172 protein-coding genes, 2 tRNA genes and 2 riboswitches (1 of these 176 only partly in view) are annotated in these 179995 nt (G+C 73.3%); of the genes, 71 read left to right on the top strand and 103 right to left on the bottom strand.

The genetic code is table 11. The features are described from left to right. Positions 1 to 126: 126 nt before the first annotated feature. Both LIV55_RS16200 and LIV55_RS16195 read right to left on the bottom strand, forming a co-directional pair. Positions 127 to 627, bottom strand: coding sequence for a DUF3145 domain-containing protein (locus tag LIV55_RS16200; protein WP_229300923.1), 501 nt, complete (start codon positions 625 to 627; stop codon positions 127 to 129). Positions 628 to 919: 292 nt separating this feature from the next. Next, entirely contained in the window at positions 920 to 1483 is a 564-nt protein-coding gene (locus LIV55_RS16195) for a hypothetical protein (RefSeq protein WP_229300922.1), read from the bottom strand. A 161-nt stretch (positions 1484 to 1644) separates the two neighbouring features. Here LIV55_RS16195 and LIV55_RS16190 point away from each other — a divergent pair. Beyond that, positions 1645 to 1718, top strand: a tRNA-Ile gene (locus tag LIV55_RS16190). A gap of 510 nt (positions 1719 to 2228) precedes the next feature. On the opposite strand, the gene LIV55_RS16185 is transcribed toward LIV55_RS16190, so the two are convergent. Together LIV55_RS16185 and LIV55_RS16180 are read right to left on the bottom strand one after the other, a co-directional pair. Next, the gene (locus tag LIV55_RS16185; RefSeq protein WP_229300921.1) at positions 2229 to 2453 is read right to left on the bottom strand and encodes a hypothetical protein; all 225 of its coding nucleotides are present in this window, start codon (positions 2451 to 2453) and stop codon (positions 2229 to 2231) included. 1033 nt (positions 2454 to 3486) lie between these two features. Next, positions 3487 to 4890, bottom strand: a complete 1404-nt coding sequence (locus LIV55_RS16180) for an NAD(P)/FAD-dependent oxidoreductase (RefSeq protein ID WP_229300920.1) — start codon at positions 4888 to 4890, stop codon at positions 3487 to 3489. 153 nt (positions 4891 to 5043) lie between these two features. Here LIV55_RS16180 and LIV55_RS16175 point away from each other — a divergent pair, with 153 nt between their 5' ends. After that, positions 5044 to 5955 carry a transporter substrate-binding domain-containing protein gene (locus LIV55_RS16175; protein WP_163562361.1) on the top strand — a complete coding sequence of 304 codons (912 nt, stop codon included), beginning with the start codon at positions 5044 to 5046 and terminating at the stop codon, positions 5953 to 5955. Between the two features lie 58 nt (positions 5956 to 6013). On the opposite strand, the gene LIV55_RS16170 is transcribed toward LIV55_RS16175, so the two are convergent. The 4 genes from LIV55_RS16170 to LIV55_RS16155 form a co-directional block, all read right to left on the bottom strand. Then, positions 6014 to 6086 (bottom strand) — tRNA-Asn (locus LIV55_RS16170). A 57-nt stretch (positions 6087 to 6143) separates the two neighbouring features. Further along, complete coding sequence (locus LIV55_RS16165) at positions 6144 to 6638, bottom strand: hypothetical protein (RefSeq protein WP_123090823.1); 495 nt, start codon at positions 6636 to 6638, stop codon at positions 6144 to 6146. Further along, positions 6635 to 8554 carry a DNA primase gene (gene dnaG, locus LIV55_RS16160; protein ID WP_123090824.1) on the bottom strand — a complete coding sequence of 640 codons (1920 nt, stop codon included), beginning with the start codon at positions 8552 to 8554 and terminating at the stop codon, positions 6635 to 6637. The genes LIV55_RS16165 and dnaG overlap by 4 nt, the downstream gene beginning before the upstream one ends. 270 nt (positions 8555 to 8824) lie before the next feature. Continuing rightward, the gene (locus LIV55_RS16155) at positions 8825 to 10051 is read right to left on the bottom strand and encodes a deoxyguanosinetriphosphate triphosphohydrolase (RefSeq protein ID WP_191680439.1); all 1227 of its coding nucleotides are present in this window, start codon (positions 10049 to 10051) and stop codon (positions 8825 to 8827) included. A 45-nt stretch (positions 10052 to 10096) separates the two neighbouring features. Here LIV55_RS16155 and LIV55_RS16150 point away from each other — a divergent pair, with 45 nt between their 5' ends. After that, the gene (locus LIV55_RS16150) at positions 10097 to 11416 is read left to right on the top strand and encodes a hypothetical protein (RefSeq protein WP_229300919.1); all 1320 of its coding nucleotides are present in this window, start codon (positions 10097 to 10099) and stop codon (positions 11414 to 11416) included. Between the two features lie 3 nt (positions 11417 to 11419). Here LIV55_RS16150 and LIV55_RS16145 read toward each other — a convergent pair whose 3' ends face one another. From LIV55_RS16145 to LIV55_RS16130, 4 genes are all read right to left on the bottom strand, one after another. Continuing rightward, on the bottom strand, positions 11420 to 12091 hold the full coding sequence (locus tag LIV55_RS16145; protein WP_229300918.1) for a YdeI/OmpD-associated family protein: 672 nt from the start codon (positions 12089 to 12091) through the stop codon (positions 11420 to 11422). A 1-nt stretch (position 12092) separates the two neighbouring features. Next, on the bottom strand, positions 12093 to 13337 hold the full coding sequence (gene dusB, locus LIV55_RS16140) for a tRNA dihydrouridine synthase DusB (RefSeq protein ID WP_229300917.1): 1245 nt from the start codon (positions 13335 to 13337) through the stop codon (positions 12093 to 12095). Positions 13338 to 13384: 47 nt separating this feature from the next. After that, entirely contained in the window at positions 13385 to 14824 is a 1440-nt protein-coding gene (locus LIV55_RS16135) for a hypothetical protein (RefSeq protein ID WP_229300916.1), read from the bottom strand. Positions 14825 to 14923: 99 nt separating this feature from the next. After that, a complete protein-coding gene (locus LIV55_RS16130) occupies positions 14924 to 16102 on the bottom strand; it encodes an NAD(P)/FAD-dependent oxidoreductase (protein ID WP_229300915.1) in 1179 nt (392 codons plus the stop codon). Positions 16103 to 16173: 71 nt separating this feature from the next. On the opposite strand from LIV55_RS16130, the gene LIV55_RS16125 reads away from it, so the two are divergent. The 3 genes from LIV55_RS16125 to LIV55_RS16115 all read left to right on the top strand — a co-directional run bounded on the left by LIV55_RS16125 (position 16174) and on the right by LIV55_RS16115 (position 18809). Next, positions 16174 to 17139, top strand: coding sequence for a cation diffusion facilitator family transporter (locus LIV55_RS16125; RefSeq protein WP_224766808.1), 966 nt, complete (start codon positions 16174 to 16176; stop codon positions 17137 to 17139). Further along, positions 17136 to 17966 carry a sulfurtransferase gene (locus LIV55_RS16120; RefSeq protein WP_229300914.1) on the top strand — a complete coding sequence of 277 codons (831 nt, stop codon included), beginning with the start codon at positions 17136 to 17138 and terminating at the stop codon, positions 17964 to 17966. The genes LIV55_RS16125 and LIV55_RS16120 overlap by 4 nt, the downstream gene beginning before the upstream one ends. A gap of 84 nt (positions 17967 to 18050) precedes the next feature. Then, positions 18051 to 18809, top strand: coding sequence for an SIMPL domain-containing protein (locus LIV55_RS16115; protein WP_229300913.1), 759 nt, complete (start codon positions 18051 to 18053; stop codon positions 18807 to 18809). A 57-nt stretch (positions 18810 to 18866) separates the two neighbouring features. Here LIV55_RS16115 and LIV55_RS16110 read toward each other — a convergent pair whose 3' ends face one another. Further along, positions 18867 to 20273, bottom strand: coding sequence for a glycine--tRNA ligase (locus LIV55_RS16110; protein ID WP_123090832.1), 1407 nt, complete (start codon positions 20271 to 20273; stop codon positions 18867 to 18869). Between the two features lie 55 nt (positions 20274 to 20328). Between LIV55_RS16110 and LIV55_RS16105 the strand changes: the two genes are divergently transcribed. Genes LIV55_RS16105 through LIV55_RS16085 form a run of 5 tightly spaced genes read left to right on the top strand, consistent with a single transcriptional unit; the run spans position 20329 to position 23849 of the window. Next, entirely contained in the window at positions 20329 to 20634 is a 306-nt protein-coding gene (locus tag LIV55_RS16105) for a hypothetical protein (RefSeq protein WP_068274394.1), read from the top strand. Positions 20635 to 20681: 47 nt separating this feature from the next. Then, the gene (locus LIV55_RS16100) at positions 20682 to 21620 is read left to right on the top strand and encodes a metal ABC transporter substrate-binding protein (protein WP_229300912.1); all 939 of its coding nucleotides are present in this window, start codon (positions 20682 to 20684) and stop codon (positions 21618 to 21620) included. Continuing rightward, a complete protein-coding gene (locus tag LIV55_RS16095) occupies positions 21617 to 22420 on the top strand; it encodes a metal ABC transporter ATP-binding protein (protein WP_229300911.1) in 804 nt (267 codons plus the stop codon). The genes LIV55_RS16100 and LIV55_RS16095 overlap by 4 nt, the downstream gene beginning before the upstream one ends. Beyond that, positions 22417 to 23457: a metal ABC transporter permease gene (locus LIV55_RS16090; protein ID WP_229300910.1), complete on the top strand. Its 1041-nt coding sequence runs from the start codon at positions 22417 to 22419 to the stop codon at positions 23455 to 23457. The genes LIV55_RS16095 and LIV55_RS16090 overlap by 4 nt, the downstream gene beginning before the upstream one ends. Next, positions 23454 to 23849, top strand: a complete 396-nt coding sequence (locus LIV55_RS16085) for a Fur family transcriptional regulator (protein ID WP_123090836.1) — start codon at positions 23454 to 23456, stop codon at positions 23847 to 23849. The genes LIV55_RS16090 and LIV55_RS16085 overlap by 4 nt, the downstream gene beginning before the upstream one ends. Before the next feature lie 9 nt (positions 23850 to 23858). Here the strand turns inward: LIV55_RS16085 and LIV55_RS16080 are convergent, their stop codons facing one another. Next, a complete protein-coding gene (locus LIV55_RS16080; RefSeq protein ID WP_068274039.1) occupies positions 23859 to 24644 on the bottom strand; it encodes an isoprenyl transferase in 786 nt (261 codons plus the stop codon). After that, positions 24641 to 25420, bottom strand: a complete 780-nt coding sequence (recO, locus tag LIV55_RS16075; protein ID WP_229300909.1) for a DNA repair protein RecO — start codon at positions 25418 to 25420, stop codon at positions 24641 to 24643. Before recO ends, LIV55_RS16080 begins: the two co-directional genes overlap by 4 nt. 167 nt (positions 25421 to 25587) lie before the next feature. Between recO and LIV55_RS16070 the strand changes: the two genes are divergently transcribed. After that, positions 25588 to 26208 carry an alpha-ketoglutarate-dependent dioxygenase AlkB gene (locus tag LIV55_RS16070; RefSeq protein ID WP_372456524.1) on the top strand — a complete coding sequence of 207 codons (621 nt, stop codon included), beginning with the start codon at positions 25588 to 25590 and terminating at the stop codon, positions 26206 to 26208. A 61-nt stretch (positions 26209 to 26269) separates the two neighbouring features. Here LIV55_RS16070 and leuA read toward each other — a convergent pair whose 3' ends face one another. The 10 genes from leuA to hrcA all read right to left on the bottom strand — a co-directional run bounded on the left by leuA (position 26270) and on the right by hrcA (position 38236). After that, on the bottom strand, positions 26270 to 28006 hold the full coding sequence (gene leuA, locus LIV55_RS16065; protein WP_229300908.1) for a 2-isopropylmalate synthase: 1737 nt from the start codon (positions 28004 to 28006) through the stop codon (positions 26270 to 26272). Positions 28007 to 28237: 231 nt separating this feature from the next. Beyond that, positions 28238 to 29272 (bottom strand): aspartate-semialdehyde dehydrogenase, encoded by a 1035-nt coding sequence (locus LIV55_RS16060; RefSeq protein ID WP_123090839.1) that lies wholly within the window; start codon positions 29270 to 29272, stop codon positions 28238 to 28240. A 43-nt stretch (positions 29273 to 29315) separates the two neighbouring features. Then, positions 29316 to 31262: a BCCT family transporter gene (locus LIV55_RS16055; protein WP_372456523.1), complete on the bottom strand. Its 1947-nt coding sequence runs from the start codon at positions 31260 to 31262 to the stop codon at positions 29316 to 29318. Between the two features lie 188 nt (positions 31263 to 31450). Further along, the gene (gene era / locus LIV55_RS16050) at positions 31451 to 32392 is read right to left on the bottom strand and encodes a GTPase Era (RefSeq protein ID WP_123090841.1); all 942 of its coding nucleotides are present in this window, start codon (positions 32390 to 32392) and stop codon (positions 31451 to 31453) included. After that, positions 32389 to 33678, bottom strand: a complete 1290-nt coding sequence (locus LIV55_RS16045) for a hemolysin family protein (RefSeq protein ID WP_229300906.1) — start codon at positions 33676 to 33678, stop codon at positions 32389 to 32391. Before LIV55_RS16045 ends, era begins: the two co-directional genes overlap by 4 nt. After that, entirely contained in the window at positions 33675 to 34157 is a 483-nt protein-coding gene (gene ybeY / locus LIV55_RS16040) for an rRNA maturation RNase YbeY (RefSeq protein WP_068274024.1), read from the bottom strand. The genes LIV55_RS16045 and ybeY overlap by 4 nt, the downstream gene beginning before the upstream one ends. Continuing rightward, positions 34154 to 35227: a PhoH family protein gene (locus tag LIV55_RS16035; RefSeq protein ID WP_229300905.1), complete on the bottom strand. Its 1074-nt coding sequence runs from the start codon at positions 35225 to 35227 to the stop codon at positions 34154 to 34156. The genes ybeY and LIV55_RS16035 overlap by 4 nt, the downstream gene beginning before the upstream one ends. 54 nt (positions 35228 to 35281) lie before the next feature. Beyond that, positions 35282 to 36025, bottom strand: coding sequence for a 16S rRNA (uracil(1498)-N(3))-methyltransferase (locus LIV55_RS16030; RefSeq protein WP_229300904.1), 744 nt, complete (start codon positions 36023 to 36025; stop codon positions 35282 to 35284). 4 nt (positions 36026 to 36029) lie between these two features. Continuing rightward, a complete protein-coding gene (gene dnaJ / locus LIV55_RS16025) occupies positions 36030 to 37151 on the bottom strand; it encodes a molecular chaperone DnaJ (RefSeq protein ID WP_229300903.1) in 1122 nt (373 codons plus the stop codon). Between the two features lie 53 nt (positions 37152 to 37204). Next, positions 37205 to 38236, bottom strand: coding sequence for a heat-inducible transcriptional repressor HrcA (hrcA, locus tag LIV55_RS16020; RefSeq protein WP_123090846.1), 1032 nt, complete (start codon positions 38234 to 38236; stop codon positions 37205 to 37207). A gap of 167 nt (positions 38237 to 38403) precedes the next feature. Here hrcA and LIV55_RS16015 point away from each other — a divergent pair, with 167 nt between their 5' ends. Further along, complete coding sequence (locus tag LIV55_RS16015; protein WP_229300902.1) at positions 38404 to 39282, top strand: DUF3097 domain-containing protein; 879 nt, start codon at positions 38404 to 38406, stop codon at positions 39280 to 39282. A 101-nt stretch (positions 39283 to 39383) separates the two neighbouring features. Here LIV55_RS16015 and fabG read toward each other — a convergent pair whose 3' ends face one another. The 3 genes from fabG to hemW all read right to left on the bottom strand — a co-directional run bounded on the left by fabG (position 39384) and on the right by hemW (position 42161). Further along, complete coding sequence (gene fabG, locus LIV55_RS16010; RefSeq protein WP_123090848.1) at positions 39384 to 40139, bottom strand: 3-oxoacyl-ACP reductase FabG; 756 nt, start codon at positions 40137 to 40139, stop codon at positions 39384 to 39386. 91 nt (positions 40140 to 40230) lie between these two features. Beyond that, positions 40231 to 40908 (bottom strand): trimeric intracellular cation channel family protein, encoded by a 678-nt coding sequence (locus LIV55_RS16005; protein ID WP_224766810.1) that lies wholly within the window; start codon positions 40906 to 40908, stop codon positions 40231 to 40233. Then, positions 40905 to 42161: a radical SAM family heme chaperone HemW gene (gene hemW, locus LIV55_RS16000; RefSeq protein ID WP_123090849.1), complete on the bottom strand. Its 1257-nt coding sequence runs from the start codon at positions 42159 to 42161 to the stop codon at positions 40905 to 40907. The genes LIV55_RS16005 and hemW overlap by 4 nt, the downstream gene beginning before the upstream one ends. An 85-nt stretch (positions 42162 to 42246) precedes the next feature. Here hemW and LIV55_RS15995 point away from each other — a divergent pair, with 85 nt between their 5' ends. Next, on the top strand, positions 42247 to 42693 hold the full coding sequence (locus LIV55_RS15995) for an SRPBCC family protein (protein WP_229300900.1): 447 nt from the start codon (positions 42247 to 42249) through the stop codon (positions 42691 to 42693). A 67-nt stretch (positions 42694 to 42760) separates the two neighbouring features. Beyond that, positions 42761 to 43519, top strand: a complete 759-nt coding sequence (locus tag LIV55_RS15990) for a tyrosine-protein phosphatase (RefSeq protein WP_229300899.1) — start codon at positions 42761 to 42763, stop codon at positions 43517 to 43519. A 21-nt stretch (positions 43520 to 43540) separates the two neighbouring features. Here the strand turns inward: LIV55_RS15990 and LIV55_RS15985 are convergent, their stop codons facing one another. Both LIV55_RS15985 and lepA read right to left on the bottom strand, forming a co-directional pair. Further along, positions 43541 to 44017 (bottom strand): hotdog fold domain-containing protein, encoded by a 477-nt coding sequence (locus LIV55_RS15985; RefSeq protein WP_229300898.1) that lies wholly within the window; start codon positions 44015 to 44017, stop codon positions 43541 to 43543. Positions 44018 to 44045: 28 nt separating this feature from the next. Continuing rightward, the gene (gene lepA, locus LIV55_RS15980; RefSeq protein WP_068274000.1) at positions 44046 to 45893 is read right to left on the bottom strand and encodes a translation elongation factor 4; all 1848 of its coding nucleotides are present in this window, start codon (positions 45891 to 45893) and stop codon (positions 44046 to 44048) included. Between the two features lie 105 nt (positions 45894 to 45998). On the opposite strand from lepA, the gene LIV55_RS15975 reads away from it, so the two are divergent. The 3 genes from LIV55_RS15975 to LIV55_RS15965 are packed head-to-tail and all read left to right on the top strand — an operon-like array spanning position 45999 to position 48562. Beyond that, a complete protein-coding gene (locus LIV55_RS15975) occupies positions 45999 to 46793 on the top strand; it encodes a CPBP family intramembrane glutamic endopeptidase (protein ID WP_229300897.1) in 795 nt (264 codons plus the stop codon). Between the two features lie 49 nt (positions 46794 to 46842). Continuing rightward, positions 46843 to 48000 (top strand): M48 family metallopeptidase, encoded by a 1158-nt coding sequence (locus LIV55_RS15970; RefSeq protein WP_229300896.1) that lies wholly within the window; start codon positions 46843 to 46845, stop codon positions 47998 to 48000. 10 nt (positions 48001 to 48010) lie between these two features. Next, positions 48011 to 48562: a type II toxin-antitoxin system PemK/MazF family toxin gene (locus LIV55_RS15965; RefSeq protein WP_229300895.1), complete on the top strand. Its 552-nt coding sequence runs from the start codon at positions 48011 to 48013 to the stop codon at positions 48560 to 48562. A gap of 85 nt (positions 48563 to 48647) precedes the next feature. On the opposite strand, the gene rpsT is transcribed toward LIV55_RS15965, so the two are convergent. The 3 genes from rpsT to LIV55_RS15950 all read right to left on the bottom strand — a co-directional run bounded on the left by rpsT (position 48648) and on the right by LIV55_RS15950 (position 52223). Beyond that, the gene (gene rpsT, locus LIV55_RS15960; protein WP_068273994.1) at positions 48648 to 48914 is read right to left on the bottom strand and encodes a 30S ribosomal protein S20; all 267 of its coding nucleotides are present in this window, start codon (positions 48912 to 48914) and stop codon (positions 48648 to 48650) included. A 175-nt stretch (positions 48915 to 49089) separates the two neighbouring features. Further along, entirely contained in the window at positions 49090 to 50070 is a 981-nt protein-coding gene (gene holA, locus LIV55_RS15955; RefSeq protein ID WP_224767005.1) for a DNA polymerase III subunit delta, read from the bottom strand. Next, positions 50067 to 52223 carry an ATP-dependent DNA helicase gene (locus tag LIV55_RS15950; protein ID WP_123091510.1) on the bottom strand — a complete coding sequence of 719 codons (2157 nt, stop codon included), beginning with the start codon at positions 52221 to 52223 and terminating at the stop codon, positions 50067 to 50069. Before LIV55_RS15950 ends, holA begins: the two co-directional genes overlap by 4 nt. Between LIV55_RS15950 and LIV55_RS15945 the strand changes: the two genes are divergently transcribed. After that, complete coding sequence (locus tag LIV55_RS15945; RefSeq protein ID WP_308012929.1) at positions 52210 to 52725, top strand: GNAT family N-acetyltransferase; 516 nt, start codon at positions 52210 to 52212, stop codon at positions 52723 to 52725. The genes LIV55_RS15950 and LIV55_RS15945 overlap by 14 nt on opposite strands. A gap of 3 nt (positions 52726 to 52728) precedes the next feature. Here the strand turns inward: LIV55_RS15945 and LIV55_RS15940 are convergent, their stop codons facing one another. Genes LIV55_RS15940 through LIV55_RS15930 form a run of 3 tightly spaced genes read right to left on the bottom strand, consistent with a single transcriptional unit; the run spans position 52729 to position 55930 of the window. Continuing rightward, positions 52729 to 53538 (bottom strand): SDR family oxidoreductase, encoded by an 810-nt coding sequence (locus LIV55_RS15940; RefSeq protein WP_229300894.1) that lies wholly within the window; start codon positions 53536 to 53538, stop codon positions 52729 to 52731. After that, entirely contained in the window at positions 53535 to 54896 is a 1362-nt protein-coding gene (locus tag LIV55_RS15935; RefSeq protein WP_191564633.1) for a uracil-xanthine permease family protein, read from the bottom strand. Before LIV55_RS15935 ends, LIV55_RS15940 begins: the two co-directional genes overlap by 4 nt. 11 nt (positions 54897 to 54907) lie before the next feature. After that, a complete protein-coding gene (locus tag LIV55_RS15930) occupies positions 54908 to 55930 on the bottom strand; it encodes a GNAT family N-acetyltransferase (RefSeq protein ID WP_229300893.1) in 1023 nt (340 codons plus the stop codon). Between the two features lie 167 nt (positions 55931 to 56097). On the opposite strand from LIV55_RS15930, the gene LIV55_RS15925 reads away from it, so the two are divergent. The 4 genes from LIV55_RS15925 to LIV55_RS15905 all read left to right on the top strand — a co-directional run bounded on the left by LIV55_RS15925 (position 56098) and on the right by LIV55_RS15905 (position 61360). Next, positions 56098 to 58707: a DEAD/DEAH box helicase gene (locus LIV55_RS15925; protein WP_229300892.1), complete on the top strand. Its 2610-nt coding sequence runs from the start codon at positions 56098 to 56100 to the stop codon at positions 58705 to 58707. Positions 58708 to 58781: 74 nt separating this feature from the next. Continuing rightward, a complete protein-coding gene (locus tag LIV55_RS17305; protein WP_308012928.1) occupies positions 58782 to 60290 on the top strand; it encodes an ABC transporter substrate-binding protein/permease in 1509 nt (502 codons plus the stop codon). Next, entirely contained in the window at positions 60277 to 61080 is an 804-nt protein-coding gene (locus tag LIV55_RS15910) for an amino acid ABC transporter ATP-binding protein (RefSeq protein ID WP_229300891.1), read from the top strand. The genes LIV55_RS17305 and LIV55_RS15910 overlap by 14 nt, the downstream gene beginning before the upstream one ends. Positions 61081 to 61084: 4 nt before the next feature. Continuing rightward, the gene (locus LIV55_RS15905) at positions 61085 to 61360 is read left to right on the top strand and encodes a DUF4031 domain-containing protein (RefSeq protein WP_068273982.1); all 276 of its coding nucleotides are present in this window, start codon (positions 61085 to 61087) and stop codon (positions 61358 to 61360) included. Here the strand turns inward: LIV55_RS15905 and LIV55_RS15900 are convergent. Further along, positions 61326 to 61976 carry an HD domain-containing protein gene (locus tag LIV55_RS15900; protein WP_229300890.1) on the bottom strand — a complete coding sequence of 217 codons (651 nt, stop codon included), beginning with the start codon at positions 61974 to 61976 and terminating at the stop codon, positions 61326 to 61328. The two genes, LIV55_RS15905 and LIV55_RS15900, sit on opposite strands and share 35 nt — an antisense overlap. Before the next feature lie 112 nt (positions 61977 to 62088). Here LIV55_RS15900 and LIV55_RS15895 point away from each other — a divergent pair, with 112 nt between their 5' ends. From LIV55_RS15895 to LIV55_RS15885, 3 genes are all read left to right on the top strand, one after another. After that, a complete protein-coding gene (locus LIV55_RS15895; protein ID WP_229300889.1) occupies positions 62089 to 63318 on the top strand; it encodes a hypothetical protein in 1230 nt (409 codons plus the stop codon). 97 nt (positions 63319 to 63415) lie between these two features. Continuing rightward, entirely contained in the window at positions 63416 to 64924 is a 1509-nt protein-coding gene (locus tag LIV55_RS15890) for a purine-cytosine permease family protein (protein WP_068273980.1), read from the top strand. Between the two features lie 2 nt (positions 64925 to 64926). Further along, a complete protein-coding gene (locus LIV55_RS15885; protein ID WP_229301017.1) occupies positions 64927 to 65499 on the top strand; it encodes a cysteine hydrolase family protein in 573 nt (190 codons plus the stop codon). 27 nt (positions 65500 to 65526) lie between these two features. Here the strand turns inward: LIV55_RS15885 and LIV55_RS15880 are convergent, their stop codons facing one another. The 3 genes from LIV55_RS15880 to LIV55_RS15870 all read right to left on the bottom strand — a co-directional run bounded on the left by LIV55_RS15880 (position 65527) and on the right by LIV55_RS15870 (position 69314). Further along, a complete protein-coding gene (locus LIV55_RS15880) occupies positions 65527 to 65910 on the bottom strand; it encodes a hypothetical protein (protein WP_229300888.1) in 384 nt (127 codons plus the stop codon). A 1-nt stretch (position 65911) separates the two neighbouring features. Next, positions 65912 to 67381: a GTPase HflX gene (gene hflX, locus LIV55_RS15875; RefSeq protein WP_201466340.1), complete on the bottom strand. Its 1470-nt coding sequence runs from the start codon at positions 67379 to 67381 to the stop codon at positions 65912 to 65914. 226 nt (positions 67382 to 67607) lie between these two features. Further along, the gene (locus LIV55_RS15870; RefSeq protein ID WP_229300887.1) at positions 67608 to 69314 is read right to left on the bottom strand and encodes a glycerol-3-phosphate dehydrogenase/oxidase; all 1707 of its coding nucleotides are present in this window, start codon (positions 69312 to 69314) and stop codon (positions 67608 to 67610) included. A gap of 44 nt (positions 69315 to 69358) precedes the next feature. Between LIV55_RS15870 and glpK the strand changes: the two genes are divergently transcribed. The 3 genes from glpK to LIV55_RS15855 all read left to right on the top strand — a co-directional run bounded on the left by glpK (position 69359) and on the right by LIV55_RS15855 (position 72529). Further along, positions 69359 to 70891 (top strand): glycerol kinase GlpK, encoded by a 1533-nt coding sequence (glpK, locus tag LIV55_RS15865; RefSeq protein WP_229300886.1) that lies wholly within the window; start codon positions 69359 to 69361, stop codon positions 70889 to 70891. Between the two features lie 4 nt (positions 70892 to 70895). Further along, positions 70896 to 71495, top strand: coding sequence for a class I SAM-dependent methyltransferase (locus LIV55_RS15860; RefSeq protein WP_229300885.1), 600 nt, complete (start codon positions 70896 to 70898; stop codon positions 71493 to 71495). A gap of 131 nt (positions 71496 to 71626) precedes the next feature. Further along, positions 71627 to 72529, top strand: coding sequence for a type IV toxin-antitoxin system AbiEi family antitoxin domain-containing protein (locus LIV55_RS15855; RefSeq protein WP_229300884.1), 903 nt, complete (start codon positions 71627 to 71629; stop codon positions 72527 to 72529). A 213-nt stretch (positions 72530 to 72742) separates the two neighbouring features. On the opposite strand, the gene LIV55_RS17300 is transcribed toward LIV55_RS15855, so the two are convergent. From LIV55_RS17300 to LIV55_RS15830, 5 genes are all read right to left on the bottom strand, one after another. Next, positions 72743 to 73804 carry an FUSC family protein gene (locus LIV55_RS17300; protein WP_229300883.1) on the bottom strand — a complete coding sequence of 354 codons (1062 nt, stop codon included), beginning with the start codon at positions 73802 to 73804 and terminating at the stop codon, positions 72743 to 72745. Position 73805: 1 nt separating this feature from the next. Beyond that, positions 73806 to 74684, bottom strand: coding sequence for a diaminopimelate epimerase (dapF, locus tag LIV55_RS15845; protein ID WP_191565133.1), 879 nt, complete (start codon positions 74682 to 74684; stop codon positions 73806 to 73808). Positions 74685 to 74705: 21 nt separating this feature from the next. Next, positions 74706 to 75641 carry a tRNA (adenosine(37)-N6)-dimethylallyltransferase MiaA gene (miaA, locus tag LIV55_RS15840; RefSeq protein ID WP_229300882.1) on the bottom strand — a complete coding sequence of 312 codons (936 nt, stop codon included), beginning with the start codon at positions 75639 to 75641 and terminating at the stop codon, positions 74706 to 74708. Then, a complete protein-coding gene (gene def, locus LIV55_RS15835; protein ID WP_123090871.1) occupies positions 75638 to 76222 on the bottom strand; it encodes a peptide deformylase in 585 nt (194 codons plus the stop codon). The genes miaA and def overlap by 4 nt, the downstream gene beginning before the upstream one ends. A gap of 68 nt (positions 76223 to 76290) precedes the next feature. After that, complete coding sequence (locus tag LIV55_RS15830) at positions 76291 to 76833, bottom strand: YceI family protein (RefSeq protein WP_123090872.1); 543 nt, start codon at positions 76831 to 76833, stop codon at positions 76291 to 76293. Positions 76834 to 77052: 219 nt separating this feature from the next. Between LIV55_RS15830 and LIV55_RS15825 the strand changes: the two genes are divergently transcribed. Beyond that, positions 77053 to 77238: an antitoxin gene (locus LIV55_RS15825; protein WP_229300881.1), complete on the top strand. Its 186-nt coding sequence runs from the start codon at positions 77053 to 77055 to the stop codon at positions 77236 to 77238. A gap of 81 nt (positions 77239 to 77319) precedes the next feature. Next, the gene (locus tag LIV55_RS15820) at positions 77320 to 77943 is read left to right on the top strand and encodes a hypothetical protein (protein ID WP_229300880.1); all 624 of its coding nucleotides are present in this window, start codon (positions 77320 to 77322) and stop codon (positions 77941 to 77943) included. Positions 77944 to 78010: 67 nt separating this feature from the next. Here LIV55_RS15820 and miaB read toward each other — a convergent pair whose 3' ends face one another. Next, complete coding sequence (gene miaB, locus LIV55_RS15815) at positions 78011 to 79528, bottom strand: tRNA (N6-isopentenyl adenosine(37)-C2)-methylthiotransferase MiaB (RefSeq protein ID WP_229300879.1); 1518 nt, start codon at positions 79526 to 79528, stop codon at positions 78011 to 78013. Positions 79529 to 79775: 247 nt separating this feature from the next. Between miaB and idi the strand changes: the two genes are divergently transcribed. Genes idi through LIV55_RS15780 form a run of 7 tightly spaced genes read left to right on the top strand, consistent with a single transcriptional unit; the run spans position 79776 to position 85458 of the window. Then, positions 79776 to 80354, top strand: a complete 579-nt coding sequence (idi, locus tag LIV55_RS15810) for an isopentenyl-diphosphate Delta-isomerase (protein WP_201466331.1) — start codon at positions 79776 to 79778, stop codon at positions 80352 to 80354. Further along, positions 80351 to 81400 (top strand): polyprenyl synthetase family protein, encoded by a 1050-nt coding sequence (locus LIV55_RS15805; protein ID WP_229300878.1) that lies wholly within the window; start codon positions 80351 to 80353, stop codon positions 81398 to 81400. The genes idi and LIV55_RS15805 overlap by 4 nt, the downstream gene beginning before the upstream one ends. Then, positions 81397 to 82284: a phytoene/squalene synthase family protein gene (locus tag LIV55_RS15800; protein ID WP_308012927.1), complete on the top strand. Its 888-nt coding sequence runs from the start codon at positions 81397 to 81399 to the stop codon at positions 82282 to 82284. The genes LIV55_RS15805 and LIV55_RS15800 overlap by 4 nt, the downstream gene beginning before the upstream one ends. Continuing rightward, positions 82281 to 83903 (top strand): phytoene desaturase family protein, encoded by a 1623-nt coding sequence (gene crtI, locus LIV55_RS15795; RefSeq protein WP_123090878.1) that lies wholly within the window; start codon positions 82281 to 82283, stop codon positions 83901 to 83903. Before LIV55_RS15800 ends, crtI begins: the two co-directional genes overlap by 4 nt. Then, positions 83904 to 84230 (top strand): lycopene cyclase domain-containing protein, encoded by a 327-nt coding sequence (locus LIV55_RS15790; protein ID WP_229300877.1) that lies wholly within the window; start codon positions 83904 to 83906, stop codon positions 84228 to 84230. Then, the gene (locus LIV55_RS15785; RefSeq protein ID WP_123090880.1) at positions 84227 to 84556 is read left to right on the top strand and encodes a lycopene cyclase domain-containing protein; all 330 of its coding nucleotides are present in this window, start codon (positions 84227 to 84229) and stop codon (positions 84554 to 84556) included. The genes LIV55_RS15790 and LIV55_RS15785 overlap by 4 nt, the downstream gene beginning before the upstream one ends. Continuing rightward, positions 84553 to 85458, top strand: a complete 906-nt coding sequence (locus LIV55_RS15780; RefSeq protein WP_191563226.1) for a prenyltransferase — start codon at positions 84553 to 84555, stop codon at positions 85456 to 85458. Before LIV55_RS15785 ends, LIV55_RS15780 begins: the two co-directional genes overlap by 4 nt. Here the strand turns inward: LIV55_RS15780 and LIV55_RS15775 are convergent. The 10 genes from LIV55_RS15775 to recA form a co-directional block, all read right to left on the bottom strand. Then, positions 85412 to 86221: a glycosyltransferase family 2 protein gene (locus LIV55_RS15775; protein ID WP_229300876.1), complete on the bottom strand. Its 810-nt coding sequence runs from the start codon at positions 86219 to 86221 to the stop codon at positions 85412 to 85414. The two genes, LIV55_RS15780 and LIV55_RS15775, sit on opposite strands and share 47 nt — an antisense overlap. Continuing rightward, positions 86218 to 86796, bottom strand: a complete 579-nt coding sequence (locus tag LIV55_RS15770) for a DUF2238 domain-containing protein (RefSeq protein ID WP_229300875.1) — start codon at positions 86794 to 86796, stop codon at positions 86218 to 86220. The genes LIV55_RS15775 and LIV55_RS15770 overlap by 4 nt, the downstream gene beginning before the upstream one ends. A 10-nt stretch (positions 86797 to 86806) precedes the next feature. Continuing rightward, complete coding sequence (locus LIV55_RS17295) at positions 86807 to 87652, bottom strand: transglutaminase family protein (protein ID WP_229300874.1); 846 nt, start codon at positions 87650 to 87652, stop codon at positions 86807 to 86809. Then, complete coding sequence (locus tag LIV55_RS15760) at positions 87649 to 88572, bottom strand: alpha-E domain-containing protein (RefSeq protein WP_123090883.1); 924 nt, start codon at positions 88570 to 88572, stop codon at positions 87649 to 87651. The genes LIV55_RS17295 and LIV55_RS15760 overlap by 4 nt, the downstream gene beginning before the upstream one ends. Continuing rightward, complete coding sequence (locus tag LIV55_RS15755) at positions 88572 to 90152, bottom strand: circularly permuted type 2 ATP-grasp protein (protein ID WP_229301014.1); 1581 nt, start codon at positions 90150 to 90152, stop codon at positions 88572 to 88574. Before LIV55_RS15755 ends, LIV55_RS15760 begins: the two co-directional genes overlap by 1 nt. Before the next feature lie 118 nt (positions 90153 to 90270). Continuing rightward, positions 90271 to 90630, bottom strand: a complete 360-nt coding sequence (locus tag LIV55_RS15750; protein WP_229300873.1) for a hypothetical protein — start codon at positions 90628 to 90630, stop codon at positions 90271 to 90273. A gap of 42 nt (positions 90631 to 90672) precedes the next feature. Beyond that, positions 90673 to 92205: an alpha/beta hydrolase family protein gene (locus LIV55_RS15745; protein ID WP_229300872.1), complete on the bottom strand. Its 1533-nt coding sequence runs from the start codon at positions 92203 to 92205 to the stop codon at positions 90673 to 90675. Continuing rightward, positions 92202 to 93077, bottom strand: coding sequence for a hypothetical protein (locus LIV55_RS15740; RefSeq protein WP_229300871.1), 876 nt, complete (start codon positions 93075 to 93077; stop codon positions 92202 to 92204). The genes LIV55_RS15745 and LIV55_RS15740 overlap by 4 nt, the downstream gene beginning before the upstream one ends. A 103-nt stretch (positions 93078 to 93180) precedes the next feature. Further along, positions 93181 to 93840: a regulatory protein RecX gene (locus LIV55_RS15735; protein ID WP_229300870.1), complete on the bottom strand. Its 660-nt coding sequence runs from the start codon at positions 93838 to 93840 to the stop codon at positions 93181 to 93183. Positions 93841 to 93881: 41 nt separating this feature from the next. After that, positions 93882 to 94949 (bottom strand): recombinase RecA, encoded by a 1068-nt coding sequence (gene recA, locus LIV55_RS15730; protein ID WP_123090888.1) that lies wholly within the window; start codon positions 94947 to 94949, stop codon positions 93882 to 93884. Between the two features lie 256 nt (positions 94950 to 95205). Here recA and LIV55_RS15725 point away from each other — a divergent pair, with 256 nt between their 5' ends. Then, positions 95206 to 95658, top strand: coding sequence for a VOC family protein (locus LIV55_RS15725; RefSeq protein ID WP_229300869.1), 453 nt, complete (start codon positions 95206 to 95208; stop codon positions 95656 to 95658). Here the strand turns inward: LIV55_RS15725 and LIV55_RS15720 are convergent. From LIV55_RS15720 to LIV55_RS15710, 3 genes are read right to left on the bottom strand one after another with little or no spacing between them, the layout of a single operon-like run. Continuing rightward, positions 95631 to 96392, bottom strand: a complete 762-nt coding sequence (locus LIV55_RS15720; protein WP_229300868.1) for a DinB family protein — start codon at positions 96390 to 96392, stop codon at positions 95631 to 95633. The genes LIV55_RS15725 and LIV55_RS15720 overlap by 28 nt on opposite strands. Positions 96393 to 96395: 3 nt before the next feature. Beyond that, positions 96396 to 96989: an RNA 2',3'-cyclic phosphodiesterase gene (gene thpR / locus LIV55_RS15715; RefSeq protein ID WP_229300867.1), complete on the bottom strand. Its 594-nt coding sequence runs from the start codon at positions 96987 to 96989 to the stop codon at positions 96396 to 96398. A 5-nt stretch (positions 96990 to 96994) separates the two neighbouring features. Further along, positions 96995 to 97240, bottom strand: coding sequence for a DUF3046 domain-containing protein (locus LIV55_RS15710; protein WP_123090892.1), 246 nt, complete (start codon positions 97238 to 97240; stop codon positions 96995 to 96997). 45 nt (positions 97241 to 97285) lie between these two features. Here LIV55_RS15710 and LIV55_RS15705 point away from each other — a divergent pair, with 45 nt between their 5' ends. From LIV55_RS15705 to LIV55_RS15680, 6 genes are all read left to right on the top strand, one after another. Then, entirely contained in the window at positions 97286 to 98305 is a 1020-nt protein-coding gene (locus LIV55_RS15705; RefSeq protein ID WP_229300866.1) for a nitrilase-related carbon-nitrogen hydrolase, read from the top strand. Positions 98306 to 98322: 17 nt separating this feature from the next. Continuing rightward, complete coding sequence (locus LIV55_RS15700; RefSeq protein WP_229301012.1) at positions 98323 to 99348, top strand: agmatine deiminase family protein; 1026 nt, start codon at positions 98323 to 98325, stop codon at positions 99346 to 99348. Positions 99349 to 99397: 49 nt separating this feature from the next. After that, on the top strand, positions 99398 to 100294 hold the full coding sequence (locus LIV55_RS15695; RefSeq protein ID WP_229300865.1) for an SDR family NAD(P)-dependent oxidoreductase: 897 nt from the start codon (positions 99398 to 99400) through the stop codon (positions 100292 to 100294). 4 nt (positions 100295 to 100298) lie between these two features. After that, positions 100299 to 101609, top strand: a complete 1311-nt coding sequence (locus LIV55_RS15690; RefSeq protein WP_229300864.1) for a DUF2252 domain-containing protein — start codon at positions 100299 to 100301, stop codon at positions 101607 to 101609. Positions 101610 to 101691: 82 nt separating this feature from the next. Then, complete coding sequence (locus LIV55_RS15685; protein ID WP_229300863.1) at positions 101692 to 106335, top strand: ATP-dependent helicase; 4644 nt, start codon at positions 101692 to 101694, stop codon at positions 106333 to 106335. Then, positions 106328 to 107179 (top strand): Fpg/Nei family DNA glycosylase, encoded by an 852-nt coding sequence (locus tag LIV55_RS15680; protein ID WP_191563237.1) that lies wholly within the window; start codon positions 106328 to 106330, stop codon positions 107177 to 107179. The genes LIV55_RS15685 and LIV55_RS15680 overlap by 8 nt, the downstream gene beginning before the upstream one ends. Positions 107180 to 107212: 33 nt before the next feature. Here LIV55_RS15680 and LIV55_RS15675 read toward each other — a convergent pair whose 3' ends face one another. Genes LIV55_RS15675 through LIV55_RS15650 form a run of 6 tightly spaced genes read right to left on the bottom strand, consistent with a single transcriptional unit; the run spans position 107213 to position 113754 of the window. Beyond that, positions 107213 to 107506, bottom strand: a complete 294-nt coding sequence (locus tag LIV55_RS15675; protein ID WP_123090898.1) for a helix-turn-helix domain-containing protein — start codon at positions 107504 to 107506, stop codon at positions 107213 to 107215. Next, complete coding sequence (locus tag LIV55_RS15670; protein ID WP_229300862.1) at positions 107503 to 108042, bottom strand: CinA family protein; 540 nt, start codon at positions 108040 to 108042, stop codon at positions 107503 to 107505. Before LIV55_RS15670 ends, LIV55_RS15675 begins: the two co-directional genes overlap by 4 nt. Further along, positions 108039 to 108689, bottom strand: a complete 651-nt coding sequence (gene pgsA, locus LIV55_RS15665; protein ID WP_229300861.1) for a CDP-diacylglycerol--glycerol-3-phosphate 3-phosphatidyltransferase — start codon at positions 108687 to 108689, stop codon at positions 108039 to 108041. Before pgsA ends, LIV55_RS15670 begins: the two co-directional genes overlap by 4 nt. Continuing rightward, a complete protein-coding gene (gene rimO / locus LIV55_RS15660) occupies positions 108686 to 110143 on the bottom strand; it encodes a 30S ribosomal protein S12 methylthiotransferase RimO (RefSeq protein ID WP_123090901.1) in 1458 nt (485 codons plus the stop codon). Before rimO ends, pgsA begins: the two co-directional genes overlap by 4 nt. Positions 110144 to 110178: 35 nt before the next feature. Then, positions 110179 to 110883 (bottom strand): ion channel, encoded by a 705-nt coding sequence (locus LIV55_RS15655; protein WP_229300860.1) that lies wholly within the window; start codon positions 110881 to 110883, stop codon positions 110179 to 110181. 30 nt (positions 110884 to 110913) lie between these two features. Continuing rightward, on the bottom strand, positions 110914 to 113754 hold the full coding sequence (locus LIV55_RS15650) for an FtsK/SpoIIIE family DNA translocase (protein ID WP_229300859.1): 2841 nt from the start codon (positions 113752 to 113754) through the stop codon (positions 110914 to 110916). 128 nt (positions 113755 to 113882) lie between these two features. On the opposite strand from LIV55_RS15650, the gene LIV55_RS15645 reads away from it, so the two are divergent. After that, entirely contained in the window at positions 113883 to 114527 is a 645-nt protein-coding gene (locus tag LIV55_RS15645) for a prepilin peptidase (protein ID WP_229300858.1), read from the top strand. A 92-nt stretch (positions 114528 to 114619) separates the two neighbouring features. Continuing rightward, positions 114620 to 114732, top strand: a riboswitch (SAM riboswitch). 40 nt (positions 114733 to 114772) lie between these two features. After that, complete coding sequence (locus LIV55_RS15640; protein ID WP_229300857.1) at positions 114773 to 116089, top strand: aminotransferase class V-fold PLP-dependent enzyme; 1317 nt, start codon at positions 114773 to 114775, stop codon at positions 116087 to 116089. Between the two features lie 139 nt (positions 116090 to 116228). On the opposite strand, the gene LIV55_RS15635 is transcribed toward LIV55_RS15640, so the two are convergent. Together LIV55_RS15635 and dapA are read right to left on the bottom strand one after the other, a co-directional pair. After that, positions 116229 to 117917 carry a ribonuclease J gene (locus tag LIV55_RS15635; protein ID WP_123090905.1) on the bottom strand — a complete coding sequence of 563 codons (1689 nt, stop codon included), beginning with the start codon at positions 117915 to 117917 and terminating at the stop codon, positions 116229 to 116231. Beyond that, positions 117914 to 118813, bottom strand: a complete 900-nt coding sequence (dapA, locus tag LIV55_RS15630; RefSeq protein ID WP_123090906.1) for a 4-hydroxy-tetrahydrodipicolinate synthase — start codon at positions 118811 to 118813, stop codon at positions 117914 to 117916. Before dapA ends, LIV55_RS15635 begins: the two co-directional genes overlap by 4 nt. Before the next feature lie 42 nt (positions 118814 to 118855). On the opposite strand from dapA, the gene LIV55_RS15625 reads away from it, so the two are divergent. Genes LIV55_RS15625 through LIV55_RS15590 form a run of 8 tightly spaced genes read left to right on the top strand, consistent with a single transcriptional unit; the run spans position 118856 to position 124405 of the window. Next, complete coding sequence (locus LIV55_RS15625) at positions 118856 to 119665, top strand: thymidylate synthase (protein ID WP_229300856.1); 810 nt, start codon at positions 118856 to 118858, stop codon at positions 119663 to 119665. Then, entirely contained in the window at positions 119662 to 120660 is a 999-nt protein-coding gene (locus tag LIV55_RS15620) for a dihydrofolate reductase (protein WP_229300855.1), read from the top strand. The genes LIV55_RS15625 and LIV55_RS15620 overlap by 4 nt, the downstream gene beginning before the upstream one ends. 36 nt (positions 120661 to 120696) lie before the next feature. Next, positions 120697 to 121335, top strand: a complete 639-nt coding sequence (locus tag LIV55_RS15615) for a SatD family protein (protein ID WP_068273908.1) — start codon at positions 120697 to 120699, stop codon at positions 121333 to 121335. Continuing rightward, positions 121332 to 122072, top strand: a complete 741-nt coding sequence (locus LIV55_RS15610) for a hypothetical protein (protein WP_123090910.1) — start codon at positions 121332 to 121334, stop codon at positions 122070 to 122072. Before LIV55_RS15615 ends, LIV55_RS15610 begins: the two co-directional genes overlap by 4 nt. Before the next feature lie 20 nt (positions 122073 to 122092). Next, positions 122093 to 122818 (top strand): enoyl-CoA hydratase-related protein, encoded by a 726-nt coding sequence (locus tag LIV55_RS15605; RefSeq protein WP_229300854.1) that lies wholly within the window; start codon positions 122093 to 122095, stop codon positions 122816 to 122818. Then, a complete protein-coding gene (locus LIV55_RS15600) occupies positions 122818 to 123372 on the top strand; it encodes a GNAT family N-acetyltransferase (protein ID WP_201466275.1) in 555 nt (184 codons plus the stop codon). Before LIV55_RS15605 ends, LIV55_RS15600 begins: the two co-directional genes overlap by 1 nt. Further along, positions 123369 to 124094 (top strand): AzlC family ABC transporter permease, encoded by a 726-nt coding sequence (locus LIV55_RS15595; RefSeq protein WP_229300853.1) that lies wholly within the window; start codon positions 123369 to 123371, stop codon positions 124092 to 124094. The genes LIV55_RS15600 and LIV55_RS15595 overlap by 4 nt, the downstream gene beginning before the upstream one ends. Further along, complete coding sequence (locus LIV55_RS15590; protein ID WP_123090913.1) at positions 124091 to 124405, top strand: AzlD domain-containing protein; 315 nt, start codon at positions 124091 to 124093, stop codon at positions 124403 to 124405. The genes LIV55_RS15595 and LIV55_RS15590 overlap by 4 nt, the downstream gene beginning before the upstream one ends. Here LIV55_RS15590 and LIV55_RS15585 read toward each other — a convergent pair. The 5 genes from LIV55_RS15585 to dapB form a co-directional block, all read right to left on the bottom strand. Next, positions 124402 to 125019, bottom strand: a complete 618-nt coding sequence (locus tag LIV55_RS15585) for a signal peptidase I (protein ID WP_123090914.1) — start codon at positions 125017 to 125019, stop codon at positions 124402 to 124404. The two genes, LIV55_RS15590 and LIV55_RS15585, sit on opposite strands and share 4 nt — an antisense overlap. Continuing rightward, positions 125016 to 126059 carry a hypothetical protein gene (locus tag LIV55_RS15580; RefSeq protein ID WP_229300852.1) on the bottom strand — a complete coding sequence of 348 codons (1044 nt, stop codon included), beginning with the start codon at positions 126057 to 126059 and terminating at the stop codon, positions 125016 to 125018. Before LIV55_RS15580 ends, LIV55_RS15585 begins: the two co-directional genes overlap by 4 nt. Before the next feature lie 17 nt (positions 126060 to 126076). After that, positions 126077 to 126721, bottom strand: a complete 645-nt coding sequence (locus LIV55_RS15575) for a hypothetical protein (protein ID WP_229300851.1) — start codon at positions 126719 to 126721, stop codon at positions 126077 to 126079. 37 nt (positions 126722 to 126758) lie between these two features. After that, entirely contained in the window at positions 126759 to 127298 is a 540-nt protein-coding gene (locus tag LIV55_RS15570; RefSeq protein ID WP_191563257.1) for an alternate-type signal peptide domain-containing protein, read from the bottom strand. 254 nt (positions 127299 to 127552) lie between these two features. Next, positions 127553 to 128302 carry a 4-hydroxy-tetrahydrodipicolinate reductase gene (gene dapB / locus LIV55_RS15565; protein ID WP_191563258.1) on the bottom strand — a complete coding sequence of 250 codons (750 nt, stop codon included), beginning with the start codon at positions 128300 to 128302 and terminating at the stop codon, positions 127553 to 127555. Between the two features lie 148 nt (positions 128303 to 128450). On the opposite strand from dapB, the gene LIV55_RS15560 reads away from it, so the two are divergent. After that, entirely contained in the window at positions 128451 to 128603 is a 153-nt protein-coding gene (locus tag LIV55_RS15560; protein WP_229300850.1) for a hypothetical protein, read from the top strand. A 98-nt stretch (positions 128604 to 128701) separates the two neighbouring features. Here LIV55_RS15560 and LIV55_RS15555 read toward each other — a convergent pair whose 3' ends face one another. Beyond that, on the bottom strand, positions 128702 to 131140 hold the full coding sequence (locus tag LIV55_RS15555; RefSeq protein ID WP_229300849.1) for a polyribonucleotide nucleotidyltransferase: 2439 nt from the start codon (positions 131138 to 131140) through the stop codon (positions 128702 to 128704). A 174-nt stretch (positions 131141 to 131314) separates the two neighbouring features. Then, on the bottom strand, positions 131315 to 131584 hold the full coding sequence (gene rpsO, locus LIV55_RS15550; protein ID WP_068273884.1) for a 30S ribosomal protein S15: 270 nt from the start codon (positions 131582 to 131584) through the stop codon (positions 131315 to 131317). A 187-nt stretch (positions 131585 to 131771) separates the two neighbouring features. Here rpsO and LIV55_RS15545 point away from each other — a divergent pair, with 187 nt between their 5' ends. Next, positions 131772 to 132128, top strand: coding sequence for a hypothetical protein (locus LIV55_RS15545; RefSeq protein ID WP_229300848.1), 357 nt, complete (start codon positions 131772 to 131774; stop codon positions 132126 to 132128). Between the two features lie 24 nt (positions 132129 to 132152). Here the strand turns inward: LIV55_RS15545 and LIV55_RS15540 are convergent, their stop codons facing one another. Next, the gene (locus LIV55_RS15540; protein WP_068273881.1) at positions 132153 to 132464 is read right to left on the bottom strand and encodes a DUF3072 domain-containing protein; all 312 of its coding nucleotides are present in this window, start codon (positions 132462 to 132464) and stop codon (positions 132153 to 132155) included. A 143-nt stretch (positions 132465 to 132607) separates the two neighbouring features. Here LIV55_RS15540 and LIV55_RS15535 point away from each other — a divergent pair, with 143 nt between their 5' ends. Beyond that, entirely contained in the window at positions 132608 to 133306 is a 699-nt protein-coding gene (locus LIV55_RS15535; RefSeq protein ID WP_229300847.1) for a B3/B4 domain-containing protein, read from the top strand. On the opposite strand, the gene LIV55_RS15530 is transcribed toward LIV55_RS15535, so the two are convergent. Beyond that, complete coding sequence (locus tag LIV55_RS15530) at positions 133303 to 134190, bottom strand: hypothetical protein (protein ID WP_229300846.1); 888 nt, start codon at positions 134188 to 134190, stop codon at positions 133303 to 133305. The genes LIV55_RS15535 and LIV55_RS15530 overlap by 4 nt on opposite strands. A 25-nt stretch (positions 134191 to 134215) precedes the next feature. Continuing rightward, positions 134216 to 135613: a dihydrolipoyl dehydrogenase gene (gene lpdA, locus LIV55_RS15525; RefSeq protein WP_068273875.1), complete on the bottom strand. Its 1398-nt coding sequence runs from the start codon at positions 135611 to 135613 to the stop codon at positions 134216 to 134218. Between the two features lie 104 nt (positions 135614 to 135717). Here lpdA and LIV55_RS15520 point away from each other — a divergent pair, with 104 nt between their 5' ends. Both LIV55_RS15520 and LIV55_RS15515 read left to right on the top strand, forming a co-directional pair. Next, positions 135718 to 137991: a carbon starvation CstA family protein gene (locus tag LIV55_RS15520; protein ID WP_123090922.1), complete on the top strand. Its 2274-nt coding sequence runs from the start codon at positions 135718 to 135720 to the stop codon at positions 137989 to 137991. After that, on the top strand, positions 137991 to 138203 hold the full coding sequence (locus tag LIV55_RS15515) for a YbdD/YjiX family protein (protein ID WP_068273871.1): 213 nt from the start codon (positions 137991 to 137993) through the stop codon (positions 138201 to 138203). Before LIV55_RS15520 ends, LIV55_RS15515 begins: the two co-directional genes overlap by 1 nt. A gap of 42 nt (positions 138204 to 138245) precedes the next feature. Here LIV55_RS15515 and LIV55_RS15510 read toward each other — a convergent pair whose 3' ends face one another. The 10 genes from LIV55_RS15510 to LIV55_RS15465 all read right to left on the bottom strand — a co-directional run bounded on the left by LIV55_RS15510 (position 138246) and on the right by LIV55_RS15465 (position 148967). Then, positions 138246 to 140234 (bottom strand): peptidoglycan D,D-transpeptidase FtsI family protein, encoded by a 1989-nt coding sequence (locus LIV55_RS15510; RefSeq protein WP_229300845.1) that lies wholly within the window; start codon positions 140232 to 140234, stop codon positions 138246 to 138248. A 65-nt stretch (positions 140235 to 140299) separates the two neighbouring features. Then, positions 140300 to 140788, bottom strand: coding sequence for a rod shape-determining protein MreD (locus LIV55_RS15505; protein ID WP_123090924.1), 489 nt, complete (start codon positions 140786 to 140788; stop codon positions 140300 to 140302). After that, positions 140785 to 141549 (bottom strand): rod shape-determining protein MreC, encoded by a 765-nt coding sequence (gene mreC / locus LIV55_RS15500; protein WP_229300844.1) that lies wholly within the window; start codon positions 141547 to 141549, stop codon positions 140785 to 140787. The genes LIV55_RS15505 and mreC overlap by 4 nt, the downstream gene beginning before the upstream one ends. 4 nt (positions 141550 to 141553) lie before the next feature. Continuing rightward, a complete protein-coding gene (locus LIV55_RS15495; RefSeq protein WP_123090926.1) occupies positions 141554 to 142582 on the bottom strand; it encodes a rod shape-determining protein in 1029 nt (342 codons plus the stop codon). 22 nt (positions 142583 to 142604) lie between these two features. Then, positions 142605 to 143033, bottom strand: a complete 429-nt coding sequence (gene ndk, locus LIV55_RS15490; RefSeq protein WP_123090927.1) for a nucleoside-diphosphate kinase — start codon at positions 143031 to 143033, stop codon at positions 142605 to 142607. A 36-nt stretch (positions 143034 to 143069) separates the two neighbouring features. Continuing rightward, positions 143070 to 143468, bottom strand: a complete 399-nt coding sequence (locus tag LIV55_RS15485) for a DUF4233 domain-containing protein (RefSeq protein ID WP_083968604.1) — start codon at positions 143466 to 143468, stop codon at positions 143070 to 143072. Between the two features lie 25 nt (positions 143469 to 143493). Further along, positions 143494 to 145152, bottom strand: coding sequence for a DHA2 family efflux MFS transporter permease subunit (locus LIV55_RS15480; protein ID WP_191680713.1), 1659 nt, complete (start codon positions 145150 to 145152; stop codon positions 143494 to 143496). A gap of 196 nt (positions 145153 to 145348) precedes the next feature. Further along, positions 145349 to 146845: a bifunctional folylpolyglutamate synthase/dihydrofolate synthase gene (locus tag LIV55_RS15475; RefSeq protein WP_191563269.1), complete on the bottom strand. Its 1497-nt coding sequence runs from the start codon at positions 146843 to 146845 to the stop codon at positions 145349 to 145351. 182 nt (positions 146846 to 147027) lie between these two features. Continuing rightward, the gene (locus LIV55_RS15470; protein ID WP_229300843.1) at positions 147028 to 148233 is read right to left on the bottom strand and encodes a hypothetical protein; all 1206 of its coding nucleotides are present in this window, start codon (positions 148231 to 148233) and stop codon (positions 147028 to 147030) included. Positions 148234 to 148319: 86 nt separating this feature from the next. Continuing rightward, on the bottom strand, positions 148320 to 148967 hold the full coding sequence (locus LIV55_RS15465; RefSeq protein ID WP_229300842.1) for an ABC transporter ATP-binding protein: 648 nt from the start codon (positions 148965 to 148967) through the stop codon (positions 148320 to 148322). A 79-nt stretch (positions 148968 to 149046) separates the two neighbouring features. Between LIV55_RS15465 and LIV55_RS15460 the strand changes: the two genes are divergently transcribed. After that, entirely contained in the window at positions 149047 to 149379 is a 333-nt protein-coding gene (locus LIV55_RS15460) for an ArsR/SmtB family transcription factor (RefSeq protein ID WP_229300841.1), read from the top strand. Next, positions 149376 to 149882, top strand: a complete 507-nt coding sequence (locus LIV55_RS15455; RefSeq protein WP_229300840.1) for an SRPBCC domain-containing protein — start codon at positions 149376 to 149378, stop codon at positions 149880 to 149882. Before LIV55_RS15460 ends, LIV55_RS15455 begins: the two co-directional genes overlap by 4 nt. A 128-nt stretch (positions 149883 to 150010) precedes the next feature. On the opposite strand, the gene LIV55_RS15450 is transcribed toward LIV55_RS15455, so the two are convergent. The 4 genes from LIV55_RS15450 to ileS all read right to left on the bottom strand — a co-directional run bounded on the left by LIV55_RS15450 (position 150011) and on the right by ileS (position 157089). After that, positions 150011 to 150853 (bottom strand): SMP-30/gluconolactonase/LRE family protein, encoded by an 843-nt coding sequence (locus tag LIV55_RS15450; protein WP_229300839.1) that lies wholly within the window; start codon positions 150851 to 150853, stop codon positions 150011 to 150013. 16 nt (positions 150854 to 150869) lie between these two features. Then, positions 150870 to 152093, bottom strand: a complete 1224-nt coding sequence (locus LIV55_RS15445; RefSeq protein WP_229300838.1) for an SDR family NAD(P)-dependent oxidoreductase — start codon at positions 152091 to 152093, stop codon at positions 150870 to 150872. After that, the gene (locus tag LIV55_RS15440; RefSeq protein ID WP_229300837.1) at positions 152090 to 153694 is read right to left on the bottom strand and encodes a phytoene desaturase family protein; all 1605 of its coding nucleotides are present in this window, start codon (positions 153692 to 153694) and stop codon (positions 152090 to 152092) included. The genes LIV55_RS15445 and LIV55_RS15440 overlap by 4 nt, the downstream gene beginning before the upstream one ends. A 101-nt stretch (positions 153695 to 153795) precedes the next feature. Next, on the bottom strand, positions 153796 to 157089 hold the full coding sequence (ileS, locus tag LIV55_RS15435; protein WP_229301010.1) for an isoleucine--tRNA ligase: 3294 nt from the start codon (positions 157087 to 157089) through the stop codon (positions 153796 to 153798). A gap of 338 nt (positions 157090 to 157427) precedes the next feature. After that, a riboswitch (cobalamin riboswitch) is annotated at positions 157428 to 157495 on the top strand. Between the two features lie 105 nt (positions 157496 to 157600). On the opposite strand from ileS, the gene LIV55_RS15430 reads away from it, so the two are divergent. From LIV55_RS15430 to LIV55_RS15405, 6 genes are read left to right on the top strand one after another with little or no spacing between them, the layout of a single operon-like run. After that, positions 157601 to 158911: a prenyltransferase/squalene oxidase repeat-containing protein gene (locus LIV55_RS15430; RefSeq protein WP_229300836.1), complete on the top strand. Its 1311-nt coding sequence runs from the start codon at positions 157601 to 157603 to the stop codon at positions 158909 to 158911. 14 nt (positions 158912 to 158925) lie between these two features. Next, positions 158926 to 159945: a hypothetical protein gene (locus tag LIV55_RS15425; RefSeq protein ID WP_229300835.1), complete on the top strand. Its 1020-nt coding sequence runs from the start codon at positions 158926 to 158928 to the stop codon at positions 159943 to 159945. Beyond that, positions 159942 to 161087, top strand: a complete 1146-nt coding sequence (locus LIV55_RS15420; RefSeq protein WP_229300834.1) for a CbiQ family ECF transporter T component — start codon at positions 159942 to 159944, stop codon at positions 161085 to 161087. Before LIV55_RS15425 ends, LIV55_RS15420 begins: the two co-directional genes overlap by 4 nt. Further along, on the top strand, positions 161084 to 162712 hold the full coding sequence (locus LIV55_RS15415; RefSeq protein ID WP_229300833.1) for an ABC transporter ATP-binding protein: 1629 nt from the start codon (positions 161084 to 161086) through the stop codon (positions 162710 to 162712). The genes LIV55_RS15420 and LIV55_RS15415 overlap by 4 nt, the downstream gene beginning before the upstream one ends. Then, a complete protein-coding gene (locus tag LIV55_RS15410; RefSeq protein WP_229300832.1) occupies positions 162709 to 163557 on the top strand; it encodes an ECF transporter S component in 849 nt (282 codons plus the stop codon). The genes LIV55_RS15415 and LIV55_RS15410 overlap by 4 nt, the downstream gene beginning before the upstream one ends. Positions 163558 to 163600: 43 nt before the next feature. After that, on the top strand, positions 163601 to 164137 hold the full coding sequence (locus LIV55_RS15405) for an NUDIX hydrolase family protein (protein ID WP_068273837.1): 537 nt from the start codon (positions 163601 to 163603) through the stop codon (positions 164135 to 164137). Positions 164138 to 164345: 208 nt separating this feature from the next. On the opposite strand, the gene LIV55_RS15400 is transcribed toward LIV55_RS15405, so the two are convergent. Then, complete coding sequence (locus LIV55_RS15400) at positions 164346 to 165119, bottom strand: lysophospholipid acyltransferase family protein (protein ID WP_068273835.1); 774 nt, start codon at positions 165117 to 165119, stop codon at positions 164346 to 164348. A gap of 80 nt (positions 165120 to 165199) precedes the next feature. On the opposite strand from LIV55_RS15400, the gene valS reads away from it, so the two are divergent. The 3 genes from valS to LIV55_RS15385 are packed head-to-tail and all read left to right on the top strand — an operon-like array spanning position 165200 to position 170014. After that, positions 165200 to 167842, top strand: a complete 2643-nt coding sequence (gene valS / locus LIV55_RS15395; protein WP_229300831.1) for a valine--tRNA ligase — start codon at positions 165200 to 165202, stop codon at positions 167840 to 167842. A gap of 31 nt (positions 167843 to 167873) precedes the next feature. Continuing rightward, positions 167874 to 168614: a type II CAAX endopeptidase family protein gene (locus tag LIV55_RS15390; RefSeq protein WP_068273829.1), complete on the top strand. Its 741-nt coding sequence runs from the start codon at positions 167874 to 167876 to the stop codon at positions 168612 to 168614. Further along, positions 168611 to 170014 (top strand): tryptophan-rich sensory protein, encoded by a 1404-nt coding sequence (locus LIV55_RS15385; RefSeq protein WP_229300830.1) that lies wholly within the window; start codon positions 168611 to 168613, stop codon positions 170012 to 170014. Before LIV55_RS15390 ends, LIV55_RS15385 begins: the two co-directional genes overlap by 4 nt. Positions 170015 to 170194: 180 nt before the next feature. Here the strand turns inward: LIV55_RS15385 and LIV55_RS15380 are convergent, their stop codons facing one another. The 11 genes from LIV55_RS15380 to LIV55_RS15335 all read right to left on the bottom strand — a co-directional run. Further along, positions 170195 to 170932 carry a hypothetical protein gene (locus LIV55_RS15380; RefSeq protein ID WP_229300829.1) on the bottom strand — a complete coding sequence of 246 codons (738 nt, stop codon included), beginning with the start codon at positions 170930 to 170932 and terminating at the stop codon, positions 170195 to 170197. A 78-nt stretch (positions 170933 to 171010) separates the two neighbouring features. After that, a complete protein-coding gene (locus LIV55_RS15375) occupies positions 171011 to 172387 on the bottom strand; it encodes an FAD-binding oxidoreductase (protein ID WP_229300828.1) in 1377 nt (458 codons plus the stop codon). Between the two features lie 10 nt (positions 172388 to 172397). Next, positions 172398 to 173687, bottom strand: a complete 1290-nt coding sequence (gene clpX, locus LIV55_RS15370) for an ATP-dependent Clp protease ATP-binding subunit ClpX (RefSeq protein ID WP_068273821.1) — start codon at positions 173685 to 173687, stop codon at positions 172398 to 172400. A gap of 254 nt (positions 173688 to 173941) precedes the next feature. Next, the gene (locus tag LIV55_RS15365) at positions 173942 to 174256 is read right to left on the bottom strand and encodes a hypothetical protein (RefSeq protein WP_229300827.1); all 315 of its coding nucleotides are present in this window, start codon (positions 174254 to 174256) and stop codon (positions 173942 to 173944) included. 98 nt (positions 174257 to 174354) lie between these two features. Further along, the gene (locus tag LIV55_RS15360) at positions 174355 to 175029 is read right to left on the bottom strand and encodes an ATP-dependent Clp protease proteolytic subunit (protein WP_068273819.1); all 675 of its coding nucleotides are present in this window, start codon (positions 175027 to 175029) and stop codon (positions 174355 to 174357) included. A 27-nt stretch (positions 175030 to 175056) separates the two neighbouring features. Then, a complete protein-coding gene (locus LIV55_RS15355; RefSeq protein ID WP_068273817.1) occupies positions 175057 to 175683 on the bottom strand; it encodes an ATP-dependent Clp protease proteolytic subunit in 627 nt (208 codons plus the stop codon). Between the two features lie 129 nt (positions 175684 to 175812). Continuing rightward, the gene (locus tag LIV55_RS17040; RefSeq protein ID WP_267493016.1) at positions 175813 to 175941 is read right to left on the bottom strand and encodes a hypothetical protein; all 129 of its coding nucleotides are present in this window, start codon (positions 175939 to 175941) and stop codon (positions 175813 to 175815) included. A 38-nt stretch (positions 175942 to 175979) separates the two neighbouring features. Then, entirely contained in the window at positions 175980 to 176195 is a 216-nt protein-coding gene (locus LIV55_RS15350) for a hypothetical protein (protein ID WP_229300826.1), read from the bottom strand. An 82-nt stretch (positions 176196 to 176277) separates the two neighbouring features. Next, positions 176278 to 178542, bottom strand: coding sequence for a maltose alpha-D-glucosyltransferase (gene treS / locus LIV55_RS15345; protein WP_229300825.1), 2265 nt, complete (start codon positions 178540 to 178542; stop codon positions 176278 to 176280). Between the two features lie 50 nt (positions 178543 to 178592). Next, on the bottom strand, positions 178593 to 179201 hold the full coding sequence (locus LIV55_RS15340; protein WP_229300824.1) for a response regulator transcription factor: 609 nt from the start codon (positions 179199 to 179201) through the stop codon (positions 178593 to 178595). Beyond that, positions 179198 to 179995, bottom strand: the 3' portion of a protein-coding gene (locus LIV55_RS15335; protein ID WP_229300823.1) for a sensor histidine kinase. Its footprint extends 297 nt past the window's final position; the window shows 798 of its 1095 coding nt (coding positions 298–1095); its start codon lies off the right edge, out of view; the stop codon is at positions 179198 to 179200. Before LIV55_RS15335 ends, LIV55_RS15340 begins: the two co-directional genes overlap by 4 nt.

Below are 179995 nucleotides of genomic sequence, written 5' to 3'. Positions count from 1 at the left end.
ACCTCGCCCGCCCCGCGCCCGAGGGTCCGCCCCGGGGGCGCGGGGGCGGGGTGCCGCGGGGCTGGGCTGGGGGGGGCGCGGGGGGGGGGCCCCGCGCCCCACCCCTTCGTCATGGGTGGGTGGAGGTCAGCCGACCTTGTGCAGCCAGCGCACGGGCGCGCCCTCGCCGGCGTGGCGGAAGGGCTCGAGCTCGGCATCCCACTGACTGCCGAGGAGCTCGTCGAGCATGTCCTCGACGGCCTCCCCTGCGCCCTGGGCGAGGGTAAGGACCTCGCGGAGGCGGTTCTCGTGGATGACGGTGTCGCCGGAGGCGGAGATCGTCGCGTGGTGGATGCCCAGGCTCGGGGTGTGCGACCAGCGCGACCCGTCGACGCCGGGGCTCGGCTCCTCGGTCACCTCGTAGCGCACGCCCTCCCACCCGCGCAGTGCGGAGGCCAGGGCCGCGCCGGTGCCCGGCAGACCCGTCCAGGAGAACTCGGCACGACGAAGCGAGGGACCCAGCGGCTGCTCGGTCCACTCGAGGGCCACGTCACGCCCGAGAGCAGACTCCAGCGCCCACGTGATGTGGGGGCAGAGCGCCGTCGGGGTGCTGTGGATGAACACCACTCCACGCGTTGCGATCGACATCCGTTCCTCCTTGTGTGCGATGGACGTCTTCCCCACGGCCAGGGCACTGCTCGGAGATGGATGCGCTCGATGCGCGGTGGTGATGCAGAGATATGAGACGGCCGCAGCTGTCTGTTTGGGCTCATCATGCCCCATCGGCACCAGGAGCACCACCCTCCGCACCGGGCACTTCTGATGACTCTGGTAGCACGCAGGCGCAGGCCTCACGTGATCCTCATAGGCATCAGGGGTGGGCTCAGGCCGCGGCTGGACCGGGCCCGGGGGCAGGGGCTCCCGGGCCCGGCCGATGAGGTCAGCTCGCGGTGGAGCTGGCGCTCGGCGACGGGTCCTGCTCGCCCTGAGGCGCCGAGGGCGCCCCCTGCTGGGCGTCGTCGGACCCCTTGTCGTCCGAGCTCTCCGCCCCCGGTGCCTGACCGGGTGCGCCGTGTCCGCCCGGGCCACCGGGACCGCCCGGCCCACCGCGACCGTCGCGCTCCTCGACACCGGTGACGGTGAAGGAGTCGTCGACCGTGACCTCGACCATCGTGCCGTCCGTGCGGAGCATCATGACGTCGTAGCCGCCGTCACGACCGAGGTGCACGCCCTTGACAGCGGCGTCTGCCTCCTTGCTCTGCGCGGCGGTGATCGCCTTGCTCGCGGCATCAGCGCTCAGCTCCCGGCCGTCGTCGACCGGTGCGGGCCGCTCCCCCTTCGTGCCCTGCTGACCCTCGCTGTCGCCCGAGCCCTGGGTCGAGCTCGTGCTGGACGAGCCGGTCGAGGGGCTGTCGTCCGCCGAGGCGAACGAGGCACCGGTGACGCCGAGGCCGAGGGCGGCCAGACCGGCCGCACCGATCCCGATGAGCTTCTCCGTCTGCATGTGTGTCTCCTTCCGTCGGGGATGTGGAGATCCCACGCTCGCCGCACGACGTAGGCCCGACCTCGGGCGGACCTGTCAGGAGGCTGTCGGTCGGCCGGCGACCTGTGCGCGGGCAGGGGCGAAGGGGGCGGTAGCCTGCCCGCGTCACCGCCTCGCGGTGCGGGGCGGTAGCTCAGTCGGTCAGAGCAGCGGACTCATAATCCGTCGGTCCTGGGTTCAAGCCCCAGCCGCCCCACCGCATTGCCCCCCATAACCTCCAATCTAGATTTGCGTGAGGGATCGGAGGAGGTGAACGGCTTCTGTTATGGGGATGAACACGCCAGCTCTCGGACGTCGGAAGAATACGCGCCCCCAGATCGGTCGCCGCGACATTCTTGACGCATTGGGTTTGCCGGCATTCCTCGCAGAAATACCCGTCACCCTGCGTTTTGGTAGCCACAAGTGGCGCGAGACAATGCCGGTTCCCGATTATGTGGTTGAGGGACTCGGGGCCTACTGCATGCGATGACTGACAACCCACACCAAAAATCTGGGTCGCTAACAGCCAGGAGCCCCGTTGTGCGTACAAAACAAGTGCACAAGGGCGAGCCCCGACGCCAATCACGAGTTTCCCAGCTAGGCGGAAGGTTACGCGGTATACACGATGGGCTTCTCGGGTCGGGATACAGCAAGACCACTCCGTCTATGATTTTCTAAGTGCTCAAAGGCCTACGTTAAAATTGACTTGTGAACCCGAAACTTTCGATCACTCGACCAGTTCCGACGCCAGATCAAATAGATTCGCAGTGACCTCGCCTAAATCGTCATGATCATCTGCTCGGCCATCAATTCGGCGCACGGCGCCCACCTCGACTGAAAGAAGCACCTCGCTCAGCATGCGACGCGTTTCGTCTTCAATGTTGAGCCGTGATAAGACGCCAGAAAGATCATAGGCAATGACTCCTTTGCGCACAAAGTCCGGGGACGGCATCCAATTAGCGAATGCTTGAAGACCTCTATCTGAGGTTAGAATTGCGCTAGGGCGAGGTCCACTCTCATCGAAGTGACCGCAACCCATCGCGGCGTCATGCGCATACCGGACCATGGCCAGGTCCCGCACGGTGTTTAGAGTATCTTGGACGAGCAGCGTCTGACTCCTCCACGGTCGTTTGACCTTCACAACCGCAAAGGGATCTACCCCCTCCACTAGGCGACCCTTCGGTGATGGTGCGAATAGTCGAAGAAGTGTATATATAGCTTCCAGGGAGCCAATAGTTCCGGCTCGGTCGACCGCGATCTCCAGGTATCGCGAGAACAACTCGACGCGAAACCGTTCATTAGCCCCTTTGTTAATTGGTTCCAGCTTGGAAAAGGCGAGGAGTGCAGTCGCACTGCGAGTGATCCACGCCTCATTTCCTGCACTGACTGTCCACTTGTGGTACACAAGGGGTGTCAAGGATTCTTTCTTCAGGGCTCGAACCCAACCGGGTGGCGATCCAGTCAACCATCCATCCCTGCCCTTTGAGTGGAATAGTCGATCGAATACCTCATGCAGTAAGCGGGTATTTTTTGCGGCGAGGTTTAGACGCTCATCGAGGTCTTCGCAACCCACCCCTAGATCCGGAATTCTCGACCATGCATACTCGGCCAGGGCCGGCCACCGTGAGACTGTTACAGGGCCGCCGTCGGAACGAGCGGAGAGTATGGCACTGAACGATTCCCTCAGGCGCTCGCCGGCGCCTGCCCTGCCATTGATCCAATCATCCAGGTCAACAATGAAGTTCGTGTCGGGAATAACTACTTTCGGAGCGCGGCTCTCAAAAACTCTGATAACCATTACCATGTCTGCCGCCGACTGCGCATAAGCAACCTTTCATCACGGCCTCGCTGGAATGTTAGTACTGTAGCACCTCATTACCGGTGGCTTGGATCGTCGGTAATGGGCTGCCGAACGGCCTCACTCTTGTGGCCAAAGGGTTCAGCTATTCATGCAACGCTTAGAGTTCCCCGGCTGTAAACCCGGCTCAGGAGTCGAAGCCCACCCCGGCGACGTCGAGCGCGCGCAGGAGCGGCCCCCTTCGCCCGGTCCTGTCCTCACGGGCCATCGCCGCACGGGTCGCCTGGACCGCCGCGTAGCGCAGCGGCTCTGGCGGGAAGGGGATGGGCTTGTCCCGCACCATCGACAGACCGGTGCGCTCGGTCTCGGCACCGGCGAGGAGGTCGAGCGCCACCGCCGCGCCGAAGCGCGTGGACGCGACCCCCAGCCCGGTGTACCCCATCGCGTAGGCCACGCGGCCGCCGTGCGAGGTCCCGAAGATCGGGGTGAAGCGCGAGGTCGTGTCGATGACCCCGGCCCACCGGTGGCTGATCCGCACTCCCTCCAGCTGGGGGAAGATCTCGAGCAGGTGCCGGGCCAGCAGGTCGTGCGACGCCCCCTGCTCGAGCTCGGCGTCGATGCGGCCGCCGTAGTGATAGCTCGCGTCGTACCCGCCGAAGAGGATGCGGTCGTCGGCGGTGAGCCGGTAGTAGTGGAACTGGTTGCCCGCGTCGGTCAGCCCCTCGCGCCCGTGCCACCGCAGGGACGCGAGCTGCTCGCCGGTGAGCGGCTCGGTCATGAGGACGTGGTCGTAGACGGGGATGACCCACGCGCCCACCCGCCGCAGCAGCGCGGGGTACGCCCCGGTCGCGAGGACGACCTGGTCGGCGCGGACCGAGCCCTCGTCACCGCGCAGCCGCATCCCCGACCCGTCGCGCACCATCGCCCGCACCGGGCTGCGCTCGACGACCACGACGCCGCGCTCCCGGGCCGCGGTGGCCAGGCCCCACAGCAGCCGCGCCGGGTCGACGAGACCCACCGTCGGGTCGAGCATGCCGGCGCGGTAGCACGGGGAGTCGACGCGCTCGCGCGCCGCTCGGGCGTCGAGCCAGGTCACGTCGGCACCGTGCTGCCGGTGCAGCTGGTAGCCCTCGCGCAGCGTGCTCACCTGGTGCTCGTCGAGCGCGAGGGTCAGCTCCCCCGGGACGTGGAGGTCGCAGTCGATGCCCAGCCGGGCCACGTCGGCCTGCAGACCCGCGAAGTTCTCGGCCCCCATCCGCTCGAGGGTCTCGATCTCGTCGGGCCAGCACCCGACACCCTGGGCCAGCCCGTGGGTGAGCGAGGGAGAGACGAAGCCGCCGTTGCGCCCTGACGCGCCGAAGCCGAGCGGTCCCCCTTCGAGCACGACGACCCTCCGACCCGGGTCCGCCTCCGCGGCCTGCAGGGCCGCCCACAGCCCGGTGAAGCCTCCCCCGACGACCGCGAGGTCGCAGCGCACCTCGCCCCGGAGCGACTCCCCCGGCGAGGGCGCCGGCCGCAGGTCCGGGTCGGTCCAGTAGGGCCGGCGGGTAGACCCCGCGAGGGACTCGTGCTCGGTCGGGCGGTCGGGCATCGCTGCTCCTCGGTCGGGTGCGCAGGAGACTACGCCCGCGCCCCCGCACCCGTGCCCAGGGCTCGAGACGGCGGGTGACGGTGCGGTCACAACCCCGTCTGACCTGGGCGAAGGGGGAGGCCGTCCCGCACGCGGGGTGCGAGGATGAGGGCCATGCCCAGGGGTCGTCGAGTCGCCGCTGCCCTCGCGGTCCCGGCCCTGCTGCTGGTGAGCGCGTGCAGCCAGGCCGTCGACGTGCCCCCGAGCACCTCGACCCCCACCCCTGGCACGACGACCTCGAGCGACGGGCTGCCGCCGGCGCCCGACCGCCTGCGCGTCGCGATCTCCTTCGACCAGCCCGGCCTCGGCGTCAAGGACGGCGACGACTACTCCGGTCTCGACGTCGACGTCAGCCGCTACGTCGCGCAGCAGATGGGCACCGAGCGCATCACCTTCGTCCAGGCGATCCCCGACCAGCGCGAGACCCTCCTCGCGACCGGTCAGGTCGACATGGTCGTCTCCAGCTACTCGATGACGCCGCAGCGCGCCGAGCAGGTCCGCTTCGCCGGGCCCTACCTCGTCACCGACCAAGAGCTCCTGCTCCCCCGCCGCAGCAGCATCCGCTCGCCGCAGGAGCTCAGGGGCTTCACCGTGTGCGGTGCCGCGGGCTCCTCGGCGACGCAGCGCCTCGTGCGCGACTACACCGGGCTGCACATCGTCGAGGAGAAGAGCGTCGACGCGTGCGTCGACCGGCTCCGCGAGGGCGAGGTCAAGGCGGTCACGTCCGACACGACGATCCTCGCCGGCTACCTCGAGGAGGAGGACGGGAGCGACCTGCGGCTGTCCGGTCGCCCCTTCGGCCGGGAGTCCTACGGGATCGGGCTGGCCAAGGACGACCGAGCCCTGTGCTACCGGGTGAGCGAGGGGCTGCGCACGATGATCTCCTCGGGCGAGTGGCGCCGGACCGTCGCCCGCAACCTGCCGAGCGCGAAGGTCATCGGCCGGCAGACCTACCGGCCGCCGCAGGTGCGGTCCTGCACGTCCCCGACCACCCCGTCGCCCTCCGGCTCGAGCACCTCGAGCTGACCCGGCCGGGGCACGACGAAGGCCCGGACGCGATGCGTCCGGGCCTGGTCATGAAGAGCTCCCCCGGTTGGACTCGAACCAACAACCTATCGATTAACAGTCGATTGCTCTGCCAATTGAGCTACAGGGGATCGCGCCTCAGCGCTGCGCCACCATAGCAAGAAGACCGCGAGCGACGAAAACGGCGGTCAGCGCTCGAGGCCGACGTGCTCCGCGAGCCGGGCGAGGGCGTCGTCGACCTGCTCCTTGAGCTCGGGCCGGTCGGGGTCGGCGCCCTCGGAGTAGATGGTCTGCACGCTCAGCGCGCCCGTCGCGAGGTCCTTGCGCAGGACGACCCGGGCCTTGTCGCGACGGTCGACGCCGACGTGCTCGGTGAGCACGACGCTGGCCTGGACGCGCTCGCGGAAGGCGTCCGTCACCGGGCCCGGGTCCGGCAGCACCCAGGCTCCCGGCTCACGCCCGTCGACGAAGGTCGCCCAGATCTCGTCGCGCTCGGGACGCCAGCCGCCGCCGTCGACGAGGTGCCACGGGCAGCGCTCGGGCTGCTCGCCGTCGACGACGAGCCGGTAGGTCGTCACGGCGAGCACACCGCCGTCGGCGAGGGCCGCGCTGGCGAGGACCCGCTCCCCCCGCTCGAGACCCTCGGGCTGGGGCTGCTTGTCACGTCGGCGCAGGATGCTCATCGGGTCAGCCCATCACGGATGGCTGCGCGCTGGCGCTCCAGGTCCTGCAGGCGCACCGAGAGTGCGCGCAGCTCGGCCTGGTCGGCCTTGGGGTCGGTGCCCAGGCGCCGCATCGTCGCCATGCCGTCGGCGATCTCGCGGCTCACCTGGCGCTCCCGCACCCGGGCGACGAGCGAGTCGGTGTACGCCCGCGGCGGCAGCCCGCTCGAGGCCTCGAGGACGACGGGCACGGGGGCGACGGCGAGCTCGGCGATGAGCCCGCGCACGGTGAGCGACGCGGCCTCGCCGAGCAGCGCGTGCCAGCCGCCGAGCGAGAGGTCCGGGCGCAGGCCGACCTCACGGATCGCGTCGAGCACGGCCCGGTGCGCCGGGGCGCTGATCGCCTCGGGCTGCCAGTCCTCGATGCCGGACTCGGCGAAGAGGGAGGGGTACTGCAGCACGGACTGGAAGAGCTGGCGCTCGGCGAAGACGACGGGGTCGCGCAGGTCGGGCGCCGGCAGCCCGGCCATCGCCTCCGCGCTCGGCTCTGGAGCGGCGGGTGCGGAGCGCTCCTTCGGGCCGGTGCTCGGCTGTGCCGAGACACGGCCGGCGCGCTGGGTCGCGGTGCGCATCTGCTCGACCTCGACACCGACCCATCCGGCGACGGTGCGGATGTACTCCGGGCGCAGCGCGCTGTCGCGGATCGCGTTGATGATCGGGGCGACCGCCGTCATCGCGCGCACGCGACCCTCCGCGGTCGTGAGGTCGAAGCGCTCGAGCGTCGTGCGCACCGCGAACTCGAACATCGGGACCGCCGACTCGACGAGGTCGCGCACCGCGGCGTCCCCGTCCCGCAGCCGCAGGTCGCACGGGTCCATGCCCTCACGGGCGACCGCGACGAAGGACTGGCTGGCCCAGCGCTGGTCCTCGCCGTAGGCCTTCATCGCGGCCTTCTGCCCCGCCGCGTCGCCGTCGAAGGTGAAGACCACCCGCGCCGGCGACATGTCGGCCTCGTCGCGCATGATCCGCCGGAGCATCTTGATGTGGTCGACACCGAAGGCGGTGCCGCACGTCGCCACGGCCTGCTCGACCCCGGAGAGGTGGGCCGCCATGACGTCGGTGTAGCCCTCGACGACGACGGCCTTGCGCTCGGTCGAGATCGCCTTCTTCGCGAGGTCGAGCCCGTAGAGCACCTGGCTCTTCTTGTAGATCGCCGTCTCGGAGGTGTTGAGGTACTTCGCGTTGATCCGGTCGTCCTCGAAGAGGCGCCGGGCGCCGAAGCCGAGGGTGTCGCCCGTCGTGTCCCGGATCGGCCACAGCAGACGGCCGCGGAAGCGGTCGTAGAGGCCCCTCGAGCCCCGCCCGCTCAAGCCGGCGGCGACGAGCTCCTCGTCGGTGAAGCCGCGTCCGAGGAGGTGGCGGGTCAGCTCCTCGCCGCCGCGGGGCGCGTAGCCGATGCCGAAGCGCTCGGCGTCGGGGCGCATGAAGCCGCGCTGGCGCAGGAAGTCGCGACCGGCTCGCCCTTCGCTCGTGTCGACGAGCATCTGCTGGTACCACTGCTCGGCCGTCCGGTTGGCCTCGATGAGCCGGGAGCGCTTGCCGATGCTCTCGCCGCGGCGTGGCGCCCCGCCCTCCTCGTAGCGCAGCTCGAGGCCGAGCTTGCCGGCGAGCCGCTCGACGGACTCGGTGAAGGTGAGGTGGTCGACCTTCTGCACGAAGTCGAGGACGTCTCCCCCTTCGCCGCAGCCGAAGCAGTGATAGCTGCCGACGGACTCGCGCACGGTGAAGGACGGGGTCTTCTCGTCGTGGAAGGGGCACAGCCCCTTCATCGCGCCGACCCCGGCGGGGCGCAGCGTCACGTGCTCGCGGACGACGTCGGTGATCGACGAGCGCTCCTTGACGGCCGTGACGTCCTCGGCCCTGATCCTGCCTGCCACGCGTGCACCTCCTGCGGTCGAGGTGAGTCTAGGTGCCGCGGCGAAGGGGGCGCTCAGAGCCGACCTCGGCGCACGGAGGTGACGACCCGGCCGCGATGACCCGAGTCCCGCGCTCGGGCCGGGATCACGGCGGCCGACCGGGAAGTCGGCCATCGGCCGGGACACGTCTCGGCACGAGCGGGTGTCCTGGGCCGGGTCCGTCGTCCCGGGCACGGACGGGTTCCCCGGACGCCGTCCTGAGCGGCACCCCTGTCGCGGCGAAGGGGACGCTCAGAGCCGGGCGTGGAGGGCGAGCGCCCGGACGTCGGTGAGCCCGGCGACCTGGTCGACGACGACCCGCAGCCGTGCCGCGTCGTCTGCCGCGGCCGCGTGGTCGGCGCGAAGGTCGGGGTCGAGACGGCTTCGTGGGTCGGCGGCGAACCACTCGACGAGGTCGCCGACGACGACCCGCTGGCGCACGTAGACGTCGGCGCGCTCGCTCGCGTGCATGACGAAGTGGGCGGCCATCCCCTTGAGCACCGCGACCTCGGCGCGGCTGTCGTCGGGCACGACGAGCGAGGCCGCGTAGCGGGTGAGCGGGCCGGGCCCGTAGCGCTCGCGGGTGGCCTCCTCGGCTGCCTGGACGAAGCGGCCGACGAGGCGCGAGGTCATGTCCTTGAGCCGGGCGAGCGCCTCGCGGCTGCCGTCGAAGTGCAGCGGCACGAGGCCCTGGTCGGTGAGCCGGGCGAGCGCGGCCTCGACCTCGTGTGCCGGCAGGTCCGCGGCGTACTCGCCGTGGGCGGCGGCGAGCACCGAGTCCGAGCGGGCGGTGTCGCGCAGGGCCGCGGGGTCGAGCTGGCCGGAGGCGACGGCGTCCTCGACGTCGTGCACGGAGTAGGCGACGTCGTCCGACCAGTCCATGACGTCGGCCTCGAGGCAGCGCACCCGTGGCGCGGCTCCATGGCGCACCCAGCCGAAGGCCGCGACGTCGTCGCCGTACGCGCCGTACTTCGGTCCGGGGCGCGGGCCGTCGTCGCGGGTCCAGGGGTACTTCGTCGCGGCGTCGAGGCTCGCGCGGGTGAGGTTGAGACCGGCAGGGCGGCCGTCGGGGTGGACCCGCTTGGCCTCGAGCCGGGTGAGGATCCGCAGGGTCTGCGCGTTGCCCTCGAAGCCGCCGATGCCCGCGGCGATCGCGTCGAGCGCGCTCTCCCCGTTGTGGCCGAAGGGGGGATGCCCGAGGTCGTGCGCGAGGCAGGCCACCTCGACGACGTCGGCGTTGCAGCCCAGCGCCCCGCCGAACTCCCGGCCGATCTGAGCGACCTCGAGGGTGTGGGTCAGCCGGTTGCGCACGAAGTCGTCGCTCGCCGGCTGGACGACCTGGGTCTTCGCCGCGAGCCGGCGCAGGGCGGCGGAGTGGATGAGCCGCCCCCGGTCGCGCGCGAAGTCGTCGCGATCGGCGCGCTTGTGCACGGGGTCCTCGGCCACCCAGCGCTCACGATCGGCCTCGGCATAGGTCACGGGGCGAGCCTATGTCCGGCAGGACCCCGCCCTAGGGTTGCGTCTGTGACGACCCCGGACGAGCCGCCACCTGCCACCCCCGACGACGCGACGACCGATGCCGAGCAGCTGACCGCCGCCGTGCGGGTACGACGGTGGCTCGGCGCCGACGCCGTCGACGTGCTCCTCGGCGCCTCCGGCCCCGACTCGGCGGCTCGTGCCCTCCTCGCGACGCGCCCGCAGGTCACCGAGCACAGCGTGCAGGACGGGCTCGACCTCGTCGCCGACCGGCATCGAGACCACCCCGACGGGCTGCCCGCCGAGCGGTGGGGCGCCCGCATCGCCCGGGTCCGCAACCTCATGGGAGCGCTCACCCTCGTCGTGCTCCTCGCCCTGCTCGTCGCCGGCTTCGTCGCCCGGCAGGACACGGGGGTCGACGACCCCTTCGAGGCCCTCGAGGCGCAGACGTCGCCGGAGGTGCTCCGCGGCGCCGTCCTCGCCCTGCTGGCGCCGCTCGCGGTCGGCGTGCTGCTGCTGTGGGTCACCTCGGTGTGGCGGCACGTCATCACCCTCGCCGAGGCGCGGTACGCCGTGCGCTGGGCCGCGAGCCGCGCCGGGCAGCGCGGCCGCGGGATCCCGGTCGCCGATCCCTTCCCGGGGCTCGCGGGTCCCGCCATGGCGTTGTCCGTCATGGGCTGGGTGATCGGCGGGCTCGCGCTGCTGCTCTGCCTGCTCGTGCTCTCGGACCCCGTCCTCGCCCTCGTCCTGCTCGGACTGGCGGCGGCGATCTTGCTGCCGACCTGGCCGCTCATGCGCTGGCGTCGAGAGATGCGCCGGGCCGGCGCCGTGGCGAGCGCGCACCTGCTGATCCTCGGCACCCGTGACGACGGCGTGCGCCTCGACGTCGCCACGTCGGTGCAGGAGCACGTCCTCGTCGTCGTCCAGCTGCCGCTCACGAGCAGGTGGCACCCGAGCGAGGAGCGCGTCGTCTACCCGCTGACCGCCGTCCTGCCCCGCGACGAGCTCGCGCGTCGCCATGACCAGGTCGACCAGGACCTCGCGGGGCTCGTCGCCGTCGGGCCTCGGCACGAGGCACCCCTCGTCACCGTCGAGCGCAACGCCGAGGACCACCACCTCGACGTCGAGCGCTACTCCGGCGGCTGGGTCGTCGCCCTGGGCACGCGGTCCGGCCGGCCCGCGGCGCTCGTCGTCCCCTCGGACCCGGAACGCTTCGTCGCCGAGGTGCTGCCCACCCTCGGCGACCGCCACGGCCTGGAGAGCGGGTCGTTGCGTGTCCACGAGCCCCGCCAGGTCCCGACCGGCGGTTCGCGCTGGATGCAGGGGTGGGACCCCCGTGACGACGTCGACACGTCGAGGACGACCTAGACCTCAGGCGCCGTCCTGGGCGGCTCGGGCCCGGCGCACCCAGGCGGGCTCGGCGCCGTAGCGCTGCGTGCGGATGAGCCGTCCGGCGGCGCAGTCGGCGACGAGCTCGCCCATCCGCCGCTCGCGGGTGGCCTCCTGCTTCGCGCCGAGCACCCAGTGGGTGGCCTGCTTGCGGTACCCCGGCGTCGCCTCGGCCCAGAAGGCCCGGGCACGGGGCTCTGCCTCGAGACGGGCCGCGTATCCCTGCGGCAGCTCACCGGCCTCGACCTCGTAGGTGTAGATCGCCGTGCGGTCCTCGCGCCGCCGCTCGAAGGCCGCCTCGCCCGCCGGCGTCATCAGCCCCTGCTCGCGCAGCCGCTCGACGTGAGCGACGTTGACCGCGCTCCACGTGCTGCCCGCGCGACGGGGCGTCCAGCGCTGGCGCCGCGAGTCCTCGTCGACCCGCTCGCTCACGCTGTCGATCCACCCGAAGCACAGGGCGACCGGCACCGCCTCCGCCCAGGTGATGCCGCGGTCGGGGACGTGCTTGCCGCGCAGCCCCATCCACAGCTCGCTCGCGCTGTCGTGGTGCTCCTCGAACCACGCGCGCAGCTCGGCCGCGTCGGCGAAGTAGGTCGCCGGTCGCTCCGGCGTCCCCCCGGGGCGACCGGGCGCCCCCTTCGCCCCCGACGTCATCTCAGCCGCCGCTCACCGACAGCTCGGCCTGGGAGACCTGGGCGGCCTGGTCGGCGTCGAGCTCGCGGCTGCGCAGCCAGCCCTCCGGGAGGGCGACGGTGCGCGGGGAGCCGGCGCGGCCCCGGGGCCCGTCGGCGGCCTCGGCGGGCCAGGGCACGTCCGGGTCGAGCGTCGCGATGAGCTCGTCCAGGGCGGCGAGGGAGTCGACGAGCGCGAGCTGGTTGCGCACGCGCGAGCCCGCCGGGAAGCCCTTGAGGTACCAGGCGATGTGCTTGCGGATGTCGCGGCAGCCGCGCAGCTCGTCGCCGTCGTAGAAGTCGACGAGGTGCTCGGCGTGCAGGCGCAGCGTCGCCGCGACCTCGCCGAGGGTCGGTCGGACGCGAGCGCTCGAGCCGGCGAAGGCGGCCGCGAGATCGGTGAAGAGCCACGGCCGGCCCAGGCAGCCGCGGCCGACGACGACGCCGTCGCAGCCGGTCTCGCGGACCATCCGCAGGGCGTCGTCGGCCGACCAGATGTCGCCGTTGCCGAGGACCGGGACCTGCGTGATCGTCTCCTTGAGGAGCCGGATCGCCGACCAGTCGGCCTGGCCGGAGTACGCCTGGGACGCGGTGCGGCCGTGCAGCGAGATCGCCGCGACGCCCTCGTCGACGGCGATCTGCGCGGCCTCGAGGTAGGTGAGGTGCTCGTCGTCGATGCCCTTGCGCATCTTCACCGTCACCGGGATGTCGCGGCGCGAGCCCTCCTCGACGGCGGCGGCGACGATGGAGCGGAAGAGGTCGCGCTTCCACGGCAGCGCCGCTCCCCCGCCCTTGCGCGTCACCTTCGGCACCGGGCACCCGAAGTTGAGGTCGATGTGGTCGGCCCGGTCCTCCGTGGCGATGATCCGGGCGGCCAGCCGGGTGGCCCCGGGGTCGACGCTGTAGAGCTGGACGCTGCGCGGGTGCTCGTCCGGGTCGTGCTCGAGCAGCCGCATCGTCTCGGGCGAGCGCTCGACGACCGCACGCGAGGTGACCATCTCGTTGACGTACAGGCTGCTCGCCCCGTCGGCCCCGCCGGCGACGTGACCGGCCGCGCCGTAGCGCCGGCACAGCCGGCGGAAGGCGACATTGGTGATGCCGGCCATCGGCGCGAGGACCACCGGCGAGGTGATCGTGTGGCGGCCGAGGCGAAGGGGTGGCAGCACCGGCGACGCGGCCTGCGTCGCGGGCGGCGCGGTGCGGGGCGAGGTGGTGGTGGGAGCGCTCATGACCACCCCAGTGTCCCACCACCGGCGGACAGCCCCTCCCCGCCGGCTCACAGCACCGGCGAGCCGACCATCTCCCCCACCGCCGGCTGCGACCCCGGCGGTGGCTGCCCGAGGACCTCGGTGACCCGCCACGTCGTGCCGGTGTGGACGTCCCACACGAGGACCCAGGTGCCCAGGGCGGAGCGCGAGAGGAGGAGCAGCTGGTCGGCCGGCCCCCAGTCGAGCGGGACGAGGCCGCCCATGACGGTGCTGTCGTCGGCCGCGGCGAGCACCCGGGGACGGGGCGAGGCGTCGACCTGCACGGCGTAGACGCCCTGGTAGCTGCCGTCGAGCTGGGCGGTGGCCCACTGCGGCAGCCAGATGCCGGCCGCCGACCACCCGGCGATGTCGCTCACCGTCTCGCCGTGCACACCGCCGACCGGGCCCGGCATCGTCTCGCCGCCGACGAGGTCGCCCGTGCCGGCGTAGGAGGAGCGCTCGAGCCGGCCGTCGGGACGCAGCACGAGCACCTCGGGGGCCGGGCTGACCTGGGGATCTGCCCGCCGCACGCGCGAGCCGGTGATCCGCCACGTCGACTCCCCGCGCACGATGATGTCGCCGTTGCCGGCCCACCCGAGGCTGCTCAGCCGGTCGTCGGGCACCGGGATCTCCTGGGTGCGCCCGCGGGCGACGTCCACGACGACCACCCGACCCGGCTGGGGCACGGCGACCCGGTCGCGGTCGGGGTGGATCATGTCGCCGGTGAGCACGAGCGGCTCCCCGACGACCTGGCTGGTCAGCAGCTCCTCGACCTCGACGTAGGGCGTCGGCGTGCCCGTGAGGCGCAGCACGAGGTGGGCCCGGTGACGACCCTGCACGCGGCGCAGGGCCACGGCGCGCACCGGCTGCGAGAGCCCGCCCTGCGGCAGCCCGGAGATGTCGGCGCCCGCGGTCCAGCCCAGCGTCGCCCCGAGGCCCAGGCTGCCCGGGTCGGGGTGCCGCGGCAGGTCGCCCAGCTGCTCGGCCGGGACGAGCCGGTCGACCTGGGCGCCGCCGAGCACGACCGGGCGGCCCGGGCCCTCGGAGGTCGACGTCGGTGCCGGCACGGGCTCGACCGCCGCGTCGGGCCCGAGGGCGAAGCCGACGCCGAGCACGGCGACGACGGCCGCCGCGACGACCGCCCCGCGGCGCCGCCCGGCCCGACGACGGGTCGTCGCGGTGCGCCACGCGCTGTCGACGAGGGCGTCGAGGTCGGACGTGGCGGGAGGGGGCGTCGTCCGCGAGCCCGGGTGGGTCCGGTGCCGGTGCATGGCGCGCCGCGCGTACGCGAGGGGCTCCTCGTGGCGCAGCACGCCCCAGCGCACGGCCACGAGGACGAGGGCCTCGTGCACGTCGACGCGGGCCTGCTCCTCGTCGACCCGGCCGTGGCCGGCCTCGCGCAGCAGCCCGGCCACGCTGGAGCGCGCCCAGCTGACGAACTCCTGCTCGTCTCGCGACGGCCCACCCATGGCACCGACCTCCCGTCCGCCCTCGTGCGGCGCGACCTCTCGTCGCCAGGATGGACCCTGCACCTGCGCCCGCGCAGCCGGTCCGATCTCGGTCCGGCCTCAGACGCGGCCGCGCAGCAGGGCGTAGCGGTAGACCCTCGGCTCGAGGTAGCGGTCGAAGACCCACAGCCAGGTCCTCGGGACGGTGAGATCGGGTCGGCGCACGGTGGGCTGAGGGGTGCCGTCGCGGTCCATCTCGGCGAGGAGCAGCCGGCGCCGGTCGGTGGTGATCGGGATGATCGTGTAGCCGTCGTAGCGGCGCAACGGCTCGCCGAGACGGCGGCGGGCGATGTTGTCGGCGAGGACGTCGACCTGCCGACGCAGCGCTCCCCCGGACGGGCGGGTGCGCAGGTCGGCGACGTCACCGAGGGACCACACGTCCGGTGCGCTGCGGTGCGCCATCGTCTCGGGGTCGACGTCGACGAGCCCGTGCTCGCCACCGGCGAGACCGGCCAGCCAGGACGGCCCCCGGTAGTGCGGGACGACGACGGCGTGGTCGACGTCCGCGATCGGCGTCGTGCCCCCGCCGGACGCGACGACGACCTCGCGGGTGGCGCCGTCGAGCGACGCGACCCGGGCGTCGTGGTGCACCTGGACGCCGAGCCTCTCGAGCCGGGTGGTGAGCGTGCCGTCGACGAAGGGGAGGTCGAGGACCGACGCGAAGGGGGTGACGAGATGGATCTCGACGTCGCCGAGGACCCCTTCGCGCCGCCAGTGGTCGGCCGCGAGGAAGAGGGGCTTGAGCGCCGTGCCACCGCACGGCGCCGGCTCGGGCGGGATGCTCAGCACGACCCTGCCGCGGCGAAGGGGGCGCAGCGCCTCCCAGGTGCGCTCGGCCCGTTCTTCGAGGTGCGGGGTGCTCGCCCAGCCCGACGCGAGAGCCGTCTCGAGACCCTCGACCGCGCCGAGGTCCTCCTCGAGCCCGGTCGCGACGACGAGGTCGGTGTAGCCGACGCGCTCCCCCTTCGCCGTCTCGACCTCGTGGAGGTCGGGATGCACGGCGACCGCCCGGTCGCGCAGCCACTGCACGCCCGAGGGCATGACGGCGTGCGTCGTCAGGGTGAGCTCGTCGAGGCGCGCCTGACCGCCGCCGACGTAGTTGAGCATCGGTCGGTAGAGGTGGGTCGCGGAGGGGGCGACGACGAGGACGTCTCGGCAGCCGACCCGGCGCAGCCGGGCGGCCAGCGAGATGCCGGCGTTCCCTCCCCCGAGGACGACGACGTCGTGGTGCCGGCTCATGGGGCGGACGCTACCCGCGCGACCGGCGGCTGCGGGGCCGCAGGTCGGGCCCCGTGCGCGAGGATGGCCGGGTGACGACCGCCGCACCGCCCGCCCGGGTCGACCGGGCCCGTCTGACCCGCTTCGCCTGGCTGGCCATCGCCGCCGCCCTGGTGACGATCGGGATGAAGACCACCGCCTGGCTCGTCACCGACTCCGTCGGTCTGCTCTCGGACGCAGCCGAGTCGGTCGTCAACCTTGTCGCCGCCGTCGGCGCGCTCGTCGCCCTGCGCGTCGCGGCGGCCCCCGCCGACGCGGGCCACCATTTCGGCCACGCGAAGGCGGAGTACCTCTCCGCCGCCCTCGAGGGCGCGATGATCGCCGTCGCCGCGCTCGTCATCATCTGGCAGTCGGTGCTGCGACTGCTCGACCCCCGGCCGGTGGAGGACGTCGGCATCGGTCTGGCCATCTCGGTCGGTGCGTCGGTCGTCAACGGGCTCGTCGCCGTCGTGCTCCTGCGGGCCGGTCGCCGGCACCGCTCGATCACCCTCACCGCCGACGGCCGGCACCTGCTCACCGACGTCGTCACCTCCGTCGGGGTCGTCGTCGGCGTCGCGCTCGTGTGGCTCACCGGCATCGACTGGCTCGACCCCGTCGTCGCGCTGCTCGTCGCGGCCAACATCCTGTGGGCCGGGTGGGGGCTGCTCGACGAGTCGACGAGCGGGCTCATGGACCGCACGATGGACGAGTCCGACAACGTCCGGCTCGCCGAGCTGCTCTCGCGGTGGGCCGACGACGAGGTCCACTTCCACGGCCTGCGCACGCGGGTGGCCGGCCACACCTCCTTCGCCGAGGTGCACGTCCTCGTGCCCGGGGCGTGGGACGTGCGCCGGGCCCACGACCTCGTCGAGGAGGTCGAGGACGCGCTGCGGGCGGAGTACCCCGACCTGCGGGTCTCGACCCACATCGAGCCGCGCGAGGACCCCCGCTCCTACGACGACTACGAGCACGAGGTGCCCGTGGCCGGCCCGACACCGACCCCCGGAGGACCCTCATGAGCACGCTGCTCACCCCTTCTGCCCTCGACGCGATGCGTCAGCGCCCCGACGTCGTCGTGCTCGACGTGCAGTACGAGCTGGGCGGCACGCCGAGCGCCCAGCTCTACGCCGCCGGTCACCTGCCCGGGGCGGCGCCGGTCGACCTCGACTCCGTCCTCGCCGGCCCGCCCGGCGCGGGTGGACGGCACCCCCTGCCCGACCCGGAGGTGCTCCAGGAGGGCCTGCGAGCCGCGGGTGTGCGCGCCGAGAGCACCGTCGTCGTCTACGACCAGCGCACCTCGCTGTCGGCCGCCCGGGCGTGGTGGGTGCTGCGCTGGGCAGGCGTCGAGGACGTCCGCGTGCTCGACGGCGGTCTGTCCGCGTGGCGCGACGCCGGGCTGCCGGTGAGCACCGAGCCGGACCCGGTCGAGCCGGGTGACGTCGTCGTGCGCCCCGGGAGCCTGCCGGTCCTCGACGCCGACGGCGCCGCCCGGGTCGCGCAGGAGGGTCTGCTCCTCGACGCCCGCACGCCCGAGCGCTTCCGCGGCGAGAGCGAGCCGATCGACCCGGTCGCCGGGCACGTCCCCGGGGCGACGAACCTGCCCATGGGCGAGCTGGTGCGCCCGGACGGCCGGCTGCTCCCGCCGGAGGAGCTGCGGGAGCGGCTGCACGCCCTCGGGCTGCACGCCTCCGACGCGACACCCGTCGGCACGTACTGCGGCTCGGGCGTCACCGCGGCGCACACGGCGCTCGCCCTTGCCGAGATCGAGGTGACCGCCGTGCCGTACATCGGCTCGTGGAGCGAGTGGGTCTCCGACCCCGAGCGGCCCGTCGCCACCGGCGCCTGAGCGGGGGAACCACCCGCTCCCCCGCCGCGTCCTAGCCCCGAGGTCGACGGCACGGGCCGTCGCACGAGGATCGGGGTGGGGCAGATGAGCGGGATCTCCAGCAGCATGCGCGGGGCGGTCGTGACGCTCGCCGTCGTGGTCGGGCTCGCGCTCGCCTACGTCGTCGGCACGAGCAACGCGCAGGCCGACGAGCCGGACCCGGCAGGCCCGGCGAGCAGCGAGACGATCACCATCCGTGGCTCGGGGAGCACGAGCGTCGTGCCCGACGAGGTCCACTTCGACCTGTCGGTGACGACCCGGGCCGAGGGCCTCGACGACGCGCTGAGCCGCTCGAGCGCCGAGCTGTCGACGGCCGTCGACGCCCTCGTCGACCAGGGCGTCGCCCGCGAGGACGTGCGGACCACCGGCGCCCAGATGCGCCCGACCTACCGCCGGGTCAAGGGGCAGGCGCCCGAGCCGACGGGCTACTCCGTCACGCAGTCGGTGCGGGTCGAGGTCGCCCTCGAGGACGCCGGCGACGCCATCACCGCGGCGACCAAGGACGCCGGCAGGGCGCTGCGCGTCGGCGGGATCCGGCTCGCGGTGAGCGACGAGACGCAGGCGACGAAGGAGGCGCGCGACGAGGCGATGGCCGACTCGCGCGCGACCGCCGAGCAGTACGCGAAGGCGTCCGGGCGCCGGCTCGGGAGGGCCACGAAGATCGTCGAGCCCCGCGGTGACCGGGGCGTCTTCGAGGCGCAGTTGCTCAGCAGCGCCGACGCGAGCACCGGCAGGGCCTTCGCCCTCTACGCCGGCGAGCAGGACCTCACCGTCCAGGTCGAGGTGGTCTGGGAGCTCCTCTGAGACGACGCAGCGCCCCCGGCCTGGTGGCCGGGGGCGCTGGCTGTCGTGCGGTGCGGCTCAGCAGCCGAGGAGCTTGGGGGCGAGCCAGGACTCGACCTGGTCGATGCTCACCCGCTCCTGGCGCATCGAGTCGCGCTCGCGGATCGTCACCGCGTCGTCCTCGAGGGTGTCGAAGTCGACGGTGATGCAGTACGGCGTGCCGATCTCGTCCTGGCGGCGGTAGCGCTTGCCGATCGCCTGGGCGTCGTCGAAGTCGACGTTCCAGCTGCGGCGCAGCTGGGCGGCGAGGTCGCGGGCCTTGGGCGAGAGGTCGGCGTTGCGCGAGAGCGGGAGCACCGCGGCCTTGACCGGCGCGAGGCGGTGGTCGAGGCGCAGCACCGTGCGGGTGTCGACCCCGCCCTTGGCGTTGGGCGCCTCGTCCTCGGCGTAGGCGTCGACGAGGAAGGTCATGAGCGAGCGCGACAGGCCCGCCGCCGGCTCGATGACGTACGGCGTGTACTTCTCGCCGGAGGCCTGGTCGAAGTAGACGAGGTCGGTGCCCGAGTGCTCGCTGTGGCTCTTGAGGTCGAAGTCGGTGCGGTTGGCGATGCCCTCGAGCTCGCCCCACTCGTTGCCGCTGAAGCCGAAGCGGTACTCGATGTCGACGGTGCGCTTCGAGTAGTGCGAGAGCTTCTCCTGCGCGTGCTCGTAGTGGCGCAGGTTCTCGGGCTTGATGCCGAGGTCGGTGTACCAGCGGGTGCGCTCGTCGATCCAGTACTGGTGCCAGTCCTCGTCCTCGCCGGGCTTGACGAAGAACTCCATCTCCATCTGCTCGAACTCGCGCGTGCGGAAGATGAAGTTGCCCGGCGTGATCTCGTTGCGGAAGGACTTGCCGGTCTGCGCGATGCCGAAGGGGGGCTTCTTGCGCGAGGTGCCGAGGACGTTGAGGAAGTTGATGAAGATGCCCTGCGCGGTCTCGGGGCGCAGGTAGTGCAGCCCGGACTCGTCCTCGATGACGCCGAGGTAGGTCTTGAGCATCATGTTGAACTCGCGCGCCTCGGTCCACTGGCCGCGGGTGCCGCAGTCGGGGCAGACGACCTCGGACATCGGCACGTCGTCCGGGTCGAGCTCCTGGCCCTTCTTCGCGGCCTTCTCGGCCACGGCCTCCTGCAGGTGGTCCTGACGGCGGCGCTTGTGGCAGCTGAGGCACTCGACGAGCGGGTCGGTGAAGGTGCCGACGTGCCCGGAGGCGACCCAGGTCTCGCGCGGCAGGATGATCGAGGAGTCGAGGCCGACGACGTCGTCACGACCGGTGACCATCGAGCGCCACCACTGGCGCTTGATGTTCTCCTTGAGCTCGACGCCGAGGGGACCGTAGTCCCACGCGGAGCGGGTGCCGCCGTAGATCTCGCCGCAGGGGAAGACGAATCCCCGCCGCTTGCACAGCGAGACGACGGTGTCGACGGTGGAGGTCTGCTTGGCCATGGCGCAAGGCTATCCGGCCGCGAAGGGGGTGCCGACCACCGCCTACGATCGTCGGGTGAGCCCGTCCCAGCCGTCCCCCGAGGTCCCGCGGGACACCGCCGTCGCCCGCGCCACCGCGCCCCTCGTCCGATGGGTGTCGGGGCTGCCGCCGGTCGTGCCCGTCCTCGGCGTCTTCGCCCTCGTCCTGCTCGGTGCGGTCGTGCCCGGCTGGGGCTGGGTCTTCCTCGCCCTCGCGGTGCTCGTGCTCGTCTGGGTGCTCGCCATCAGCTGGCCGCGCCTCACGCCGTCGGAGAAGATGCTCCGCCTCGCGGTCATCGTCTTGTGCCTGGCGATCACCGTCGTGCGAGCCGTCCCGCGCTGACCCGTAGATTTTGACAACCGTTCTCAATTGAGATGAGAATGGTTGTCATGAAGCGCACCGCCCTCCTCGTCGCCCCCCTCCTCGCCCTCGCCGCCTGCGGCAGCGACGGCTCCGACGACGCAGCGGGCGGGGGTGACCGCCTCGAGGTGGTCACCTCCTTCTACCCCCTGCAGTACGCCGTGCAGCAGGTCGGCGGCGACCGGGTCGAGGCGACCAACCTCACCCGCCCCGGCGCCGAGCCGCACGACCTCGAGCTCAGCCCCAAGGACGTGCTGTCGGTGGCCCAGGCCGACTCGGTGGTCTACCTCGCCGACTTCCAGCCCGCCGTCGACGACGCGATCACCGAGGCCGACGGCACCGCCTTCGACGTGACGAAGGCCGCCCGGCTCGACCTCGCCGCCACCGACGACGGCCACGACCACGGCGGCGAGTCCGCGGAGGAGCACGCGGGCCACGACCACGGCTCGCAGGACCCCCACTTCTGGCTCGACCCGCAGCGCTACGCGGACGTCGCCGACGCGATCGCCGGCGAGCTCGGCCGGGTCGACCCCGACCACGCCGCGGAGTACGAGCAGAACGCCAAGGACATGCGCACCCGGCTCGACTCGCTCGACGCCTCCTTCCGCGAGGGCCTGAAGGACTGCCGGACGACCGACCTCGTCACCTCGCACGCCGCCTTCGGCTACCTCGCCGACGCGTACGGCCTGACCCAGGAGTCGATCACCGGGCTCACACCCGAGACCGAGCCCAGCGCGCAGGCGATGAAGGACGTCGTCGAGCACATCCGCGAGCACGACGTGCCGACCGTCTACGCCGAGACCCTCGTGCCCAAGGACGTCGCCGAGACCATCGCGAAGGAGGCCGACGCGCAGGTCATGGTCCTCGACCCGATCGAAGGGGTGACCGACGAGTCGTCCGCGCAGGACTACTTCGGCATCATGGAGGCCAACCTCACGACCTTGGAGAAGGGCCAGTCCTGCTCATGAGCTCAGCAGAGCCCACCCCGGTGATCCGGGTGCACGCGGCCTCCTTCGGGTACTCCGAGCGCACCGTCGTCACCGACGTCGACCTCGTCGTGGAGCGCGGCGAGGTCGTCGCCGTGCTCGGGCCCAACGGGTCGGGCAAGTCGACCGTCGTCAAGGGCCTGCTCGGGCTCGCCGAGACCAGCCGCGGGACCGTCGAGCTCTTCGGCACCCCGCGCGAGCACCTCGAGGAGCGCACGCGGGTCGGGTATGTCCCGCAGCGCCACACCCTCGCCTCGACCGTCTCGGCGACCGTCGAGGAGATCGTCGCGACCGGCCGTGTCCCCCGCGTGCCGTGGTGGGCGCCGTGGCGGGCCCTGGCTCCCGAGCACCGCACGGCCGTCCGCGAGGCGATCGAGGTCGTCGGTCTCGGCGAGCAGCGCACCCACGAGGTCTCGACCCTCTCGGGCGGCCAGCAGCGCCGGGTGCTCATCGCCCGGGCCCTCGCCGCCGGACCCGAGCTCTTCGTCCTCGACGAGCCGACCGCCGGCGTCGACGTCGGCAACCAGCGGGTGCTCGCCGCCGTGCTGCGACGCCTCGTCGAGCGCGGCGCGACCCTCGTCGTCGTCACGCACGAGCTCGACGCCCTGCGCGACCTCGTCACCCGGGCCGTCGTCGTGCGCGACGGCGCGATCGCTTACGACGGGCCACCCTCGGCGCTCGACGACCTCGGCCACGTGCACCACCACCACGACGACGAGCTCGACCACGAGCCCGACCCCTCGCTCACCGGCGAGATCATCGCCCCCAGGAGGCGTGCATGAGCGACCTGCTCTCCCTGGACTTCATGCGCAACGCGCTGCTCGCGGCGCTGCTCGTCGGCGCTGCCGCGCCGCTCGTCGGGGTCTTCCTCGTCCAGCGGCGCATGTCGCTCATCGGCGACGGCCTGGGCCACATGGCCCTGGCCGGCGTCGGGGTCGGCGTGGTCACCTCGACCTCCCCCGTGTGGACCGCGCTCGTCGTCGCCCTCGTCGCGGCGGTGCTCATCGAGCTGCTGCGCTCGTACGCGCGCACGGGCGGCGACCTCGCGCTCGCCGTGATGTTCTACGGCGGCATCGCCGCCGGCGTCGTGCTCATCGCGCGTGCGCCGGCGGGTGCCCCGGTCAACCTCAACGGCTACCTCTTCGGCGCGATCAACACGGTCTCGCGCGCCGACCTCGTCGCCTTCGCCGTGCTCTCCGCCGTCGTCGTCCTCGTGACGACGGTGCTGCGCGGCCGCTTCTTCGCCGTGGCGCAGGACGAGGAGTACGCACGGGCCGTCGGCCTGCCGGTCGTCGGCACCAACGTCTTGCTCGCCGCGCTCACCGCCCTCACCGTCGTCGTCTCGATGCGCGTCGTCGGCCTGCTGCTCATCAGCGCGCTGATGATCCTGCCCAACGCGGCCGGTCAGCAGCTCGGGCGCAGCTTCCGCGGGGTCCTGCGGTGGGCCGTCGTCATCGGCATCGGGACGAGCGTCGGCGGGGTCGTCGCGAGCTTCTACGCGGACACCCCCTCCGGTGGCACGATCGTCCTCCTGCTCATCGCGATCTTCGTCCTCGCCGCGGCCGGCGGCGCGGCGGCGCGCACCCTGCGACGGCGCCGGGCGGCTCCTGCCGGGCACCCGCACGAGCACGTGCACTGGGACGAGTGCGGCCACGAGCAGGTGCTGCACGGCGACCACGTCGACTACGTCCACGACGGGCACCGTCACGCCGCGCACGGCGACCACTGGCACGAGCACGGCGACCACGAGCACGAGCACGGCGACCACGAGCACGACCACCGCGGTGACGACGCCCGCGACCACGAAGGGGCACGATGAGCACACCAGCACGCAGGCCGACCCGGCAGCGGGTCGCCGTCGCCGAGGCGCTGTCGCGCTCCCAGGCCTTCGAGTCCGCGCAGGAGCTGCACACCCGGCTGTCGACCGCCGGCGAGCGGGTGGGCCTCGCGACCGTCTACCGCGCCCTGCAGGCAATGGCCGACGACGGCGACGTCGACGTCGTGCGCACCGACGAGGGCGAGTCCCTCTACCGCCGGTGCAGCACCGGGCACCACCACCACCTCGTGTGCCGTGAGTGCGGTCGGGCCGTCGAGGTCGAGGGGCCGACGGTGGAGCGCTGGGCCGACCGGGTCTCCGCCGAGCACGGCTTCACCCAGGTCGAGCACACGCTGGAGATCTTCGGGCGCTGCGCGGACTGCTCGCGCGGCTGACCCCTTCGCTCAGCCGTCGACCGCGTCCACCGCTCCCCCGTAGCGCCGGTCGCGCCGGGCGTAGGTCTCGATCGCCTGCCACAGGTGGCGGCGGTCGTAGTCGGGCCACAGCGTGTCCTGGAAGACCATCTCGGCGTACGCGCTCTGCCACAGCAGGAAGTTGCTCGTGCGCTGCTCGCCGCTGGACCGCACGAAGAGATCGACGTCGGGCATCCCCGGCTCGGGCAGGTAGCGCGCGATGGTGCGCTCGTCGATGCCGTTGCCCTTGAGCCGGCCACGACGCACGTCCTCCGCGATGCGCTGCACGGCATCGGCGATCTCGGCCCTGCCCCCGTAGTTGACGCAGAAGTACAACGTCATCGCGTCGTTGTCCTTCGTCATCTCCTGGGCGATCTCGAGCTCCTTGATGACCGAGGCCCACAGCCGTGGGCGCCGGCCGACCCAGCGCATCCGCACGCCCCACGCGTGCAGCTGGTCGCGGCGGCGCCGGATGACGTCGCGGTTGAAGCCCATGAGGAAGCGCACCTCGTCGGGCGAGCGGCGCCAGTTCTCCGTCGAGAAGGCATAGGCCGAGAGGTGGGTCACCCCGATCTCCAGCGCCCCGGCGACGACGTCGAGCAGCGCGCCCTCGCCGGCCTCGTGCCCCTTCGTGCGGGGCAGCCCGCGCTCGTTGGCCCACCGGCCGTTGCCGTCCATGACGACGGCGACGTGACCGGGCACGAGCTCGGCCGGGACCGGCGGCGCGGTGACCCCGGTGGGGTGCGCGAAGGGGGTCTCGTACCGTCTCGTCGTCATCGCGTCCTCGTCATCGGGTCGTCGGGGGCGGGCGCCCTCGAGGGTTGGGGGGTGCGGTCGACCAGGCCGAGGGAGCGCACGCCCCGCTCGAGGTGCCACTGGAGGAAGGCAGCGGTCAGGCCGCTCGACTCGCGCCGCGCCGGCATCGGCGAGGCGTCGGCGTGGGCCCAGTCGCCGGCGAGGAGCGAGGCCATGAGCGCCGTCGTCGCCGGCGCGGGAGCGCTCGCCCCCGGCGTGCGGCACTGCGAGCAGACCGAGCCGCCCGCGGCGATCTGGAAGGCGCGGTGCGGGCCGTCGGCGCCGCACCGGGCGCAGTCGTGCAGGCTCGGCGCCCAGCCCGCGACGGCGAGGGCGCGCAGCAGGTAGGCGTCGAGGACGAGCGAGGAGTCGTGCTCGCCGGCCGTGAGGGTGCGCAGCGCCCCGCACAGCAGGTGGTACTGCTGGACGGAGACCTCGTGCTCCTCCGTGAGCCGGTCGGCGGTCTCGAGGATCGCGGCGGCCGCGGTCCAGTCCGAGTAGCGGCTGGCGAGGGTGTGGCCCCACGAGTCGACCCCGACCGCCTGGGTCACGGTGTCGAGGTTGCGACCCTCGTAGCACTGGACGTCGACGTGCATGCCCGGCTCGAGGCGGGCGCCGAAGCGGGACTTCGTGCGGCGGACCCCCTTCGCCACCGCCCGGACCTTGCCGCGACCGCGGGTGAGCATCGTGATGATGCGGTCGGCCTCGCCGAGCTTGTGCGTGCGCAGCACGACACCGGTGTCTCGGTACAGGGGCATGCGTCCATTGTCCTACGAGCCCCCGACGACGCCCGCCGCCGCGCCGCACCTCGTCGCTGGTCGAGGTGCGAGGGCGCTCAGCGCCCGAGCCTCGAGACCACCCGCACCGGGAAGGGGTCGCGCAAGCACCTCGAACACCTGTTCGATGCACTTGCTATCCTCGTCTCGTGAGCGCGCTGCAGCCCAGCCTCTTCGACGACGCGGAGCGGCCGACCCTCGCCCCGGTCGACCCGCGCCGCACGACGCTGGACCGGGGGGCGTGGGTCGACCTGCACCCGGGCTGGGTGAGCGGGGGCGACACGGTGCTCGACGACCTCGTGCGTGACGTGCCGTGGCACGCCGAGCGCCGCCAGATGTACGACCGCGTGCTCGACGTGCCCCGCCTGACGAAGTTCTACGGCGAGCACGAGCCGCTCCCCCACCCCCTCGTCGCGCAGGCGCGCACCGCCCTCAGCGCGCACTACCGCGACGAGCTGGGCGAGGACTTCGTCACGGCGGGCCTGTGCCTCTACCGCGACGGGCGCGACTCCGTCGCCTGGCACGGCGACCGCATCGGGCGCAGCCGCGAGCAGGACACGATGGTCGCGATCATCTCCCTCGGCGCGCAGCGCGTCCTCGCCCTGCGCCCGCGCGACGGCGGCCCGTCGACCCGGCTGCCCCTCGGCCACGGCGACCTCGTCGTCATGGGCGGCTCGTGCCAGCGCACGTGGGACCACAGCGTCCCGAAGGCTGCCGCCGTGAGCGGCCCGCGGATCTCGATCCAGCTCCGCGTGCGCGGGGTGCGCTGAGCGATACGAAGGGGGCGCGACCGGATGACCGGTCACGCCCCCTTCGTCGTCCGCCGACAGGTCAGACGGTGTCGCGCTCCGCGCGGTTGACCGCCGAGAGGATCGCGCGCAGCGAGGCCTTGACGATCGACTCGTGCAGGCCGACGCCCCACAGGACGCGGTCGCCGACGGCGCACTCGACGTACGCGGCGGCGCGGGCGTCGCCACCGGCCGACAGCGCGTGCTCGTGGTAGTCGAGGACCCGCACGTCGACGCCGATGGTGCCGAGGGCGTCGGTGAAGGCGTCGATCGGGCCGTTGCCGCGGCCGTGGACGGTGATCTCGCTGCCGCCGTCGGTGAGCACGGCCTCGATCTGGTCCAGGCCGTCCTCGCTGCCCGAGATCGTCGAGCGCACGGGCGCCAGACGACCCCAGCGGATCTCGGACTCCTCGGAGTGGAGGTACTCGTCGGAGAAGATGCGCCACAGCTCGGCGCCGCTCACCTCGCCGCCCTCGGTGTCGGTCTTGCGCTGGATGACCTGGCTGAACTCGACCTGCAGACGACGCGGCAGCTCCATGCCCCGGTCGGTCTTCAGCAGGTAGGCCATGCCGCCCTTGCCGGACTGGCTGTTGACGCGCACGACGGCCTCGTAGCTGCGGCCGATGTCGTGCGGGTCGATGGGCAGGTAGGGCACGCCCCAGTCGATGCCGTCGGTGTCGGTGCCCGCGGCCTTGGCGCGGCGCTCCATGTCGTCGAAGCCCTTCTTGATGGCGTCCTGGTGGGACCCGGAGAAGGCCGTGTAGACGAGGTCGCCGCCCCACGGGTGGCGCGGGTGCACCGGCAGCTGGTTGCAGTGCTCGACGGTGCGCCGGATCTCGTCCATCTGCGAGAGGTCGACCTGCGGGTCGATGCCCTGGCTGAAGAGGTTCATCCCGAGGGTGACGAGGTCGACGTTGCCCGTGCGCTCGCCGTTGCCGAAGAGGCACCCCTCGATGCGGTCCGCGCCGGCCAGGTAGCCGAGCTCGGCGGCCGCCACCCCTTCGCCCCGGTCGTTGTGCGGGTGCAGGCTGACGACGACCGACTCGCGCCGGTCGAGGTGGCGGATCATCCACTCGATGGAGTCGGCGTAGACGTTCGGCGTGGCCATCTCGACCGTCGCCGGCAGGTTGATGATCATCTTGTGGTCCGGCGTCGGGTCGATGACGTCGATGACCTCGTTGCAGACCCGGACGGCGAACTCGAGCTCGGTGCCGGTGTAGGACTCCGGGCTGTACTCGTAGTAGACGTCGGTGTCGGGGATCGTCTCCTCGAGCTTCTTGCACAGCCGCGCCCCCTGGAGCGCGATGTCGACGATGCCGTCCTCGTCGGTGCCGAAGACGACGCGGCGCTGCAGGACCGAGGTCGAGTTGTAGAAGTGGACGATCGCCTGGCGGCTGCCGGCGATGGCGTCGAAGGTGCGCTCGACGAGCTCGTCACGGCACTGGGTGAGCACCTGGATCGTCACGTCGTCGGGGATGTGCCCGCCCTCGATGAGCATCCGGCAGAAGTCGTAGTCGGTCTGGCTCGCGCTGGGGAAGCCGACCTCGATCTCCTTGTAGCCCATCGTCACGAGCAGCCGGAACATCGTCAGCTTGCGCTCGGAGTCCATCGGGTCGATGAGGGCCTGGTTGCCGTCGCGCAGGTCGACCGCGCACCAGCGCGGGGCCTTGGTCATCACGGCGTCGGGCCACGTGCGGTCCGGCAGCTCGACGCGGATCTGGTCCTGGAAGGGCAGGTACTTGTGGGTCGGCATCCCGGAGGGGGCCTGGGAGTGGATCATGTCTCTTCTCGTCTCGTCTCGGGTGGGTCGGCCGGACGCACCGAACTCCGCGACGAGGGGGGCCGTCTAGGCCTCGCCGCGGCAGAGAAGGAGGAGTCGCGCCTGCATGGCGACCACCCTAGACCCGCCCGCAGTACGCCACCCAGGGGGTCCCGTACTGCGGACACCCAGGGCGAAGGGGGCCCGCCGACGAGATGTCGGCGGGCCCCCTTCGTCGTGGGTCGGTCGGCCTCAGCGGCGCGCGAGGAGCTCCTCGGCGACCTGGACGGCGTTGAGCGCCGCGCCCTTGCGCAGGTTGTCGCCGACGACGAAGAGCACGAGGCCCTTCCCCTCGGGGGCGGCCTGGTCGGCGCGGACGCGACCGACGAAGACCTCGTCGCGGCCGGTGGCCTCGAGCGGGTTCGGGTGGTCGGTGACGACGACGCCGGGCGCGGCCTCGAGCAGCTCGAGCGCGCGCTCGACGTCGATGTCGCGCTCGAACTCGGCGTGGATCGCCAGGGAGTGGCCGGTGAAGACGGGGACGCGCACGCACGTGCCGGAGACCCGCAGGTCGGGCGCGTGGAGGATCTTGCGGGACTCGTTGCGCAGCTTCTGCTCCTCGTCGGTCTCCAGCGAGCCGTCGTCGACGACCGAGCCGGCGACCGGCACGACGTTGAAGGCGACGGGCACGACGTACTTCTGCGGGGAGGGCAGCGTCAGCGCGCCGCCGTCGACGGCGAGGTCCTTCGGGTCGCCGCTGGCGTACCCGGCGCGCAGCTGGCTGTCGAGCTCGTCGAGCCCGGCACCGCCGGAGCCGGAGACGGCCTGGTAGCTCGCGACGTGGAGGCGGACGAGGCCGGCCTCCTCGTGGAGCGGGGCGAGGACCGGCATCGCGGCCATCGTCGTGCAGTTGGGGTTGGCGACGATCCCCTTGGGGATCGAGTCGAGATCACCGGCGTTGACCTCCGAGACGACAAGCGGGACCTCGGGGTCCTTGCGCCAGGCGCTGGAGTTGTCGATGACGGTCGCGCCGGCCGCGGCGACCTTCGGCGCCCACTCCTTGCTCGTCGACCCGCCGTTGGAGAAGAGGGCGATGTCGAGGCCCGAGAAGTCCGCCGTCGCGGTGTCCTCCACGGTGACCTCGTCGTCCCGCCAGGGCAGGGTCGTCCCCGCCGAGCGGGCCGAGGCGAAGTACCGCATCTCCTCGACGGGGAAGTCGCGCTCCTGCAGGAGGGCACGCATGACGGAGCCGACCTGCCCCGTGGCACCAAATACACCGATTCGCATGGCACCCAGGATAGGTCGGCTCCGTCGTCGAGCTCGTGAGGGACTACCTCGTGGACATCTCCGAGCTGTCGTCGTGCCCGACGCGCTCGTCGACCGGACGGTCGACGGGCTGGTCGGCGTGGCTCTGCGGCTCCGGCTCGGACGAGTCGGTGGTGTCCGGCGTCGGCACCGAGTGACCGATGCCCTCGCCCGGCTCGGACTGCTGGATGCGCAGGTTGAAGTCGTCACCGTGGTGGGTGACGCCCTCGACGACAGCGGCCTCGACGGCTGCGACGGCGTACTTGCGCCGCACCACCATCGGGTCGTTGCGCAGGTCCTTCATGAGCGACACGGCCATGCCGATCATGATGACGACGAAGGGCAGGGCCGCGACGATGGTGATCGTCTGCAGCCCGGCCAGGCTGTCCTCACCGCCGAGGATGAGCATGATCGCCGCGACGGCACCGGTCGCCACGCCCCAGAAGATCACCGTCTTCTTCGACGGCTCGAGCGTGCCGTTCTCGCTGAGCGTGCCCATGACGATCGAGGCGGCGTCCGCGCCGGAGATGAAGAAGATCGCGACGAGGACCATGACGAGGATCGAGGTGATCGTCGCCAGCGGCATCGTGTCGAGGAGGTTGAAGAGCGTCGCCTCGAGCGACTCGGCGCTCGACAGGCCCGCGCCGTCCTGCTCGGCCTTGATCGCGGCGCCGCCGAAGATGGCGAACCACACGAGCGAGACCGCGCTCGGGACGAGGAGCACGCCGGTGACGAACTCACGGATGGTGCGACCGCGCGAGATGCGCGCGATGAACATGCCGACGAAGGGGGTCCAGCTGACCCACCAGGCCCAGTAGAAGATCGTCCAGCCGCCGAGCCAGGCCTGGATGCCCTCTTCGCCCTGGGCGTCCGAGCGGGCCGAGTACTCCATGAAGTGCTGGAAGTACGTGCCCAGCGTCGTCGGGAGCAGGTTGAGGATGAAGATCGTCGGTCCGACGACGAAGACGAAGAGCGCGAGGACGAGCGCGAGCACCATGTTGGTGTTCGACAGCCACTGGATGCCCTTCTCGATGCCGGAGACGGCGGAGATGACGAAGCAGATGGTGAGGACGACGATGATGCCGACGAGCAGGTTGTTGCCCGTCTCGCCGGTCCAGCCGACGATCTGCGCGCCCGTGGCGATCTGCAGCGCACCCAGGCCCAGCGAGGTCGCCGAGCCGAAGAGGGTGGCGAAGATCGCGAAGCTGTCGATGATCTTGCCGGCAGGGCCGTGCACGCGGCGCTTGCCGAGGATCGGCTCGAAGACCGCGCTGATCGTCAGGCCGCGGCCCTTGCGGAAGACGCCGTAGGCGATGGCCAGACCGGCGACGGCGTAGATGGCCCACGGGTGCAGCGACCAGTGGAAGAAGGTCGTCGCCATGGCGTTGCGGCCGGCGGCCGGGTTGCCCGCCTCGCCGGTGCCGGGCGGCGGGGTGACGAAGTGGGTCAGCGGCTCCGAGGCGCCGTAGAACATCAGGCCGATGCCCATGCCGGCGGAGAACATCATCGCGATCCACGACACGGTCCGGAACTCCGGGCCCTCGTCGTCGCGGCCGAGCGGGATGCGGCCGTACTTGCTGGCGGCGAGCCAGATGACGAAGAAGACGAAGCCGGTGGCGGTGATGCTGAAGAGCCAGCCGGCGTTCGCGAGGACCCACGCCAGACCGGCGTCGGAGGCGCTCGCCAGCGAGGCGGTGCTCACGGCGCCCCACACGACGAAGGCGATGGTGGCCACGGCGGTGACGCCGAAGACGACGGTGTCGAGGCGGCCGGGCTGCTCGTGCTCGGGGGCGTCGATGACCGGCTCGAGAGCGGGGTGGTTCGGCTCGACCGGCAGGTCGAGCAGACCGGCGTCCCCGGTCAGGCGGGCCGCTCCTGCGGGGCCGGAGGTGCCGACGCGGCTGCGTGGCGTGCCCTGCTGGACGACATCTCCCCGGCGGGTGGTCTCGTTCTTGTCTGGTGTCTCTTTCACGTCAGTCCGAGGCGGCCGAGGCCGCCCCTCCCTTCGGTTGCGTAACGGTGGCGACGGCCGAGATCGCGCTCGACCGACCATCCACCATCACCCCTAGGGGTGTCGACGGACAAGTTACGAGGGGGGTCCGTGCAGATCGAGACCCACGTGTGACCTCTCCCCGGGCACTCCCGCAGGGGGCGAGGGGGTCAGAAACCGAGCCGTTGGAGCTGCTTGGGGTCGCGCTGCCAGTCCTTGGCGACCTTGACGTGCAGGTCCAGGTAGACGCGGTGGCCGAGGACCCGCTCGATGCCCTCGCGCGCGGTCGTGCCGACCTCGCGCAGGCGCGACCCGCCACGACCGATGATGATCGCCTTCTGGCTCGGCCGCTCGACGAAGACGTTGACCCGCACATCGGTCATCGGGTCGTCCTCCGGGCGGTCCGCGCGCGGCACCATCTCCTCGACGACGACGGCCAGCGAGTGCGGCAGCTCGTCGCGCACGCCCTCGAGAGCGGCCTCGCGGACGAGCTCGGCGATCATCGTCTCGGCCGGCTCGTCGGTGAGGACGTCCTCGGGGTAGAGCGGCGCGGGGGCGGGCGGCAGCCGATCTGAGAGCAGCGCGAGCACCTCCTCGACCTGGTCGCCGGCGACGGCGGAGCACGGCACGATCGCGGCCCAGTCGCCGAGCTGGTCGACGGCGATGAGGTGCTCGGCCAGGCGCTGCCGGTCGACGCGGTCGCTCTTCGTCGCGATGGCGACGACGGGCACGCGCTTCGCGCGCTGCAGCTCGACGAGCTCGGCGGCGATGTAGCTGTCGCCGGGGCCGATCCGCTGGTCGGCCGGCAGGCAGAAGCCGATGACGTCGACCTCGAGGAGGGTCTCTCGGACGAGGTCGTTGAGCCGCTCCCCCAGCAGGGTGCGCGGCTTGTGCAGGCCCGGGGTGTCGACGAGGATCAGCTGGCTCCCGGGCCGGGAGACGATGCCACGGATCGTGTGCCGGGTCGTCTGCGGCTTGCTCGAGGTGATCGCGACCTTGTCGCCGACGAGGGCGTTGGTCAGCGTCGACTTGCCGGCGTTGGGGCGCCCGACGAGGCAGGCGAAGCCCGCCCGGTAGGTCGTCTCGTCCGTGCTCGTGCCGTCCTGGCTCATGACGCCTCCTCCTGCTCCTGGTCCTCGCTCGGCTCGGCGAGCCGCTCGACGACGACGCTCGCGACGCGGTGGCGTCGCCCGGACATCTTCTCAGCCGTGAGGGCCAGGCCCGCCACCTCGGCGCGGGACCCGACGATCGGCACCCGACCGACGATCTTGCCGATGAGCCCGCCGACAGTGTCGACCTCGTCCTCCTCGATGCTCACGTCGAAGAGCTCGGCGAGGTCGTCGACGTGCATCGTCGCGGGCACGCGGACGAGCCCGCCCTCCATCGGCTCGACGCCGGGGGTCTCGCGGTCGTACTCGTCGTCGATCTCGCCGACGATCTCCTCGAGGATGTCCTCGATCGTCACCAGCCCGGCGGTGCCGCCGTACTCGTCGACGACGACCGCGGCGTGGGTGTGGTCGCGCTGCATCTCGCGCAGCAGGTCGTCGACCGGCTTGCTCTCGGGGACGAAGGGGGCGGGCCGCATGATCGCGGTGACCGGCAGGGTCGCGCTCTCCGGGTCGGCCGTCACCCGCCGGATGACGTCCTTGAGGTAGAGCAGCCCGACGATGTCGTCGGTGCTCTCGCCGACGACGGGCACCCGCGAGAAGCCGGAGCGGATGAAGAGGTTGACCGCCTTGCGGGCCGTCTTGTCGGCCTCGATGGTGATCATGTCGGTGCGCGGCACCATGACCTCGCGGGCGAGGGTGTCGCCGAGGTCGAAGACGGAGTGGAGCATCCGGCGCTCGGTCGCCTCGATGAGCGAGGACTCCCCGGCGAGGTCGACGAGGTCGCGCAGCTCGGCCTCGGAGCGGAAGGGGCCGTCGCGGTAGCCCTTGCCCGGCGTCACGGCGTTGCCGAGCGCGATGAGCAGCCTCGCGACGGGCCCGAGGACCCGGCGCACGCCGACGACGACCGGGGCGACGGCCAGCGCGACCGCCGTCGAGTGCTGCCGCCCGAGGGTGCGCGGCGAGACCCCGACGATGACGAAGGAGACGAGCACCATGATCGCGATGGCGATGAGCAGCGGGCGCAGCAGCCCGTCGAGCGCCTCGACGGCCGCCACGGCGACGAGCACGCCGGCCGTGGACTCGGCCATCGCGCGCACGAAGTTGAGCACGGCGACGTAGCCGGTGGAGTCGGCGAGGATGAGGCGAAGGGGGGCCGCCCCCCGACGTCCCTGCTCCTCGGCCTCCTCGGCGGCGACCCGGGAGGTCGTCGAGATCGCGGACTCCGCGAGGACGAGGACGAAGGCGAGCACGGTCGCGGCGAGGGCCGCGAGGACGAGCGGGAGGTTCACGAGCGGCCGGCGGGCGGGTTCGCGCTGCGTCCGCGGCCGGCGAGGAAGGTGAGCAGGAGGCGGCGCTGGAGGTCGAACATCTCGCGCTCCTCGTCGACCTCGGCGTGGTCGTGGCCGAGGAGGTGGAGGATGCCGTGCGTCGTCAGCAGGAGCAGCTCGTCGGCGGGGGCGTGCCCGGCCGCGGCGGCCTGCCGCTCGGCGACGCTCGGGCACAGCACGATGTCGCCGAGGATGCCCTGGGCGGGCGCGCCGGGACGGCCCGGGCGCAGCTCGTCCATGGGGAAGGACATGACGTCGGTCGGGCCGGGCAGGTCCATCCACTGCTCGTGCAGCTGGGCCATCGTCGGCTCGTCGACGACGCGGACGTAGAGGTCCGCGCCCGGGTGCACGTGCATCTCCTGCAGGACGTAGCCGCACAGCTCCCGGATCTCGTCGAGGTCGACCTCGTGGTCGGTCTCGTTGCCGAGCTCGACGCTCACCGACGCTCCCCCTTCGCCCCTCGCCCGCCGCCCGTGCGGGCGTCGTAGCGCCCGTACGCGTCGACGATCTGCCCGACGAGGCGGTGGCGCACGACGTCCTCGCTCGTCAGCTCGGAGAAGTGGATGTCCTCGATGCCCTCGAGGACGCGCTGGACGACCTTGAGGCCGGAGTCCATCCCGCCCGGCAGGTCGACCTGGGTCGTGTCGCCGGTGACGACCATCTTGCTGCCGAAGCCGAGACGCGTGAGGAACATCTTCATCTGCTCGGGCGAGGTGTTCTGCGCCTCGTCGAGGATGATGAAGGCGTCGTTGAGGGTGCGCCCGCGCATGTACGCGAGCGGCGCGACCTCGATCGTGCCGGCGGCCATGAGCCGCGGGATCGACTCGGCGTCGATCATGTCGTGCAGCGCGTCGTAGAGCGGGCGCAGGTACGGGTCGATCTTGTCGTTGAGCGAGCCGGGCAGGAAGCCCAGTCGCTCGCCGGCCTCGACGGCCGGGCGGGTGAGGATGATCCGGGTGACCTGCTTGGCCTGGAGCGCGGCGACGGCCTTGGCCATCGCGAGGTAGGTCTTGCCGGTGCCGGCCGGGCCGATCCCGAAGATCACCGTGTGGTCGTCGATCGCGTCGACGTACTCCTTCTGGCCCAGCGTCTTGGGGCGGATCGTGCGCCCCCGGTTGCTCACGATGTTCTGCGTGAGGACGTCGGCGGGGCGCTGACGGCTCGCACCGCGCAGCATCGAGATCGAGCGCTCGACGGCGTCGCGGTTGAGCGGCTGCCCTGCGCGGACGATCTCGACGAGCTCGCCGAGGAGGGCGTCGACGACGTCGACGTCCTTCTTCGGGCCGGAGATCCGGAACTCGTTGCCCCGCACGAGGATCTCGGTGCGGGGGAACTGCCGCTCCATCGTGCGCAGCAGCTCGTCGCGCGGGCCGAGCAGGGCCACGGGGGTGACCGAGTCGGGCAGGACGATCACCTCGTCGACGGTGCGCTCCCCGAGGGTGTCGGGCGCGGGCGCGGCGTCGGGCAGCGAGTCGAGGGCGGAGAGGTCGGGACGAGAGTCGTCAGTCATCAGGCCTGCAGTCTACGGGGGCGGGGAGCGCGGGTGGGCTCGAGCGGGACCGGGTCAGCGCCACCGCGAGCGGGCGCTGAGCACCGCGATCGCGGCCGGTCCGGCGGTCGAGGCCCGCAGCACGCCCGGCCCGAGCCGGACGGGGACGGCGCCGGCGGCGACGAGCTGGTCGACCTCGACCGGGCTGATGCCGCCCTCGGGCCCGACGAGGAGCAGCACGTCGCCGTCGGCCGGCAGCTCGACGGCGGCGAGCGGGGTCGTCGCGTCCTCGTGGAGGACCAGCGCGACGGCGCCCAGCTCGACGCGCGCGAGGAGCTGCCTGGTCGAGACGGGCTGGGCCACCTCGGGGGTGCGGGCGCGGCGGGACTGCTTGGCCGCGGCCGTGACGACGTTGACCCACTTCTGGTGCGACTTGGCGACCTTCGGGCCGCGCCAGCGCACGATCGCGCGCTCGGACTCCCACGGCACGACCTCGTCGACGCCGAGCTCGGTGGCGGCCTCGACGGCGTCCTCGTCGCGGCCCCCCTTCGCCAGGGCCTGGACGAGGACGAGGCGAGGGCTCGGCTGCGGCTCGTCCCGGCGGGCCTCGACGCGCACGACGAGCTCGCCGGCGTCGGCCGCCTCGACCGTGCCGAGGACCGCCTGGCCGGCGCCGTCGGCGACGATGACCTGCTCGCCCGGGGCGATCCGGCGCACCGAGACCGCGTGCCTGGCCTCGGCGCCGCCGATGCTGACGTGCGCGCCGGGGGCCAGGTCCTGCAGGCTCCCCCGCTCGACGTGGAAGAGCGGCGCGGTCATCGGCTCAGCGGCCCTTGAAGGCGTGGCGCAGCTTGCCCATGAATCCGGAGTCGACGTCGGCGAGCTGGCCGCTCGGCTCGGTCTCCTCGCGGGCGACGGCGAGGTCGCGCAGCAGCTGCTCCTGCTCGGCGTCCAGGCGAGTGGGGGTGCGCACGTCGGCGTGGATGACGAGGTCGCCGCGGCCGCCGCCCCGCAGGTGGGTGACGCCGAGCCCCTCGAGGACGATCGTGTCGCCGGGCTGCGTGCCCCGGGCGATCTCGACCTGGCGCTCGCCGTCGAACGTCGCGAAGTTGAGCGTCGTGCCGAGCGCGGCGGCCGTCATCGGCAGCTGGACCGAGGCGTGCAGGTCGTCGCCCTGACGCGTGAAGGTCGGGTGCGGGGTGACGCGCAGCTCGACGAAGAGGTCGCCGGCGGGACCTCCGCCGATGCCGACCTCGCCCTCGCCGGAGAGGTGGATGCGCGTGCCGGTGTCGACGCCCGCCGGGATGCGGATGCTCATCGTGCGGCGGGTGCGCACGCGGCCCTGGCCGGAGCACTCGTGGCAGGGGTGCGGGATGACCTCGCCGAAGCCCTGGCAGGCCGCGCACGGGCGCGACGTCATGACCTGGCCGAGGAAGCTGCGCTGGACCATCTGGACCTCGCCGCGACCGCCGCACACCTCGCAGACCTTGCGGCTCGTGCCGGGCTGGGCGCCGTCGCCGGAGCACGTGCTGCAGCGCTCGGCGGTGTCGATCGTCAGGTCCTGGGTGCCGCCGAAGACCGCGGTCTCGAGGTCGACGGACAGGGCGACGAGACCGTCCTGGCCGCGGGTCTGGCGCGGCCGCGGACCGCGACCGCCGCCGGCCGCCTGGCCGAAGAACTGCTCCATGATGTCGCTGAAGGAGAAGCCCGCGCCGAAGCCCTCGTGCGCGCCGCCGTAGGGGTCGGAGCCCATGTCGTACTGGCGGCGCTTGTCCTCGTCGCCGAGGACGTCGTAGGCCTGGCTGACGCGCTTGAACTGCTCCTCGGCCTCCTCGCCGGGGTTGACGTCCGGGTGCAGCTTGCGGGCGAGCTTGCGGTAGGAGCGCTTGATCTCCTCCGGCGTGGCGGAGCGGTCGACGCCCAGGTCGGCGTAGTAGTCGTTCACAGCGGTGGGGGTCCTGTCGATCAGGGGTCTGGGGACGAAGGGGGTGCCCGGCGTCAGCCGGTCGTGATGATCCGGGAGAGATAGGTGGCGACGGCCCGGACCTGGCTGATCGTCGCCGGGTAGTTCATCCGGGTCGGGCCGAGCACGCCGACGTGGCCGACGAGCTCGTCGCCGGCGCCGTAGCCGGTCGAGACGACCGAGGTCGTCTGCAGGCCCGAGACGGGGTTCTCGCTGCCGATGCGCACGGCGACCTCACCGGTCTGCTCGGCCTGGGTGCCGAGCAGGCGCAGCAGCACGACGTGCTGCTCGAGGGCGTCGAGCACGGGCTCGAGGGTGAGCGGGAAGTCCGAGGGGGTCCGCGCGAGGTTGGCCGTGCCGGCGAGGGTGACGCGGCTCGCGCTCTCCTCGCGGGCGGCCTCCTCGATGGCGGCGAGCACCCCGTCGGTGAGGCTGGAGCGGGTGCGCTCGTCGTCGTCGAGGGTGCGCAGGGCGGTGACGGCCTCGCCGAGCCGGCGCTCGGTGACGACGGCGTTGATCTGGGTGCGGGCGGTCGCGAGCTCGTCGGCGCCCGCGGGCGTCGTGTAGTCGGTCTCGGTCGTGATGACCCGCTGCTCGACCCGGCCGCTGCCGGTGATGACGACGACCATGAGCCGGCTCGAGGACATCGGCACGAGCTCGACGTGGCGCACCGTGCTGCGGGTGAGCGAGGGGTACTGGACGACGGCGACCTGCCGGGTGAGGGTCGCGAGGAGGCGCACGGTGCGGTCGAGCACCTCGTCGAGGGCGTCGGCCCCCTCGAGGAACTGCGCGATCGCGGATCGCTCGGCCCGCGACATCGGCTTGAGCGTCGAGAGCTGGTCGACGAAGGTCCGGTAGCCCGCGTCCGTCGGGATGCGGCCCGCGCTCGTGTGCGGGGCCACGATGAGCCCCTCGTCCTCGAGCGCGGCCATGTCGTTGCGCACGGTCGCGGCGCTCACGCCGAGCTGGTGGCGCTCGAGCAGCGCGCGCGAGCCGACGGGCTCGCTCGTGTGGACGTAGTCCTCGACGATCGCGGAGAGGACGGCCATGCGTCGCTCGGTGCTCACGGGCTCTCCCTTCGCTCATCCGGTCGGTACGGCCCGCCGAGGCGGGCTCCCCCGCCCTGGCACTCTCGGGCACTGAGTGCCAAGTCTACGGGCGCGGACGGCATTCCCCAATCGCGCACGCGTGTTGCGGCGAGCACGGGCGCCGCGGCCGACTAGCCTCGCCCGACGTGAGCGACCGCTACGGATCCGACGTCCTGTCCGGCGACTGGCGCAGCGCGGGCAAGCCCCGCAGCCGCGAGGTCGAGGCGACCCCCGACCTCGTCGTCGAGGACGTCGAGACCGGCTGGGTGGGCGCGGTCGTGCGGGTCGAGAAGGCCGGCGGCATGCACGTCGTGCACCTCGAGGACCGACGCGGGGCGGTCAAGGCCTTCCCCCTCGGGCCGGGCTTCCACCTCGACGGCGCCCCGGTCGTCCTCACCGCGCCGAAGGGGGCCGGGCGGGCCGCCCTGGCCCAGCAGCAGCAGGCCTCGGCCCGGACCGCGTCGGGCTCGGTGGCCGTCGCCGACCGCACCGCGCGCATCGCCCGCGGGTCGCGGATCTTCGTCGAGGGGCGTCACGACGCCGAGCTCGTCGAGAAGGTGTGGGGCCACGACCTGCGCGTCGAGGGCGTCGTCGTCGAGATGCTCGACGGCGTCGACGACCTCGCCGGGGCGATCCGGGACTTCGCGCCCGGACCAGGGCGCCGGATGGGCGTGCTCGTCGACCACCTCGTGCCCGGCTCCAAGGAGTCGCGGATCGTCGCGAAGGCGTCGGGGATCTCCCCCTTCGCCCCCCACGTGCTCGTCCTCGGTCACCCCTTCGTCGACGTCTGGCAGTCCGTGCGCCCGCAGCGTCTCGGGATGGACGCCTGGCCGACCATCCCCCGCTCCGTGGAGTGGAAGCGCGGGATCTGCGCCCACCTCGGCTGGGCCCACGACGACCAGGCCGACATCGCCCGCGCGTGGAAGCAGATCCTCGGCACCGTGCGCAGCTACGCCGACCTCGAGCCCTCGCTCCTGGGCCGGGTCGAGGAGCTCATCGACTTCGTCACCGCCCCTGACGCCTGAGCCGGTTTATCGGGTGACCCGATAAACCCCGGGTTCGCATGAGTAAGAAACTCATGCGAAGCCGGGGTTTCTCGGGTCACCCGAGAATCTTGTGGCTCGAGTCAGTCCCTCGGGCCCCCGGCGACGTAGATGACCTGGCCCGAGACGAAGCCGGCCTCGTCGGAGCACAGGAAGGACGCCGTCGCGGCGATGTCCTCGGGCTGGCCGACGCGCTGGACGGGGATCTCCTTGGCCGAGTACGCGATGAAGTCCTCGAAGGGGACGCCGACGCGCTCGGCGGTGGCCGCCGTCATCTCGGTCTGGATGAAGCCCGGGGCGATGGCGTTGGCGGTGACGCCGAACTTGCCGAGCTCGATGGCGAGGGTCTTGGTGAAGCCCTGCATGCCGGCCTTGGCGGCCGCGTAGTTGGCCTGACCGCGGTTGCCCAGCGCCGAGGTCGACGAGAGGTTGACGACGCGGCCGTGCTTCTCCTGCGTCATGTACGCCTGGCACGCCTTGGTCATGAGGAAGGCACCGCGCAGGTGCACGCCCATGACGGCGTCCCAGTCGTCGAGGGTCATCTTGAAGAGCAGGTTGTCGCGGATGATGCCCGCGTTGTTGACGAGCACGGTCGGCGCGCCGAGCTCGGCGGCGATGCGCTCGACGGCGGCGGCCACCTGGGCCTCGTCGGAGACGTCGGCGCCGACGGCGATCGCCCGGCCGCCGGCCGCGGTGATCTCCTCGACGGTGCCGGCGCAGGCGCTCTCGTCGAGGTCGACGACGGCGACCTGGTGCCCGTCGGCCGCGAGACGGACGGCGACGGCCCGTCCGATGCCGCGGGCGGCTCCGGTGACGACGGCGGTGCGCTGGGTGCTCATGGGCGTGGTGTCCTCCTGGTCGTGGGTGAGTGCACCACGCCACGGGGGCGACGGTGCGCCCTATGCATAACAGACACCGCGGGCGAAGGGGTCAGCCGCGCCGCCGGAAGCGGTTGATCGCCTTGCCCCGGATCTGGGGGACGAGGATGGCGGGCTCGGTCGGCAGGACCCAGCCCAGACGGCGGGCCAGCAGGCACACCCCGGCACCGACGAGCACCCCGCCGGGGGCGGAGTACGGCCCGACGACCTCGCGCAGGACGAGGTAGGTCAGGGCGCCGGCGAGCGCGGCCGTCGCGTAGAGCTCGGAGCGGCGGAAGATGCTCGGCACCTGGCCGAGCATGACGTCGCGCACCGCCCCGCCGCCGACCGCGGTGAGCACGCCGAGCAGGACCGCGGGCAGCGGGCTGATGCCGGTGAGGAGCGCCTTCTGCGTGCCGGCGACCGCCCACGCCCCGAGCGCCAGCGCGTCGACGTAGGGGAAGACCTGACGCCATCGCCGCCCCTCGAAGCGGACGAGGAAGGCCAGCCCCGACGCGACGAGCGCGCACCCCAGATAGGCCCCGTCGGTGAGCGCGATCGGGGTCTGGTTGAGCAGCACGTCGCGGATCGCCCCGCCGCCCAGCGCCGAGATCATCGAGATGATCGCGAAGCCGACGGGGTCGAGGTTGAACTGGCGAGCCACCGCCGCACCGAGCAGGGCGTTGGTGACCACGCCGAGAAGGTCGATGCTGCGCAGCACCTGGGCGATGAGCTCCTGCTGCTCGCTCACGCCGCTCCCCCGAGCAGCGTGTGCACGACGGTGTCGGCGAGCAGCCGGCCCCGGCGGGTGAGCACGACGCGACCGCCGACCGCGGCCCGGCCGTCGACGAGGCCGCTCGCGACGAGACCCGCGACGGCACGTCGGGCGCCGGGCTCGAGCGCGCTCGTCGCGACCCCGTCGACGAGCCGCACCCCGAGGAGGAGCTCCTCGTCGGCGCGCTGCGCGTCGGTGAGCACCTCGCGGGCCGCCGCGGGCGACGAGCCGTCGTCGAGGCGCCCGGCCCACGCGGCGGGGTGCTTGACGTTCCACCACCGCGTGCCGGCGACGTGGCTGTGGGCACCGGGCCCGACGCCCCACCAGTCGTCGCCGCGCCAGTAGGCGAGGTTGTGCCGGCAGCGGTCCTGCGGCGTGCGCGCCCAGTTGCTGATCTCGTACCAGTCGTAGCCCGCGCCGGCGAGCAGCTCGTCGGCGAGCTCGTACTTGTCGGCCTCGTCGTCACCGGTCGGCAGGGGCAGCTCGCCGCGGCGCACGCGCGCGGCGAGCCTCGTGCCGTCCTCGACGGTGAGGGCGTAGGCCGAGACGTGGTCGGGCTCGAGGGCGAGCGCGGCCTCGAGCGAGGCGCGCCAGTCCTCGAGGGTCTCCCCCGGGGTGCCGTAGATGAGGTCGAGGCTCACCGCGAGACCCGCGTCGCGCGCGCCCGCGACGGCCCGGGCGACGCCCTCGGGGTCGTGTGTGCGGTCGAGGGTCTTCAGCACGCCGGGACGGACCGACTGCATGCCGACCGAGACCCGGGTGACCCCGCCGCGGGCGAGCTCGGCGAGGGACGAAGGGGTGACCGAGTCCGGGTTCGCCTCGGTCGTCACCTCGGCGTCGGCAGCGAGCCCGAAGCGCTCGCGGATGCCGTCGAGCACGACGACGAGATCCGCCGACGGCAGCAGGGTCGGGGTCCCCCCGCCCAGGAAGACGGTGCTCACCGGACCCGGCGCAGCACCTGCCGAGCCGAGCACGTCGCGGGCGAGGTCGAGCTCGCGCAGCGCGCCCTGCGCGAAGGTGGCCCGGCTCGACCCGGGCGGGCCGTCCTGGCCGCCGAGCTCGGAGGCGGTGTAGGTGTTGAAGTCGCAGTACCCGCAGCGCACCGCGCAGAAGGGCACGTGGACGTACATCGCGAGCGCGCGCCGCCCGACCGCCTCGGCACTGGCGTCGGGCAGCCGGCCGTCGCGGGGCGCGGGGTCGCCGTCGGGGAGCTGTGGCACGGGGTCCATCGTCCCCCACCGCGGCCGGTGCTCGCGCCCGCGCCCGCCCCTGCGGGTGGTCCGCCCCCCGGGCCGGGCGACCTACGGTCGGCAGATGAGGACGGTCAGCCGCTGGACACCCGCCGGGCCGGACGCCGTCTGGTCCGTGCTGGCCGACGGGTGGACCTACCCGGGCTGGGTCGTCGGCGCGTCACGCATGCGGGCGGTCACCCCCGGGTGGCCGGGAGCAGGTGCCCGGCTCCACCACTCCGTGGGCAGCTGGCCCTGGCTGCTCGACGACGAGACGTCCGTGCGAGAGGTCGACCCCGGCCGCCGCCTCGTCCTGCGTGCTCGTGCCACGCCCCTCGGTGCGGCACGCGTCGAGATCACCCTCCACCCGCAGGCCCAGGGCACCCGGGTCGAGATGCGGGAGGACGCCGAGAGCGGCCCCTCGCTCCTCCTGCCCTCACCAGCGCGCCAGCTCGGCATCGTGCTGCGCAACCGCGAGGCGCTGCGCCGTCTCGCCCTGCTCGCCGAGCGGGCGGGACGGGCCACGGGCTAGCCGCGGCCGCCCCCGGGGCGGCCTGCCGGCGTGAGGGCGCGGCACGCTCCCCCCGTAGGGTGGCGGCATGACGCAGCCCCGCTGGATCGAGCTCGACGGTGTCGTCAACATGCGAGACGTGGGCGGTCTGCCGACCCGGGACGGCGGGCGCCTGCGCGAGCGTCGCCTCATCCGCAGCGACAACCTCCAGGACCTCACCGAGAGCGACGTGGCGCACGTCGTCGACGTGCTCGGCGTCACCGACGTCGTCGACCTGCGCACCCACGACGAGCTCGACGAGACCGGCCCGGGGCCGCTGCGGCGCACGGCCGTCGCCCACCACCACCACACCTTCTTCCGCACCGTCGGCGGTGACCTGCGCGACCTCATGGTCCTGCGCGAGGAGGAGCAGCCGGTCAAGGACGCCTCCTACTGGAGCGCCCACTACCGCGGCTACCTCGAGCACCGGCCCGACTCGGTCGCCGGGGCTCTCGGCCGGGTCGCCGACGCGAAGGGGGCGGCGCTCGTGCACTGCGCGGCGGGCAAGGACCGCACGGGCACGGTCGTCGCGCTCGCCCTGTCCGTCGCGGGCGTGCCGGACGAGGAGATCGTCGCCGACTACGTGCTCACCGCCGAGCGCCTGCCCCGGATCATCGAGCGGCTCCAGGGCACCGGCTTCTACAGCCGCCTGCGCGACCGGCCGATGAGCGAGCAGGAGCCGGTGCCGGAGGCCATCACCGGTCTGCTCGACTCCGTCGCGGAGCACGGCGGGGCGCGGGCCTGGCTGCGCGACCAGGGGTGGAGCGCCGAGCAGGTCGGGCGGCTGGCCGCCCGTCTGCGCGACTGAGCGCCCCGACGACCAGGAGGGTCACCCCTTCGTGGGCTTGTCCGAGACGTAGATCGGGATGACGCCCTGCACGACGACGACGCCGTCGGTGCGCACGGCCTTGACCCGCACGTCGATGTCGAAGGGGGCCTCGCGCTCCCAGTCCGAGGGCGTCGTCTCGGCGACGCACAGCAGGTCGGTCGTCGACTTCTGCAGGTACTCGACCTGCAGGCCGCGCGGGAGCCACCGCTGGTGGTCCGGGCAGGTCGCCTCGGCGACGAGACCCATCGCCGCCTCGAGCCCGTTGCACACGGCGATCGCGTGCAGGGTCCCGATGTGGTTGTGCACCCGGCGGCGGTTCTTGATCGTCAGCTCGGCCCGGTGCGGACGCACCTCGCGCACCTGCGGACGCACCGTCCAGAAGTACGGGGCGAACCGGGCGTACGCGAGCGAGAAGAGCCGTGTGCCTCCCGGGTAGCGGGTCAGGCGTCGGTAGAGGGCGTAGGTCTGCTGGGCCACGGGGGCACCCTACGTCCTCGCCCGGCGGCTACTTCTTCGCCTTGTCCTTCGTCGGCTCGTCGGAGGACAGCGCGGCGACGAAGGCCTCCGGCGGCACCTCGACGCTGCCGATGTTCTTCATCCGCTTCTTGCCCGCCTTCTGCTTCTCGAGCAGCTTGCGCTTGCGCGAGATGTCACCGCCGTAGCACTTGGCGAGCACGTCCTTGCGGATCGCGCGGATCGTCTCGCGGGCGATGACCCGGGCGCCGATGGCCGCCTGGATCGGCACCTCGAACTGCTGGCGCGGGATGAGGTCCTTGAGCTTGCCGGCCATCATCGTGCCGTAGGAGTAGGCCTTGTCCTTGTGGACGACGGCGCTGAAGGCGTCGACGCCCTCGCCCTGGAGGAGGATGTCGACCTTGACGAGGTCGGCCGCCTGGTCGCCGGCCTCCTGGTAGTCCAGCGAGGCGTAACCGCGGGTCTTGGACTTCAGCTGGTCGAAGAAGTCGAAGACGATCTCCGCGAGCGGCAGGGTGTAGCGCATCTCGACGCGGTCCTCGGAGAGGTAGTCCATGCCGCCGAGCTGGCCGCGCTTGCCCTGGCACAGCTCCATGATCGCGCCGATGAACTCGCTCGGGGCGAGGATCGTCGCCTTGACGACGGGCTCGCGGACCTCGGCGACCTTGCCGTAGGGGAACTCGCTGGGGTTGGTCACCTCGATCTCGGTGCCGTCGTCCATCGTCACCTGGTAGACGACGTTGGGCTGGGTCGAGATGAGGTCGAGGTCGAACTCGCGCTCGAGGCGCTCGCGCACGATCTCGAGGTGGAGCAGGCCGAGGAAGCCGACCCGGAAGCCGAAGCCGAGGGCCGCGGAGGTCTCCGGCTCGTAGACGAGCGCGGCGTCGTTGAGCTTGAGCTTGTCGAGCGCGTCGCGCAGGTCGGGGTAGTCCGAGCCGTCGATGGGGTACAGGCCGGAGAAGACCATCGGCTTGGGGTCCTTGTAGCCGCCGATGGCGTCGGTGGCCGGCTTGGCCATGTTCGTCACCGTGTCGCCGACCTTGGACTGGCGCACGTCCTTGACCCCGGTGATGAGGTAGCCGACCTCGCCGACGCCCAGGCCGTTCGAGGGCTTGGGCTCGGGGCTGATGACGCCGATCTCGAGCAGCTCGTGCGTCGCCTTCGTGCTCATCATCGCGATGCGCTCGCGGGGGTTGAGGTTGCCGTCGACGACGCGGACGTAGGTGACGACCCCGCGGTAGGTGTCGTACACGGAGTCGAAGATCATCGCGCGGGCCGGGGCGTCGGGGTCGCCCACCGGTGCGGGCAGGTCGCCGACGACGCGGTCGAGGAGGGCCTCGACCCCTTCGCCCGTCTTGCCTGAGACCTTGAGGACGTCCTCGGGGTCGCAGCCGATGAGGCCGGCGAGCTCGGCGGCGTACTTCTCGGGCTGAGCGGCCGGCAGGTCGATCTTGTTGAGCACCGGGATGATCGTCAGCTCGTTCTCCATCGCCAGGTAGAGGTTGGCCAGGGTCTGCGCCTCGATGCCCTGCGCGGCGTCGACGAGCAGGACCGCGCCCTCGCACGCGGCGAGGCTGCGCGAGACCTCGTAGGTGAAGTCGACGTGCCCGGGGGTGTCGATCATGTTGAGGCAGTAGGTCTGGCCCTCGAGCTCCCAGGGCATGCGCACGGCCTGGCTCTTGATCGTGATGCCGCGCTCGCGCTCGATGTCCATGCGGTCGAGGTACTGCGCGCGCATCTGCCGCGCCTCGACGACGCCGGTGATCTGCAGCATGCGGTCGGCCAGGGTGGACTTGCCGTGGTCGATGTGGGCGATGATGCAGAAGTTGCGGATCTGCTGCGGCGGGGTCGCGTGCGGCTGCAGCGCCTTCGTGGCCATGGGTGACACGGGGGAGACTCAACCTCGTCGATGGGCGGCGATGGATCAGCGCTCATCATCGCACCTCCCAGCCGACCCACGAGAACGCGACCTAGGCTCGCCCCCGTGACCGCAGCCGCCGAGCCCGCCGTCGACGGGGTGCCCGCCTCCCCCTTCGGCCGTCGCACCCTCCTCGCGGAGACCGCCCTCGTCCTGCTCGTCTCGCTCGGCGCGAGCGCCATCTGGTCGCTCCTGCGCATCGTCTCGCTGCTCACCCAGGGCGGGCTGTCACGGGTGACGACGACGATGAACTCCTCGGCCTACCCCGACCGGCCGTGGCTCGACCTCGTCCACCAGCTCGTCGGCGTCGGGCTCGGCGTGGTGCCCGCCCTGCTCGCTCTGCACCTGCTCACCCGGGAGGACCGGGACGCGCCGCACCGGATCGGCGCCGACCTGCGCCGCCCCGGCAGCGACCTGCTGCGCGGCGTCCTGCTCACCGCTGCCGTCGGCATCCCCGGGCTCGCCTGGTACCTCGGGTCGCGGGCGCTCGGCATCAACACGACGGTGGCCGCCGCGGACCTCGCGCCGGTGTGGTGGGCCGTGCCGGTGCTCGTCCTCGCCGCGCTGCAGAACGCCGTGCTCGAGGAGGTCGTCATGGTCGGCTACCTCTTCACCCGGTGGACCCAGGCGGGGTGGGGCCGGTGGCGGGTGATCGTCGTCAGCGCGCTCGTCCGGGGCAGCTATCACCTCTACCAGGGCTTCGGCGGCTTCGTCGGCAACGTCGTCATGGGCCTGCTCTTCGGCTGGCTCTACACCCGCACCCGACGGGTCGGCCCGCTCGTCGTCGCGCACACGCTGCTCGACGTCGTCGCCTTCGTGGGGTACACCCTGGCCCGCGACCACCTGGGGTGGCTGCGATGATCCTGCCCGGAGCGGCCTGACACCGGCCGCCGACGACAGGGGAACCTCGATGAGCTCGCAGTGGCCACCCGCGCCGGGGACTCCCCCGGCCGCCTACCCGCCCGCCGGACGACGGCCGCGCGGCCCCGCCGACCCCCGCGGTCCCCGGCACGCTCAGCGCCTCGCGGTGCGCCGCGGCGTGCGCCACCCGCTGGAGATCCTCTGCCTCGTCGTGGCGGTCGTCGCCTCGCTGCTCTACCTCGGCTTCGCGATCTTCGAGATCGTGCAGGCGATCGGTGACCGGCGCGAGCCGAGCACCTATGCCGTGATCCTCGTGCTCGCCCCGGTGCTCGTGTGGTTCGCCCGTGGCCTGCTCTTCGCGCAGATCCGCCTGCGCGGCGTGCAGATCACCCCGACGCAGTACCCCGAGGCCTACGAGATCCTCGTGGAGGCGTCGGCGGCCTTCGGGCTCGAGGAGCCGCCGCGGGCCTACGTCGTCGGGGGCAACGGGCTCATCAACGCCTTCGCCTCCGGGCACGGCTTCCGCCGCTTCGTCGTCGTGTACTCCGACCTCTTCGAGGTGGGTGGGCGCGCGCGTCAGCCGGACTCGCTGCGCTTCATCATCGGCCACGAGCTCGGCCACATCGCCGCCGGGCACACGTCGTACTGGCGTCAGCTGGGCACCTTCGCCTCGGCCTACTTCCCGCTCGTGGGGCCGGTCCTGTCACGCAGCCAGGAGTACACGTCGGACAGCTACGGGTACCACCTGTGCCCGCAGGGAGCGATGGGAGCGATGGCCACCCTCGGCGCCGGCAAGTACCTCAACGCCTCCGTCGACACGACGCAGTACTTCGGGCGGGTCGGTGACGAGCGCGGCTTCTTCGTGTGGTGGGCCAACGCCATCGCCTCGCACCCGGTGCTGCTGTGGCGCGGGCACGCACTGCGCGACCGCACCCAGCGCGGGCGGCTGCTGTGGCGCCCGCGGCCGGACCGCTGGGGCCCGCCCCCGGTGAGCCCCTACGTGGGCAACCTCCCGCCGAACGCCGCCGTCGCGGGCGGCACGCACCCCTCGCAGCGCCTCGCAGCGATCGGCGCACCGCAGATCGGCATGCCCGAGGCCCGGCCGACCCCGCCCGCGATGCCGCAGGGCGGCCCCACCCCGCCGTCCCCCGGGCAGGCCCCGTCGTGGGGGCCGCCGACGACGCCGCCTGCGGGCCCGGCTGCGTAACCTCGCAGACATGTTGCGCTCGCTCGTGCGCCGGCTGCTGCGCACGACGCCGCGGCCGAGCACCGCCTCGACGTCGACCGCGCCGTCGACCCCGCCGACGGCTCCCCCGCCGACGACCCCGCCGCCCGGGCCGGCCTACCCCGGTGACTTCTCGGGCGAGGCGGGCTCCCCCTTCGCCACCCCGACCGGCTCGGTGGGCGCGGGCGAGGTCGTGTGGGCATGGGTGCCCTTCGAGGAGGACCACCGGCGGGGCAAGGACCGGCCGGCGCTCGTCATCGGTGCCGACGGGCCGTGGCTGCTCGGGCTGCCCATGACGAGCCAGGACCACGACCTCGACGAGACCCAGGAGCGCCGGGTGGGGCGGCAGTGGATCGACGTCGGCTCCGGCGACTGGGACCGCCGCCGTCGGCGCAGCGAGGCCCGTCTCGACCGCGTCGTGCGGCTCGACCCCGCACAGGTCCGGCGTGCCGGTGGGTCCGTCGACCGCGCGGTCTACGACGCCGTCCTCGTCGCCCTCGAGGCCGTGCGTCGCGGCGAGCCCTACGACGACGACCCGGTCTGAGCGAGCCCAGGAGGGCACCCCGGGCACGCGAAGGGGGCCCGCACCGTCGAGACGGTACGGGCCCCCTTCGCGGGTCAGGCGCGGGTCACTTGGACAGCGCGTTGACCTTCTTCGCCAGGGCCGACTTCTTGTTGGCCGCCTGGTTGGCGTGGATGACGCCCTTGCTGACGGCCTTGTCGAGGCGCTTCGAGGCGGCCTGCAGGGCGGTGCCCGCAGCGGTCGCGTCGCCGGCGGCGACAGCCTCACGGACCTTGCGGATCGAGGTGCGCAGCTCCGACTTGTGCGCACGGTTGCGCTCGGTGCGGGCCGCGTTGGTCTTGATCCGCTTGATCTGGGACTTGATGTTTGCCACGTGTATGTCTTCCTAGAGGTCGATGATGTGCCGTTGAGGGCGGCAGGACGTCTCGGGACCGGCGTGGGGAGACCGTTGGGAGAGACGCCCTGGGTGGTGCTGCGTTGCGCGCACGACCGCAGCGCGCACGCAAGGATCGACGATATCAGCGGGCGGTCGTGCCGGGCAAAACCGGTCAGCCGGACTCGTGCTCGCGCACGACGGTGAGCACCGCGTGCTCGACGGCGTAGACCGGGTCGCGCCCCCCGCCCTTGACCTCCTCGTCGGCCGCGGCGACGGCCTGGATGGCCCGCCCGAGGGCCGGCCCCGACCACCCGCGCAGCGCGCGGCGGGCCTTGTCGACCTGCCACGGGGCCATGCCGAGGTCGCGGGCGAGGTCGGCCGACCGGCCGCGCCCCGCTCCCCCGACCTTGGCCAGCTGGCGCAGCTGGCCGGCGAGGACGGCGACGATCGGGACCGGGTCGACCCCGACGGCCACGGCATGACGCAGCAGCCGCAGCGCCTCACCGGCCTCGCCGGTCACGGCCGCGTCGGCCACGCGGAAGCCCGTGGCCTCGACCTTGCCCCCGTGGTAGCGGTCGACGACGTCGTGGTCGACGACACCGGTTGTGTCGTCGACGAGCTGGGTGCACGCCGAGGCGAGCTCGCGCAGGTCCTTGCCCACGGCCTCGACGAGGGCCTGGACGGCGTCCGGGGCGATCTTGCGCCGGGCCCGGCGGAACTCGCCGGTGACGAAGTCGGCCTTGTCGCGGTCGGACTTGATCGCGGGGCACTCGACGACGCGGGCGCGCGACTTCTTCATCGTGTCGAGGACCTTCTTGCCCCGGTTGCCCGAGGAGTGCAGCACGACGAGCGTCACGTCCTCGGCCGGCTGCTCGAGGTAGGCCAGGACGTCCTGCTGCAACGCGTCGGAGGCCTCGTGCAGCCCGCGCACGACGATGACCTTGTCCTCGCCGAAGAGCGACGGGCTCGCGTGCATCGCGAGCGCGCCCGCCTCGTAGCCGGCGGTCTCGACGGCCACGAGCTCGATCTCCGGGGAGGCGACGCGCAGGTCGGCGAGCACCTGGTCGACGGCGCGCTCGGCGAGCAGCTCCTCGGGGCCCGTGACGAGCACGAGGGGCGGGACGCCGGAGCGGACGTCGACGAGATCGGTCACCGGGACACCTTCGCACCGGGGGCCGACACCGGTCGCGGGTGCTCCGCCCCGTCCTCGTCCCGGCTGGCGGCGACGGCTCCCTCGACGACGGCGCCGGTCAGGCCGCGTCGGGCGGGGTCGGCGACGGCCACCGGGGGCGGTGCGGTCTCGTCGAGGCGGCGCAGGGCGCCGAGCACGAGCGACTTGTCGGTCGTGGGCCAGAAGGGCGGCAGCGAGCGCTGCAGGAAGCCGGCGTAGCGCGCCTTGACCATGCGGTTGTCGAGGAAGGCGACGACCCCGCGGTCGTCGGAGCGCCGCACGAGCCGACCCGCGCCCTGCGAGAGCCGCAGCGCGGCGTGGGTCGCCGACACCGCCATGAAGCCGTTGCCGCCGCGTCGCCCGATCTCCTCGGTGCGCGCGGACGACAGCGGGTCGTCCGGCCGCGGGAAGGGGATGCGGTCGATGAGCACGAGCTGGCAGCTCGAGCCGGGCACGTCGACGCCCTGCCAGAGCGTGAGCGTGCCGAAGAGGCAGGTCGTCGGCTCGGCGGCGAACTGCCGCACGAGCGTGGTGATCTGGTCCTCGCCCTGGCAGAGCACCTCCATCTCGCCGCCCAGCCGCTCGCGCATCGCCTCGGCGGCCTCGCGGGCCGCGCGCATCGAGGAGAAGAGACCGAGGGTGCGCCCGCCGGCCGCGCGCACGAGCTCTTCGATCTCGTCGAGGGTCTGCGGGGCGAGCCCGTCACGACCGGGCGCGGGCAGGTGCTCGGCGACGTAGGCGATCGCCTGCTCGGGGTAGGCGAAGGGGGACCCGACGTCCAGGCCGCGCCACGGCGGTGCGCCGTCCCCGCGCAGCCCGAGGGTGCCGGCGACCGCGTCGAAGGTGCCGCCGAGCTCGAGGGTCGCCGACGTGAGCACGACCGTGCGGTCGGTGCGGTTGCCGTCCTCGTCGGTCGAGTCGTCCTCGAAGACCTTGTCCCGCACGAGCATCGCCACGCTCATCGGCGCGACCCTCAGGACGGGACCGCGCCGGGGGTCCTTGCTCACCCACAGCACGTCGAGCTCGCGCTCCTCGAGCACCCGGCCCGCGGTGTCGAAGAGGTCCTCCATCGCGGCCATGGCGATCTGCCGGCCCCCGTCGACCTCGGCGCCCTTCTCCGGCTTGAGCTCGGTGAGCAGGGTGCGGGTGACCTCGCGCAGCCGCGAGACCGTGAGCGCCAGCGCGTCGGGCATGCCCCCGCGCAGCCGGCCCTCCGGCACGTCCTCGAGCTGGGCCTCGAGCGCCACCGCGAGGTCGTCGAGCTCCTCGGTGGACTGGACGAGGCGCCCGGCACGCTTGCTCGCGCCGCGGACCGCGCCCGGGGTGATGTCGTCGGTGATCGTCGAGGTGACGCGGTCGACGAGCTCGTGGGCCTCGTCGACGACGAGCACGTCGTGCGGCGGCAGCAGGTGGCGCCCCTCGAAGGCGTCGATGGCCATGAAGGAGTGGTTGGTGACCACGACGTCGACCTCCTTGGCCGCCGTGCGCGAGCGCTCGACGAAGCAGTCGCCGAACTCCGGGCACTTGCTGCCGAGGCACTCGTCCGCGCTCACCGACACCTGCCGCCAGGCCCGCTCCGAGACACCGGGCACGAGCTCATCACGGTCACCGGACTCGGTCTGCTCGGCCCACTCGCGCAGCCGCACGACCTCCTGGCCGAGCCGGCCGGCCGCCGCGTCGACCTCGCCGACGTCGAGGAGCCCGTCCTCGTCGTCGGGGAAGCCGCCGACGAGCTTGTGCTGGCAGACGTAGTTGCGGCGGCCCTTGACGAGGGCGTACGTCGGGCGCCGGCCGAGCGGTCCGGTGAGCGCGTCGGCGAGCCGGGGCATGTCGCGGTCGACGATCTGCGCCTGCAGCGCGAGGGTCGCGGTCGCGACGACGGCGGGCCGTCCGCTGCGCATCGCGTGGGCGATCGCGGGCACGAGGTAGGCCAGCGACTTGCCGGTGCCGGTGCCGGCCTGGACGAGGAGGTGCTCGCCCGTCGTCACCGCCCGCTCGACGGCCTGGGCCATCTCGACCTGACCTGGGCGGGTGCTGCCGCCGACCCCGTCGACGGCGGCGTTGAGCAGGTCGGTCAGGGAGGGCACCGGCCCTAGGTTAGCGCTCGATATCCTCGCCGCCGTGACGATCCACATCCGCACCGCCACCGCGCAGGACTGGCCCCAGATCTGGCCGGTCGTCGCCGAGGTCGTGCGCGCCGGCGAGACCTACGCCTACCCCCTCGACCTCACGAGCGAGCAGGCCCAGCAGCTGTGGCTCGAGGCCCCGCCGGGCGAGAGCGTCGTGGCGACCGACGACGACGGGTCCGTGCTCGGCACGGCGAAGATGGGTCCGAACCGGCCCGGCCACGGCGACCACGTGGGCACGGCGTCCTTCATGGTCGCGAGCAGCGCGCGGGGTCTCGGGGTCGGCCGAGCGCTCGGCGAGCACGTCGTCGCGTGGCACCGCGAGCGCGGCTTCCACGCGATCCAGTTCAACGCCGTCGTCGAGACCAACGCTGCGGCGGTAGCGCTGTGGCGCTCCCTGGGCTTCGAGGTCGTCGGGACCGTGCCGGAGGCCTTCCGCCACCCGACGCACGGTCTCGTCGGGCTGCACGTCATGCACCTCCCCCTTCGCACCGGTCGTGCGCAGGGCTGAGCCTCAGACGGCTCCCGGCTTCTGCATGAGCCCGCCGTCGGCGAAGATCGTCGTGGCGGTGATGTAGCTCGCCGCGTCGGAGGCGACGAAGCAGGCGAGCTTGCCCATCTGCTGCGGGGTGCCGATGTAGCCCAGCGGGATCGCCGCGCGCAGGGCGTCCTGCTCGGCCGGGTCGTCGTCGGCGTTGATGGGGGTGACGATCGCGCCCGGCGCGATGCTCACCATCCGGATGCCGTGCTCGCCGAGCTCGACGCCCGCGGTGCGGGTGAGCATGCGCATCCCGCCCTTGCTCACGCAGTACGTGAGGTCGCTCGGCATCGGCCAGTCCTCGTGGGTGCTCGAGGTGTTGATGATGACCCCGCCGCCGCCCTGCTCGACGAAGCGCTCCGCGGCGACCTTCGCGCCGAAGACCGCGCCGCGCAGGTTGATCGCGAGCTGCTTGTCGAAGCCCTCCTCGGTGAGGGTGAGCAGCGTCTCCTTCAGCTCGATGCCGGCGTTGCTCACCCACACGTCGATCCGCCCGAAGGCGTCGACCGCCGCGTCGCGCAGCCGCTCGAGGTCGGCGACCGAGGAGACGTCGGCCTCGACCGCGATGGCCCGCTCGGGCCCGCCGAGCTCGTCGACCATCGCGTGCGCGTGGTCGGCGTCGCTCACGTAGTCGATGACGACCCGCGCGCCCTGGGCGCTGGCCTCGCGCACGATGCCCTCGCCGATCCCGGAGTTCCCTCCCGTGACGACGACCACCCGGTCCTCGAGGGGCCGGGGCGAGGCCCCGGCGGGCAGGTCGGGTGCGGTCGGGGGCTGCTCGGTCATGCAGGCAGCGTAGGACCGTCCGCCCGGTCGTGGTCGGCTGCGCGAAGGGGGATGAGCGGGTCGGCGACCGCGCCCGTCACCGAGTTGAGGGCCCGCAGTCCGTGGAAGCCGACGAGGGCGGCGATCGTGCCGAGCGCGATGCCGGCGAGCTGGACGTCGCCGATGCTCCACGTGAAGTCGGCGATGCCGATGATGAGCGCGACGGCACCGGTCATGAGGTTGATCGGGTTGCCGAGGTCGACGCGGTTCTCGATCCAGATCTTCACGCCGAGCAGGCCGATCATCCCGTAGAGGGCGGTCGCGGCCCCGCCGAGGACGCCGGACGGGACGGTGTTGATGAGCTCGCCGAACTTCGGGCTCATCGAGAGGAGCACGGCGGTGACGGCCGCGACCCAGTACGCCGCCGTGGAGTAGACGCGGGTCGCCGCCATGACGCCGATGTTCTCCGCGTAGGTCGTCGTGCCGGAGCCTCCGCCGGAGCCGGCGAGGGTGGTCGCGAGACCGTCGGCGATGAGCGCCCGACCCATGTACGGGTCGAGGTCGTCACCGGTCATCGCCGCGACCGAGCGGACGTGCCCGACGTTCTCGGCGACGAGGACGAGGACGACGGGGACGAAGAGCCCCAGCACGGAGATGTCGAAGGTCGGCGCGGTGAGGTCCGGCAGGCCGATCAGGTCGGCCTCGCGCACCAGGGTGAAGTCGAGCTCGCCGCGGATCGCCGCGCAGACGTAGCCGGCGGCCACGCCGCCGAGGATCGCCAGACGCGAGATCATCCCCTTCGTCGCGACGCTGAGGACGAGGATCACGACGAGGGTGACGAGGGCGGTGACCGGGGAGACGACGAAGTTGGTCTTCGCGGCCGGGGCGAGGTTGAGCCCGATGAGGGCGACGATCGCGCCGGTGACCATCGGGGGCATGAGGGCCCGCAGCCACCGGTCGCCGGAGAGCTGCACCGCCAGGCCGACGAGGGCGAGCGCCAGACCAGCCATGACGACGCCGCCGAGGGCAGTGGGGAGGTCGTGGCTCGACGTCGCGGCGGTGATCGGGGCGATGAAGGCGAAGGAGCTGCCGAGATAGCTCGGCACCCGACCGCGGGTGATGAGGAGGAAAAGCATCGTGCCGACGCCGGAGAAGAGCAGGGTCGTCGCCGGGGACAGTCCCGTGAGCAGCGGCACGAGGAAGGTCGCGCCGAACATCGCGACGACGTGCTGCATGCCCAGACCGATGGTCAGGTCCCACGAGAGGCGCTCGCGGGGGCGGACGACCTCGCCCGGGGCGACCCTGCGGCCGTCGCCGTGGAGGGTCCAGCCGCGCTGGGTGTCGTCGAGGTCCGGGGGCGTCGGTGCGGGTGCGCTCACGGACCGCAAGGCTATCGCCGCTCCGGCTCCTCCTGTGCACCTGTCTGATCCGGGGCGGGCGTCTCGGCCAGGCGACGCCACAGCAGCACGGAGTCGCGGTCGTCGCCGGGCGCGACGCGGATGACCCCGGGCTGGCGGCCGACCTCGGTGTAGCCGACCTTCGCGTAGAACTGGCCGAGCCCGACGCCGTCCCGGTAGTCCAGGGTGAGGATCTCGACCCCTTCGTCCCGTGCAGCCCGGTGCACCCCGGCCATGAGATGCCGGCCGAGGCTGGCGCCACGGCGCTGCGGGTCGACCATGACGCTCTCGACGCTGCGGATGTGGGCCTGGAGGGGGGTGGTCGGGGTGCGCAGGAAGGCGGCGCCGACGAGGTCACCCGCCGGGGTCATCAGACCCACCCCGCGCAGGTGCCCGGAGGCCAGGCCGTCCTCGCGGCGCTCGACCTCGGCCTCGACGTCCTCGCGCGGTGCCCCGGCGACGAAGCCGACCGCTCCCCCGGCGTCGTTGACCCGCACCCAGAGGTCGACGAGGCTGCGCCGGGCTCGGGGCGGCAAGCTCGTGAAGGTGCGCACGTACGGGCTCTCGAGGACCTGCCACCGCGTGCCGCGTGCCTCGTGGTCGTCCTCGGGGACGTGGACCAGGCCCGAGGACTCGGCGACCGCGCGGGTCGTCGGGTCGTCCTCGGCGACGCGGAGGCGAAGGGGGACGTCGGGCAGCCACTCGACCGCGTCGGCGACCGCGAGGCGCAGCGCGGCCCGGGCGCGACCGTCGGCCGCGACGGCCGGGGTGGAGCGGACCGTGAGCGCGATGTCGTCCTCGCGGGGGCGCACCCCGACGAAGCCCACCGGCTCGTCCTCGACGGCGACGACCCAGCTGCCGAAGCCGTCGCGCTCCCAGCGCTGGACCCAGCCGGCGACGACGTCGTGCGAGCGGTCGACGTCGCCGACGAGCTGCCCGAGCGCCTCCGCGTCCTCGACCCGCGGCGGCCGCAGGGCGAGACCCACCCCGGCGATGGTCGTCGGCCGCGTCGTCATCGCCCCATCCTGTCCCACCCCGCCCCTGCACGCCGTGAGGCCACGCGGCCCGTGGTCTCGAGGCTCCTCCGTCTCACCTCGACCACCACCATCCCCTTCGTCCCACCTCGACCGCCCGGGAGCACACCTCGACCGGGGCACCTCGGGCGGGCTGCGAGGATGGGTCGGTGAGCCAGCCCCAGACCCTCGACGTGCGTACCGGCTCGACCCCCGACGAGGTCTTCGACGCGCTGGAGCGGTGGGCGGCGGGGCGCGGGATCACGCTCTACCCCCACCAGGAGGAGGCGGCGCTCGCGCTGCTCGCCGACGAGCACGTCGTCATCTCGACCCCGACCGGGTCGGGCAAGTCGCTCGTCGCGACGGCCGCCATCGCCCACGCCCTCTCGCAGGACAAGGTCGCCTTCTACACCGCGCCGATCAAGGCGCTCGTCAGCGAGAAGTTCTTCGACCTCTGCGCGACCTTCGGGGCGCAGGACGTCGGCATGCTCACCGGCGACGCGTCGGTCAACCCCGACGCCCCGATCATCGTGTGCACGGCCGAGGTGCTCGCCAACATGGCGCTGCGCGAGGGCCGGGCCGCCGACGTCGGCCTCGTCGTCATGGACGAGTTCCACTACTACTCCGAGCCCGAGCGCGGCTGGGCCTGGCAGGTCCCGCTCCTCACCCTCGTCGACGCGCAGATGCTCCTCATGTCGGCGACCCTCGGCGACACGACGCGCTTCGTCGAGGACCTCGAGGCGCGCACCGGCCGCGACGTCACCGTCGTCTCGGACGCGCCCCGCCCGGTGCCGCTGACCTTCACCTGGTCGACGACCCCGCTGCAGGACACCATCGAGGACCTCGTCGAGTGGGACCGCGTGCCGGTCTACGTCGTGCACCAGACCCAGGCCAACGCCGCCGAGCACGCGCGCACCCTCTCGTCGACGAAGCTGCTCACCCCCGCCGAGCGCGACGCCGTCGCGGCCGAGATCGCCGGCTTCCGCTTCTCCGCCGGCTTCGGGCGCACCCTCTCGGCGCTGCTGCGCAAGGGCATCGGCGTGCACCACGCCGGGATGCTCCCGCGCTACCGCCGGCTCGTCGAGCGCCTCGCCCAGCAGGGCAAGCTCAAGGTCATCTGCGGGACCGACACCCTCGGCGTCGGCATCAACGTGCCGATCCGCGCCGTCCTCTTCACCTCGCTGACGAAGTTCGACGGGCGTCGCCACCGGGTGCTCCGCGTCCGCGAGTTCCTCCAGGTCGCCGGTCGCGCCGGTCGCGCCGGCTACGACACGCAGGGCTTCGTCGTCGTCCAGGCCCCCGAGCACACGATCGAGAACGAGCGCCTCGTCGCCAAGGCCGGTGACGACCCGAAGAAGCTGAAGAAGATCCAGCGCAAGAAGCCCCCGGAGGGCTTCGTCGTGTGGACCGAGGACACCTTCACCAAGCTGACGACCGCCCCGGCCGAGCCGCTCGCCAGCCGCATGCGGGTGGAGAACTCGACGATCCTCAACGTCGTCGCCCGGCCCGGCGACCCCATCGCCGCCCTGTCGGCCCTCACCCGCGACAACCACGAGGACCCGCGCGGCCAGGCCCGCCTGGCCAAGCGGGCGATCCGGCTCGGCCGCTCCCTGCTCGACTCCGGCGTCCTCGTGCGCCTCGACGAGCCCGACGACAGCGGGCGCACCGTCGCCCTCACCCTCGACCTGCCGAGCGACTTCGCGCTCAACCAGCCGCTCGCCCCCTTCGCCCTGGCCGTCTTCGAGCTGCTCGACCGCGACGCCGACACCTACGCCCTCGACGTCGTCTCCGTCGTCGAGGCGGTCCTCGACGCCCCCCGACCGCTCCTGCTCGCCCAGCAGCACGCCGCCCGCGGCGAGGCCCTGGCCGAGATGAAGGCCGACGGCGTCGAGTACGAGGAGCGGATGGCGCGCCTCGACGAGATCACCTGGCCCGAGCCGCTCGCCGAGCTCCTCCGCCCGGCCTACGAGGAGTACCTCGTCGCCCACCCGTGGCTGCCCGTCGACGGTCTCGTGCCGTGCAGCATCGTGCGGCACATGTGGGAGGACGGCATGTCCTTCAGCGACCTCGTGCGCCGCTACGACCTCGCACCGCGCGAGGGCCTGCTGCTGCGCTACCTCTCCGACGCCTACCGCACGATGGCGCACACCGTGCCGGCCGAGCACCGGGGCGAGGCGCTCGAAGAGATCATCGCCTGGCTCGGCGAGACCATCCGCCAGACCGACTCCTCCCTCCTCGACGAGTGGGAGGCGCTGGCCCATCCCGACGCCCACCTCGCCGAGGTCGTCTCGCACCACGACGCGGGCGACCTGCGCCCGCCGTCGCGCCCGATCAGCGCGCAGCCCCACGCCTTCACCCCCATGGTCCGGGGCGCGATGTGGCAGCGGGTCGCTCGCGCGGCCCGCGACGACGTCGACGGGCTCGCCGCGATCGAGCACGCCGCCGCAGCCCTCGCCGATGACGGGCGCTCCGCGGTGATGACGCGCGACGCCTGGGACGAGGCGCTCGGCGAGTACTGGCAGGAGCACGACGAGATCGCGACCGATGCCGACGCCCGTGGGCCGCACCGCATCTCGACCGAGGACGTCATGGCGCCGGCACCCGGCATGCCCGACGAGGGCGACGAGGCGATCGCCGACGTGCGGGTCCGCCGGGTACGTCAGGTGCTCGCCGACCCCGCGGGTGACGGCGACTGGGTGGTCGAGGCCGAGGTCGACCTCGACGCGTCCGACCGCGTCGGCGAGGCCGTCGTCCTCGCGACGGCGATGCGGCGGCTCTGAGGCGCCACAGGCACCGCGCCGAGGCCTGGACGCCGCGAGGGCGCCCACAGGGTCACCGACCTAGGCTGTGGGGCATGCCCGTCACCACGCCGCGCCCTGCGCCCGGCCCGCTCGCAGCCCGGCTGCGGGTGCTCGCCGCGCTCCTGCTCGCGCTGCTCCCCGCCCTCGTGCTCGCGGCACCCGCCGGGGCGCAGACGGACGCCGAGCAGCGTCCGACCGCCCGCCAGATGGCGCAGCAGGCCGAGATCCCCGACCCCCTGCGTGTCGGGACCGAAGGGGTGTACGCCCCCTTCTCGACGCGCTCCGGCGACGAGTTCACCGGCTTCGACATCGACGTGATGAACGCCGTCGGCGAGCGCCTCGGGGTCGAGGTCGAGTACGTCGCGACCCCGTGGGACTCGATGTTCGCCGCGCTCGAGTCCGACCGCTTCGACGTCGTCGCCAACCAGGTGACGTACAACGAGGAGCGCGCCCAGCTCTACGACCTCTCCGACCCCTACGTCGAGACCGCCGGCGTGCTCGTCGTCGCCGAGGACAACCCGAAGGGCATCGAGTCCCTGGAGGACCTGCGCGACAAGCGCTCGGCGCAGAACATCACGAGCAGCTGGGCCGAGGTCGCGGAGGAGTACGGCGCGAAGGTCGTCGGCGTCGACGGCATGACCGAGGCGATGGCCAGCCTGCGCGAGGGCCGGGTCGACGCGCTCGTCAACGACAAGCTCGCCGTGCGCAACTACATCGCGACCAACCCCAACCCCGGGGTGAAGATCGTCGCCGAGACCGATGAGAAGTCCGAGTCCGTCTTCGCGGCGAAGAAGGGCTCCGGCTACATGCCGGCGATCGACAAGGCCCTGGCCGAGATGGAGCAGGACGGCACGACTCAGCGCATCTACGACACGTACTTCTCCGCGGAGAACACCGCGCCGAGCTGGTGGGAGCTCGTCCAGGAGAACGCCTGGCCGATGCTCAAGGCCGCGGTGACGGTCAACATCCCGCTCGCCGCGCTCTCCTTCGCCCTCGGCCTCGTCATCGCACTCCTGGCCGCCGTCGGGCGGATGTCCACGGCCGCGGTGCCCCGGGCGGTCGCACGGGTCTACATCTCGGCGATCCGCGGGACACCGCTGCTCGTGCAGCTCTTCATCATCTTCTACGCGATGCCGCAGCTCGGGATCAACTTCGACCCCTTCCCCGCCGCGGTCATCGCGCTGTCCCTCAACGTCGGCGGGTACGCGGCCGAGGTCATCCGCTCGGCCGTCGAGTCCATCCCGCGGGGCCAGTGGGAGGCGGCCCGCACCATCGGGATGAGCCGGGCGACGACGATGCGACGGATCATCCTGCCGCAGGCCGCCCGCACCGCCGTGCCACCGCTGTCGAACACCCTCGTGTCCCTCGTCAAGGACACCTCGCTGACGTCGGTCATCCTCGTCACCGACCTCTTCCGCGTGGCGCAGTTCGCCGCCGCGCCGACCTACCAGTTCCTGCCGATGTACACGATGGCCGCCCTGTACTTCTGGGTCATCTGCCTGGTCATCTCGTTCTTCCAGGACCGCGCCGAGGAGAGGCTGAGCCGCTATGTCGCCCGCTGAGACCACCACCGCCCCCGTGCTGTCCGCGCGCTCCGTGCGCAAGAGCTTCGGCGAGAAGGAGGTGCTGCGCGACATCTCCTTCGAGGTCGGTGCGGGCACCGTCACCGTCGTCCTCGGCCCGTCCGGGTCGGGCAAGACGACCCTGCTGCGTGCGCTCGGCGGGCTCGAGACCCCCGACGCCGGGGTCATCACCATCGGCGGCACGACCGTCGACTTCGCCGAGCTCACGCCCAACCGGCGCGGCCGGCTCCCCCGTGCTCAGCGGGAGCAGGCCGACCAGCTCGCCTCGCACACGGGGTTCGTCTTCCAGGGGCACGACCTCTTCGCGCACAAGAGCGCGATCGACAACGTCGTGGAGGGCCCGGTCGTCGTCCAGGGCGAGGACCCGGCAGCGGCTCGCGAGCGGGGCATGACCCTGCTCGAGCAGGTCGGGCTCACCGAGCACGCCGACAAGTACCCCTACCAGCTCTCCGGCGGTCAGCAGCAGCGCGTCGGCATCGCCCGGGCGCTCGCCCTGCGCCCCGACGTCGTCCTCTTCGACGAGCCGACCTCGGCGCTCGACCCCGAGACGGTCGGCGAGGTACTCGCGGTGATGCGCGACCTCGCGCAGCAGAGCTGGACGATGGTCGTCGTCACCCACGAGATCCGCTTCGCGCGGGAGGTCGCCGACGACGTGCTCTTCATCGACGGCGGGGTCGTCGTCGAGCGGGGCGCGCCCGAGCAGGTGATCCTCGCGCCGCGCGAGGCCCGCACCCAGGCCTTCCTCAAGCGCATCCTCGAGCCGATCTGAGCCGATGATCCTCGTCGACCCGCCGACCTGGCCGGGGTGGGACACCGTGTGGAGCCATCTCGTCTCCGACACCTCGCTGGCCGAGCTGCACGCCTTCGCCGAGGGCGTCGGCCTGCCGAGACGACTCTTCGACGAGGACCACTACGACGTCCCGCGCAGCCGCTACGCCGAGGTCGTCGCCGCCGGAGCCCACGAGGTGAGCGGTCGCGAGCTCATCGTCGCGCTGCGCACCTCCGGGCTGCGGGTCACCGCCGCTCAGCGCCGTCCGCACCGCCGCTGAGCCGGTCGAGCTCACGGCGCAGGTTGGTCCGCGCGGCGTCGGTCCAGCGCTCGTGGGCCACGGTGGTCGCGTAGAGCCGCGGACGGGTGGCGAAGGGGGCGAGGACAGCCGTCCTCCCCCGCGCGAAGTCCTCGGCCGGGACGTGGGCGTACTCGTCGCAAACCTGGGCGCAGTACTCGTCGAAGCGCTGCGGCGGGGCTGACAGCACCCACAGGTCGGCGTCGTGGAGCACCGCCTCGGGCCCGGGCGTCCCCGGCAGCTCGTGCTCGAGCGTGGCCCGCACTAGGCCGGCGACCGCCCCCGCAGCGCTCGGGTCGCACCCGGCACCGGAGAGCTCGCGCTCGGAGAGGACGGCGCTCGCCTCCTCGTTGGCCCCTGGTGCCGCGGCGGGGTCGTACACGGCGTCGTGGTACCACGCGGCGAGCACGACGAGCGCATGCTCGCGGGGGTCGAGGTCGCCGCCGAGCAGGTCGACGGCCGTGAGCACCTCGGCGAGATGACGGCCGTCGTGGTAGCCGCGCTGGGGCTCGGCGTAGCGGTCGAGCAAGGACGTCGCCATCTCCCCCGGGGCACCCCCGAGCCGGGTCACCGCGTCGTCGTACGAGCTCGTGTCCACCGCGTCATCCTCGCAGCCCGGGGGTCCCGGACCGCCCGGCGTCGGTGCACCGGGCTAGCCTCGAGATGCCCCCTTCGCCCGCCCGCCGCACCGACCGCAGACCTGGAGGACCATGCCGACCACCCGCCGCGCCGTCGTCGTCGCCGCGCTGTGCGGCGTGCTCGCGGCCGGCTGCCAGGGCGGCCAGGGCGAGGACGCGAGCCCCACCTCGGCCGGCCCGACGAGCCCCGAGGAGCCGGTGCCCTCGCAGACGCGCTCCCCCGCCCCGGAGCAGACCTACCGGCCGGTCCGCTTCGACGACGGGCCGGTCTTCAACGAGCCCCTCGCCGACGACGTGACGGCCGCTCAGCTGCAGCGCCTCGTCGACGAGGAGCGCGTGCCGGTCGCCCCCACGCACGGGGGCGCCTTCGAGACGATGACGAACTCCCTCCGGGCCCTCGACAAGGCCCCCGACGTCATGATCTTCGGTGACTCGATGACCCAGCAGGGCATCGACCCCGAGGTGCTGGGTGAGCAGCTCGCCGAGCGCACCGGGTCACCGGTGAGCGTCTTCAACGCGGCGAGCAGCCGCGCCAGGTGGGGCGTCAACCGCATGGTCGCGCGATACGCCCGGTCCGTCGACCGGCTGCCGCAGGTGGCCGTCCTCAGCATCTCGACCCGAGCCGCGGAGGACGACGGCTTCTACACGAGCACCGTGCAGCGCACGCCCTTCTCGCACGTCGTCGAGGGGTGCGACCGCCCGAGCAGCCCCGTGTGGGACGCCGCGGAGCGCGCGGACTGCGAGGCCGACCGCACCGACCTGCGGCACCGCTTCGCGCTCGGCGGTGGGCAGGTGCGCCGCGCACTCGACGGGCGAGCGCTCCAGACCACCCTGCAGATCGCGCCGGGCTCCCGGCTGCGGGCCGACGGGATGATCGAGCACCCGTCGATGACCCGGGCGGAGGTCGAGCAGCGCGCTCGCACCCGGCTCGCCGAGCGTGGCTTCCCCGGCTTCCCGACGATCCTGCAGAGCTCGATCGACGAGTACACCGAGCTCGTCGACCTGCTCGAGGCCGAGGGGGTCACCGTCATCTCGACCGAGATCCCGTACAGCCCGGCCCACCAGGCGGGCCTGGAGCGGATCGGGCGCGACTACGACGCGAAGCGGCAGAAGGCCGCGGCCCGGCTCGCCCGCGAGGGCGGGACGCAGCACTTCCCCGTCGCCTCCTACGGCGACTGGTGGGGCGACGGCTCGAGCCGCGACGAGATCCACCTCGCCCCCCAGGGCGCCGTCGACTTCACCGAGCAGCTCGTCGACGACACCCCGGGCCTCGCCGACGCGATCGAGGCCGGGCTGCGCTGAGCCGCCTGCCGTGACCGCCGGGCGTGACCGCGTGCGCACCCGGGCCGCTCGCGTCGTGGTGCGCCCCGGCGGGGCGCGGATGTGGGACATTGCGATCATGACCAGCACCCCGGTGAGCGACAGGGACGGCTCGCGGATCGACGCCGTGCGGCGACGCGGCGTCGAGACCACAGGCATCGAGATCATCGCCGAGTCCGAGCGCACCGCCCGGCCCCGCGACCTCTTCTGGCCGTGGTTCGCGGCCAACGTCAGCGTCTTCGGCATCTCCTACGCCGCCTTCGTCCTCGGCTTCGGCATCTCCTTCGTCCAGGCGGTCGTCGTCACCGTCCTCGGCGTCGTCATCTCCTTCGCGCTGTGCGGCGTCATCGCTCTCGCCGGCAAGCGCGGGTCGGCCCCGACGATGGTGCTCTCGCGGGCCGCCTTCGGCGTCACCGGGCAGAAGGTGCCCGGCGTCATCAGCTGGCTGACCTCGATCGGCTGGGAGACCTTCCTCGCGATCCTCGCCACGCTCGCGACGGCGACGATCTTCGAGCGGCTCGGCTGGGGCGGTGGCACCGGGACGAAGGTCGTCGCCGCGGTCGTCGTCGCCGGGCTCGTCGTCGCCGCCTCGGTCGCGGGCTACCACGTCATCATGCGGATGCAGTCGGTGCTCACGTGGGTCACCGGGGCCATCACCGTCCTCTACGTCGTCATGACGGTGCAGCACGTCGACTGGGGCGCGGTCACCTCGCTGCCGTCCGGGTCGATCGGCGCGATGACGGGAGCCCTCGTCATGGTGATGACGGGCTTCGGCCTGGGCTGGATCAACATCGCCGCCGACTGGTCGCGCTACCAGCGCCGTGATGCGTCGGGCGCCGCGATCGTCGGGTGGAACACCCTCGGCGGCGCGATCGCCCCGGCCCTGCTCGTCTGCTACGGCCTGGCGCTCGCCGGCTCGGACGAGGCGGTGCTCACCGGCATCGGCGGCGACCCGATCGGCACGCTGGCGACCCTCCTGCCGACGTGGGTGCTCGTGCCCTTCCTTGTCGCGGCGGTGCTCGCGCTCGTCTCGGGGGCCGTCCTCGGGATCTACTCCTCCGGCCTGACGCTGCTCTCCCTCGGGGTGCGCATCCCCCGGCCGGCGGCGGCCGCGGTCGACGGGGTCATCCTCACCATCGGCACCTTCTACGTCGTCTTCGTCGCCGAGAGCTTCATCAACCCCTTCCAGTCCTTCCTCATCACCCTCGGGGTTCCGCTCGCGAGCTGGGCGGGGATCATGATCGCCGACATCGCCCTGCGCCGCCGCGACTACGACGAGGAGGCGCTCTTCGACCCGCGCGGCCGGTACGGCGCGTGGGACTGGACCTCGATCGCGACGATGGTCGTCGCGTCCGTCCTCGGCTGGGGCCTCGTCGTCAACTCCTTCGCCGCCGACGCGAGCTGGAACAACTGGCAGGGCTACCTGCTCGAGCCGCTCGGCCTCGGCACGTGGGACGCGGCCGGCGGTTTCTGGGAGGGCACCTTCGCCTACGCCAACCTCGGCGTCCTCCTCGCGCTCGTCCTGTCCTTCCTCGTCACGCTCGTCGCCCGGCGCGGCACCGTCGCCCGGCAGGAGGGACGGGCGTGACCATGGCCCCGCTGCCGGACCTCGCGGGGGCCTGGCTGCTCGTCGTCGACCCGCAGCGGATCTTCGCCGACCCCGAGTCGCAGTGGGGCTCGCTGATGTTCGGCGACATCATCGCGCCGGTGCACCACCTCGCCGAGCGGCTCGGGCCGCAGCGCACGGTCGTCACCCGCTGGGTGCCGGGACGCTCGCGGGTGGGGTCGTGGGCCGACTACTTCGCGGCCTGGCCCTTCGCCGACCGCCCCGACGACGACCCGATGTTCGCCCTCGTCGGCCAGGCCGAGGAGATCTCCGCCCACCCGACGGTCGACGTGCCGACCTTCGGCAAGTGGGGCGAGGACCTCGTCGACGTCGTCGGCCCGACACCGACCCTGCTCGTCACCGGGGTCTCGACGGACTGCTGCGTCGTCTCGACGGTGCTCGCCGCCGCCGACGCGGGTGCGCGCGTCGTCGTCGTCACCGACGGCTGCGCCGGCTCGAGCCGCGAGCACCACACGGCGGCGCTGCACGTCATGGGTCTCTACCCGCCGCAGGTCGTCCTGGCCACCTCGGCCGAGGTCCTCACCGCGCTGGGCTGACTCCCCCTTCGCCCCCGAGGGGACGGCTCAGCCGCGCCCGCCGCGGCTCTCGGGCACGCTCACCGCGACGGCGACGCTGCTCATCACCCACAAGGTGATGCCGGCGGTCCCGCCGAGCACGAAGAGGGCCGGGCCGAGCCCGGCGCCGACGAGCGCGGCGACCGCGGCGACGACCGACAGGCCGAGCACCACGAGCGCGCGGCGCACGACGGTGCGGCTGAGGTGGCCCTGCGGGCCGGCGAGGCGCAGCGCGTTGGCGACGAGGAAGACGCCGATGCCCACACCGACGACGGCCCACACCGTGCGGCTCTCGACCGAGCCGCCGGCGAGCGCGAGCAGCCACACCAGTGACCCCGCGACGGCGAGGACGACCCCGCCCCGGCGGCCGCCGAGGTCCTCGAGCGCGCGCACGTCAGGCGGTCTTCGCCGCGAAGGGGGCGAGCTCGGCGGCGAGGTCACCCATGACCTTCGCGCGGACCCGGGTGCCCTCGGCGAGGTGGTCCTCGCCGAGGATGTCGGCCTCCTCGTAGATCCGCGAGACGAGGTCGCCGCGGTCGTAGGGCAGGACGACGTCGACCTCGATGTCGGGCTGGGGCAGCTCGACGCTGATGAGGTCGCGCAGCGCGTCGACTCCCAGGCCCGTGCGGGCCGAGACTGCGATGGAGTGACGCTCGTGGCGCAGCAGCCGGTCGACGACCTCGGGGTCGGCGAGGTCGGCCTTGTTGATGACGACGACCTCCTTGACGTCGGTCGCGTCGACGTCGGCGAGCACCGCGCGGACCGCGCTGATCTGACCCTCGGGGTCGGGGTGGCTGCCGTCGACGACGTGGAGGAGCAGATCGGCGTCGGCGACCTCCTCGAGCGTGCTGCGGAAGGCCTCGACGAGCTGGTGGGGCAGCGCCCGCACGAAGCCGACGGTGTCGGCGAGGGTGAAGTCGCGGCCCTCGGGGGTCTCGGCGCGGCGCACCGTCGTGTCCAGCGTGGCGAAGAGCTGGTTGTCGACGAGGACGCCGGCGTGGGTGAGCCGGTTGAGCAGGGTCGACTTGCCGGCGTTGGTGTACCCGGCGATGACGACGGCGGGCACGCCGTGGGCGTCGCGGGCCCCGCGGCGGGTGTCGCGGTGGGTCTTCATCGACGACAGCTCGCGGCGCAGCTTGGCGATGCGCGAGTTGATCCGGCGGCGGTCGAGCTCGATCTTCGTCTCACCCGGTCCGCGTGAGCCCATGCCCTGGCCGCCGGCGGCCTGGCCACCGGCCTGGCGGGACATCGACTCGCCCCAGCCGCGCAGGCGTGGCAAGAGGTACTGCAGCTGGGCGAGCTCGACCTGGGCCTTGCCCTCCTTGGACTTCGCGTGCTGGGCGAAGATGTCGAGGATGAGGGCGGTGCGGTCGATGACCTTGACCTTGACGACGTCCTCGAGGGCACGACGCTGGCTCGGGGCGAGCTCGGTGTCGCACACCACGGTGTCGGCGCCCTCGGCGATGACGATGTCGCGCAGCTCGATGGCCTTGCCGGACCCGAGGTAGGTGCCCGGGTCGGGGCGCTGGCGGCGCTGCAGGACGCCGGCGAGGACCTCGGAGCCGGCGGTCTCGGCGAGCGCGGCGAGCTCGCGCATGGAGTTCTCGGCGTCCTGGGCGGTGCCCTCGGACCACACGGCGGCGAGGACGACGCGCTCGAGGCGCAGCTGGCGGTACTCGACCTCGGTGATGTCCTCGAGCTCGGTGGAGAGCCCGGAGACGCGGCGCAGCGCGGTGCGCTCCTCGCGGTCGAGCTGGTCGCCGTCGAAGCGGTCTGCGTCGTCGAAGAAGCCGTCGTCGTCGGCCAGGGCGCTCGCCCTGCGGGCCAGGATGTCGTCGGTCGCGGTGCTACGTGGTTCGGTCATGTTCTCCTCAGGGTCTCACCTCAGAACGCCCCGGGGCCACCGAATACTCCCGTCCGCACGATGGGCGGCCGCGGCGGCTCTCCCTTCGCCCCCGGCTACCCCTCCGTATGTGTGGTGATCACGACCACTACGGCGTGGTAGGTGGGTGTCGAGCGGGGTCGGCAGGTGGGTCGGCGGGGCGAAGGGGGCGTGGGCGAAGGGGGCGTGCGCGCGGCGGGTCGGCGGCTCAGCCGTGGGCGCGGGTGCGGATGTCGCTCGCGTGGAGCCGCTCGGCGTCGGCGCGCTCGTCGTCGGTCATCTGCTGGCTGTCGAGCTCGGCCTGCACGCGGCGCCGGTAGTGCTCGACCTCGGCCGCGACCTGCGCGTCGTCCCACCCGAGCTCGCCGGCCATGAGGGCGGCGGCCGTCTCGGCGGCGGCCGCGCCCCGGTCGGGCGTCTCGATGGAGATCCGGGTGCGGCGGGTGAGCACGTCGTTGAGGTGCAGGGCCGCCTCGGCCCGCACGGCGTAGACGACCTCGACGGCGAGGTACTCCTCGGCGCCGACCAGCGGCTCGGCGAGCTCGGGGCGCTGCGCCATGAGCTCGAAGAGGTCGACGACGAGCGAGCCGTACCGGTCGAGCAGGTGGGTGATGCGCCATACCGGCAGCCCGTGCCGACGGCTCAGGGTGTCGAGCTGGTTGACGAGCGCCTGGTAGCCCTCGGCCCCGACGAGCGGGATGTTCTCGGTGACGCTGTCGGGCACGCCCGGCGGCAGGTCCTCACGGGCGGCGTCGACGGCGTCGGCGGCCATGACGCGGTAGGTCGTGTACTTGCCCCCGGCGATCGAGACGAGCCCCGGCTGCGGTCGGGCGACCGCGTGCTCGCGGCTCAGCTGCGAGGTCTCCTCGCTCTCGCCCGCGAGCAGGGGGCGCAGGCCCGCGTAGACCCCTTGGATGTCCTCGCGCGTGATCGGGGTGAGCAGGACGTCGTTGATCTCGCCGAGGAGGTAGTCGATGTCGGCCGAGGTCGCGGCCGGGTGCGCCCGCGAGAGCTCCCACGGGGTGTCGGTCGTGCCGACGATCCAGTGCGTGCCCCACGGGATGCAGAAGAGGACGGAGGTCGCCGTGCGCAGGATGAGCCCCGTCTCGGAGTTGATCCGGTCACGCGGCACGACGATGTGCACGCCCTTGCTCGCGCGCACGTGGAAGCGGCCGCGCCCACCGGCCATGCGCTGGATGTCGTCGGTCCACACCCCGGTGCAGTTGACGACGACGGAGGCGCGCACCTCCACCTCGGCACCGGTCTCGACGTCGAGGACCCGGGCGCCGACGACGCGCTCGCCCGCGTGGAGCAGGCCGACGACCTTCGCCGAGCTGAGGACCGTGGCCCCGTAGGACGCGGCGGTGCGCACGACGGTGAGGGTGTGACGCGCGTCGTCGCACTGGGCGTCGTGGTAGAGCAGCCCGCCGTGGTGGCTGTCGGGCTTGAGGGCCGGCGCGATGCGCCGCACGCCCCCCTTCGTCAGCTGCTTGGTCCGCGGGACCGAGCGGGCGCCGCCCATCGTGTCGTACATCGTCAGGCCGGCGGTGACGTAGGGGCGCTCCCACACCGCGTGCTCGAGCGGGTAGAGGAAGGAGACGGGCTTGACGAGGTGCGGCGCGATCCGGGTGAGCATGAGCTCGCGCTCCTTGAGCGCCTCGCGCACGAGGGCGAAGTTCAGCTGCTCGAGGTAGCGCACCCCGCCGTGGAAGAGCTTGCTGCTGCGTGAGGAGGTACCCGAGGCGAAGTCGCGCTGCTCGACGAGCGCCACCCGCAGGCCGCGGGTCGCGGCGTCGAGCGCCACCCCGGCCCCGGTCACCCCTCCCCCGACGACGAGCACGTCGAGCTCGGCCGAGGCGAGGTGCTCCCACGCCGCGGCTCGCTGGGCGGGGTCGAGTTGAGCGGGTCCGCGCATGCCGCCACGATATCCGCCGCCCCTCGCCTGCCAGACTGCCGCCCATGACCCCTTCGCGCACCTACGTCCTGGCCATCGACCAGGGCACGACGAGCACCCGGGCGATGATCTTCGACGCGTCGGGAGAGGTCGTCGCGCAGGACCAGATCGAGCACGAGCAGATCTTCCCGCGGGCCGGGTGGGTCGAGCACGACCCGATGGAGATCTGGGAGAGCACCCGCCGGGTCATCGGCGGGGCGCTCGGCAAGGGCAACCTCAACAGCCGTCACGTCGAGGCGATCGGCATCACCAACCAGCGCGAGACCGTCGTCGTGTGGGAGCGCGCCACCGGGCGCCCGATCCACAACGCCGTCGTGTGGCAGGACACCCGGACCCAGGCGATGGTCGACAAGCTCGCCGCCAACGGCGGGCTCGACCGCTTCAAGGACGTCTGCGGCCTGCCGCTCGCGACGTACTTCGCCGGGCCGAAGATCGCCTGGGTCCTCGACCACGTCGAGGGGGCCCGCGACCGGGCGGCGAAGGGGGAGCTGCTCGCCGGGACGATCGACAGCTGGCTCGTGTGGAACCTCACCGGCGGTGGGGAGCACGACGGCGAGCACGTCACCGACGTCACCAACGCCTCGCGCACGATGCTCATGGACCTGCGCACGCTGCAGTGGAGCGAGGAGCTGTGCGAGGCGATCCGCGTGCCGATGGAGGTGCTCCCCCGCATCTGCAGCTCCTCGGAGGTCTACGGCGAGTGCACCCCCGGCGTCCTCGCGGGCACCCCCGTCGCCGGCATCCTCGGCGACCAGCAGGCGGCGACCTTCGGGCAGGCCTGCCTCGCCCCGGGCACGGCGAAGAACACGTACGGCACGGGCAACTTCATGCTGCTCAACACCGGCACCGAGATCGTCGAGAGCGAGAACGGCCTGCTGACGACGCTGTGCTACCAGCTCGGCGACGACGCGCCGGTCTACGCGCTCGAGGGGTCCATCGCCGTCACCGGGTCGCTCGTGCAGTGGGTGCGCGACAACCTCGGGCTCATCCGCAGCGCCCCGGAGATCGAGCAGCTCGCGTGCTCGGTGGAGGACAACGGCGGCGTGTACTTCGTGCCGGCCTTCTCGGGTCTCTTCGCGCCGTACTGGCGACCCGATGCCCGCGGCGCGATCCTCGGGCTCACGCGGTACGCGAACAAGGGGCACCTCGCCCGGGCGGTGCTCGAGTCGACGGCCTTCCAGACCCGCGACGTCCTCGACGCGATGCAGGCCGACGCCGAGCGGGCCGGCGGCCGGCTCACCGAGCTCAAGGTCGACGGCGGGATGGTCGCCAACGAGACGCTCATGCAGTTCCAGGCCGACGTGCTCGGCGTCGACGTCGTCCGACCGAAGATCGCCGAGACGACGGCCCTCGGGGCGGCCTACGTCGCCGGTCTCGCCGTCGGGTACTGGAGCTCGACCGAGCAGGTCGAGGCCAACTGGTCCGAGGACGAGCGGTGGACCCCCCGGCTGGACCGCGCCGACGTCGAGCGGATGTGCCGCAACTGGGCCAAGGCCGTCTCGCGCACCCTCGACTGGGTCGACGAGGACGTGGACTGACGCCGTGACCGAGCACTACTTCAGCGAAGGGGTCCCCGCGACCGACGCCGAGCGGCGCCGGCTGGGCGTCCGCCTCGCCGGGCAGGACGTCGTCGTCGAGACCGCGGGCGGGGTCTTCTCCGCCGGGGCGCTCGACAAGGCCACGCAGGTGCTGCTCGAGGAGGTCGAGCCGCCGCCCACGACCGGGCAGGCGCTCGACCTCGGCTGCGGCTGGGGTCCGATCGCGCTCGAGCTCGCCCTGCGCTCCCCCGGGCTCGACGTCACCGCCGTCGACGTCAACGAGCGCGCGCTCGACCTCGTGCGGCGCAACGCCGCGGCCCTCGGGTGCGAGCGCGTGCGTGCGGTGCGGGCCGACGCGGTCGACCCCGACCTGCGCTACGACGTCATCTGGTCCAACCCCCCGATCCGGATCGGCAAGGCCGCCCTCCACGAGCTCTTGAGGACCTGGCTGCCGCGCCTCGCGCCGCACGGGCAGGCCTGGCTCGTCGTCGGCAAGAACCTCGGCGCCGACTCGCTCCAGCGCTGGGTCGAGTCCGAGCTCGACCTGCGCTGCGAGCGCACCGCCTCCTCGAAGGGCTTCCGCGTCCTGCGCGTCTCGCGCTGACTCCCCTTCGCCGAGCCCACCGGCCCGTGCCCTGCGCTCCGCCTGGCTCCGCGTCGGCCCGCCTTCGCCGAGCCCCAGCGGGCTGTGGATGACGAGGCAGGTAGTAGCGCCGGCTCTGCCACCGTGCACAGGTGGACGATCTGCTCACCACGATGCGCGCCCTGGCTGCCGACGGACTCCTCTCCGCGGCTGACGCGCGGGCCTGCGGTCTCGATCGCCGACTTCTCGCCGAGGCCGCTGCGAGAGGAGAGATCGAGCGGCTCGCGCGGGGCCAGTACCTCGTCAGCCCTGCGCCGGACCTGCGTGAGCTGCACAGGTCACGGTCGATCGCGGTCGTCGACGGGCTGGAGCACACGGGGCTGAGCCATGACAGCGGGCTCGTCGTGCGCGGGCTGCCGACCTTCGCCGCCGACCTGTCGCAGGTGCACGTGACGTCGACCCGTCCACGCAAGCGGGTCCCTTCGCACGTCCACCACTGGGTGCGCGGGTCGTTGGTGCTCGACGAGGTCGTCGTCGGGGCCAGGACGGTACCGGCGCTGCCCGTGGCTGACTGCGTCGTACAGGTCGGGCTGCTGCGCGGGGGCGAGGCGGCGCTCGTGCCCGCCGACGCCGCCATCCGGCAGGGCTCGCTCACCGTCGACGACCTCTCGGCGGCCCTCGACCTCGTCGTCGGTCACCGGGGTGTGCGCTCGCTGCGGCAGATGCTCGCATGGGCCGACGGCCGCCACGAGACGCCGGGCGAGACCCGCACCGGTGTGTGCCTGCACCGTCTCGGGCTGGCGTACACGCCGCAGGTCTGGATCGGCCAGGACCGCGTCGACGCGCTCCTGGACGACGAGCCGGTCGTCGTCGAGTTCGACGGCGCACTCAAGTACACGGACCAGGACGCTCTCGTCGCAGAGAAGATCCGCGAGGACCGGATCCGCTCACGCGGGTACGGCTTCGTCCGGTTGATGTGGGCCGACCTCTACGACCTCGGCCTGGTCGCTGCGCGGGTGCGCCGAGCGATCGACGCCCTGCCCCGCCGGTCCTAGCCCCCGCCGCAGACCCCTCTCGTCCACCCGGTCACCAGGACGCGCCTCGCCCGCACCCGGCCCCCTTCGCCGAGACCCGCTCGTGGTCCGTGCGACCCGGTCATCGCAGCCCCGCGACGACCGGCCTTCGCGGACCACGAGCGGGTCTCGGCGGGGTGGGGGGCGGGTTGGGGGGGGCGGGGTGGGCGAAGGGGGGCAGAGGGGTCGGGGAGGTCAGGCGGGGGCGGAGGGGGTGCGGCGGGCCGCGAGCAGGGCGACGACCGCGACGAGCGAGACACCGGCGCCGACGGCGGTCGACCCGACGCGGTCGAGCAGGAGCGGTCCGACCGGCTGCTCGTGGGCGAGCTGGCTCATCATCAGAGCGAGCGGGGTGATGAAGAGCAGGGCGAGCGCGTAGTTGCGCCCGATGAAGAGCTCGGCACCGATCTGCGTCACGCACACGACGGCGACCGCGGCCAGGCCGCGGGGGTGGGCCGCGAGGAGGGGCCAGGCCACGAGGACCCCGAGGACGGTGCCGACGGCGCGGTGCACCGCGCGCACGAGACGGGTCCGGTGGTCGGCCCCGCCGAGGGCCGCGACGGCCGCGACGATGCCCCAGTAGGGGTGCTCGAAGCCGACGAGCAGGCACGCGCTGCCGCCGACGAGGGCACAGCCGAGGACGACGGCGACCCAGCGGCGCCGGGCCGGGGTGCCGAGCGCCGTGCGCACGGACATCGCCGGCAGGGTCGGCACCCGGTAGCCGGTGCGGTCTCGCAGCACCCCGACGTGACCGACGAGCAGCGAGAAGGCCGCGCTCAGCGCAGACACCGCGAGGGCCAGCGGCACGTCGAGCAGACCGAGCCCGGGGATCGAGGCGCACACGCAGAAGGCGAAGACGAGGAAGGTCGACCCAGGCGGGTGCCACGCCAGGGCGTCCGCGAGGACCTGTCCCGCGCCGGCGACGAGCGCCCCGACGAGGACGACGAGCCACGCGTGCTGCCCCGGCAGCACGGCGGCGAGCACGCCGAGCCCCACTGTGGCGGTGAAGGCGGTCGCCGCCCCGAGCTGCATGCCGGACCGGTCGACATGGCCGTGGTGACGGCCGTAGAGCGAGGTCATGGCGCCGAAGGCGGCGTACGGGGTGAGGTCGACCCGTCCGGCGAGCACGAGCACGGCGAGCGGCACGAGGACGGACACCCCGGCGCGAAGGGCGACTCTGTGCGCCCCTGCGTGCGGCCCGATCTCGACGCTCGCGCGGGCGACCTCGCCGACCGCGGCACCGACCCGGCCGAGCACCTCAGACCCCGGTGAGCAGGTCCGTCTGGCCGTCGGCGACGAGCACGGCGGGCCCGGCGAGCTCGACCTGGTGGTCGGGCAGGGCCCGGACGGTGAGGGTGCCCCCGGGGACGTCGACGCGCCACGTGCCGGACCCGACGGAGTCGGACCAGATGCCGACGGCGAGCGCGGCCGCGCAGACACCGGTGCCGCACGAGCGGGTCTCGCCGACACCGCGCTCGTGGACGCGCATCGCGAGGTGGCCGGGACCGAGGACGCGGACGAACTCGACGTTGCTGCCCTCCGGCGGCACCGGGCGCACGACGGGCGCGCGGGTGAGGTCGAGCCCCTCGAGGCTCACCTCGGGCGGGAGGGCGACGACGGTGTGGGGGTTGCCGAGGTCGAGGGAGAGGGCGCTGTACGGGTCGTCGACGTCCTCGGCCTCGTCGACGTGCACGAAGGAGTCGACACCGCGCTCGGCGGCCTCGGTCGGGTGCACGAGCGACCACGTGCCCATGTGGGTGACGACGTCGTCGCCCTCGAAGCGCACGCGCCGGGTGCCGGCGCGGGTCGCGACGACCCTCTCGCCGTCGCCGATGAGCCCCTCGCGGCGCAGCCAGGTCGCGAAGACCCGGGTCCCGTTGCCGCACATCTGGGCCTTCGAGCCGTCGGCGTTGCGGTAGTCCATGAAGAACTCGGCCTCGTCGGCCTGCGCCCGCACCTCGGGCTCCTCGGCGTGGACCGTGCGCACGACGCGGATCACCCCGTCGCCGCCGATGCCGGCGTGCCGATCGCTCAGCCGGGCGACCTGCGCCGCGGAGAGGTCGAGCCGGCCGTCGAGGTCGGCCAGGAGCACGAAGTCGTTCTCGGTGCCATGACCCTTGGTGAAGCGCACGCTCATGGCGCCATTGTGCTGCACGTCTCAGGCATGGCTGAGATCGCCCCGCGCGACGACCTCGTGCGCCCGCCCGAGCAGGTCCGGTGCCGACGCGTCGAGCCACACGACCCGGGGGTCGGGCCGCAGCCAGGACTCCTGACGACGGGCGTAGCGCCGCGTAGCCGCCTGGGTCGACGCGATCGCCTCGGCCGTCGTCAGCTCGCCGTCGAGCTCCGCGAGGGCCTGGGCGTAGCCGATGGCCCGGCTCGCCGTCCGTCCTCGCCGCAGCCCGGCCGTCTCGAGGCGCCTGGTCTCGTCGAGCATGCCCTCGGCCCACATCCGCAGGACCCGTTGCTCGATGCGCGTCGTCAGCAGGTCCCAGTCGTCGCGCAGCCCGATGACGAGCGAGGGGCGCACGTAGGTCTTCGTCGGGGCGGTCGCGGAGAAGGGCCGCCCGGTGAGCTCGACGACCTCGAGCGCACGGATGATCCGCCGCACGTTCTGCTCCTGGATCGCCTCGGCCGCCTGCGGGTCGACCCGGCGCAGCTCCGCGCGCAGGGCGTCGTCCTCGCCGGCGGCGCTGCGGGCCTCGAGCCGGGCCCGCACCTCGGGGTCGGTCGGCGGGATCTCGAGGTGGTCCAGCGCCGCGCGGACGTACAGCCCCGACCCGCCGGCGAGCACCGGCACGGCGCCCCGCGAGCGGATGTCCTCGATCGCCGACCGGGCACGCGTCTGGTAGGCGGCGAGGGTGGACTCGTCGGTGACGTCGAGGACGTCGAGGAGGTGGTGCGGGACCCCGCGACGCTCGGCCGGCGCAAGCTTCGCCGTCCCGACGTCCATGCCCCGGTAGAGCTGCATGGAGTCGGCGTTGACCACCTCGCCGCCGAGGGACAGCGCGAGGTCGAGCGCGAGCGCCGACTTGCCGGTCGCGGTGGCGCCGACGACCGCGACGACCTCGACGGGCTCCCCCTTCGCGCTCACTCGTCGTCGTCGTGACCGAAGGGGTCGCGGTCCTCCCCCGGCATCCAGCTGTGACCGGGCACGCCCCAGCCCTCGGCCTTGACGGCCTTTCGGGCCTTCTTCTGCCACCGCTCCCCGAGCCGGTCGACGTAGAGGAAGCCGTTGAGGTGGTCGTACTCGTGCTGCATGCACCGGGCGAACCACCCGGTCGCGGTGAAGTCGAGCTCGTTGCCGTCGACGTCGTAGCCCGTGACGTGCGCGCTCTCGCCGCGCCGCAGCGGGAAGGAGTAGCCCGGCACCGACAGGCAGCCCTCGGACTCGTCGTCGCGGCTGGGCTCGCCGACCGGCGCCTTGGTCGCCCGGACGAAGGGGTTGATGACGTGCCCGCGCGCGGGCACGCCGTCCTCGTTGTCCATCTGCCAGGTGTAGATGCGCAGCCCGACGCCCACCTGGGGAGCGGCCAGGCCGACGCCGTGCGCGGCGTCCTGGGTCTCGTACATGTCCTGCACCAGGGTGCGGATCTCGTCGTCGATCATCTCGACGGGCCGGGCCCGGGTGTGCAGGACGGGGTCGCCGGAGATGACGATGGGGCGGATGGTCATGGCGGGATTCTCTCCCATCACGACCACCCGCCCCATGTCAGGTGCTGCGGCCTGCCGGCCGCGTGTGCTCAGGCCTGCTTGATCGCGGAGATCTCGAGGTTGAGGGTGATCTTCTTGCTGACGAGGACGCCACCGGTCTCGAGCGCGGCGTTCCAGGTCAGGCCCCAGGTCTCGCGGTCGACCTCGGTCTTGGCGGTGAAGCCGACACGGGTGTTGCCGAAGGGGTCCTGCGCGGTGCCCTCGTACTCGGCCTCGAGCTCGACCGGCTGGGTCGTGCCCTTGATCGTCAGGTCGCCGAGGAGGACGAAGCGGTTGCCGTCATGGTCCTTGACACCGGTGGAGACGAAGGTGATCTCCGGGTTGGTCTCGGCGTCGAAGAAGTCGGCCGACTTGAGGTGGCCGTCGCGGTCGGCGCTGCCGGTGTCGACGGAGGCGACCTGCATGGTGGCGGTCGCGGAGGACTGGGCGAAGTCGTCGCCGACGACGATCTCGCCGGCCACGTCGCGGAAGTAGCCGCGGACCTTGGTGACCATCGCGTGGCGGGCGACGAAGCCGACCTCGGAGTGGCTGGGGTCGATGACGTAGGTGCCGGGGGTGATGTCGTGGGTCATGAGGGGCTCCTTGTGCGTGATGTCTGTGTCGACCAGGTGGTCGGGACGCCGTGGGGTGGGTCGCTGAGTCCCAACATAGTTGATGGTTTCACTATTCCGCAAGTTGAATCCTCAACTTCTTCGACCCGCCCCCTTCGCCCCCGTTCGCGACCGTCGCGCTGCCACGCTGAGAGCAGGGCCGCCCCCGCGACCCGTCCCCGCAGCAGAGGAGATCGACGCATGAGCATCTTCGACAACGCCAAGGACAAGGCCGGCGAGCTGAGCGAGAAGCACGGCGACCAGATCGAGGAGCACTCGGACACCGGGCTCGACACGGCTGGTGAGTTCGCCGAGGGCAAGGGTCTGGGCGCCGACCAGGTCCAGCAGGGCCGCGACGCCGCCGACGGGGCCATCGGCAACGAGTAGCCCCACCGTCGCCTGACGAAGGGGGCGTCCCACCCAGCAGGTGGGACGCCCCCCTTCGTCCTGCGCTGGCAGACTCGCGCCGTGATCGCGACGACCGTCCTGCGCCCCGAGGACCTGCGCGCGCCGCACTACGCGCCGCGTCCGGAGCACGCCCGGGTCCGCGCGCACGTCGACCACGCACGGCGCCTCGTGCTCGTCCGGGACCTCGACGGCAACGTCTGCGACTGGGCGTCTCACGGCTCGCTCGACGACGACGTCACGACGATCGGCGAGGTCGTCCTCGCGCTGACCTCCCGCCCCGCCGGGCGGCTCGTGTCGGACCGCCACCGGGCCGAGCAGCGTCTCGGGCTCGCCCCGCGCTCCCTGCACGATGCCTGGGGCCGGGTCGACGTCCAGGTGCACTCCCGCGATCCCCGCACCGCCGGCGGTCAGCTGGTCTCCCGGCTCCGTGCGCTCTACCCGCCGGCCACGACCGACGTCAGCGCCACCGCAGACCGGATGCTCACGGCGTGGGAGCTCGACCTCCGTCCGCGTGAGGACGAGGACGCGGTGCAGCGGTGGGAGCGGGTGAGCTGGCTCGGCCGGCACGTCGAGGCGGAGCCGCTGCTGCGCCTCAGCGCCGACGAGAGCATCCGCGCCCGAGCGGTCGCGGCGAGCCGGGCGATGGCGGACGCGTACGGCGCGTACATGAGCGTCGTGCGCTGAGGCGAGCCGCGCGACGCGGTCTCGAGGCTGCGGCCTGGCGGCCTTCGCCCCTCGACCGCCGACGGGGTCAGGCGCCGCAGACGGGGGCGGCGGGGGTGACCGGGTCAGGGGCGCCGATGCGGGGCATGCCGAGCGAGACCGAGGGCTTGCCCGCGGGCTGGGCCTGGGCCCGCTCCCACGCGTCGCCGCCGGCCGTGCGCCGCACGGAGTACGTGCCGCCGGACAGCGCGCCGTCGGCGAGCAGGTGGTGCGGGGCGCCGTACGTGACGTCCGCGCTCACCATGTCGCCCGGCCGCGGGCGCTGCGCCCCCTCGGGCACCGCGACGTGGACGAGCCGGTTGTCGCGGGCGCGCCCGGAGATCCGGTCGGTCGCGCCGTCCTTGCGCCCCTCGCCGGTGGCGACGAGCACCTCGACGGTGCGCCCCTCCTGCGCCCTGTTCTCCTGCCAGCTGATCTCGTCCTGCAGCGCGACGAGACGCTCGAAGCGCTCCTGCACGACCGCCTTGGGGATCTGGTCGGCCATCGTCGCCGCGGGCGTGCCGGGGCGGATCGAGTACTGGAAGGTGAAGGCGCTCGAGAAGCGCGACTCCCGCACGACCCGCAACGTCTCCTCGAAGTCGGCCTCGGTCTCGCCGGGGAAGCCGACGATGATGTCAGTGGTGATCGCCGCGTCGGGGATGCGGTCGCGGACGCGCTCGATGATCCCGAGGAACTTCGCGCTGCGGTAGGAGCGGCGCATGTCCTTCAGGACCCGGTCGGAGCCGGACTGCAGCGGCATGTGCAGGCTCGGCATGACGTTCGGCGTCTGCGCCATCGCCTCGATGACGTCATCGGTGAAGGCCGCGGGGTGCGGGCTGGTGAAGCGCACGCGCTCGAGGCCCTCGACGTCGCCGCAGGCGCGCAGCAGCTTGCCGAAGGCGAGCCGGTCGCCGAACTCGACGCCGTAGCTGTTGACGTTCTGGCCGAGCAGGGTCACCTCGAGCACGCCCTGAGCGACGAGCGCCTCGACCTCGGCGAGGATCTCGCCCGGCCGGCGGTCCTTCTCCTTGCCGCGCAGCGCGGGGACGATGCAGAAGGTGCACGTGTTGTTGCACCCGACCGAGATCGAGGTCCACCCCGAGTACGCGGAGTCGCGGCGCGTCGGCAGCGTCGAGGGGAAGGTCTCGAGGGACTCGAGGATCTCGACCTGTGCCTCGCGGTTGTGCCGCGCGCGGTCGAGCAGCGCCGGCAGCGAGCCGATGTTGTGGGTGCCGAAGACGACGTCGACCCACGGCGCGCGCTGCACGATCGTGTCGCGGTCCTTCTGCGCCATGCAGCCGCCGACGGCGATCTGCAGGTCGGGGTTGCGCTGCTTGTGCGGGCGCAGCTGGCCGAGGTTGCCGTACAGCTTGTTGTCGGCGTTCTCGCGCACGGCGCAGGTGTTGAAGACGACGACGTCGGCGGTGTCGCCGCGCTCGCCCTCGGGCACCGAGGCGAGGTCGACGTACCCCGCCGTCTCGAGCAGGCCGGCGAGGCGCTCGGAGTCGTGCACGTTCATCTGGCACCCGTGGGTGCGCACGTCGTAGGTCTTGGGCGCAGCAGTCATGACCGGTCCAGGGTAGTCGGCCCTCCCGTCGGCGCCGACCGCGCGGGCGAAGGGGGGCGCTGCCCCCTTCGCCCGGGGCGGCCCCCGACGCCCGGGAGCCCCCGGTCCTCGTGACATGCTGGGCGCAGCGGCCCGGTCGAGACCGCCCGGCGAGGGTGCGGACCTGGCACAGGGCCGTGACCGACCGGCCCTGCTCTCGCGGGGCCCTGACCCGGTGCGCGGACGCGTGCCGACGAGAGGGCGACCGATGGACGCCACGGCCCCGCAGGACCGCGACGCAGCAGACCTCGTCGTCCTGCTCGACGACGACGGCGTGCCCACCGGCACCGCCCCCCGGGCGGAGGTGCACACGACCGACACCCCGCTCCACCTCGCCTTCTCCTGCCACGTCACCGACGGCGCCGGACGCCTGCTCCTCACCCGCCGCGCCCTGGGCAAGCGGGCCTGGCCCGGGGTGTGGACCAACGCCTTCTGCGGCCACCCCCGACCCGGCGAGGACCCGGTCGACGCGGTGCACCGGTACGCCGAGCACGAGCTCGGCCTCGTCCTGGACCACCTCGAGCCGATGCTCCCCGACTTCCGCTACCGCGCCGTCGACGCCTCGGGCGTCGTCGAGCACGAGGTGTGCCCGGTGTGGCTCGCCCGCGCGACGGCCGCCCCGCAGCTCAACCCCGACGAGGCCGTCGAGGCGCGCTGGGTCACCCCGCGCGAGCTGCGCACGACGGCCGAGGTCGCCCCGTGGGCGCTCAGCCCGTGGCTCGTCATGCAGCTCGAGCAGCTGCCCGTCGGCGCCAGCGCCCTCGACGCGGTGGGTGACCCCGCATGAGCGCGGGCACCGACCCGGGCCCCACGACCTACGCCGCGCACCTCACCGGGCCGGACCCTCGCGGCCCGGCGGTCGACCTCGGTGACGCCGAGGTCCTCCAGGACGCCCTCGCCTCGGCCGCGAGCGGCGGCAAGCGCTTCCGTCCCCGCCTCGTCCACTCCGTGCACGACCTGCTCGGAGGCGACGCCGGACCGGCCGTCGGGCAGGTCGCCGACGCCGTCGAGCTGCTGCACACCGCCTTCGTCGTCCACGACGACGTCATCGACGGCGACGACCTGCGACGGGGCGCCCCGAGCGCGCCCGGGCGCTTCCGGGCCGACGCGCTCGAGGGCGGCGCACCGCCGGCCTCGGCGCACTCGTACGCCACCGCCGGCGCGATCCTCACCGGCGACCTCGCCCTCGGCGCGGCCCTGCGCGCCGTCGCCACGGCGCCCGTCGAGCGCGACCGGGTGCACCACATGCTCGACCTCTTCGACCACGCCCTGGCCGTCTCCGCAGCCGGCGAGCTCGCGGACGTACGGCTCTCGCTCGGGGCGCAGGAGCCGACCCTGCAGGAGGCGCTGACCGTCGCCGAGCAGAAGACGGCCGTCTACTCCTTCAGCCTGCCGATGCAGTGCGGCGCGGTGCTCGCCGGGGCCTCGGGAGCCGTCGTCGACGGGCTCGGGCGCATCGGGCGCGACCTCGGCCTGGCCTTCCAGCTGCTCGACGACCTCATGGGCGTCTTCGGCGCACCGGCCCAGACCGGCAAGGACGTCGTCGCCGGCGACCTGCGCGAGGGCAAGCGCACGCCGCTCGTCGTCCACGCCCGCACGACCTCGGCGTGGCCGGTCATCGAGCGCCACCTCGGTGACCCCGAGCTCGACGAGCAGGGCGTGGAGCAGGTGCGCGCCGCGCTCACCGCCGCGGGGTCTCGCTCCTTCATCAGCGAGCTCGCGACGCAGCGCCTGCGCTCCGCGACCGGCCTGGCCGCCGACCTCGCCCTCCCCCCGGCTCTCGCCACCTGGGTCGGCGAGCTCTCCGGTGCCCTCGAGCAGGGCGCCGCGTGATCGCGTCCCGCCGACGTCGTCTCGACGAGGGCCCGGCCCACGTGCGCTACGACGCGACCGCCCAGGCGGCCGCAGAGCTCGTCATCGAGCGGTACTCGAGCTCCTTCGGGCTGGCCAGCCGGCTGCTCGAGGAGCCGGTGCGCGCCCAGGTCCGCAGCATCTACGCGCTCGTGCGGGTCGCCGACGAGGTCGTCGACGCACCGCGGCCCGGCGTCGGCGCGCAGGAGCAGCGCGCCGTGCTCGACCACCTCGAGCAGGAGGTCCAGCACGCGCTGGAGCGAGGGCTGAGCTCGGACCTCGTCGTCCACGCCTTCGCCCGCACCGCCCGGGGGTGCGGGATCGGGATGGACCTCGTCGAGCCCTTCTTCGCCTCGATGCGCACCGACCTCACCCGCACCACCCACGACCCCGACAGCTTCGCGACCTACGTCTACGGGTCGGCCGAGGTCGTCGGGCTCATGTGCCTGCGCGCCTTCGTCGCCGACGAGCCGTCGCCCGAGCAGTCCTACGAGCAGCTGGCCCCCGGGGCCCGGCGCCTCGGCGCCGCCTTCCAGAAGGTGAACTTCTTGCGCGACATCGCCGCCGACAGCGACGACCTGGGCCGCGGGTACTTCCCCGGGGTCGACCCCCGCGGCCTCGACGACGCCCAGCGCGACCGGCTCCTCGACGACGTCGACGCCGATCTCGCGGTCGCGGCGCTCGCCGTCGACCGGCTGCCCCCGAGCAGCCGACGGGCGGTGAGGGTGGCCCACCGGCTCTTCGCCGAGCTCTCCGCCCGGCTGCGTGAGACCCCGGCGGAGCGGCTGCGGCAGGAGCGCGTCCGTGTGCCCGGGCCGCGCAAGGCCGCCCTCGTGCTCGACACCCTCGTGCGGGGCGAGCGATGAGGCCCCTGCCGTGGACCGGGCGCGCGAGCGCCCCCCGAGAGCCCGGCACCGTCTGCGTCATCGGCGGCGGCGTGAGCGGTCTGGCGACCGCGGCGCTGCTCGCCGCCGACGGCTGGCAGGTCGAGCTCGTCGAGCGCGGCGAGCGACCGGGCGGCCGGGCCGGCCTGTGGGAGCACGACGGCTACCGCTTCGACACCGGGCCGTCATGGTACCTCATGCCCCAGGTCTTCGAGCACTTCTTCGACATGCTCGGGACGGACGTCCACGTCGAGCTCGACCTCGTGCGTCTCGACCCCGGCTACCGCGTCTTCTTCGAGGACCACGACGGGCCGCTCGACGTCCAGGCGACCCGCGCGGCCAACGAGGCGCTCTTCGAGTCCCTCGAGCCGGGAGCGGGCGAGGCCCTGTCGGACTACCTCGACTCGGCGGAGCACGTCTACGAGCTGGCCGTCGACCGATTCCTCTACACGAGCTTCGACTCGGGCACCTCGCTGCTCAACACCGACGTGCTGCGCAACGGGCCTCGACTGTCGGGTCTGCTCACCCGCTCGCTGGAGTCGCACGTCGCCGCGCGCTTCGAGGACCCCCGGCTGCGCCAGGTGCTCGGCTACCCCGCCGTCTTCCTCGGCACCTCCCCCGACCGGGCGCCGAGCATGTACCACCTCATGAGCTGGATGGACCTCGCCGAGGGCGTGCTCTACCCGCAGGGCGGCTTCACGACGCTCGTCGACGCGCTCGTGCGAGCAGCCGAGCGTCACGGGGTGCGGATCCGCACGAGCACGACGGCCACGGCCATCCGCACCACCTCCGGACGCAGCCCCCGGGTCACCGGCGTGGGTGTCGTCGAGGCCGACGGCACGACCGCCGAGATCACGTGCGACGTCGTCGTCGGCGCGGCCGACCTGCACCACGTGGAGACCGAGCTCCTCCCCGAGCACCTGCAGACCTACCCGCAGTCGTGGTGGGAGCGGGTCGACCCCGGGCCCGGCGGGGTGCTCGCGATGCTCGGCGTCGACGGCGAGCTGCCGCAGCTCGCCCACCACTCGCTCTTCTTCACCACCGACTGGCGCCGCAACTTCGACGACATCCTCGGCCCCGACCCCCAGGTCCCCGACCCCGCGTCGATCTACGTGTGCCGTCCGTCGGCGAGCGACACCACCGTCGCCCCCGCCGGCAAGGAGAACCTCTTCGTCCTCGTGCCGGTCCCGGCCGACCCGACGATCGGCCGGGGCGGCACGGACGGCGCCGGCGACCCGCGCGTGGAGCGGGCGGTGGACGCGGCGATCGAGCAGATCTCCTCGTGGGCGGGGGTGCCGGACCTCGCCGACCGGGTCGAGGTGCGCCGCACCGTCGGCCCGCAGGACTTCGCGCAGGACCTCGCCTCGTACTCGGGCAGCATGCTCGGGCCTGGTCACGTCCTGCGGCAGAGCGCCTTCTTCCGCGCCGACAACGTCTCGAAGAAGGTCGACGGCCTCTACTACGCCGGCTACTCCACCCGCCCGGGCATCGGGCTGCCGATGTGCCTCATCAGCGCCGAGCTCGTGCTCAAGCGGCTGCGCGGCGACTCCTCGAGCGGGCCCAGCGCCACCGCGGCCGCCACCGACGTCGAGGTGGGCTGAGTGGGTCTGCTGTACCTCGGCTTCGTCGTCGTCTCGACGCTCTGCATGGGTCTCGTCGACCACCGCTGGCGCCTCGCCCTCTTCGACCGGCCCCGGCGCACCCTCGGCGTCGTCGCCGCCGGCACCCTGCTCTTCCTCGTGTGGGACCTCGTGGCGATCGAGTCGGGCATGTACGTGCGCGGCGAGTCCCCGGCGATGACCGGTGTCGAGCTGCTGCCCGAGCTGCCCGTCGAGGAGATCTTCTTCATCGTCTTCCTCAGCTACATCACCTGCGTGCTCCACGGGCTCTTCTCGCGCCTGCTCGCCGGTGGCGAGGCGACCTCATGACGTACGCCGGCCTGGCCGCCTGCTTCCTCGCCGCCTCGGTGCTCGTCCTCGTCGCCGCGACCGTCCTGCGCCGGCCCGACCGGCGCTGGTGGCTCGCGACCGCCGCGACGGCCCTGGCCCTCGTCGTGCTCACCGCCGTCTTCGACAACGTGATGATCGCCGTCGACCTCTTCCGCTTCGACGAGTCCCAGCTCTCCGGCATCCACGTCGGCCTGGCCCCGCTGGAGGACTTCGCCTGGCCGGTCGCCGCCGCGACGGCCCTGCCCGCCCTCGCCCTGCTGCTCTCCCCCGACGACCCGCGGGCCACCCGGGGAGCCCGCCGATGACCACCGCGCCCGGCGAGCGGGCGGCGCCGGTCTCCCCCTTCGCCCACGTCCTCGCGTCCTCGCGGCCGCTGTCCTGGGTCAACACCGCCTACCCCTTCGCCGCCGCGTACCTGCTCGCCGGCGGCCGGGTCGACCTCGTGTGGGTCGTCGGTACCCTGTGGTGCCTCGTGCCGTACAACCTGCTGATGTACGGCGTCAACGACGTCTTCGACTACGAGTCCGACATCCGCAACCCGCGCAAGGGAGGTGTCGAAGGGGTCGTCCTCGACCGGTCGCTGCACCGGACCACCCTGTGGGCCGTCGCCGTGACCAACATCCCCTTCGTCCTCGCCCTCGTGCTCCTGGGCGACCTGCGCTCGACCCTCGTGCTCGCCGTGAGCGTCTTCGCGGTCGTCGCGTACTCGGCGCCCCGGCTGCGCTTCAAGGAGCGGCCCTTCGTCGACTCCCTCACCTCGAGCACCCACTTCGTCAGCCCGGCGGTCCTCGGCATCGCGCTCGCCGGAGGGGCCTTCGACCCGGTGACCCTCGCCGCGCTCGGCGGCTTCTTCGCCTGGGGCGTCGGGTCGCACGCCTTCGGCGCGGTCCAGGACATCGAGGCCGACCGGGCCGGTGGCATCTCCTCGATCGGCACCGTGCTCGGTGCCCGGGTGACGACGTGCTTCGCCCTGCTGGCGTACGTGCTCGGCGGGCTGCTCCTGCTCGTCCTGCCCTGGCCGAGCACGCTCGCGGCCGCGCTCGTCCTGCCCTACGTCGCCAACGTCGTGCCGTACCTGCGCCTCACCGACGCGCAGTGCGAGCGGGCGCATGCGGGCTGGCGACGCTTCTTGTGGCTCAACTACCTCATGGGCTTCCTCGTCACCCAGCTGATGATCGTCGTGACGATCGGCCTGCCCGGTCGCTGACCTCGCTCTGCGCGCGCTCGACCCGGTCGCGCCAGCGCAGCCACGGCGGGTGCACCCGCCAGTTGACCTCGAGGGTGCGGAAGGCGCGCTCGAAGCGCCGACGCATCTGCGCGGCGCCCCGCAGCGAGCGGGCCGACACCCCGACGTGCAGGCTCGGCGCGAGCCGCACCCGACGCGTCGGTCCGAGGACGAAGGCCAGATCCATGTCGTCGTGCAGCTCGGGGTCGTCGCGGTGCACGTCGTCGCGCACCGCGAGCCACGTGCGCCGGCGCACCGCCATGCTCGACCCCCACAGGACCGTGTGGCCGAGGGCGAGATGGCTGAGCACGTAGTACGCGGCGAGGTAGACGGCGGCGAGGGCACCCCCGACCGGGCGTGGCAGGTCGTAGAAGGTGCCGACACCGGTCACCGCGTCGCGTCGCGGGTCGCGCATCGAGCGGGCCACGCGCTCGACCCATCGGCGCCCGGGCCGGGAGTCCGCGTCGAGGCGGGCGATGACGTCGCCCTGCGCCGCGTCGTAGCCCGCCGCCGCGGCGGACGGGATGCCGACGCGCGGCTCGTCGACGACGACCGCACCGAGGCTGCGGGCCAGCTCGGCCGTGCCGTCGCTCGACCCGTTGTCGACGACGACGACCTCGAAGGGGGCGACGCTCTGGCGGGCGAGGAGGTCGAGGCAGGTGCTCAGGGCCTCGGCGTCGTCACGCGAGGGGATGACGACGGAGACCGAGGGCAGCGCCGGGGCGAGCGGTGCCCGGGCGCTCACGAGCGGTCCCGTCGGCCGGGCATGCTCAGCGCGAGCAGGACGGCGGCGACGACGGCCCCGACGACACCCGCGGCGAGATCGCCGATCGTGTCGTCGTAGCCGACCTGGATGCGGTCATCGAGGTAGGTGTGGCCGAACCACTCGCCCATCTCCCACAGCAGGGCCAGGGTGGTCGCGATCGTCGTGCTCACGACGACGACCCCGGCGCGCGGCACGTCGCGCCCGAAGACCCCGACGCGGTCGAGGGCCGCGTAGCCGACGGCGCCCACGAGGCCGGTCATCGCCGCGTGCACGACGAGGTCGAGCCAGCTCACGGCGACGTACCAGTCGAGCATCGCGGCCCACGCGCCGAAGAGGATCGTCGCGCAGTACGCGAGGTCGAGCGGCGCGGGCGTGCGCAGCGCCCGCGGCACCATGGAGCCGCCGAGGACCAGCATGAAGAGCGCGAAGCCGATGAAGCCCCAGCCCAGCGTGCCGGGCACGAGGCTCACGGCCGCTGCGAGACGCAGCACGTCGACCGGGACGGGACGCAGCAGGTCCCGCAGGCTCTCGCCGCTCGGCGCGGTGACGGGCACCCCCGCCCTCTCAGCTGACCCGGGTGAAGGTGATCTCGACGTCGAGGTCGGCGAGCTCGGGCCCGGCGTACATCCCGCGGAAGGGCGCGACGTCGTCGTAGTCGCGGCCTCGCCCGACGACGACGTGGTCGAGCCCGACCGGGGCGAGGTGGGTCGGGTCATAGGGCAACCAGGCTCCGTCCCAGATCTCGATCCACGCGTGCGAGTCCCCTGGGCAGGACTGGCCGCGCTGCAGGTCGGGCTGCCGGGCCACGTAGCCCGACACGTAGCGCGCGGGGACGCCGATCGAGCGCAGCGCCGCGAGGGTCACGTGCGCGAAGTCCTGGCACACGCCCTGGCCGGTGCTCCACGCGTCCTCGGCGGTGCTGCTCACCTGGGTCGCGCCCTCGGAGTAGCGCATGCGCTCGTGGACCTTCGCGGAGATGGCCTGAGCCGCGGCCCGTGGCGTGGGCTCGTCGCGCGCGGCGCGGGCGATCCCGGCGAGGTCGGGCGAGGCCTGCGTGCGCGGGGTGGGCGCGAGCAGCTCGCTGAGCCGGTCGCAGATGCCGGGCTCGGCGAGCGAGTCCCATCCGCTGGCGGACGCCTCGGCGACCGCCTCGGTGCGCTCGACGGTCGAGATGGCCTCGATCTCGAGCACCTCGTGGGCGCCCTGGGACTCGACGGCCATGACGGAGGTGCCCCAGTGGTCGGTGTAGACGTTGCTCCACGAGTGGGGGCGGATCCGGATGCGCGCCTCGAGGGTGGTCTGCCCGGCGTCGGTCAGCGGGGTCATCCGCAGCTCGTTGTGCGAGGCGACGACCTCGCCCTGGTAGCGCATCGTCGAGCGGTGCGTGATGCGGTGCCGGCGGCTGCTCACAGGATCTCCCCCGTCCACTCCTGGACCGGGCCCGAGCGGAAGTAGCGGGCCCCGATCTCGTCCGACGCCCGGGTCACCGAGCGCTGCACCATGCCCATCATCGTCGGCAGGTCCTCGAGCACGTCGTCGGGGTTCGCGTACTCGAGCTGGGTGCGGGTCTGCCCGAGGATGCGACGGGCCTCGTCGGAGAAGCCGACGCGGTCGATGTCGGGCGCGAGCACCGTGAGCCGGTCCTCCGCGTCGCGCAGCGCGGCGAGGACGGAGCGCGGGAAGCGCCGGTCGAGGGTGAGGAAGGCCGCGGCCGTGCGGTCGGTGATCATCCCTCGCATCGTGCGCAGCATCGCCTGCTGGGCACCGCAGCTCGCGAGCACGACACCCCAGCTCGGGCCGCCCTGGAGCGCCCCGGTCGCGACGATGCGCGCTGTCATGTCGGCCCGCTCGAGCGAGCGGCCCAGGCTGAGGAACTCCCAGGCCTCGTCGTGGCTCATCGTCGAGTCGGCGATGCCGGCGACGAGGGCGGCACGCTCGGTGACCCAGCTGAGGTGCTGCTGCGTGGCGGTGCTCGCCCCGAGGCCGTTCCACCGGCGCCACGAGGTGTTGATGACCTCCCACAGCTCGGTCGAGAGGGTCTCGCGGGCACGCCGGGCGTTCTCCCGGGCGGCGAGCCAGGACCCGGAGACGGCGCTGGGGTTGCTCGCGTCGAAGACGAGACGCGCGGCGACGTCGGAGTAGGCGACGTCATGGGCCACGTCGTCGTAGCCCATGATGCCGCCGAGGAGCATCGAGGAGGTGTAGCTCTCGTCCTGGCCCGGGTCCTCGACGAGGGACAGGCGCAGGACGTCGACCATCCGGGCGGTGCCGTCGGCCCGCTCGATGTACCGGCCGATCCAGAAGAGCGAGTCCGCGATCCGGCTGAGCATCAGCGCTCCTCCCGCTCGACGACAGTGACCTCGTCGGGGACGGCGAAGGGGGGTGCGTCCTGCCCGAGGTCGGGCTCGCCCGGCAGCGGGTCGGCCGGGGGCGCGTCCGCGTCCGTCGTCATCGGCCGGTTGGCGCCGAGGAGGATGACCTCGGCGTCGTCGGTCGTCGGCACCTTCGCGTACCGGCCGGCGAGCACCCAGGTGTCCTTGCTGCCGCCGCCCTGGCTGGAGTTGACGACGAGCTGACCCTCGGGCAGCGCGACGCGCGTCAGCCCCCCGGGCAGCACCGTCACCTGGTCGCCGTCATTGACCGCGAAGGGGCGCAGGTCGACGTGGCGCGGCCGGAGCTGGCCGTCGATGAGGGTAGGCACGGTCGAGAGCTGGACGACCGGCTGGGCGATCCACCCGCGCGGGTCCCGGCGCAGGTTGGCGCGCAGCTGGTCGAGCTCCTCGCCGGTCGCCTTCGGGCCGATGACCAGGCCCTTGCCGCCGGAGCCGTCGACCGGCTTGACGACCATCTCGTCGAGCCGCTCGAGCACCTCGGCGAGGGCCTCGGGCTCGTTGCACCGGTAGGTGTCGACGCTGCGCAGGATCGGGTCCTCGTCGAGGTAGTAGCGGATGAGGTCGGGCACGTAGGAGTAGACGAGCTTGTCGTCGGCGACGCCGTTGCCGATGGCGTTGGCGAGGGTGACGCGCCCGGCTCGCAGCGCGGAGACGAGCCCGGTGACGCCGAGCATCGAGTCGCGGCGGAAGTGCACCGGGTCGAGGAAGTCGTCGTCGATGCGCCGGTAGATGACGTCGACGCGCTCCTCGCCCTGGGTGGTGCGCATGCGCACCTCGCCGTCGCGCACGACGAGGTCGCGCCCCTCGACGAGCTCGACGCCCATCATCCGGGCGAGCAGGGTGTGCTCGAAGTAGGCGCTGTTGTAGACGCCCGGGGTGAGCACGACAACCGTGGGGTTGCTGCGCCCCTCGGGCGCCGCGGCGCGCAGCGCGTGGAGGAGCAGGCGCGGGTAGTCGTGGACGGGCCGGATGCGCATCGTCGCGAAGGCCTCGGGGAAGACGTTGGCCATCGCGCGGCGGTTGGCGATGACGTAGGAGACACCGGAGGGCACCCGGACGTTGTCCTCGAGCACGCGGAAGTCGCCCTGCTCGTCACGGATGAGGTCGATGCCGCTCACGTGGGCCCGCACGCCGTTGGCGGGACGCAGCCCGGCGACGGCGCGGTGGAAGTGGCTCGACGTCGCGATGAGCCCCCACGGGATGATCCCGTCCTCGACGGCACGCGGCATCGAGCCCTGCCGCGAGTAGATGTCGTCGAGGAAGGCCTCGAGCGCCTGGACGCGCTGCGCGACCCCGCTCTCGACGCTCTGCCAGCTCTCGGCGTCGATGACGCGCGGCACGGCGTCGAGAGGGAAGGGGCGCTCCTCGCCGGCGTGGTCGAAGGTCACGCCCTGGTCGAGGAACATCCGGGCGAGCGCGTCGGCCCGCTCCTTGAGGCTCTCGGGCTCCATCGAGCGCAGGGTGTGATGGATCGGCTTGTACGGCTGCCGCGGCTCCTGCGCGCCAGCCGCGAACATCTCGTCCCACGCCGGGCCGGCCGCGTAGTCGGCGAAGAGCGAATGAGCGGCGGGGCCCTGGGACTGTCGCTGCACCTGGGTCACGGGGTCACCCTCGCACAGCAGGGGGTCGCAGGCCTCACCCTCGACCACCCGATCCTCGGTGCCGCCACAGCTGCACCGAGGTGGGGTTGAGCGGCAGACCGGCGTCTGCCGAGGTCAGACGGCTCCCGCCGCCCTCGACCTGCCCCTCGACGTACAGCGTGAGGCGAAGGGGGTCCGGGCCGAGGGCGTCCGAGAGGGTCTCGAGCGCGGCCCGCAGGACCGCCGCTCCCCCGGTCTGCGGTACGAGGACCACGCCCTCGAGGACCCGGCCCGCACCGCCGGTCTCGCGCACGCCGAGCTCGACCCCGCGCACGCCGGCGACGGCGGCGACCGCAGCGGTGAGCTGCTCGACGTCGAGGTCGTCACGACGCAGCAGCCGGCTCAGCAGGCCCATGGTGGCCCTCCCTTCGTCGGGCCAGCATGCCAGCGGGCCGGCTCAGCCCTCCCGGCCGACCTCGTAGTCCGTGCCGGTCACCACCGCGCCGTCCTCGGCGAGGAAGGCCGCCAGGCTCGCCTCGTAGGCCGCGACGGCCGGGTCCTGCGACGCGGCGACCGAGTCGGCGTAGGCGGCGTGGGAGTGGTTGCCGGCGAGGTCGAGGGGGCCGGAGGGGTTGGACAGGGTGACCGTGGTCGCGCCCGGCCCGTTGCCGTGGGCCAGCTGGTCGGGGTTCGGGAGCGGGACGAGCGGCGCCAGGGGGTTGGAGAGCGAGTCGCCGAGGTCGAGGCGCGGCACCGCGTCGGAGGCGTGCTGGAGGTCCAGACGCAGGACGGAGGGGTCGGTGTCGAAGGTGTCGACGGGTGCGCCGTAGGTCAGGGAGTGGGTGATGTCGTAGCGCGACGTGAAGGCCGGGTCCTCGAGCAGGGCGGTCGTGACGATGCCGCCCTGGGAGTGGCCGACGAGCATGACCGGCGCGTCGGGCGGGATCTGGCCCTGCGCCATCGCCTCCTGCACCGCCTGCATGGCCGCCGACTGCTGGCCGGACATCGCGACGAGGTTGCCGGTGAGGTCGAAGGTGTTGCTCCCCGTCGTCGGGCCCCAGGACTGGGTCCCCGGCGTGGCGACGACGTAGGCGGTGCTGCCGTCCGGCTGCGTCACCTGGGTGACCCGGATCGAGCCGTCGACGGCGTACGCGTCGGTCGTGCCGAGCATGATCTCGGCGAGCGAGGTCGGTCGGCGCAGCGCGGGATGCCCGTCGACCGAGCCCGACGTCGACAGCTCGGTGGAGCCGGTGACGGTGCCGGTGCCGTCGTCGAGGAGGTCGAGGTCCTGCCCGGTGAGCAGCGCCCCGGCGAGGTTGGCGACGCTGCCGCCGAGGAGCAGCGTGCTCGCGACGACCTCGCTGAGCCGGGGCCACCGGCCCTGCGTGAAGACGTCGGTGAAGAGTTCGAGGTGGTGGTCGGCGGCCTCGGCGAGACGGACGAAGGTGTGAGCGACGCTCTCCTCGTACCGGGACAGCCCGACGACAAGATCACTCGCGCGGTCGCCCAGCCAGCGCCCGGTGTCCTCGCCGCGGTCACCGAGCCAGTCGAGCCCCTCCTCGGCACGATCCCCGAGCCACTCCGCGCCGTCGGCGACGGTGTCGACCACCTCCTCACCCGCGCCGAGGAGGTCGTCGGCGAGATCGCCCGCGCCCTCCCACGCGTCCTGCCACCAGGGCCGGTCGGGCGACTCGTGGGCCACCGGCACCGACGGGGCGCGACCGCCGCTCGCGCCCTCCTGGTCGGCGACCTGGCGCTCGAGGTCGTCGGCGGCCGAGCGCAGCGCGCGAGCCGCGGCCGAGATCGACGGCGCGGCCTGCTGCCACCCCCGGGCGAAGTCCTCGACGTCGCCCCCGGCCCAGCACCCGTCGAGGACGCGCAGCATCGCGGTGCCGCTCGTGCCGACGTCGTCGGCGCGGCCCGCCTGGTCGGCCAGGTGCGCGGCCACCTCGAGCACGAGCGCGGGGTCGAGGCCCTCGGTGACGCTCATGCCCCGACCTGCCCGGTGATCGCCTCGTCGACGAGAGCGTGGGCGCCGGTGACGAGGTAGCGCAGCTGCGCGGCGACGTCACCCGGCTCGACCCCGACGACGTCGGGGGTCCCGGACGCCGTGCGCACGGCGCACAGGTGCTCGTCGGCGAGCACCCAGTGGCCGCTGCCCACCGGCACGGCGACGTCCGCACCGGTGCGCGCCAGGACGGTGAGGGCGACCTGGGCCTCGCCGCCAGCGAGCACCGCCGACAGCTCGGGGTCGTCGACGGCAGACTCGAGGACGGCGCCGGGGGTGCGCCCGAGCGGGTCAGCCTCGACGCGTCGACGCAGGTCCTCGGCGACACCGCGCGGCGGGGCGAGATGGCGCTCCCGGCTCAGCGGGGTCACGTGAGCGGCTGCCCGCAGCGCCTCGTGGGGCGGCAGCACCCGACGCACGGCCGCCCAGAGCTGCTCGGGGTCCACCGCGACGAGCTCGACGGCGCCCTCTCGGCCCGCCGGCTCGTAGCCCTCGGCCGTGGCGCGCAGGCGGACCCGCTGGGTGCGCACGAGCGCGATGCCGGGCAGCAGGGCGATGTCGCTCTCGAAGGAGACGAGGTCCTGGCGGGCGACGACCCGCACCTGCACCGGCGCTCCCGGGGCCGCCGCGAGGACACGAGCCCACGACGGGCGCAGCGTCCCACCGCTCGCGATCTCGGCGCGCTCCAGCTCCGCCCAGGCTCCCTCCAGCGCCGGCACGTCCTGGCCGGTGGCCGCGGCGAGGGCGGTCTCGAAGGCCGGCAGGCTGACCCGCCGGATGGTCATCGAGCGGGTCCCGCCCCCGCCCTGGTGCTCGTGCTGCTCGTGCTCGTGCTCGTGACCGCTCGTGCCCATGCCCGCTCCCTCGCCGGTGTGCCAGCGACGCTAGGGCGGGCCCCTCGCGGTGGGGAATGGGGAGCGCTCCCCATGCCGGCGTACGACAGGGTGCGCGGGTCGGTCAGTCGCGCTGGTGCTCGGGCAGCGCGTCGAGGGACTCGGCGATCACCTGACGGGAGATCTCCGAGGAGTAGCCCTTCCGGGCGAGCATCCCCGCGAGGCGGCGGGTCTGCACGACCCGCTCGAGGCCGTGCATCGAGCGCAGCTTCTTCGCGACGAGCTCACGGGCGACGTCGCGCTCGTCGTCGACGCCGATCTGGGCGAGCACCCCGCTCGCCGTCTCGTCGTCGACCCCCTTCGCCCGCAGCTCGTGCTGCAGCGCCCGCCGGGCCAGGCCCCGACCGGTGCGCTTGGAGCGCACGAACATCTGCGCGTACGCCTCGTCGTCGACGAGGCCCACGTGCTCCATGCGGTCGAGCACCTCGGCGGCGACGTCGTCGGGGCAGCCCTTGCGGCGCAGCGCGCGCTCGAGCTCGGCGCGCGACTTCGGCGACCCCGTGAGCGCCCGCAGCACGACGGCCCGGGCCACCGCCCGGGGGTCGGCGTCGTCGTCGGGCGCCTCGGGCGGCGGCGGTCCGGCCGGCGCGCCCTGCGCACTCTGCGCGCTCTGCCCGCCCTGGATCGGCTCCCCCGCCTGGGCACGCGCGACCGCCGCGCGCAGCCGCTCCAGGGTCTGCTCCTGGGGCGTGCCGGGCGCGGCGGTCTCGTCGGTGCTGCTCATCGCGGGCGATCAGCTCTGCGTGACGGCGTCAACCGGTGCGATCAGAAGTCGACCGGGACGTCGACGCTGCCCTCGGGCTCCTCGACCGGGACCCCGATGCCGAGCTTGGTCTTGATCTTGACCTCGATCTCGTCGGCGAGCTGCGGGTTGTCCTTCAAGAAGTTGCGGGCGTTCTCCTTGCCCTGGCCGAGCTGGTCGCCCTCGTACGTGTACCAGGCACCGGCCTTGCGCACGAAGCCGTGGTCGACGCCCTGGTCGATGAGACCGCCCTCGCGGGAGATGCCCTGCCCGTAGAGGATGTCGAACTCCGCCTGCTTGAAGGGCGGGGAGACCTTGTTCTTGACGACCTTGACGCGGGTGCGGTTGCCGACCGGCTCGCTGCCGTCCTTGAGCGTCTCGATGCGCCGGACGTCGAGACGCACGGAGGCGTAGAACTTCAGCGCCTTGCCACCGGTCGTCGTCTCCGGGGAGCCGAACATCACGCCGATCTTCTCGCGGAGCTGGTTGATGAAGATCGCCGTCGTGCCCGAGGTGTTGAGCGCACCGGTGATCTTGCGCAGCGCCTGGCTCATGAGACGGGCCTGGAGACCGACGTGGCTGTCGCCCATCTCGCCCTCGATCTCGGCGCGCGGCACGAGCGCCGCCACCGAGTCGATGACGATGATGTCGAGAGCACCGGAGCGGATGAGCATGTCGGCGATCTCGAGCGCCTGCTCACCGGTGTCGGGCTGGGAGACGAGGAGGGCGTCGGTGTCGACGCCGAGCTTCTTGGCGTAATCGGGGTCGAGGGCGTGCTCGGCGTCGATGAAGGCCGCGATGCCACCGGCGCGCTGGGCGCTGGCGACGGCGTGGAGAGCGACCGTCGTCTTGCCGCTCGACTCGGGGCCGTAGATCTCGACGACCCGGCCGCGGGGCAGCCCGCCGATGCCGAGCGCGATGTCGAGGGAGATCGACCCGGTCGGGATGACGGCGATGGGCGGCCGGACGTCGTCGCCCAGGCGCATGATCGCGCCCTTGCCGTGCGACTTCTCGATCTGGCCCATGACGGAGTCGAGGGACTTCAGCTTCTGCTCGTGGAGCTTGGTGTCGATGGCGGTGACATCAGCCATGCCAGGTACCTGCCTGTTCTTGCTCGGGTCGGGCGCGCCCACCGGCGAACCGTCGCACGGTCGGTCTCGTCGTGCTGTCGGGTCAGACGCTAGGGACCACCACCGACAACGACCCCAGCCGCCGTGAGGCTGTGGATACTGATGCCGTCGGGATGACCGCTGTGCACAAACCTAGCCGAACAGGTGTTCGAGGTCGTGCACCGACGCGCCGGACGGCGTGTCGGGCCGCCGACGGCCGCCACGAGGAGGACACGCGATGACGACCCAGCCCGGGAGCAGGCCCGACGAGGGCGACGAGGTCCCCCTCCCCCGCCTGTGCCAGACCGTCCTCGACACCACCGACGCCCGAGCCCTCGCCGAGTTCTACCGCCGTCTCCTCGGCCTCGTCTACCGACCCGGCGACGAGCCGCCGGCCGACGGCGAGCGCGACGACGCCGACTGGCTCGTCCTGCACCAGCCCGACGGCGGGCGCGCCCTGGCCGTCCAGCAGGTCGAGCGGCTCACCGCGACGACCTGGCCCGACGACGACGTGCCGATGCAGCTCCACGTCGACTGCACCGTCCCCGACGTCCCTGCCCTCGAGGCCAACCTGCGGCGGGCCCTCGACCTCGGCGGCCGGCTCGTCCTCGACCGCTCGCAGGACCCCGAGGAGCCCCTCTACGTCGTCGCCGACCCGGCCGGTCACCCCTTCTGCATGTTCGTCGGCTGAGTGTCCGACGACGCCGACCGGGCCTGGAGCAGGTCGAGGTCGCGCACCGCGTAGCGCTGGTGCTCCCACTCCTCGTCGAGGATCGTGCGCAGGCACGACAGCGTCGTCTCCGCGTGCTGCGGCGCCCAGGGGTTGGCCCGCACCTGGGCGAGGTCGTCGGCGACGAGCGTCGCGAGGTGCTCACGGACCATCCGCTGACGCCCTGCCCGCGCCTCGAGCACCTCCTCGTACGTCGGCTGCCGCGTCGTGAAGACCGACATGTCGTAGCCGTCGGTCTCGTACTCGGCGTGCGGCTGGCCGAGGGGGTGGTAGGGCTGCTCCAGCCCGAGCACCGCGCGCCCGAGCCACGTGTCGGTCGCCATGACGAGATGACGCAGGGTCTGCGCGAAGGACCACTCGTCGTCGACGCCCGCGTCGACCGTGCCGGACGGCATGGCCGCGACCCGCTCGAGGACCCGCTCCCACGACTGCTCCAGCGCCGCCCACGCCGCCCTCAGCCCCTCGGGGTCGCTCGCGCGTCGCAGCGACCGGCCGGGCATCCGGGCGTCGAGCTCGGCGTCGACCAGCGGGGCCACGTCCACGCCGTTGACGACGAGCGAGGCGCCGCCGCCGAGCAGCCACGGGGCCTCGATCTCGGCACCGTCGACCTCGACCGAGCGCAGCACCGCCCCCGACAGGTCGACCCGCTCGAAGCGGGCCCCGCTGAGATCCACGTCGACGAAGCGCTCGGCCATGCGTCAACCCTCGCGCAGCGCCTCTCCCGGCGGCAACGGGTCCGCTCCGAGCGGCAGGGTCGCGACGACCTCGTGACGGGGTCGCCCGTTCGCCCCTTCGCCGAGGAAGGAGGCGACGAGCTCGACCTCGTCGACGACGAAGGGGTCCGCCTGCCACGCGTCGAGGACCCGCAGCCACCGCGTCGCCTCGACCGGTCGCCGCAGCCGCGCGAGGGTGAGATGGGGCACGAAGGCCCGCCCGTCCGGGCTCGCCCCCGACACCGAGGCAGCGGCCCGGCACCCGCGGGCCAGCCGGGCCAGCGGGTCCTGGGCGGCGTCGTCGACGCCGAGCCAGAGCACCGAGGCGCGACCGGCGTGCGGGAAGGCTCCCGCTCCCCCGAGCGAGAGGGCGAAGGGGACGACCCGCCCCGCCGCGTGGGCGAGCCGCTCGACGAGCTCGTCCGCACGGGCCGGGGGCACGGATGCCATGAAGGCCAGGGTGAGGTGCCACTGGACGGCGTCCACCCACGGCATGCCCTCGCGGGGCTCGAGGAAGGCGGCGAGGTCCTCGCGCACCGCCTCGGGCAGGGCCACCGCGACGAACATCAGGTGGCCCACGCCGATCAGTCCCCGATGGAGTCGACGACCCGGCGCGGCACGTCCATCGTCACGTCCTCGCCGAGCCGGCGGGACTCCGGGACGTCCATCGCGTCGCACACCGCCTGCCACACCTCGCGGGCCGGGACACCGGCCTCGAGGGCGTCGACGGCGTTGCGCCCGCCGAGGCTGCCGAGGACCTGGTGGCGGGCGAGGGTATGGGCGTACCCGGCACCGAACTCGCCCTCCATGAGCGACCAGAACTGACTCATCCGCACCCGCGAAGTCTAGGCACGCCCCGCCCCTAGACTGCCCGCGTGCACCTCATCACCGCTGACGCCGTGCCCACCAGCCTCGCCCGGGTCGAGGAGCCGACCCGGCCCCCGCTCCGGGTCGCCCTCGTCCAGCACCGCTGGCGCGAGGACGCGGGCGAGCTCGCCCGCGTGCTCGACGAGGCGATCGGCCAGGCCGCGCAGGCCGGTGCCGAGATCGTCTTCCTGCCCGAGATCACCCTGCTGCGCTACCCCGCCGACGTCCTGCCCGCCGAGGCACCCGGACCCGGCGCCGAGTCGCTCGACGACGGCCCGACGGTGACCCTCGCGCGCGAGGCCGCCGCCCGGCACGGCGTCTTCGTCCACGCCTCGCTCTACGAGCGCGCCGCCCGCGCGGACGGCGCGGACCCGGGCAGCCCCGAGGACGGGCTGGGCTACAACTCCGCCGTCGTCGTCAGCCCCGACGGAGAGGTCGTCGCCCGCACCCGCAAGACCCACATCCCCGTCACCGCCGGCTACTACGAGGACAAGTACTTCCGGGCGGGCCCGGCGGCCGACGCATACCCGGTCCACGACGTCGCGACCTCGGTCCCCCTTCGCCTCGGTCTGCCGACGTGCTGGGACGAGTGGTTCCCCGAGGTCGCCCGTGCGTACTCCCTCGGCGGCGCGCAGGTCCTGTGCTACCCGACCGCGATCGGCTCCGAGCCCGACCACCCCGACTTCGACACGCAGCCGCTGTGGCAGCAGGTCATCGTCGGCAACGGCATCGCCAACGGCCTCTTCATGGTCGTCCCGAACCGCACGGGCGACGAAGGGGTCAACGACTTCTACGGCAGCAGCTTCATCTCCGACCCCTACGGCCGGGTGCTCGTCCAGGCCCCGCGCGACGAGGAGGCGGTCCTCGTCGCCGACCTCGACCTCGCCCAGCGCGAGGACTGGCTGGCGCTCTTCCCCTTCCTCGCCACCCGTCGACCGGACACCTACGGCGTCCTCACCGAGCCGATCCGCGACGAGCACCGCCGCGAGCTCGACGGCCCGACGACGAGCACGGACGTCTCCCTGTGAGCCAGCCCGCCTGGCGCATGCCGGCCGAGTGGGAGCCGCACGAGCGCACGTGGATGGCGTGGCCGAGCGCCGGCTACACGCTCGGTGACACCGCCGCCGACGCCGAGGAGGCCCGCACGACGTGGGCGGCCGTGGCCCGCGCGGTGGCCCGCTTCGAGCCGGTGACCGTCGTCGTCACCAGCCCGGACGTGCGCATCGCCCGTGAGCACCTCGGCACCGACAGCCCGCACGAGATCGACATCGTCGTCGCCTCGCTCGACGACGCGTGGATGCGTGACATCGGGCCGAGCTTCGTCCTCGGTGACGGGCGCCTCGGCGGGGTCGACTGGGTCTTCAACGGCTGGGGCGGTCAGGACTGGGCGAGCTGGGAGGACGACGCGCGCGTCGCCGAGCTCGTCACCGACGTCGCCGGCGGCGCGCACCTGCCCTCGACCCTCGTCAACGAGGGCGGCGGCATCCACGTCGACGGCCAGGGCACGGTCCTGCTCACCGAGACCGTCCAGCTCGACCCGGGCCGCAACCCCGGCCTCACCCGTGAGGACGTCGAGGCCGAGCTCGCCCGCACCATCGGCGCGACGACGGCGATCTGGCTGCCCCGGGGCCTCACCCGCGACTACGACTCCTTCGGCACCCGCGGGCACGTCGACATCGTCGCCTGCTTCAGCGAGCCGGGGACGGTGCTGGTGCACTGGCAGGACGACCCCGAGCACCCCGACCACGAGGTGAGCCGCGAGGCGGAGGCCGTCCTGTCGGCCGCCCACGACGCGAAGGGGGACCCGCTGCGGGTCGTCCGCGTGCCGGCACCGCGCACGCTCACCGACGACGAGGGCCCGGTCGACTGGAGCTACATCAACCACCTCGTGTGCAACGGCGGGGTCGTCGCGTGCACCTTCGAGGACGAGCGCGACGACGAGGCGCTCGCCGTGCTGCGCGCCGCCTACCCCGGGCGCGAGGTCGTCGGCGTCGACGCCCGCCCGCTCTACGCCCGCGGCGGCGGCATCCACTGCATCACCCAGCAGCAGCCGGCGGTCCCGGCGGGCTGAGGCGCTCCCCCTTCGCCCCCGCCGTCGGTGCCCGGGGTTAGCGTCGGGCATGGCCCTCGCACCGAACCCCCGGCACACCCCGTCGCTGCGCGGACGGCGGGTGCTCGTCACCGGCGGGGCCCGGGGCATCGGCGCCGCGCTCGCCGAGCTGCTCGCGGCGCACGGGGCGCAGGTCGCCGTGCTCGGGCTCGAGCCGGCCCTGCTCGAGGAGGTCGCCGGGCGGTGCGGCGGCCCCTGGCGCGAGTGCGACGTCTCCGACCCCGCGGAGGTGGACGACGCGGTCGAGGGTCTTGTCGCCGATCTCGGCGGTATAGACGTCGTCGTCGCCAACGCCGGCATCGCCCGGCAGCTGCCCGTCATCGGCGGCCAGCCGGGGGTCATGGAGACCCACCTCGCCGTCAACGCGCTCGGGACCTTCTACACGCTGCGCGCGGCGGGCCCGCACATCAGCCACGAGCGCGGCTACGCCCTGGCCACCGCCTCGCTCGCCGCGGCGGTCCACCTGCCCCTCATCGGCGCGTACTCGGCGAGCAAGGCCGCCGTCGAGGCGATCGGCAACACGCTGCGCCTGGAGATCCGGCACACCGGGGCGAGGGTCGGGGTCGCCTACTACTCCGAGATCGACACCGAGATGACGCAGCGGGGCTTCGCCACCGAGACAGCGCGCCTGCTCACCGGTGGGGGGACGATCACTGGCGTGACCCCGCTGCCCACCGCGCTGCGAGCGCTCGAGCGCGGGATCGCCCGGCGCAGCCGGCACGTCGTCGCGCCCCCGTGGCTGCGTCCGGCGGTCCCCGGGCGGGCGGTCGCGCAACGGCTCGCCGAGCTGCGCCTGCCCGCCACCCTCGCCGACGCGATCGAGCTGGCCCGCACCGAGCGAGTCGGGTGGACGACGGATCAGCCGACGTCTCGCGCGGCCCGGGGCCCCGACACGGCGCGAGACTGACGCCATGACGTCCGACGAGCAGCGCACCGAGCAGATCATCACGACCCTGGCGGACGCCTTCGAGGACCTCCAGCGCACCGCCCCCGCCGCGTTCCGGGTGAAGTACCGCAAGATGGCCCGGGACCCGCACGCCTTCTACCGGGGCACCGCGTGCCTGTTCTTCCACGACGTCACGCAGCGCGAGGACGACTGGGCCGACGAGCGCGCGTCCGCCGTGTGGATCCACGGCGACCTCCACGTCGAGAACTTCGGCACCTACCTCGACTCCGACGGCCGGATGGTCTTCGACGTCAACGACTTCGACGAGGCCTACCTCGGCAGCTTCACGTGGGACCTCATGCGCTTCGCCTCCTCGCTCGCGCTGCTCGGCTGGCAGAAGGCGCTGCCCGACGACGAGATCCGACGGCTCATCGGCCGCTACCTGCGCGCCTACCTCGCCCAGGTCGACCACTACGCCGGTACGGAGCGCGAGGACTTCTCGCTCCACCTCGACAACACCGAGGGCCCGGTGCGCGACGCGCTCGTCCTCGCCCGGATGACCGAGCGCTCCGAGCTGCTCGACTCGATGACGCACCGGGTCGACGGGGTGCGGATGTTCGCGGAGGGCACCGGGGCACGTCCGCTCGGGCAGCGCGAGCGGGCGAAGGTCATGCGCGCCTTCGAGCGCTACCTCGAGACCATCCCCGAGCACAAGAAGATCGACCGCGAGCTCTTCTACGAGGTGCGCGACGTCATCGGGCGCTCCGGCTTCGGCATCGGCAGCGCCGGGCTGCCCGCGTACACCGTGCTCGTCGAGGGCACGAGCCAGGCGCTCGACAACGACGTCCTGCTGTCGATGAAGCAGGCCAACGTGCCGGCGCTGAGCCGCTTCGTCGACACCGCGCGGATCGACGCCTACTTCGAGCACGAGGGCCACCGCACCGTCGTCAGCCAGCGCGCGCTGCAGGCCCACACCGACCCCCTCCTCGGCCACACGGAGATGGACGGCGTCGGCTACGTCGTCAGCGAGGTCTCGCCCTACGAGGTCGACCTCGACTGGGCCGAGCTCACCGAGCCCTCGCAGATGGCGGCCGTCGTCGACCTCCTCGGCCGCGCGACCGCGAAGATCCACTGCGCCGCCGACGAGGACAGCGACCAGGACCTCGTCGACTTCCAGGTCGAGGAGGCGATCATCGCCTCGCTCGACGGCCGCCGTCGGGCCTTCGGGGGCTTCCTCGCGGACTTCGCCGTCGAGTACGCGCAGGAGGTGCGGCGCGACCACGCGCTCTTCGTCAACGCCTTCCGCGAGGGCCGGATCGGGATCTCCGCGACCTGAGCCGGGCAACCCTGGACGTCCGCAGGTCGCACCTCCCACGAGCGGCCGCGCTGTCGGTGCCCGGTGGCAGGCTGTCCCTGCCATGACAGCCGACCCCGCCCCCGCCGAGGACGTCCTCCACCTCTTCTCGCCCGCGACGCGCGCCTGGTTCTCCACGAGCTTCGCCGGGCCGACGACCGCGCAGGAGGGCGCGTGGCGCGCCATCAGCAGCGGCGCGCACGCGCTCGTCGTCGCCCCGACCGGCTCGGGCAAGACGCTGTCCGCCTTCTTGTGGGCCCTCGACCGACTCGTCGCCACCGAGCCCCCGGCCGAGCGGCTCGCCCGCTGCCGGGTCCTCTACGTCTCGCCGCTCAAGGCCCTCGCCGTCGACGTCGAGCGCAACCTGCGCTCCCCGCTCGTCGGCATCGGGCACGCCGCGACCCGGCTCGGGCTCGAGGCGCCGCAGGTCGGCGTGTCGGTGCGCTCGGGCGACACCCCGGCCAACGAGCGGCGCGCCTTCGCCCGGACCCCCACCGACGTCCTCATCACGACGCCCGAGTCGCTCTTCCTCATGCTCACCTCGGCCGCACGCGAGGCGCTCGTCGGGGTCGAGACGATCATCATCGACGAGATCCACGCCCTCGCCGGCACCAAGCGCGGGGCCCACCTCGCCCTGTCGCTGGAGCGGCTCGACGCTCTGCTGCCGCAGCCCGCGCAGCGCATCGGCCTGTCCGCCACGGTGCGCCCGGTCGAGGAGATCGCCCGCTACCTGGCGGGCGGGCGCCCCGTCGAGGTCGTCGCACCCCCGTCGACGAAGCAGTGGGACCTCGACGTCGTCGTGCCCGTGCCCGACCTCGCCGACCTCGGTCAGGAGGTCGAGGACCTCAGCGGCCCGGCGAGCGGCCAGGTCGCCCGCACCTCCATCTGGCCGCACGTCGAGGAGCAGGTCGTCGACCTCGTGACCTCGCACGACTCGACCCTCGTCTTCGTCAACAGCCGACGGCTCGCCGAGCGCCTGACGACCCGGCTCAACGAGATCTACGCCGAGCGGCTCGAGGCGGCGGCGCTCGACGACGGCGCCCCGGCTCCCGCCGAGGGCGCGCCCGTCCGCCCGGCCGGGCCGCCCGCCCAGGTCATGGCGCAGGCCGGCACGTCGAGCGGTGCCCCCGCGATCCTCGCCCGGGCCCACCACGGGTCCGTGAGCAAGGAGCAGCGCGACGAGATCGAGGAGGACCTCAAGGCGGGCCGCCTGCCCTGCGTCGTCGCGACGTCGAGCCTCGAGCTCGGCATCGACATGGGTGCCATCGACCTCGTCGTGCAGATCGAGTCACCGCCGTCGGTGGCGTCCGGCCTGCAGCGGGTCGGGCGCGCCGGTCACCAGGTCGGCGCGGTGAGCCACGGCGTCGTCATGCCGAAGTTCCGCGGAGACCTCGTCCAGGCGACCGTCGTCGTCGAGCGCATGCGTCAGGGGGCGATCGAGTCCATCGCCGTGCCCGCCAACCCGCTCGACGTGCTCGCCCAGCAGGTCGTCGCCATGTGCGCGCTCGACGACTGGTCGGTCGAGGACCTCGGTGCGCTCGTGCGGCGGGCCGCCCCCTTCGCCTCCCTGCCCGACCCCGTCCTCACCGCGACCCTCGACATGCTCGCCGGTGCCTACCCCTCCGAGGACTTCGCCGAGCTGCGCCCGCGCGTCGTCTGGGACCGCGTCGCCGGCACCCTCACCGGCCGGCGGGGCGCCCAGCGCCTCGCAGTGACGAGCGGCGGCACGATCCCCGACCGCGGTCTCTTCGGCGTCTTCCTCGCCACCGGCGAGGGCCCGGGCCGCCGCGTCGGCGAGCTCGACGAGGAGATGGTCTACGAGTCGCGGGTCGGCGACGTCTTCACCCTCGGCACGTCGTCGTGGCGGGTCGAGGACATCACCCACGACCGGGTGCTCGTGAGCCCGGCGCCGGGGCAGCCGGGCAAGCTCCCCTTCTGGCACGGCGACCAGCTCGGCCGGCCCGCCGAGCTCGGCGCAGCCCTCGGCGCGACGGTGCGTGAGCTCGTCGCCCTGTCCCCCAAGGCCGCCCGCGAGCGACTCAGCGCCTCCGGGCTCGACACCTGGGCGGTCGAGAACCTCCTGGCCTACCTCGGCGAGCAGCGTGAGGCGACCCGGCACGTCCCCGACGACCGCACGATCGTCGTCGAGCGCTTCCGCGACGAGATCGGCGACTGGCGGGTCGCGGTGCTCTCACCCTTCGGCGGGCAGGTGCACGCGCCGTGGGCGTTGGCCATCTCCGCCCGGATGCGCGAGCGCTTCGGGGTCGAGGTCCAGGCGATGCACGGCGACGACGGGATCGTGCTGCGCCTGCCGGACCTCGAGTTCGACGACGGCGCGGCCATCGGCTCCGAGCTGCTCGACCTCGTCACCGTCGAGCCGTCGATGGTCCTGCCCGTCGTCACCGAGCAGGTGGGCGGCTCGGCCCTCTTCGCCTCGCGCTTCCGCGAGTGCGCCGCCCGCGCCCTGCTGCTCCCCCGGCGCCGGCCCGACCGGCGCCAGCCGCTGTGGCAGCAGCGCCAGCGGGCCGCCTCGCTGCTCGAGGTCGCCAGCCGCTACCCGAGCTTCCCGATCATCCTCGAGACCGTGCGCGAGGTGCTCCAGGACGTCTACGACGTGCCGGGTCTCGTGCGTCTCATGGAGGGCATCGACCGCCGCGAGATCACCCTCGTCGAGCTCGAGAGCCCGCGCCCCTCCCCCTTCGCCGCGTCGCTGATGTTCGGCTACGTCGCGCAGTTCCTCTACGAGGGCGACTCCCCGCTCGCCGAGCGACGGGCCGCCGCGCTCACCCTCGACCCGGCCCTGCTCGCCGACCTGCTCGGGCAGGGCGAGCAGCTCTCGCTCGCGGACCTGCTCGACGTCGAGGCGGTCCAGCGCACCCAGGGCGAGCTGCAGCGCCTCGCCGAGGGCCGCCGCGCCCGTGACGGCGAGGACGTCGCCGACCTCGTGCGCACCCTCGGCCCGATCACCGTCGACGACCTCGTGGCGCGCTCGGTCGACGAGCTCGACGAGACCGCCGTGCGCGCCGCCCTCGAGGAGCTGCGGGCCAGCCGGCAGGTCATCGCCGTGCAGGTCGCCGGCCAGGAGCGGTGGGCCGTCGTCGAGGACGCCGGGCGGCTGCGCGACGCCCTCGGCGTCCCCCTGCCCGTCGGGGTGCCCCAGGTCTTCCTCGAGCCGGTCGCCGACCCGCTCGGCGACCTCCTGTCCCGCTACGCCCGGACGCACACCCCCTTCGCCGCGACCGAGGCGGCGGCCTGGCTCGGGGTCGGCGCCGCCGTCGCCCGCGACGGGCTGCGCCGGCTCGTCCAGTCCGGGCGGGTCGTCGAGGGCGACCTGCGTCCGGCCGAGCTCGGCGGGGGCAGCGGGAGCGACTTCTGCGACGCCGAGGTGCTGCGGCTGCTGCGGCGCCGCTCGCTGGCCGCGCTGCGCCACGAGGTCGAGCCGGTCGCCCCTGAGCAGCTCGCCGTCTTCGTGCCCGCGTGGCAGGGGGTCGGGGCGACGATGCGTGGCGAGGACGGTCTCGTGCGGGTCGTCGAGCAGCTCGGCGGGGTGCGCCTGCCGGCCTCCGCGCTCGAGTCGCTCGTCCTGCCCTCGCGGGTCGCCGACTACACCCCGGGCATGCTCGACTCCCTCGTCGCGACCGGCGAGGTCGTCTGGGCCGGTCACGGGAGCCTGCCCGGCGACGACGGCTGGGTCTCGCTGCACCTCGCCGACACGGCGCACCTCACCCTGCCGGCGCCCGACCGCGAGGGCCTCTCCCCCGCCCACGAGTCGGTGCTCGAGGCGCTCGACGGCGGCGGGTCCTTCCTCTTCCGCCGGCTGAGCGACGAGGTCGCCTCGACCGACGACGAGGCGCTCGCCGACGTCCTGTGGGATCTCGTGTGGCGCGGGCTCGTCACCGGCGACACCGCGGCCCCGGTCCGCGGTCTGCTCGCCGGGGGCCGCTCGGCTCACAAGACGACCCGCCGACCGGTGGCGCGCACGCGGTACGGCCGGCGCACGAGCCTGGGCCGGGCCGCGATGCCGGCCCGCAGCGGCCCGCCGCGCGTCGCCGGACGGTGGTCGCTGCTGCCCGAGGCCACGAGTGACGCCACGGTGCGCACCCACGCCTTCGCCGAGGGCCTGCTTGACCGGCACGGCGTGCTCACCCGGGGGGCCGTGCAGTCCGAGTCGGTGCCCGGGGGCTTCGCGGCCATCCACCGGGTGCTCTCCGCCGCCGAGGAGGCCGGCCAGGTGCGCCGCGGCTACTTCGTCGAGGGGCTCGGCGGCTCGCAGTTCGCCCTGCCGGGTGCGGTCGACCAGGTGCGCTCGGCCAGCGGCCGCGAGCAGACCTGGGTCCTCGCCGCCACCGACCCCGCCAACCCCTACGGCGCCGCGCTGCCCTGGCCGCCCTCGGAGCGCGAGGGCAGCCACCAGCCGGGCCGCAAGGCCGGGGCGCTCGTCGTCCTCGTCGACGGCCGGCTCGTCCTCTACGTCGAGCGCGGCGGTCGCACGCTGCTGTCCTGGACCGACGACCCCGAGCCGCTCGCCGCCGCGGCCCGGGGCCTCGCCGGAGCCGTGACGAAGGGGGCGCTCGGCCGCCTCACCGTGCAGAAGGCCGACGGCCAGCAGCTCCTCGGCAGCGACCACCCGCTCGGTCAGGCCCTCGAGGACGCCGGCTTCACCGCCACGCCCCGAGGGCTGCGTCTGCGGCAGCGGCCCCGTGCCTGAGGGCGACACGCTGCGCCGGACAGCCCAGCGGCTCCACCAGGCCCTCGCCGGCGACCCGCTCGAGCGGGTCGACCTGCGCTGGGGGTCGCTCGACGGTGCGGCGCTCGTCGGCTCCCGGACCCTCGAGGTCGTCAGCCACGGCAAGCGTCTGCTCCACCGGGTCGAGGGCGGGTGGACGATCCACTCGCACCTGCGGATGGAGGGGCAGTGGCGGGTCGAGGGGCTCGACTCACCCCAGGGGCGTCGCGCGCTGGCCAACCCGCAGACGCGGGCCGTGCTCGACGGCACCCGATGGCGAGCGGTCGGCCTGCGTCTCGGTGAGCTCGACCTCGTGCGCACCCGCGACGAGGCCACGCTCGTCGGCCATCTCGGGCCGGACGTCCTCGCCGACCCGCTCGACCTCGACGAGGTCGTCCACCGGCTCGAGGGCGACCCGCGGCCGATCGCCGAGGCGCTGCTCGACCAGCGGGTCGTCAGCGGGATCGGCACCTTCTGGGCCAGCGAGATCCTCTTCGTGCGACGGGTGCACCCGTGGCGTCCGGCCCGGGACGTGGGCGCCGACGAGCTCAGCCAGATTATCAGCCGTGTCGCGCGCCTCATGCAGCGCGCCGTGGTCACCGGGGTGCAGGGCTCGACCGGCGAGACGCGGCGCGGTCACGAGTCGTACGTCCACGCCCGCTCGGGTCGGCCGTGCCGCCGCTGCGGCGACACGATCCGTGTGGCGATGGCCGGTCGGGCGGGTCAGGAGCGCACGATCTTCTCCTGCCCGACATGCCAGGGCGGGCTCGCCCCGACCGACGACGGTCGACGCCAGGCCCCCTTGGGACCCCGCGGACGTCGCTGAGGGGGGCGCGCCGACGGCGCCGAGCGGGACCGCTCAGGCGGCGGAGGCGGAGACGCCACCGCCGACGCGCAGCGGCACAGGAGCGCTGGCGTGCTCGGCGCGGCTGACCCGGGTCGCCACCTCGGCGAGGACCTCGGACAGCGGCATGCCGAGCGCGACGCAGACGGAGGAGAGGAGCTCGGAGCTCGCCTCCTTCTCGCCGCGCTCGATCTCGGAGAGGTAGCCCAGCGAGATGGAGGCGTCGGCGGAGATCTGGCGCAGCGTGCGGCCCTGGGTCGTCCGGGCCTCGCGCAGGACCTCCCCGAGCTCTTCGCGCAGCAGGATCACGACCGGCCCTCCTCTCGCTCGACGTGCGACTGTGGTGCTGACCCCACCGTACCGCGAGCGTGCGACGACGCCACGGCGAGGAGCAGGTCCAGCGCGCCGCGCACGCTCGCCTCGCGCACCTCGGCGCGCTCGCCCGGCAGGTCGAGCCGGCGCAGGTGCACCTCCTCGCCCCAGGCGCAGGCGAGGTGCACGGTGCCGGCGGGGTGGCCCTCGCTCGGCCCGGGGCCCGCGACCCCGGTCGTCGCCAGGGCGACGTCGCACCGCAGGACGCGCTGCGCCCCCTTCGCCATCGCGGCGGCCACGTCCGGGTGGACCGTGCCGACCGCGTCGAGGAGCGAGCGGTCGACCCCGAGGACCTGCGCCTTGACCTCCGCGGCGTACGCGACGACCGCCCCCCGGTGGACGTCCGAGGCGCCCGGCACCGCGACGACCGCTGCCGAGAGCAGACCGCCGGTGAGCGACTCGGCGCAGCCCAGCGTCAGCCCGTGCGCGCGCAGCTCGTCGAGCGCCGCCGCCGCGACCGGGTGGGGGGTCATGGGACCTGGCGGTCGCGACCGGCCCGGGCCCGCTTCATCGCCGCGCGCTCGCTCGTCTCGCGCAGCGTCAGCGCCTTCATGACGTAGTCGACGGCGGTCGCGATGGTCACGGCGACGGCCGCGGCGAGGATGACGTAGCCCACGACCTCCCACACCCGCGACCACGGCAGGACCCACAGCGGCGCCATGAGGATGAGCAGGGCCTGGGCCTGGAGGAAGGTCTTGACCTTGCCCCCGCGGCTGGCCGGCATCACGCCGTGGCGGATGACGAAGAACCGCATGAGGGTGATGCCGAGCTCGCGCGCGATGACGACGACGCTCACCCACCACGGGATGACGTCGATGATCGACAGGGTGATGAAGCCGGCCCCGGTGAGGGCCTTGTCGGCGATCGGGTCGGCGACCTTGCCGAAGTTCGTGACGATGCCACGGGCCCGGGCGATGTCGCCGTCGACCCGGTCGGTGACGATCGCGACGGCGAAGACCCCGAAGGCCCACCAGCGCGACGCGGCGTCGTCGCCGCCGCCGCGCAGCAGCAGCCAGACGAAGACGGGGACGAGCAGGATGCGCAGGACGGTCAGCGCGTTGGGCAGGTTCCACGGGCTCGGCTCGGGTGCGGGCGCGGGGACCGGCGCGGGGGTGCTCATCGCCCGACCCGGGCCACGAGGTCGATCCCCTCGGTGCCCTCGACGACCGCGTCGACGAGGTCACCGACGGCCAGGCCCTCGACCTCGCCGAGCAGGATCGTCTCGCCGTCGACGTCAGGGCCCTGGTGCTCGGCGCGCCCGACGACCTCGGGGTGCCCGTCCTCGTCCTCGACCTGCTCGACGAGGACACGGACGTGCTGGCCGATGCGCTCCTCGGCGCGCTGCGCCGAGAGCTCGTCGACGAGGGCCCGCACGCGCTCGACGCGCTCGGCGACGACGTCGGGGTCGATCTTGTCGTCGAGGCGCTCGCCCTCGGTGCCGTCCTCGTCGGAGTAGCCGAAGACGCCGACGACGTCGAGGCGGGCCGCGACGAGGAAGCGCTCGAGCTCGGCGAGGTCGTCCTCGCTCTCGCCGGGGAAGCCGACGATGACGTTGCTGCGGATGCCCGCCTCGGGCTGGCGCTCCCGGATGCCCTCGACGAGCTCGAGGAAGGCCTGCGTCGAGCCGAAGCGGCGCATCCGGCGCAGCAGGGTCGGGCTCGAGTGCTGGAAGGAGATGTCGTACCAGGGCATGACCCCGGGGGTGGCCGCCATCGCCTCGAGGAGGCCGGGACGGATCTCGGCGGGCTGGAGGTAGCTGACGCGCACCCGCTCGACGCCCTCGATCTGCGTGAGCTGGGGCATGAGCGCCTGCATGAGGTCGAGCTCGCCGAGGTCCTTGCCGTACGACGTCGAGTTCTCCGAGACGAGGAAGAGCTCGCGCACGCCCTGCTGGGCCAGCCAGCGCCCCTCGGCGATGACGTCGGTGGGCCGGCGCGAGACGAAGGAGCCGCGGAAGGTGGGGATCGCGCAGAAGGCGCAGCGCCGGTCGCAGCCCGAGGCGATCTTCAGCGGCGCCCAGGGCCGGTCGTCGAGCCGGGCACGGGGCAGGTCGCGCACGGCGGCGGAGTCTCCGCCCGGAGCGGCGGAGATGCCGTCGTCGCCGTGGCCGGGCAGGGCCACCGCGGCCGCGGCGTCGGCACGCTGGAGCGGTGCGAGCGGGAGCAGCGTGCGGCGGTCGCCGGGGACGTGCGCCTCGGGCGGGTGCCCGTCGAGCACGGCGCGCAGGTGTGAGGACATGTCGCGGTAGGAGTCGAAGCCGAGCACGGCGTCGGCCTCGGGCAGCTCCTCCGCGAGCTCGCGGCCGTACCGCTCGGCGAGGCAGCCCACGGCGACGACCGCCTGGGTGCGCCCCGTCTCGCGCAGCTGTCCGGCCTCGAGGACGGCGTCGATCGAGTCCTTCTTCGCCTGCTCGATGAAGCCGCACGTGTTGACGACGGCGACGTCAGCCTGCGAGGCGTCGTCGACGAGCTGCCACCCCTCGGCGGCGAGGCGCCCGGCGAGCTCCTCGGAGTCGACCTCGTTACGGGTGCACCCGAGGGTGACGAGGGCGACGCTGCGAGACGGCTCAGACATGCCCCCCACTCTAGGTCTCGCGCGGAGGGGCTCGGTCAGCGGCGCGCCTTGGCCACGGTGAGCGCGACGAGCCGGGAGATGACCATCGCGACGTACATGACGCCGGTGAGCTGCTCGATGATCGTCACAGCCCGGGCGTGCGGGCGGATCGCCCCGACGTCGGAGAGCCCGACGCTCGTGAGGTTGGCTGCGGAGAAGAAGAGCAGCTCGAGGAACGTGCGACGCGGCCCGGGGACGTGACCGGTGAACGACTCCGGCCAGATGAACTGGACCCCGAGGAAGAGGTAGGCGAAGGCGAAGAGCAGGACGGTGAAGGCCGCGCCCACCGCGAAGAGCTCGTCGCTCGTCACCCAGCTGTCGGAGAAGACGTAGGACACGAGCCCGTACGCGACGTAGAGGTAGAAGGCCGCGAGCCCGAAGTGGCCGACGGCCCCGACGAGGACGTTGTCCGGCGAGAGCACGCTCCACGCCTCGAGCGCCACGCAGGGGACGCCGATGAGCAGCGCCAGCCAGGTGAGCGAGGGCGTCGAGCGCGTGACGAAGGCGGCGATCGTCACCGCGAAGAAGGAGATGACGACGAAGACGAGCCGCCCCCACAGCTGTGCCTCCAGCCACGGCAGCAGCAGGATCGCGAGCAGCTGGATCGCGAGGAGGATCGCCGACGGCTGCTTGCGCAGCACCGCCACCCAGTAGTCCCGGCCGGACAGGGGCTTCTTCGGGGCGTACCAGACCTCGGGCATGACGTCAGCGTAGAGCCGCGGGGGCCCCGGTCAGCGCCCGGTGAGCGACCACGCGTCCTCGTCGTCCTCGTCGTCGTCGACGGGGATGTCCGTGCCGATGGGGTCGACCGCGTAGCGCCCGGTCGGAGGGGTCGGCTGCGGGTCGCGCTCGACGTCGACGACCTCCTCCTCGCCGGCGAAGGGGCGAGGACCCTCGCCTCGGCCCGGCACCTCCTGCGTGTCGTCCGGGGACACCGGGGCGGCGTCCGGCACGTCGTCTCCGCGCATGAGCGCCAGGGTTACCGGCAGCTCGTCGGGCGTGATGAGCACGTCACGGGCCTTGCTGCCCTCGGAGGGGCCGACGACGCCGCGGGACTCGAGCAGGTCCATGAGGCGGCCGGCCTTGGCGAAGCCGACGCGCAGCTTGCGCTGGAGCATCGATGTCGAGCCGAACTGCGTCGTGACGACGAGCTCGGTGGCCTGGAGCAGCACGTCGAGGTCGTCGCCGATGTCCTCGTCGATCTGCTTCTTCGGCGCCTCGACGGCGACGTCCTCGCGGTAGCGCGGGGCGAGCTGGCCGGTGACGTGCTGGACGACCTCGTGGATCTCGGACTCGGTGACCCACGCGCCCTGGACGCGCATCGGCTTGCTCTTGCCCATGGGCAAGAAGAGCGCGTCGCCCTGGCCGAGCAGCTTCTCGGCGCCCGGCTGGTCGAGGACGACCCGGCTGTCGGCGAGCGAGGAGGTCGCGAAGGCCATCCGGCTGGGCACGTTGGCCTTGATGAGGCCGGTGACGACGTCGACGGAGGGCCGCTGGGTCGCCAGCACGAGGTGGATGCCGGCGGCGCGCGCCAGCTGGGTGATGCGCACGATCGAGTCCTCGACGTCGCGCGGCGCGACCATCATGAGGTCGGCGAGCTCGTCGACGATGACGAGCAGGTAGGGGTAGGGCTGGATCGTGCGCTCGCTGCCGGGCAGCGGCTGCACGGTGCCGGCGCGGACCGCCTTGTTGAAGTCGTCGACGTGCTTGTACCCGAAGGCGGCGAGGTCGTCGTAGCGCATGTCCATCTCCTTCACCACCCACTGCAGGGCCTCGGCGGCCTTCTTCGCGTTGGTGATGATGGGCGTGATGAGGTGCGGGATCCCCTCGTACGCGGTGAGCTCGACGCGCTTGGGGTCGACGAGCACCATGCGCACCTCGTCGGGCGTGGCCCGCATGAGGATCGAGGTGATCATCGAGTTGACGAAGCTCGACTTGCCGGAGCCCGTCGCGCCGGCGACGAGGATGTGGGGCATCTTCGCGAGGTTGGCGATGACGTACCCGCCCTCGACGTCCTTGCCGACACCCATGACCATCGGGTGCTCGTTGGTCCGTGCGACGTCGCTGCGCAGCACGTCGCCGAGGCAGACCATCTCCTTGTCGGCGTTCGGGATCTCGATGCCGATGGCCGACTTGCCCGGGATGGGGCTGAGGATGCGCACGTCGGCCGAGGCCACGGCGTAGGCGATGTTCTTGCTGAGCGCGGTGACGCGCTCGACCTTGACGCCGGGGCCCAGCTCGACGACGTACCGGGTGACGGTGGGGCCGCGGTGGAAGCCGGTGACCTGCGCGTCGATGCCGAACTCGTCGAGGACGTTGGTCAGGGCGTCGACGACCTGGTCGTTGGCGGCGGAGCGCTCCTTGTGCGGCGAGCCGGCCTTGAGCGCCGCCGAGTCGGGCAGCGTGTAGGTGACGTCGCCGGCGAGGGCGAGCTGCTCGACGCGCTGCGGCAGCTGGGTCGTCGGGGGCGCCTGCAGCGGGGTCTTGTCCTTGGCGACCGGGGCGACGACGCCGTTGCCGGTCGAGCGCTTCTCGCCGGGGCGCGGGCCCCCCTTCGCCGGGGCCTCCGGGGCGGCCTCCTCTGCCGCGGCGGCCTCTGCCGCCTTCGCGGCGTCGGACTCGGCCTTCGCGGCCCGCCGGCGACGTGCCTTCTCCGCGGGCGAGACCTGGGCGGCCTGGTCGAAGGCGGTGTCGCCGTCGCGCTCGTCGAGCTCGTCGAAGCGGCGCTTGCGGGCGGCCTGCACGGCACGGGCGGCCGCCGGCGTGCTCTCGACCTCGTCGTGCGGCTGCGGCGGGGCGCCGGTGAAGACGGCCCGCAGGTAGGCGGCCCGGGTGGGGATCTCGTGCAGGGGCGTGCCCGTGACGAGCAGGAGCGAGAAGGTGCCGAGCAGCACGAGGATGATCGCCGTCGGCCACACGGTGAGCCCGGTGGCGAGCGGGTCGGAGGCGAGGAAGCCGACGATGCCGCCGGCGTCGCGCATCGGGCCGGCGCCGTCGGGGGGCTGCGGGATGCCGCGGGCGATGTGCGTCAGACCGCAGACCGACAGCGAGAGCAGGGCCAGGCCGAAGCCGAGCCGGGCGCTCGTCGCGTCGTCGGCGCCGCGCAGCAGGCGCCACCCGGCGAGGACGAGGACGAGCGGGAGGGCGTAGGCGACGCGGCCGAAGGTCCCCGCCGCCACGGCGTGCACGAGATCGGCGAGCCCGCCCTGCAGGCCCCACCACTCGACGGCGGCGACGACGACGGCGAGCGCGACGAGGGTGAAGCCGAGACCGTCACGACGGTGCTCGGGCTCGATCTGGCCGGCCTGGTGGCCCACCCGGCGGGCACCGGCGCCGGCGGCGCCGGCGACCCCCATCCACGTGCTGCGCACGGCGGCGAGCGGGAGCGGGAGACCGCCCCCCTTCGCCGAGGTCGTGCCCGACCCCTTCGAGCCGGTGCGGCCGGAGGAGCGCGAGGAGGACCGGGCCTTGGTGCCCGTGGACCGCCCCGGGCCCTTGGTCGCGGCCGTGCGACCGGGTGCGCGGGTGGATCCCCCACGCGGGCGCGCGGGGGTGCCGTTACGTGTTGCCATGCTCGCAGGCTAGGCGATCGCCACCCCTTTCACACGTGTCACACGCGCACCAGGGGCCGCCGGTTCCGGGCGAAGGGGGGTGTGGACGGCGCCGGGGAGAGCCACCGGCGCCCGCATACCCTGCGTGCGTGCCCCATGTCCTCGTCGCGCTCGCCGTCGCGCTCGTGGGCATGCCCCTCGCGTGGAGGTGGGGCCGCTCGGGCACCTACCGACGCCCCGACGAGACGGCTCCGCTGCCCGCCCACGGGTGGCTCGTGCCGGCGGTGCCGGCGCTCGCGGCCGCCCTCGTCTGGGTCGCCCGCGACGAGCCGCTCGCCGCCGCGGCGGCGACCGCGCTCCTCGCCCCGGTCGGCCTGCTCCTGCTCGCGGTCGACGCGGACGTCCACCGGCTGCCCAACGCCCTCACGCTCCCCTTCGCGGCCGCCGTCCTCGCGCTCCTCGCCCTCGCCGCGGCGACGTCCGGGCAGTGGGACGACCTGCGCCGGGCGCTCGTCGCCATGGCGGGCGTCGGCGGTGCCTTCGTGCTCGTCAGCCTCGTCCTCGGCTCGCGCGGCATCGGGATGGGTGACGCGAAGCTCGTGCTCGCCCTCGCCCCGCTGCTCGGCTGGTACGGCTGGAGCACCCTCGTCCTCGGCGTGTACGCGGCCTTCGCGCTCGGCGGTGTCGCCGCACTCGTGCTCCTCGTGCTGCGCCGGGCGGACCGCGCCACGCATCTCGCCTTCGGCCCCTACCTCGTGCTCGGGGCGGTCCTCGCGCTCCTCGTGCGCGCCTGAGCACGCCCCTCCTCCACCCAGGTCTCAGCAGACAAGACGGGGCCGGACGAGCTCGACGCCGGTCCACGACCCGCTGCTAAGGTCGCGGCCAAGGTCATGAGTGCCAGCGTCAAGCCCCGGCTCGCTGGTCGGCAACCCTCCTCCGCGGTGGGGTGCTCCGGGTGACGACCTGGCCGACGCCAGACGACGCCGGCAAGCGCGGACCCCGGCTGCCCCGAGGTCCCAGACCTCATGGGAGGCATGCCATGTCCACCACCGCTCTCGCCCCGGCCGCCCCGCCGGCGCTCCCCCGCCCCGCCGAGCCGACGCTGGCGGCCGTGCACCAGCTGCGACCCCGTCCGAGCGCACCGGCGACACCGGCACTCGTCTCCGACGGGCTCGTCTGCCCGCTCGAGTCCGGCGCCGAGGTCGAATACGCGAATCTCGACCACGGGGCCTCGACCTCGGCCTTCGTCGCCGTCAAGGCCGCCGTCGACGAGGCGAGCCTCACGTACTCGTCGGTGCACCGCGGCAACGGCTACGCCTCGCGCGTGACGAGCGCGCGCTACGAGCAGGCCCGCGAGGTCGTGGCCCGCTTCGTCGGCGCGCGCGCGGACGACCACGTGATCTTCACGCGCAACACCACCGACTCCTTCAACCTCCTCGCCTCGGTCGTGCCGCAGGACGCGCAGGTCTTCGTCTTCGGCTCCGACCACCACGCGACGATCCTGCCGTGGCGCGCCGAGCAGCTCGTCCGCCTCCCCGTGCCCTCGAGCCCGGCCGAGGCGGTCTCGGTCGTCGACGCGGCGCTGCGGACCTCGCGCACCGCCGACGCGCTCGTCGTCGTCACCGGCGCGTCGAACGTCACGGGCGAGTACTGGCCGGTCGCGCAGATCGCGGCGGTCGCCCGCCGGCACGGCGCCCGGGTCGCGCTCGACGCCGCCCAGCTCGTCCAGCACCGCGCCGTCGACCTCGCGCTCGAGGAGCTCGACTACGTCGCCTTCTCGGGGCACAAGATCTACGCCCCGTACGGCGCCGGCGTGCTCGTCGGGCGCTCGGACTGGCTCGACGCGGCCGAGCCCTACCTCGCCGGGGGCGGTGCGACCGCCGCGGTCTCCGACGAGGACACGACGTGGCAGATCGGTCCCGCCCGCCACGAGGCCGGCAGCCCGAACGTCCTCGGCGCGGTGGCCCTGGCCGTCGCGTGCGAGGTCGTCGAGGAGCACCGCGAGGCCATCGCCGAGCTCGACGAGACCCTCGGGCGGGGCCTGGTGAGCCGGCTCGACGCGATCCCCGGGGTGCAGACGCACTCGATCTTCGGGCCGACGCACGACCGGGCGCCGGTCGTCACCTTCACGGTCGAGGGGCGGTCGGCCCAGGAGGTCTCGCGCCGGCTCTCCGACGAGCACGGCATCGGGGTGCGCGACGGACGCTTCTGCGCCCACGTCCTCGTCGACGCCCTCCTCGCGCGGCAGGGGTCGGGCAGCACGAGCGCGGTCCGCGCGAGCCTGGGTCTGGCGAACTCCCCCGAGCACGTCGACCGCCTCGTCGCCGCGGTCCGCTCCCTCGCCCCGCGGGGCTGACTCCCCCTTCGCCCGCCTCCGGCTACCGACCCGGCTACGACGCGAGCTACCACGCAGTGCTGGTCGTGATGACGACCAGTACTGCGTGGTAGCTCGGGGGGTGTGGTAGCTCGGGGGTGCCGGGGCGAAGGGGTGCGCCTCAGGCCTCGACGACCGTCGGGATGATCATCGGGCGGCGACGGATCTTGCCGCCGACCCAGCCGCCGACGGCGCGGCGGATGACCTGCTGCAGCTGGTGGGGGTCGGTGACCCCCTTCGCCGTCGCGTCCTGGATCGCCGCGACGATCTTCGGACGCACCTGCTCGAAGATCTCGTCACCCTCCGCGAACCCGCGGGCGACGATCTCCGGGCCGGCGAGGATCGCGCCGCTGGAGGAGTTGATGACGACCATGACCGAGATGAAGCCCTCGTCGCGCAGGATGCGGCGGTCCTTGAGCAGGTCCTCGTCGGCCTCGCCCACGCTGCTGCCGTCGACGTAGACGTAGCCGCAGGGCACCGCGCCGACGACCCGCGCCCGGCCGTCGACGAGGTCGACGACGACGCCGTCCTCGGCGAGCGGGATGTGGTCGGGGTGAACCCCGGTCGCGATCGCGAGGTCGCGGTTGGCCACGAGGTGGCGCCACTCGCCGTGCACCGGCAGGACGTTCTTGGGCTTGACGATGTTGTAGCAGTAGAGAAGCTCGCCCGCGCTCGCGTGGCCGGAGACGTGCACCCGGTCGGTGCCGCCGCTGTGCACGACGTGGGCACCCAGGCGCATGAGGCCGTTGATGACCCGCCACACCGAGCCCTCGTTGCCGGGGATCGGCGAGGAGAGCAGCATGATGGTGTCGTCGACGCCGACGTCGATGCGGTGGTCGCGGTTGGCCATGCGGTTGAGGGCCGCCATCGGCTCGCCCTGGCTGCCGGTGCAGATGAGGACGACCTGGTCGTCGGGCAGGTCGCCGAGCTTCTTGACGTCGACGAGCACCCGGTCGGGCACGTGGAGATGACCGAGGTCGGCCGCGATCCCCATGTTGCGGATCATCGAGCGACCGACGAAGGCGACCTTGCGCCCGTTGCGCTCCGCGGCGTCGAGCACCTGCTGGACGCGGTGCATGTGCGAGGAGAAGCACGCGGCGATGATCCGCCGCTCGGCCCCGCGGAAGACCTTGTCGATCGCCGCCGAGATGTCGCGCTCGGGCGCGGTGAAGCCCGGCACCGTCGCGTTCGTGCTGTCGGTGAGGAAGAGGTCGACCCCCTCCTCGCCTGCGCGGGCGAAGGCGCGCAGGTCCGTGATCCGGCCGTCGAGCGGCAGCTGGTCCATCTTGAAGTCACCGGTGTGCAGCAGGGTGCCACCGGGCGTGCGCACGAAGACGGCGAGGGCGTCGGGGATCGAGTGGTTGACGGCGATGAACTCGCAGTCGAAGTGCCCGAAGACCTCGCGCATGCCCTCGGCGACGCCGAGGGTGTAGGGCTTGATCCGGTGCTCCTTGAGCTTGGCCTCGACGAGCGCGAGGGTCAGCTGCGAGCCGATGAGCGGCAGGTCGGGCTTGAGGCGCAGCAGGTAGGGCACGGCGCCGATGTGGTCCTCGTGCCCGTGGGTGAGGATCACCGCCTGGATGTCGTCGAGCCGGTCCTCGATGTACTCGAAGTCCGGGAGGATGAGGTCGACACCGGGCTGGTGGTCGTCGGGGAAGAGGACTCCGCAGTCGATGATCAGCAGCTGGCCGTCGTGCTCGACGACGGTCATGTTGCGCCCGATCTCGCCGAGGCCACCGAGCGGGACGACCCGCACGGCACCCTTCGCGAGCGGGGCGGGGATGTCGAGCTCGGGGTGCGGGTGGCTCATGCGACCTTCTCTGCGTGCGTGGCGGCGAGACCGGCTCGCAGGATGTCGAGGTGCTCGGGCGGGCTCTCGAGGAGCGGCAGGCGGACGGTCGCATGCTCGATGACGCCGAGCTCGACGAGCGCAGCCTTGGCCATGATCGCCCCCTGCGAGGTCGTCATGATCGCGTCGATGACCGGGATGACCCGGTCCTGGATCTCGCGGGCTCGCACGAGGTCGCCGGCGGCGACGGCCTCGACGAGCGCGGCGTTCTCACGGCCGGTGACGTGGCCGGTGACGGAGACGACGCCGACGGCACCGAGCGCGAGCAGCGGCAGGTTGAGGGCGTCCTCGCCCGAGTACCAGAGGTAGTCGGTCGCGGCCATGACGCGGATCGAGGCGGCGAGGTCCCCCTTCGCGTCCTTGACCGCGACGATCCGGTCGTGGCCCGCGAGCTCGACGAGGGTCTCGGTGGCGAAGGGGACGGCGGTGCGGCCGGGGATGTCGTAGAGCATGATCGGCAGCTCGGTCGAGTCCGCCACCGCCGTGCAGTGCGCGACGAGACCCGGCTGGGTCGGCTTGTTGTAGTACGGCGAGACGAGCAGGAGCGAGTCGGCCCCGGCCTCGGCGGCGCGGGCGGCCATCTCGATGCTGTGCGCGGTGGAGTTCGAGCCGACGCCCGCGACGACGGCGAGCCGGTCGCCGACCTCGTCGACGACCATCCGCACGACCTCGATGCTCTCGTCGGAGGTGAGGGTGGCCGACTCGCCGGTCGTGCCGTTGACGACGACGCCGTCGTGGGCGGTGTCGGCGAGGTGGCGGGCGACCGCGCGCACTCCCCCTTCGTCGACCGCACCATCTGGCGTCATCGGCGTCACCATCGCTGTCAGGACGTGGCCGAAGGGGGTGGTGTCAGGCATGTCTCGAGGGTAGCGCGGCGGACGCCGGTAGATTTGCTGCCCATGCGCCAGTACCTCGACCTCCTCCAGCACGTGCGCGACGACGGGGTCGAGAAGTCCGACCGCACGGGGACGGGCACACGCTCGGTCTTCGGCTACCAGATGCGCTTCGACCTATCGCAGGGCTTCCCCGTCCTCACGACGAAGAAGCTGCACCTGCGCTCGATCATCGGCGAGCTGCTGTGGTTCCTGCGCGGCGAGACCAACGTGCGCTGGCTGCAGGAGCGCGGCATCACGATCTGGGACGAGTGGGCCGACGAGGACGGCGAGCTCGGCCCGGTCTACGGGCACCAGTGGCGCTCGTGGCCCACCCCCGACGGCGGCACCGTCGACCAGATCGCGAAGGTCATCGAGTCGATCCGCACGAATCCCGACGGCCGCCGGCACGTCGTCTCGGCGTGGAACGTCGCCGAGGTCGACGACATGGCGCTCCCGCCCTGCCACACCCTCTTCCAGTTCTACGTCGCGCCCGGGGTCGACGGGGGCCGCGGCCGGCTGTCCTGCCAGCTCTACCAGCGCAGCGGCGACGTCTTCCTCGGCGTGCCCTTCAACATCGCCAGCTACGCGCTGCTGACGATGATCGTCGCCCAGCAGTGCGACCTTGAGCTCGGCGACCTCGTGCACACGCTCGGCGACGCCCACCTCTACCTCAACCACCTCGAGCAGGCCGACGAGCAGCTGGGGCGCGAGCCGTACCCGCTGCCGACGATGCGGATCACCCCGCGCGGCAGCGTCGACGCGTACGAGCTCGAGGACTTCGAGCTCGTCGGCTACGAGGCGCACCCGAGCATCAAGGCGCCGATCGCCGTATGAGCGGCACCGACCGCGAGCCCCGACCGGTCCACCCCGAGCTGCGGGGACGCATCCCCCTTCGTGCCGCGTCGTACGCAGTGATCACACGACCGGCCGCCGGGGCCGCCGGGCTCGAGGTGCTCCTCCAGCTGCGCAGCGGCACCCCCTTCATGGACGGGTGGTGGGCCTGCGGGGCGGCCGGGCACGTCGAGGACGCCGGGTCGGCGAGCGCGGCGCTGCGCCGCGAGGTCCGCGAGGAGCTCGGCGTCGACGTCGTGCGGGCCACGCCCCTGACGACGGTGCACCGCGGCTGCCTCGTCGGGACGATCGAGCAGCGGGCCGACTTCTTCTTCCACGTCACCGAGGTCTCGGGCGAGCCCCGGCTCGCCGAGCCCGACAAGGCCGCCGACCTGCGGTGGTACCCCCTCGACGAGCTGCCGGAGCGGGTCGTCCCGCACGAGCGGCTCGTCCTCGACGCGCTCGCGGCCGCGACGAGCGGCGGGCCGGCCGTGCCCGCGGTGCTCGAGCTGGGCTTCGAGCAGCACCTCACCCTCGTGGCAGCCATCGGCGCCAACCGCGCCATCGGCGTCGAAGGGGGGATGCCGTGGCACCTCCCGGAGGACCTGCGGCACTTCAAGGAGGTGACGACGGGCGGCGTCATGGTCATGGGCCGCCGCACGTGGGACTCCATCGGGCGGGCCCTGCCCGGTCGGCGCACCGTCGTCGTCACCTCCGACCTCACGTGGTCGGCGCCCGGCGCCGAGGTCGCCCACTCGCTGCCGGAGGCCCTCCTCGTCGCTGGCGACCGCGAGGTCTTCGTCGTCGGGGGCGGCGAGATCTACGCTCAGACGATCGAGGTGGCGAGCGCGCTCGAGATCACGCACGTCGAGGCCTCCCCCCAGGCCGAGGTCTTCTTCCCCCCGATCGACCCCGACGTCTGGGTCGAGGTCCGGCGCGTGCCGCGCGAGGGCATGACCTTCGTGCGCTACGAGCGACGCGATCGTGGTGAAGTCTGAGGCTTCATCACGACGATATGAAGGTATGTTCTTCATATGGCTCAGATGAAGGACCGGGCTGTCGCCACCCTCATCGGCGACGTCGTCGGCTCGCGCCGTGCGCGTGACCGCGCCGGTCTGCACGACCGGCTCGCGCGGGCGCTGCGGGAGATCGCGCCGGGCGCCGTCGATGCTCCGCTCGTCACCGTCGGCGACGAGTTCCAGGGCAGCTACGCCACGCCCGGGGCTGCCCTCGACGCCGCGTGGCGGCTGCGGCTGCGGCTCTCGCCCGACGTCGACGTGCGGATCGGCCTCGGTCACGGGCCGGTCGCCCGGCTCGACGAGACGACCCAGGACGGGCCCGGCTGGTGGGCGGCCCGCGAGGCGATCGACTGGGTGAAGCAGACCCAGTCGCGGGCGACCACCGAGCACCTGCGCACCGCCTACCGCAGCGCGGACGAGGGACCGGAGGTCGCGGCCGTCAACGCCGCCCTGCAGTGCCGCGACCACCTCGTCGGCGTCATGGACGAGCGCTCCCTGCGCATCCTCGCCGCCCTCGTCGCCGGGCAGTCGCAGGCCGCGGTGGCGCAGGCCGAGGGCATCAGCGCCTCCGCGGTCTCGCAGCGGGTGCGCAGCGCGGGCATCGGGGTCGTGCGGCTGGCGGCCGAGCAGCTCGCCGGCGTGGAGGCGTCATGAGCGTGCTCGCCGTGCTCCTCGTCGCCGTCGGCGTCACCGACCTGCTGCGCAGCGCGCTGCCCGTCCGGCCACGGCGCCCGGTCGTCGCCGCTGCCGCCGGCGTCGTGCTCGTCGTCGCGACCTCGGCGCTGGCCGGCACGCTCGGCACGGCCGCGGGCCGGTGGCTCGCCGTCGCCGCGGCCCTCGGGCTGCTCGCCTGGGTCCTCACGACCGAGCGCACCCTGCGCACCGGGCGCGCCTACCTCCTGCCCCTCGCCGTCCTGCTCGTCAGCGGTCTCGTGCCGCTGCTGTGGGCCGGGGCGGCGCCGGAGGTCGGGGGCCCCTTCGCCCGCTGGCTCGCCTGGGCCGAGCTGCCGTGGGCCGGCGACCCCGCGCGCGCCCTGCTCGTGGCCGGTCTCGTCCTCGTCCAGCTGAGCACGGGCAACCTCGTCGTCCGACTCGTCCTCACGAGCACCGGCGCGATGCGCCCCGGGCACGACCGCGGCCAGGAGGAGCTGCGCGGCGGGCGTCTCCTCGGCCCGCTCGAGCGGCTCTTCGTCCTCGGTCTCGGGCTCGCCGGCGAGGTCACCGCCGCCGGCCTCGTCATCGCCGCGAAGGGCCTCATCCGCTGGCCGGAGCTGCGCTCGCACGCCGACGACGAGGGTCGGCACGACATCGACAAGGTCACCGAGTACTTCCTCGTCGGCTCCTTCGTCAGCTGGCTCGTCGCGCTGGGAGCCCTCGCGCTCGCCTCCTGAGGGCCGCCTATCCTGGCCCCGTGCCCATCCGCAGCCACGTCCACGGCGACGTCCACGTCGTGACGGTCGAGCGCCCGGAGCGGCGCAACGCGATCGACCACGAGCACCTCGACGCGCTCGACGCGGCCGTCCGGGCCGCCGAGCAGGGCGGTGCCCGCGCCCTCGTCCTCACCGGGGCGCAGGGGCACTTCTGCGCCGGCGCCGATCTCACCGAGCTCGAGGACGTCGCCTTCACCGAGCGCCTCGCCGAGGTGCTCGGGCACCTCGCCTCGCTCCCGGTGACGACCGTGGCCGCGATCTCCGGGTCGTGCATGGGGCTCGGCATGCAGCTCGCCGTCGCGTGCGACGTGCGCGTCGCCACCGACGACGCCCGGTACGCCGTGCCCGTCGCCCGGCTCGGGCTCATGGTCGACCACTGGACCCTCGAGCGGGTGGCCCGCTGCTGGGGCGAGGGAGCGGCCCGCCACATGGTCCTCACCGCCGCCGTCCTCGACGCCGACGACGCCTGGCGCCTCGGCTTCGTCCAGCGCCGCGGTGACCTCGACGACGCCCTCGAGCTCGCGACCTCCGCCGCCCGGCTGGCCCCGCTGACCCAGGCCGGCTCGAAGACCGGGCTCGACGCCCGCACCCCCGACGACCTCGCGCGCTACCGCGACGCCTTCGCCACCGCCTGGGCGAGCGCGGACCTCCAGGAGGGCCGCGCCGCCTTCGCCGACCGACGACACCCCACCTTCGAAGGACGCTGATGAGCACCCCCACCCCCGATGCCGGCGTCCGCACCGCCGGGCCCAACGACCTGCCGGCCCTCGGCGTCGTCCAGGCCCTCGTGTGGCAGGAGGCCTACGACGGCGTCGTCCCCCCGGAGGTCCACGCGCAGTTCGAGCCGCAGGCTTTCGCCGCCGCGTGGCGCCAGGCCCTCGCCGAGCCGCCCGAAGGGGTGCACCGCCTCCTCGTCGCGACGGCCGGCGGCCAGGTCGTCGGCTTCGCCGCCCTCGGCCCGAGCCAGGACCCCGACACCGGTCAGGCGACCGGCGAGCTCACGGCGATCGGCGTGCACCCCCAGGCCCGGCGCACCGGGCACGGCTCGCGCCTGCTCAACGCCGTCGTCGACACGCTCAAGGGCGCGGGCGCGGACACCCTCGCCACGTGGGTGCTCGTCCCCCACGAGCAGACCCGCGCCTTCCTCGTCGGCGCCGGTCTCGCGCCCGACGGCGCCTTCCGCGACCGCGTGGTCTCCCCCGACGGGGCGACCGCCCGCGAGGTGCGCCTCGTCGCCTCGCTCGCCGACCCCGAGCCGTGAGCGCGGCCGTCGAGGACGCCGCCGTCGGGACGGCACGGCGTCAGGCCCTGTCCGTCGGCGTGGCGACGGGTGCGTACGGTGTGAGCTTCGGCGCGCTCGCGGTCGCCGCCGGCTTCGACGTGCTGCAGACCCAGGCCCTCTCGCTCCTGCTCTTCACCGGCGGCTCGCAGTTCGCCGTCGTCTCGGTGATGGGGGCCGGCGGCAGCCCGGCGACCGCCGTCGCGACCTCGACGATGCTCGGCATCCGCAACGGGCTGTACGCGCTGGAGACCTCGCGGGTGCTCGACGTGCGGGGGTGGCGCCGGCTCGCCGCCGCGCACGTGACGATCGACGAGTCGACCGCCGTGGGTCTCGCGCAGCCGACGACGCGCTCTCGTCGGGTCGGCTTCTGGTGGACCGGCCTGGCCGTCCTCGCCTTCTGGAACCTCGCGACGCTGGCCGGCTCGGCGCTCGGGAACGCGCTCGGCGACCCGCGCACGTGGGGGCTGGACGCGGCGGCGGCGGCAGCCTTCGTCGGGCTCATCTGGCCGCGGCTGCGCTCGGCCCCGACCGTCGTCACCGCCGCGGTGGCCGCGCTCGTCGCGCTCGTCTCCTACGAGTCGGTGCCGGCCGGCATCCCCGTGCTCCTCGCGGCCCTCGCCGCGCTCGTCGTCGGGCTCACCGGCGCTGGACGCACGGAGCCCGAGCCCGGGCACCTCGACGGAGAGGACCCGACGCCGTGAGCGCCTGGGCCACCGTCCTGCTCGCCGCCGTCCTCGGCTACGCGCTCAAGCTCGCGGGGTACCTCGCCCCGCCGTCCCTCGTCGAGGGGCCGCGTCGCTCGCGCGTCATCACGCTCCTGCCGGTGGCCCTGCTCGCGGGCCTGCTCGTCGTCCAGACGGCCGGCGGCGCCGACACCCTGACCCTCGACGCCCGCCTGCCCGCGGTCGTCGTCGCCGTCGCGCTCTTCGCGCTGCGGGTCAACTTCTTGCTCGTCGTCCTCGCCGCGGCCGCGACGGCCGCCGGGCTGCGCGCCCTCGGCTGGGCTGCCTAGGCCGCGTGCCGGCCGCCGCGGTGACGCCCGCGCCAGGCGGCGAGCAGCTGGTAGGCCGCGTACACGAAGAGCGCGCCCGCGCTCCAGCGCACGACGGTGTCCTTGTCGGTCTGGCTCATGCTCGAGGCGACGTAGCCCACCCACGGCACGTGGTAGCGCACGACCCCGCGCAGCTGGGTCGGGGTGACCTCCCAGTCGTCGACGCCGCCGTTGGCGTCCCCCTTCGTCGTCCAGACCGGACGGCCCGAGACGTCCTGCTCCACCGCGACGACGCGGTGGGTGACGAGGGTGGGGTCGTCCGGGCGCGGCATGACCGTGATGATCGAGCCGACGGTGACCTCCTCACGGGCCTGCTCCGCGCTCTCGACAGGGTCGACGAAGACCTGGCTGCCGACCGGCAGGGTCGGCTCCATCGAGCCCGAGAGGATCGTCAGGGGCACGAGGCCGAGCACGCGCGGCACCGCGACGACGAGGACGAGGACCGCGCCTAGCAGCGTGAGCAGGGCGAGGAGCACGAGCCTCAGCGCGCGCGACGCAGGACGCGCAGCGGTCGTGGGCTCGTCCTCGACGACCTCGGCCGGCGCGTCGGCGGGCGGGTGGAGGGTGGCGGTCATGGCAGGTTCACCTGTCCCTGGTCGGGGTTGGGGATGACGCCGGTGCACACGAAGCGGTCGTTGCGGCCGGCAGAGTCGTTGGTGGCCCGCACGAGCCAGTCGGACTCGACGTAGCGGGTGCGGTCGCCGGCGAAGGGGTACCCGCGCAGGACGAGCTCTCGGGTCGCCCCGACCGGTCCGAGCTCGCTGCCCACGAGCGGGCCGGAGAGGCGGGCGGAGGCGTCGAGCGAGCCAAGGCTCCGCCAGCTGCCCGCGACCGGTCGGACGAGGACCTCCCACCCACCCGCCATCGCGGGGGTGGGGGTGGTCGCGGTCGTCGAGGCGAGGGGCCAGCCGAACGCGAGCCGGCCGACCGAGCCCGAACCCTGCCCGCCGGAGACCTCGCTGCGGCAGGGGCTCGCGCCCGCCGGCGAGGTCGGCGCGGGGGTGCCGATCGAGAAGCGGGTTGTCGTCGTGCGCTGGGTCGAGGCCCACGTGGCCGGCGGCTTGCTCGTCTGCCGCACGACGGTCGTGATGTCGACGGAGCGTCCGGCGTGCGCGAGATAGGTGTCGCGCTCACCTGCGGCCGTCGCGGGGTAGGGCAGGGACAGGGTCGGGCACAGCACCCGGCCAGCGCCCGGTGCGAGGGTCGCGCCGGCCACGGCTCCCTGGGGGCGGGTGTACGTCGTGCCTGCGGTGATCTGGCCGGCCGAGCGGGCCGCCCAGTAGGTGCTCTGGGTCGTGCCGCCGCAGGCTCCCTGGCCGGAGGTGTAGACGAGCGCGGCCCGAGCGAGGAGGTCGTTGGTGTCCCCGGCGTCGACCCGGGTGACCCTCGTGCTGCGCACGTCGAGGTCGGCGCTCTGGCGGCGTGAGAGGTTCGTCAGGTCGACCTGGGGCCCCGACGCGGTCGCGGTCATCTCGAAGACGTCCGAGCTCGGGCCGCTGATCGTGGTCGTCGCGCTCTCCCGCCACTGGGCCTGGGTCTGGCCGCTCGGCGCACTCACGAGGAGCACGCCGGCGAGGGCCACAGCCGCCACGGGCCACAGCCGCGTCGCTCTCATCCGTCGTGCCTCTCGGCTCATGCCCGCGTCTGGGCGAAGGTGTAGGTGAAGGTGCCGCCGAAGAGCGACTGGTCCTGCAGGGCGCTCCCCCAGCCGCCGGCGCTCGCCGTCACGGGCGTGCTGATCGAGATGCGGACCGTCGAGGTCCCCACCCCCGCGCCGGTCGGCACCGAGACGGGGATGCTCACCGAGCTGCCCGACGTCACCGCGCCCCCCGGCGCCGTGATCGTCGTCGTGGTCGTCGCGCTGCCGCTGAAGGCCGAGCGGGCCGCCGAGGTGAGCTCGGTGCTCGACACGGCGAGGGCGCCCCGCAGCGTCGTGCCGGTCGCGGCGAGCGTCACCGGCTGGGCGATGACGACCCGGTCACCGGGCACGAGCGCCTCGGAGGTGAGCGTGGTGCTGATGACCCGGCACTCGACGTAACCGGGGTCGGGGGTGCACGTCGTGCTCGACGCGTACGTCCTCGACCCCGCGGGCTGCTGCGAGTGCAGCTCGGTGCGCAGCGTGCCCGTCGTCAGGCTCACCCCGCCCGAGGTGATGGTGCCGGGCTGCCGGGCGTCGTGCTCGGCCCAGCTCGCGCCGGTCCCCCCGGCCCCGGTGAGGACGACGAGACCCAGGCCGAGCGCGAGCAGTGCGCGCCATGGCGCCGCGTCCCCCCTCATGCCTGCCCCCCTCGTCGTCCCCACCGCTCCCCCCAGGTCAGCGCTGCTGCTGGACGAGCGAGATGCGCAGGGTGTTGAGGTCGAGCGTCTTGTCCTCACCAGCGGTGCCGTTGGTCTTCACGTCGTCGAAGGGCATCGTGACGGTGACCCGGGCGTCGTACGCCTTGCCGCTCGCAGTGTCCTGGGAGGTGACCGTCACGCTGTCGGCGCCGTCGACCTTCGTCGCGATGACGACGTGATCCTTGAGGGTGTTGCTCACGCCCGGGAGGTTCGCTGTGAGCTGGGCCTTGAGGGTGTTGCCGACGAGGTTCGGCCGGACCTTCGCCCGGTACTCGACCTCGTCGCCGGGGACCATCTTGAAGGCGGAGGGCGTGATCGACGTGTCGTCGCCCGTGTCCGAGGTCCCCTTGGTGTCGAACCAGCCGCCGCCGTCGACCTGCATGTCCAGGTGACCGGCGGTGATGCTCCCCGGGGCGACGTCCTTCCCCTCGCTCCACTGGGCGAAGCTGCCGCCCGCGGCGGACAGGAGGATGACACCGGCACCGACGGCGACGAGCGAGGTGGTGGTCCGGGACATGGAGATGGGCATGCGAGATCCAATCGGCTCCGCGCGGGGATCAGCCCGCGCTGGGGTGGGTGGGAGCAGACAGGTCGGCGTCGACCCCGGGCAGTCCCCCTGGACGCCCTCTCCCACCGCCGACGTTACTGGAGAGTCTTTACCATTTGCTGACTTTCGGCAGAACTAGTTGAAAGTCGCAGCATGACCCGGGTCACACCGCAGGCATGACGGCCCAGCAGGCCGTCCACGACGACCTGTCCGGCGAGAGGGCCTCACATCTGCAGATACTTCTCCAGACCCACGGTCACGCCGGGGTGCGAGGCGACGCCTCGGACCCCTTCGAGCACCCCGGGCATGAAGGAGGTGCGGTCGAAGGAGTCGTGCCGGATCGTCAGGGTCTCGCCCTCGCCGCCGAAGAGGACCTCCTGGTGGGCCACCATTCCGCGCAGCCGCACGGAGTGCACCGAGACGCCGTGGACCTGCGCGCCGCGCGCCCCGTCGGGGTCCTGCGTCGTCGCGTCCGGCGAGGCCGGCAGCCCGGCCTCGTCGCGGGCCGCGCCGATGATCTCAGCCGTCCGCGCGGCCGTGCCGCTCGGCGCGTCGACCTTGTCGGGGTGGTGCAGCTCGACGACCTCGACGGACTCGTAGAAGCGAGCGGCCTGGCGCGCGAAGGACATCATGAGGATCGCGCCGATGGCGAAGTTCGGCGCGATGAGCACGCCGACACCGTCATGGAGCGACACCTGCTCCTCGAGGCTCGCCAGGCGCTCCGGCGTCCACCCCGTCGTCCCGACGACGACATGGATCCCCCGCTCGACGCAGTGGACGACGTTCGCCGGGCTCGCCTCGGGCACGGAGAACTCCACGACGACGTCGGCGCCCGCGAGATCGCCGAGGTCGTCGCCGGCGTCGAAGCGGCCGACGAGCTCCATGCCCTCGGCCCCCTCGACGGCGCGGCAGGCCGCCGACCCCATCCGTCCCGACGCCCCGACGACCGACACCCGCACGATGCTCTCGCTCATGCGCAGCACCTTACGACCGAGCAGCGGTGCCGCCCGGGCGCGTCCCGGCGCGGCACCGTACGCATCTCCTGGCCGCGTGTCGTTCACCTGCCGTTCACCTTGGTGCTACAGTCGTAGATGAACACAGAGTGAACAAGGGGTGTACGACATGACCGTGACTCATCTGACGACGACCGCGCCGGCTTCCGCAGAGCGCCGCCTCACCTGCACCTGGGTGCCCGTCCGCGGCGAGGACGGCCGCACGCGCATGGAGATGCGCTGGGTTGAGCCGGCCCCGCGCCGCGCACGCCACGCCGCCTGAACGACCGCCTGGACCATCCGCCGCGGCGGAGGCAGACCAGGACGACGAAGGCCCCGCCCCCCACGAGGGGGACGGGGCCTTCGTCATGGGCGGCTAGATCAGCCGGCGGCGTCCTCGGAGGACGCGGGGGCCTCGGCACCCGTCTCCTCGGAGTCTGCGCCACGGCCGCGACCGCCACGACGGCGGCGGCGGCCACCCTCGCGCGCGTCGTCGTCGCCGGAGCGCTCCTCGCGCTCGGGACGGCCACCACGGTCGCCACGGTCGCCGCCGCGGTCACCGCGGTCGCCGCCGCGGTCGCCGCGGTCGCCCGCGCCGGACTCGAGCTCGGCCTGCTGCTCGTCCGAGAGGACGGCGGCCAGGCTCAGCTTGCCGCGGGGGTCGATCTCCTTGAGCTCGACCTGGACCTTGGTGCCGACGCCGAGGACGTCCTCGACCGCGTCGATCCGCTTGCCACCGACGAGCTTGCGCACCTCGGAGATGTGCAGCAGACCGTCCTTGCCCGGCAGGAGCGAGATGAACGCGCCGAAGGTCGTCGTCTTCACGACGGTCCCGAGGAAGCGCTCACCGATCTCCGGCATCTGCGGGTTGGCGATCGCGTTGACGGCGTTGCGCGCCGCGTCCGCGGAGGCGCCGTCGGCCGCACCGATGAAGACGGTGCCGTCGTCCTCGATGGAGATGTCGGCGCCGGTGTCGTCCTGGATCTGGTTGATCATCTTGCCCTTGGGCCCGATGACCTCGCCGATCTTGTCGACGGGGACCTGGACGGTGATGATCCGCGGGGCGGTGGGAGCCATCTCGTCCGGGGCGTCGATCGCCTCGTTCATGACGTCGAGGATGTGCAGGCGAGCGTCGCGGGCCTGGGTCAGCGCGCCGCCGAGCACCGAGGCGGGGATGCCGTCGAGCTTGGTGTCGAGCTGGATGGCCGTGACGAACTCACGGGTGCCGGCGACCTTGAAGTCCATGTCGCCGAAGGCGTCCTCGGCGCCGAGGATGTCGGTGAGCGCCGCGTACTGCGTCTGCCCGTCGACCTCGTCGGTGACCAGGCCCATCGCGATGCCGGCGACCGGTGCACGCAGCGGCACACCGGCGTTGAGCAGCGACAGGGTCGAGGCGCACACGGAGCCCATCGACGTCGAGCCGTTGGAGCCGAGGGCCTCGGACACCTGACGGATCGCGTAGGGGAACTCCTCGCGGCTCGGCAGCACCGGCATGAGCGCGCGCTCGGCCAGGGCCCCGTGCCCGATCTCGCGACGCTTCGGCGAGCCGACGCGACCGGTCTCACCGGTGGAGAAGGGCGGGAAGTTGTAGTTGTGCATGTAGCGCTTCTTGCTCACCGGGCTTAGCGAGTCGATCTGCTGCTCCATCTTGAGCATGTTGAGCGTCGTGACACCCATGATCTGGGTCTCGCCACGCTCGAAGATCGCCGAGCCGTGCACGCGCGGCAGGACCTCGACCTCGGCCGACAGCGCGCGGATGTCCGCGAGCCCACGACCGTCGATGCGGACCTTGTCGCGCAGGATGCGCTCGCGCACGAGCTGCTTCTGCACGGAGCGGAAGGCAGCGGAGAGCTCCTTCTCACGGCCGGCGAAGGCGGCGGGCGCGTCGGCGGAGCCGGCGAGCTCGGAGGTCATGCTCGCCTTGATCTCGTCGAGGCGGTCCTCGCGCTCCTGCTTGTCGGCGATGGTGAGCGCCTGGGCAGCCTGCTCGGAGACGGCCTGCTGGACCGCGGCGTACGCGTCGTCCTCGTAGTCGAGGAAGACCGGGAACTCCTGGACCGGCTTGGCGGCCTTGGTGGCGATCTCGGCCTGCGCGTCGCACAGGGTGCGGATGAAGCCCTTCGCGGCCTCGAGACCCTCGGCGACGACCTCCTCGGTGGGAGCGGTCTTGCCCTGGTTCTTCACGAGGTCCCACGTGGACTCGGTGGACTCGGCCTCGACCATCATGATCGCGACGTCGTCACCGACGACGCGGCCGGCGACGACCATGTCGAAGGTCGAGCGCTCGATGTCGCTGAAGTTCGGGAAGGCGACCCACTGGCCGTCGATGAGCGAGACGCGCACGCCGCCGATCGGGCCGGAGAAGGGCAGACCCGAGATCTGCGTGGACAGCGAGGCCGCGTTGATCGCGAGCACGTCGTACTGGTGGTCCGGGTGGATCGACAGCACGGTGATGACGACCTGGACCTCGTTGCGCAGGCCCTTGACGAAGGACGGGCGCAGCGGGCGGTCGATGAGACGGCAGGTGAGGATCGCGTCGGTGCCGGGGCGGCCCTCGCGACGGAAGAAGCTGCCGGGGATGCGTCCGGCGGCGTACATCCGCTCCTCGACGTCCACGGTCAGCGGGAAGAAGTCGAACTGGTCCTTGGGCTTCTTGCCGGCCGTCGTGGTCGACAGGAGCATGGTCTCGCCGTCGAGGTAGGCAGCGACGGAGCCGCCGGCCTGCTTGGCCAGTCGGCCGGTCTCGAAGCGGATGGTGCGGGTGCCGAACGAGCCGTTGTCGATGACGGCTTCGGCGGTGGTGATCTCTGGACCCTCCATCGGGCCCTCCTTACTCTCTGCGCTCGCCGAGGGACGTCGTCGTTGCGCCCTGGCGTCTAGCGGTGCACCCGTCACGGGTGCCGGGGCGGTGCCCCGGGGACGCGCCTGGTCAGGCGGCGGCCCCATACGCGAAACAAGCGGTCCCCGTGGCGGGAACCGCTTGTCGCGTAGGTCTTATCGGCGAAGGCCGAGGCGCTTGATCAGCGAGCGGTAGCGCTCGATGTCGGTGCTCTCGAGGTAGCGCAGCAGACGGCGGCGCTGACCGACGAGGAGCAGCAGCCCGCGGCGGCTGTGGTGGTCGTGCTTGTGCTCGCGGGAGTGCTCGGTCAGGTCCTTGATGCGCTGCGTGAGCATCGCGATCTGGACCTCCGGGGAGCCCGTGTCGCCCTCGCCCGTGCCGTACTCGGCGATGATCTGCTTCTTGACGTCAGTGGTCAGCGGCATGCTGGGTCTCACTGCTCCTTCTCTGGGTCGTTGCGCGGCGCGCCCGGGCATGTTCACCGAGGCTCTCTGGATCCGCGGCCGATCTCACGGCAGCACCGAGATTACCAGCGGCGTGCACGGCGGCCCTAATCGCGGCCGGATACGGTGGCGCGATGAACGAGAGCGTCGTCGCGGTATCCACGCAGGCGTGCGCTTCATGTCGTTGCGCTGGTCGCAGCTCGAGTCGGGCCGGGGCGAGGGCGGCGGCGACTCCGAGACGTATAACGTCGTCGCCGTCGGGACCCGCCACCGCTACCCCCGGCTCAGCGTGGTGCGCGGCCGGCACTACCACGGCGTCCCCGAGGGCCGCTTCGAGACGGGTGACCCCCGCTTCGACACCTTCGGCGACGCGGCCTTCGGCGCCGACCTGCTCACCGAGCCCGTGCGCGCGGCCATCGACGAGCTCGAGGCGCTGCTCGCACCGCTACGGCTGGTGCCGCCGCAGGTCTGGTCGACCCACGGCGGCCCGCCGGACTTCCTCACGTCCTTCCGGCACTCCGGCTAGGCCGGGCGCCGTCCCGCGGCGGCGTCAGCCGACGCGCTTGCTGCCCTGCTGAAGGCGGTCGATGTGCTCTGAGGCCTGCGCCTTGGTCAGATCGGCCGGGAGCTCCTCGCCCGCCTCCTTCGCCAGGGTGTCGAGGTAGCTGCGCTGGGCGGCAGTCATCGGCTCGTCACCGGTGACCCACTGCTCGGGGTCGCGCTCGAGGGACCCGTCGCTGCCCGTCGTCGCGTCGGGGGTGGCGCCGATGGTCTCGCCGCCGGCCCCGGCGGTGGAGGTCGTGCTGTCGTCGGTGGGCACGGGGGCCCCGGTCTGCTGGTCGTGCTGGGTGGGCTCGCTCATGTGCCGACCGTAGACGCGGGCACCGACGACGACCGGTGGGACGACCCCCCTTCGTCCAGGGTCGGCGGCACCGCGCCCCGCGACCGTGGTGCACTACGAAGCACCCTCACCCGCACCCGCACCCGAGCGAGGAAGAAGAGAGCATGCTCCCCGAGGTCCTGCGCGACGCGGAGGTCGCCGACGACGTCCCCGCCCTGCGCCCCGACTACCGCGCCCTGCTCCTCGTCGTCGAGGGCATCTCCGCCGGCCCTGGTGACGACGCGAGCGAGGCCCTGCTGCTCCGGGCGAAGTCGACGGCGATCGCGCTCACGGCGGGCGCACCCGTCGAGGAGCTCCCCCACGTCGCCGCGTGGCGTGACGCCTACCGCGCCTTCGGCGCCAAGCCGCAGCGCACACGCAGCAGCCTCGAGGCGCTCACCCGGCGGGCCGCCGCGGGCCTGCCACGGGTCAACCGGGCCACGGACGTCTACAACGCGCTGAGCGTCATCCACCAGGTGCCGCTCGGCGGCGAGGACCTCGACCGGTACGCCGGCGCGCCCCGGCTCGTCCGGGCGAGCGGCGACGAGCTCTTCGACACGACCGCCGGTGGTGAGGAGGTCCTCGAGCACCCCTCCCCCGGCGAGGTCGTCTGGCGCGACGACGTCGGCGTCACCTGCCGACGCTGGAGCTGGCGCCAGGGCCGGCGCACCCGGCTGGGCGCCGGCACGACCCGGGCGCTCTTCGTCCTCGACGCCCTGGCCCCGATGAGCGACGACGCGCTCACCGCAGCCGCCGACGAGCTCGTCGCCCACCTCGGACCCCGGGCGCGGTCCCAGCGCCGGCTGCTCGGCGCGGCCGGCTAGGAGACCGAGCGGGCGGCCGAGGTCGCCCAGGTGCTCGCCCGGCCCGACCCGGACCCGGTGACCTTGACGCTCACCTGGCGACCGCGGTCGGCCGAGGTGAGGCGGTAGGTCGAGGCCGTCGCCCCGCTGATGGCGATGCCGTCGCGGTACCAGCGGATGGTGCGCGTCGACGGCGCCGGCGACCACGTGCCGACGGTGACCCGCAGGCTCGACCCCACGGCGGACGTGCCGGAGATGCGCGGCAGCGGCGCCGAGTACGGGCGCCACGCCGTCGTCGCCGCCGGGGCCGGCGCCAGGCGCGGTGCCGGGTCGCTCGTGCGCCCCAGCGAGAAGGACCAGCCCTCCCAGCCGCCGTTGACCACCTGCCGGCCCGCCGCGCCGTACCGGCTCAGCTGCCACGCCCCCTTCGCGCTCGAGGTGTGCCAGTAGCTCCAGTGCGCGCCGGTCGGCGGGGTCGTGCGGCAGGACTCGCGGTAGTCCCTCCCGGCCACGGTGAGGGTCGTGCTCGCCGACGGCTTGCCGGCGAGACGGCACACGACCGCCAGGCCGTAGGTGTCGACGCCGGTGACGTCGAGGCCGGCCGCGCGCAGCGCGTCCAGACCGGTCCCGCGGAAGGCCGTCTGCCCCGGGTCGGGCAGGGCGCACCGACGCAGGGTCGACCCGCCGAGCTCGCGGAAGTCGACGACGACGCTCACCCCCCGGCTCGTCGTGCACGTGCCGGAGTGGCCGCGCGACGACGCGAGCAGCGCCGTGCGCGGTGCCGCGGCCAGGGCCGCGGCACCGTCGGCGCGCGAGGTCGAGATCTCCCCCGCCCGGGCGGCCGGGGCGCCGAGGGCGCCCGCGAGGAGCGCCGCCGCGAGGGCGACGGGCAGGGCACGACGCACGGGGCTCCCCCTTCGCACGGTCAGGTCAGAGGTTGATCATGTGGCCGACGATGCCCTCGACGGACTCCTTGACCGCCTCGGACAGGGTCGGGTGGGCGAAGACGTTGCGGGCGACCTCGTCGGCACGCAGGTCCCACTTCTGGGCGAGCGTGAGCACCGGGAGCAGCTCGGTGACGTCCGGGCCGATCATGTGCGCGCCGAGGATCTCGTTGGTCTTCGCGTCGGCGACGACCTTGACGAAGCCGACCGCGTCGCCCAGGCCCATGGCCTTGCCATTGGCGCTGAAGGGGAACTTCGCCGACTTCGTCTCGAAGCCCTTCTCCTTGGCCTGCGCCTCGGAGTAGCCGAAGGAGCCGATCTGCGGGTGGCAGTACGTCGCGCGCGGGATGAAGTCGTACTCGACCGGCATCGTCTCGGCACCCGCGATGGTCTCGGCCGCGACGACGCCCTGGGCCTCGGCGACGTGGGCGAGCATGAGCTTGGCCGTGCAGTCGCCGATGGCGTAGACGCCGTCGACGTTGGTGCGCATGTAGTCGTCGATGGCGACGGCGCCGCGGTCGGTGAGCTCGACCCCGATCGCCTCGAGGCCGTAGCCCTCGGTGCGCGGGGCGAAGCCGATGGCCGACATGAGGCGGTCGGCCTCGAGGACCTGCTGGTCGCCTCCCTTCGCCGGGGTGACGGTGACCTTGACGCCGGAGCCGGTGTCCTCGACGGACTCGACCTTCGTGCCGAGCATGACCTTGACGCCGAGCTTCTTGTAGTGCTTGAAGAGCTCCTTGGAGACCTCCTCGTCCTCGGTCGGGACCATGCGGTCGAGGAACTCGACGATCGTCACGTCGACGCCGAAGTTCTTCATGACGTAGGCGAACTCGACGCCGATGGCGCCCGAGCCGGCGATGATGATCGAGCCGGGCAGCTCGGGGTCGAGGATCTGCTCCTCGTAGGTGACGACGTTCTCGCTCACCTCGACGCCGGGCAGCATGCGGGTGACGGCGCCGGCGGCGATGATGAGGTTGTCGAAGGTGATGCTGCGGGTGTCGCCGCCCTCGAGCGCGACGTCCATCGAGGTGGGCGAGGTCAGGGTGCCCCAGCCGTCGATCTCCTCGATCTTGTTCTTCTTCATGAGGAAGTGGACGCCCTTGACGATCCCGTCGCTCACCTGGCGCGAGCGCTTGTGGGTCGGGCCGAAGGACATCGTGGCGTCGCCCTCGATGCCGAACTTCGCCTTGTCGTGGGCGAGGGTGTGCGCCAGCTCGGCGTTCTTGATGAGCGCCTTCGAGGGGATGCACCCGACGTTGAGGCAGACACCGCCCCAGTACTTCTTCTCGACGACGGCGACCTTCTTCCCCAGCTGCGAGGCGCGGATCGCCGCGACGTAACCACCAGGACCAGCACCGAGCACGACCACATCGAAGTCAGACATGATCGAAGACTATCTGGCGCGCCGTGGTGCGGATCACGCCCTCCCGCACTAACGTGCGTGCGTCATCGGCGACGGGTCGGTGGCACGTCCGCCGGGAGGCACCCATGAGCACGTCGCTCGACCCCGAGGTCCGCGAGCTGCGGACCGACCCAGACCGGCCACCGGTCGCGGTGGAGCAGCGCCACCGCGTGACGACCCGCGAGAAGGCGGTCTTCGGCGTCATCGCCGTGCTCGGCGCGATCGGGTGGGTCATGCTCGCGATCGTGCGCGGCGAGCAGGTCAACACCGTGTGGTTCGTCGTCGCGGCCGTCGCGACCTACCTCATCGCCTTCCGCTTCTACGCCCGGCTCATCGAGTACAAGGTGCTCCAGCCGCGTGACACCCGCGCCACCCCGGCCGAGGAGCTCGAGAACGGCAAGGACTTCATGCCGACCGACCGGCGGGTGCTCTACGGGCACCACTTCGCCGCGGTCGCCGGCGCCGGTCCGCTCGTCGGCCCCGTCCTCGCCGCCCAGATGGGCTACCTGCCCGGCACGCTGTGGATCATCATCGGCGTCGTCTTCGCCGGCGCCGTCCAGGACTACATGGTCCTGCACCTGTCGATCCGCCGCCGTGGGCGCAGCCTGGGCCAGATGGCGCGCGACGAGCTCGGCGTCGTCGGCGGCGTCGCCGCGATCCTCGGCGTGCTGTCGATCATGCTCATCCTCATCGCGGTGCTCGGCATCGTCGTCATCGGCGCCCTCGCCGGCAGCCCGTGGGGCGTCTTCTCCATCGCGATGACGATCCCCATCGCCCTCTTCATGGGCGTCTACCTGCGCTACCTGCGCCCCGGCGCGGTCAACGAGGTCTCCGTCATCGGCGTCGTGCTCCTCGTCCTCGCCATCGTCGCCGGCGGCTGGGTCGCCGAGCACCCGACGCTGTCGGACACCTTCACCCTCGAGCCGATCACCCTCGCCTGGCTGCTCATCGCGTACGGCTTCGCCGCCTCGGTCCTCCCGGTCTGGCTGCTCCTCGCCCCGCGCGACTATCTGTCGACCTTCATGAAGATCGGGACGATCGTCCTGCTCGCCGTCGGCATCCTCATCGCCCGGCCGGTCGCGCAGATGCCGGCGGTCACCGAGTTCGCGAGCACGGGCACCGGTCCCGCCTTCGCCGGCTCGCTCTTCCCCTTCCTCTTCATCACCATCGCGTGCGGCGCCCTCTCGGGCTTCCACGCCCTCGTCTCCTCGGGCACGACGCCCAAGCTCATCGAGAAGGAGAGCCAGGCCCGTCTCATCGGCTACGGGGGCATGCTCACCGAGTCCTTCGTCGCGATCATGGCGCTCGTCGCCGCGGTGAGCATCGACCAGCACATCTACTTCGCGATGAACGCCCCGGTCGCCCTCACCGGCGGCGAGCCCGGCTCGGCCGCGGACTACGTCAACGGCCTCGGCCTGCTGAGCCCCGGCGGCACCCCCATCCCGCCGATCGACCCGAGCGTGCTGCAGAACGCGGCCGAAGGGGTGGGCGAGGAGACGATCATCTCGCGCACCGGCGGTGCGCCGACCCTCGCCTTCGGCATGTCCGAGGTGATGTCGGCCTTCGGCGGCGACTCGATGAAGTCCTTCTGGTACCACTTCGCGGTGATGTTCGAGGCGCTCTTCATCCTCACGACCGTCGACGCCGGCACCCGCGTCGCGCGCTTCATGTTCTCCGACTCCATCGGCAACGTCCCCGGCATGTCCCGCTTCAAGGACCCGAGCTGGCGCGTCGGGGCGTGGATCTGCTCCCTCATCGTCGTCGCGGGCTGGGGCTCGATCCTCGTCATGGGCATCCTCGACCCGCTCGGCGGGATCTACACGCTCTTCCCGCTCTTCGGCATCGCCAACCAGCTGCTCGCCGCCATCGCGCTCACCGTCGTCACGGCGGTGCTCGTCAAGCAGGGCAAGGTCCGCTGGGCCTGGGTGCCGGGCATCCCGCTCGTGTGGGACCTCGTCGTCACGATGTCGGCGTCGTACCAGAAGATCTTCAGCGACAACCCGAAGATCGGCTACTTCGCTCAGCGCGACGCCTTCGTCACCGCGCGTGACGCGGGCGAGGTCCTCGCCCCGGCCAAGAGCGCGGCCGACATGGACAAGATCATCTTCAACTCCCTCGTCCAGGGCACGCTCTCGATCGTCTTCGCCGTGCTCGTCATCATCGTCGTCGCCGCCGCGGCCGTCGTCGTCGTCAAGGCCCTGCGGGCCGGCGGGCTGCCGACGACCGAGGACGAGGACGTCCCGTCGCGGATCTTCGCCCCGGCCGGCTTCGTCCCGACGCCGGCGGAGAAGCGGGTCCTCGAGCAGTGGCAGGAGGCCGGGCTCGACCCGTCGCCCGCCGCCAGCCGGGGGCACCACTGATGGCCGCCGCCCCCGCGGAGCAGGGCCGGCTGCGCTCGGTCCTGTCCGGGGTGGGCTGGTTCGTCGGCGGCGTCACCGGCGGCAGCGCCTACGAGCGCTACGTCGAGCACCTGCGGCGCACGCACCCCGAGCGCCCCGTGCCGAGCAAGCGCGACTTCTGGCGTGAGAAGTACGACGAGCAGGAGCGCAACCCCTCCACCCGCTGCTGCTGAGCGGCACCGCTGATCCCCCTTCGTCCCCCGGGCGGAGGGGGATCAGCGCGTCGTGCGGGCGAGAGAGGCGTGGATCTCGCGGGCGATGCCCGCGGCCGTGCCGCCGCCGGTGCCGCCCTGGCCGACGACGACGGCGACGGCGTAGCGGGGACGGTCGGCCGGGGCGTAGCTGACGAACCACGCCGTGTCCTCCTCGCCGAAGACCTCCGCGGTGCCGGTCTTGCCCGCCACCGGCCAGGCGTCGAGGTCGAAGCCCCGGAAGGCGCCGGCGCCGGTGCCCTCGGTGACGACACCTTCGAGCGCGGAGCGCAGGTAGCGCCCCATCGCGGGGTCGAGGTCGACGGTGCGCGCCGGCGCGAGCGGGCGGTCCGTCCGCTCGCCCTGCGCGGTGCGCGTGGCCGAGACGAGCCGCGGGGTGCGCACGCTGCCGCCGGTCGCGATCGCGGCGTAGACCTGGGCCATCTGCAGGGGGGTGACGAGCGTGTCGCCCTGCCCGATGGACAGGTTGACCTCGTCGCCGGGGCGGAACTGGTAGCCGTTCGCGCAGCTCTCGCGGGCGAGCGCCCTGAGGTAGGCCGCGCGGGTGGCGTCGGCGACGTCGGGGTAGCCGTCACGGGCGCGGCGGCAGGACTCGTCCTTCGTCGCCTCCCAGTACTCCCGCTTCCAGGTCCGGCCCGGCAGGCGTCCGGCGCTCTCGACGGGCAGGTCGACCCCGGTGCGCGCGCCGAGCCCGAGGTCGCGGGCCGTCGCGAGGATCGCGTCGTCGGCGTCGCGGCCGGACAGCCCCCCGGCGCGCTCCCACACCCGCTCGGCGTTCGTGTAGAAGACGGTGTCGCACGAGACGACGAGCGCGCGGTGCCAGCTGATCCGGCCGTACGCCCGTGACTCGAAGTTGCGGAAGGTGCGGTCGCCGATGCGCACGCTCGACGCGCAGTCGACCTGCTCGTCGAGCTCGTCGGGGGCGACGACGGCGGGCATCGTCACGACCTTGAAGGTCGAGGCCGGCGGGTAGGCCCCGCCCGTCACCCGGTCGGTGAGCGGTGTCGATCCGGGCCGACCGGTGAGGCGCTCGTACTCGGCGCTGCTGATGCCCCCGGTCCACACGGACGGGTCGTACGTCGGCACGCTCGCCGAGGCCACCACTCCCCCGTCGCGCACGTCGACGACGACGGCGGCGGCCTCGTCGGCCGGCAGCCCGCGGGCCTGGGCGTCGCGCACGCCCTCGGCGAGAGCCTCCTGCGTCGCGCGCTGGACGCGGGCGTCGATCGTCGTGACGACGTCGTCACCCGGCACGGGGTCGCTGCCGGGCTCGGTGCCCGTGACGATGCCGCGTGCGTCGACGCGCACCTCTGCCGAGCCGGGCTCGCCGCGGAGCACGTCGTCGTACTGCTGCTCCAGACCGGCGCGCCCGACGAGGTCGCCGTCGTGGATGCGCCCCGCCGAGGCCTCGACCGTCGCGGCGTCGGCGGGCGTGAGATAGCCGAGGACCTGGGGGGCGAGCGGCACCTCCTGGTCGCGCCGCACCGCGGTCGTCACGACCTCGGCCGCGGGGTAGCGGTCGCCGCGCTCGCCCAGGCGCAGGGCGAGGCGGGAGGACACCCCTTCGGCCACCGTGACGGGCACGTAGGCAGACCCGGGCCAGCAGCGCGGGGCGGGCGCGGCGTCGGGGGCGCCGCACAGGGTGAGCCGGTCGCGCAGCGACTCCGGCGTCACCCCGAGGTCACGGGCGAGGGCGCGAAGGGAGGAGCGGCCCGCGTCGTCCTCGTCGGCGAGGACCGCGCGGTCGAGGGTGACGTCGAGACGGACCGCGTCGTCGGCCAGCGGCACGCCGCGGCGGTCGAGGATGCGCCCGCGGGGAGCCGGGGTGAGGACGACCTGGGTGCTCGTGCTCGGTCCGGCGTCGCCCGCGGCGACCGGGGCGGGGTCGAGCTGGAGCTGGCCGAGACGTCCGACGAGACCGGCGAGGAGCACCGCGATGACGGCTAGCACGGCGACGAGCCGGGCGTGGAGGTTCGGGCGTCGCGACCCCACCCGTCTCGGCCCTCGCCGGCGTGACGGCCGCCGGCTCACCGGCGGCCGCTTCACCGCGGGTCGCCTCACCGGGGGCGGCGGCCGGCGACCCGGCGGTCGAGGGCGAGCAGGACGGGCGTGAGGAGCACGGCGAGGACGACCGTGCCGACGAGCTGACCGAGCAGCGCGAGCCATGCGACGGGCGCCCCGGTCGTCAGGGCGCGCACGACCGGGACGGCCGTGACGACCACCCAGCAGGCGGCGGCCACCGCCCCGGGCCACCACAGCGGCCACCCCGACACCCGCCGGGCCGCGCCGGCGACGGCCCCGACGACGGCGTGGGTGGCCGCGGCCAGTCCGAGGATCTCGCCACCGGGCGGCACGAGGTCGCTCATCCAGCCGCCGACGAGACCGGCGAGGATCCCGTCGGCGGGCCCCGAGGCCATGCCGATCGCGACGACGACGAGCAGGACGAGGGTGGGGGGCACGGGCACGCCGCGCGCCGCGAGGACGGCCGAGCCGACGGCCGCGAGGGCGAGGGCGGGCACCCGCCACAGCCACACCGAGCGCGTCATCGCGTCGTCCCCGTGATGACGCCGACGACGTCGAGGGCGGGCAGGTCGGCGACGGGGCGGACCGTCGCGACGGCGGTGAGCCCGGTGGCGTCCTGAGGCGCCGTGACGACCTCGCCGACGGGCAGACCCGGCGGGTAGGGCCGGCCGTCCTGGCTGCCGAGGGTGCGGACCTGCTGACCGGGCTCGAGCCGGCCCTCCTGCACGGCGCGGACGGCGAGCTCGCCGGGCCGCTCGTCGAGGGTCGGCTCGCTCCCGGAGAGCTCGGCGAGCACGCCCGGCGCGGTGCCCACCCGGACGCCGACGCTCGTGCCCGAGGCACCGAGCAGCTCGACGTCGCTCGTCCACCGCGAGACGGAGACGACCCGCCCGACGAGCCCGTCGGGGCTGACGACCGCCCGGTCGGTGCTCACGCCGTCGCGCGAGCCGACGTCGAGGGTGACGCGCACGGCGCCCCGGGCGTCCCGGGCGCCGACGGCGACGATCCGCGCCGGCACGACGTCGACCCGGTGGTCCTCGGCGAGGTCGCGCAGCTCGCTCTCCTGAGCGCTCGCGGAGCGCTCGTCCTCGAGCTCGGCGACGCGCAGGCGCAGGCGGGTCAGCTCGGCGTCACGGGTGTCGCCCGCGTCGGTGCTCGTCGCCCGCAGCATCGGGCCGAAGACGCTCGCCCCGGCCGAGCGCACCGGACCGGTCGGCCCCCCGGCGACGTCGAGGAGCAGCAGGAGCACGGTGAGCGCGACGAGCACGGCCAGACCCCGGCGCACGACGTCAGAACCTCCGGCCGTCGACGAGGACCGGCTCGAGCGTGGCGAAGTCGTCGACGCACCGGCCCGCGCCGCGCACGACGGCGCGCAGCGGCTCGTCGGCGACGCGCGTGGGCACCCCGAGCTCGTGCTCGAGCCGGGCGTCGAGCCCGCGCAGGAGGGCGCCGCCGCCGGTGAGCACGACACCTCGTGAGAGCACGTCGCCGACGAGCTCGGGCGGGCTGGCGTCGAGGAGCGAGCGCACGAGGTCGACGACGGCCCGTACCGGGGCGTCGAGGGCGCGGCGGACCTCCGACGAGCCGATCTCGACCGTGCGGGGCAGCCCGGTGACGAGGTCACGGCCGCGGACCCGGGTGCGCCGCTCCTGGCCGAGGGGGAAGGCGGAGCCCGCCTCGATCTTGATGTGCTCGGCGGAGCGCTCGCCGAGCAGCAGCGAGTAGTGCTGCTCGACGTGCGCGGCGATCGCCTCGTCCATGCTCTCGCCGCCGACGCGCACGGAGCGCGAGGCGACGACGCCCCCGAGGGCGAGGATGGCCGCGTCGGTCGACCCGCCGCCGATGTCGACGACGGTCGAGGCGTCGCTGCCGGTGAGGGGCAGGCCCGCGCCGATGGCCGCGACGACGGGCTCCTCGACGACGTAGACGCGGCGGGCGCCGACCCGCAGCGCGACGTCCTCGACGGCCCGGCGCTCCAGCGGCGAGACGGTGCTCGGCACGCAGACGACGACCCGGGGTCGCAGCACCGAGGAGACGCCGACCGTGTCGGCGAAGACGCGCAGCATGCGCTCGGCGACGTCGGGGTCGTGGATGACCCCGCCGCGCAGCGGTCGCACCGAGCGCATCGAGCCCGGGGTGCGCCCGAGCATCTCCTTGGCCGCGCGGCCGGCCGCGAGGACCTCGTCGGAGTCGGCCGCGAGGGCGACGACGCTCGGCTCGTCGAGCACGACGCCGCGTCCCTGCTGGTGGATCAGGGTGCTGGCGGTGCCGAGGTCGAGGGCGAGGTCACGGCCGGGGAGCCACCGACGGGACGGCACGAGCGCTGCGGGCGAGGTCGCGTCAGGACGCGAGCTGGGGGAACCAGATCGCGATCTCGCGCGCCGCCGACTCCGGGGAGTCCGAGCCGTGGACGATGTTCTGCTGGACCTTCAGGCCCCAGTCGCGCCCGAGGTCGCCGCGGATGGTGCCGGGGGCGGCCTCGGTCGGGTTCGTCGCGCCGGCGAGCGAGCGGAAGCCGCGGATGCAGTCCTCGCCCTCGACGACGACCGCGGTGAGCGGGCCGGAGGACATGAAGTCGACGAGCGGCTGGTAGAAGGGCTTGCCCTCGTGCTCGGCGTAGTGCGCGGCCAGCTGCTCCTGGGTCGCGGAGGTGACGTCGAGGGCGACGAGGGTGTACCCCTTCGCCTCGATGCGGCGCAGGACCTCACCGGTGAGGCCGCGGCGGTAGCCGTCGGGCTTGACGAGGATCAGGGAGCGTTCGGTGGTCACGGGCGCCACCCTATCCGCGTGCGCCGTGGGCGGTGCTCAGGCCCCGCCGGCGGCGCGGGCGCGCTCGGCGTCCTCGGCGTCGACGCGGCGCCCCACCCGCAGGCACAGCAGCCACAGCGCGCCGAAGATCAGCCCGACGACGAACATCGAGGTCACGAGGAAGCCGCAGAGCACCGTGGCCAGCTGGACGGCCCAGCCGATGGCGACGCCGCCCGGCCGGCGCACGAGGCCGGCGGCGACGGCGCAGGCGACCGCGAGGACGCACATGACGACGAAGGGGGTGGCCGAGCTGTCGTTGCCGGCGAAGCCCCGCGCGACGAGGGCCCCGAGGAAGATGACCACCGACTGCCCGCCGAGCACGGTGGCGAGCATGCGCCACGTGAAGCGGCCCGACGCGATCGCGCCGGGCCGCCGGGGTCCGTCGATGGTGCTCATGACGGACCAGGGTATGCGAGGTGGGTCAGTGCATCGCCACGTGCACCGGCTCGGCGTCCTCGTCCCCGTCGAGCAGGTGGCTCTCCTCGCGCTTGCGCGGGAGGAAGAGCGCGACGACGAGGGTGAGCGCGCACAGCCCGCCCGAGACCCAGTACGTGCTGGCGAAGGCGCCGGCGAGGTCGGAGCGGACCGCCGCCATGAGGACCTCCTGGGCGCGCGCCGGGTCGGCGACCTGACCGATGACCCGCGCGACCTCGGGGAAGCGCTCGAGGAGCTGCTGCACCTGGTTCGGGTCGGTGGCCCCCTTCGCCGCGTCGCCGTACTTCTGCGCCTGGTCGACGAGCGGACGGGACTCGATGGAGTTCGTCAGCAGCACCGAGATGATCGCGACGCCGAAGGAGCTGGCGACCTGCTGGGTGATGTTGAGCAGCGTCGAGCCGCGCGCGACCTGGTGGGCGGTGAGCGTCTTCAGCGCCGAGGTCATGAGCGGCATCATCGTGCCGCCCATGCCCAGACCCATGACGAAGAGCACCGGGATGATGTAGCCCCAGTAGGAGGTCTCGGCGTCGATCTGGGTGAGCGCGAACATGCCGCCGGTGATGAGGGCGATGCCGAAGGGGACGATCCGCCCGACCGGCATCTTGTCCACGAGCGCGCCCGCGATCGGCATGGTGATGAGCGCGCCGATGCCCTGCGGGGCGAGGAGCAGGCCCGCGGTGAAGGTGTCCTCGCCGCGCACCTGCTGGAAGTACGTCGGCACGAGGAGCAGCCCGCCGAAGAAGGCCGCCGCGAAGAGGAACATCGTCAGCGCCGCGACCGTGAAGTTGCGGTTGGTGAAGAGGCTGAGGTCGAGCAGCGGGTGCTCGGGCTTGAAGGACCACCAGGCGAAGGCCGCCATGAGGACGATGCCGACGAGCGCCGGCGCGAGGACCTTCGTCGCGAGGATGGTGCCGGTGTCGGGGATCGAGCTCACGCCGTAGAGGAAGAGCGCGAGACCGGGCGACATGAGGAGCAGGCCGACGACGTCGAGCGACTCGCTCGGGACGGCGGAGTCCTTGGGCAGGACGACCCAGGCGTAGACGAGGGCCGCGGCACCGATGGGCAGGTTGATGAGGAAGATCCACGTCCAGCTCGGTCGGCCGAGCCAGTGGGCGTTGTCGATGAGCCAGCCGCCGAGGATCGGGCCGCCGATCGGGCCGAGGAGCATCGGGACGCCGAGGATGGCCATGAGCCGGCCCATCCGCTGCGGGCCCGCGGCGCGGGTCATGATCGTCATGCCGAGCGGCATGAGCATGCCGCCGCCGAGCCCCTGCAGGACCCGGAAGCCGATGAGCGCCTCGATGCTCGGGGCGAAGGCGCACAGCGTCGAGCCGAGGGCGAAGAGCGCGACCGCCGTGAGGTAGAGGCGCTTGGTGCCGAAGCGGTCGGCCGCCCAGCCGGTGAGCGGGATGACCGTCGCGAGGGCGAGGGTGTAGCCGGTGACGGTCCACGCGACGGTGGAGTACTGGAGCGGGTCCGGGCCGGTGGCCAGGTCGGTCTGGAAGTGCGGGAGGGCGACGTTGACGACCGTGATGTCGAGGATCGACATGATGGCGCCGAGCACGACGACGCCGGCGACCTTGAGGACGGCCGCGTCGATCTTCTCCGGGTACGCCTGCGTCCCGGCAGGAGCGGTTGAGGACATGCGGTGATGACTCTCTCGTGGCAGAGGGGCCGGTCCGAGGATGCCCGGACGGCGACGGGGGGCCGACCTCGCGGCTGTGCGGAGGTCAGGGCCGACGAAGGTGCACAGACTGCACCGATACGACCAGGCTACTGCGGGGTCTGGTCGGACGTCCAACCCCTTCGCGCCCCGTCGTATTCCCGCCGGGGCGGGGAGGTCAGTCCTCGTCGCCGTCGCCGAAGACGTCGTCGAGGATGTCTGCGGCGTCGCCGTCGTCCTGCACCGGGGCCGGGGCACCCCGGTCGAGGGTGCGGGCGGGCTCCCCTTCGCCGCCGTGGCCGAGGAGCAGGCGCACCTCGGCAGCGGTGATGACCGAGCCGGTGGCGAGGACGCCGCCGCCCACTCCCCCGTCGTCGGCGAGCTCCGCGGCGCGGTCGAGCGCGTCCGGCAGCTCGGGGACGACGGTCACGCGGTGCTCGCCGAAGACCTCCTCGGCCGCGGCTCCCAGCGCGCGCGGTGACATCGCCCGCGGCGAGGTCGTGCGGGTGACGACGACGTGGTCGAGGACCGGCTCGAGGATCTCGAGGATCTCGGTCGCCTCCTTGTCGGCGAGGATGCCGATGACGCCGACGAGACGGGTGAAGGTGAAGGAGTCGGCGAGCGCGGCCGCGAGCGCCCGGGCCCCGTGCGGGTTGTGCGCGGCGTCGACGATGACGGTGGGGCTGCGGCGCACGATCTCGAGACGACCGGGCGAGGTGACCTGCTCGAGCGCGGGGCGCAGGACGTCCTGCGACAGACGCTGCTCTCCCCCGCCGACGAAGGCCTCGACGGCGGAGACCGCGAGCACGGTGTTGTGGGCCTGGTGCTCGCCGTGCAGCCCGAGGAGCAGGTCCTCGTGCTCGCCGGCGAGCGAGGTGAAGGAGATCTGCTGGCCGCCGACGGCGACGTCGCGGGCGGTGATACCGAGCTCGCGGCCGGAGAAGACGATGCGCGCGCCGACCTCCTCGGCCCGCTCGCGCAGGATCTCGGCGACGTCCTCCTCCTGCTCGGCCGAGACGACGATGGCGTCGGCCTTGATGATCCCGGACTTCTCGCCGGCGATGTCGAGCACGGAGTCGCCGAGGAAGTGCTGGTGGTCGAGGTCGACGGGGGTGATGACGGCGACGGGGGCGTCGATGACGTTCGTCGCGTCCCACGCCCCGCCCATGCCGACCTCGACGACGGCGACGTCGACCGGGGCAGCGGCGAAGGCCGCGTACGCGACGGCGACGACGACCTCGAAGTAGGTCATCCGCGGGCCGCCCTCGGCGACCGACTTCGTGTCGACGGCCTCGACGAAGGGCAGCACGTCCGCGTACGCGTCGAGGAAGTCCTCTCGGCTGATCGGCTCGCCGCCGATGCTGATCCGCTCGCGGATGTCGTGCAGGTGGGGGCTGGTGAAGCGCCCGGTCTTCAGGCCCATCTCGCGCAGGACCGCCTCGATGATGCGCGCGGTGCTCGTCTTGCCGTTCGTGCCGGTGACGTGGATCGCGGGGAAGGTGCGCTGCGGCTCCCCGAGCAGGTCCATGACGGCCTGGATCCGGTCGAGGCTGGGCTGGAGGTCGTGCTCGGGCGTGCGGGCGAGGATCGCCTCCTCGACCAGACGCATCTGCTTGCGGATCTCGAGCTGCTGGGCGGCCGCCTTCTGCGCGGCCTGCGGGTCACCACTGGGCATGCCCGCCATCCTCCCACCGCCGCGACCTCCCTTCGCGCCACCTCCCCCTGTGCGCTGAGCACCGCTCGTGGTCCGCGAGACCCGCTCGTCGCGGCCCGGCGAGGAGCGGTGCTCACGGACGAGGAGCGGTGCTCGGCGAAGGGGTGGGCGTGGGCGAAGGGGGTGGGCGAGGGCGAAGGGGGTCAGACGGCGAGGTAGGCCGCGAGGGCCGGGACGCCGACGAGGACACCTGCGGGCAGGAGCCACCACGCGACGACGCGGGGGATCACCGACTGCGGCATCACGGTGACGAGCGGAGGGGCGGCGCGGTGGGTCGTCCACGTGACGACCCACAGGTGCAGCGGCACGAGGACGGCGACGAGGGCCGTCGTCACGCCGGGGTCGCCGAGCGCCGTCGCCGCGGCGACGGCGACCAGGCCCCCGACGAGCGCAGCCACCCCGGGCAGGACGAGATGGCCGAGCGTCTCGCGCCGTGGTCCCCACCCGAGCACGGGCACGAGAGGCGCGGACTGCCCGCGCAGGCCCGTCGCCCACGCGACGACGCCCTGGTAGAGCACGAGCGATGCGAGCACCCCGAGGACGGCCGAGCGGGGCGTGAGCAGACCGACCCCCAGCCCCCCGAGGGCGAGGAGCAGGGCCGCGCGGAGCAGCCCCGGGCCGCGCCGCACGGCGAGGAGGTCGCGGCGCAGCAGCATCGCGCGACCAGGGCGCAGCCGGCCGAGGTGGCGCGGCGGTCGCCCCCCGAGCTCGCGCACGAGCGCCGTGCGCTGCCCGGACAGGAAGGACCCGTACACGCCCTCGCCCCGGTCGCGCTGGCGACCCAGCCCCTGCTCCGTGAGCCCGCGCAGCGCGTCGGCGGGACGAAGGGGGTGCCCCCCGCCGTCGGCGGCGACCTGACCGGCCAGCCAGGCACGCGCGACGACGGCCCCGAGGAGCACCGAGGCGGCGGTGACGCCGAGCGCGCCGAGCGGCCCGACGACGGCGGCCGACCACAGCGCGAGGGCGAGCAGCAGCCCGAGCGCCGCCGCAGCGGCGAGCACCGCACCGCCGAGCAGCAGCCACCAGCGTCGCAGCGAGACCGCCCGGTCGGCCGGGCCGGCGACGACGTGGCGCACCCACAGCATCGGGGGCGCGACGGGACCGCGCACCCGGCCCACCCGGTGCGCGACGACGGGGGCGGCGACGACGGCGAGGACGAGAGCCCCCGCCCCTACCGGGTCGGTGAGCACGTCGACGAGCCCGGAGCGGCCGAGCGCGGCGAAGACGACGTGCCCGTAGGGGAAGAGGTAGACGGCGCCGAGGAGGACGACGACGTAGACGACGTAGGCGACCGAGCCGACGCTCGTCAGCTGCGCGCCGCGACGCACGACGGCGAGCGCGTCCGACACGAGACGTCGGGAGTCAACCGCCGGCTCTCGCCCGGGCCCTCGCCCGGGCCCGCCGTCGGGCGGCGCGGGGGACGCCACCGGCTCGCTCACGCCTCGGCCGGGCGCAGGACGAGCTCGTCGTCGGCGACGATCTCGGCGAGGAGCGGGTCGTGCGTCGCGAGGAGCATCGTCGTGCCGGACCGGACCCGCTCGCGGAGCAGCTCGGCGACGACGCGGCGCCGGTCCTCGTCGAGACGCTGCTCGGGCTCGTCGAGGACGAGCAGGTCGGCGGGGCGGAAGAGCACGAGCGCGATGTCGGCGAGCTGGCGCTGCCCCGAGGACAGCTCGGTGACGAAGCGGTCGGCGAGCCCACTGATCGTCAGCCCGTCGAGCACCTCGTCGACCCGCTGCTCGACGGTGGCCGGGTCCCCGCCCCACGACGCGTCGACGAGCAGCAGGTGCTCGTAGACGGTGAGATCCGGGTAGATCGCGCTGGGCCCGAGCAGCCCGCCGAGACGGCGGCGCAGCCTGGACGACCGGGCGTCGACCCTCCTGCCCGCGACGCGCACCTCGCCGGTGCTGGGGGCCTGCGCCCCGGCGACGACCCGCAGCAGGGTCGTCTTGCCGGTGCCGTTGTCGCCCCGCACGGCGAGGCAGCGACCGGGCTCGACCGTCGCGCTCACGGGGGCGAGCATCTCGCGCGGCCCGATGCTCACGCCGACGTCCTCGATCTCGACCCGTGCCGGAGCATCCATGGGCGGCAGGCTACCCAGGGGGGCGGCTCCCCCCTTCGCCCCGTTGACATGTGACCTTTTGGTCACCTAATCTCGACGCATGGCCGATGACGACCTCGTCTTCCGAGCACTGGCGGATCCCACCCGCCGGCTGCTCCTCGACGCGCTGCACGAGCGCGGCGGGCAGACGCAGTCCGAGCTGGAGCAGGTCGTGCAGGGCCAGGTGGAGATGACGAGGTTCGGGGTGGCCAAGCACCTGCGGCTGCTCGAGGAAGCGGGCCTCGTCGTCACGCGCAAGGAGGGACGGAGCAAGCACCACTTCCTCAACGCCGTCCCGATCCAGACGATCCACGAGCGCTGGATCGGCAAGTACACGGCGGCGCGGGCCTCCGCGCTGCTCGACCTCAAGAGAGCCCTGGAGGACCGACAATGAGCCAGACCCAGATGTACCGCATCTTCATCGACGCCACCCCGGAGCAGGTGTGGCAGGCGATCACCACCCCCGAGATGAGCCGCATGTACGGCTACACGGGAGACGTCTCCTACGACCTGCGGCCCGGCGGCGACTTCCGCCACCACGCGAGCGAGCAGATGCTCGAGATGGGCATGCCGGAGGTCGTCGTCACCGGCGAGGTCCTCCAGAGCGACCCGCCGCGCCGGCTCGTGCAGACCTGGGCACCGGTGTGGATCCCCGAGGAGCCCGCGGGCACGCTCACCTGGGACATCGAGGTCACCGCCGACGGCGCGACCCGCCTCACCCTCACCCACGACGTCACCGACCGGCCGCAGACCGCCGAGCAGGTGGCCGGCAACCCCGACCCGTCCGGTCTGGGCGGCGGCGGCTGGCCGTGGGTGCTCTCGGGCATCAAGACCGTCCTCGAGCGGGGCGAGCCGATGGAGCGCGGCGTCTGGGAGCGCCAGGCCTCCGCCTCCTGACCCTCCCCTCCCCCTTCGCCCCCCTCCCCCTTCGCCGAGGTATGGAGATCGGTCGCGACGTGGCCCACCACCCTGACCGATCGCCATACCTCGGCGAGGGACGAAGGGGGTCGGGGGGCGAGGGGGGGTCAGCCGGTGAACTCGCGGACCGGCAGACCTCGGACCCCGGGCGAGACCCGGAAGAGCGAGCCGGCGAGCGGGTCGTCGCCCTCCTCGAGCCCCTCGCGCGAGGTCGTGACGTACAACTCGTCGAGAGCGGGCCCGCCGAAGGTGCACGCCGTCACCTGCCGCGCGTCGACCTCGACGACCTCGTCGAGCCGGCCCGCCCGGTCGTAGCGGTGCACGACGCCCTGGTCGAAGATCGCGGTCCACACCCCGCCCTCGGCGTCGACGGTCAGGCCGTCGGGGTGCCCGCCGTCGCCGACCTGTACGAAGGGGCGCCGGCCGGTGAGCCCGCTCTCGCGGTCGTAGTCGAAGACGTCGACCCGCCCGGTCGCCGTGTCGTTGTAGTAGGCCAGCGCGCCGTCGGGGCTCCACTCGAGCCCGTTGGAGATCGTCACGCCCGTCAGCTGCACGCTCGTCGACCCGTCGGGGTCGAGGCGGTAGAGGCTCGCGGCCCCCTCGCGCTGGTCGTAGGCCATCGAGCCGCACCAGAAGCGGCCGTCGGGGTCGCAGCCCCCTTCGTTCATCCGCACCGGTCCGGACCACAGGTCGCGAAGGGGGGTCACCGTCCCGTCCGCGTCCTCGAGGGCGAAGCCGCGCTCGAGCGCTAGGACGGCGCCGCCGCGGGTGCGCGGGCGCAGGGCCGCGACGACGGTGCCGACGTGCCGCCGCGCGACCGAGCCGTCCGGCGCCAGGCTCAGGACGTCGCCGGCGACCATGTCGACCCAGCGCAGGCCGCCCCACCGGGGCGACCACACCGGGCCCTCTGCGTGATGGGCGACGGGGTCGGTGATCTGCTCGGCCTGCATGCCGGCCATCCTGCCGTCAGGCGGAGCCCAGGTCGCGCTGCGGGGCCTCGGCGAGATCGGCGAGCCGGCGCAGCGCCAGCGTGCTGCGCACGACGACGGCGCCCTGCCGGGCCAGGCGCGGTACGACCCGACCCGGCCCGTCGACGACGTCCTGGCGGATCGTCACCGTGCACGACGGCCCGTCGTCCGGCTCGACCTCGACCCGGACGCGGGTCGGCCCGGCGGCTCCCTGCGCGCCGAGGACGAGGTGGCGTCCGTCCTCGCTCTCGTGCACCCGGGCGCCGGGGAGCCACTGCTGGAGACGGGCGGGGTCGGCGAGGACCTCCCACACCCGGTCGGCCGGCGCGGCGACGGTGCGCCGGACCGGCAGGGAGCCGGGCGGGTCGTCCGCCTCGGGCGGGACGTCGCGCGGCTCGAGCACGTTGCCCGCCGTGGGCTCGACGCCGCTGCCGGGCTGCTGGGCCACGCGTGATGCCAGGGGTCCGACGGCCGCGTCGTAGAGCCACGGCAGGAGCCGTGAGCCCAGGACGATGACGTGGTTGGTCCAGGTGAGGTCGACCTCGCGCCTCGGTCGCTCGAGGCAGGCCATCACCGCGTCGGCGGCCTTGTCCGGACCGGCGACCGGCTCGGGCGGGCGGCCGTGGCGGCCCGAGAAGGTGCCCGAGCTGCGGTAGATCGGGGTGTCGACCCCGCCGGGCGAGACGAGCGAGATCTCGACGTCCGGGTCGCCCCGGTGCTCGACCTGCAAGGTGCGCACGAGGCCGTGCAGGCCCCACTTCGCGGTGACGTAGGACGACATCTCGGGCACGACGACCTTGCCGAGGACGGACCCGACGACGACGAAGCCTCCGCCGCCGCTGCTGCGGAAGATCCGCAGCGCCTCGCGGAAGACGCGCGACGTGCCGAGCAGCGTCGTGTCGATCGCGGCCTCGAAGACCTCCGCCGGCACGTCCTCGAAGCGCCCGTAGGTGAGCACCCCGGCGCTGTGCACGACGGCGTCGAGGCGGCCCAGGCTCGCCGCGGTCTCGAAGGCCGACCGCACCGCCTCGGCGTCGCGGACGTCGGCGGGCACGACCATGGCGGAGCCGCCGACCCGCTCGCACGCGGCCCGGGCCCGCTCGAGCGCGGGCACGCCGCGGCCGACGAGGACGACGACGTGGCCCTGGGCCGCGAGCCGCTCGGCGACGGACAGGCCGATGCCGCTGCCCGCTCCGGTGACGAGAGCCACCCGGGCGGTCATGACCGGTCCCCCGTCGTGAGCACGCGCGACCAGGCGGTGCGCACCACCGCCCGGTGCACGGCCCCGAGCCGCCCGTGGGCGGACAGCGCAGCACGAGCGGCGTTCGAGCCGCACGTCCCGTGCACCCCGCCGCCGGGGTGGGCCGACGCGCTCGCGAGGTAGAGACCGGGGACCGGGGTCTCCGAGCGACCCAGACCCGGGGTGGGGCGCATGAAGAGCTGCTGGTGCAGCGCCGAGGTGCCGCCGTTGACCGAGCCCCCGACGAGGTTGGGGTCCCAGTGCTCGAGGTCGCTCGGCGACTGGACGTGCTCGCCGACGACGTGACCGGCGAAGCCCGGGGCGACCTGCTCGACCGCCTGGCGCATGCGCTCGACGTGCTCGTCGACGACCGCCGGGTCGTGCGTGCCGACGGGCAGGTGGGTGTAGGCCCAGGCCGACTCGGTCCCCTCGGGCGACCGGGTGGGGTCGGCGGTCGTCATCTGCCCGAAGAGCAGGAAGGGGCGGCGCGGGACCCGGCGCAGGGCGAGGTCCTTCGAGACCTCGAGCAGGCCGTCGTCGTCGACGCCGAGGTGCACCGTGCCGGCGCCGGCGAGCCCCGGGGCGGCCCACGGCACCGGTGCGTCGAGCGCCCAGTTGACCTTGAGCGTGCCGGCGTCGAGCTCGAAGCGCTCGAGGTCGGCGAGCAGGCGGTCGGGCACGACGTCCGGGTCGAGCATCTCGCGGTAGAGGTGGGGCGCCCCGACGTCGGCGAGCACCGCGCGGCGCGCCCGCACCGTGCTGCCGTCGCGCAGCCGCACGCCGCTCGCCCGGCCGTGCTCGACGAGCACGGTCTCGACGGTGCTGCCGGTGCGGATCTCGACGCCGCGCGCCGTCGCGCGTCGGGCCATCGACAGCGCGAGCTCGCCCGCGCCTCCGCGGGGCACCGGGAAGCCGACGTCCTGGCCGAGCATCGCGAGCAGCCACCCGAAGAAGCCGCTGCCCGCACCATCCGGGGGCAGGTCGCTGTGCATCGCGTTGCCGGTGAGCAGCACGCGGCCGCCCTCGCCGGCGAAGGACTCCTCGCCGAGCCGGCGCACCGGCACGGTGGCCAGACGGGCCAGCTCGACCAGGCCGCCGGCCCGCTGCTGACGCGCGAGGCGCAGGCTCGCCCGCACGGGCGGGAAGGGGGTGAAGAGCGCGTCGAGCAGGGGGTCGCGCACGGAGCGCCAGTGCTCGACCATCCGCAACCACGAGGCGCCGTCGCCCGGCGCATCGGCCTCGAGACCGGCGGCGGTCGCCTCGGCGTCGCGCTCGATGACGGCGGCCCGGCCGTCGGGCAGGGCGTGGCCGACGACGGACGGCGCGTCCACCCACTCGAGGCCGTGCTCCTCGAGGTGCAGCCCGGAGATGACCGGGCTCGCTGCGGCGAGGGGGTAGAAGGCGCTGAAGAGGTCCGAGACGAAGCCCGGCGCGGCCACCTCGGCGCTGCGCACCGCTCCCCCGACCTCGTCGGCGCCCTCGAGGAGGACGACGTCCCAGCCGGCGTCGGCGAGGAGGTTGGCGGCGACGAGCCCGTTGGGCCCGCCGCCGATGACGACGGCGTCGGCCACGGCTGAGGTCATCGCTGCGCTTCTGTCATGCGGCGACGCTAACAACGCACCAGCTCCCCGGGGCCGTGAGCGCCTCCCCCCGAAGGGAGGCAGTCAGGCCCCGGGGCGGGCTGCTAGAGGCGGGTCACCTTGATGCGCACCGTCTCGCCCTCGGACAGGGTCGTCTCGACGACGCCCTCGCCGACGGGCAGCGCCTCGAGCTGGGGAGCGGCGCCGAACTGGCCGGCGAGCGTCTCCTCGACGACGAGGCCCTGGTGGGCGAGCGTCGCCTCCCACAGCCGCTGGCTGCCGGTGACGGTGAGGCTGATCCGGTCCGAGACCTCGAGCCCGGCGCGCTTGCGCGCGTCCTGCACGGCGCGCACGACGTCGCGGGCCAGGCCCTCGGCGGCGAGCTCCTCGGTGACCTCGGTGTCGAGGACGACGAAGCCGCCCCCGGGCAGCATCGCCGTCGCGCGGCTGCTCGAGCCGTCGTCGGCTACGACCGACTCGAGGGTGTACTCCCCCTCGACGAGCGCGAGCCCGCCGGAGGTGACGGTGCCGTCCTCGGCCACCGACCAGTCGCCCGTCTTGCTGCCCTTGATCGCGTGCTGCACCTCGCGGCCCAGGCGCGGCCCGGCGGCGCGCGCGTTGACCGTGAGGCGCTGGGTCACCCCGAATCCGTCGGCCGCGGGGTCGTCGAGGTCGAGCAGGCTGACCTGGCGCACGTTGACCTCGTCGGCGACGATCGCGCCGAAGGGGGCGAGCGCGGCCGCGCCCGGGACGACGACCGTGAGGTCGCGCAGGGGCAGACGGGTGCGCAGCTTGTTGGACTTGCGCAGCGAGGACGCGGTCGAGCAGACCTGACGGGCCGTGTCCATGGCGACGACGAGCGCGTGGTCCTCGGGCAGGTCCGCGGCGTCCGGGTAGTCGGCGAGGTGCACCGAGCGCCCGCCGGTCAGGCCCCGCCAGATCTCCTCGGTCGTCAGCGGCAGCAGCGGCGCCGCGACCCGGCACAGGACCTCGAGGGTCGTGTGCAGCGTGTCGAAGGCGGCCTGCGCGTCGCCCGTGTCCTCGCCCGTCGCCCAGAAGCGCTCGCGCGAGCGCCGGATGTACCAGTTGGTCAGCACGTCGGTGAAGCCGCGCACGGCGTCGCACGACCCGGCGATGTCGTAGGCGTCCATCCGCTCGCGGACGTCGACGACGAGCTCGCGCAGCTTCGCCAGCAGGTAGCGGTCGAGCGGGTCGGTCGACGCCGTGGACCAGCGCGCCTCGTACCCGCCGGGCATCGCGTTGGCGTAGAGGCTGAAGAAGTACCAGCTGCTCCACAGCGGCAGGAGGACCTGGCGGACCCCTTCGCGGATGCCCTCCTCGGTGACGACGAGGTTGCCGCCGCGCAGGATCGGGCTGCTCATGAGGAACCAGCGCATCGCGTCGGCGCCGTCGCGGTCGAAGACCTCGCGGACGTCGGGGTAGTTCCGGAGACTCTTGCTCATCTTCGCGCCGTCGTTGCCGAGGACGATGCCGTGGCTGATGCAGCTCGAGAAGGCCGGCCGGTCGAAGAGCGCGGTGGCGAGCACGTGCAGGGTGTAGAACCAGCCGCGCGTCTGCCCGATGTACTCGACGATGAAGTCGCCCGGGAAGTGCTCCTCGAACCACTCGCGCTGCTCGAAGGGGTAGTGCACCTGCGCGTAGCTCATCGACCCGGAGTCGAACCACACGTCGAGGACGTCCTCGACGCGGCGCATCGTCGAGCGGCCCGTCGGGTCGTCGGGGTTGGGCCGGGTGAGGTCGTCGACCCACGGGCGGTGCAGGTCGGGCTCACCGGCCTCGTTGCGCGGCAGCCGGCCGAAGTCGCGCTCGATCTCCTCGAAGGAGCCGTAGACGTCCAGGCGCGGGTAGGCCGGGTCGTCGGACTTCCACACCGGCACCGGGGAGCCCCAGAAGCGGTTGCGGGTGATCGACCAGTCGCGGGCGTTCTCGAGCCACTTGCCGAACTGCCCGTGCTTGACGTGCTCGGGCGTCCAGGTGATCTGCTCGTTGTTGGCGAGCATCCGCTCCTTGATCGCCGTGACCTCGACGAACCACGACTCGACGCCCTTGTAGATGAGCGGCTGACGGCAGCGCCAGCAGTGCGGGTAGGAGTGCTCGTAGGTCTCGCGGCGCAGCAGCACCGTGCCGGGGGTGACCCCGCCGCTCGCCTCGCCGCGCGTCGTCGCGCGCAGCGCGTCGATGATCGGGCCGTTGGCGTCGAAGACCTGCAGGCCCTCGTAGTCGGCGACCGGCGCGGTGAAGCGCCCGTCCTTGGCGACCGGCATGACGGCGGCGATGCCCTCGCGGTCGGTGACCTCCTTGTCGACCTCGCCGAAGGCGCCGGCGGTGTGCACCAGGCCCGAGCCGTCGGTCGTCGTCACGGCGTCGTCGGCGGCGACGACGCGGAAGGCCCGCTCGTGCCCCAGGTAGTAGGCGAAGGGGGGCGTGTACGTGCGCCCGAGCAGCTGGGCACCGGTGTACCGACCGAGGACCGTCGGCTCCTCGCCGAGCTCACGGGCGTAGTGGCCCAGGCGCGCCTCGGCGAGGACGAACCTGCCCGTCTCGTCGGTCCCGGGCACCGGGGCCTCGACGACCACGTAGTCGATGCTCGAGCCGACCATGACCGCGAGGTGGCTGGGCAGGGTCCACGGGGTCGTCGTCCACACGAGCAGCCGGGCGCCGTCGAGCACCGGGTCCTCGCCCGTGGAGTCCATCGTCAGGCCGACGGTGACGGCGGGGTCCTGACGCTGCTGGTAGACGTCGTCGTCCATCCGCAGCTCGTGGTTCGACAGCGGGGTCTCGTCCTGCCAGCAGTAGGGCAGCACGCGGAAGCCCTCGTAGACCAGGCCCTTGTCGTGCAGGCTCTTGAAGGCCCACATGACCGACTCCATGAAGTCGGGGTTCATCGTCTTGTAGTCGTCGTCGAAGTCGACCCAGCGGGCCTGGCGGGTGACGTAGTCGCGCCACTCCCCCGTGTAGCGCATGACCGACTCGCGGCACGCGTCGTTGAAGCGCTCGATGCCGAGCTCGCGGATCTCGTCGGTCGTCTTCAGGCCGAGCTGACGCATCGCCTCGAGCTCGGCGGGCAGCCCGTGGGTGTCCCAGCCGAAGCGCCGCTCGACCCGCTTGCCGAGCATCGTCTGGTAGCGCGGGACGACGTCCTTGACGTAGCCGGTGAGCAGGTGGCCGTAGTGCGGCAGGCCGTTGGCGAAGGGGGGCCCGTCGTAGAAGACGAACTCGTCGGCGCGCGTCGTGGAGGCGCGCTGCTCGACGGAGGCGCGGAAGGTGTCATCGCCCTCCCAGTAGGCGAGCACGCCCTCCTCGATCGCGGGGAAGGAGGGGCTCGCGGGCACGCCGAGGGCGGCGCCGGGGTGGGTGGAGGCCTTGGGGTAGGTCATCGGCTGTGGCTCCAGCGGGTCGTCGCGGTCGTCGTCGACGAGGACGACGTCGCCTCGACCTGTCGGTCTCGGCGGCACCGCGGTACCACCTCGCTTGCCGTCATCACCCCTTCGCGGGCGAAGGGGGTGCTGCCGACCGCTCATGAGGGCTGTGACGGGCCCACCCGTCCGGTTCTAGTGAGGAGCGACACCTCGGGCGAAGGGGTCGCGTCCCGTTCTTCCGGACAGCTCGCCGCTGATGACGGCTCAGACGCTACGAGCAGTGTAGTGGGCACCGCCGCGACCGGCGTACCCTGATGGTGCCCACCCCGTCGCCGGGGCGGGACGCGCAGCCCCAGGGGAAGCCGGTGAGATCCCGGCACTGTCCCGCAGCCGTGACGGCACGTCGTGCCGAAGTCGGAACGCCTGGCCTGCGCGGGCTCAGCACACCACCCGTCGCGGACCACGGGTCGAGCCCGTCATCTCGGTGCCGGGTGCAGACCAGCTCGCCACCCGACCGAGAGAGACCACCGTGCCCCTCACGTCACGCCGTCCCCCCTTCGCCACCCTGCTCACCGGCTCCGCCCTCGCTGCGGCCGCCACCCTCGCGCTCGCCCCCGCCGCGCAGGCCGCCGAGCAGCCGAGCGCCACGACCTCCGCGGCCTACCTCGCCGCCCAGCTCGAGGCGAACGACGACCGGCTGAGCGTCAGCTACGGCGACCAGTCCTACGACGACCCCGGCGTGACGATCGACGCGATCCTCGCGATGCAGGCCACGGGCACCGCCGGCGACCAGTCGCAGGCCTCGACCGACTACGTCCTCGGTGCGGCCGGCACCTACACCGGCAGCGCCGGTGACGAGCTCTACGTCGGCGCGACCGGCAAGCTGCTGACGCTCACCGCCTCGCGCGGCCTCGGCGGGACCGTCGGCGGCACCGACTACCTGGGCGCGCTGCAGGCCCGCGAGCAGGCGAGCGGGCAGTTCACCGACGACTCGCAGTACGGCGACTACTCGAACACCCTCGGCCAGTCCTTCTCGATCATCGGGCTCGAGCGCCACGGCGTCGACGTGTCCGACGAGGCCGTGGACTTCCTGCTCACCCGGCAGTGCGCCGACGGCGGCTTCGCCCTCGAGAACGCCGGCGCGTGCACCTCGGACCCGGACGCGACCTCCGTCGCGGTCCAGGCCCTCTCGGGCGCCGGCGGCCAGGACGCGGCGATCACCGAGGCGGTCGACTACCTCCAGGCCCGTCAGGGCGGGGACGGCGGGGTCGGCGGCGGCACCTCGACGAGCGAGGAGAACTCCAACTCCACCGGTCTGGCCGCGGTCGCCTTCCGGCTCGCCGGTCGCACCGACGCGCTGACCTCCGCGCGCGGCTTCCTCGACTCCGTGCGCCTGGGCTGCGAGTCCCCGGACGTCGCCGGCGCCCTGGCCTACACCCCGGCCGACGCCGCGGCCGCCGACGCCTCGACGCAGCCGAGCGACCAGCTCAACCGCTCGACCGCCCAGGCCCTGCTCGGCAGCACCGACGTCTCCTACCTCGACGTGACCTCCGACGGCGCGGCCGCCGCTCCCGTCGCGCTGGACTGCGCCGACGAGCCCACCCCGGGCGACCCGAGCACGACCGACCCGAGCGACGAGCCGTCGACGAGCACGACGACGGTCACCGCGACCGCACGCCCGACGACCCCCGGCCAGGAGCCCACCCGACCCGAGGTCGTCCAGACCGACGACGCCCGTGACGGCGGCCTCGGCGGCGCCGGCTGGGTCGGCGCCGGGATCCTCGCCCTCGTCGGTGCCGGCGCCCTCGTGGGCTCGCGTCGCCGCGGGGCGCACCGCTGAGGCCCGGGACCACGATGTCGACGACCACCCGCCTGCTCGCCCGCGGCGCCGCCGCGACGCTGCTCGTCGCCCCGGCGCTCGCGGTGAGCGCCGCGCCGGGGCAGGCCGCGGCCTGCCAGGGCACCTCCGGCGTCACGGTCGTCGTGCAGTACTCGGGCGGCGTCGACGTGCGCTGCGCCCCGGGCGACCCGACCTCCGGGGCCGACGCCCTGAAGAGGGCGGGCTTCACCATCACCGACGTCCAGACCCAGCCCGGCTTCGTGTGCCGGATCAGCGGGCAGCCGAGCAGCGACCCGTGCGTGCGCACGCCCCCGGGCAGCGCCTCGTGGTCCTTCTGGCGGGCCGAGGCCGGTGGGTCGTGGGCCTACAGCAGCTACGGCGCGTACAGCCCGCAGAGCGACCCGGCCCCCGGCAGCTACCAGGGCTGGCGCTTCGGCGCCGGGTCGGCGCCGGCGTGGTCGGTGCCCGCGGCTGCCTCGGCGCCCACCCCGAGCGCGGCGCCCTCGTCGAGCGGAGGCGTGAGCGGCGGGTCCAGCGGCTCGGGCTCGGGCGGCTCGGGCTCGGGCGGCTCGGGCTCGGGCGGCTCGGGCTCCGGCTCGAGCACCCAGGGCTCCGGTGGCTCGGGCTCCGGCTCGGGCGATGAGGGCTCCGGTGGCTCGGGCGGGGCGACCGGCAGCAGCGCGCCCGCGCCGGGCTCGACTCCCTCCGCCCCTGCACCTGGGGCGACCACCGACGGCTCCGGCGCGGCGCCAGGGGCGACCTCGACCCCCTCCGCGTCCTCGAGCGGCCGCGCGAGCGCCACTGCCGGGTCGACGCGATCGGGCTCGACCCGCGCGCGCACCCCGTCGGCGTCCCGCACCAGCTCCTCGGGCTCGGCCGGCGCGACGGCCGGCGCCCCCCAGGACGTGCTGCCGACGAGCACCCCGGTGCGCGAGGAGGACGGCTCCTCCGCCCTGCCGGCGCTCGCCGGCCTCGGGCTCGTCGCCCTCCTCGGCGCGGGCGCGGTCATCGCCGCCCGTCGTCGACGCGCGTGACCCCACCCCTCCCCCGGGCGGTGCACCCCGGGGCCTGGTGGCTGTGGGCCATCGCGCTCGCGGTCGGCGTCTCGGCGACGACGAACCCGCTGCTGCTGCTCCTCGCGATCTCGGTCGTCACCTTCGTCGTCGTGTCGCGTCGTCCGAGCACCCCGTGGGCCCGGGCCTTCCGCCTCTACGTCTGGCTCGGCGTCCTCGTCGTCGTCCTGCGTCTCGTCCTGCACGTCCTGCTCGGCCTCAAGTGGGGCGAGACCGTGCTGCTCGAGCTGCCGAGCGCGACCCTGCCCTCGTGGGCCGCCGGCATCGACCTGCTGGGCACCGTCCGACTGGAGGGGCTGCTCGCCGCGGGCTTGGAGGGCCTGCGCCTGGCGACGATGATCCTGTGCGTCGGCGCGGCCAACGCGCTGGCGAACCCCAAGCGGCTGCTCGCGGCGCTGCCCGGCGCGCTCCACGAGATCGGGGCCGCCGTCGTCGTCGCGATCACCGTCGCCCCCCAGCTCGCCGAGTCCGTCCAGCGGGTGCTGCGGGCGCGGCGACTGCGCGGTGACGCCGGGCGGGGTCTGCGCGCCTTCCGCCGGGTCGCGATGCCGGTCCTGCAGGACACCCTCGACCGCTCCCTCATGCTCGCCTCGGCGATGGACTCGCGCGGCTACGGCCGGCGCGGCGACGTCCCCCTTCGCCGCCGGCGGCTCGTCAGCGGGGTCACCCTCGCGTCGCTCCTCGCGATCTGCCTCGGGGTCTACGGACTGCTCGACACCCGCAGCCCGGCGTGGATCGGCACGCCGATGCTCGTCGGCGGGATCGGTCTGGGCGCCCTCGGGCTGCGGCTGGGCAGCGCCGCGGTGCACCGCACCGTCTACCGGCCCGACCCGTGGCGGGGCGCGGAGTGGCTCGTCCTCGCGTGCGGCGTCGCCGGGGCCGCCGGGGTGCTCGCCGCCCAGGAGCTCGACCCCCTCGGCCTGTCGCTGCCCCTGCAGCCCCTCGGGGCGCCCGCGCTGCCGTGGACGGCCGCGCTCGGGCTCCTCGTCGCCGCGCTGCCCGGGGTGCTCACCCCGCTCCCGCCGGTCACCCGGGCGAGCGCCGCCCGCCGCGCGTCCGGTGCCCCTGCCCGAGCCGTCGCGACCCCGCAGGAGAGCGCATGAGCACGGGCAGCCACCACGGGCCGGCCGTGGTCCTCGAGCACGTCGGGGTGACCTACGCCGACGCGACGCAGCCGGTGCTGCGCGACGTGGACGTCGAGATCGAGGAGGGCGAGCTCGTCGTCGTCGTCGGTCGGACCGGCTCGGGCAAGAGCACCCTGCTCGGCACGATCAACGGCACGGTCCCCCACTTCACCGGCGGCACCCTCTCGGGGCGGGTCGTCGTCGCCGGGCGCGACACGCGCACCCACCGGCCGCGCGACCTCGCCGACGTCGTCGGTGTCGTCGGGCAGGACCCCCTCGCCGGCTTCGTCACCGACACCGTCGAGGCCGAGCTCGCCTACGGCATGGAGCAGCTCGCGCTGCCGCCGGCGACGATGCGCAAGCGGGTCGAGGAGACCCTCGACGTCCTCGGCATCGCCGACCTGCGCGACGCCCCGCTGCGCGACCTCTCCGGGGGCCAGCAGCAGCGGGTCGCCATCGGCGCCGTCCTCACCTGCCACCCGCGCGTCGTCGTCCTCGACGAGCCGACGTCGGCGCTCGACCCGACGGGCGCCGAGGACGTGCTCGCCGCGATCACCCGGCTCGTCCACGACCTCGCGACGACGGTGATCATCGCCGAGCACCGCATCGAGCGGGTGCTCCACCACGCCGACTCCGTCCTCCACGTCGTCGACGGGCGGGTCGAGCACGGGTCGCCCGCGAGCGTCATGCGCACCGCGACCGTGGCGCCGCCCGTCGTCGAGCTCGGCCGCGTCGCCGGGTGGGACCCGCTGCCGCTGTCGGTGCGTGACGCCCGCCGCGCCGCCGTCTCCCTGCGGCGCGAGCTGCCGCCCCGACCCGCCCCGGTGCCGCCGACCGCCACCGAGCCGGTGCTCGAGGCGGGCGGGGTGAGCGTGCGCTACGACGACCTCGTCGCCGTCCAGGACGTCGACCTCGTCCTGCCCCGCGGCAGCGTCACCGCCCTCATGGGCCGCAACGGCAGCGGCAAGTCGACGCTGCTGTGGGCCCTGCAGGGCTCCGGCCCGCGCACCGCCGGGCGGGTGCGCGTCGACGGGGCCGACACGGCCGACCTCGGCGCGGCGCAGCGTCGCGCCCGGGTGGGGCTCGTGCCGCAGACCGCGAGCGACCTGCTCTACCTCGACACCGTCGACGCCGAGCTCGCGCAGGCCGACCGCGAGAGCGACGCCGCGCCCGGCACGGCTCGCGCGCACCTCGACGCCCTCGCCCCGGGCATCCCCGGCGAGCGCCACCCCCGTGACCTCTCCGAGGGGCAGCGCCTCTCGCTCGTGCTCGCGGTGCAGCTCACCGCCGACCCGCCGGTCCTGCTCCTCGACGAGCCGACGCGCGGGCTCGACTACACCGCGAAGGCCGCCCTGCGCGACGCCGTGCGCCGGCTCGCGCGCAGCGGGCGAGCGGTCCTGTGCTCGACCCACGACGTGGAGTTCGTCGCCGAGAGCGCCGACCGGGTGCTGCTCCTCGCCGCCGGCGAGGTCGTCGCCGACGGCCCGACGGCCGACGTCGTCCTGGCCTCCCCCGCCTTCGCCCCCCAGGTCGCGAAGATCACGGCCCCGGCCGGCTACCTCACCGTCGCCGAGGTCTGCGCGCAGCTCCGGGCACCGCGATGAGCACGACGCTCCCGCCGCGCCCGGTCGCCGACGGTCACGGGGTCCGGGCCGTGCAGCTGCGGCCGTGGTCGACCGCCGCGGTCGTCATGTCGAGCGTCGTGGGCCTGCTCGCGTTCGGCTGGCCGCTGCTGATCTCGCCGGAGATGGCGAGCGAGCACAGCGCCGACGCGCCGCTCGTGCTCGCCCTCCTCCTCCCCTTCGTCCTGGCGGTCGTCCTCGCCGAGGTCGCCGAGGGCGGGCTCGACGTCAAGGCCGTCGCGATGCTCGGGGTCCTCTCGGCCGTGGGCGCGATCCTGCGGCCGATGGGCGCGGGCACCGCGGGGGTCGAGACCGTCTTCTTCCTCCTCGTGCTGGCCGGGAGGGTCTTCGGGCCGGGCTTCGGCTTCGTGCTCGGCACGACGACGCTCTTCTCGTCGGCGCTGCTCACGGCCGGTGTCGGCCCGTGGCTGCCCTTCCAGATGCTCGGTGCCGCGTGGGTCGGGCTCGGCGCCGGGCTGCTGCCGCGGGCGAGGGGGCGTGCCGAGATCGCGCTGCTCGCCGGGTACGGCGCGCTCGCCGCGCTGCTCTACGGCGTCGCGCTGAACTTCGCCTTCTGGCCCTTCACCGTCCAGGGCGAGAGCGCGATCACCTTCGTGCCCGGGGCGCCGGCGCTCGAGAACCTCCAGCGCTTCCTCGTCTACTCCGTGTCGACCTCGCTGGGGTGGGACATCGGGCGGGCGCTGACGACCGTGCTCCTCGTCTGCCTCACCGGTCGGGCCGTCCTCGGGGCCCTGCGGCGGGCCTCGCGCAAGGCGGCCTTCGACGCGCAGGCGCGCTTCGAGGGGCCGCAGGACCAGCCCGGCTGACGCCGTGCGTCGGGCCGCCGCCCGCTCTGGCAGGATCGGGGCCATGTCGACCGAGACCCACCGCCAGGAGGCCTGGCTGCCTCGCGAAGAGCTCGAGTCGGTGCGGGGCCGTGTGCCGATGCTCTACGTCGTCGCCGTGCCCGTGCGCGTCGACCAGAGCGGCGAGATCACCTCCGTCGGGCTGCTGCTGCGGGCCACCGACACCGGCCGGATGGAGCGCGAGCTCGTCGGCGGTCGAGTCCAGTACCACGAGCGGATCCGCGACGCGCTCGTGCGCCACCTCGAGAAGGACCTCGGCCCGATGGCCCTGCCGCAGGTCCCGCCGAGCCCCCAGCCCTTCACCGTGGCGGAGTTCTTCCCCACCCCCGGGGTCACGCCCTTCCACGACCCGCGCCAGCACGCCGTCGCGATGGTCTACGTCGTGCCCGTCGGCGGTGACTGCGCCCCCCAGCAGGACGCGCTCGACCTGTCCTGGCTCACCCCGAGCGAGGCCTCCGAGCCGGGCCTGCTCGCCGACATGGGCGGCGGCCACGGAGTCCTCCTGCGCCAGGCCCTCTCCCACCTCGGTCACCCGGTCTGACCCCTTCCCCCCTCTCGCCTGAGGCCCCCTTCGCCTGGCCGCTCCCGGCGGCTCGCCACACCCGTCACATGTTTATCGGGTCACCCGATAAACACCGGCTCAGCAGGAGTTTCTTACTCGTGCTGAGCAAGGGTTTATCGGGTGACCCGAGAATCTTGGGGCTGGTGGGACTCGCACCAAGGCCTCAAGGCGCCCGGGGGCGAAGGGGTCAGCCCGTGAACTCGTCGCGGGTGCGGCTCATGTCGGAGAAGTCCTTCGAGTATGCGGCCTCGTAGGTCGGGGCGGTGCCGCCGAGGCGGGCGGGGAGGAAGCGCAGGTCGTCGCCGGTGAGCTCGGGGTAGCCCGCGATCGTCTCGTCGAGGAGGCGCTTCATGATCTCGCGCAGCTCCTCGGTCTTGGCCGTGACGTCGTCGTCGGGACCGACGTGCAGCGGCTCGCCGATCGTCACGTGGATCGGGGTCTTCGTGCGCCCGATGCGGCGGGGCGCGTCCTTGGTCCAGATTCGGTGCGAGCCCCAGACGATCGTCGGGAGCACGGGGACGCCGGCCTCCTGGGCCATGCGCACCGCGCCCTTCTTCAGCTCCTTGATCTCGAAGCTGCGCGACATCGTCGCCTCGGGGTAGACGCCGACGACCTCGCCGCTGCGCAGGGCCTCGACGGCCAGGCGGTAGGACTCGGTGCCCGCGCGCCGGTCGACGGGGATGTGCTTGCACCCGCGCATGATCTTGCCGGCCTGGGGGTGCCCGAAGATCGACTTCTTGGCCATGAAGCGCACGAAGCGGTGCTGCTTGCGCGCGGCGACGCCGGCGAAGAGGAAGTCGACGTAGGACGTGTGGTTGACCGCCATGACGGCGCCGCCGTGGCGGGGCACGTTGTGCCGGCCGCGGTAGCGCAGCTGGTAGCCCAGGGCGAGGAAGGTCGGCCGGCCGACAGCGATGATCGTGCGGTACGTCGGCTCTGCCGAGAAGCGCGGGGGCGTCATGCGCCCAGCCTACGACGGCACCCTCGACAGGGCCCGGGTCGATTGGGTCGCGAGGTCGCCGTGATGGGAGGATCGGGCCCATGACGAACGCCCCCGCCACCCCTTCGCCGATCCCCGATCGACCGTCCCTGGACGGCCTCGAGGACAAGTGGGCGCAGGTATGGCGCGAGGAGCGCACCTACGCCTTCGGCGGCACCGCCGACCGCTCGAAGGTCTTCTCCATCGACACCCCGCCGCCGACCGCCTCCGGCTCGCTGCACATGGGGCACGTCTTCAGCTACACCCACACCGACTGCATGGCCCGCTACAAGCGGATGGCCGGCTTCGACGTCTTCTACCCCATCGGCTGGGACGACAACGGACTGCCGACCGAGAAGCGCGTCCAGAACTTCTACGGCGTGCGCGGCGACGCGACCCTGCCCTACGAGCCCGGGTACGTGCCCCCCTTCGCCGGGGACACCAAGAGCATCAAGGCCGCCGACCAGCAGCCGATCAGCCGGCAGAACTTCATCGAGCTGTGCGACGAGCTGACGGTCAAGGACGAGGAGGCCTTCGAGTCCCTCTTCCGCCGGCTCGGCTTCAGCCTCGACTGGGACATCCAGTACCGGACCATCGACGACCGCTCCCGCGCGACCGCGCAGCAGGCCTTCCTGCGCCAGCTCGCCCGCGGCGAGGCCTACACGGCCGAGGCGCCGGGGCTGTGGGACGTCACCTTCCAGACCGCCGTCGCCCAGGCCGAGCTCGAGGCGCGCGACTACCCGGGGGCGTACCACCGCGTCGCCTTCCACCGGGTCGCCGCGGACGGCACGACCGGTGAGCCGGTGCACATCGAGACCACCCGCCCCGAGCTGCTCCCCGCGTGCGTCGCGCTCATCGCGCACCCCGACGACGAGCGCTACCAGGGCCTCTTCGGCACGAGCGTGACCTCGCCGATCTTTGGCGTCGAGATCCCCGTCGTCGCCCACCCGGCCGCCGAGATGGACAAGGGCGCGGGCATCGCGATGTGCTGCACCTTCGGTGACCTCACCGACGTCATCTGGTGGCGCGAGCTGCGCCTGCCGACCCGCTCGGTCATCACCCGCGCGGGCCGTGTGCAGGCCGAGGTCCCCGCATGGGTCGCCGACGCGAAGGGGGACCGCGGCACCGAGGTCTTCGAGGAGATGGCCGGCAAGACCGTGCACTCGGCCCGCGAGGTGGTCGTCGAGGCGCTGCGCGCCTCCGGCGACCTCGACGGCGAGCCGCAGAAGACCCAGCGCAAGGCCAACTTCTACGAGCGGGGCGAGAAGCCGCTCGAGATCGTCACGAGCCGTCAGTGGTACATCCGCAACGGCGGGCGCGACGTCGAGCTCAACGAGGCGCTGCAGGCGCGCGGCGACGAGATCGACTTCCACCCCTCCTTCATGCGCTCGCGCTACAAGAACTGGGTGGCCGGGCTCAACGGCGACTGGCTCGTGAGCCGTCAGCGCTTCTTCGGGGTGCCGATCCCCGTCTGGTACCGCCTCGACGCCTCCGGCGAGCCCGACTACGACGCCCCGATCGCCCCGGCCGAGGACACCCTGCCCGTCGACCCCGCCGCGCAGACGCCGCCGGGGTACACCGAGGACCAGCGCGACAAGCCCGGCGGCTTCACCGGCGACCCCGACGTCATGGACACGTGGGCGACGAGCTCGCTCACCCCGCAGATCGCCGGCGACTGGCGCGGCGCCGAGGCCGGGACGAGCGACCTCTTCGGCAAGGTCTTCCCCATGGACGTGCGCCCGCAGGGGCACGACATCATCCGTACCTGGCTCTTCGCGACCGTCGTGCGCTCGCACTTCGAGCACGGCAGCGTGCCGTGGACCGACGCCGCGATCAGCGGCTGGATCCTCGACCCCGAGCGCAAGAAGATGAGCAAGAGCAAGGGCAACGTCGTCACCCCCGAGGACGTCGTCGTCGAGCACTCCGCCGACGCGGTGCGCTACTGGGCGGCCAGCGGGCGTCTGGGCACCGACGCCGCGTACGACACGGGTCAGATGAAGGTCGGCCGCCGCCTGGCGATCAAGCTGCTCAACGCGAGCAAGTTCGCCCTCGGCTTCGGCGAGCCCGAGCTCGAGCCCCGTCAGGGTCTGGCCTCGGTCATCACCGAGCCGCTCGACCGCTCGATGATCGCCGCGCTCGCGCACGTCGTGCGCGACGCGACGGCCGGCTTCGAGGGCTGGGACTACACCCGCTCCCTCGACGTCACCGAGACCTTCTTCTGGACCTTCTGCGACGACTACATCGAGCTCGTCAAGGACCGTGCCCACGCCGGTGACCCCTCCGCCCGCGCCGCCCTGCGGCTCGCGCTGTCGGTGCTCCTGCGCCTGCTCGCCCCCTTCCTGCCCTACGCGACCGAGGAGGTCTGGTCGTGGTGGCAGCAGGGCTCGGTCCACCGCTCGACGTGGCCGCTCGTCGACGAGCTCGCCCTGGGCCAGCCCGGTGACCCCGAGGTCCTCGCGGCCGTCGGCGCGGCCCTGAGCCAGGTCCGCAAGGCCAAGTCCGACGCGAAGGTCGGCATGCGCTCCGAGATCACCTCGGCGACGCTGCAGACCCCCGCCGCCCTCGCCCCGCTCGTGCAGCAGGGCGAGCCGGACCTGCGCACCGCCGGACGTCTCACCGGCACGCTCGACTACGCCGAGGGCGAGGCCGTCGCCCTCGTCGACGTCGAGCTCGTCCCCTTCGTCAAGCCCCCCAAGCAGACCTGACCCCCGACCGCCCCCGAGGCAGGAGCGACCCGTGATCAACCCCGTGACCGAGGTCTCGAAGTTCCTCCATGCCGCGCTGCTCACCCCCGTGGAGCGCGACCACGCCGAGTCCGACGCCGCCTTCCGCCGGCGCCGCGTCGTCGCCGTCATCACGCTCGCCCTGGGGGCGGTCCTGCTCGCGTCCGCGCTGCGGATCGAGCCCGGCGACCCGCTCTTCTACGGGGCGACGCTCGCGCTCGCCGCGGTGTGGACGATCGGCGCCTTCGCCTCGGGCCGGCTGTGGCTCGGGCGCGGGCACACCCGGGCGGGGACGACGGCCCGCCCGGTGGTCCAGTCCTTCTCGCTCGGGCTGCTGCTGCTCGCGATCTTCCTCGCCGGCGGCTTCGTCGTCGCCGGGATCCCCGCTCTGTCCGAGCCGGTCCGTGGCCTGCTCGCGCACGCGACGGTCGGCTCGCTGCCGGTCGTCGCGGCGATCACCGCCGTCAACGGCATCGCCGAGGAGCTGTACTTCCGCGGAGCCCTCTACTCCGCCGCGGGGCGGCGGCACGCCGTCGCCATCACCGCGGTGATCTACACGCTGGTCTCCTTGGCCAGCGGCATCGCCCTGCTCGCGCTCGCGGGACTGGCCGTCGGCGTCGTCACGGGGCTGCAGCGCCGTGTCACCGGCGGTGTGCTCGGCCCCATCATCACCCACCTCACGTGGTCGCTCGGCATGCTCTTCCTCCTCCCGCCGACCCTCGACCTCTCCTCGTCGATCGGACTCTTCTCATGAGCACCACCACCGCTGCGCCCGGCACCGTCCTCATGACCGGCTCGACCGGCTACGTCGGGTCCAACCTGCTGCCCGAGCTGCTCGACCGCGGGTGGCGCGTGCGGGTCCTCACCCGCTCCGCCGCGCGCCTGCCCAAGGAGTGGGCCGACCGGGTCGACGTCGTCGAGGGTGACGCGACCGACCGCGAGAGCGTCGCGCGTGCGCTCGAGGGCGTCGACGTCGCGTACTACCTGCTGCACTCGATGGACGGCGAGGGCGACTTCATCGAGCGAGACCGCGAGATGGCCCAGCTCTTCAGCGACGAGGCCGCAGCGGCCGGCGTCGGGCGCATCGTCTACCTTGGCGGGCTGCACCCCGACGGCGAGCTCTCGCCCCACCTGCGCTCGCGGGTCGAGGTCGGCGAGATCTTCCTCGACAGCCCCACGCCCAGCGTCGTGCTCCAGGCCGGCATCGTCCTCGGGGACGGGTCCGCGAGCTTCCAGATGCTGCGCCACCTCACCGAGCGGCTGCCGGCGATGATCACCCCGAAGTGGGCGCTCAACACGATCCAGCCCATCGGCATCGTCGACGTCGTCTACTTCCTCGCCTCGGCCGCCGGGCTCGAGGGCGACGTCAACCGCAGCTTCGACCTCGGCGGGCCGGACGTGCTCACCTACGCCGAGATGATGAAGCGCTACGCCGAGGTCGCCGGGCTCGTCCCCCGCGTCATCGTCACCGTGCCCGTCCTCACGCCGTCGCTCGCGAGCCACTGGATCGGGCTCGTCACCCCCGTCAAGGCCGGCATCGCCCGCCCGCTCATCGGCAGCCTCGTCCACGACGCCGTCTGCCACGAGCAGGACCTCCTCGAGCTCGTCGGCCCGCCCCCCGGCGGCCGGACCGGGTACACCGACGCCCTCGAGGCCGCCATGGAGGGCTACGACCCGCTGCGCTGGCGCCGTTCGCTCCAGGTCGCCGGTCTGGCCACCGCTGCGACCGCGGTCGTCGGGAGCCTCGCGACCGACCCCGGGTCGCGGTGGTACCGCCGTCTCGACACCCCCGGCTGGCAGCCGCCGGCCATCGCCTTCCCCGTCGTGTGGACGGCGCTGTACACCGGCATCGCGCTGAGCAGCGCGGCGACGCTCGCCGAGACCGAGGACGACCCCAAGGCGGCGAAGGGGTACGCGGCCACCCTCGCGGCGAACCTCGCCCTCAACGCGGGGTGGAGCGCGCTCTTCTTCAAGGGGCACCGTCCCGGTCTCGCGGCGATCGACTCCGCGGCGCTGGCGGCGACCGCTGCCGAGCTCACCCGTCGGGCCCGCCCCCACGGGCGGCTGCGCACCGCCGCGCTCGGCACGTACACGGGCTGGTGCACCTTCGCCACCGCCCTCACCGTCGCGATCTGGCGCCGCAACCGCCGCTGACCCGCCCCTCCCCTTCGCCGGGCTGCCGCCCCCTTCGCCCTCGCCTGCCGACCCGGCTACCACGCCGTACTGGTGGTGATCACGACCACTACGGCGTGGTAGCCGGAGAGGTAGCCGGCGTCAGGTGCGCTCGGGTGTCCGCGGGTGGGGGGTCGGCGACGGCGTCGGCGTCGGGGCGGGTCAGCGCACGGGCTCGCTGCGCACCGCGTCCGGGGACGGTGCCGTCCCGGGCACGAGACGGGGCACGGGGACCCGGCGGGGGTCGAAGGCCGGGCGCGACCCGGCCCGGGCCAGCCGCTCCCCCGTCGGGCGCACGAGCAGCCACGCACGGTCCCAGCCACCCAGGCCCAGCCGGGCCTCGACGACCTCGGTGACGGTCACCTGGCGCACGTGCCCCGACGCCGGCTCGTAGACGTCGACGACGTCGTCGAGCTGGCCGGGCAGCACGAGGGTCACGTGGCGCGGCAGCACGTCCGAGCCGACGTAGAGCAGGGCGGGCTCGCCCTCGTCGACGACCCGGTGCAGGCGCTCGAAGGCCGCCCGCAGCCCGTCGTCGCCGAGCGGCCGCAGGACGTCGACCTCGTAGCGGGTGCCGACCCGGCTCGCACCGGCCTCGAGCTCGGCCCGCGCGCCCCACGGCGGGGTGCCGAGCGCGCGCGGCCACGGCGGCCGGAGCCCGGCGCGCGACACCTTGAGCCCGTTGGTGCGTCGGTGCACGGTGCGCTCGTAGCTCGCGAAGCGCTCGACGGGCGTCGAGCCCTCGGCCCCGAGGACCGGCAGGCCGCTGCCCGTCGTCACCCACCGGGCGAAGGGGTCGTCCACGAGCATCCGCGCGACCGTGAGGCAGGCCGCGCCGCACGTCACCGGTGACTGCTGGGTCGGGCCGGTGTCACCGGCCCGCAGGAGGTACGCGCTCACGCCTCCATCCAACCGCGAGAGCGGGGCGCACGCCACACCCCTGGGCGGGCGCCTGCACGTCCGGACGAACGAGGCCGGCTAGAGCAGGACGCCGGGGTTGAGCAGACCGAGCGGGTCGAGGGCGTCCTTGACCCGCCGGCTCGCGGTCATGACCTCCGGGCCGAGCTGCGTCGGCAGGGCGTCGCGCTTGAGCCGGCCGATGCCGTGCTCGCCGGTGATCGTGCCGCCGATCTCGACGGCCGCGGCCATGACGTCGACGAAGGCGGCCTGCGCCTTCGCCTCGCCGTCCGGGTCGTCGGTGTCGACGACGATGATCGGGTGGGTGTTGCCGTCGCCGGCGTGGGCGACGACGGGGATGGCGACCCCGTGCCGGGCGGCGACCGCCTCGATCCGGGCGAGCAGGTCGGGCAGCAACGGCACCGCCGCGCCGACGTCCTCGAGCAGCACCCGCCCGCGCTGCTCGAGCGCCGGCAGCGCGAGACGGCGGGCCTGGATGAAGAGCTCGCCCTCGTCGACGTCGTCGGTGGAGAAGACCTCGAGGGCCCCCGCCGCCTCGAACGCTCGCCCGACGAGCTGGACCTCGGCGGCCCGGGCGGCGCCCGGCGCGTCGGACTGCGCGAGGAGCAGCGCCCCTGCGTCGCGGTCCAGACCCATCGGGGCGTAGTCCTCGACGGCGTTGATCGCGGCCTGGTCGAGCAGCTCGAGCATCGAGGGCTGCACGTCACGACCGACCCGCACGACGGCGTCGGCGGCCGCCGCGACGGTCGGGAAGGTCGCGACGAGGGTGGCGGCCGGCCGCTGCGCCGGCACGAGGCGCAGGGTGGCCGAGGTGATGATGCCCAGGGTCCCCTCGCTGCCGACGAAGAGCGGCATGAGCGACAGGCCGGCGACGTCCTTGACGTGACGCCCGCCCAGACGCAGCACCGTGCCGTCGGCGAGGACGACCTCGAGCCCGAGGACGTAGTCGGCGGTGACGCCGTACTTGACGCAGCACAGACCCCCGGCGTTCGTCGCGAGGTTGCCCCCGATGGAGCAGATCTGGACCGAGCTGGGGTCGGGCGGGTACCACAGGCCGTGCTCCGCCACGGCGGCCTTGACCTCGGCGTTGAGCAGACCGGGCTGGACGACGACGGTGCGGCTCGCCGGGTCGACCTCGACGGCGCGCATGCGCTCGGTCGACAGGGTGATCGCCCCGGACTGCCCCGACGCGCCACCCGACAGCCCCGTCCCCGCACCTCGCGGGACGACGGCGACGCGGTGCTCGGTGGCCCACCGCATCGTCGTCACGACGTGGTCGGTGGACTCCGCGCGCACGCACGCCAGGGGCAGCTGCGCGGTGGGGTCGTTCGCCCCGTCGTGGCGGTACTTCTCGAGCGTCTCCGCGCGGGTGGCCACGACCCCCTCGGGCAGCGCGGCGACGAGCCGCTCGAGGGCCTCGGGCGAGAGTGCGCTCACGTCGACCTGCTCAGGCCGAGCGCTTCTGCTTCGGCTTGCGCTTGGTCTCCTGCTCGTGGCGCACGATGGTCGGCAGCACGTTGTCGAGGACGACCTCGCGGGTGACGACGACCTGCTTGATGCCCTCGTCGCTCGGGACGTCGAACATCACCGGCAGGAGGACCTCCTCCATGATCGCCCGCAGACCGCGCGCGCCGGTGCCGCGGGCGAGCGCCTGGTCGGCGATGGCCTCGACGGCGTCGTCGGTGAACTCGAGCTCGACGTCGTCGAGCGCGAACATCTTGCGGTACTGCTTGACGAGGGCGTTGCGCGGCTCGGTGAGGATCTTCGTCAGCGCGTCCTGGTCGAGCGGCGAGACCGTCGTGATGACCGGCAGACGACCGATGAACTCGGGGATGAGCCCGAACTTCATGAGGTCCTCGGGCATGACGTCGACGATGGAGTCGGCGAGGTCGGTCGGCGTGTGCAGCTCGGAGCCGAAGCCCAGGCCCTTCTTGCCGCTGCGCGACTCGATGAGCTTCTCCAGCCCGGCGAAGGCCCCGCCGACGATGAAGAGGACGTTCGTCGTGTCGATCTGGATGAACTCCTGGTGCGGGTGCTTGCGCCCGCCCTGCGGCGGCACGGAGGCCGTCGTCCCCTCGAGGATCTTCAGCAGGGCCTGCTGCACCCCTTCGCCCGAGACGTCACGGGTGATCGAGGGGTTCTCGCTCTTGCGGGCGATCTTGTCGACCTCGTCGATGTAGATGATCCCCTGCTCGGCCTTCTTGACGTCGTAGTCCGCGGCCTGGATGAGCTTGAGCAGGATGTTCTCGACGTCCTCGCCGACGTAGCCGGCCTCGGTGAGCGCCGTCGCGTCGGCGATGGCGAAGGGGACGTCGAGCATCTTCGCGAGGGTCTGGGCGAGGTAGGTCTTGCCGCAGCCGGTGGGACCGATGAGCAGGATGTTGGACTTGGCGATGTCCACGTGCTCCTCGTCGCGCTTGCCGGCGGTGCTCGCGGCCTCCTGGGCCTGGACCCGCTTGTAGTGGTTGTAGACGGCGACGGCGAGCGACTTCTTCGCGCCCTCCTGGCCGATGATGAACTTCTGCAGGAAGTCGAAGATCTCACGCGGCTTGGGCAGCTCGTCAAAGCCGAGGTTGCTGCCCTCGGACAGCTCTTCCTCGATGATCTCGTTGCACAGGTCGATGCACTCGTCGCAGATGTACACCCCGGGACCCGCGATGAGCTTCTTGACCTGCTTCTGGGACTTGCCGCAGAAGGAGCACTTGAGGAGGTCTCCGCTCTCTCCGACTCGTGCCACGTCCAGATCCTCTCGCTCGCCCGGTGCCGCCGGTCGCCGCCGGCCGACGTGCCCGACGGTACCCGTCGGCTCGTCGCTGTCCTGCTATTGGACACCGCGTGTGGGGGGCGCGTCGCGCCTGTCCGCTGTCAGCGCAACGCGGTGAGGGCGACCGATCCGGTGACCGCGAGGACGAGCGAAGGGGTGGCCCGTCGCGTCCCGCTGCACAGCGTCGTCATGAGTGCGCCGCGTGCGTCCTCCTGCGCGTAGAGGAGTTATGTCCGGCCCCTCATGAGGCGCACGCCGCACCCGTCCGAGACGGTGTAGGCGCGGACGGTGGCAGTCCGCGAGACGTCGCCGCCGAGGCGCTGGTCCACGTCGAGCCGGTAGTACGCGTAGCCCGCCCCGCCGCCGCCGGGTAGTGCCACGTCGGTGACGGTGACGACGGCGAGGACATCGGCGCGCTCGGCCTGCTGCTGAGGGGTCCCGCGCACGCACGAGCAGGTCTGGGAGCACGGGGCAGCACGGGCGGTCGGCGTGCTGCCGAGGACGCCGAGACCCACGAGCACGGACGCGAGGAGGAGCCTCATCCCCCTTCGACGTCCCTGGGGTGCCCTCGGTTCCCTCCCCCGGGCACGACGACGGCCGCCGGCCCGATGGGGGCGGCGGCCGTCGTCGACGGTCCGGCTCAGTCCTCGAGCGAGGCCTTGCGCGGGGTGAGCACGAGGTCGATGAGCCCGTAGTCCTTGGCCTCGGCGGCCGAGAGGATCTTGTCGCGCTCGATGTCCTCGCGGACCTGCTCGGGGGTCTTGCCCGAGTGCTTGGCCCAGGTCTCCTCGAGCCACTCGCGCATGCGCAGCACCTCGTTGGCCTGGATCTCCAGGTCGGAGGCCTGACCGCCCGCACCACCGGCGAGAGCCGGCTGGTGGATGAGGATGCGCGAGTTCGGCAGGGCGAAGCGCTTGCCCGGGGCGCCGGCGGCGAGGAGCACCGCGGCGGCCGAGGCGGCCTGGCCGATGACGAAGGTCTGGATGTCAGGACGGATGTACTGCATCGTGTCGTAGATCGCCGTCATGGCGGTGAAGGAGCCGCCCGGGCTGTTGATGTACATGAGGATGTCGCGCTCGGGCTCCATCGACTCGAGCACGAGCAGCTGGGCGATGATGTCGTCCGCGCTGGCGTCGTCCACCTGCACCCCGAGGAAGATGATGCGGTCCTCGAAGAGCTTGGTGTACGGGTCCATCCGCTTCATGCCGTAGGAGGTGCGCTCCTCGAAGTTCGGCAGGATGTAGCGGCTCGACGGGCCGGGGCGCATCGGGGCGTCACCGGGCATGGACGTGCGGGCCTGGGGGTCGAAGTACATGTGTCTCTCTCCTGGTCTCTCGCGCGCTCAGTCGGTGACCGGGTTGTCGCTGCGCGGCCCGGCCTGCGCCGCGCTCTCGAAGACGTGGTCGATGAAGCCGTACTCCTTGGCCTCCTCGGCGGAGAACCACCGGTCGCGGTCGGAGTCCTTCTCGATCCGCTCGAGGTCCTGGCCCGTGTGCTGGGCGATGAGCTCGGCCATCTGCTTCTTGACGAAGAGCATCTGCTCGGCCTGGATCTTGATGTCGGACGCGGTGCCGCCGATGCCGCCCGAGGGCTGGTGCATCATGACCCGCGCGTGGGGGGTCGCGTACCGCTTGCCCGGGGTGCCGGCCGACAGGAGGAACTGGCCCATCGACGCGGCCAGGCCCATGGCCACGGTCGCGACGTCGTTGGGGATCCACTTCATCGTGTCGAAGATGGCCATGCCGGCGGAGATCGAGCCGCCGGGGCTGTTGATGTACAGCCAGATGTCCTTCTCCGGGTCCTCCGCCGCGAGGAGCAGCATCTGGGCCGCGATGGCGTTCGCGTTGTCGTCGCGCACGTCCGACCCGAGGAAGATGATCCGCTCCTTGAGGAGCCGCTGGTAGATGTGGTCGTCGAGTCCGAGGCCGCCCTGGGGGCCTGCCGCGACGATCTCGCTGGGGTTGCTCACGCTCGCTCGCTCTCGTGTCGTGATGGCGTTGTCAGTGACCCTAACGCCGAAGGGTCGGGCGCTACTCCCGACCCATCTGCGTGTTCGCCGTGGGCGCAACCGGGCGCGAAGGGGGAGCCGCGCGGCTGCTCAGAGCGCGAGGTTGAGCAGCACCGTGAGCAGGACCGACAGGAGCAGGGAGACGACGATCATCGTCAGGCATCCCGCGGCGCCCCCGAGGGGGCGGACCTGGACGCGTCGGCGGGGGGGCTGGGTCATCACCTCACGCTAACGGCGGCGACGGGGGCTCGACCGTGTCAGCTGTCGTCGTCCTCGCCGCCGGCGTCGTCCTCGCCGTCGTCGCCGCCGTCCTGACCGTCGTCACCGTCGTCGCCCTCGTCCTGACCGTCGCCGCCGTCCTCCTCGGTCTGGCTCGACCCGGGCTCGTCCTCTCCCCCGAGCGGCAGCACGCAGGCGGAGAGACCGAGCGGGAGGGCGGCGGCGAGCAGGACGGCGGTGAGGGTGCGGCGCATGCACCCACCCTGGACGACGTGGATGAGACGGCGATGAGAGAGCGGCCCGCCGGGGCGGCCCGCCGGGGCGGTCCGCCCCGCCTCAGGAGCGCACGAGCAGCGCCAGCGCCGCGTGCGCCTCGAGCTCGACGTGGAAGCCGTGCAGCTGGTCGACCTCGCCGAAGGTCGACCCGTCGCCCATGTCCATGAGCCGGGCGCCGGGGACGAGGTGCTCGCTGATGACCGTGCCGGAGATCGGCTCGGCGGCGAAGTTGAGCACCGTCACCTGCATCTGCCCCTCGATGCTCTCGTAGTCGTGGACCATGACGAGCATCGCCGGGTGCGCGACGTCGGGCACGTCGACCTGGCTCGTCGTCGCGATCTGGAAGTACCCGCGCAGGTGCAGGATCTGCTTGAGCCGGTAGACGAAGGACGTCTCGTCCTCGAGCTGCTCGGGCAGGGTGCCGTAGAGCGATCGGGCCCGCGGCATGCCGGACATCGAGCGCTGGGCGGAGGGGTCGACGCCGAGCAGGTCGTAGGCACCGCGGTGGATCCAGCGGGTGTCTCCCCCGTCGAGCAGCGGCGCGACGTCCGGGTGGTCGGCGGGCAGCGGCAGCGCGCCGGTGAGGTCCCACCCGGAGAGGGCGAAGACGCCCGGCTGGAGAGCGTTGTAGCTCGCGAGGAGCAGGTGCGCCTGCCGGATCCGGGCGACCTCCTCCTCGCCGATCGCGTCGAGGTCGGTGATGCCGAGCGACCCGGCGATGATCGACGCCGTCGTCGAGGCGATGCCGTTGGTCGTGAAGACCTGGTTGTACGGCGCGGCCGCGCCGGTGAGGCGCTCGGTGAGCTCGCCACGGATCGTCTCGGCGAGCACCTCGCCGCTCACCTGCTCGCCGCGGAAGGTGAACTCCTCCTCGCGGTGCTCGCTGGCGAAGTGGACGAGCTCGTAGGTCATCTCGTCGTGGTTCTGCAGCGCGTGGACGAGCCCGACCGCATGGACGCCCCGAGCCATCGCCTCGCGCATCGTCAGCCGGAGGAACTCCGTGTCGGCCGTCGCGAGCGCGTGCTGGTAGGCGGGCCGGTTGACGAAGTCGTAGGACAGGTCGGCGCCGGCCTCGGAGGTCGTCGCGATGTCGTCGATCGAGAGGTTGAGCTCCTGGAAGGTGAAGCCGCCGATCTTGCGCACCATCGACCCGATGAGCTGGTTGGCCGCCTCCGACAGGGGGTGGCCCTCGGACCACGCGGGCGAGCCCTCCGCGGACTTCTCGACCCCGAGGAACCCGTTGGCGTCGAGCCGCAGACCCCCGGAGCCGAGGTCGCCGAGGCTGTGCAGGGCGTCGCCCATGACCATGCGCATGCCGGCGAAGGTGGGGTCGAGCCAGTTGATCGAGGGCTGGCCCTCCTTGAAGTAGTGCAGGTAGACCCAGCGCCGCCGGACGCCATCGGGACCGGTGACGACGGAGGTCGCGCTCCAGTTCGTGTCCTTGACCCCGGGCACGTGGAAGATCACCCGCTGGAGGCGGCCGACGATGTAGCCCGCCTCCGACAGCGCGGCCTCCGCCTCCTCGTCGAGGTTGACCGAGTCGCGCCCCTCGGGCACGTCGGGCAGCAGGTGCCAGTCCTCCTCGGGCACGAGGACCATGTGGTAGATCCCGGGGTAGTCGTCGACCCCGAGCTCGGCAAGGCGGAAGTCGGCGCCCTTGCCGGTGTGCCCGGGCACGATGTCGTCGATGACCGTGCCGTCGTGGGCGGCCGCGGTGACGCACATCTCGCGGAACTCGTCCTCGGTGCCGAAGGCGGTGTCGATGTGGGTCGAGATGCGGTCGAAGTGCCCGTCGATGCTCGGCGTGGGGCTCCACCCGGAGATCCCGCCGGCCTGCTTGACCGGGCCCGTGTGCAGGCCGTGGATGCCGATGTCGGCGAAGGTGCGCCACAGCTCGTCGTCGCCGAGCGCGGCGAGGAAGGAGCGCCCGGGCGGGGTGATCATCGAGATCGGGTAGGCGGTGAACCACACCGACGCGGTCTGGACCGCGAGGCGCGGGTCCGGGGTGGCGTAGGGGTTCTGCCACATCGAGCCCACGGCCGAGAACTGCCGGGCGATGGCCTTCGCGTCGGCGAGCATCGACTGGTCGCGCAGCCACTCGACGTAGACGGGGTTGTCCCCGAGCGGCTCACCGGAGCGCAGCTCGGCCGGCGAGGGCGACCCCTGGGGCCGCAGCCGGCCCCGCGGACGAAGGGCGCGGGGTCGGGCGGGGTAGAAGACCTGGGCGAAGTTCGGCTCGTGGGGGTCCTGCTCGAGCAGGTCGGACTCCACGGCGGCCTCGAGGAGCTCGTCGTCAGGGGTGACGTCCGGCGAGATGTCGGTCATGACGCACAACCCTAGGGTCCGACCCGCCCGGATCGCACACCGCGCTGCGCCTAGAGCCAGCCGTTGTCATGGGCGACCCTCGCCGCCTCCATCCGGGTCGTCGTGCCCGTCTTGCCGATGGCCGAGGACAGGTGGTTGCGCACCGTGCCCGGCGAGAGGTAGACCTGCGCGGCGATGCTCGCGACCGGGGCGCCCGTGAGCGCCTCGCGCAGGACCTCCCGCTCGCGCGGGGAGAGGGGGTTCACCCCTTCGTAGAGCGACTCCGCGGCGAGCGTCGGGTCGATGACGCGCAGACCCGAGTGCACCCGGCGCACCGCCTCGGCGAGCTCGCTCGCCGGGGTGTCCTTGACGACGAAGCCCCGCGCACCGGCCTCGAGAGCCCGACGCACGTAGCCGGCCCGCCCGAAGGTCGTGACGACGAGCGCCCGGCACGACGGCTCCTCGCGGGAGAGCTGCTCGGCGACGTCGATGCCCGACATGCCGGGCATCTCGATGTCGAGCAGCGCGACCTCGGCCCCGGTGCGCCGCACCGCGGTGAGGACCTCGTCGCCGCGGCCGACCTCGCCGACGACGTCGATGTCGCGCTCGAGACCGAGCAGAGCCGCGAGGGCGCCCCGCACGAGGGCCTGGTCGTCGGCCAGCAGCACCTTGATGCTCACAACGTCACCTCCACGCGCGTGCCCGGCTCGGCCGCCTCGACGACGACGCTCCCGCCGGACGGCTCGACCCGCTCTCGAAGTCCCCGCAGACCGTTGCCCTCGCGCCCCGAGCGCGGCCCCCGCCCGTCGTCGACGACGACGAGGCGGTCCTCGCCCAGGGTGACGACGCACCCGGTCGCGCCGCTGTGGCGCACGACGTTCGTCGCGAGCTCGCGCAGTGCCCACGCGAGGGTGATCCGGTGCCGCGGGTCGACCTCGGCCGGGTCGCCGTCGACGACGAGCGCGATGCCCGCGTCTGCCATCGCGCCGCGCGCCGAGTCGATCTCGTCCGCGAGCCGGGCGACGCGCAGCCCCGCCACGGTGGCCCGGATCTCGGCGAGCGACTGGCGGGCGATGGAGCGCAGCTCGGCGAGCTCGGCCTTGGCCCGCTCGGGGTCGACGTCGACGAGACGCTCGGCGAGCTCGGCCTTGACGGTGACGACGGTCAGCGAGTGGCCGAGGACGTCGTGCACGTCGCGGGCGACCCGCTCGCGCTCCTGGCTGATCGACAGGCGCTGCTCCGAGGCACGCCGCCGCGAGGAGCTGCGGTCGAGGCCGCCGACGAGGATGAGCGTCAGCGTGACCATCGGGTAGACGAGGTAGACGAAGGCGAGCTGCTCGATGCCCACCTGCGACACGACGACCGAGGCGATGCCCAGGGCCAGGCCGAGCGCGACGAGGGCCTGCCAGGGTCGCAGGGCGATGCCGGCGAGGGCGAGGACGAAGGGGACGAGCCCGAGCGAGGCGATGCCGGC

This window comes from Janibacter melonis (assembly GCF_020567375.1).
Classification (GTDB): domain Bacteria; phylum Actinomycetota; class Actinomycetes; order Actinomycetales; family Dermatophilaceae; genus Marihabitans; species Marihabitans melonis.
This window is presented reverse-complemented; position numbering and strand designations above follow the sequence as displayed.

What these genes read in the sequence shown, in the direction of transcription:
- LIV55_RS16200 (WP_229300923.1), bottom strand. Translation starts at nt 627, where the DNA reads ATGTCGATCGCAACGCGTGGAGTGGTGTTCATCCACAGCACCCCGACG.
- LIV55_RS16195 (WP_229300922.1), bottom strand. Translation starts at nt 1,483, where the DNA reads ATGCAGACGGAGAAGCTCATCGGGATCGGTGCGGCCGGTCTGGCCGCC.
- LIV55_RS16185 (WP_229300921.1), bottom strand. Translation starts at nt 2,453, where the DNA reads ATGCCGTCCCCGGACTTTGTGCGCAAAGGAGTCATTGCCTATGATCTT.
- LIV55_RS16180 (WP_229300920.1), bottom strand. Translation starts at nt 4,890, where the DNA reads ATGCCCGACCGCCCGACCGAGCACGAGTCCCTCGCGGGGTCTACCCGC.
- LIV55_RS16175 (WP_163562361.1), top strand. Translation starts at nt 5,044, where the DNA reads ATGCCCAGGGGTCGTCGAGTCGCCGCTGCCCTCGCGGTCCCGGCCCTG.
- LIV55_RS16165 (WP_123090823.1), bottom strand. Translation starts at nt 6,638, where the DNA reads ATGAGCATCCTGCGCCGACGTGACAAGCAGCCCCAGCCCGAGGGTCTC.
- LIV55_RS16145 (WP_229300918.1), bottom strand. Translation starts at nt 12,091, where the DNA reads ATGACGTCGGGGGCGAAGGGGGCGCCCGGTCGCCCCGGGGGGACGCCG.
- dusB (WP_229300917.1), bottom strand. Translation starts at nt 13,337, where the DNA reads ATGAGCGCTCCCACCACCACCTCGCCCCGCACCGCGCCGCCCGCGACG.
- LIV55_RS16135 (WP_229300916.1), bottom strand. Translation starts at nt 14,824, where the DNA reads ATGGGTGGGCCGTCGCGAGACGAGCAGGAGTTCGTCAGCTGGGCGCGC.
- LIV55_RS16130 (WP_229300915.1), bottom strand. Translation starts at nt 16,102, where the DNA reads ATGAGCCGGCACCACGACGTCGTCGTCCTCGGGGGAGGGAACGCCGGC.
- LIV55_RS16120 (WP_229300914.1), top strand. Translation starts at nt 17,136, where the DNA reads ATGAGCACGCTGCTCACCCCTTCTGCCCTCGACGCGATGCGTCAGCGC.
- LIV55_RS16115 (WP_229300913.1), top strand. Translation starts at nt 18,051, where the DNA reads ATGAGCGGGATCTCCAGCAGCATGCGCGGGGCGGTCGTGACGCTCGCC.
- LIV55_RS16110 (WP_123090832.1), bottom strand. Translation starts at nt 20,273, where the DNA reads ATGGCCAAGCAGACCTCCACCGTCGACACCGTCGTCTCGCTGTGCAAG.
- LIV55_RS16100 (WP_229300912.1), top strand. Translation starts at nt 20,682, where the DNA reads ATGAAGCGCACCGCCCTCCTCGTCGCCCCCCTCCTCGCCCTCGCCGCC.
- LIV55_RS16095 (WP_229300911.1), top strand. Translation starts at nt 21,617, where the DNA reads ATGAGCTCAGCAGAGCCCACCCCGGTGATCCGGGTGCACGCGGCCTCC.
- LIV55_RS16090 (WP_229300910.1), top strand. Translation starts at nt 22,417, where the DNA reads ATGAGCGACCTGCTCTCCCTGGACTTCATGCGCAACGCGCTGCTCGCG.
- LIV55_RS16085 (WP_123090836.1), top strand. Translation starts at nt 23,454, where the DNA reads ATGAGCACACCAGCACGCAGGCCGACCCGGCAGCGGGTCGCCGTCGCC.
- LIV55_RS16080 (WP_068274039.1), bottom strand. Translation starts at nt 24,644, where the DNA reads ATGACGACGAGACGGTACGAGACCCCCTTCGCGCACCCCACCGGGGTC.
- recO (WP_229300909.1), bottom strand. Translation starts at nt 25,420, where the DNA reads ATGCCCCTGTACCGAGACACCGGTGTCGTGCTGCGCACGCACAAGCTC.
- leuA (WP_229300908.1), bottom strand. Translation starts at nt 28,006, where the DNA reads ATGATCCACTCCCAGGCCCCCTCCGGGATGCCGACCCACAAGTACCTG.
- LIV55_RS16060 (WP_123090839.1), bottom strand. Translation starts at nt 29,272, where the DNA reads ATGCGAATCGGTGTATTTGGTGCCACGGGGCAGGTCGGCTCCGTCATG.
- era (WP_123090841.1), bottom strand. Translation starts at nt 32,392, where the DNA reads ATGAGCCAGGACGGCACGAGCACGGACGAGACGACCTACCGGGCGGGC.
- LIV55_RS16035 (WP_229300905.1), bottom strand. Translation starts at nt 35,227, where the DNA reads ATGACTGACGACTCTCGTCCCGACCTCTCCGCCCTCGACTCGCTGCCC.
- LIV55_RS16030 (WP_229300904.1), bottom strand. Translation starts at nt 36,025, where the DNA reads ATGACCGCGCCGCTCTTCCACGTCGAGCGGGGGAGCCTGCAGGACCTG.
- fabG (WP_123090848.1), bottom strand. Translation starts at nt 40,139, where the DNA reads ATGAGCACCCAGCGCACCGCCGTCGTCACCGGAGCCGCCCGCGGCATC.
- hemW (WP_123090849.1), bottom strand. Translation starts at nt 42,161, where the DNA reads ATGGACCCCGTGCCACAGCTCCCCGACGGCGACCCCGCGCCCCGCGAC.
- LIV55_RS15995 (WP_229300900.1), top strand. Translation starts at nt 42,247, where the DNA reads ATGAGGACGGTCAGCCGCTGGACACCCGCCGGGCCGGACGCCGTCTGG.
- LIV55_RS15990 (WP_229300899.1), top strand. Translation starts at nt 42,761, where the DNA reads ATGACGCAGCCCCGCTGGATCGAGCTCGACGGTGTCGTCAACATGCGA.
- lepA (WP_068274000.1), bottom strand. Translation starts at nt 45,893, where the DNA reads ATGGCCACGAAGGCGCTGCAGCCGCACGCGACCCCGCCGCAGCAGATC.
- LIV55_RS15970 (WP_229300896.1), top strand. Translation starts at nt 46,843, where the DNA reads ATGAGCTCGCAGTGGCCACCCGCGCCGGGGACTCCCCCGGCCGCCTAC.
- LIV55_RS15965 (WP_229300895.1), top strand. Translation starts at nt 48,011, where the DNA reads ATGTTGCGCTCGCTCGTGCGCCGGCTGCTGCGCACGACGCCGCGGCCG.
- LIV55_RS15950 (WP_123091510.1), bottom strand. Translation starts at nt 52,223, where the DNA reads ATGTGGATCGTCACGGCGGCGAGGATATCGAGCGCTAACCTAGGGCCG.
- LIV55_RS15940 (WP_229300894.1), bottom strand. Translation starts at nt 53,538, where the DNA reads ATGACCGAGCAGCCCCCGACCGCACCCGACCTGCCCGCCGGGGCCTCG.
- LIV55_RS15930 (WP_229300893.1), bottom strand. Translation starts at nt 55,930, where the DNA reads ATGACGACGCGGCCGACGACCATCGCCGGGGTGGGTCTCGCCCTGCGG.
- LIV55_RS17305 (WP_308012928.1), top strand. Translation starts at nt 58,782, where the DNA reads ATGCCCGTCACCACGCCGCGCCCTGCGCCCGGCCCGCTCGCAGCCCGG.
- LIV55_RS15910 (WP_229300891.1), top strand. Translation starts at nt 60,277, where the DNA reads ATGTCGCCCGCTGAGACCACCACCGCCCCCGTGCTGTCCGCGCGCTCC.
- LIV55_RS15905 (WP_068273982.1), top strand. Translation starts at nt 61,085, where the DNA reads ATGATCCTCGTCGACCCGCCGACCTGGCCGGGGTGGGACACCGTGTGG.
- LIV55_RS15895 (WP_229300889.1), top strand. Translation starts at nt 62,089, where the DNA reads ATGCCGACCACCCGCCGCGCCGTCGTCGTCGCCGCGCTGTGCGGCGTG.
- LIV55_RS15890 (WP_068273980.1), top strand. Translation starts at nt 63,416, where the DNA reads ATGACCAGCACCCCGGTGAGCGACAGGGACGGCTCGCGGATCGACGCC.
- LIV55_RS15885 (WP_229301017.1), top strand. Translation starts at nt 64,927, where the DNA reads ATGGCCCCGCTGCCGGACCTCGCGGGGGCCTGGCTGCTCGTCGTCGAC.
- hflX (WP_201466340.1), bottom strand. Translation starts at nt 67,381, where the DNA reads ATGACCGAACCACGTAGCACCGCGACCGACGACATCCTGGCCCGCAGG.
- LIV55_RS15870 (WP_229300887.1), bottom strand. Translation starts at nt 69,314, where the DNA reads ATGCGCGGACCCGCTCAACTCGACCCCGCCCAGCGAGCCGCGGCGTGG.
- glpK (WP_229300886.1), top strand. Translation starts at nt 69,359, where the DNA reads ATGACCCCTTCGCGCACCTACGTCCTGGCCATCGACCAGGGCACGACG.
- dapF (WP_191565133.1), bottom strand. Translation starts at nt 74,684, where the DNA reads ATGAGCGTGCGCTTCACCAAGGGTCATGGCACCGAGAACGACTTCGTG.
- def (WP_123090871.1), bottom strand. Translation starts at nt 76,222, where the DNA reads ATGACCATCCGCCCCATCGTCATCTCCGGCGACCCCGTCCTGCACACC.
- LIV55_RS15830 (WP_123090872.1), bottom strand. Translation starts at nt 76,833, where the DNA reads ATGACCCACGACATCACCCCCGGCACCTACGTCATCGACCCCAGCCAC.
- LIV55_RS15825 (WP_229300881.1), top strand. Translation starts at nt 77,053, where the DNA reads ATGAGCATCTTCGACAACGCCAAGGACAAGGCCGGCGAGCTGAGCGAG.
- miaB (WP_229300879.1), bottom strand. Translation starts at nt 79,528, where the DNA reads ATGACTGCTGCGCCCAAGACCTACGACGTGCGCACCCACGGGTGCCAG.
- idi (WP_201466331.1), top strand. Translation starts at nt 79,776, where the DNA reads ATGGACGCCACGGCCCCGCAGGACCGCGACGCAGCAGACCTCGTCGTC.
- LIV55_RS15805 (WP_229300878.1), top strand. Translation starts at nt 80,351, where the DNA reads ATGAGCGCGGGCACCGACCCGGGCCCCACGACCTACGCCGCGCACCTC.
- crtI (WP_123090878.1), top strand. Translation starts at nt 82,281, where the DNA reads ATGAGGCCCCTGCCGTGGACCGGGCGCGCGAGCGCCCCCCGAGAGCCC.
- LIV55_RS15785 (WP_123090880.1), top strand. Translation starts at nt 84,227, where the DNA reads ATGACGTACGCCGGCCTGGCCGCCTGCTTCCTCGCCGCCTCGGTGCTC.
- LIV55_RS15780 (WP_191563226.1), top strand. Translation starts at nt 84,553, where the DNA reads ATGACCACCGCGCCCGGCGAGCGGGCGGCGCCGGTCTCCCCCTTCGCC.
- LIV55_RS15760 (WP_123090883.1), bottom strand. Translation starts at nt 88,572, where the DNA reads ATGCTCAGCCGGATCGCGGACTCGCTCTTCTGGATCGGCCGGTACATC.
- LIV55_RS15755 (WP_229301014.1), bottom strand. Translation starts at nt 90,152, where the DNA reads ATGTTCGCGGCTGGCGCGCAGGAGCCGCGGCAGCCGTACAAGCCGATC.
- LIV55_RS15750 (WP_229300873.1), bottom strand. Translation starts at nt 90,630, where the DNA reads ATGGGCCTGCTGAGCCGGCTGCTGCGTCGTGACGACCTCGACGTCGAG.
- LIV55_RS15745 (WP_229300872.1), bottom strand. Translation starts at nt 92,205, where the DNA reads ATGAGCGTCACCGAGGGCCTCGACCCCGCGCTCGTGCTCGAGGTGGCC.
- LIV55_RS15740 (WP_229300871.1), bottom strand. Translation starts at nt 93,077, where the DNA reads ATGGGCACGAGCGGTCACGAGCACGAGCACGAGCAGCACGAGCACCAG.
- LIV55_RS15735 (WP_229300870.1), bottom strand. Translation starts at nt 93,840, where the DNA reads ATGAGCAGCACCGACGAGACCGCCGCGCCCGGCACGCCCCAGGAGCAG.
- recA (WP_123090888.1), bottom strand. Translation starts at nt 94,949, where the DNA reads ATGGCTGATGTCACCGCCATCGACACCAAGCTCCACGAGCAGAAGCTG.
- LIV55_RS15725 (WP_229300869.1), top strand. Translation starts at nt 95,206, where the DNA reads ATGACGACCCAGCCCGGGAGCAGGCCCGACGAGGGCGACGAGGTCCCC.
- LIV55_RS15720 (WP_229300868.1), bottom strand. Translation starts at nt 96,392, where the DNA reads ATGGCCGAGCGCTTCGTCGACGTGGATCTCAGCGGGGCCCGCTTCGAG.
- LIV55_RS15710 (WP_123090892.1), bottom strand. Translation starts at nt 97,240, where the DNA reads ATGAGTCAGTTCTGGTCGCTCATGGAGGGCGAGTTCGGTGCCGGGTAC.
- LIV55_RS15700 (WP_229301012.1), top strand. Translation starts at nt 98,323, where the DNA reads ATGCCGGCCGAGTGGGAGCCGCACGAGCGCACGTGGATGGCGTGGCCG.
- LIV55_RS15695 (WP_229300865.1), top strand. Translation starts at nt 99,398, where the DNA reads ATGGCCCTCGCACCGAACCCCCGGCACACCCCGTCGCTGCGCGGACGG.
- LIV55_RS15690 (WP_229300864.1), top strand. Translation starts at nt 100,299, where the DNA reads ATGACGTCCGACGAGCAGCGCACCGAGCAGATCATCACGACCCTGGCG.
- LIV55_RS15685 (WP_229300863.1), top strand. Translation starts at nt 101,692, where the DNA reads ATGACAGCCGACCCCGCCCCCGCCGAGGACGTCCTCCACCTCTTCTCG.
- LIV55_RS15670 (WP_229300862.1), bottom strand. Translation starts at nt 108,042, where the DNA reads ATGACCCCCCACCCGGTCGCGGCGGCGGCGCTCGACGAGCTGCGCGCG.
- pgsA (WP_229300861.1), bottom strand. Translation starts at nt 108,689, where the DNA reads ATGAGCACCCCCGCGCCGGTCCCCGCGCCCGCACCCGAGCCGAGCCCG.
- rimO (WP_123090901.1), bottom strand. Translation starts at nt 110,143, where the DNA reads ATGTCTGAGCCGTCTCGCAGCGTCGCCCTCGTCACCCTCGGGTGCACC.
- LIV55_RS15655 (WP_229300860.1), bottom strand. Translation starts at nt 110,883, where the DNA reads ATGCCCGAGGTCTGGTACGCCCCGAAGAAGCCCCTGTCCGGCCGGGAC.
- LIV55_RS15650 (WP_229300859.1), bottom strand. Translation starts at nt 113,754, where the DNA reads ATGGCAACACGTAACGGCACCCCCGCGCGCCCGCGTGGGGGATCCACC.
- LIV55_RS15640 (WP_229300857.1), top strand. Translation starts at nt 114,773, where the DNA reads ATGTCCACCACCGCTCTCGCCCCGGCCGCCCCGCCGGCGCTCCCCCGC.
- LIV55_RS15635 (WP_123090905.1), bottom strand. Translation starts at nt 117,917, where the DNA reads ATGAGCCACCCGCACCCCGAGCTCGACATCCCCGCCCCGCTCGCGAAG.
- dapA (WP_123090906.1), bottom strand. Translation starts at nt 118,813, where the DNA reads ATGCCTGACACCACCCCCTTCGGCCACGTCCTGACAGCGATGGTGACG.
- LIV55_RS15625 (WP_229300856.1), top strand. Translation starts at nt 118,856, where the DNA reads ATGCGCCAGTACCTCGACCTCCTCCAGCACGTGCGCGACGACGGGGTC.
- LIV55_RS15620 (WP_229300855.1), top strand. Translation starts at nt 119,662, where the DNA reads ATGAGCGGCACCGACCGCGAGCCCCGACCGGTCCACCCCGAGCTGCGG.
- LIV55_RS15615 (WP_068273908.1), top strand. Translation starts at nt 120,697, where the DNA reads ATGGCTCAGATGAAGGACCGGGCTGTCGCCACCCTCATCGGCGACGTC.
- LIV55_RS15610 (WP_123090910.1), top strand. Translation starts at nt 121,332, where the DNA reads ATGAGCGTGCTCGCCGTGCTCCTCGTCGCCGTCGGCGTCACCGACCTG.
- LIV55_RS15600 (WP_201466275.1), top strand. Translation starts at nt 122,818, where the DNA reads ATGAGCACCCCCACCCCCGATGCCGGCGTCCGCACCGCCGGGCCCAAC.
- LIV55_RS15585 (WP_123090914.1), bottom strand. Translation starts at nt 125,019, where the DNA reads ATGACCGCCACCCTCCACCCGCCCGCCGACGCGCCGGCCGAGGTCGTC.
- LIV55_RS15580 (WP_229300852.1), bottom strand. Translation starts at nt 126,059, where the DNA reads ATGAGAGCGACGCGGCTGTGGCCCGTGGCGGCTGTGGCCCTCGCCGGC.
- LIV55_RS15575 (WP_229300851.1), bottom strand. Translation starts at nt 126,721, where the DNA reads ATGAGGGGGGACGCGGCGCCATGGCGCGCACTGCTCGCGCTCGGCCTG.
- LIV55_RS15570 (WP_191563257.1), bottom strand. Translation starts at nt 127,298, where the DNA reads ATGTCCCGGACCACCACCTCGCTCGTCGCCGTCGGTGCCGGTGTCATC.
- dapB (WP_191563258.1), bottom strand. Translation starts at nt 128,302, where the DNA reads ATGAGCGAGAGCATCGTGCGGGTGTCGGTCGTCGGGGCGTCGGGACGG.
- LIV55_RS15560 (WP_229300850.1), top strand. Translation starts at nt 128,451, where the DNA reads ATGACCGTGACTCATCTGACGACGACCGCGCCGGCTTCCGCAGAGCGC.
- LIV55_RS15555 (WP_229300849.1), bottom strand. Translation starts at nt 131,140, where the DNA reads ATGGAGGGTCCAGAGATCACCACCGCCGAAGCCGTCATCGACAACGGC.
- rpsO (WP_068273884.1), bottom strand. Translation starts at nt 131,584, where the DNA reads ATGCCGCTGACCACTGACGTCAAGAAGCAGATCATCGCCGAGTACGGC.
- LIV55_RS15540 (WP_068273881.1), bottom strand. Translation starts at nt 132,464, where the DNA reads ATGAGCGAGCCCACCCAGCACGACCAGCAGACCGGGGCCCCCGTGCCC.
- LIV55_RS15535 (WP_229300847.1), top strand. Translation starts at nt 132,608, where the DNA reads ATGCTCCCCGAGGTCCTGCGCGACGCGGAGGTCGCCGACGACGTCCCC.
- lpdA (WP_068273875.1), bottom strand. Translation starts at nt 135,613, where the DNA reads ATGTCTGACTTCGATGTGGTCGTGCTCGGTGCTGGTCCTGGTGGTTAC.
- LIV55_RS15520 (WP_123090922.1), top strand. Translation starts at nt 135,718, where the DNA reads ATGAGCACGTCGCTCGACCCCGAGGTCCGCGAGCTGCGGACCGACCCA.
- LIV55_RS15515 (WP_068273871.1), top strand. Translation starts at nt 137,991, where the DNA reads ATGGCCGCCGCCCCCGCGGAGCAGGGCCGGCTGCGCTCGGTCCTGTCC.
- LIV55_RS15505 (WP_123090924.1), bottom strand. Translation starts at nt 140,788, where the DNA reads ATGACGCGCTCGGTGTGGCTGTGGCGGGTGCCCGCCCTCGCCCTCGCG.
- LIV55_RS15485 (WP_083968604.1), bottom strand. Translation starts at nt 143,468, where the DNA reads ATGAGCACCATCGACGGACCCCGGCGGCCCGGCGCGATCGCGTCGGGC.
- LIV55_RS15480 (WP_191680713.1), bottom strand. Translation starts at nt 145,152, where the DNA reads ATGTCCTCAACCGCTCCTGCCGGGACGCAGGCGTACCCGGAGAAGATC.
- LIV55_RS15475 (WP_191563269.1), bottom strand. Translation starts at nt 146,845, where the DNA reads ATGCCCAGTGGTGACCCGCAGGCCGCGCAGAAGGCGGCCGCCCAGCAG.
- LIV55_RS15465 (WP_229300842.1), bottom strand. Translation starts at nt 148,967, where the DNA reads ATGGATGCTCCGGCACGGGTCGAGATCGAGGACGTCGGCGTGAGCATC.
- LIV55_RS15460 (WP_229300841.1), top strand. Translation starts at nt 149,047, where the DNA reads ATGGCCGATGACGACCTCGTCTTCCGAGCACTGGCGGATCCCACCCGC.
- LIV55_RS15455 (WP_229300840.1), top strand. Translation starts at nt 149,376, where the DNA reads ATGAGCCAGACCCAGATGTACCGCATCTTCATCGACGCCACCCCGGAG.
- LIV55_RS15450 (WP_229300839.1), bottom strand. Translation starts at nt 150,853, where the DNA reads ATGCAGGCCGAGCAGATCACCGACCCCGTCGCCCATCACGCAGAGGGC.
- LIV55_RS15445 (WP_229300838.1), bottom strand. Translation starts at nt 152,093, where the DNA reads ATGACCGCCCGGGTGGCTCTCGTCACCGGAGCGGGCAGCGGCATCGGC.
- LIV55_RS15440 (WP_229300837.1), bottom strand. Translation starts at nt 153,694, where the DNA reads ATGACCTCAGCCGTGGCCGACGCCGTCGTCATCGGCGGCGGGCCCAAC.
- ileS (WP_229301010.1), bottom strand. Translation starts at nt 157,089, where the DNA reads ATGACCTACCCCAAGGCCTCCACCCACCCCGGCGCCGCCCTCGGCGTG.
- LIV55_RS15425 (WP_229300835.1), top strand. Translation starts at nt 158,926, where the DNA reads ATGTCGACGACCACCCGCCTGCTCGCCCGCGGCGCCGCCGCGACGCTG.
- LIV55_RS15415 (WP_229300833.1), top strand. Translation starts at nt 161,084, where the DNA reads ATGAGCACGGGCAGCCACCACGGGCCGGCCGTGGTCCTCGAGCACGTC.
- LIV55_RS15410 (WP_229300832.1), top strand. Translation starts at nt 162,709, where the DNA reads ATGAGCACGACGCTCCCGCCGCGCCCGGTCGCCGACGGTCACGGGGTC.
- LIV55_RS15405 (WP_068273837.1), top strand. Translation starts at nt 163,601, where the DNA reads ATGTCGACCGAGACCCACCGCCAGGAGGCCTGGCTGCCTCGCGAAGAG.
- LIV55_RS15400 (WP_068273835.1), bottom strand. Translation starts at nt 165,119, where the DNA reads ATGACGCCCCCGCGCTTCTCGGCAGAGCCGACGTACCGCACGATCATC.
- valS (WP_229300831.1), top strand. Translation starts at nt 165,200, where the DNA reads ATGACGAACGCCCCCGCCACCCCTTCGCCGATCCCCGATCGACCGTCC.
- LIV55_RS15385 (WP_229300830.1), top strand. Translation starts at nt 168,611, where the DNA reads ATGAGCACCACCACCGCTGCGCCCGGCACCGTCCTCATGACCGGCTCG.
- LIV55_RS15365 (WP_229300827.1), bottom strand. Translation starts at nt 174,256, where the DNA reads ATGAGGCTCCTCCTCGCGTCCGTGCTCGTGGGTCTCGGCGTCCTCGGC.
- LIV55_RS15360 (WP_068273819.1), bottom strand. Translation starts at nt 175,029, where the DNA reads ATGTACTTCGACCCCCAGGCCCGCACGTCCATGCCCGGTGACGCCCCG.
- LIV55_RS17040 (WP_267493016.1), bottom strand. Translation starts at nt 175,941, where the DNA reads ATGACCCAGCCCCCCCGCCGACGCGTCCAGGTCCGCCCCCTCGGGGGC.
- LIV55_RS15350 (WP_229300826.1), bottom strand. Translation starts at nt 176,195, where the DNA reads ATGCGCCGCACCCTCACCGCCGTCCTGCTCGCCGCCGCCCTCCCGCTC.
- treS (WP_229300825.1), bottom strand. Translation starts at nt 178,542, where the DNA reads ATGACCGACATCTCGCCGGACGTCACCCCTGACGACGAGCTCCTCGAG.